Annotated in this window: 199 protein-coding genes and 1 pseudogene (1 of these 200 cut by a window edge); 87 read left to right on the top strand and 113 right to left on the bottom strand. The window is 43.3% G+C overall.

What is annotated here, in order from left to right; translation table 11 throughout:
* The 11 genes in view from ppk2 to ABIB50_RS22265 are tightly spaced (at most 27 nt apart) and all read left to right on the top strand, a layout consistent with a single transcriptional unit that may run on beyond the window.
* On the top strand, nt 1-2 hold a 2-nt sliver of the coding sequence (gene ppk2 / locus ABIB50_RS22315) for a polyphosphate kinase 2 (RefSeq protein ID WP_429383432.1). 742 nt of this gene lie to the left of the window's left edge; a 2-nt sliver of its 744-nt coding sequence is all that appears in the window; its start codon lies beyond the left edge, outside the window; its stop codon straddles the left edge of the window (only 2 of its three bases are visible, at nt 1-2).
* A 13-nt stretch (nt 3-15) separates the two neighbouring features.
* Complete coding sequence (gene atpD / locus ABIB50_RS22310) at nt 16-1,464, top strand: F0F1 ATP synthase subunit beta (RefSeq protein ID WP_429383431.1); 1,449 nt, start codon at nt 16-18, stop codon at nt 1,462-1,464.
* Nucleotides 1,465-1,471: 7 nt separating this feature from the next.
* Nucleotides 1,472-1,855: a F0F1 ATP synthase subunit epsilon gene (locus ABIB50_RS22305; protein WP_429383429.1), complete on the top strand. Its 384-nt coding sequence runs from the start codon at nt 1,472-1,474 to the stop codon at nt 1,853-1,855.
* A gap of 1 nt (nt 1,856) precedes the next feature.
* Nucleotides 1,857-2,147 (top strand): AtpZ/AtpI family protein, encoded by a 291-nt coding sequence (locus ABIB50_RS22300; RefSeq protein WP_429383428.1) that lies wholly within the window; start codon nt 1,857-1,859, stop codon nt 2,145-2,147.
* A 15-nt stretch (nt 2,148-2,162) separates the two neighbouring features.
* Entirely contained in the window at nt 2,163-2,459 is a 297-nt protein-coding gene (locus ABIB50_RS22295; RefSeq protein WP_429383426.1) for an ATP synthase subunit I, read from the top strand.
* Nucleotides 2,456-3,160 (top strand): F0F1 ATP synthase subunit A, encoded by a 705-nt coding sequence (locus tag ABIB50_RS22290; RefSeq protein WP_429383425.1) that lies wholly within the window; start codon nt 2,456-2,458, stop codon nt 3,158-3,160. Before ABIB50_RS22295 ends, ABIB50_RS22290 begins: the two co-directional genes overlap by 4 nt.
* A 12-nt stretch (nt 3,161-3,172) precedes the next feature.
* The gene (locus ABIB50_RS22285) at nt 3,173-3,442 is read left to right on the top strand and encodes a F0F1 ATP synthase subunit C (RefSeq protein ID WP_183568543.1); all 270 of its coding nucleotides are present in this window, start codon (nt 3,173-3,175) and stop codon (nt 3,440-3,442) included.
* Nucleotides 3,443-3,448: 6 nt separating this feature from the next.
* Entirely contained in the window at nt 3,449-4,225 is a 777-nt protein-coding gene (locus tag ABIB50_RS22280; RefSeq protein WP_429383424.1) for a F0F1 ATP synthase subunit B, read from the top strand.
* Nucleotides 4,226-4,229: 4 nt separating this feature from the next.
* On the top strand, nt 4,230-5,786 hold the full coding sequence (locus tag ABIB50_RS22275) for an alternate F1F0 ATPase, F1 subunit alpha (RefSeq protein ID WP_429383422.1): 1,557 nt from the start codon (nt 4,230-4,232) through the stop codon (nt 5,784-5,786).
* A 5-nt stretch (nt 5,787-5,791) separates the two neighbouring features.
* Complete coding sequence (locus tag ABIB50_RS22270) at nt 5,792-6,685, top strand: F0F1 ATP synthase subunit gamma (protein ID WP_429383421.1); 894 nt, start codon at nt 5,792-5,794, stop codon at nt 6,683-6,685.
* A gap of 27 nt (nt 6,686-6,712) precedes the next feature.
* Entirely contained in the window at nt 6,713-7,006 is a 294-nt protein-coding gene (locus ABIB50_RS22265) for a hypothetical protein (protein ID WP_429383420.1), read from the top strand.
* A 116-nt stretch (nt 7,007-7,122) separates the two neighbouring features.
* Here the strand turns inward: ABIB50_RS22265 and ABIB50_RS22260 are convergent, their stop codons facing one another.
* The 5 genes from ABIB50_RS22260 to ABIB50_RS22240 all read right to left on the bottom strand — a co-directional run bounded on the left by ABIB50_RS22260 (nt 7,123) and on the right by ABIB50_RS22240 (nt 10,628).
* On the bottom strand, nt 7,123-7,557 hold the full coding sequence (locus tag ABIB50_RS22260) for a hypothetical protein (protein ID WP_429383419.1): 435 nt from the start codon (nt 7,555-7,557) through the stop codon (nt 7,123-7,125).
* A 64-nt stretch (nt 7,558-7,621) separates the two neighbouring features.
* Nucleotides 7,622-8,695, bottom strand: coding sequence for a glycoside hydrolase family 130 protein (locus tag ABIB50_RS22255; protein WP_429383417.1), 1,074 nt, complete (start codon nt 8,693-8,695; stop codon nt 7,622-7,624).
* Nucleotides 8,692-9,696: a type I phosphomannose isomerase catalytic subunit gene (locus ABIB50_RS22250; RefSeq protein ID WP_429383416.1), complete on the bottom strand. Its 1,005-nt coding sequence runs from the start codon at nt 9,694-9,696 to the stop codon at nt 8,692-8,694. The genes ABIB50_RS22255 and ABIB50_RS22250 overlap by 4 nt, the downstream gene beginning before the upstream one ends.
* A gap of 169 nt (nt 9,697-9,865) precedes the next feature.
* Nucleotides 9,866-10,192 carry an RNA recognition motif domain-containing protein gene (locus tag ABIB50_RS22245; RefSeq protein WP_429383415.1) on the bottom strand — a complete coding sequence of 109 codons (327 nt, stop codon included), beginning with the start codon at nt 10,190-10,192 and terminating at the stop codon, nt 9,866-9,868.
* Between the two features lie 16 nt (nt 10,193-10,208).
* Complete coding sequence (locus ABIB50_RS22240) at nt 10,209-10,628, bottom strand: hypothetical protein (protein WP_429383413.1); 420 nt, start codon at nt 10,626-10,628, stop codon at nt 10,209-10,211.
* A 253-nt stretch (nt 10,629-10,881) separates the two neighbouring features.
* Here ABIB50_RS22240 and ABIB50_RS22235 point away from each other — a divergent pair, with 253 nt between their 5' ends.
* From ABIB50_RS22235 to ABIB50_RS22195, 9 genes are all read left to right on the top strand, one after another.
* A complete protein-coding gene (locus tag ABIB50_RS22235; RefSeq protein ID WP_429383412.1) occupies nt 10,882-11,304 on the top strand; it encodes a hypothetical protein in 423 nt (140 codons plus the stop codon).
* Nucleotides 11,305-11,347: 43 nt separating this feature from the next.
* Entirely contained in the window at nt 11,348-11,800 is a 453-nt protein-coding gene (locus ABIB50_RS22230; RefSeq protein ID WP_429383411.1) for a pyridoxamine 5'-phosphate oxidase family protein, read from the top strand.
* A gap of 195 nt (nt 11,801-11,995) precedes the next feature.
* Nucleotides 11,996-12,766: an MlaE family ABC transporter permease gene (locus tag ABIB50_RS22225; protein ID WP_429383409.1), complete on the top strand. Its 771-nt coding sequence runs from the start codon at nt 11,996-11,998 to the stop codon at nt 12,764-12,766.
* Between the two features lie 7 nt (nt 12,767-12,773).
* Complete coding sequence (locus ABIB50_RS22220; RefSeq protein WP_429383408.1) at nt 12,774-13,553, top strand: ABC transporter ATP-binding protein; 780 nt, start codon at nt 12,774-12,776, stop codon at nt 13,551-13,553.
* A 6-nt stretch (nt 13,554-13,559) separates the two neighbouring features.
* The gene (locus tag ABIB50_RS22215; RefSeq protein ID WP_429383407.1) at nt 13,560-14,564 is read left to right on the top strand and encodes an MlaD family protein; all 1,005 of its coding nucleotides are present in this window, start codon (nt 13,560-13,562) and stop codon (nt 14,562-14,564) included.
* A 4-nt stretch (nt 14,565-14,568) separates the two neighbouring features.
* On the top strand, nt 14,569-15,009 hold the full coding sequence (locus ABIB50_RS22210; RefSeq protein ID WP_429383406.1) for a universal stress protein: 441 nt from the start codon (nt 14,569-14,571) through the stop codon (nt 15,007-15,009).
* A gap of 138 nt (nt 15,010-15,147) precedes the next feature.
* Nucleotides 15,148-16,341 carry a PAS domain-containing sensor histidine kinase gene (locus ABIB50_RS22205; protein ID WP_429383463.1) on the top strand — a complete coding sequence of 398 codons (1,194 nt, stop codon included), beginning with the start codon at nt 15,148-15,150 and terminating at the stop codon, nt 16,339-16,341.
* Nucleotides 16,334-17,383 carry a response regulator gene (locus tag ABIB50_RS22200; protein ID WP_429383405.1) on the top strand — a complete coding sequence of 350 codons (1,050 nt, stop codon included), beginning with the start codon at nt 16,334-16,336 and terminating at the stop codon, nt 17,381-17,383. Before ABIB50_RS22205 ends, ABIB50_RS22200 begins: the two co-directional genes overlap by 8 nt.
* 383 nt (nt 17,384-17,766) lie before the next feature.
* Nucleotides 17,767-18,219 carry a lactate dehydrogenase gene (locus ABIB50_RS22195; RefSeq protein ID WP_429383404.1) on the top strand — a complete coding sequence of 151 codons (453 nt, stop codon included), beginning with the start codon at nt 17,767-17,769 and terminating at the stop codon, nt 18,217-18,219.
* Nucleotides 18,220-18,388: 169 nt separating this feature from the next.
* Here ABIB50_RS22195 and ABIB50_RS22190 read toward each other — a convergent pair whose 3' ends face one another.
* The 11 genes from ABIB50_RS22190 to glgP form a co-directional block, all read right to left on the bottom strand.
* A complete protein-coding gene (locus ABIB50_RS22190; protein WP_429383402.1) occupies nt 18,389-18,622 on the bottom strand; it encodes a hypothetical protein in 234 nt (77 codons plus the stop codon).
* A gap of 43 nt (nt 18,623-18,665) precedes the next feature.
* Nucleotides 18,666-19,673 (bottom strand): zinc-dependent alcohol dehydrogenase family protein, encoded by a 1,008-nt coding sequence (locus ABIB50_RS22185; protein ID WP_429383401.1) that lies wholly within the window; start codon nt 19,671-19,673, stop codon nt 18,666-18,668.
* A 64-nt stretch (nt 19,674-19,737) separates the two neighbouring features.
* On the bottom strand, nt 19,738-21,120 hold the full coding sequence (locus tag ABIB50_RS22180) for an NAD-dependent succinate-semialdehyde dehydrogenase (RefSeq protein ID WP_429383400.1): 1,383 nt from the start codon (nt 21,118-21,120) through the stop codon (nt 19,738-19,740).
* Between the two features lie 76 nt (nt 21,121-21,196).
* Entirely contained in the window at nt 21,197-21,409 is a 213-nt protein-coding gene (locus tag ABIB50_RS22175; RefSeq protein ID WP_429383399.1) for a hypothetical protein, read from the bottom strand.
* A gap of 257 nt (nt 21,410-21,666) precedes the next feature.
* The gene (locus tag ABIB50_RS22170; RefSeq protein WP_429383398.1) at nt 21,667-22,077 is read right to left on the bottom strand and encodes a hypothetical protein; all 411 of its coding nucleotides are present in this window, start codon (nt 22,075-22,077) and stop codon (nt 21,667-21,669) included.
* A gap of 47 nt (nt 22,078-22,124) precedes the next feature.
* Nucleotides 22,125-22,541: an Hsp20/alpha crystallin family protein gene (locus tag ABIB50_RS22165; RefSeq protein ID WP_429383397.1), complete on the bottom strand. Its 417-nt coding sequence runs from the start codon at nt 22,539-22,541 to the stop codon at nt 22,125-22,127.
* Between the two features lie 144 nt (nt 22,542-22,685).
* Complete coding sequence (locus tag ABIB50_RS22160; RefSeq protein WP_429383395.1) at nt 22,686-23,732, bottom strand: zinc-dependent alcohol dehydrogenase family protein; 1,047 nt, start codon at nt 23,730-23,732, stop codon at nt 22,686-22,688.
* 53 nt (nt 23,733-23,785) lie between these two features.
* On the bottom strand, nt 23,786-23,983 hold the full coding sequence (locus ABIB50_RS22155; protein ID WP_429383394.1) for a hypothetical protein: 198 nt from the start codon (nt 23,981-23,983) through the stop codon (nt 23,786-23,788).
* 190 nt (nt 23,984-24,173) lie between these two features.
* Nucleotides 24,174-24,329 (bottom strand): SHOCT domain-containing protein, encoded by a 156-nt coding sequence (locus ABIB50_RS22150; protein ID WP_429383462.1) that lies wholly within the window; start codon nt 24,327-24,329, stop codon nt 24,174-24,176.
* Nucleotides 24,330-24,632: 303 nt separating this feature from the next.
* Nucleotides 24,633-25,469, bottom strand: coding sequence for a universal stress protein (locus ABIB50_RS22145; protein WP_429383393.1), 837 nt, complete (start codon nt 25,467-25,469; stop codon nt 24,633-24,635).
* 9 nt (nt 25,470-25,478) lie between these two features.
* Nucleotides 25,479-27,134 (bottom strand): alpha-glucan family phosphorylase, encoded by a 1,656-nt coding sequence (gene glgP, locus ABIB50_RS22140; RefSeq protein WP_429383392.1) that lies wholly within the window; start codon nt 27,132-27,134, stop codon nt 25,479-25,481.
* A 294-nt stretch (nt 27,135-27,428) separates the two neighbouring features.
* Between glgP and ABIB50_RS22135 the strand changes: the two genes are divergently transcribed.
* From ABIB50_RS22135 to ABIB50_RS22105, 7 genes are read left to right on the top strand one after another with little or no spacing between them, the layout of a single operon-like run.
* Nucleotides 27,429-28,034, top strand: a complete 606-nt coding sequence (locus ABIB50_RS22135; protein WP_429383391.1) for a TetR/AcrR family transcriptional regulator — start codon at nt 27,429-27,431, stop codon at nt 28,032-28,034.
* 25 nt (nt 28,035-28,059) lie between these two features.
* Complete coding sequence (locus ABIB50_RS22130) at nt 28,060-29,352, top strand: TolC family protein (RefSeq protein ID WP_429383390.1); 1,293 nt, start codon at nt 28,060-28,062, stop codon at nt 29,350-29,352.
* An 8-nt stretch (nt 29,353-29,360) separates the two neighbouring features.
* Nucleotides 29,361-30,254 carry an HlyD family secretion protein gene (locus ABIB50_RS22125; protein WP_429383388.1) on the top strand — a complete coding sequence of 298 codons (894 nt, stop codon included), beginning with the start codon at nt 29,361-29,363 and terminating at the stop codon, nt 30,252-30,254.
* Between the two features lie 3 nt (nt 30,255-30,257).
* Nucleotides 30,258-31,169, top strand: a complete 912-nt coding sequence (locus tag ABIB50_RS22120; RefSeq protein WP_429383387.1) for an ABC transporter ATP-binding protein — start codon at nt 30,258-30,260, stop codon at nt 31,167-31,169.
* Between the two features lie 2 nt (nt 31,170-31,171).
* Complete coding sequence (locus tag ABIB50_RS22115) at nt 31,172-31,912, top strand: ABC transporter ATP-binding protein (protein WP_429383386.1); 741 nt, start codon at nt 31,172-31,174, stop codon at nt 31,910-31,912.
* 10 nt (nt 31,913-31,922) lie between these two features.
* The gene (locus ABIB50_RS22110) at nt 31,923-33,029 is read left to right on the top strand and encodes an ABC transporter permease (RefSeq protein WP_429383384.1); all 1,107 of its coding nucleotides are present in this window, start codon (nt 31,923-31,925) and stop codon (nt 33,027-33,029) included.
* Nucleotides 33,026-34,144: an ABC transporter permease gene (locus ABIB50_RS22105; RefSeq protein WP_429383383.1), complete on the top strand. Its 1,119-nt coding sequence runs from the start codon at nt 33,026-33,028 to the stop codon at nt 34,142-34,144. The genes ABIB50_RS22110 and ABIB50_RS22105 overlap by 4 nt, the downstream gene beginning before the upstream one ends.
* Before the next feature lie 122 nt (nt 34,145-34,266).
* Here the strand turns inward: ABIB50_RS22105 and ABIB50_RS22100 are convergent, their stop codons facing one another.
* The 4 genes from ABIB50_RS22100 to ABIB50_RS22085 all read right to left on the bottom strand — a co-directional run bounded on the left by ABIB50_RS22100 (nt 34,267) and on the right by ABIB50_RS22085 (nt 43,977).
* Complete coding sequence (locus tag ABIB50_RS22100; RefSeq protein WP_429383382.1) at nt 34,267-37,560, bottom strand: CheR family methyltransferase; 3,294 nt, start codon at nt 37,558-37,560, stop codon at nt 34,267-34,269.
* Between the two features lie 210 nt (nt 37,561-37,770).
* A complete protein-coding gene (locus ABIB50_RS22095; protein WP_429383380.1) occupies nt 37,771-38,454 on the bottom strand; it encodes a VIT1/CCC1 transporter family protein in 684 nt (227 codons plus the stop codon).
* A 360-nt stretch (nt 38,455-38,814) separates the two neighbouring features.
* Nucleotides 38,815-42,081: a CheR family methyltransferase gene (locus ABIB50_RS22090; RefSeq protein ID WP_429383379.1), complete on the bottom strand. Its 3,267-nt coding sequence runs from the start codon at nt 42,079-42,081 to the stop codon at nt 38,815-38,817.
* Nucleotides 42,082-42,171: 90 nt separating this feature from the next.
* Entirely contained in the window at nt 42,172-43,977 is a 1,806-nt protein-coding gene (locus tag ABIB50_RS22085) for an ATP-binding protein (protein ID WP_429383378.1), read from the bottom strand.
* A gap of 1,034 nt (nt 43,978-45,011) precedes the next feature.
* Here ABIB50_RS22085 and ABIB50_RS22080 point away from each other — a divergent pair.
* From ABIB50_RS22080 to ABIB50_RS22035, 10 genes are all read left to right on the top strand, one after another.
* The gene (locus tag ABIB50_RS22080; protein WP_429383376.1) at nt 45,012-45,404 is read left to right on the top strand and encodes a single-stranded DNA-binding protein; all 393 of its coding nucleotides are present in this window, start codon (nt 45,012-45,014) and stop codon (nt 45,402-45,404) included.
* Nucleotides 45,405-45,449: 45 nt separating this feature from the next.
* Entirely contained in the window at nt 45,450-46,520 is a 1,071-nt protein-coding gene (locus ABIB50_RS22075) for a DUF932 domain-containing protein (protein ID WP_429383375.1), read from the top strand.
* A 4-nt stretch (nt 46,521-46,524) separates the two neighbouring features.
* Nucleotides 46,525-46,899 carry a hypothetical protein gene (locus tag ABIB50_RS22070; protein ID WP_429383374.1) on the top strand — a complete coding sequence of 125 codons (375 nt, stop codon included), beginning with the start codon at nt 46,525-46,527 and terminating at the stop codon, nt 46,897-46,899.
* A gap of 11 nt (nt 46,900-46,910) precedes the next feature.
* On the top strand, nt 46,911-47,132 hold the full coding sequence (locus ABIB50_RS22065; RefSeq protein WP_429383372.1) for a hypothetical protein: 222 nt from the start codon (nt 46,911-46,913) through the stop codon (nt 47,130-47,132).
* Nucleotides 47,133-47,369: 237 nt separating this feature from the next.
* Nucleotides 47,370-47,954 carry a PRTRC system protein E gene (locus ABIB50_RS22060; RefSeq protein ID WP_429383371.1) on the top strand — a complete coding sequence of 195 codons (585 nt, stop codon included), beginning with the start codon at nt 47,370-47,372 and terminating at the stop codon, nt 47,952-47,954.
* Nucleotides 47,955-47,966: 12 nt separating this feature from the next.
* The gene (locus ABIB50_RS22055) at nt 47,967-48,182 is read left to right on the top strand and encodes a PRTRC system protein C (RefSeq protein ID WP_429376268.1); all 216 of its coding nucleotides are present in this window, start codon (nt 47,967-47,969) and stop codon (nt 48,180-48,182) included.
* A 3-nt stretch (nt 48,183-48,185) separates the two neighbouring features.
* On the top strand, nt 48,186-48,362 hold the full coding sequence (locus tag ABIB50_RS22050; RefSeq protein WP_429383369.1) for a hypothetical protein: 177 nt from the start codon (nt 48,186-48,188) through the stop codon (nt 48,360-48,362).
* Nucleotides 48,363-48,562: 200 nt separating this feature from the next.
* Nucleotides 48,563-49,360, top strand: coding sequence for a hypothetical protein (locus ABIB50_RS22045; RefSeq protein WP_429383367.1), 798 nt, complete (start codon nt 48,563-48,565; stop codon nt 49,358-49,360).
* Nucleotides 49,335-50,084 (top strand): PRTRC system protein B, encoded by a 750-nt coding sequence (locus tag ABIB50_RS22040; protein WP_429383365.1) that lies wholly within the window; start codon nt 49,335-49,337, stop codon nt 50,082-50,084. The genes ABIB50_RS22045 and ABIB50_RS22040 overlap by 26 nt, the downstream gene beginning before the upstream one ends.
* Nucleotides 50,081-50,893: a PRTRC system ThiF family protein gene (locus tag ABIB50_RS22035; RefSeq protein WP_429383363.1), complete on the top strand. Its 813-nt coding sequence runs from the start codon at nt 50,081-50,083 to the stop codon at nt 50,891-50,893. The genes ABIB50_RS22040 and ABIB50_RS22035 overlap by 4 nt, the downstream gene beginning before the upstream one ends.
* 186 nt (nt 50,894-51,079) lie before the next feature.
* On the opposite strand, the gene ABIB50_RS22030 is transcribed toward ABIB50_RS22035, so the two are convergent.
* A complete protein-coding gene (locus tag ABIB50_RS22030) occupies nt 51,080-51,277 on the bottom strand; it encodes a hypothetical protein (protein WP_429383361.1) in 198 nt (65 codons plus the stop codon).
* Between the two features lie 171 nt (nt 51,278-51,448).
* Between ABIB50_RS22030 and ABIB50_RS22025 the strand changes: the two genes are divergently transcribed.
* Both ABIB50_RS22025 and ABIB50_RS22020 read left to right on the top strand, forming a co-directional pair.
* A complete protein-coding gene (locus ABIB50_RS22025) occupies nt 51,449-52,930 on the top strand; it encodes a Fic family protein (RefSeq protein WP_429383360.1) in 1,482 nt (493 codons plus the stop codon).
* Between the two features lie 260 nt (nt 52,931-53,190).
* On the top strand, nt 53,191-54,747 hold the full coding sequence (locus ABIB50_RS22020; protein ID WP_429383358.1) for a Fic family protein: 1,557 nt from the start codon (nt 53,191-53,193) through the stop codon (nt 54,745-54,747).
* A 26-nt stretch (nt 54,748-54,773) separates the two neighbouring features.
* Here ABIB50_RS22020 and ABIB50_RS22015 read toward each other — a convergent pair whose 3' ends face one another.
* Entirely contained in the window at nt 54,774-56,081 is a 1,308-nt protein-coding gene (locus tag ABIB50_RS22015; protein ID WP_429383356.1) for a tyrosine-type recombinase/integrase, read from the bottom strand.
* A 765-nt stretch (nt 56,082-56,846) separates the two neighbouring features.
* On the bottom strand, nt 56,847-57,599 hold the full coding sequence (locus ABIB50_RS22010) for a YoaK family protein (RefSeq protein WP_429383354.1): 753 nt from the start codon (nt 57,597-57,599) through the stop codon (nt 56,847-56,849).
* Nucleotides 57,600-57,898: 299 nt separating this feature from the next.
* Between ABIB50_RS22010 and ABIB50_RS22005 the strand changes: the two are divergent.
* Nucleotides 57,899-58,192, top strand: a pseudogene (locus ABIB50_RS22005) (sensor histidine kinase); the annotation flags it as partial.
* 553 nt (nt 58,193-58,745) lie between these two features.
* On the opposite strand, the gene ABIB50_RS22000 reads toward ABIB50_RS22005, so the two are convergent.
* The 17 genes from ABIB50_RS22000 to ABIB50_RS21920 all read right to left on the bottom strand — a co-directional run bounded on the left by ABIB50_RS22000 (nt 58,746) and on the right by ABIB50_RS21920 (nt 76,282).
* Nucleotides 58,746-59,996 carry an MFS transporter gene (locus ABIB50_RS22000; protein WP_429383353.1) on the bottom strand — a complete coding sequence of 417 codons (1,251 nt, stop codon included), beginning with the start codon at nt 59,994-59,996 and terminating at the stop codon, nt 58,746-58,748.
* A gap of 54 nt (nt 59,997-60,050) precedes the next feature.
* Complete coding sequence (locus ABIB50_RS21995; RefSeq protein ID WP_429383351.1) at nt 60,051-61,259, bottom strand: efflux RND transporter periplasmic adaptor subunit; 1,209 nt, start codon at nt 61,257-61,259, stop codon at nt 60,051-60,053.
* The gene (locus tag ABIB50_RS21990) at nt 61,252-62,499 is read right to left on the bottom strand and encodes an HlyD family efflux transporter periplasmic adaptor subunit (RefSeq protein ID WP_429383349.1); all 1,248 of its coding nucleotides are present in this window, start codon (nt 62,497-62,499) and stop codon (nt 61,252-61,254) included. Before ABIB50_RS21990 ends, ABIB50_RS21995 begins: the two co-directional genes overlap by 8 nt.
* Nucleotides 62,486-63,709, bottom strand: a complete 1,224-nt coding sequence (locus tag ABIB50_RS21985; protein WP_429383347.1) for a TolC family protein — start codon at nt 63,707-63,709, stop codon at nt 62,486-62,488. Before ABIB50_RS21985 ends, ABIB50_RS21990 begins: the two co-directional genes overlap by 14 nt.
* Nucleotides 63,709-65,601: an efflux RND transporter permease subunit gene (locus ABIB50_RS21980; protein WP_429383345.1), complete on the bottom strand. Its 1,893-nt coding sequence runs from the start codon at nt 65,599-65,601 to the stop codon at nt 63,709-63,711. The genes ABIB50_RS21985 and ABIB50_RS21980 overlap by 1 nt, the downstream gene beginning before the upstream one ends.
* On the bottom strand, nt 65,598-66,872 hold the full coding sequence (locus ABIB50_RS21975) for an efflux RND transporter permease subunit (RefSeq protein WP_429383343.1): 1,275 nt from the start codon (nt 66,870-66,872) through the stop codon (nt 65,598-65,600). The genes ABIB50_RS21980 and ABIB50_RS21975 overlap by 4 nt, the downstream gene beginning before the upstream one ends.
* A gap of 45 nt (nt 66,873-66,917) precedes the next feature.
* Nucleotides 66,918-67,169, bottom strand: coding sequence for a heavy metal-binding domain-containing protein (locus ABIB50_RS21970; RefSeq protein WP_429383341.1), 252 nt, complete (start codon nt 67,167-67,169; stop codon nt 66,918-66,920).
* A gap of 119 nt (nt 67,170-67,288) precedes the next feature.
* On the bottom strand, nt 67,289-67,657 hold the full coding sequence (locus ABIB50_RS21965) for an HYC_CC_PP family protein (RefSeq protein ID WP_429383339.1): 369 nt from the start codon (nt 67,655-67,657) through the stop codon (nt 67,289-67,291).
* A 53-nt stretch (nt 67,658-67,710) separates the two neighbouring features.
* Nucleotides 67,711-69,735 (bottom strand): copper-translocating P-type ATPase, encoded by a 2,025-nt coding sequence (locus ABIB50_RS21960; protein ID WP_429383337.1) that lies wholly within the window; start codon nt 69,733-69,735, stop codon nt 67,711-67,713.
* Between the two features lie 429 nt (nt 69,736-70,164).
* A complete protein-coding gene (locus ABIB50_RS21955) occupies nt 70,165-70,851 on the bottom strand; it encodes a MarR family winged helix-turn-helix transcriptional regulator (RefSeq protein ID WP_429383335.1) in 687 nt (228 codons plus the stop codon).
* A 39-nt stretch (nt 70,852-70,890) separates the two neighbouring features.
* Nucleotides 70,891-71,622, bottom strand: a complete 732-nt coding sequence (locus ABIB50_RS21950) for a lycopene cyclase domain-containing protein (RefSeq protein ID WP_429383333.1) — start codon at nt 71,620-71,622, stop codon at nt 70,891-70,893.
* Nucleotides 71,619-72,089: a sterol desaturase family protein gene (locus ABIB50_RS21945; protein ID WP_429383331.1), complete on the bottom strand. Its 471-nt coding sequence runs from the start codon at nt 72,087-72,089 to the stop codon at nt 71,619-71,621. The genes ABIB50_RS21950 and ABIB50_RS21945 overlap by 4 nt, the downstream gene beginning before the upstream one ends.
* 1 nt (nt 72,090) lies before the next feature.
* Nucleotides 72,091-72,612 carry an isopentenyl-diphosphate Delta-isomerase gene (gene idi / locus ABIB50_RS21940; RefSeq protein WP_429383329.1) on the bottom strand — a complete coding sequence of 174 codons (522 nt, stop codon included), beginning with the start codon at nt 72,610-72,612 and terminating at the stop codon, nt 72,091-72,093.
* Nucleotides 72,609-73,109 (bottom strand): hypothetical protein, encoded by a 501-nt coding sequence (locus tag ABIB50_RS21935; RefSeq protein WP_429383327.1) that lies wholly within the window; start codon nt 73,107-73,109, stop codon nt 72,609-72,611. Before ABIB50_RS21935 ends, idi begins: the two co-directional genes overlap by 4 nt.
* Entirely contained in the window at nt 73,106-73,942 is an 837-nt protein-coding gene (locus tag ABIB50_RS21930) for a phytoene/squalene synthase family protein (RefSeq protein WP_429383325.1), read from the bottom strand. Before ABIB50_RS21930 ends, ABIB50_RS21935 begins: the two co-directional genes overlap by 4 nt.
* On the bottom strand, nt 73,939-75,456 hold the full coding sequence (locus tag ABIB50_RS21925) for a phytoene desaturase family protein (protein WP_429383324.1): 1,518 nt from the start codon (nt 75,454-75,456) through the stop codon (nt 73,939-73,941). Before ABIB50_RS21925 ends, ABIB50_RS21930 begins: the two co-directional genes overlap by 4 nt.
* A gap of 208 nt (nt 75,457-75,664) precedes the next feature.
* Nucleotides 75,665-76,282, bottom strand: a complete 618-nt coding sequence (locus ABIB50_RS21920) for a diguanylate cyclase (protein WP_429383322.1) — start codon at nt 76,280-76,282, stop codon at nt 75,665-75,667.
* Nucleotides 76,283-76,437: 155 nt separating this feature from the next.
* On the opposite strand from ABIB50_RS21920, the gene ABIB50_RS21915 reads away from it, so the two are divergent.
* Entirely contained in the window at nt 76,438-79,923 is a 3,486-nt protein-coding gene (locus ABIB50_RS21915; protein ID WP_429383320.1) for a glycosyl hydrolase, read from the top strand.
* A 19-nt stretch (nt 79,924-79,942) separates the two neighbouring features.
* Here the strand turns inward: ABIB50_RS21915 and ABIB50_RS21910 are convergent, their stop codons facing one another.
* The 4 genes from ABIB50_RS21910 to ABIB50_RS21895 all read right to left on the bottom strand — a co-directional run bounded on the left by ABIB50_RS21910 (nt 79,943) and on the right by ABIB50_RS21895 (nt 84,733).
* Complete coding sequence (locus tag ABIB50_RS21910; protein WP_429383318.1) at nt 79,943-80,557, bottom strand: 2OG-Fe(II) oxygenase; 615 nt, start codon at nt 80,555-80,557, stop codon at nt 79,943-79,945.
* 78 nt (nt 80,558-80,635) lie between these two features.
* Complete coding sequence (locus ABIB50_RS21905; protein ID WP_429383316.1) at nt 80,636-81,058, bottom strand: VOC family protein; 423 nt, start codon at nt 81,056-81,058, stop codon at nt 80,636-80,638.
* A gap of 77 nt (nt 81,059-81,135) precedes the next feature.
* A complete protein-coding gene (locus tag ABIB50_RS21900) occupies nt 81,136-81,897 on the bottom strand; it encodes a helix-turn-helix domain-containing protein (RefSeq protein ID WP_429383314.1) in 762 nt (253 codons plus the stop codon).
* 61 nt (nt 81,898-81,958) lie between these two features.
* Nucleotides 81,959-84,733, bottom strand: a complete 2,775-nt coding sequence (locus tag ABIB50_RS21895; RefSeq protein WP_429383312.1) for an outer membrane beta-barrel protein — start codon at nt 84,731-84,733, stop codon at nt 81,959-81,961.
* A gap of 161 nt (nt 84,734-84,894) precedes the next feature.
* Between ABIB50_RS21895 and ABIB50_RS21890 the strand changes: the two genes are divergently transcribed.
* From ABIB50_RS21890 to ABIB50_RS21880, 3 genes are read left to right on the top strand one after another with little or no spacing between them, the layout of a single operon-like run.
* Nucleotides 84,895-85,206 carry a hypothetical protein gene (locus ABIB50_RS21890; RefSeq protein WP_429383310.1) on the top strand — a complete coding sequence of 104 codons (312 nt, stop codon included), beginning with the start codon at nt 84,895-84,897 and terminating at the stop codon, nt 85,204-85,206.
* A gap of 7 nt (nt 85,207-85,213) precedes the next feature.
* The gene (locus ABIB50_RS21885; protein WP_429383308.1) at nt 85,214-85,573 is read left to right on the top strand and encodes a hypothetical protein; all 360 of its coding nucleotides are present in this window, start codon (nt 85,214-85,216) and stop codon (nt 85,571-85,573) included.
* A complete protein-coding gene (locus ABIB50_RS21880) occupies nt 85,570-86,952 on the top strand; it encodes a glycoside hydrolase family 140 protein (RefSeq protein ID WP_429383306.1) in 1,383 nt (460 codons plus the stop codon). Before ABIB50_RS21885 ends, ABIB50_RS21880 begins: the two co-directional genes overlap by 4 nt.
* 3 nt (nt 86,953-86,955) lie before the next feature.
* Here the strand turns inward: ABIB50_RS21880 and ABIB50_RS21875 are convergent, their stop codons facing one another.
* On the bottom strand, nt 86,956-89,847 hold the full coding sequence (locus tag ABIB50_RS21875; RefSeq protein WP_429383304.1) for a glycoside hydrolase family 38 C-terminal domain-containing protein: 2,892 nt from the start codon (nt 89,845-89,847) through the stop codon (nt 86,956-86,958).
* Between the two features lie 172 nt (nt 89,848-90,019).
* On the opposite strand from ABIB50_RS21875, the gene ABIB50_RS21870 reads away from it, so the two are divergent.
* Together ABIB50_RS21870 and ABIB50_RS21865 are read left to right on the top strand one after the other, a co-directional pair.
* Complete coding sequence (locus ABIB50_RS21870) at nt 90,020-91,207, top strand: hypothetical protein (RefSeq protein WP_429383302.1); 1,188 nt, start codon at nt 90,020-90,022, stop codon at nt 91,205-91,207.
* A gap of 12 nt (nt 91,208-91,219) precedes the next feature.
* Nucleotides 91,220-92,875 carry a hypothetical protein gene (locus ABIB50_RS21865; protein ID WP_429383301.1) on the top strand — a complete coding sequence of 552 codons (1,656 nt, stop codon included), beginning with the start codon at nt 91,220-91,222 and terminating at the stop codon, nt 92,873-92,875.
* Between the two features lie 47 nt (nt 92,876-92,922).
* On the opposite strand, the gene ABIB50_RS21860 is transcribed toward ABIB50_RS21865, so the two are convergent.
* The 4 genes from ABIB50_RS21860 to ABIB50_RS21845 form a co-directional block, all read right to left on the bottom strand.
* Complete coding sequence (locus ABIB50_RS21860) at nt 92,923-93,399, bottom strand: DUF1003 domain-containing protein (RefSeq protein WP_429383299.1); 477 nt, start codon at nt 93,397-93,399, stop codon at nt 92,923-92,925.
* An 88-nt stretch (nt 93,400-93,487) separates the two neighbouring features.
* The gene (locus tag ABIB50_RS21855; protein WP_429383297.1) at nt 93,488-94,864 is read right to left on the bottom strand and encodes a glycoside hydrolase; all 1,377 of its coding nucleotides are present in this window, start codon (nt 94,862-94,864) and stop codon (nt 93,488-93,490) included.
* The gene (locus ABIB50_RS21850; RefSeq protein ID WP_429383295.1) at nt 94,842-95,051 is read right to left on the bottom strand and encodes a hypothetical protein; all 210 of its coding nucleotides are present in this window, start codon (nt 95,049-95,051) and stop codon (nt 94,842-94,844) included. The genes ABIB50_RS21855 and ABIB50_RS21850 overlap by 23 nt, the downstream gene beginning before the upstream one ends.
* 72 nt (nt 95,052-95,123) lie before the next feature.
* On the bottom strand, nt 95,124-97,535 hold the full coding sequence (locus ABIB50_RS21845; RefSeq protein WP_429383293.1) for an ABC transporter permease: 2,412 nt from the start codon (nt 97,533-97,535) through the stop codon (nt 95,124-95,126).
* 178 nt (nt 97,536-97,713) lie between these two features.
* Here ABIB50_RS21845 and ABIB50_RS21840 point away from each other — a divergent pair, with 178 nt between their 5' ends.
* The 3 genes from ABIB50_RS21840 (at nt 97,714) to ABIB50_RS21830 (ending at nt 100,241) form a co-directional block, all read left to right on the top strand.
* Entirely contained in the window at nt 97,714-98,157 is a 444-nt protein-coding gene (locus ABIB50_RS21840) for a DUF4395 domain-containing protein (protein WP_429383291.1), read from the top strand.
* A 66-nt stretch (nt 98,158-98,223) separates the two neighbouring features.
* Entirely contained in the window at nt 98,224-99,048 is an 825-nt protein-coding gene (locus ABIB50_RS21835) for an SGNH/GDSL hydrolase family protein (RefSeq protein ID WP_429383289.1), read from the top strand.
* Between the two features lie 11 nt (nt 99,049-99,059).
* The gene (locus ABIB50_RS21830; protein WP_429383288.1) at nt 99,060-100,241 is read left to right on the top strand and encodes a glycoside hydrolase family 27 protein; all 1,182 of its coding nucleotides are present in this window, start codon (nt 99,060-99,062) and stop codon (nt 100,239-100,241) included.
* Between the two features lie 9 nt (nt 100,242-100,250).
* Here the strand turns inward: ABIB50_RS21830 and ABIB50_RS21825 are convergent, their stop codons facing one another.
* Both ABIB50_RS21825 and ABIB50_RS21820 read right to left on the bottom strand, forming a co-directional pair.
* The gene (locus tag ABIB50_RS21825) at nt 100,251-100,487 is read right to left on the bottom strand and encodes a hypothetical protein (RefSeq protein ID WP_429383286.1); all 237 of its coding nucleotides are present in this window, start codon (nt 100,485-100,487) and stop codon (nt 100,251-100,253) included.
* Between the two features lie 83 nt (nt 100,488-100,570).
* Entirely contained in the window at nt 100,571-101,230 is a 660-nt protein-coding gene (locus tag ABIB50_RS21820) for a metal-dependent transcriptional regulator (protein WP_429383284.1), read from the bottom strand.
* A gap of 115 nt (nt 101,231-101,345) precedes the next feature.
* On the opposite strand from ABIB50_RS21820, the gene ABIB50_RS21815 reads away from it, so the two are divergent.
* Nucleotides 101,346-103,805: a TonB-dependent receptor gene (locus ABIB50_RS21815; RefSeq protein ID WP_429383282.1), complete on the top strand. Its 2,460-nt coding sequence runs from the start codon at nt 101,346-101,348 to the stop codon at nt 103,803-103,805.
* A gap of 250 nt (nt 103,806-104,055) precedes the next feature.
* Here ABIB50_RS21815 and ABIB50_RS21810 read toward each other — a convergent pair whose 3' ends face one another.
* Together ABIB50_RS21810 and ABIB50_RS21805 are read right to left on the bottom strand one after the other, a co-directional pair.
* On the bottom strand, nt 104,056-106,512 hold the full coding sequence (locus tag ABIB50_RS21810) for a glutaminase domain-containing protein (RefSeq protein ID WP_429383280.1): 2,457 nt from the start codon (nt 106,510-106,512) through the stop codon (nt 104,056-104,058).
* A gap of 420 nt (nt 106,513-106,932) precedes the next feature.
* Nucleotides 106,933-109,101: a hypothetical protein gene (locus ABIB50_RS21805; protein WP_429383278.1), complete on the bottom strand. Its 2,169-nt coding sequence runs from the start codon at nt 109,099-109,101 to the stop codon at nt 106,933-106,935.
* A 249-nt stretch (nt 109,102-109,350) separates the two neighbouring features.
* Between ABIB50_RS21805 and ABIB50_RS21800 the strand changes: the two genes are divergently transcribed.
* Nucleotides 109,351-109,803, top strand: coding sequence for a VOC family protein (locus ABIB50_RS21800; protein WP_429383276.1), 453 nt, complete (start codon nt 109,351-109,353; stop codon nt 109,801-109,803).
* Between the two features lie 318 nt (nt 109,804-110,121).
* Nucleotides 110,122-110,643 (top strand): 2'-5' RNA ligase family protein, encoded by a 522-nt coding sequence (locus ABIB50_RS21795; RefSeq protein ID WP_429383274.1) that lies wholly within the window; start codon nt 110,122-110,124, stop codon nt 110,641-110,643.
* A 185-nt stretch (nt 110,644-110,828) separates the two neighbouring features.
* Here the strand turns inward: ABIB50_RS21795 and ABIB50_RS21790 are convergent, their stop codons facing one another.
* The 5 genes from ABIB50_RS21790 to ABIB50_RS21770 all read right to left on the bottom strand — a co-directional run bounded on the left by ABIB50_RS21790 (nt 110,829) and on the right by ABIB50_RS21770 (nt 117,254).
* On the bottom strand, nt 110,829-112,535 hold the full coding sequence (locus ABIB50_RS21790; RefSeq protein ID WP_429383272.1) for a sialate O-acetylesterase: 1,707 nt from the start codon (nt 112,533-112,535) through the stop codon (nt 110,829-110,831).
* Nucleotides 112,536-112,588: 53 nt separating this feature from the next.
* On the bottom strand, nt 112,589-113,728 hold the full coding sequence (locus ABIB50_RS21785; RefSeq protein ID WP_429383270.1) for a GH92 family glycosyl hydrolase: 1,140 nt from the start codon (nt 113,726-113,728) through the stop codon (nt 112,589-112,591).
* Nucleotides 113,698-114,882: a glycoside hydrolase domain-containing protein gene (locus tag ABIB50_RS21780; RefSeq protein ID WP_429383268.1), complete on the bottom strand. Its 1,185-nt coding sequence runs from the start codon at nt 114,880-114,882 to the stop codon at nt 113,698-113,700. The genes ABIB50_RS21785 and ABIB50_RS21780 overlap by 31 nt, the downstream gene beginning before the upstream one ends.
* Nucleotides 114,883-115,109: 227 nt before the next feature.
* Nucleotides 115,110-115,802 (bottom strand): ribose 5-phosphate isomerase A, encoded by a 693-nt coding sequence (rpiA, locus tag ABIB50_RS21775; RefSeq protein WP_429383266.1) that lies wholly within the window; start codon nt 115,800-115,802, stop codon nt 115,110-115,112.
* A 282-nt stretch (nt 115,803-116,084) separates the two neighbouring features.
* Nucleotides 116,085-117,254: an MFS transporter gene (locus ABIB50_RS21770; RefSeq protein WP_429383264.1), complete on the bottom strand. Its 1,170-nt coding sequence runs from the start codon at nt 117,252-117,254 to the stop codon at nt 116,085-116,087.
* Between the two features lie 140 nt (nt 117,255-117,394).
* On the opposite strand from ABIB50_RS21770, the gene ABIB50_RS21765 reads away from it, so the two are divergent.
* The 6 genes from ABIB50_RS21765 to ABIB50_RS21740 all read left to right on the top strand — a co-directional run bounded on the left by ABIB50_RS21765 (nt 117,395) and on the right by ABIB50_RS21740 (nt 120,901).
* Nucleotides 117,395-117,781: a VOC family protein gene (locus ABIB50_RS21765; protein WP_429383262.1), complete on the top strand. Its 387-nt coding sequence runs from the start codon at nt 117,395-117,397 to the stop codon at nt 117,779-117,781.
* 72 nt (nt 117,782-117,853) lie between these two features.
* Nucleotides 117,854-118,219: a DUF2200 domain-containing protein gene (locus ABIB50_RS21760; RefSeq protein ID WP_429383260.1), complete on the top strand. Its 366-nt coding sequence runs from the start codon at nt 117,854-117,856 to the stop codon at nt 118,217-118,219.
* Nucleotides 118,220-118,305: 86 nt separating this feature from the next.
* Nucleotides 118,306-118,761 carry a VOC family protein gene (locus ABIB50_RS21755; protein ID WP_429383259.1) on the top strand — a complete coding sequence of 152 codons (456 nt, stop codon included), beginning with the start codon at nt 118,306-118,308 and terminating at the stop codon, nt 118,759-118,761.
* A 125-nt stretch (nt 118,762-118,886) separates the two neighbouring features.
* Complete coding sequence (locus tag ABIB50_RS21750) at nt 118,887-119,366, top strand: transposase (RefSeq protein WP_429383257.1); 480 nt, start codon at nt 118,887-118,889, stop codon at nt 119,364-119,366.
* A 52-nt stretch (nt 119,367-119,418) separates the two neighbouring features.
* Nucleotides 119,419-120,210 (top strand): carbon-nitrogen hydrolase family protein, encoded by a 792-nt coding sequence (locus ABIB50_RS21745; protein WP_429383255.1) that lies wholly within the window; start codon nt 119,419-119,421, stop codon nt 120,208-120,210.
* Nucleotides 120,211-120,328: 118 nt separating this feature from the next.
* Nucleotides 120,329-120,901 (top strand): transposase, encoded by a 573-nt coding sequence (locus ABIB50_RS21740; RefSeq protein WP_429383253.1) that lies wholly within the window; start codon nt 120,329-120,331, stop codon nt 120,899-120,901.
* 74 nt (nt 120,902-120,975) lie between these two features.
* Here the strand turns inward: ABIB50_RS21740 and ABIB50_RS21735 are convergent, their stop codons facing one another.
* The 6 genes from ABIB50_RS21735 to ABIB50_RS21710 form a co-directional block, all read right to left on the bottom strand.
* On the bottom strand, nt 120,976-121,977 hold the full coding sequence (locus ABIB50_RS21735; protein WP_429383251.1) for a hypothetical protein: 1,002 nt from the start codon (nt 121,975-121,977) through the stop codon (nt 120,976-120,978).
* 33 nt (nt 121,978-122,010) lie between these two features.
* Nucleotides 122,011-123,204: an aminotransferase class V-fold PLP-dependent enzyme gene (locus ABIB50_RS21730; protein ID WP_429383250.1), complete on the bottom strand. Its 1,194-nt coding sequence runs from the start codon at nt 123,202-123,204 to the stop codon at nt 122,011-122,013.
* Nucleotides 123,205-123,293: 89 nt separating this feature from the next.
* Nucleotides 123,294-123,734, bottom strand: a complete 441-nt coding sequence (locus tag ABIB50_RS21725; RefSeq protein WP_429383249.1) for a hypothetical protein — start codon at nt 123,732-123,734, stop codon at nt 123,294-123,296.
* Between the two features lie 58 nt (nt 123,735-123,792).
* Entirely contained in the window at nt 123,793-124,260 is a 468-nt protein-coding gene (locus ABIB50_RS21720) for a rhodanese-like domain-containing protein (protein WP_429383247.1), read from the bottom strand.
* Between the two features lie 95 nt (nt 124,261-124,355).
* On the bottom strand, nt 124,356-124,739 hold the full coding sequence (locus ABIB50_RS21715) for a RidA family protein (protein ID WP_429383245.1): 384 nt from the start codon (nt 124,737-124,739) through the stop codon (nt 124,356-124,358).
* 14 nt (nt 124,740-124,753) lie between these two features.
* Nucleotides 124,754-125,710 carry a threonine ammonia-lyase gene (locus ABIB50_RS21710; protein WP_429383244.1) on the bottom strand — a complete coding sequence of 319 codons (957 nt, stop codon included), beginning with the start codon at nt 125,708-125,710 and terminating at the stop codon, nt 124,754-124,756.
* 113 nt (nt 125,711-125,823) lie between these two features.
* Between ABIB50_RS21710 and ABIB50_RS21705 the strand changes: the two genes are divergently transcribed.
* On the top strand, nt 125,824-126,522 hold the full coding sequence (locus ABIB50_RS21705) for a ThuA domain-containing protein (protein WP_429383242.1): 699 nt from the start codon (nt 125,824-125,826) through the stop codon (nt 126,520-126,522).
* 10 nt (nt 126,523-126,532) lie between these two features.
* Complete coding sequence (locus tag ABIB50_RS21700; protein ID WP_429383241.1) at nt 126,533-127,423, top strand: glycerophosphodiester phosphodiesterase family protein; 891 nt, start codon at nt 126,533-126,535, stop codon at nt 127,421-127,423.
* A gap of 61 nt (nt 127,424-127,484) precedes the next feature.
* Here ABIB50_RS21700 and ABIB50_RS21695 read toward each other — a convergent pair whose 3' ends face one another.
* Together ABIB50_RS21695 and murB are read right to left on the bottom strand one after the other, a co-directional pair.
* Nucleotides 127,485-128,021: an RNA polymerase sigma factor gene (locus tag ABIB50_RS21695; RefSeq protein ID WP_429383239.1), complete on the bottom strand. Its 537-nt coding sequence runs from the start codon at nt 128,019-128,021 to the stop codon at nt 127,485-127,487.
* A 200-nt stretch (nt 128,022-128,221) separates the two neighbouring features.
* Nucleotides 128,222-129,241, bottom strand: coding sequence for a UDP-N-acetylmuramate dehydrogenase (gene murB, locus ABIB50_RS21690; RefSeq protein ID WP_429383237.1), 1,020 nt, complete (start codon nt 129,239-129,241; stop codon nt 128,222-128,224).
* 502 nt (nt 129,242-129,743) lie between these two features.
* Between murB and ABIB50_RS21685 the strand changes: the two genes are divergently transcribed.
* Complete coding sequence (locus ABIB50_RS21685) at nt 129,744-130,994, top strand: DUF2268 domain-containing putative Zn-dependent protease (protein WP_429383235.1); 1,251 nt, start codon at nt 129,744-129,746, stop codon at nt 130,992-130,994.
* Between the two features lie 60 nt (nt 130,995-131,054).
* On the top strand, nt 131,055-132,032 hold the full coding sequence (locus ABIB50_RS21680; RefSeq protein ID WP_429383233.1) for a sugar phosphate isomerase/epimerase family protein: 978 nt from the start codon (nt 131,055-131,057) through the stop codon (nt 132,030-132,032).
* Nucleotides 132,033-132,169: 137 nt separating this feature from the next.
* On the opposite strand, the gene ABIB50_RS21675 is transcribed toward ABIB50_RS21680, so the two are convergent.
* From ABIB50_RS21675 to lpdA, 3 genes are all read right to left on the bottom strand, one after another.
* On the bottom strand, nt 132,170-133,354 hold the full coding sequence (locus ABIB50_RS21675; RefSeq protein ID WP_429383231.1) for a threonine synthase: 1,185 nt from the start codon (nt 133,352-133,354) through the stop codon (nt 132,170-132,172).
* Between the two features lie 137 nt (nt 133,355-133,491).
* Nucleotides 133,492-135,108: a M28 family peptidase gene (locus tag ABIB50_RS21670; protein WP_429383229.1), complete on the bottom strand. Its 1,617-nt coding sequence runs from the start codon at nt 135,106-135,108 to the stop codon at nt 133,492-133,494.
* A gap of 396 nt (nt 135,109-135,504) precedes the next feature.
* Nucleotides 135,505-136,908 carry a dihydrolipoyl dehydrogenase gene (gene lpdA, locus ABIB50_RS21665; protein ID WP_429383227.1) on the bottom strand — a complete coding sequence of 468 codons (1,404 nt, stop codon included), beginning with the start codon at nt 136,906-136,908 and terminating at the stop codon, nt 135,505-135,507.
* A gap of 138 nt (nt 136,909-137,046) precedes the next feature.
* Here lpdA and ABIB50_RS21660 point away from each other — a divergent pair, with 138 nt between their 5' ends.
* A complete protein-coding gene (locus tag ABIB50_RS21660) occupies nt 137,047-138,729 on the top strand; it encodes a M1 family metallopeptidase (protein ID WP_429383226.1) in 1,683 nt (560 codons plus the stop codon).
* Between the two features lie 66 nt (nt 138,730-138,795).
* On the top strand, nt 138,796-139,503 hold the full coding sequence (locus ABIB50_RS21655) for a head GIN domain-containing protein (RefSeq protein ID WP_429383225.1): 708 nt from the start codon (nt 138,796-138,798) through the stop codon (nt 139,501-139,503).
* Between the two features lie 100 nt (nt 139,504-139,603).
* Here the strand turns inward: ABIB50_RS21655 and ABIB50_RS21650 are convergent, their stop codons facing one another.
* Together ABIB50_RS21650 and ABIB50_RS21645 are read right to left on the bottom strand one after the other, a co-directional pair.
* Nucleotides 139,604-140,626: a hypothetical protein gene (locus ABIB50_RS21650; RefSeq protein WP_429383223.1), complete on the bottom strand. Its 1,023-nt coding sequence runs from the start codon at nt 140,624-140,626 to the stop codon at nt 139,604-139,606.
* Between the two features lie 11 nt (nt 140,627-140,637).
* A complete protein-coding gene (locus tag ABIB50_RS21645) occupies nt 140,638-142,353 on the bottom strand; it encodes a glycosyltransferase family 39 protein (protein ID WP_429383221.1) in 1,716 nt (571 codons plus the stop codon).
* A gap of 85 nt (nt 142,354-142,438) precedes the next feature.
* Here ABIB50_RS21645 and ABIB50_RS21640 point away from each other — a divergent pair, with 85 nt between their 5' ends.
* Complete coding sequence (locus tag ABIB50_RS21640) at nt 142,439-142,894, top strand: DinB family protein (protein WP_429383219.1); 456 nt, start codon at nt 142,439-142,441, stop codon at nt 142,892-142,894.
* 3 nt (nt 142,895-142,897) lie between these two features.
* On the opposite strand, the gene ABIB50_RS21635 is transcribed toward ABIB50_RS21640, so the two are convergent.
* The 4 genes from ABIB50_RS21635 to ABIB50_RS21620 form a co-directional block, all read right to left on the bottom strand.
* On the bottom strand, nt 142,898-143,383 hold the full coding sequence (locus tag ABIB50_RS21635) for a hypothetical protein (protein WP_429383217.1): 486 nt from the start codon (nt 143,381-143,383) through the stop codon (nt 142,898-142,900).
* 146 nt (nt 143,384-143,529) lie between these two features.
* A complete protein-coding gene (gene odhB / locus ABIB50_RS21630; protein WP_429383215.1) occupies nt 143,530-144,771 on the bottom strand; it encodes a 2-oxoglutarate dehydrogenase complex dihydrolipoyllysine-residue succinyltransferase in 1,242 nt (413 codons plus the stop codon).
* 98 nt (nt 144,772-144,869) lie between these two features.
* Nucleotides 144,870-147,668: a 2-oxoglutarate dehydrogenase E1 component gene (locus ABIB50_RS21625; RefSeq protein WP_429383213.1), complete on the bottom strand. Its 2,799-nt coding sequence runs from the start codon at nt 147,666-147,668 to the stop codon at nt 144,870-144,872.
* A 355-nt stretch (nt 147,669-148,023) separates the two neighbouring features.
* Nucleotides 148,024-149,319: a DASH family cryptochrome gene (locus ABIB50_RS21620; protein ID WP_429383211.1), complete on the bottom strand. Its 1,296-nt coding sequence runs from the start codon at nt 149,317-149,319 to the stop codon at nt 148,024-148,026.
* A gap of 186 nt (nt 149,320-149,505) precedes the next feature.
* Between ABIB50_RS21620 and ABIB50_RS21615 the strand changes: the two genes are divergently transcribed.
* Nucleotides 149,506-149,820 (top strand): Dabb family protein, encoded by a 315-nt coding sequence (locus tag ABIB50_RS21615; RefSeq protein ID WP_429383209.1) that lies wholly within the window; start codon nt 149,506-149,508, stop codon nt 149,818-149,820.
* Nucleotides 149,821-149,842: 22 nt separating this feature from the next.
* Here the strand turns inward: ABIB50_RS21615 and ABIB50_RS21610 are convergent, their stop codons facing one another.
* On the bottom strand, nt 149,843-151,129 hold the full coding sequence (locus ABIB50_RS21610) for an FAD-dependent oxidoreductase (RefSeq protein WP_429383208.1): 1,287 nt from the start codon (nt 151,127-151,129) through the stop codon (nt 149,843-149,845).
* Between the two features lie 50 nt (nt 151,130-151,179).
* On the opposite strand from ABIB50_RS21610, the gene ABIB50_RS21605 reads away from it, so the two are divergent.
* From ABIB50_RS21605 to ABIB50_RS21595, 3 genes are all read left to right on the top strand, one after another.
* The gene (locus ABIB50_RS21605) at nt 151,180-152,856 is read left to right on the top strand and encodes an amidase (protein WP_429383206.1); all 1,677 of its coding nucleotides are present in this window, start codon (nt 151,180-151,182) and stop codon (nt 152,854-152,856) included.
* Between the two features lie 21 nt (nt 152,857-152,877).
* Complete coding sequence (locus ABIB50_RS21600; RefSeq protein ID WP_429383204.1) at nt 152,878-153,414, top strand: YfiT family bacillithiol transferase; 537 nt, start codon at nt 152,878-152,880, stop codon at nt 153,412-153,414.
* Between the two features lie 258 nt (nt 153,415-153,672).
* A complete protein-coding gene (locus ABIB50_RS21595; protein ID WP_429383202.1) occupies nt 153,673-154,389 on the top strand; it encodes a hypothetical protein in 717 nt (238 codons plus the stop codon).
* A gap of 87 nt (nt 154,390-154,476) precedes the next feature.
* On the opposite strand, the gene ABIB50_RS21590 is transcribed toward ABIB50_RS21595, so the two are convergent.
* Together ABIB50_RS21590 and ABIB50_RS21585 are read right to left on the bottom strand one after the other, a co-directional pair.
* Entirely contained in the window at nt 154,477-156,126 is a 1,650-nt protein-coding gene (locus ABIB50_RS21590; protein WP_429383200.1) for a hypothetical protein, read from the bottom strand.
* A gap of 697 nt (nt 156,127-156,823) precedes the next feature.
* Nucleotides 156,824-157,369 carry a hypothetical protein gene (locus tag ABIB50_RS21585; RefSeq protein WP_429383198.1) on the bottom strand — a complete coding sequence of 182 codons (546 nt, stop codon included), beginning with the start codon at nt 157,367-157,369 and terminating at the stop codon, nt 156,824-156,826.
* Nucleotides 157,370-157,608: 239 nt separating this feature from the next.
* Here ABIB50_RS21585 and ABIB50_RS21580 point away from each other — a divergent pair, with 239 nt between their 5' ends.
* The 4 genes from ABIB50_RS21580 (at nt 157,609) to ABIB50_RS21565 (ending at nt 162,898) form a co-directional block, all read left to right on the top strand.
* On the top strand, nt 157,609-158,469 hold the full coding sequence (locus ABIB50_RS21580; protein WP_429383196.1) for a LytR/AlgR family response regulator transcription factor: 861 nt from the start codon (nt 157,609-157,611) through the stop codon (nt 158,467-158,469).
* A gap of 456 nt (nt 158,470-158,925) precedes the next feature.
* Nucleotides 158,926-161,301 (top strand): TonB-dependent siderophore receptor, encoded by a 2,376-nt coding sequence (locus ABIB50_RS21575; RefSeq protein WP_429383194.1) that lies wholly within the window; start codon nt 158,926-158,928, stop codon nt 161,299-161,301.
* A 3-nt stretch (nt 161,302-161,304) separates the two neighbouring features.
* Nucleotides 161,305-162,513 (top strand): PepSY-associated TM helix domain-containing protein, encoded by a 1,209-nt coding sequence (locus tag ABIB50_RS21570; protein WP_429383192.1) that lies wholly within the window; start codon nt 161,305-161,307, stop codon nt 162,511-162,513.
* Nucleotides 162,514-162,580: 67 nt separating this feature from the next.
* Nucleotides 162,581-162,898 carry a DUF6686 family protein gene (locus ABIB50_RS21565; RefSeq protein ID WP_429383190.1) on the top strand — a complete coding sequence of 106 codons (318 nt, stop codon included), beginning with the start codon at nt 162,581-162,583 and terminating at the stop codon, nt 162,896-162,898.
* Between the two features lie 701 nt (nt 162,899-163,599).
* Here ABIB50_RS21565 and ABIB50_RS21560 read toward each other — a convergent pair.
* The 3 genes from ABIB50_RS21560 to ABIB50_RS21550 form a co-directional block, all read right to left on the bottom strand.
* Nucleotides 163,600-164,613, bottom strand: a complete 1,014-nt coding sequence (locus tag ABIB50_RS21560) for a 2Fe-2S iron-sulfur cluster-binding protein (RefSeq protein WP_429383188.1) — start codon at nt 164,611-164,613, stop codon at nt 163,600-163,602.
* Between the two features lie 4 nt (nt 164,614-164,617).
* Nucleotides 164,618-165,616, bottom strand: coding sequence for a quinone oxidoreductase family protein (locus tag ABIB50_RS21555; RefSeq protein WP_429383186.1), 999 nt, complete (start codon nt 165,614-165,616; stop codon nt 164,618-164,620).
* 89 nt (nt 165,617-165,705) lie between these two features.
* Nucleotides 165,706-166,317, bottom strand: a complete 612-nt coding sequence (locus tag ABIB50_RS21550) for a superoxide dismutase (RefSeq protein WP_429383184.1) — start codon at nt 166,315-166,317, stop codon at nt 165,706-165,708.
* Between the two features lie 288 nt (nt 166,318-166,605).
* Here ABIB50_RS21550 and ABIB50_RS21545 point away from each other — a divergent pair, with 288 nt between their 5' ends.
* Nucleotides 166,606-168,825 carry an ATP-binding protein gene (locus tag ABIB50_RS21545; protein ID WP_429383183.1) on the top strand — a complete coding sequence of 740 codons (2,220 nt, stop codon included), beginning with the start codon at nt 166,606-166,608 and terminating at the stop codon, nt 168,823-168,825.
* A 4-nt stretch (nt 168,826-168,829) separates the two neighbouring features.
* Here ABIB50_RS21545 and ABIB50_RS21540 read toward each other — a convergent pair whose 3' ends face one another.
* From ABIB50_RS21540 to ABIB50_RS21530, 3 genes are all read right to left on the bottom strand, one after another.
* Nucleotides 168,830-169,390, bottom strand: coding sequence for a biliverdin-producing heme oxygenase (locus ABIB50_RS21540; RefSeq protein ID WP_429383181.1), 561 nt, complete (start codon nt 169,388-169,390; stop codon nt 168,830-168,832).
* A gap of 32 nt (nt 169,391-169,422) precedes the next feature.
* The gene (locus ABIB50_RS21535; RefSeq protein WP_429383179.1) at nt 169,423-169,890 is read right to left on the bottom strand and encodes a nucleoside deaminase; all 468 of its coding nucleotides are present in this window, start codon (nt 169,888-169,890) and stop codon (nt 169,423-169,425) included.
* Between the two features lie 118 nt (nt 169,891-170,008).
* Nucleotides 170,009-170,344, bottom strand: coding sequence for a tRNA-binding protein (locus tag ABIB50_RS21530; RefSeq protein ID WP_429383461.1), 336 nt, complete (start codon nt 170,342-170,344; stop codon nt 170,009-170,011).
* Nucleotides 170,345-170,468: 124 nt separating this feature from the next.
* Between ABIB50_RS21530 and ABIB50_RS21525 the strand changes: the two genes are divergently transcribed.
* Complete coding sequence (locus tag ABIB50_RS21525) at nt 170,469-170,873, top strand: hypothetical protein (protein ID WP_429383177.1); 405 nt, start codon at nt 170,469-170,471, stop codon at nt 170,871-170,873.
* Here the strand turns inward: ABIB50_RS21525 and serS are convergent, their stop codons facing one another.
* Complete coding sequence (gene serS, locus ABIB50_RS21520; RefSeq protein ID WP_429383175.1) at nt 170,874-172,145, bottom strand: serine--tRNA ligase; 1,272 nt, start codon at nt 172,143-172,145, stop codon at nt 170,874-170,876.
* Between the two features lie 123 nt (nt 172,146-172,268).
* On the opposite strand from serS, the gene rsmI reads away from it, so the two are divergent.
* The 4 genes from rsmI to ABIB50_RS21500 all read left to right on the top strand — a co-directional run bounded on the left by rsmI (nt 172,269) and on the right by ABIB50_RS21500 (nt 175,645).
* Entirely contained in the window at nt 172,269-172,997 is a 729-nt protein-coding gene (gene rsmI / locus ABIB50_RS21515; RefSeq protein WP_429383173.1) for a 16S rRNA (cytidine(1402)-2'-O)-methyltransferase, read from the top strand.
* A gap of 31 nt (nt 172,998-173,028) precedes the next feature.
* Entirely contained in the window at nt 173,029-173,565 is a 537-nt protein-coding gene (locus tag ABIB50_RS21510; RefSeq protein WP_429383171.1) for a DUF1572 family protein, read from the top strand.
* Nucleotides 173,566-173,686: 121 nt separating this feature from the next.
* The gene (gene lnt, locus ABIB50_RS21505) at nt 173,687-175,330 is read left to right on the top strand and encodes an apolipoprotein N-acyltransferase (RefSeq protein WP_429383169.1); all 1,644 of its coding nucleotides are present in this window, start codon (nt 173,687-173,689) and stop codon (nt 175,328-175,330) included.
* A 12-nt stretch (nt 175,331-175,342) separates the two neighbouring features.
* Nucleotides 175,343-175,645 carry a GIY-YIG nuclease family protein gene (locus ABIB50_RS21500; RefSeq protein WP_429383167.1) on the top strand — a complete coding sequence of 101 codons (303 nt, stop codon included), beginning with the start codon at nt 175,343-175,345 and terminating at the stop codon, nt 175,643-175,645.
* Between the two features lie 59 nt (nt 175,646-175,704).
* Here the strand turns inward: ABIB50_RS21500 and ABIB50_RS21495 are convergent, their stop codons facing one another.
* From ABIB50_RS21495 to ABIB50_RS21470, 6 genes are read right to left on the bottom strand one after another with little or no spacing between them, the layout of a single operon-like run.
* Entirely contained in the window at nt 175,705-176,562 is an 858-nt protein-coding gene (locus ABIB50_RS21495) for an N-acetylglucosamine kinase (protein ID WP_429383165.1), read from the bottom strand.
* Nucleotides 176,559-176,936, bottom strand: a complete 378-nt coding sequence (locus ABIB50_RS21490) for a response regulator (protein WP_429383163.1) — start codon at nt 176,934-176,936, stop codon at nt 176,559-176,561. The genes ABIB50_RS21495 and ABIB50_RS21490 overlap by 4 nt, the downstream gene beginning before the upstream one ends.
* 32 nt (nt 176,937-176,968) lie before the next feature.
* On the bottom strand, nt 176,969-178,291 hold the full coding sequence (locus tag ABIB50_RS21485) for a TolC family protein (RefSeq protein WP_429383161.1): 1,323 nt from the start codon (nt 178,289-178,291) through the stop codon (nt 176,969-176,971).
* Between the two features lie 3 nt (nt 178,292-178,294).
* On the bottom strand, nt 178,295-181,417 hold the full coding sequence (locus ABIB50_RS21480; protein ID WP_429383159.1) for an efflux RND transporter permease subunit: 3,123 nt from the start codon (nt 181,415-181,417) through the stop codon (nt 178,295-178,297).
* Nucleotides 181,418-181,429: 12 nt separating this feature from the next.
* Nucleotides 181,430-182,515 carry an efflux RND transporter periplasmic adaptor subunit gene (locus ABIB50_RS21475; protein WP_429383157.1) on the bottom strand — a complete coding sequence of 362 codons (1,086 nt, stop codon included), beginning with the start codon at nt 182,513-182,515 and terminating at the stop codon, nt 181,430-181,432.
* Nucleotides 182,516-182,528: 13 nt separating this feature from the next.
* Nucleotides 182,529-183,029, bottom strand: a complete 501-nt coding sequence (locus ABIB50_RS21470) for a MarR family winged helix-turn-helix transcriptional regulator (RefSeq protein WP_429383156.1) — start codon at nt 183,027-183,029, stop codon at nt 182,529-182,531.
* Nucleotides 183,030-183,103: 74 nt separating this feature from the next.
* Here ABIB50_RS21470 and ABIB50_RS21465 point away from each other — a divergent pair, with 74 nt between their 5' ends.
* Entirely contained in the window at nt 183,104-184,903 is a 1,800-nt protein-coding gene (locus tag ABIB50_RS21465; RefSeq protein WP_429383154.1) for a M61 family metallopeptidase, read from the top strand.
* Between the two features lie 140 nt (nt 184,904-185,043).
* Here the strand turns inward: ABIB50_RS21465 and ABIB50_RS21460 are convergent, their stop codons facing one another.
* From ABIB50_RS21460 to ABIB50_RS21445, 4 genes are all read right to left on the bottom strand, one after another.
* Nucleotides 185,044-185,199, bottom strand: a complete 156-nt coding sequence (locus ABIB50_RS21460) for a lmo0937 family membrane protein (protein ID WP_175269474.1) — start codon at nt 185,197-185,199, stop codon at nt 185,044-185,046.
* 119 nt (nt 185,200-185,318) lie between these two features.
* Nucleotides 185,319-185,900, bottom strand: a complete 582-nt coding sequence (locus ABIB50_RS21455) for a ferritin-like domain-containing protein (RefSeq protein WP_429383151.1) — start codon at nt 185,898-185,900, stop codon at nt 185,319-185,321.
* Between the two features lie 181 nt (nt 185,901-186,081).
* Nucleotides 186,082-186,852, bottom strand: a complete 771-nt coding sequence (locus tag ABIB50_RS21450; RefSeq protein ID WP_429383150.1) for a Ku protein — start codon at nt 186,850-186,852, stop codon at nt 186,082-186,084.
* Nucleotides 186,853-186,935: 83 nt separating this feature from the next.
* Nucleotides 186,936-190,676, bottom strand: coding sequence for a S8 family serine peptidase (locus ABIB50_RS21445; protein ID WP_429383148.1), 3,741 nt, complete (start codon nt 190,674-190,676; stop codon nt 186,936-186,938).
* A 400-nt stretch (nt 190,677-191,076) separates the two neighbouring features.
* Between ABIB50_RS21445 and ABIB50_RS21440 the strand changes: the two genes are divergently transcribed.
* Nucleotides 191,077-195,579: a T9SS type A sorting domain-containing protein gene (locus ABIB50_RS21440; RefSeq protein ID WP_429383146.1), complete on the top strand. Its 4,503-nt coding sequence runs from the start codon at nt 191,077-191,079 to the stop codon at nt 195,577-195,579.
* Nucleotides 195,580-195,885: 306 nt separating this feature from the next.
* Nucleotides 195,886-202,347 (top strand): T9SS type A sorting domain-containing protein, encoded by a 6,462-nt coding sequence (locus tag ABIB50_RS21435; protein WP_429383144.1) that lies wholly within the window; start codon nt 195,886-195,888, stop codon nt 202,345-202,347.
* Nucleotides 202,348-202,461: 114 nt separating this feature from the next.
* Here ABIB50_RS21435 and ABIB50_RS21430 read toward each other — a convergent pair whose 3' ends face one another.
* A complete protein-coding gene (locus ABIB50_RS21430) occupies nt 202,462-203,178 on the bottom strand; it encodes a DUF4136 domain-containing protein (RefSeq protein WP_429383142.1) in 717 nt (238 codons plus the stop codon).
* Between the two features lie 192 nt (nt 203,179-203,370).
* On the opposite strand from ABIB50_RS21430, the gene ABIB50_RS21425 reads away from it, so the two are divergent.
* Complete coding sequence (locus tag ABIB50_RS21425; protein WP_429383140.1) at nt 203,371-204,660, top strand: HAD-IB family phosphatase; 1,290 nt, start codon at nt 203,371-203,373, stop codon at nt 204,658-204,660.
* Nucleotides 204,661-204,741: 81 nt separating this feature from the next.
* On the opposite strand, the gene ABIB50_RS21420 is transcribed toward ABIB50_RS21425, so the two are convergent.
* From ABIB50_RS21420 to ABIB50_RS21400, 5 genes are all read right to left on the bottom strand, one after another.
* A complete protein-coding gene (locus tag ABIB50_RS21420; protein WP_429383138.1) occupies nt 204,742-205,215 on the bottom strand; it encodes a universal stress protein in 474 nt (157 codons plus the stop codon).
* 51 nt (nt 205,216-205,266) lie between these two features.
* Entirely contained in the window at nt 205,267-206,169 is a 903-nt protein-coding gene (locus ABIB50_RS21415) for an alpha/beta hydrolase (protein ID WP_429383136.1), read from the bottom strand.
* 33 nt (nt 206,170-206,202) lie between these two features.
* Nucleotides 206,203-207,108 carry an alpha/beta hydrolase gene (locus tag ABIB50_RS21410; protein ID WP_429383134.1) on the bottom strand — a complete coding sequence of 302 codons (906 nt, stop codon included), beginning with the start codon at nt 207,106-207,108 and terminating at the stop codon, nt 206,203-206,205.
* Between the two features lie 98 nt (nt 207,109-207,206).
* A protein-coding gene (gene prfB, locus ABIB50_RS21405; protein WP_429383132.1) for a peptide chain release factor 2 occupies nt 207,207-208,299 on the bottom strand; the annotation gives its coding sequence in 2 pieces (ribosomal slippage) (nt 207,207-208,238 and nt 208,240-208,299; 1,092 coding nt in all).
* A gap of 159 nt (nt 208,300-208,458) precedes the next feature.
* The gene (locus ABIB50_RS21400) at nt 208,459-208,893 is read right to left on the bottom strand and encodes a hypothetical protein (protein ID WP_429383130.1); all 435 of its coding nucleotides are present in this window, start codon (nt 208,891-208,893) and stop codon (nt 208,459-208,461) included.
* 254 nt (nt 208,894-209,147) lie between these two features.
* Between ABIB50_RS21400 and pgi the strand changes: the two genes are divergently transcribed.
* Entirely contained in the window at nt 209,148-210,794 is a 1,647-nt protein-coding gene (pgi, locus tag ABIB50_RS21395; protein ID WP_429383128.1) for a glucose-6-phosphate isomerase, read from the top strand.
* Nucleotides 210,795-210,893: 99 nt separating this feature from the next.
* On the opposite strand, the gene ABIB50_RS21390 is transcribed toward pgi, so the two are convergent.
* The 5 genes from ABIB50_RS21390 to ABIB50_RS21370 all read right to left on the bottom strand — a co-directional run bounded on the left by ABIB50_RS21390 (nt 210,894) and on the right by ABIB50_RS21370 (nt 215,945).
* The gene (locus ABIB50_RS21390) at nt 210,894-211,289 is read right to left on the bottom strand and encodes a DUF805 domain-containing protein (protein ID WP_429383126.1); all 396 of its coding nucleotides are present in this window, start codon (nt 211,287-211,289) and stop codon (nt 210,894-210,896) included.
* A 126-nt stretch (nt 211,290-211,415) separates the two neighbouring features.
* Complete coding sequence (locus tag ABIB50_RS21385) at nt 211,416-212,501, bottom strand: glutaminyl-peptide cyclotransferase (protein WP_429383125.1); 1,086 nt, start codon at nt 212,499-212,501, stop codon at nt 211,416-211,418.
* Nucleotides 212,498-212,872, bottom strand: a complete 375-nt coding sequence (locus ABIB50_RS21380; protein ID WP_429383123.1) for a YraN family protein — start codon at nt 212,870-212,872, stop codon at nt 212,498-212,500. Before ABIB50_RS21380 ends, ABIB50_RS21385 begins: the two co-directional genes overlap by 4 nt.
* Nucleotides 212,872-214,800, bottom strand: a complete 1,929-nt coding sequence (gene dnaG / locus ABIB50_RS21375; protein ID WP_429383121.1) for a DNA primase — start codon at nt 214,798-214,800, stop codon at nt 212,872-212,874. Before dnaG ends, ABIB50_RS21380 begins: the two co-directional genes overlap by 1 nt.
* A gap of 281 nt (nt 214,801-215,081) precedes the next feature.
* Nucleotides 215,082-215,945 carry a DMT family transporter gene (locus ABIB50_RS21370; RefSeq protein ID WP_429383119.1) on the bottom strand — a complete coding sequence of 288 codons (864 nt, stop codon included), beginning with the start codon at nt 215,943-215,945 and terminating at the stop codon, nt 215,082-215,084.
* 148 nt (nt 215,946-216,093) lie between these two features.
* On the opposite strand from ABIB50_RS21370, the gene asnS reads away from it, so the two are divergent.
* Nucleotides 216,094-217,530, top strand: a complete 1,437-nt coding sequence (gene asnS, locus ABIB50_RS21365) for an asparagine--tRNA ligase (RefSeq protein ID WP_429383117.1) — start codon at nt 216,094-216,096, stop codon at nt 217,528-217,530.
* 81 nt (nt 217,531-217,611) lie between these two features.
* Here the strand turns inward: asnS and ABIB50_RS21360 are convergent, their stop codons facing one another.
* A complete protein-coding gene (locus tag ABIB50_RS21360) occupies nt 217,612-217,878 on the bottom strand; it encodes a hypothetical protein (RefSeq protein WP_429383115.1) in 267 nt (88 codons plus the stop codon).
* Nucleotides 217,879-218,034: 156 nt separating this feature from the next.
* On the opposite strand from ABIB50_RS21360, the gene ABIB50_RS21355 reads away from it, so the two are divergent.
* The gene (locus ABIB50_RS21355) at nt 218,035-221,295 is read left to right on the top strand and encodes a S41 family peptidase (protein ID WP_429383113.1); all 3,261 of its coding nucleotides are present in this window, start codon (nt 218,035-218,037) and stop codon (nt 221,293-221,295) included.
* A gap of 82 nt (nt 221,296-221,377) precedes the next feature.
* Here ABIB50_RS21355 and ABIB50_RS21350 read toward each other — a convergent pair whose 3' ends face one another.
* The 6 genes from ABIB50_RS21350 to ABIB50_RS21325 all read right to left on the bottom strand — a co-directional run bounded on the left by ABIB50_RS21350 (nt 221,378) and on the right by ABIB50_RS21325 (nt 229,166).
* The gene (locus ABIB50_RS21350; protein WP_429383111.1) at nt 221,378-222,295 is read right to left on the bottom strand and encodes a hypothetical protein; all 918 of its coding nucleotides are present in this window, start codon (nt 222,293-222,295) and stop codon (nt 221,378-221,380) included.
* Nucleotides 222,296-222,342: 47 nt separating this feature from the next.
* Complete coding sequence (locus ABIB50_RS21345; protein ID WP_429383109.1) at nt 222,343-223,527, bottom strand: M20 metallopeptidase family protein; 1,185 nt, start codon at nt 223,525-223,527, stop codon at nt 222,343-222,345.
* Nucleotides 223,520-223,984 carry an SPOR domain-containing protein gene (locus tag ABIB50_RS21340; protein ID WP_429383107.1) on the bottom strand — a complete coding sequence of 155 codons (465 nt, stop codon included), beginning with the start codon at nt 223,982-223,984 and terminating at the stop codon, nt 223,520-223,522. The genes ABIB50_RS21345 and ABIB50_RS21340 overlap by 8 nt, the downstream gene beginning before the upstream one ends.
* 104 nt (nt 223,985-224,088) lie before the next feature.
* Complete coding sequence (secA, locus tag ABIB50_RS21335) at nt 224,089-227,403, bottom strand: preprotein translocase subunit SecA (RefSeq protein WP_429383105.1); 3,315 nt, start codon at nt 227,401-227,403, stop codon at nt 224,089-224,091.
* Nucleotides 227,404-227,534: 131 nt separating this feature from the next.
* Nucleotides 227,535-228,353: a hypothetical protein gene (locus tag ABIB50_RS21330; protein WP_429383103.1), complete on the bottom strand. Its 819-nt coding sequence runs from the start codon at nt 228,351-228,353 to the stop codon at nt 227,535-227,537.
* A gap of 6 nt (nt 228,354-228,359) precedes the next feature.
* On the bottom strand, nt 228,360-229,166 hold the full coding sequence (locus ABIB50_RS21325) for a hypothetical protein (RefSeq protein ID WP_429383101.1): 807 nt from the start codon (nt 229,164-229,166) through the stop codon (nt 228,360-228,362).
* Nucleotides 229,167-229,246: 80 nt separating this feature from the next.
* Between ABIB50_RS21325 and purD the strand changes: the two genes are divergently transcribed.
* On the top strand, nt 229,247-230,521 hold the full coding sequence (gene purD, locus ABIB50_RS21320; protein WP_429383099.1) for a phosphoribosylamine--glycine ligase: 1,275 nt from the start codon (nt 229,247-229,249) through the stop codon (nt 230,519-230,521).
* The last annotated feature ends 165 nt before the right edge of the window (nt 230,522-230,686 follow it).

Genomic DNA, 230,686 nt, shown 5'->3' with positions numbered 1-230,686 from the left:
AAGCAAACGAAAAAAATGAAGACCATATCGAAAAGCAACACTGCAGCAATAAACTACGGAAAAATCATATCTGTCCGGGGCAGCGTTATCGATGCCTGGTTTGACCAATCGTTACCTACAGTTTATACTTTGCTCCGAGCCGGTGAACATCTGGAAATTGCTATCGAAGTACTTTCACAGCTGGATGACCATACGGTTCGGGGGATTGCGCTAACGCCTACGCAGGGCCTCGCGCGTGGTATGCAAATAGAGACCGATGGAAACGAATTAATGGTTCCGGTTGGCGAACGTACGCTCGGCAGGATGTTCGATGTGTTTGGTAATACCATAGACCATTTGAAACCATTGGCAGAAGGCGAAAAACGAAATGTTCACCAATCCCCCCCACCATTAGATAAAAGGGCGACTAATTCGCAGGTTTTTGAAACAGGTATTAAGGCAATAGATGTATTGATACCGTTGGAGCGTGGCGGCAAAGCCGGTTTATTCGGTGGAGCAGGCGTAGGCAAAACAGTTTTATTAACGGAAATGATCCACAATATGGTGGGACAGAATAAAGGGGTTAGCATGTTTTGCGGCATAGGCGAACGCTGCCGTGAAGGAAACGAGCTATATGAAGCAATGAAAGATGCCGGGCTGCTTAAAAATATGATCATGATGTTTGGGCAGATGAATGAGCCGCCTGGGGCCCGTTTTCGGGTTGGCCATGCTGCTTTAACCATGGCCGAATATTTCCGGGATGATGAGCATAAAGATGTTTTATTATTGATCGATAATATCTTCCGGTTTATCCAGGCGGGCATGGAGGTCTCAGGTTTAATGGGGCAAATGCCATCGCGTTTGGGTTATCAGCCTACACTGGAGACGGAATTGTCGGCCCTTGAGGAAAGGATCGCTAATACAGATGCCGGGGCAATTACTTCTATACAGGCGGTATATGTACCGGCCGATGACCTAACCGACCCGGCTGCCGTTCATGCGTTTTCGCACCTTTCGGCAACTATTGTGCTTTCGCGCGAAAGGGCCAGCGAAGGCCTTTATCCATCTATCGATTTTCTGCAATCTAATTCAAAAATGGCTACGCCGGGAATTATTGGCGACCGGCATTACCAGCTCGCCCAGCAGATCCGGCAAACACTGGCACAATATGAAGACCTGAAGGATATTATTTCTATGCTGGGTATGGAGCAATTGTCAACAAGCGACAGGCTCGTTGTAAACCGCGCCAGACGGTTGGAGCGGTTTTTAACTCAACCCTTTTTCGCAACGGAACAATTTAGTGGCGTAAAAGGCGAAGTGGTTAGCTTGAAAGATGCACTCGATGGTTGTGAACGTATTCTGGCAGATGAGTTTAAAGACCTTCCGGAAAATGCTTTTTACATGATCGGAAATATAGAGGAAGCGCTAAAGAACAAAAACGTTAAAAAAGACGGCCCGGTTACTGCAAAACCTGAGATTAAATAAAGTAAAAATGGACCTGAAGATCTTACTCCCCTATAAAGTCTTTGCCGACATAAAAAACGTCGGTAACATCGTTGCAGAGACAAGCGAAGGGTCTGTTGGCTTTCTGCCGCAAAGGCTGGATTGTGTTGCAGTACTTGTACCCGGTATTTTTAGTTACAAAACAGACAAGGTACATTATTTAGCGGTAGACGAAGGCCTGTTTGTAAAAGCCGGATCACAGGTACTGGTTTCTGTTAGAAATGCGGTAGGTGGTGTTGAGCTGGGAAAATTAGCCGAAACAGTAAAAAATGATTTTAAGAATGCAGATGAAAATGAAGAAAAAGTACGGCACATGGCCTCACAGCTGGAAAGTGGTTTTCTTTCCAGGCTAAAGAAATTTCAACAATTATAAAATGGTAGAGCCAGAAAATGATGCCGACTTTTTTGGCAGGATGATCTCGAACAAAGAAAAACGAAAACTTAATGCGCTCAACGAAAAAAAAAGGGCGGAATGGTTTGGTTTAGGCATGTTCGGTATGGTGGGCTGGTCGGTTACCGCGCCTACGTTTTTGGGCACAATGGGTGGGATTTGGCTGGACAAAAACTATCCCCAATCCTTCTCATGGACAGTAACCTGCCTGATATTGGGTTTGGTGGCAGGCTGTATCATCGCCTGGAATTGGGTAATTAAAGAAGATAAATAGTAAAAACGAATTATAATGATGATAGTAGTAGCATTGATAGGCGGATTGATATTGGGCATCTTGTTTTTTGGAGGTTTATGGCTTACCCTAAAAAGAACTTTAGGTTCGTCATACGTTGCATTATGGCTTTTGGGAAGCTCGCTGTTAAGAACGGCCATTGTGTTAACCGGGTTTTATTATATGTCCCAGGGCAGCTTGTTGCAATTACTGGTAAGTGTCGCCGGGTTTCTTGCAGGCCGCTTTGTGATTTTGCGTCTCACCAGGCAACTTGAACAAAAGCAGGCCATCTTAACAGAAATTAGCCAATCATGAATTTAACGCCAGACCAGACCATTTTTTGGAGCAATGGTTTTATCACCATCAACCTCACCATCGTTACTACGTGGGGTGTTATGTTATTCATGGCTATCGGCGCCTTATTGGTAACACGCAAATTGAAAACCACCCATAAAATTTCCCGCTGGCAATGTATTTTGGAAATGATTGTAACAGGGATAAATGAACAGATCAAAGAAGTCGGTCTCGAAAACCCCGAACAATACATCGGCTTCATAGGCACACTTTTTTTATTCATTGCCGTGTGTAATTTTTGGATTGTGTTACCCTGGTACGAACCGCCAACCGGTTCGCTTTCTACCACAGCCGCACTTTCGATCTCCGTCTTTTTGGCCGTGCCTTTTTTTGGCATTCAAAAGAGCGGCTTCTTCGCCTATCTGAAGACTTACATTAAGCCAACTTTCATTATGTTGCCTTTCAATATCATTAGCGAATTATCAAGAACGCTGGCACTGGCTATCAGGTTATTTGGGAATATTATGAGCGGCGGAATGATCATCGCCATTTTATTAAGCATATCTCCTTTATTTATTCCTATTGTCATGAAGGCCCTTGGCTTGCTTACAGGTATGGTACAGGCCTATATCTTCAGCATCCTGGCTACGGTTTACATTGCCGCGGCGGTACAGGAAAGCATCAAAAAGAAAAAATTAACACATCAAAAAAGCACCAACTAAAAATAGATAAAAATGGATAACGTATCAGCAATAGCAATAGCATCAATTATCACAGCCGGCCTTACAACAGGTATCGGTTGTATGTTCCCGGCATTAAGTGAAGGTAAGGCGGTAGCAACTGCTTTAAGTTCAATTGCACAGCAGCCCGACGCGGCGCCCACAATAACAAGGACCTTATTTGTTGGCCTGGCCATGATCGAATCCACGGCTATTTATTGTTTCGTGGTTTCCATGATCCTGATCTTTGCAAACCCCTTCTGGACACACATTATTGCTAAATAATATACCATGCAAATTAACTGGTTTACGGTAATAGCGCAGATCGTCAATTTCCTGGTGTTGGTTTGGTTGATGAAAAAATATCTCTACAAGCCAATTCTGGCTGCTATTGATGAGCGCGAAAAAAAGATAGCTGCTGAGCTTGCAGATGCCAAAAGCAAAATGATTGAGGCGAAGAAAGAACAGGATGAATTTCAAAAGAAAAACGACGATTTTGATAAGCACAAAAAGAAGTTAATGGATCAGGCAACGTCAGAAGCTGAAGAGGAACGGGAAAAGCTTTTGGATGCTGCAAAAAAGGAAGCTGCCGATGTAAAGGAAAAATTGGAAGCGGCATCAAAGGAATTGCAAGAAAATTTGAGCAATGAAATTTCACAGAAAACACGGAATGAGGTTTTTGCTATAACAAAAAAAGCGCTCGTCGAACTGGCCTCAACTGACCTCGAGGAACAATCCGTTCAAGTTTTTATCAGGAAGATAAAGGCGATCTCTGACAAAGAGAAAAAACAGTTCATGGACGCTTTTCATTCTGAGTCAGCCCCGGTATTCATTAAAAGCGCCTTTGACTTATCTGAAAAAGATCAAAAAGGCATACGAGCCGCAATTGCGTCTATACTTGGCGATGATACTAAATATGAGTTTAAGACTGATTCAAAAATGATCGGGGGGATTGAACTGGCAGCTAAAGGGTACAAACTCTCCTGGAGTTTAGCCGCTTATATAAATTCACTGGAAAAGAGTGTAACGACGACAGTGAACAAAACCCATCAAGCTGTTAAGCAATAACGATATGCCTTCAACTACTTTGAAAAATAGTATAGCCGACACTTTCGCCCAGTTGGATATGGGTTTGGCGGAGCATGTATTTGCATTCGCCCCCCGTGAGGTTGGTTATGTAACCAGTGTGGCTACCGGTATTGTAAAAGTTTCCGGTTTGGAAGGAGCCGGATTTGAGGAGTTGCTGAAATTTTCGGAAGATCTATATGGCATTGCTTATAACCTTGATGAAGATGAGATCGGGGTGATTTTGCTTGGGGAAGATACTTTATTGAATGCAGGAGACGAAGTAGAACGTACCGGCAGGGTAATGGATATCCCGGTAGGCGATCATTTGATCGGCAGGGTGATCGACCCGATGGGAATACCTATTGATGGCAAAGGTAACATCGCAACCAGCAAAAGGCTACCCATTGAACGGCCATCGGCCGCTATTATGGACCGAACGGCTGTAAATGCGCCCTTACAAACCGGCATAAAAGTTATTGACGCGCTGATACCGATCGGTCGCGGCCAACGTGAACTGATCGTGGGTGACCGGCAAACCGGCAAAACCCAGATAGCTATTGATACGATACTTAACCAGCAGGGAAAAGACGTGGTGTGTATCTACTGTGCTATCGGGCAGCGCGCAGCCGCTGTAGCTAAGGTTATCGCCAACCTGGAAGAAAAAGGAGCATTGGATTATACCGTAGTTATGGTGGCCGAAGGGAACCATGCTGCCGGATTGAAATATATTGCTCCTTACGCGGCAACAAGTATAGCGGAACATTTTATGGAAGAAGGCCGTAACGTACTCATTGTATATGATGATCTGACGCATCACGCGCGTGCCTATCGTGAACTTTCGCTGCTGTTACGCAGGCCGCCCGGACGCGAGGCTTTTCCGGGGGATATTTTTTATATTCACTCCAGGTTGCTCGAAAGGGCTACACACCTAAGCGATAAGCTAAAAGGCGGATCGCTGACGGCCCTACCTATTATCGAAACTGAAGCGCAAAATATCTCCGCATATATTCCGACTAACCTGATCTCGATTACCGATGGACAGATCTATCTTTCTCCCAAGCTTTTTGAAGCCGGAAATTTACCAGCAGTTGATGTGGGTAAATCTGTTTCCCGTGTCGGGTCTGCTGCGCAGTTACCTGCCTACAAGGCTATTGTAAGCCTAAAATTACAGTATGCGCAGTTTGAAGAATTGGAAAACTTTTCGCGTTTTGGCACCCGCCTGGATGAAAACACTAAAAAAGTGATTGATCATGGCCAACGTATCCGAAGCTGCCTCAAACAAAACGAACTGCATCCCTTAATGGTTTCAGAACAAATCGTGGTATTACTTGCTTTAACGAACGGGCTTTTTGATGCAATTCCTGTCGATAAGATCACCGAAGCTGAAACTGCTATTCTGAAGAATATGGGCCAATTTCCTGCCGAGGTGCTCAAGCGTCTTTTTACTGACAAGCCTGTAAGCGATGCAGATCATGATACTATCCTGAAAATCGCGGGTGAAATTCTTGATTCATTCAAAGAAAAGCCGGAGCCTGATAAACCAGAACCTGATAAACCCTAAAAATAATGGATACCCTGGAAGATCTTAACCGGAAACTGGATGGTGCAAAAGACATCAAATCGGTTGTTAAAGCTATGAAAGCGATGGCTGCTGCTAATATCACCCAATATGAGGCGGCTGTAGCTTCGCTTGGCGATTATTATTACACGGTTACCCTGGGCATTAAAGCTTACCTGACGGCAGAAAAAATTCAAACGGTAATTGAAAAGCCAGGACATGGAAAAGATAAAGATCAGACAGTCTGTGTTATTGTTTTTGGCTCAGACCTTGGCCTGGTAGGCCAGTTTAATGACCTGCTATCTGCTTTCGTACAACATTCTTTAAATTTTATCCCTGGCAAAAAGGAAGTTTGGGTGATCGGGGAACGTATCCAGGCGCTTTTAGCAGACGCAGGCCTTAACATTATGAGGTCTTACCCGGTTCCTGTTTCTATCGATGCTGTCACACCGCTGATCCAAGGCCTTTTGATCGAAATTGAGGAGATCCGTGAAAGCAGGCATGTTAAGCAGTTTTATGTATTTCATAATCAGCCCAAAACCGGGGCGGGTTATGAGCCTTTTATGCAGCGGTTATTGCCGCTCGACGAAAAATGGATGCATAATCTGATCACTATCCAATGGCCCACAAAAATCATCCCTGAAGTTATCGGAAACGCGGTGACTACACTCCGGGCACTGATCGATTCGTACCTTTTTGTTTCAGTATTTAGAGCAAGTGCAGAGTCATTAGCGGCAGAAAACGCCAGCCGGCTGGAGGCGATGCAGCGGGCGGAAAAAAGCATAAGTGAAATGCTGGAAAGCCTTGGCAAGAAATTTCAGAGTTTGCGCCAAAGCATGATCGACGAAGAACTTTTTGATGTCGTTTCAGGATTTGAAGCATTAAAAAAAGAACATCACTAACATCAACATTACCATAAAAACAAAGATATGACAACAATTAAAAACATTAAACCACTAAGCGCGGAAGAACTTTTCGACCTGCTAAAAAAGGAATTTGCCCCTTACATCAATTCAAAACTGGATTCGGGTTTAACAATTGAATATGCGCATGTTTATGACGTGATCAATATTTCATTTCCCGAAGTTATAACAGGTATTGCCTTCTCAGCAATTGTCTCCGATGATGAGGTGTCCCTTGAAAAGAATGAAGAAAATGCAGATTATGACTCAGCATTATTAGAAGGTTATTTAATTGATTTTCTTAAAGAAAAATGTGAGTAATTACTGTGATGCCACTTTAGTTGTTAACCTTGTGAAAGGCTGACTAATTTAGCAAGCTTGTACTCATCGAATGAACGTTGGAATTGATTAAATCCAACGTTCAAATATAGAATAGTTCAATACGAAATTCCCTTTATTGGTACGGGGAACAGAAAGCTATCTAAAATATCCCAGTGTGCAGATGATACATGCTCCTTGAACGACTTCATACTTTGATGCATAGCGGCAGCATAGTCTTTATCAAATTTCAATAATAATATTTCCAGTTCCGCCAATTTGGTTTTGATCGCCTCTGTGCGGGCTGCTTTACCTTTTGGCAATTCTGCGTCCAGTTTTATGAAATTATTCTTGAACAGTTCGTCGGCCTTTGCATAAAACCCGCTTAGTAATGGCACGCAGGTATAAGTCTTCATGTGATCGAATTCAACAGCGGCTTTAATATCCACGTCGTCAGTTGGGCCGTATTCATTGGCTGCAAGTAAAGAAATATAAACGGGAAACTTCAGGAATTCCTGTTGTTCGGTATCGGATAGTTTTGCGAAAGCTTTCATTTTGATTATAATTAAACTGTTTATTGACAGTAAGTACCTTGGTTTATATTAGAAGCTGGATTTATTAAATAATAATAGGCAATATATCCGGAATTTCCATTTTGGCTACGCCGATCCGGTCATCCGCCATCCCATAGTAAACATCAATGCGGTTGGGTTGACCAATATCGTCGCGGCGGTCGATACCCGTCGGGAATACGACGTTCGCAATAGTTCCAATGGTTTCCGCCGGTAATTCCGGAATTAAAACCGGGTCAGGTGAGCGATAAAGTATTGTTTGCGGATCTTTTTCCGAAAGTATCATCACTCCGGCAGAATAGCATAATTTTGGTTTTTCAGCTGTTGACCCCTCCAATTCATGCACACCATGATAAACGACGAGCCAACCATGTTTGGTTAATAAAGGTGGCGCTCCTGCACCAATTTTTAAATTCTCCCACGGTTCTACCGGTAGAGCCAGACGGTGATTGGATGTAAATTTAGCATACTGTATGGTAGCATCCTCCCCCAAATTATAATAGGAGATCCAGATACTCTCTTTATGTGAATCTATTTCATGATCCTCATGTTTAACGATTTCTTCCGGGGTTGTTCCGGGAAAAAGCGGGCGGTGCAGCATGCCGATAGAAGGGTGCCCGTGAGGGCTCGGAATAGCTACGGAAAAAACACTGGCATCTTTGTTATTAATACCATTAAAGTCGATGTGTTTATAAGAAAGGTACTTTACCAGCCCTAAGCGTTCCCAATTAAAAAGGTCTTTTGAACTGGCCACAGCAATGCGCGGCCCATCCGGCCCGAATGCGGTATAGGTCATTACATAATACTGTAAAGGCTTTACATAAGTCACTCTTGCATCCTCGCAGCCACCTCTGCCGCCATGTCGTTTTTCGTACTCGGCTTCCGGTTGTAGTGCTATGCCCAGACGTTCCACACCAACCGGATCTCCGGCTTCGTTGAACTTTACCCGAGCTATACCTATACGGGAATAATTATCTTTAGCCACCAAACGCGGAAAAAGGTAAAGGGAACCATCCGGGCCGCGGGTGGCTGCCGGGTTAAGTACACCTTCAATTTCCAACTCATTGCCCGGCTCGGGTTCCATAATGGTGCCCATGCGTTGTAGCTGGAATGGGATCATGATCGTTTACTTTTATCCTTGCCGGGAATGGCTATTTGCAGCAGATTAATTTGAGCATCGGGGTGAACGTGGCATTCGCCTATATCAGCTGGTAAGAGCATCACATCACCTTTACTGATCGGGTAATGATTGGCATTGCAAACAACCTTTGCGGACCCTTCTAAACAAACTAAAATAGTCGGCTCATTTTTGACACCCACCTTAAAAGGCGACTTGTATTTCATGCGCCATAATATAAAATGCTCGTTATCAAATAATTTTTCGGTGTTCGTATGGTGAGTTTCTATAACCGCCTTCACCGGCCCAATATCAACCTGATTAAAATCAATACAGGCGAGTGCCTGATCTACCTGTAGATCGCGTGGTTTACCGGTTTTGGAATCGATTCGATCCCAATCGTAAAGACGGAAAGTAACGTCACTGTTTTCTTGCACCTCAAAAACTACAGTTCCGCCAAGTGTATGTACCGTACCGGAGTGAATAAATACAGCATCGCCGGATTGTGGTATAAAACTATGAAGTTTGTCTGCTAAACTATGATTTTGAATAGCCTGACGCAAATTTTGCTTATCTGTGCCATTCTTTAGTCCGGCATATATGCGGCTATCGTTACCTGTTTCTAAAACTACCCAAGCTTCCGTTTTTCCAGTATCACCTTTAGGTATATAAGTTTTTTGATCGTCTGAAGGGTGAACCTGTACCGATAAAACTTCCTTGCAATCCAAAAACTTTAATAAAAGAGGGAAACGGTCAAAACGGCCCGCCAGTCTTCCCATCAATTCTTTGGGAAATTCTTTCATCAGCTGAGTGATGGAATAACCCTTTAAGGAACCATCAATAACTTTGCTGGCATGGTCCTTCCGGTCACTCAAGATCCATGCTTCACCGATTGGCCCATCGTTAGGGAGAGGCTTGGAAAGCAAGTTCGCTAATTTTCTGCCTCCCCAAAGGCGGTATTGATAGATAGGTTCGAATTTTAAAGGATACAATTCAATATTCATGTATTGTAGTAAGCATATTTAACAAAATAAGTTTCAATTTATAATAAGATATATAATGGATTTACCCTGATAATGAGATGGTATATAGGCTTTGATAATTGTTTTGAAATGAAGATAGGCAGGTAGACCAACAATAGGCCCTAATCATTAATTTCAAATCAAATAGCAATTATAACAGCGCTGTTAAAGGTGTTTTCTTTTTAACAGGGAGCGCAAGCTGTTCATTTACTTGAAAAATTGTTGAGGATGTGGCTATTTTATCTGCCAGGCATATGGTTAGTCGGCGCGCTTCAATGAACCCGCCGTTTAACGCATTAATGGCACGAGTAGCATCAAGCTGGTTACTCATTTCCAGAAAACCATAACCCCTGCTCTTTAGTGTTACCCGATTTTTGGTGATATTTACGGAGACTACTGACCCATGTGGACTAAATAATTGGGCCAGTTCCACTTCTGTTGTGGACAGGGCAAACCCACCAACAAATATTTTGATCATAATAATTAGTTTAATCTTAGTTTTTAATAATTTTAGTATCCATGATCGCGCTTTCAACAAGCGCAAAAAGTTCATTTTTAACAGCACGGTATTCTTGATTGACTTTGGACATCAGTTCTTCTAATTTGACCTGTTTATTTGCTAATTCTTCGGGATTTTCAGCAATACTGTTTTCAGAAATCAGTTCCAGTTGTTTAAGTTGATCTCCTACCGATTTTATAGCCCGCTCCTCATCTTCTTCGAGTTTAGATAGCTTACTCACCATTTGTTTCAAGGCTTCCATTGGAGCTGGCTCAACCACTCGGATAAAATAATCGTTTAGCAAACGGTAAAAAAAGGCGGTTTCGATCTTGAAGAATTCAAGATCGGAAGTCCAATGTCTTGCCTTTACATAATAATGAATGGCGGGAACGGATAATGATATAGTTGTCTCCATGAGTGTTTAGTAATATGTAGCTGTAAATGTCCAGCTATTGTCCGGTTCCCGCTGTGATGATAATCAGTCAATTACGTGATGATAATCACTGTTGTGCCTATGCGGGGAAATGTGATCAGCAAAACATATTTATGATGCCAATCAAGTTTATCAGTGATCTCTGTCATGGGAACACCTCTTTGATTTATCGATATTTACAACATGAACTCATGAGAGACTTTGCAGATGTCTGCTGGCAAGTAAAACTTAAATAATGGAAAATGTAATAGAAATGACTGAACGGTCTGCGGAGTATCATGTGATTGCTAAACGCTGGAAATCTGACCTGGAATTTTATAAAATCGAGTCTGCTTTCCTGAACAGCCTTAAACGAGACTATTATTTTGCACGTTTGTCAGATTACCTGAATACGCAAGCCCTACAAAAGGCTGTTGATAAACTCCATAAATTACAGGCAGATATCCTATTGGCAGAGCTTCAGGTTGATGCCCAACTACACCAATTGACGCAGGTCGCGGAAAATAAGCTTGCCGAAAATAGCCAGAAACTGGCGCATACCAATGCAACGATCGGCCAGCTAATGATCAGCCTAACCCATGAATATCAGGAAATAAAGAAACAGATCTTTGACAATGTTGAAATGGTCTTTAGGGAACTTGAATTAGCAGGGGGTTAAAAATAATCCATTATTAAAATGTCTGAATTAATTGAAAAATGAAATGTTAAGAGAATTAAAAGATACCCAAATAGAAGCCCTACTGAAAGACCAGGTGATTGGCCGAATTGGCTGCCATTCTGCGGAAACCATGTATGTAGTTCCTGTAAATTATGTATATGACGGCATAAACATTTATTGTCATTCCGCTAAGGGGATGAAGATCGATATGATGAGAGCAAACCCGCAGGTCTGCTTTGAGGTGGACGAGATCAAAGAGGTCACCAATTGGCAAAGCGTGATTGCCTGGGGAAAGTTTGAAGAGATCACCGACATGAAAGAAAAACAACAAGTCCTGCAAAGGCTGGATGAGAGGGTTGCTCCATTTATTATGGATGATTCGGTGACCCGCGAACACGGCTTTGTTGATGAGGAAAGTGATATAGGGACGACTGTTGATCTGATTATTTACAAAATTATCGTCAGTAAAAAAACAGGCCGATTCGAAAAGAGGTAATGCGCTGCTTAATAAATCCCTATCGAGATAAAATAGATAACTGATAAACCCATTTTATCGCCATTAAATACAATTTAACGCTTACCTATGTGACGGGAATCACGCTTTTGTATGCGGAAAATCAACTCTTAAGATATTAAAGCATGCTACTTTTGATTATAAGGATACCATTAAATTATCCGCTAAGTCGCTTTTATGTCGTTAATTGTAAGTACTAAAAAATTCCTGGATGAAACCGGAAATATCGCCAAATTCACCGGCCGTTTTTTCTCCGTGGGAATCAGGCCGCACTATGAAATAAAGGAATTTCTTAACCAGTGTTACATTATCGGTTATAAATCCTTCCCTCTCATAGCCTTGACTTCTTTTATCATGGGATTGGTCTTGACTATGCAGCTGCGTCCGTCCCTTGTAAGCTATGGCGTAGAATCCCAATTACCGGTTATGGTAGGTTTAGCTATTGTCAGGGAGATCGGACCAGTCATCACGGCATTGATATTTGCTGGTAAAATCGGCAGCAGTATTGGTGCAGAGCTAGGTTCCATGAAGGTAACGGAACAGATCGATGCCATGGAAGTCAGCGGCATTAAACCCGTAAAATACCTCGTCGCTACGCGCGTGATTGCAACTACATTAATGTTGCCTATTCTGACCATTTTAGGTGATGCCGTCTCCTTGTTTGGAGCATACTTAGGAGTCAATATCCGCTCGGTGACTAGTTTCGACTTATTTTTTCGTCAGGTATTTAAAAGTTTGGCTTATGGCGATGTGGCTCCTGCTGTGCTCAAGACTTTATTCTTTGGCTTTGCAGTTGGCATAGTAGGCTGTTATAAAGGCTTTAATTCCAGTAAGGGTACCCAGGGAGTAGGTATCTCCGCAAACTCTTCGGTGGTTTTATCATCTGTACTGATCTTTATCATTGATCTGCTGGCCGTACAGGTCACAGAAATATTAGGGCTTAATTAATCACCGGATGAAAGCAGCAATAAGCCCAATACCGATCAGTAAGGAACACACTCCTGAAGATGAAAATGTGATCGTTATAAATCATCTTTTCAAAAAATTCGGCAGCAACGCTGTATTAAAGGATTTTAACCTCAAAGTAAAAAAAGGGAAAAACACAGTGGTCTTGGGGAAATCCGGCTCAGGAAAATCCGTATTAATCAAATGCATCATCGGCCTGCTAACGCCAGACAGCGGCAGCATTACAGTTTTTGGAGAGGATATTCCCAAACTTGATGAAGAGGGCCTGGACAAGGTCAGGACGAAGATTGGTTTCCTGTTTCAGGGAAATGCTTTATATGATTCCATGACCATCAGGGAAAATCTTGAATTTCCTTTGCGCAGGCACTGGTTTGATCTTTCAGAACCAACGATCGACAAAATGGTGCATGAGGCATTAGAAAATGTCGGCCTTGCAAAGACACTGGACATGATGCCATCAGAACTATCCGGCGGTATGTTGAAGCGGGTTGCACTGGCCAGGACGATCATCTTAAAGCCAGAGATCATCCTGTATGACGAACCCACGACTGGCCTCGACCCGGTTACATCCAAGGAGATAGAGAATTTGATCCTTGCGCTTCAGAAGAAATACCAGACCACTACCATTATCATTTCCCATGATATGACTTGCGTTAAAAACATCTCCGATGTAGTGGTATTACTATTGAATGGAATGTGCTATACAGAAGGCACCTACAACGATTTGGAGAAATCGAAAGATGAAAGCATCAAACAATTTTTTGAATAAACGACAATGGCTGAACAGAAGGAAAATAATATTAAACTCGGTGTATTTGTATTGGCAGGGCTATTTGTCCTGATCCTGACATTTTATATCATCGGAAAGAACAACAACCTTTTCGGGGCCAATTTTAAATTAAAGGCACGTTTTACCAATTTAAACGGACTTACCGTGGGAAGCAACGTGATGTTTTCAGGTATACAGGCAGGCACAGTCAAAAGCACCGACCTTATTAACGATACAACCCTTGAGGTAACGATGCAGATTAACAGCAAAGTAAAGACCTACATTCATAAAAATGCTTTGGCGGGCATTGGTACAGAAGGGTTGATGGGCAACAAGATTGTTAATATCACACCTGTCGGTGGCCCGAGTGCGGTAGTGGAGGACGGAGATCTGCTGCGGGCGCAGAAAATGGTCAACATGGATGAAATTATCACAACCCTATCCAAAACCAATAATAATGTAGCCAGCATATCAGAAGTGCTAAAAAGCACCGTTTTAAGGATCGACAGCAGCGATATCTTAAAATTACTCAATGATAAATCCATTGGTGCCAGTCTGAAATCTTCGCTTCAAAATATCTATAAGGCCACAAATAACGCGAATCAAATGATTGGCGGACTTAATATCATGGTTAAGCAAATAAAAAGTGGAAAAGGTACGGCGGGGCTTTTGTTAACGGATACTGCTATGGCAGCAAACCTGAAAGAAACAATGGTGAAGATAAAAACTGCCGGAACCAATGCTAATAACATGACTATTCAGCTGAATGAGATCGTTAAACAGCTCAACCATGACCTGACGAATGGTAAAGGTCCGGTGCATACTTTGTTAACAGATTCTGTCATGGCAAATAATCTGAGCAAGAGCATCGATAACCTCCAAAAAGGCACCGATGGTTTTAACCAGAACATGGAGGCTTTGAAGCATAATTTTTTCTTTAAAGGTTATTTCAAAGATCAGGCGAAACAAAAGAAGAAAGATGAGGCTAAAGACCTATTAATTGACAAATAAGGATATGGAGTTTCAAAAAATACTGATCGCTATCGACAATGGTAAAAGTGCAGAAGCGGTCGCTCTAGCTGGCCTACAATTAGCACGGCAGTACGATGCAAAAATTGCATTAGTAACGATTGTCGATCCGGCGGAAAATTGGATTAATGAACAAGTGACGTCCAGGGAAATGGACGACTTGATAGAAGGCAATTTTAATATCAGCCAGCAGCATGTTATTGACACCGTTTTCAAAAGCTACCCTGTGAAAACATTTATACAACAGGGCGAACCATACGAAATTATTTTAAAAATCGCCGACGAATGGGGTGCTGATGTCATTGTACTGGGGACTCATGGCCGAAAAGGGTTGTCACATCTTTTGATGGGCAGTGTGGCCGAGGAAGTGATCCGGCATTCCAAGAAAACTATAGTTGTTATCCCAGTTTCTGAAAGTCAAGAATAATGAATAACGGTCAATCGCAAACCGATTATGGTTTATTTATTCCAAAAAGTGACGAAGATCACTAATCCTAATGATGTTAATCAAGGCCATGAATCTTATACTACGGATATTTGTATATTCCCCTCCTATATTCAACACATGGAAAATGCCGCGTTATTAAAAGCAATCATTGAAAATGCTATTGACGGTATAATTACGATAGATGACCGTGGAAAAATGGAAAGCATTAATCCTGCAGGCTGTAAATTATTTGGCTATCAACCTGAAGAGGTGATCGGGAAAAACATAGCGATATTAATGCCAACGCCTGATAAGGAAAGGCATGATGGCTATTTGACCAGATACAAGGAAACGGGGCATGCAAGCATTATTGGCACAGGCCGTGAAGTAATTGGGCTGCGTAAAGGTGGTAGCACGTTTCCATTCCGTTTAGGGATCAGTGAGGTTCAATTTTCCGGTAGAAAAATCTATACTGGTTTTATTCACGACCTAAGTAAAGAAAAGATGGCGGAAGAACGGCTGCAGGAATATGCCTCACACCTGGAGGAACAAGTAGCTATCAGGACCCAATTATTAAATGAGACGGTATTGGCGCTGCAAGACAGCAAAGAAAAGGTCAGTCAGTCCTTAGAGAAAGAAAAGGAATTGGGCCAGTTAAAAAGCAGGTTTGTTTCGATGGCCTCACACGAGTTCCGGACACCATTAAGCTCCATCCAGCTATCTGCTATTCTAGTAGAGAAATATGCGCAGGTAGCAGATCAAACGAATGTGTCCAAGCACATTGGCAAGATAAAAAACTCGGTCAGCAGCCTGACGGCTATCTTGAATGATTTTTTGTCACTGGAAAGATTGGAAGCAGGAAAAGTTGATATATTAATTACGAATACAGATATCCTCAAATTTGGGGAAGAAATCACGGAAGAAATGCAGATGATAGCTAAACAAGACCAAAAAATCATCTATGAACATACTGGAACAGTAAGTTTTGCCAAGATAGACCAGGCATTATTAAAAAACTGCATTATTAACCTGATCAGCAATGCTATCAAGTATTCCGGGGAAAACACGTTTATTGAATTCAACACCATCATAACCGAAACCGGACTGACTGTTATCGTTAAGGATAATGGCATTGGCATACCTGAAAATGACCAGAAGCACCTCTTCGAGCCATTTTTCAGAGCGCATAACACGGGGAACATTCCGGGAACCGGCTTAGGACTAAATATTGTTACCAGATATACCGAATTGATGAACGGCCAGATCCATTTTGAAAGCAAAGTTGACCATGGCACCTCTTTTACCCTTTTATTTCCAACCAATCATGAATGAAACAATCTTAATCATTGAAGACAATATTGATCTCCGTGAAAGCACTGCTGAGATCCTGGGGTTAGATGGCTATAAAGTTTTAAAAGCCAGCAATGGCAAAGAAGGGGTTGACCTTACTATACAGCACCGGCCGGACCTGATCTTATGTGACATTATGATGCCGGAACTGGATGGTTATGGTGTCCTATATTTATTAAACAAGAACCCGGAGACTTCTTCCATTCCCTTTATATTTTTAACGGCAAAGGCCGAGCGACTGGACTTTAGAAAAGGGATGGAAATGGGCGCGGATGATTACTTAGCCAAGCCCTTTGATGATATGGAGCTCCTTCAGGCGATCCAATGCCGGCTGGATAAAAATGATAAGCAAAAAGCGTATTTCAGCAAAACTATACAAAACCTGGAAAAGCTAACCTTCGGAACTGGTAATGGAACTGCCGAATTAAAGACATTGATCGCAGGCAGAAAGGTAAGGCAACTTAAGAAAAAGCAGATTTTATATTATGATGGAGATCAGCCGGTAGGCATCTACCTTATTTTAGAGGGAAGTCTCAAAACCGTCAAACTTGCAGATGATGGCAGGGAGCTGATAACGGGCCTGTTTAAAGCAGATGATTACTTGGGCATTAACGCTTTGTTGCTGGATGAGCCTTTTAATGAAACGGCCGAAGCTTTGGAAGATTCAGCGATATGTATGCTACCAAAAGAAGCGCTGATTACACTTCTGAACCAGCATCCGGCTATAGGCCAGCAGTTCATCAAGATATTATCCAATAACGTGCGCGAAAAAGAATACCAGCTTCTGGAGCTGGCCTACCATTCAGTAAGGCGGCGCCTAGCTAGCGTACTGATCCGGTTAAGCAAACAATCGAAGGATAATCAATTTAAAATTTCCAGAGAAGAATTAGCTTCCATGGCTGGGATAGCCACAGAAACGGTAAGCCGTACACTAACGGATTTTAAAAAGGAAGGGCTGATCGATAAACAGAGCAATCAGGTCCAGATTTTAGCTATCGACAGGCTGATAAAAATGAAAAACTGACAAACTCCATTAAAAACTTTTTCACCAACCCTATCTCATATACACCTATTACGCGATAACGTTACAACCGGGCTAAGCTGATGCCGTATGGATAAGCGTTTAAGGGATCAGCTTCGTATAGGGGACAATTGCATTAATCCGGCAGATCAGCTACAGCGGTCGGGAATGATATACCAGCAAAGTGCAGATACTCTAATGAAAAACTTCCCTAAGAATTCATACCGGTGGTGAGCCGATTGAACTATGACTCATAGCATGTAACTATTGATAATATCAGTATGAAAATGCGAATTATTGACCAGCATCACGTGTATTGATGATTGGCCTCAAGCATATACTGCCGATATTCCCCTACTTTTGGTAGAATTAAAATATATGAACCCATGAAAGTTATTGCTTATAATATCAAAACTTTTGAAAAAGCGGGTCTGGCAGACGCCAATCAACGGAAGCATCACATTACGCTCATATCGAACCCGATCGGCGAAGAAACCGTGGCTTATGCCGTCGGGAAGGATGCCATAATTGTGTCCGGGAACGACGATGTATCGGCGGCAATCATTTCTAAGTTGGCCGATATGGGCATCAGATATATTACTACCCGTTCTGTTGGTATAGACCATATCGACGCGGTTGCAGCTTTTAAACGAAAAATAAAAATTGCTAACGTATCCTTGACGAAAATTGCCGAACAAACCATCAGGAATCTCGATAGCTGGCAACTGGAAAAAAATTCGGCCACAGCCGCTGTCACTACAACAAAAGATCGCGTAGCGGTAAACCGGTCATTTCCCGCTAAAATAAACTTAAAGGCAGCCTTACAAGAACACGAATAAAACTTTACCCTAATAGTTAAACCTTCAGCACAAAACCATGAACCCTTTTAACAAAAGTGACCTCCATTATCAAAACCGGTATAGCTGGAACAATGAGAAATGCATGAATTTGTCCCGGGCAACTTGCTCAGGAGATACTGTTTTTAACCGGCATGAAGGACCTGAAGTCCTAAGCCTGATCAACAAGCTGATGCAACGCCATAACCTTTCCAACATCAAATCGGTAGAGAAGATTGAAACCATGCTCATCAACCTTCCTTTTGAGGAACAAACCCATCGCCAGGTTAGTGGATGGATTATGAACCATTGGAACAAAAAGGTTCCCTATCTGGAAAAGAGCCACTTGGTCATGGCCAGTTAAGAAAATAATTTCTTTTTCAGTTTTTTTCGGACTTTTATCCATTTGGGCGTAAAGTTTTATGATTATTTTAAGTTTGTAAAGGCGATTATTCAACCAGTAGTACAGCTGCCCCTTGAATCTTGCCATTTCTAAGCTTACTTATCGCGTCATTGGCCTGCCGCAATTCAAACTTTTGCGTTTGCGTATGAATAGGAATTGTCTTCAAAACCTCGAAAAAATCCTTTCCATCCTGGCGGGTCATATTGGCTACGGATCTGATACTTCTTTCCTCCCATAATATTTGATAAGGAAAACCGGGAATATCACCCATATGAATGCCCCCGCAAATGACCTGCCCGGCTTTATCAACATCCCTTAACGCCTTAGGGATCAAATCCCCGGCGGGCGCAAAAATGATCGCTGCGTCCAGTTTTTCCGGGGGCGTTTCATTACTGCCGCCTGACCATCCGGCACCCATTCTCAGCGCAAAAACCTGCGCTTCCTTATCCGCTTCACGGGTAAAGGCAAAAATATTTTTCTCCTGGGACCTGGCGATTTGTGTAATGATATGGGCAGCCGCGCCGAAACCATACATCCCGATTTTCCTGGCCGATTTGTCGATCATGCTATATGACCTGTAACCGATCAGGCCGGCACAAAGTAGGGGCGTTGCCTCCGGCTTGAAATACTCGTCAGAAAGTGGGATACAAAAACGGGAATCCGCCAGAGTATATTCTGCAAATCCACCATCAATATTATAACCTGTGAATTTGGCGTTGTCACATAAGTTTTCTTTTCCGCCCAGGCAAAACTTACAATGCTCGCAGGTGTACCCTAACCAAGGAACGCCGACAGCATCATTTATTTTAAGATTGGTTACCTCCGTTCCTGCAGCCACTACTTTGCCAATGATCTCATGACCGGGTACCAGCGGAAGTTTTGGCTGATTCAATTCGCCATCGATCACGTGAAGATCGGTGCGGCAAATGCCGCAGGCTGTCACCTTGATCAGTACCTGTTGCCCTGATGCTACCGGAACGGGGATCTGTTTGTAAACAAGGGGCTGCCCGGACTGTTCAAGCACCATGGCATACATTGTTGCTGGTATTTTCATTTGAATGAAGTTAAACACCGGCATCCTGGGCTTTATTCAGCAGGCTGCCGGTGCAGTTGAATTTCTAAAAAGCATCTGTCAAGGCACTCACCCGGATCAGCTTTTTATTTACAAATTCATCGATACCCAGACTCGATAATTCCCTGCCATAACCGGAATGTTTGGTGCCGCCAAATGGCAGTTCAGGTGTTGTCCAGGTAGGGTGGTTAATGAATACCATCCCCGTATCAATCTGATCTGCAATTCTTTTACCGCGTTCAATGTCCTTGGTGAATACTGATCCGCCTAATCCGAATGATGAATCATTGGCCAGCATAATTGCTTCCTCATCATTCTTTACCCGGTAAAACGAAGCCACCGGTCCGAATAATTCTTCACTATAGGCCGCCATACCCGGTTTCAGATCAGTCAGGATAGTAACTGCCATAAATGCACCAGGGCGATCGAGTCTTTTACCGCCCAACACAACTTTTGCACCGGCATCAACAGACCGTTGTACCTGGTCCGCCAGATCTGCCGCAGCTTTTTCACTGCTTAGCGGGCCTAACTCAGTTTCTACGTCCATCGGGTCACCAACTTTCAGATCTATCAGCATTGCCTTGAATTTTGATAAAAACTCATCCGCTATGCTATCGATTACTATAAAACGCTTTGCAGCCACACAGCATTGCCCCGTATTATTCATCCGTCCAATCACCGCCCAACTCACCGCCTGGTCTATATCTGCGTCTTCCAATACAATAAAAGCGTCGTTGCCGCCGAGTTCCAGCACAGATTTCTTTAAATTTTTCCCAGCTACCGCGGCGATACTGCTTCCGGCGGCTTCGCTTCCGGTTAAGGACACCCCTTTGATCCGGTCATCAGCAGCTAAAACAGATGCCCTTGGACCAGAGATCAGTAAATTGGTATAAATGCCGTTTGGGGCACCGGCCGTTTTAAATATCTCTTCGATAACGATCCCGCATTGCGGAACATTAGAGGCGTGCTTAACCAGTACGACATTACCGATCATAATATTAGGCGCAGCAAAGCGCGCCACCTGGTAAAACGGAAAATTCCACGGCTCTACACCCAGTAAGATACCGATAGGAGAATGTCGGATCAGCGCCTCGCCCTGTTTAGGATCAAGGATCTTATCGCCCAGGAAATTCTCCCCGTTCAATGCGTAATAGTCAAAGATATCCGCGCTTAGATCGATCTCACCACGGCTTTGGTCAAGCAGCTTGCCCATTTCCAGGGTGATCATCGCGGCCAGTTCCTCTTTTCGCTCACGCATGATCATCGCCACCATGTGCAATAGGTTGGCACGTTTGCTGTAAACAGTTTTTCGCCAAAGCACAAAAGCTTTTTCAGCTTGTATCATTGCAGCTTCCACGGCTTCAGGGGGCATCTCGGTAAATGATTTTACCACTTGGTTGTTATTTGGATTAATGGTTTGAATAGACATAATATATTGGATTTATAAGTGATTTATGAAACGGTAATTTTAAAAACAGGAACCGCGTAGGCCGGGGAAGGAAAGATCAGCAGGGGAAGCTGCTGCAACTTCTTTGCTTTAAGGCATCATAGTCTTCCATCGACGAGGCGATCTGTGCGGACAGCGGATCTTCTGAGGGCGCGAAAAAAGAATTATATAATTTAATGTCAGCATGCAAATGCTCAGCCAGGTACAGCGCATATTTGGCTGCATTTTCAGCCCGTTTAGAGAAATCTGTTAATACAGCTATCGTTTTCATAAAAGTGTTAATTTAAATTTACAGGTCGCTTTTGTTTTTTAGTACACCATTAGATTTTATAAGATTTACAACTATTATGAATTTGCCCTGGACTTTAATAATAGGCTAATTGAATAGGATAAAGGTGGTGCTTATCCGGCTGGTTTTTAATGACAGGGATCACGACAACGCCTGTTTGTAAACACAAATTAGTACAACGAAGTGTCCCTTACAAGGATCTCTCTTAACTTAGAAATTGAATGGTTATATTTATCAGACTATCGCTTATGTTCCGGAAACACACTTTCGATGAGTAGGAACAGTTCTCTTTTTACCTCGCGGTATTCCTCGTTTAGTGAACCCATTAGAAATTCAAGCTCCATTTGTTTGCAGGCGAGTTCTACTTCATTTTCTGGTAACCGAACGCGAGCGGCATGCTCCAACATTTCAAACTGCTCAGTCAGGATATGATCAGAGTAATTTTTATCACCCTCCAGTTTTATCAGCCGTTTAACGGTCATTTTACGCTTTTCAGCAAAGGTCTTATCGGACAGCAAGGGTATACAGCCCTGTAGTAGATTTTGCAGGAAAGCCGTCTCTGTCGAAAAGAAATTAATTTCAGAGATCCATTGCCGTGCAGCTACCTTGTATTGCTGCGAACGATTGATTGACGTAATGTTGTATAACATAAACTTGTTTTCAGGATTAGTAGTGTAAAGCTCGCTGTTCCTTGAGGTCAATCAACTTTTATATGTTTTTTTCCGATCAGGAACCGGTTGGTTTTTTTGAGATCAATGGTAAGAATACCATCGTGGTATTCCGAAGAGATATGACCCACCTGTATATTTTCCGGCAAGCTAAAAGCGCGGCTAATGGATGACCTGCAATATTCTTTCCGGGTAAAAGTATCGGCCTCTTGGAGTTTTTTATGTTCGCTGATCGCAGTGATAGTAAGCAGGCCCCCTTCCGAAATAATAGTAAAGTCGTTTTTTTTAAAGCCAGGCGCTACCATTTCAAATTCGTATTTATGGTTCGTTTCCCTGATATTGATCGGGTAACTTAGCGCTATGGGATCTGATAATTCGCCGGATCTCTGGAATTCTTCCACTAAAACATCAGTGGGGAGTTTATCTGATTTTGTTGTATTTGACATTTGTACTCAGTGTTTGATGATATAAAGGTCAGTGTTCGCCGGGTACTTGATCATGACCGCGGTCAGGCAAATGAATGATGTTCATCACGGGGAGCCTTTATTTATTAGCGCTTTATGCCGGCGAGCACGATCTTTCCGTTCTGTTTAAGGAGCAATTATAACTTTCATTGCCTTTTCTTTAGCAGCATTTCCAAATACTTCATAAGCCTGGAGGATATCGTCCAATTTGAAATGGTGCGTGATAAGTTGGTTTGGATTTATTTTCCCTGAAAGTACCGTCTTTAAGAGCATGGGTATAGTGTTGGTGTTGACCAGGCCCATGGTGATCGTAATGTTCTGGATCCATAAGTTTTGGATCTGCAAATCGACACTATGCCCGTGTACACCGATATTGGCAAGGTGTCCGCCGGGACGGACAATATTTTGGCAGATGTTAAAGGTTGTCGGCGACCCAACGGCTTCAATGGCTACATCAACACCGTCCTTGGTTTCCGCCATTATTCGCTTAACGGCTTCTTCTTTTCCGGAGTTGATCGTATCGGTCGCACCGAACTTTTTAGCCTGTTCCAGCCTGTTCTCATCCAGGTCGATCATGTAAATTTTAGCCGGTGAATAGAACTGGGCTGTTAATAAGGCTGACATGCCGATAGGGCCGGAACCTACAATAGCGATCGTGTCTCCGGGTTTTACACAACCGTTCAATACGCCGATCTCATGCCCGGTTGGCAGAATATCGCTTATCATCACCAACGACTCTTCGTCCGATCCTGCGGGAATATGATACAGGCTGTTATCGGCATGTGGTATTCGCACATATTCAGCCTGGGTTCCATTAATCAGATAGCCCAATATCCATCCACCATCTTCACAATGGCCATACATTTGTTTTTTACAGTATTCGCAGCTACCATCCGCAGTGATACAGGATATAATTACGTGGTCGCCTTTCTTAAAATTACGTACCGCGCTGCCAACTTCCTCTATCCTGCCTATGCCTTCGTGACCAAGAGTAGTTCCCGGCAGGCATAATGGAGACTTTCCGTGTAAAATACCGAGGTCGGTACCGCAAATGGTTGTTTTTAATACCTTGACCAAGGCATCAGTAGGTTTTATCAAAGTTGGTACCGGTATATCTTTCAATTCAATTTTACCAGGCCCGCCGTAGACAAGTCCTTTCATTGTAGGTTTCATAATATTTATTTTAAATTGGTTTGATAGTGCGTATAATCAATGATTTTTTGCTGTTATTCTGCTTTTTTGGAGGTTCTTTCATCCATTTCACGGATCTCCGCATTGTCTTTTTTTAGTTCAGCCCGGGTTAATGCAAAAAAGCTCATATAAACATTGGCGATCCAGACCAACGCAAAGCCAGCAATGACATAACCGCGCCACCCCTGGAACAATAGTTGGTAGTCGGAAAAGATCAATACTAAAACGGTCACATAGTGACTAAAGCAATATTCGCAGGTAAACAGGTAAAAAAACTTCCTTACTAGTATTATTTTTCTCTCTCGGCTGCGCCTGGCAAAGTATTCCCTCGGTTGCGAAACACTTCTTCATGTGTCACCGGCCAGGCCATGCAGGCGATAGGGATGGCAAGTATAAAAAGCCAGGCCAATTGCATGACCATGGTCATACAATATCTCTTAACAAAACTTGCCTACTAGCTTCAAATTCTTCTTTGCTAATTGCCCCTGAAGCAAAGCGTCTTTGTAAAATATCGAGCGAAGAATTTTTTGGTTTCCGCTGACCGGGAATATTGTAGGGTACCGCAAATATCCATAGCATAAGTATGATCCAGGCGAACCACCAGATCATGTCCATTCCCCAAAATTGATAACCGTTGTACATCATGACTTTAAAAATTTGATTATAAATAAATTACAAAGCGGCATATGGTTGGTGTTTTAATTAAAGCCTGCCTGCCAAGCCTCGCTTACTGATGTAAAGGTCGCCGTTCGGGCTTGCCAAATCGTGATGCTGGTCAGCATAAACCATGATGTTAATCATACAGACGAGTGGGAGAAAATAGATTAATCGAAATGGTTGCTATACAATTCAACATATCTTTCGGATTATATTACCGGAATTTCAATTCGGAAAAACGAGCAGAGGTACAGTAATGTGCGTGGGCAGTGTATAGCTTTGATATTGGCTGACGATTTTCTGAAAGTGAAACCGATGATTGACCACTGTCAGCAAGTCCGTATTCATGCCGTAAGCCAATACATCATATACCTTTTCAAGGTTTTTTTCTTTGATCTGGTCGAAGAAAAGCTTATCATATCGGAGGTGGCTGCTTATTTGTTCATTAAAGATATCAAGGGCGTCTTTCGTTTCCATAGGCGGCAAACCGCTCATTGGCATATGTGCGAGCACAAGGCTGGCCTGATACGGTGTCGCCAGTTCAACCAAATAATTCAACAGCGGTAACTTACAGTAGCGCAGATCAACGGTATGCACGATGCACTTAAAGTCTTTTATTTCCAGTCTTTCCGGCACGAGGAGCATAGGGCATTTTACCTGGTTCAAAATTGCTTGTATACTTGCTGCGCTATGCAGGGGGAAGGCTTCTTCGCCCGGAATCCCCTTTACCACCATCCAGATATCCTGTTGCTGAATAAAGGGCATCATTTCCTCATCTGAAAAATCTGCAGGGTCTATTCCCATGATCTCCGGCCTGAACTTTTTGTCGGATTGATTTTGCATCATCAGCTGTTCTGCCAAAGGGATTTCCAGCAACTCAATATAGGCTGCCTGCCTGCTTTCGGGCACAAATTTATACTCAATGTCCGGCAGAATATTTACGGGGATAGCCGCGTTCAGCAGGATTAAATTGGCCTTCACCTTTTGCGCAATGGACAAAGCGAACTTTGCAGCATAGCTTGCGGCAGTGGAATAATCATTAATTACCAGTAGTGTTTTCATTATGGCAGATTAAACGGTGTACATCAATTCATAATATTCCCCGGCTAACCTGTCCGCATCAAATAGGGGAACTACGTCTTCAGCGGCTTTTTTAACTAGGCGCATCCATTTTAACTTATCCAGGTAATACATCGGTAAAACCTGGTTTTCAAGGGTATCCATTAAGTTAATATTTTCCAATCTGTCTTTCTCATCAACTGCCAGTGACTGGTTTGCGGGCGGTATCAAAAAGCAATTCTCACCATCCCTGGCAAATTCAGGCACCCAGCCATCAGGCATAGATAAATTTAACGAACCGTTCATGGCTGCTGTCATGCCGCTTGTCCCAGAGGCTTCATGATACATCCTTGGGTTATTAAGCCAGGTATCAGATCCTTTTTTTAAGCAGGCCGATAATTCGAGTTCATACCCGGTCAGTACGGCACAATTGGCAAATGGCTTAGATTTAGTGATGATATAGTTGAAAAGGTCAATTCCGGCGGTGTCCTCGGGGTAGGGTTTACCCGCCCAGATCAATTGAACCGGGTATTGGCTGTTACTGACCAGCCTGATAAATCGTTCCCAGTCGTACATCAGCAGATCGGCACGTTTATAACCTGCGAAACGCCTCGCCCAAACGATCGTCAGGACATTTTCATCAAATAATTTCCCGCATTGATTAGCCACTACTTTAAAAAGCTGCCTTTTTAGTTCTTTTTTACGGGCATAGAAAGCCTGCCCGTTATTCGTTGAGATGGTGAGGTCTATCTCTACATCCCCCCAATAGGCTTTATTTTGCGCGTTGGTGATCGAAATGATATCACAAACGCCCTTTTCCGATCCCCACATTTGCCTGGCAACTGCTCCATGCATTTTTGAGACCCCATTCGCCCTTTTCGCAAACTTAAGAGCCGCAAGGGTGTAATTAAAATTGGGGCCATCCAAACCCAACAACGATCTTACATCCTGTTGGGGAAGGCGGTAAAAGAAAGACATTTCCTCAAGCAGATTAAAGTTATGCGCTTCATTTCCGGCGCTTTCTGGTGTGTGGGTTGTGAACACTACCCGCTTTTGCACCTCCGCCAAACTTTTGAACTTAGCATATAAATAGAAGTTCAATGCTACGCCATGTCCCTCATTTAGGTGATAGACCGCCGGGGTGAGGCCAAGTTGATCCAGCGCCATGGCACCGCCAATGCCTAATACAATGCTCTGGGCAATCCTTGTAGACTCGTTGGAGTCATAAAGGCAGTGGGTGATAGACTGAGAAAGGTCATCGTTATCCGGTATATCTGTGCTTAATAGCAACAGCGGTGCTGAACCGAAGGTTTCCGGTTTCAGCAGGAAAACTTTGACATGAACCGGAGCATCGTGTACCTGCACAGTAACTATCAGCCCCGTATCATCCAAAAATGAATATTTCTTTTCAATGAATTCCGCCGCCATCAGGGCGTTACCGTTTCTACCCTGGTCGTAATAGCCGTACTTCCACAACAGGCCAACACCGATTAGGTTTTGTTTAAGCTGATAGGCACTTTTGAGATGGGAGCCAGAGAGAAATCCAAGGCCGCCGCTATAGATCTTCAGTGACTGATCGATGGCGAATTCCATGCAAAAGTATGCCACGGGTAAGGTAAATTGCGGGTTCGGTTCGTAGCTAAATAATGTTTTCCTATTTATGGGCATCAGTCAAACTTAGGCAGATCAACCGTTTCTTTTATTGATGGAGGTCAGCCGGAATCGTGATTTAGAACATGCTTTTAGTATCGGCGAATGGTAACTTGCAATCGTGAAAATGAAACCGCAATTATGAAATCAAGGATTATTTATATTTCCTTCGGCATAAATACCATTGTGCATTCGAGATAAACAAAGCAAACAAAGTAAATTAATCGTTTGAATTAATCAAATGATTAAATATTTTGATTAAAATAAGATATCTTCTTTATATTTGTACGCTTATAACATAGTATAAATGTAATGGAACAATCAAAAGCAGAGATCAACCTTTCTACGGAGGAAAAATTTAAAGAAGCAGCACGCATCGTATTTACAAAAAAAGGGTATGCGGCTACCAAAACCCGGGATATTGCCGAGCAGGCTGGCCTTAACCTGGCACTTTTGAACTATTATTTCCGCAGCAAGGAAAAACTTTTCGAGATCATTATGCTGGAGAAAGTGGAGCAGCTTTTTGCTTTTATCTTGCCTGCGCTGAATGATACTAGCACATCATTGGAAGAAAAGATAGATTGGGTAGCCACTAATTATATTGAAATGCTTTTAAAAAACCCCGACCTGCCGATTTTTGTATTGAGCGAGGTACGTAGTAACCCGGAACGATTTGGTAAAGCTATGCAGTTAAAATCCCAGGTAATGAGATCAGTATTTTTAAAACAATTGGCCGAGCGAAAACCTGGAGTCAACCCAATTCACTTTTTTCTTAATTTTTTAGGGATGATGGTTTTTCCTTTTATTGCGAAACCGGTCTTTGGCGCTTCGGGTGCTGTAAGTGAGGGAACTTTTGTACAAATGATAGCGGAGCGCAAAGCCCTGATCCCACAATGGATGAAATTGATGCTTGAATAAAAAATTTTGCCCGTAATTTAATCAAATGACTAAATCAAAATATCAAAAAATGAAAAAGCTGATCTTTTTAGGTGCCATACAACTAATAACAGCCGTTTCAGTTAGTAACGCGCAATCACAGCTCACGATAAATGACTGTTATAAAAGAGCGGAAGAAAATTATCCGCTAATTAAACAGCGGGAACTAATCATAAAAACTTCGGCCTATACTATTGACAATATTCAAAAAGGGTACCTGCCGCAGGTTAATATTATCGGGCAGGCCACTTACCAGTCGGCCGTTACCGAGGTGCCTATCAAGGTGCCCGGTGTAAATATAGCTGCCCTCAGCAAAGACCAATATAAAGTTTACGGCGAGTTGAACCAGGTTATATATGAAGGCGGGGTGTTGGAACAGCAAAAACAATTACAAAGGGCCAACGAAGCTATAAGCCGCCAACAACTGGACGCTGAACTGTACCAGCTTAAAGGGCGGGTTAATCAATTGTTTTTTGGCACTTTGCTGATCGACGACCAGATAAAGCAAAATGAATTGCTGATAAAGGACCTGCAACTGGGTTTAAATAAAGTGCAGGCCGCTATAAACAATGGCACCGCCTTTAAAAGCAATGGTGACCTGATCAAAGCCGATCTGCTGAAAAACAGGCAGCATACCATCGAACTGCGCGCGTCAAGAAAAGCTTATATAGATATGCTGGAACTGTTTATCGGCAAAATCGGGAGCGATGGAATCATCCTGGTAAGGCCTGAGCCTGTTAGTGTATCCCGGCAAATAAACCGGCCAGAGCTACAGGTTTATAGTGAACAAAGTAAAAGTCTCGATGTGCAAAACAAGCTGCTTACGGCAAAGGCCCTGCCCCGGTTAGGCTTCTTTGCGCAGGGCGGCGCCGGTAAACCAGGTCTGAATATGTTGAGCAATAGCTTTGACGCCTATTATATTGGCGGGATCAAGCTTACTTGGTCGCCGACCGTTTTTTATACCATGAAAAAAGACAAGGCGCTGATCGACATCAATCGTGAAAATATCGAAGTTCAAAAAGAGACCTTCCTGTTCAATACCAATTTAACGATAAAGCAACAGGATGCGGAAATTAACAAATATGAGCAGTTGTTAGCCTCTGATGATGAAATTATCGAGCTGCGCGATAAGGTAAAGACAAGCGCAATGGCACAACTGGAAAATGGTGTAATAAACGGGAATGATTTTTTAACCGAAGTAAATGCCGAAGACCAGGCACGGCAAAATAAAGTTCTGCACCAAACACAATTATTAATGGCGCAATACAACCAGCAGACAACAACCGGGAACCAGCAATAATATAGATCATGAAAAAAATATTGATTCTTTCAGCAATAATTTTATCAGGCCTGACCGCCTGCAATAAAACCGAAGATAAATACGACGCCTCGGGCACCTTTGAAGCGGTGGAAACCATCGTTTCGGCAGAAGCGGCCGGGACGATCAAGCAGCTTAATATAGAAGAAGGGCAGGAATTAAAAGCCGGCCAGACTATAGGTTATATCGACAGTGTCCAGCTTTATTTAAAAAAGAAACAACTACACGCCCAGATAAAAGCCGTGCTTGGCGGCAAGCCGGATATAGCCGCGCAAACGGCCGCTTTACAGGAGCAATTACGCCAGGCCGAGCGTGAACAGCACCGTGTCACCAATCTACTGGAAGCCGATGCCGCCACACAAAAACAGCTGGACGATGCCAATACACTAATAGCAGTTGTTAAAAAGCAGATAGCCGCGCAAAGATCTTCGTTGGGTATTACTTCGGCCAATTTCGAAGACCAGGCTGCACCTTTGGCTGTGCAGATACAACAGGTGAATGACCGACTGGAAAAATGCAGGATCATAAACGCGGTGAATGGGACGGTACTGACTAAATATGCAGAAGTAAATGAAGTAACCAGCAATGGCAAGCCTATTTACAAAATAGCCGAACTAAATTCGATCATACTGCGTGCATACGTTACCGGCGATCAGATTTCGCATGTAAAAGTTAGCCAACAGGTTAAGGTTTTGGTTGACGATACCAAAAATACCTATAAAACTTACCCCGGTACAATAGAATGGATAAGCGATAAAGCGGAGTTTACGCCAAAAACCATCCAGACAAAGGACGAGCGGGCAAACTTGGTCTATGCCGTAAAAATAAGGGTGAAGAATGATGGCTATTTGAAAATAGGTATGTATGGCGAGGTAAAACTGTAAGCGATGGAAGCGGTAGTTGTGAAAAATTTAACGAAGCTCTACGGCAAAGACAAAATCGCTGTGGATGCCGTATCGTTTTCAGTAAACCAGGGCGAGATCTTCGGCCTGATAGGGCCAGACGGTGCGGGAAAGACCAGTATATTCCGCATGCTGACCACGTTATTGCTTCCTGATGGCGGCTCCGCTACGGTCGACGGTTGCGACGTAGTGAAAGATTATGAAAAGATACGCAGCAGGGTAGGCTATATGCCGGGGAAGTTTTCGCTATACCAGGACCTGAGCGTGGAGGAAAATATCAATTTTTTTGCAACTATTTTTAATACCACGGTCGAAGAAAATTACCACCTGATAAAGGACATCTACATACAATTGGAGCCTTTTAAAAAGCGCCGTGCCGGTAAATTGTCAGGCGGGATGAAACAGAAACTTGCTTTATGCTGTGCGTTAATCCATAAGCCGACTGTTTTGTTTTTAGACGAACCTACGACCGGCGTGGACCCGGTATCGCGGAAAGAGTTTTGGGAAATGCTGAAACACCTAAAGGAGCAGAATATTACCATTGTCGTATCAACACCATATATGGACGAAGCTGACTTATGTGACAGGATAGCACTTATCCAGGGCGGAAAAATTTTATCATTAGCTACACCGGGCAATATCATCAGCTCATACCCCGACCAGCTTTATGCGATCAGGGCCGACAACATGCACCTACTATTAAAAGTATTGAGCGGCTATAAGGAGGTGTTAAGCAGTTATGCATTTGGAGAATTTGCGCATGTTTCTTTTAAAAGCAAGCCGGTGAGCCTTGATGTGGTTGAAGCTTACTTAAAGGAACAGCAATTGACAGGCACCGAGTTGAAGAAAACTGACGCGACGATCGAGGATAGTTTTATTAAACTATTAAAAGGGTAATTATGGGTGAAATAGTTATAAAAACGGATAAACTGACAAAGCGTTTCGGCGATTTCATCGCCACCGATGAGCTGACTTTTGAAGTTGTCAAAGGCGAAATATTTGGTTTTTTGGGCGCTAACGGTGCCGGAAAGACCACAGCCATGCGGATGCTTTGCGGCCTGTCGAAACCGTCATCAGGCCGCGCGACAGTGGCCGGGTTTGACGTTTACAAGCAAACAGAGCAGCTGAAGAAAAATATAGGCTACATGAGCCAAAAGTTCTCGCTTTACGAAGACTTAACGGTAGTGGAAAATATCCGTTTTTTCGGCGGGATCTACGGGTTAAGTGATAAGGAGATCAAATCAAAAAGCGAAGCATTACTTCATCAATTGGGCCTGGAGAAAGAGGCGAAAACACTGGTAGCTTCATTGCCGTTAGGATGGAAGCAAAAGCTGTCGTTTTCGGTAGCGGTGATACATGAGCCAAAGATTGTTTTTTTGGATGAGCCTACTGGTGGTGTTGACCCGGTTACCCGCAGGCAGTTTTGGGAGCTGATATACAATGCAGCCGACAAAGGCGTGACCATTTTTGTAACCACACACTATATGGATGAAGCTGAATATTGTAACCGCATTTCCATTATGGTGGATGGTAAAATTAAAGCATTAGATACGCCGCGAAATTTGAAAAATAGTTTTGAAGCGGCGTCGATGGATGAGGTATTTTATAAACTGGCACGAGGCGCTAAACGCGGCGAATAAATTTATACAGATGAAACAGTTCCTGATATTTGTTAAAAAAGAGTTTGCACATGTATTGCGCGATAGAAAGACCTTACTTATTCTGTTCGGGATGCCGGTGGTACAGATACTGATATTTGGATTTGCCCTTACCAACGAGGTAAAGAGCTCAAAAATAGTAGTTTTAGACCAAGCCAAAGATGAGGCATCGCAACAGCTCATATCCCGCATATCAGCCAGCCGATATTTTGAAGTTGAAAAATCGGTAATGAACCTTGAGCAACTGGACGCGGCTTTTAAACGGGGGGATATCCGCATGGCGGTCATTTTCCCTGCCGGCTTTAACGAGGATCTGCACCATCAAAACAGTGCCCAGATACAAATAATTGCCGATGCATCCGACCCAAATAGTGCCACAACTTTAACCAGTTATGTTGGTGCTATCATCCAGGACTATTTGGCCGAACTCAACAAAATAGCTAACGTACCGTACCGAATCCAGCCTGAAGTACGAATGCTCTATAATCCGCAGCTTAAAGGTGCACCAAACTTTGTCCCAGGCGTAATGGCTTTGGTATTGATGCTGGTTTGTGTGATGATGACCGCTGTATCTATCGTAAAAGAAAAGGAAACAGGTACAATGGAGATCCTATTAGTGTCGCCGGTCAAACCGATACTAATTATTATATCAAAAGCAATACCTTATTTAATTTTATCGCTCGTTAACGTAGCCTCTATCCTGTTATTAAGTGTATTTGTACTGGATCTGCCGATAAACGGAAGCATCCTGTTGTTATTTGCAGAGAGTACATTGTTTATCATTACTTGTCTTACTATTGGGATCTTTATCTCGGTAAAAACCAATTCGCAGCAGGTGGCTATGCTTATTTCGCTGATGGGTATGATGTTGCCCACTATTCTTTTCAGCGGCTTTATGTTCCCTATTGAGAATATGCCGGTCGCCTTGCAATGGTTCTCCAATATCATCCCATCTAAATGGTATTATATCATCGTGAAAAATATTATGATAAAGGGTTTAGGCTTTAGTGCGATATGGAAAGAGACCCTTATTTTAACCGGCATAACGTTGGCGATGCTGGTTATCAGTTTAAAGAGTTTTAAAATCCGTTTGTCATGAGGATAATTAAATTTTTATTGCAGAAAGAGTTCAAACAGATCTTCAGAAACAAGGCCATTTTGGCTCTCGTGATGGTAATGCCTGTGATGCAATTGCTGGTGCTGCCCCTTGCTGCCAATTACGAAGTGCGAAATATTAACACAGCGGTTATAGATAACGACCATTCATCTTATTCACAAAAACTGATTTCGAAGATAACCGCGTCCGGCTATTTTAAGCTAACGGGTTACAATTTTTCATTTAAGGAAGCTTACAAATTAATTGAAACAGATAAGGCCGATCTGATATTGGAGATTCCCCATGGCTTTGAACGCAACCTGGTTCGCGAGAACGGGCAAAAATTATTCATAGCCGTAAACGCCATAAACGGCACAAAAGCAAATTTGGGCGGAGTTTACCTCACAAGTATCATTAAAGATTTTAACAGTGATATCCGCCTTCAATTGTTGCAAACGGGTAAAGTTGACCAGCAAACTCTTATTAATATTGCGGCATCCAACTGGTTTAATCCGTTGCTTAATTACCATGTATTTATGGTTCCAGGGATATTAGCTATACTAGTGACGATGATAGGCGGATTTTTGACTGCCCTTAATATTGTAAAGGAAAAGGAAGTAGGTACAATTGAACAAATAAATGTAACTCCTATTAAAAAGTACCAATTCATTCTGGGTAAAATGATACCTTTCTGGATATTGGGTAATGTTGTATTTACTTTGGGCCTCGCAGTTTCCTGGATTGTTTATGGTATCGCGCCTGTCGGAAGCCTGGTGTTGCTTTACGGTTTTATCGCGGTTTATCTGCTGGCTATCTCAGGTTTCGGGTTATTGATCTCTACTTTTTGTGAGACGCAGCAACAAGCCATGTTCATTATGTTTTTCTTCATGATGATCTTTATTTTGATGGGAGGCCTATTTACTTCCATAGACAGTATGCCAGACTGGGCAAAAATAGTTGCTAAATTCAATCCGGTTGCCTACCTGATCGAGGTAATGCGCATGATCATTTTAAAAGGAAGCGGATTTAGGGATATCGCGAAGCAATTAGGAATAATCAGCCTATTTGCAATAGTACTGAACAGTTGGGCAGTTTTAAATTACAAAAAGACAGGTTAATTTTGAGATTTCATTGGAAATAAAAAAACGCGTTATATCATACCTTCTTTTATAAGAGGTGATTTAAGTATCTTATGATCAATAATTTATAGTATTGAAATTTATCCTGCCATGATTAACCATCATGCTATCGGAAAAGTCATTGTAAAAGTTGTTCCTTCATTTACTTTGCTTTCAAATCTTATCTTGCCGTTCATTAGGTTCGTATACCTTGTGACGATATTTAGCCCTAAACCGGTACCCGGGATCGTACCGGTATTGTGAGCCCTGAAAAAAGCCTCAAACAAATGTTTCTGATCATCGTCCGGAATCCCTATCCCATTATCTTTAACAACCAGTGTTAGCAAGGCGTTGTCTATTGTTGAATTGAACTCTATAAAGGTTTCTTCCCCTGAATATTTGATCGCGTTACTAATAAGGTTAATCACACAATTCTTTAGTAAGGACTGATCCAGCTTCACCTTACTTATGGTGCCGGAATGCTGGTAAATAATCTTCTGGTTTTGCTTCGCGATCATTTGCATTTCCTCAGTAATAATCTCGCCGAATTCAACGATGTCGAATAGGGTCCGGAGCTGTTCTACTTTACCACCTTCCAGCCGTTCGAGGGATAAAAAGTCATTGAGGATCGCGGTAAGGTTACCAACGGAACTTTTTATTTTACCTATATGGCTTTTGATATTAGCATTGTCGAATGGCTTTGAATATTTATCGATTAGGGACGCAGATAATTGTATCGAGCTTAAAGGCGTCCGGAACTCATGAGAGGCCATTGAGACAAAGCGGCTTTTCAAAATGCCCAGTTCTTTTTCTTTCTCTAATGCATGGCTCACTTTTGCTTTTCCATCCTCCGAGGTCTTGATAGATTCCTGTAAGTTTATATTGGTAACATCCAGTTCATTTAATATTTTTTTCAGTTCGGTGATGTCGTAGAAACTGATGATAGCACCATCGGGCTTTAGACTACCCCTTTTCAGGTATGGCATAGTCATTACTTGATAGATCTTTCCATCAATAGACTCGGCTTCCCTGGTAATAGTTATTTCTTTTGCTATAACTTTTTTGATATCGTCGCTCAACGTCTCAAATTTAATATTGGTGGTGATGTTGCTGAGCGGGCGGCCTATATCACTCTCTCGGATATTGATATGTTTCACTGCTCCAGGTGAATATCTTTTGAGCAACAGGTTCCGGTCGACAAAAAGCTGGCCGTTGGTATTGCTGCGGAAGTAGTTGTTAAGGTCATCGTTGAGATCGGTTAACTCATCAATGGTGAGTTGATGTTCCTTATTGATGGTCTGCAGTTCTTCGTTCACGGATTGAAGCTCCTCGTTGGTACTTTGCATCTCTTCATTAGCGGATTGCATTTCTTCATTAGCTGATTGTAGTTCTTCATTGTAGGATTGCATATTCTCATTAGATGAGGCTATACGCTCATTGGCCACGTCGAGACTATGCTTTAATTCCGCATTTGCTATTTCAAGGCTGATCAAATACTCTTTGGTTATTTCAGCGATATCGGCTGTATTAATCACATTTTCGTCGCTGTGAACAGCTTTAGACTCTGAAAAGAGGACAAGCAGGAGCCGTTCGACCGAATTGTTTACATAAAAGGGACTGATTGTGATATTGACTACCCGCTTTTTCGAGGTCCCCGCAGGTTCAATGCTCACTTCGTTTAGCAACACCCGTTCATCCAGCATTAATGCTTTATGGGCTGCCGCTTTAAAAACAATGGAAATGCTATCCGGCAGCAACTTATTTAAATCAAAATTAAAATTCTCATTTTTCAGGTAGGAAGTAATATCGCCAAATGATTGAACAACCATCAGGCTCTCATCTGTACATATCCCGGTGAGGCCTGATTCTTTATAAAGGAAGGAATTTATCTGTTCTGCCAAAGCAGATCTTGAAGACGGCAGGAGAGGCTTTTTCACTTCCATTTTGGTAGTTTTTGCTTCTTCCATTACGTGAGATGAAAAAGTATCAAACCTTACTGCACGCCCGGTCTTGTTACTTTTGAGTATATTCCATTTTTTGCTGATCTCATCAAAATCCTCTTTTAAAGCACCGGAGTTTTCACTTGGTCCCAGAAATAGATAACCATCCTTCTTTAGCCCGAAGTGCATCATGGCAAAGACCTTTTTCTGAAGCGTTATATTTAGATAGATCAGTAGGTTACGGCAGCTGATCAGGTCTATATTGCAATAGGGAGGATTTTTAACCAGATCATGCTGAGCGAAGACCAGCATTTTTCTGATCTCATGCTTCACTTTATAGGTCGCTCCCTCTTTAATAAAAAACCTGTTCAACCTTTCATTTGACACCTTTTTTTCTATTGTTTGCGGATAAATGCCTTTAGATGCCGTTTCCAAGGCAGATTTATTGATATCCGTTGCGAATATTTTGATCTCCAGATCTTTCGGATACTTTGTCAAATATTCCCTTACCAGTATCGCCATCGAATAGGCTTCTTCTCCAGTAGCGCAGCCGGCCACCCAAATCTTTAGCACCTCACTATTGTTTTTGATGATTTCAGGTATAGCCTTTTCTTCGATAATCTTAAAAGCATCGGGGTCACGGAAGAAAGAAGTAACGCTGATTAAAAAATCATTTGCCAGCAATCCAATCTCCGATGGATTGTTTTTTAAATAATTATGGTATTTATTTACCTGACTAAAGTTATGCTCGGCCATGCGCCTAATGATCCGACGGATGATAGTCGGACGTTTATACTCCGAGAAATCCAGGGGAAGGTTTCCTTTGATCAGGTTGAAAATCTGCCCAAGCTCCTCATCGGTAATCTCCTCATGTTTTTGACCGGACGGCAATGCAAGCTTGCCAGCTTTTACATAATTTTCGATTATCTGCGGCATGGCTTGGGGCGCAATAATCATATCCGCACAATCTGTAGCAATGGCAGCCAGCGGCATACCGTCAAAGTTAGCGGTGTCCGGGTCTTGTACAAGAACAAGGCCGCCTGCATTTTTAATGGCTTCGACGCCTCTTGAACCGTCATTTCCCGTACCAGACAGTATGACCCCGATGGCTTTATCACCCCGTTCTTTTGCCAGGGAGCTGAAAAAGTAATCGATTGTCATGTAGGGGCGCGATTGCTCTTTTTTATCTGATAGCAAAAGCCTTCCCTTTTTGACAGTCATGAACTTTGAGCTTGGGATCAGGTAAACTGTATTTGGTTTAATGTCTACGTTTTCAATTGCCTCAATAACTTCCAGTTTGCTGTGCTGTGCCAAAATATGGGCCATTTGGCTTTTAAAATCGGATGAGAGGTGCTGTATTAAAATATACGAAACCGCGTCAAGTGGCGTATAATCAAAAAATGAAGAAATTGCTTCCAGGCCGCCGGCAGAAGCACCAATGGCTATAATGTATTGTTTAGCGACAATTTTAGCCATGACTTTTTATAATTAAGAAAAAAAAACGATATAGGTAGGTGATAAAGATAACGAAATATTCCTTATTTGTTTTTATTTCAATACTTTATATAATGAAACCCTATTCCGTTATATAGGAGATTAAATACTAACACAACCACGGAATGAATGTTTTATGTTGAGAAACACCCAGTAAGTGTTATACTGGAAATAATTACTTCGTCTCAGCTACTAGCTGGTTTTAACTCCGAAAATGTAGCCTACAAGCGCTGTCATTGCCATCGCCACCGTGCCCCAGAAACATATCCTTAAGACAGCTTTACTTATATTGGACCCTCCTGCCTTGGCAGCAACCATCGCTGAAGTCGCTAAGAAAAAGATCGCAAATCCATATTGCGCCATCAGCATAAATTTTAAAGGAGCAAATATGGAGACCAAAAGAGGTAAGAAGCCCCCGGTAATAAAAGATAATGCTGATGCCAGTGCAGCTGTAAGCGGCTTTGCCTGGGTCATTTCATTAATGCCTAATTCGTCCCTCGCGTGGGCTTCCAAGGCATCGTATGCAGTTAGTTGAACGGCCACTTCCATTGCCAGATCTTTTTTCAATCCCCTTTTCTGATATATTTTTGCCAACTCCTTCAATTCAATTTCAGCCATGGTATCCAATTCATGCTTTTCCCTTGCTATATCAGCAGTTTCAATATCCGATTGCGAACTTACGGATACGTATTCGCCAGCAGCCATAGACATAGCGCCGGCAGCAAGGCCTGCTACAGCTGCCAGGATGATAGGCTGTCTGGCTATACTCGCGGCAGCGACACCTATGGCTATACTGGTGGTGGACAATATGCCATCGTTAGCACCGAGAACCGCTGCTCGTAGCCAGCCGCTTCTGTTTGTATAGTGTTTTTCCAATTCCGTAAATTGTTATTAATTGATAGATATGGTCAACTTATATTTTGAAGAATCATTATAACATTTTAATGGGAGTTCTAATTCTTTCCAAACAATATCAATCTCCTGAATGGACAGCTGTATGGATGGACGTTCCTAAAAGCCAGTTCAATTTCCGTGAACGCAGAGATCCGTAAAAGCGCGGCCGCCAGCATGGGATGGCTATCCAGTTATTTACAGCCAAAAACACCAAAATTTTAACTGAAAAAATTGTCAGTATTTAAACAGATCACCCATAGATTTATTTAGAATCGCATCCTTTTGTGATATGTTAAACCGCGAAAAGATAGGTTTCCCGTTTAATAATTGGGGTTGGGCATTTCAGTCATATTTCAAAAATATCTTAAAAACGCATCCTTTGCCCATTTCGCACTCTACCTCAATTTTACCACCCGAAGCATTAACGATCTTTCGGATCAAATATAATCCGATGCCCGTCCCTTCGCTCGTCTCACTAACCCGCTTGTATTTCTTAAAGATCTGATCTACTTCGTCTTTAGAAATACCGATGCCATTATCCGTGATCGTTAATACGATAAACCCATCGTTTTTCTCAGTTTTAATACTGATCTTTGGTATACGGTCGGGAGAACTAAACTTTAGCGCGTTTGTAACAAGGTTAAGTATTATACTTCTCAAATTCTTTTTTGCGAACCTAACTTCTTTTATTTTGAAATCTGCATAAAAAACGGCTTTCGAAACCTTGATCTTTTCTGACAGAATTTCTTTGATCTCTTCAAAAATAGCCGGGAAACTTTCATGGTTATTATCCATATCTTCCGATTCGATATATCCTACCCTGGCAAGGTCGCTGATGATCGCTTTAAAATTAGTCACGGCTTTATTCATCAACCCGGATAATTCCATGACTTCAGGATCTTTAGTATCCAGCTTATCATTGAGTATCTCCAGCAGCATTTCGATATTTACTATCGGTGCGCTCAGGTCATGTGACGCGCCAAAAACAAAGTTATTCAGGTCAGCATTAATCCGCAACAGGCTTTTATTGCTTTTATCCAAATTGCCATTACTTACGTCCAGGCTTTTATTGCTGATGTCTAATTCTTTAAGCAGCTTTTTTAATTCGGTGATATTATAAAAGCTGATGATCGCGCCATCGGGGTTTTTACTGTTTTTTTTGAGGTAAGGCATAGTCATTACCTGGTAGCTATTCCCGTCTATCGCTTCCGCCTCCCGTGTAATAGGCTCCCCATTATTGATGACTTTCCTGATATCATCAATCAAAGTTTCAAATTTGATATTCGTCGTGATATTGCTTAGCGGGCGGCCAATATCACCCTCTCGGATATTGATATGCTTCACTGCCCCCGGCGAATATCTCTTTAGCAGCAGACCCCGGTCAACAAACAGCTGGCCATTAATATTGCTGCGGAAATAATTGTTCAGGTCGTCATTCAGATCTGTTAACTCGTCTATGGTGAGTTGGTGATCTTTATTAACCGTTTGCAGTTCCTCGTTCACTGATTGCAACTCTTCGTTTGAGCTTTGCATTTCTTCGTTGGCCGACTGCATTTCTTCGTTGGCCGATTGCAGCTCTTCATTAAAGGACTGCATATTTTCATTAGAAGAGGCGATGCGTTCGTGCGCCACATCCAGTGTATGTTTTAATTGGGCGACTTCTTGCTCCAGGCTGATCACATGTTCCCTGGTCAATTCGTTAACATCTTCTAAATGAATCACATGTTTCTCTGTCATTTTTGTCTGGCTGTCTATAAACAAAACTAACAGCAATCTTTCTTCTGATCCATTTAGGTAAAAGGGACTTAGGACAATATTAATCCGCTTGCTCTTCGCCTTACCCAAAACTTCCAGGTTAAGCCTGTTAAGTACCACTCTTTCATTCAGCTTCAGAGCTTTGTGAGCGGCTGCTTTAAATGCGATGGAAATATGCTCCGGCAGCAGGTCGTTCAGGTTATGATTGAAGTTGATGTTTTTTAAATAGCCCTTTGTATTACCAAATGATTGAACGACAGTCAGATTTTCGTCGGTACAAACACCATTAAACGCGGACTCATTTAATAGTGCCGAATTGACCTGGTCGGTGAGTTCAGATTTCGATACAGGTACCATTGCTTTTTTAGTTACTTCTACAGACGTTGTCTTTATGTCACCTATCATATTGGATGAAAAGGAATCAAACCGAATGGCCCGTCCTGTTTTATTGCTTTTCAGGATATTCCATTTGCCGCCGATCTCTGTAAAGCCATGTTTAATAACAGACGCGCTCTCGCTTGGCCCCAAAAAAAGATATCCGCCTTTCTTTAGCCCAAAATGCATCGATGCAAATACTTTTTGCTGTAAAACCACATTGAGATAGATCAACAGGTTACGGCAACTGATCAGATCAATGTTACAATAAGGCGGGTTCTTGGTCAGGTCGTGTTGGGCAAAGATCAGCATCTTTCGGATCTCGTGTTTGACTTTATAGGCCGTACCTTCCTTAGTGAAAAATTGCTGCAGTCTCTCTTTCGAAACGGTTTTAGTGATGCCTTCCTGATAAACTCCTTTGGAAGCGGTATCCAGCGCCGTTTTGCTAATATCCGAAGCAAATATTTTGACCTCAATATTTGTTGGGTTTTTGTTTAAATACTCTTTCACCAAAATAGCTATGGAGTAGGCTTCCTCGCCTGTGGCGCAACCTGCCACCCATATTTTCAGGGCATCACTATTGTTCTTTTTGAAGATATCGGGTATAACAGTCTCCTCGATGATCTTAAAGGCTTCTGGGTCACGGAAAAAAGAGGTCACATTTATTAGGAAGTCATTTGCCAGCAAGTCTATTTCAACAGAATTGTTTTTTAAAAAATCCCGGTAGGTACTAACCTTATTAAAATTATGTGCAACCATCCGCCGTTTAATGCGCCGGATGATCGTTGGGCGCTTATAATCGCTAAAATCGAGCGGCTGGTTGCCTTTGATCAGATTAAATATCTCTCCAAGTTCTTCCTCGCTTATTTTATCCGTTGGCTCATCGGTCAGCAATTCCAATAGGCCGTCCTTAACATATTCTTCTATAACCTCGGGCATGGCTTCGGGCGAAAGTATTTTATCCACGCAATCTGTAGCAATTGCGGCCAGCGGCATACCGTTAAAGCCTGCTGTATTTGGTTCCTGTACCAGTACAATACCACCAGCCTCTTTGATTGCCTGGATCCCCTTCGAACCATCGTTACCTGTACCTGATAAAATAATGCCAATAGCCTTATTACCGCGTTCTTTAGCCAATGAAGTAAAGAAGTAGTCGATGGTCATGTGCGGGCGGGGTTTATCTTTTTTATCCGAAAGGATGAGCCTGCCCTTTTTAACGATCATAAATTTATTACTCGGTATCAGGTAAACGGTATTGGTTTTGATATCTACATTTTCAACAGCTTCAATAACCTGTAGTTTGCTGTGTTGTGCCAGTATTTGCACCATCTGGCTTTTAAAGTCGGCAGAAAGATGCTGGATCAGTATATAGGACACGGAGTCCAGCGGGGTGTAATCAAAGAAGGCGGAAACAGCTTCCAAACCGCCGGCAGATGCGCCGATGGCAATAATGTACTGTTGATCGACAATTTTAGCCATGGCCTTGGGTTTATGCTAATACACCTGTAAGGTGTATGCTTGTAAATGTACCGCTAATTGTTGCGTATTAATTTATTTATTTTCAGACATTTATACCTGAATGGAGATTGGTTTTAAAGGGAAAGTTATCGTAAAAATGGTCCCTTCGTTAACCTTGCTTTCAAACCTTATCGTTCCGTTCATCAGTTCTGTATATCGGCCAACAATATTTAAGCCTAATCCCGTCCCCGGAATATTCCCGGTATTTTGTGCCCGAAAGAATGCTTCGAATAAATGTTGCTGGTCGTCTTTCGGTATGCCGATGCCATTATCCCTAATGATAATGATCAGTTTGTTTTTGGTTATGGTAGTAAAAAATTCGATCAGAGAAGCAGGTCCCGAGTATTTTATCGCGTTGCTGATCAGATTAATGATACTATTTTTAAGCAACGACGGATTTAGTGTAGCCATCCGGCCCCGGCCGGTATGGTGGTATACAATTCGCTGTTTTTGTTTCACAAGAGACTGCATGTCTTCTGTAATATCTTCCGCAAATCTAACCACGTCCAGCGGGCTCAAGATGGGATTGATCTTGCCGGTTTCCAGCAGTTCAAGTGATAAAAAATCGTTTAAGATATTGGTCAGGTTCTTGGAAGCATTTTTTATAGTTTCCGTATATTTTTTAATGATGGGGTGATCCAGGTCCTGCGCAAGTCTTCCGATCAACTCGGCCGACAGCTGAATGGCTGTGAGGGGCGTTTTGAATTCATGCGAAGCCATAGAAACAAAGCGGGTTTTTAGCATATTCAAGTGCTTTTCCTTTTCGAGGGACTTGCTTATTATTTCACTGCTCAATTCGATCGCAGTAACAGAGTCGGTCAGACTTTTATTGCTGATACCCAGCGCAGCCAGTAATTTCTTCAGTTCGGTAATGTCATAAAAGCTGATAATAGCGCCGTCTGTTTTACCAGTATTTTGCCGGATGTAGGGCATGGTCATAACCTGGTAGGTTTTCCCTTCAGAAGATTCAGCTTCCCTGGTAATGGTTTTACCGTTGTGCATAACCTGCAGGATATCGGCAACCAGGGTTTCAAATTTGATATTTGTCGTAATATCCGCTAATGGCCTACCAATGTCGCTTTCCCGCAGATTGATGTGTTTGACCGCGCCAGGTGAATATTTTTTTAACAACAGGTTATGGTCAACAAATAATTGTCCGTTGGTATTGCTTCTAAAATAATTATTCAGGTCATCATTTGACTCGGTCAGCTCAGAATTGGTTTCCTGCTGTTCTTTGTTGATCGTTTGTAATTCTTCATTAACAGATTGCAGTTCCTCATTCGCGCTGTGCATTTCCTCGTTCGCCGATTGCAATTCTTCGTGGAAGGATTGTATATTTTCATTAGATGCGTTGACCAATTCATACGCTGCTTGCAGGCTGCTTTTTGCCTCAACAAGTTCTTGTTCCAAACTGACCAGGTGAGCCAGGTTTAGCTGCCTGATGTCTCCGGGTGCAATCAGCGACTTGTTCTTCGGTTTTCTTTTGTTACTGGTAAACAGAATGAGCAACTGCTGGCCCCCAAGCCCGCCGCCTAAATAGGGACTGATAACCATGCTTACGGAATATTTACCGTCAAAATCCAAATCGCTGAGCGTTACCCGCTGATGTGATTTCAGGGCTTGGTGCGCAGCTGCTTTAACGAGCATTGCCACTTCATCCGGTAATAGCTCGCTTAGCTTAAAATTGAAATTTTCATTTTTCAGAAAGTCGGCAGTATTACCAAAAGCTTTCACCACAGTAAGCTGCTGATCAGTGCAAACGCCGCACAGCCCTGCGGCTTCAAGGACGGCTGTTTGTCCGTCATTTGCCGTTAAACCTTTGGGCAACAATATAGCTGATCTTTTACCGTTTTGCACCGCTGTAAGGTTTTATTGGCGATTACCGCCGCGTTAAGTGTAGTATGATTAGACATAAAAATGGAAAGCATTTCAAATATAACAAATTACACCCTGTTAAATGCAATAATCAATCTTACAGGAAATTATACCTTCCTTTGTTACGGGAGCAAATTTCGTCACTGCAAGTTCATCTGATAATGATTATGAACAGATTTGAAAGTGATTTAAATCATTTGACCTCTGAAAAATGCTACTATTGTTCTTTTATCAAAGATACGACCTTATTAACAGCCGCTTTTTATTAGCCCTCAGCTGGCTTTGAGTGATTTATATTATAATTCAGTTCCCTTGGGCCTTTAAGTTAAAAACAGCATTAGAGATTCACTGGTAATAATATAACTGTTCGATCCCTCCGGGCCGTGCTTTCCACTGTATCTTTCCCGGAAAGGATGCCGCTGCAATCACTATCGTTTTACCGAAAATGTACATGCACTTTTGCTTTGCGCAAGAGCCGGTACTATAATAAGCGGCTGTTCAACGCATCATTCCCGCCTCTCTGGTTCACCACGCTTCATTTCATTTTGCCGGGCAAAGCTGCACTCGGCTCCATTCCTGCCTTGATCTTTATGATATTTTAAGATCCGGCCCCCACACTTTCAACCGATCCGGCTAAAAGTTCAACCAGGCCCTTCGGGTGCCTCGTCCGGCAATGGTAGCCGGAAGGGCAGCTTAACTTTTATCCGGTTTAGGCCCATTGATGAAGAACCACAAAGTCTCTTTTCCATAATGCTTCCCGGACTGCTGTCAAATATTATTTCCTTTTCATTTAGCCTTTGCTGAGGCGAATTTACACCTCTTCAGCGGCCAAGGCCAGGCGAGTGCCGCTATAAAAAATCTCCACACCTCCGCTTCTCTCCGGGTAGTATTTTTTGCGGCAGCCTTGCTCCGCTAGCCCCCCGCGCAAGTATTCTGCCTCTATCAAAGGCCAAATGAGGGTTTTGCCGAATGGGTCATTGAGGAACAGATTTTTTAACAAATTAATTTTTATCAAAATGGAAATCACAGGAAGATTGGTAGCAGACGCTACCGTGAGAGCAGTAAATGCAGAAAAAAATGTAACAGGTTTTAGAGTAGCGGTAAACCGCCATTACAAATCGCAGGGGGAGCAAAAGGAAGAAACAGCCTATATCGATTGCACCTACTGGCGGGGTGAAGGTATCGCCCCATTTTTAACCAAAGGCATGTTGGTGCAACTTTCGGGATTTATGACCGCAGAACCTTGGGTAAGCCGTGACGGTGAGCCAAAGGCAAGCCTGCGCTTTCGTACTGATGAAATCAATATGCTGACAAAATCGGCTAAAAATGGTACAGGCGATAATAAAAACAACCCTAAACAGGCAGGCGACAAAAAAGGTGTGCTGAAACCAAGCGAGCAATTCAACTAATCAGCTAAAAAGTAAACACGGTATTTAACATTAAAAATTAAAGTCATGGCACACAATCTTTTTTATAACAACGACACAGATAAAGTAAGTTTTTTCAGTGTAAAGGAAAAAGCATGGCACGGTTTGGGGCAGATCGTTGAAGATTACCCAACCAGTGCGGAAGCGATACGCTACGCAGGTTTAGATTATACCGTAGAGAAACGGCCTTTATTTACCAATTCTTTGGCTAATGATTTAGCCGAATTGGACAACGGCGAGTTTCCCAAACTGGATGTACCGAATTTCTTTTCGACCGTCCGCACCGATAATAATTCGGTGTTGGGTGTAGTTGGTAAAGATTACGAAGTGGTACAAAATTCGGATGCTTTCCAGTTCTTCGATGCTATCGTAGGTGGGGGAAGCGGTATTAAATACGAAACCGCAGGTGCATTAGGTAAAGGTGAACGCATTTTTATTACCGCTAAACTGCCCGACTATATCAAGGTAGGTAAACAGGATTTAATAGAACAATATTTGTTCCTGACCACTTCGCATGATGGTTTCGGCAGTATCACCGCCGCATTTACCCCGACCCGTGTCGTTTGTAATAATACCCTCAATGCAGCTCTGCGTAACCATTCGGGCGGTATTAAAATACGGCATACCGCTTCGGCTAATGATCGTTTGAAACAGGCGCATACGTTAATGGGCATATCCCATGTATTAGCGGACGAATTAGAGCAACTGTTTAATCATTGGTCTAAGGTGCGTATCACGGACAACCAAGTTAAAAAACTGATACAGGTCGCTATGGCACCAAATAAAGAGGTGGTTAGCAATCTTGAACTGGGTTTGGTTGATAACCTTTCCACTACTTACACCAATATCGTGGATAACGCCTATGCCTATGCGATGGGCAACCCGACCCAGCAAATGGAAACCACCGCAGGTACTTTGTTCGGTGCATACAATGCCATAACCGGTTATTATCAGAACGTCCGCAATTTCAAGGACGGGGATGCCAAATTCAAATCTATTATGGACGGTACAGCCAAGCAAAGGGGGCAGGTCGCTTTTGACCTGTGCGGCGATTTCGCCAAGAGCGGTGCAGATGCGCTAAATCTAATTAAAAACTAAGGTCATGCAACCATTACAGCTATTAACCAACGTGCAGAAAGCAAGGCTTTTGCATAGTTTACTAATCAAGGAGATACCCGAATTTTTAGGGTATCTCAACGAACTGACCGAAACGGTTTTGAATGATAAGGAGCGCATTACCGCAGGGTGGAAAGACCAACTATTCGGCGTTGATTTTTGGTTTGAACTGGCCGAAGAAGTCCAAAAGGTGATGGCTAAATATTCAAAAGAACTGTACAAAAGTACAGCAGTATTTGCCGACCAGTTATTCGGTGGTTACAACGCCATATTTACGGCGCATGCTTTAGCGCAGTATGTAGCGAACGGCAGGCATACCGACCCGAAATTTAAACCTGCCGTAGACCTTTTATTTAACTAAACACATTTGTCATGAGCATACTATCAGAAAAAACAGAAAGAAACGCCCTTAGATCAATAGCGAAAACCTTACGGTTTTTTGATGAACTCGCCTTTTACCAAATGAAAGCCGAAGACGATGCCGCTATAACCCATGCAAAAAACCTGTTAACGGGTGTAATTGAAAGCAGTGGTTACCAGTCCGTTTATCAACGAAGAAAAGGTACTAAACTCATTAAAATTAAACAGTCATGAACAGCACATTTTTAGGTATGATACTGTCCATAATGGGTTTATTTCTGCGCTACCAAATCGGCAGGCGCAGGTTTAACCGCAGGGGTATTGGGGGGCTACAGCAGTTCCCCTCTTACGGGAGGTTCATTTTTACGGTCATCATAGAAAGGGTGATCCATTTTTTAGCAACACTTTGCCTGTGGGCAGGCTTGATTTTACTCGCCATCGCAGGATTTAATCACTTCAAATTTTAAAATTATGAAAACGAATTTTTTTCAACAATTAGCAGGTTTAGGCTTTAGTGGCAATTTCCTGCTGAATATCCATCAGGATGATAAAGGGCTACAAACCGTTTCGGTAGTCCTAAAAAAAGACAAGGCAGTTGACGGCTTACCACCCATGCTTTTCAGGGCAACCGCTGACGAATTGGACGAGGGTTTTTTTGACAAACTCGCCGAACCTGTAACGTTAACCAAAGGATTGATTAGCAATATTGAAAGCTATAAAACCGAATTGGATAAAGCTAACAAGAAAGCCAAACCCGATAAGTCCAATAAAACTGCTGTTACCGATCCTGACGATGACGACAAAGACGATGATAGCAACCTGTTCACGCCACCCGAGGACGATAAGGAGGCCAAAGCCGAAAAGAAACGCTTATATGATGAAGCGTTGGACAAGGTTAAGACATTGGCACAAAATACCAAGTACGCCGAAGCACTCGCCCAATTACCCGATGTAGCTGATTACCCCGACAAGGCCGAAGCCATCGAAGCCAAACGGAAATCCTTGCAGGCGGGTAAGGAAGCCTACGACAAATTAACCGCCAGTTTTAACGATTAATCAAAATTCAGTATGAAAACGATGATTTTACCAAGGGTATTCCTGCACAAAGAGAATGGACAGGATATCCGGTTGACCGACCCGAATGACACTTTTACGATAGCCGATGTGCAGAATTTCTATGCAGGTACTTATCCCATCCTGACCAATGCGAAAATTACCGGCCCTGAAATTAAGGACGATGAAGCGCAGTACCGTTTTGAAAGTACGATGGGGACGAAAGGATAATAGATGAAAGCGATAACAAAAAACAGAATAGTAAAAATTAACAGGAAAGGCGACCAATGGAAAATACAGCAGTTGTTCGGCGAACTGGCAGAGCGGTTAGACCGCCTGCCCGATGCCGACGAGGTGCGGCGCAACCCGCTAAGGAGCGCACCCGCAGGGCTAACGGAAATGGTTTTTTAAATCACAGCTTCCTCCCGTTTTGGACTTTTTCAGGTAACAGGGAGCGGATAGCAAGGGAGTATTTCAGCTCCCTTGCCAATCTCTGTAAGCATTACAAATTAGCTATACCACAAAGTAATTTATCTTTTCCGCAGGATATTTTTAGCACTTGGCAGGAAGTAGAAAAACAGGTGCTGGAAATTGACCCGGAACATCACTGCATGATTTTACAAGATAAAGGAAAACGGGCGGTTTTATCGGTGGTCAAAACTTTTGATTTAAGCCAATGCCTTTTTTATATCCCTGTACGTGCATACTGGAATTGGTCGCAATGTGCGGAGCAAGAGCGCATCACCGAACTGGTTACCGTTTTGTTCGCTTATTTGCACCAAGTGGTGGACATACCGTTTTACGCCGAGAACGGCAGTTTTATGGATTACCATTACGATACTTTAGAGCAATGGGCAAGCGAAGCGGAGGACGAGGGCAACAATGACGAGGAACAAAAAGAATGGCGGCAGGAACAGGAAGATACGCTTTATGAGTTAAGACGGGCAGGTGGTCATATCATGCCCATCATCAAAAATCCCGATTGGCTGAATAAGATGGAGGGGGTTGTTATGAATTACCACCATCAAGACAATTGGGAACTGGAATGGGAATTATTAGCTATTGAATTTTTACAGCTTTACCGCCAGTACCCTAAACGCTCCTTACCTGACTGCATCCACCAAGATTTGGTTTACCCTGACGAGGACGAGCGTATTACCTGCTATCAATATACAGGCTTTTATTGGAGCGGTAAGGATTGTTTCAGAGATGAACTCAACGAATTGATTAATTCCAATTTTCAGGAAATGCCCGTCATGGATGAACCAACAGCGGTGTATTTCTTTGATACGATGCCTGAACCCGACCGCAAGGATTTTGATTTCGAGACCCGATTGTTCAATTTGATGGAACGCTTACGGGATTTACTAAATGATTACGACCATGAAGAACATCACCCAACAGTTTAACAGCGGCTTTGCGCCGTTCAAAGCCCTGCTGATTTACAGGCATGATAAGGAGGAGCAAATCAACCAGTTCCAAAGGGACGAAAAGGAAACGCATATCTACGTGGAAAGCTACGATATTGGAAAAAGCGGTAAGCCGATTAATGCCCATCCGTTGAGCCAAAGCGAAATGAGTGCCTTAGCAGACCTTTTACAGACCTCAAAAGAAATGCAAAGCAGTTACCTCAAAAGTAATGGCTTATTGCCACAAAACGTTTTATATGTCAATCAGCAGGCGAACGGCTATGCGGTTTGGTATTCGCCACCGCAGGAAGTTAACTTATTCTTTGTAGATGGCCTGCAAATACCGTCAGGCAAATTTCACGTCCCCGCGATGCTTTGGAAAGCTAATGCGGAACGTTTAACGGTTCACGCCTTAAAAGGGAAAGGCAAGCCAATGGAAAACACAAAACTTTGCCATGCCCCTTATCTCAATATTTATGCAGGTGGGCAGGTTTGCATGGGGACGGTGCAAATCAATATCGGCAAAAGCACCTGTTTAGAGGAATTTATACAAACATGGGAGCGGTATTTCTTTAACAGCAATTTCAGCCATTCCATTAATGGCAACAACAGCACCAAATCTAATACCACAGATTTGTGGCGTTCCCTTGCGGGAACTGGTGAGCAGTTCCCACAGAATGAGTTAATGCAAACCAGTTTGACCCTTAAACAAATCATCACATGAAAACTAAAAAAACAGATAAACCTGCTGTACATATTATACAAAAGGAATTATTACAGCCCTATAACCCAGTTACCGTGAATTTGATTGGTGCAGGGGGGACAGGCGGTCAGGTGTTGACCGCATTGGCAAGGATGAACCATTCGCTTATCGCTTTAGGCCATGCAGGATTATTTGTCAGGGTATTCGATGATGATACCGTTGATACCGCCAACCTCGGCAGGCAGTTGTTTACTACAGCCGAATTGGGGCAACCCAAATCGGTTGCTTTGATAAATCGTATCAACCGCTTTTTCGGCACAAACTGGAAAGCCGAAACTTTGCGCTATGATAAATCATCCATAACGGACAGGGATTTAGCCAGTGCGGTGATTACCATATCCTGTGTAGATACGGTGGCTGCCCGTTACGAAATAGCGGAAATCTTAAAACACCTATCAAAAAATTACGGTGGCCGTAACCATGTCAAATACTGGATGGATTTTGGTAACAGCCGTTCCAGCGGTCAGGTGGTTTTGTCCACTTTGGAGAAAATAAAGCAACCCGCTTCGGATTTATACCGGCCAGTAGAAAGCCTGCCGTTGGTTACTGATGAATTTAAGGAACTGCTAAACGCATCGGAAACCGCCGATAACACACCAAGCTGTTCATTAGCCGAAGCCCTCACTAAACAGGATTTATTTATCAATTCAGTATTGGCTAATTGTGGCGCATCGCTGTTATGGCAATTGTTTAGGGAGGGGATATTGTTCAATCGTGGGTTCTTCCTGAACCTAAAAGATTTCAGAACACAGCCACTTAAAGTGGCATAAACGCTTCGGTGTCAATCTGCACTAACACATTGAAGTATTTATGCTGATTGACACCGCCAGCCGGACTCCCCGGCGGGCGGGCATACGCCCACCCCGTTTGACGCCCCGTATTTTCGCAGTGTTATTGATTTGTAGAAAATACGGGGCGCTCCATTGCGATCATTGTTGCTTCACCACTTAATTAAATCAGTATGAATGGTGGATGCTGATCTGAACATTTTCAGGAACCGCCCTTTTAATAAATGCTAGCTTATCGCGAACGATCTGCAATTCATTTTCCAGATTGATAAGAGTTGATCTGTGTTCTTCCATTTCCCCTAATAAGGTTTGTTCATCATCGATCAACATATCGTACTCAGTAGGCGTTTTTTTTATATTTTTCATGGTTTATAATAGGAATAAATGGTAAGTTTTGCTTTTCAATGGATGACTATAAAAGCTATATTAGCTATTTACACTTAAAAATTTGCCAGTAAAATGAAATTAGACTTAAAAATTTGCCATTTTTGATTGAGATGCCTATTTTAGCATTAAAAATTTGCAAAAAGGTTCATTATGGATAAAGATACCCCATTGCACTTGCAGGAAATTATCTATTCGTCAAGTGATACTACGATCAGCAGAAATATCAGTAAACTTGAAAAACAGGGCAAACTGCGTAAGATCGCCCCCAGGATTTATACGCCGATTTTAAATGAACCTGCAGAAGATGTGATCAGGAGAAATATCTTTCAGATCATCGGACACCAGTATCCAGGAATTTTATTGAGTCACCGTTCCGCAATGGAATATAAACCAACGGCTACAGGAGACCTGTTTTTAACCTATAATTATGCACGAAAAGTAAATCTTCCAGGACTGACCTTGAATATAATGGAAGGGGTCGCACCTGTCGATGGCGATAATCAGTTTACAACAGACCTCTTTGTTTCCCAACAGGAAAGGGCGGTATTGGAGAACCTGCAGGAATCGCGGAAGTCCGGACCGCAGTCCAAAACGCTTACGCTACCGGAAATAGAGGAGAAACTGGAACAGGTCATCCGGGTAAAAGGTGAAGATGGGTTGAACGCGTTTCGTGACAAAGCCAGGGACATTGCCTCAAAAACCGGTATGGAAAAAGAGTTTGATAAGCTTAACCGGCTGATCGGGGCCTTATTGACTACCAAGCCGTCTAAAGCTTTGACCTCTTCGGTAGCAATTGCAAGGGCACAAGGGCTTCCTTATGATAAACCCAGGATCGGATTACTGGAGAAGTTGTTTATCGCGTTGCAAAAAGATGAATTTCAGGAAATGCCGGAACCCAATACGAGTCTAAAGGCCTTTCGTAATTTTGCCTTTTACGAAGCCTATTTTTCTAATTATATTGAGGGTACCAAATTTGCCGTAGAGGAAGCCAGACAGATCATAACAACTGGTGAGCCCATGAAATCCCGCGATGAAGATTCCCATGATATATTGGGAACGTACCATATTGTCAGCAGCAGAACAGAAATGCAGCGAACGCCCGAAACAGCAGCTGAAATGCTGCAAATATTGCAATATCGCCATAAGATACTGTTGAGTGCAAGAACAGCGAAAAAACCAGGTGAGTTTAAAGACCAGAATAACCGTGCGGGCGATACCGACTTTGTGGACTTCGAACTGGTTAGGGGAACATTGACCAGAGCATATGACTATTATCGTGCCCTGAGAGACCCATTTGCCAAAGCGGCTTATATGATGTTCCTGATCAGCGAGGTGCATCCTTTTAATGATGGGAATGGCCGGATAGCGAGAGTCATGATGAATGCAGAATTGGTCAAAGCGGAACAGTCAAAAATTATCATTCCGAATGTATTTCGTATCGACTATCTCGGTGCTTTGCGTAAACTCACCCGACAGGGCGAGCCTGATGTTTATATCAGAATGTTGCAGCGGGCTCGCCAATTTAGTGCTACTTTAAAAGGGAAAGATATAGAGGTTATACAACAGGTGCTAACAAAAAGTGATGCTTTTAGCGAAAGTGAAGGCGATATATTAAAAATAGTTAATGATTAAAAAGTCAGTCTAATTTAGCCTTCAAATAACCAACCGTTAATTTAAGTACAAGAACGTTCTCCTAATCTTAGTACTCAGCTTCAACCATTCTCATTAATCTCTATTTTCCGCTTCCTCAGTGTCAAATATTCCAATGCTGCATGGGTGTTTTATTATAGGTATAATAATTGTTTTGTTACAAGTGTTTATAATTGTTTTATTGCAATATTTTGTAATTGTTTTACTACATTTGTTTATAATTGTTTTATTACATTATAAGCATGGCTACACCAAGAGAAAAATTTGTAGAAGCACTCGGAACATTGAAGGAACTTCAGGAAAAAGGTATTGTGGCAATTCATACATCCGAGATTTCTAAAGATTCAATTAGGGTGCTATTGGTTAAAAAGGGTTTTCTTAAAGAGATTATTAAAGGATGGTATATACCTACTGACCCCGAAGAGCGACCAGGAGACAGTACTTCCTGGTACACATCTTATTGGGATTTTTGTGCCAAGTTTCTGGAACAAAAATACGGGGCTGACTGGTGCATTTCAGCGGAGCAATCTTTGCAGTTACAGGCCGGTAATTATACAGTCCCGATTCAACTTATAGCAAAATCTCCTAAAGCAAATAATACGCTGACCAATTTGCCTTTTAATACTACGTTGTTTAACCTGAAGGCAGATCTTCCGGATAAAAGCTTGGTAACGATGCAAAATGGGATCAGGAAGTATACGCTTTCGGGAGCGTTGATCTATGCTTCAGCCAACACATACGCACGTAACCCAATTGATGCACGGACAGCGGCATCAATGATAAGAGATGCCTCAGAATTACTCCCCGTGTTATTAGAAAACGGACATACGTCAATAGCTGGCCGGTTAGCAGGTGCATTTAGAAATATTGGCAGGGATCGCATCGCAGATAATATTCTGGGTGCAATGCGTTCCGCAGACTTTAGTGTGCGGGAGTCTGATCCGTTTGAAGAGAAGATAGAAATCAAATTATCTGCGAGAGAGCGTTCGCCATATGCCAATCGTTTAAGACTAATGTGGCAAATGATGCGGGGCACAATAATTCAAAATTTCCCTGCAGCTCCAGGGATACCAAAAGACAAGGAAGCATATTTGAAACATATAGATGAGGTGTTTGTCACAGATGCCTATCACTCTTTGTCTATTGAACGTTACAGGGTAACACCAGAATTGATCAATAAGGTAAGTAGCGGTGCTTGGGATAAAGATACCGATCCCGAAGATAAAAAACAAAAAGATGCTATGGCAGCAAGGGGTTACTGGCAGGCTTTTCAAAAAGTAAAAGACTCTATTAACAAAATTATGAATGGCGCAAATTCGGGTAAGCAAACCGATGCAGATCATCCTGTTTGGTATCGCGAGCTATTTGACCCGAGTGTATCAGCAGGGATATTAAAGGCATCTGACCTGGCGGGCTACCGAAATGGCCAGGTTTTTATTTCCAGCTCAAAACATACCCCGTTAAACGTTGACGCGATGAGAGACGCTATGCCGGTGTTGTTTGAATTGATAGAAGAGGAATCTGAAGCATCAGTCAGGGCTGTATTAGGCCATTTTCTATTTGTGTTTATACACCCTTACATGGACGGAAACGGACGTATGGGCCGCTTCCTGATGAATGCCATGCTGGCTTCTGGAGGTTACCCCTGGACGGTTATTCCTGTTGAGAAAAGAGCAGCTTATATGGAGGCGCTTGAAAGAGCGAGTACAGTACAAGATATTGAGCCATTTGCAAAATTCCTGGGTCATTTGGTAGAACAGGAAATGATGGGAAAGCCAGAGGCTCACTTACCCCAATAGAATTATAATTCTACATTTTTTGGTATCTACACACGAAGGCGTTTTGCTGTCCGTTTAATTGGAACAACATTGGATTTACCTTTTGGCTGATCAAAATCCATTAGCATATCGGCCATTTCCTTTTTGGTCTCACTTTGAAATCCGGCCCAATAATTTTGTGTCGTGGCCAACGTGGTATGGCCTAATGCTTCCTGAGCGAATTCCATTCCTTGTTTTCTGGTAACCTGTGTAGTAAAGGAGTGTCTGGCTTCCATAGTGCCGTTAATTTCCATACCGACGGTATTTGCCAATTTTTTCATGTGCTGATTAATTAAGCGAACAAAATTCTGATTGGCGCGATGACGTTCTTTTGCATCCATGCCGGCCGTGAAAACCGGGAAAACATAATCATTTGGCTTACCCTTTTTATTCCCATATTTTTCAAACACCTGCTTCACATAGTCGGTTATTGGGACAATGATAGGTTTTGGGTCTTCTTTGGTCGTACGGATCGTTTTATGTCTAAGGAAGGAGAAATAAGTTACGTGCAGGTCCCTGAACTTTAATTCAGAAATATCCCTGATGTTCATACCGTTGCACTGGTAGCTAAAGAACCAAAAGGCTTTAGCTTTTTCCTGAAAGATATTTCCTTTTACATCTGCATTGAACAGTTTTTTAAGGTCAGGGGCTTCGATCGCTTTTTTAGTATTTTTTCCAGTGGGGATCTTATATTTTTTGAAAGGGTAGATCTCTCTGTCAATAATCCCATCTTCTATGGCTTGATTAAATATCTTCCGGGTAGTGCGTAGATAGATACCAACTGTTGTTCTGCTTCTGTCCTGGGCAATCATCCAGTTTTCATACTTGTTTAGGAATTCAGGTGTAACCATGTCAAACGTTATGACCTCGATCGGATTTCTACGGCTGTCATTAATAAATTCCCTTATAGAATTAATGCTACAGAAATAACTGGAAGATGTACCTACTTGGTTATTCTTATCTAGTTCCTTGATATAGTTGTAATAGTGATCAATGATATTCGTTAAAGATTGCTTGGTAGTAAACAACATCTTCTCAAATTTTTCAAACGTGAAAATCTTTAAATTGTCAACGACTTCATTGGCCTTAGCTTCCAGAGCAGAAAGATCTATTTTAAGATCTTTAAGGCGTTCTCCTTTCGGTTTAGCAGTATGATATGAATTTTCAAAGTCCTCAATTGAAACATAACTACCGGTATTAAATAACTTTTGACGACCGTAAAAAACCTGGATTTTTACCGGATAAGTGTCATCTGATGTTGCCCTTCTCGTATCTAAATACAGTGAAATCTTCGCCTTTTTTGCTATTTTTTCCATGTTTTAACGATTATTTGAATATTTTTTTTCTGTAAATTTACGAAAAAACCGCTTAATTGATATCAAAAAAGCACTTTTTACGTCTAAAAATTTGCATATTATTTGCATACTTTTGGCCAAAACAACGGTAAATATCGATAAATAACGGTAAAGTCAAAATGATTAATGTATTGATAATCAACCAACAACATAAAACAACAAACATCGAAAACTACCCTTTTTTGACTGTTAATCAGAGGGTCGCTGGTTCGAGCCCAGCCTCAGGAGCTAAAGCCCCGCACGTCCGCGGGGCTTTTTTATGCCCTTATATTTTTTATCTTTAATTGCAGATGCAGTCTGCCTGCATATTTGTCCGAAGTATAAACCGTCCAGTATATTTTATTTCCGTGAAAAATGGCGTGCAAGCTTTTTAACAGCTAACCGGTATACGATCAAGTAGCGGACCAAATTGTTATATCTTCCGGGAATCAAGGCTTGATAAATTTGTTAGTCAGCGACTCTCTGACTAACCATCGGATGGCTGAGAGTTAATAAGACTTAATATTGAATAGATTATGAGTTAGTTAAGAAGAGTTGTAACTTATTTGTAACACAGAAATTGTATGGGATGGAAATTACTTAACAGGTAGATGGTCGACCTCTATAATATCCTTATTATTGCTCTTTTATATCAATAACTTATTTCATTGTTACACATTTGTAACACGTTTTGATCTTGCATCGAAACGTTTCGCTTATCAAAAGGGCTAATTACCGCTAGGATATTTATTCTGTGTGCCCGATCGTCCTCTTGACCGCATTCACTCCGGTCCGGTAATATCTTTTGGCCTTAATTCTAAGCAGGTCATAAACGAGCGCGAACAGCAAAATCAATACTGGTGCGTAAAAAGATGGAAACCCAAAACGGTGGAACAGGTAAGCGCCAAATACCGCTCCCGTCATAAAAAAGAAAATAATATACAATCTGAGTTTGATCCTGGACTTAAGATCAGGTCGCCGGGCTTTATCGCCATGCAGGATCTGCGCAAGGTCGATACCAAGATCAGTAAACGTCCCGGTTAAGTGTGTAGTCCTGACCACCGATCCTGACACCATAGAAACTAAAGCATTTTGCAGGCCCATTGCAAAAAGCAGACTCCCCGCGAAAAACTCTTTGGAAGCCAATGTACCATTGTATTTATGGCCATACAGCCCTGATATCAATAAGATCAGTATTTCAATGATCACCGGGATAAAGTAAGAAAATCGCTGGTTTTCGCCGGTAAAAGAAAGGGCGATGCTGGTGAAGAAGGCCCCGGCTAAAAAAAGAAACATCCAAAGCGCGATCACCGTTGCCGTTCTCCAGTCCATAAACGCTATTCTTTCGGCAAGCAAAGCAGCATGACCGGTTACGTTTGTGGTGAGTACGGAAAAACCCAGGAATCCTTCGGCATTGACAAAACCCGCAGTCAATCCTAAAAGAGTTGCCAGTTTCAGATTATGATTCGGGGTTCGCTTTGCGCCTAAATGCCTTAACATCCTATATTTGTTTATGCCGGGAAAATACTTCGCTCCCGTCAGCTGCAAGATAAGCACAAAGATAGCCTGATATTCAGCGTAAAGTGTTACCGCCCTCCCATTTTACTTTTAAAAAAATAATTGCATCACCCCTGTTCTTTTTTCAAAGGCTTTATTTCCGCTAAAACCCGCAAGTAGCTGAAAATAAATTAATTAATACAACATAATAGCGGTACCTTTATTTCATTACAACTTTAAGTTGTATCCTCATAAACCGCAAAGCCCATGGCTAAAATCGTTGATCAACAAAGTTCAGCTCTCCCGACCGTAAACCAGAGATCAGTATCAAGACTGAGACAAAGGATGAGTTTATCTTATTAACGATCACAGATAACGGCATTGGGATTACCAAAGACGAAATAGACCAGATTTTTAAAAAATATAAACGGATGAGTGCAATTACCGAAGGAACAGGTATTGGATTGTACTTGATCCGGAAAATTGTTAACGCCTCAGGCGGTAAGATAGAAGTAGAATGTGCAGCAGGGAATGGTTGCACTTTTAAGATATATTTTAAAAATGACAACAGACCGGCTATGACTTTAGTATCTTAAGCAAAAAAACAAACTCAGCCACTACCTATTTCTTTCTTCACGTTAGCTTTTGTCTAAAGCCAGTTATTCACAGCTTAATTTTTAATCTGTAACGTCAATGTAGATCTGCGAAAATCAACAAACTAATGATGATCCCAATACATCTTGATCACGAAATCTACCTTTATCTATTTACGAGATTACCATCGGCTCGGCTATACTATTAGATTAAACAGTGATTTCCCCTTTGAATTTTTTGTTTCAAAAGTTGGGGGTATTACAGAAGAGTAAATTTAAACAAAAAACATCCATGAAAAAGGCTAGCTACGAAGTGTTGTAACTTATTTATGAGATAGAAATTTTGCGGGATGAAATTAATTAACAGGTAGATGGTCGCCCTCTATAATGACTTGATTTTTAATAAATTACATCGTTCAAATTTTCAATCGTTACACATTTGTAACACGTTTTAATCTTGTATCGAAACGTTTCGCGTATATATCAAATATAATAATTCTAGTTGTAAAAGACAACCGTTTTGAATTCTTTAGCCTTACTTTACCTTACAGTACGCCTAACCGGAAACAGGTGATTTTATTTTCAGGGGATTTAGAAAAGCGAATATCAACAGCAAAAATAAAAGGGTCAGGATACCGCCGTACAAAAAGTTGTTCGCAGGGAGCCGATTACCCAGGAAACCGGCAATTGGATAAGCAATCGCCCACCATAAATGAGAAAAAGCAAAATGCGTACCATATACTTTGCCTTGTTCTTCGGCGGCGATATTCTCACCGATCAGTGTTTCTGATGGAATTTCGGCTAAACTCTGTCCCAGCCCGGCAATAGCCCAAAGCAATAATAACAAGCCATAATTAACGTAATTGGCTCCTGTTATTGCCAGGCCCAACATCAATGCGCCGATCAGTAATGAGGCTTTTCGGGATTTTGATTTGTCTATTGCCCCCGATACAAATGCGGCGGTCGCGGCACCAATACCAAAAGCGGCCATTACCCACCCGTAATGCTGATTGTTTTGGTGTAAGCCTGATCTGATATACCCGACAGTATTCACCAATATTTGCGCCCCTGCTATAGCAGAGACAAATTCGATAGATAAAGCAAAACGGATCAGCTTATTGCCAAAAAGCAAACGAACACCTTTGAGCAAATCCTGCCCGGTCGAAGGTTTTTCTTTTATCGCCTCTCCGGCTGCCGGTTTGCGCATAAGACTGCCGGGTAAGGTTAATATCAGTAAGCCTGCAATGACAAAAGATGCGGCATCTACAAAAAAGATCTGTCTAGCTCCAAACCAGACCGCCATGATACCTGCCAGTCCAGGCCCTAACACGCCAAATAGTTGATTAGTGGCGGTTGATAAACCGACGGCTTGACGATAAATACCTTTCTCAACAATTTGAGAGATTACGGAGCGATAGGTGGGTGTAAAAAAGGCATTAAATACATTGAGTAAAAATACCAGCACATAGATCTGCCATTCTGCCTTTATAAAGGGAAGGTAGGCAACAACAGCCATCCGAAAGAAATGCGTGATATAAAGGATCTTCTTACGGTCAATCTTATCTGCCAGGATACCTGCAAATGGTGAAAAGACAATGAAGGCGCTTACCCGCAACGTCAAAGCCGTCGCCAAGATGACCGCTGATCTCTCCTCGTCAAACTGGTAAGCCAGCAAAGCTAAACCAACCCAGGTAAAGGCATCACCGATCAGGCTGATAGTTTCCGCGAAATAAAGGCGGGCGAAAATGCTGTTCTTTAAAGAGCGGAATGGGTCGGCAAGTTCTGCTGTTAACTTTTTTAATTTCATTTGATTAGCGTATCACTAAAAGGCAGCAGTCGGGCTATTGTTTTAAAAGTTCCACTACATCTTCATCCCACCCATATTATCATTACCATTTTTAAAGATCGCTTCGCTGTTCAGTAAATACGCGCCATTGGTGACAACAATAGCCCCGGCATCCAACCCCGACAGCACCTGTACGTAATTTTGGTTCCCCGAACCCGGTTTGATCATCTTTGGTGAAAAACTGCCATCGGTATTTTTTACCCAAACCTTGCTGCCATTTTTATCTGTCAGGATAGCTGAAGCAGGGATGGCTAAAGAACGGCTACCCCCACCGCCAATAGAAATATAGGCCAACATTCCTGGCCGGATCGATCCCTGCGGGTTGGGGATACTTACCCTTATCAGATCTACTTTAGATGCTTCTGATAATTCGGGATTAACAAACTCTATCTTACCCGGAATAATTTGTCCGTTCAGATCAGGAAAGGAAACACTTACCCGGTCGTTTTCTTTGTAGTTCCCGGCATCACTGGCATATAATTGTGCTTCAATCCATAAATTATTTAATGCCTGCGTTTTTAATATGCTCATACCCTCGGTCACATAATCCCCCTCGTGAACCGAAATGCCGCTAACCGTGCCGCCGACTTTACTTAATACAGTCGTCGTGGCCGACACTTTCCCTGAAGCCGCCAGGTTTTTGATCTGAGCCGGTGACAAACCCCATAATTGCAGCTTGTTTTCGGCAGCACTGATCAGTTGCTGATAGTCTACATCCGGGTTATGCAATACCTTTTGTTGCTGTTTAGTCAACAGGTATTCCTTTTCTGCTTCCTGCAAGTCTTCGCTGTATATGGAATAAACGGGTTGTCCTACGGCTATTTTTTCACCAACAGTCCTTACAAATAATTGCTGCACCCGCCCCGCTATTCTTGCACTTAATTCGGCGGCTGTATTTTCATTCGTAGTTACCGTGCCTGTCAGCGTTTTTTCGTTGCCAATGTTTTCATCTCTAACGGTATCTGTTTGGATACCGGCTAACTGAAGCTGGGTTGCCGTCAGAGTTATTTTATCAGAACTGGTACCGGCTGAGCCCGTAAGTTCCACTTTGATCAGTTTCATACCACAAATAGGGCAATTGCCCGGATGTTCCTCATGTATCTGTGGGTGCATGGAGCAGGTATAATAAGCTTTACTTTGCTGCAAGGCTAGCTGATGCGGTTTCTGCTGGCAGGCAGTAATCATTACTCCGATGAACAGCGCTACTATTTTCAATTTATTCATGACTTTGCGTTTTAATAAAGCTTTCGCTGTCTGTTAAATATTGGGCGTTTGATGCCAGGCTATCCGTAACAGCTAAACCTTTTGTAATTTGTATTTGAGCGCCATTTATTGAACCTGTATTGACCAGGTGCGCCTGGTATGCAGCGCCCTTTTTCAGCCATACAATTTGCGCCCGGCCCAGATCAACCAATGCAGACCGGGGTATCCATAAGCCCTTTGTTTGCCCGGTTTGTATTTCAGCTTTGACCAGGCTGTTTACTTTCAGCTCATGATCCATATTGTCTAAATAAACCCGGACACTTGTTGTCTTATCACCATTCTGTAAAACAGGCTCTATAAAATTGACCTTTCCGGCAAGCAGTTTCCCTGGCAGATCAGGCAGCGAAATTTTAACCGGCTGGTTTAATTTTAAAGTGGCGATATCAGAACGGTTGATCTTGATGATTGCCCATAGCCTATGAGGATTGACTACATTGAACAAGGTTTGCCCTTTTTCAACATACATACCCGCTTTGATAGCTAACGGCAGGTTATTGGTAAAGTCCGAAGCGGCCTGTTGATCTACCGCGCCGCCCATCTGGATATGTGCCACATCATGGACGTGGCCATCATAGTGGCTAAAAACGGGCAGGTTGTAAAAAGGCTTCCCATTTTTAATAGCTTGATTAACCTGTTCATTAGTCATTCCCTGTAATAGTAGTTTCTGCCGCGCCGCATTGAGCAATCCTGCTTCCGCCGACGAGTTTTTGCTGATAAAAATTAAGTCCTGTTGTGCGGTAACCATCTCCGGGCTATAAATATCAAAAATGCGCTGCCCCTGATGTATCTCCTGGAAAGCATATTTGATGTATAGTTTTTCAATACGCCCCGAAAAACGGGATGCAATATTATTAAAAGTTCGCGTATCAAAATCCAGGTAACCATCTGCCGAAATACTGGTTTGTATTTCCTTTTGTTCGGGTACGATAGCCCTGACCGTAGAAACGACCGAAGAATTAACCGGCTGCAAAACGGTATTCAAACTGATACCCGCTCCCTCACTAGCCTGGCCTGTTTTTTTTACCAGGGTCATACCGCAAATGGGGCAGCTACCCGGATGATCTTGCAGTACCTGAGGGTGCATAGGGCAGGTATATTTCACTTCGCTTTTTGCCTGAATGGCAACTGGAGCAGGTTTTGGGTTGGAGCAGGCACTAAGTGCGGCTATAAAAACAACCAGGATAATTTTAATTGCTTTCATTTTCCCTTTCATAAGCTACCTGTAAGATTAATAGTTCCTGTAAGCGGTCTAATGCCTCCATGCGTATTAGCTGTAAACTTTTGATACCATCCAAAACTGATGGCAAGTCGCCGGTGTTTTGGTCGTAAGCCAGCAACGCTGTTTTGTAGCCATTCTGCAAAGCAGGTATGATGTTTTGGTCATAGTTTTTTAACTGCCTTTTCTTACTGCTCATATCCGCTCTCATTCCTGCCAGTTGCCCCTTTGCCTGGTTGAGTATATCCAGTTTCTTTTGCTGTAATTCCTCCACTTCAAAGCGGATACCTTTCAGATTGGCCTTATATTCTTTAGATGCCCAGGGAACAATAGGGATCGTTACAGAACCCATTAAAACATATTGGTTAGCCATACCGCCGTAGCTTTGCATGTGCCCCGCCTGTATCCCAAAATCCGGCTTGCGTTTGGCATATTCCATTTGCGCATTTAACTGTTGTAAATCAATATTCCGGTTAATCCCTTTTATATCACTTCGTGCATTGGAAAGGGCAGCAGTGTCACTTATAACTGTTTCATATTCCTTTACTACGTAAATGGTATCTACCAAAAAGACTGCCTGTTTCTCCCTGTTCATCAGCGTATTCAGCATGATGTTCTTTTGGCTGATCTCGTTATTGAGTTGCTCACGGGTATTATCCAGTTGATACAACTCTGCTTTGGCTTTGTAAATATTGGGCAGCTTTTCCTTACCATAAGTAAGCCGGATATTGGCATCCTTGAGCATATATTCAAGTAGCTCCTGCGTATGCTGTAACAACGCCAGTTTCTTTTCCAGTACCACCCGTTCGTAATAGTATTGCTTGGCCTGGGCTATCAGTTGATTTTTAAGGTAGCTTTTATCAGTTGCGGTGACCTTGGATAAGCCTCTCATATAATCTTCCTTTGCCTTTAGCTTGGCTGAATTGATAAACATTTGCTCGGCCTGTATCATAAATGCACCGCCGTTCGGACTAAGTTGATAGGGAACCTGGTACTGCCCCGCGCTTACCTTTGGCGCATCAATGCTTTTTGCCCCGGTCGCGTAAGCGTCCTGGGCACTGGCCTTTGCATCATAAGCCATTAAAGCAGGGTTAGCACCAACACGGGCTAAAACGCTGTCTAACGGCAGGCGCTGTGCTTTGGCAAAACTGCCCACGCATAGCATCGCTGTTAATATAATTTGATATTTTTTCATTATTCTTTTACCTCCAATACTTCCAGTTTACCATATTTCCTGAGTTCGTATTCTTTCACCATTAAAAAGATGAGCGGTGTAACCAGTAAAATGTGCGTGGAAGAAGTTAATACCCCGCCGATCATCGGCAGTACAATAGGCAGCATCACATCGCTGCCTGTCCCGGTTGCCCATAGCACCGGCACTAAACCAAACAGGGCAACACAAACCGTCATGAGTTTTGGCCGCAAACGTTTCACGGCACCGTTCATCACATAAAACCTTAAATCCTCTTTAGTAATGGTTTCTTTAGAATTGCCTTTTAAAGTAACCAATTGCTGCATCGCATCATTAAGGTAGATCACCATCACAATGCCCGTTTCGACGGCGATACCAAACAAGGCGATAAAGCCGACCGCCACGGCTACCGATAAATGTACCCCAAAGAAATACACCATATACGCGCCGCCGATCAAGGCGAACGGTATCGAGATCAGGCTGAAAAATGCCTCGCGGATAGAATGAAATGCAAAATACAGGCAGGCGAAAATAATTAGCAGTACAACAGGTAATATCATCTTTAAGGTATGCTCCGCGCGTATCAAATTCTCATACTGGCCGCTCCATTCGATATAATAGCCTTTTGGCAGCGTTTTGACCATCGTATTTAACCTGTCCTGCGCTTCCTTAACGGTACTACCCAGATCGCGGTCGCGCACATTAAATAATACCGTCCCCCTTAATAACGCATTTTCCGATTGTATCATGGCCGGGCCATCACTGATCTTTATATCGGCAACGGATGATAAGGGTATCGGGCCGTTGCTGGTTGTTTGCACTAAGGTGCTTTTGATCGCGTCCAGGTTGTTCCGGTAATCCTGCGCGAAACGGACATTGACACTAAAGCGCTCCCTGCCCTCTATCGTTTTGGTCAGGTTCATACCCCCCAAAGCGCTTTCCACTACTTCGTTCACATCATCCACGCTTAAACCGTAGCGGCCTATGGCCTCTTTATTAACATGGATATCCAGATATTTACCACCGGTAATCGGGTCAACATATAGATCTTTCACGCCGCTCACACCTTGCAAAGCCATTTTCATTTGGGTAGCTAAAGCGCTAATGGTATCTAAATTCTGCCCATAAACTTTTAACCCTACATCGGTACGGATACCGGTGGATAACATATTAATGCGGTTAATGATGGGTTGCGTCCAGCCGTTCACTACGCCTGGTATTTGTAGTTTGGCGTTTAGCTCATTGATGATATCTTCTTTTTTGATCCCTTTGCGCCATTCGTCTTTTGGTTTCAAAAGGATAATGGTTTCCGTCATACTGATCGGCGAATTATCCGTAGCCGTATTGGCCCGGCCTGCTTTTCCCAAAACGCTTTTTACTTCGGGTATGCTTTTGATGATCTTATCCTGTACCTGTAACAACTGTTTGGCTTCCGCATTGGAAACATCTGGTTGGGTAACCGGCATAAATAGGATCGTTCCCTCGTCCAAAGGGGGCATAAATTCACTACCTAAGCTTAATAACAGCGGTATGCTGATCAGCAGCGCTATGATATTGATAGTTAAAGTAGTTTTACGCCAGGTCACACACCAGTTAAGTATAGGGCGGTATATCTTTTCCAACCCCCGGTTTAGTGGATTGTGGTCGTCAGTTCTTAGTTTTCCTTTCAGGAAAAAAGAGATCAGTACCGGTGCCAGTGTTACTGCAAGGATGGCATCAATGGCCAATATAAAGGTTTTTGTCCAGGCTAATGGCCCAAACAGTTTGCCCTCTTGCCCCTCCAGTAAAAATACCGGCAGGAAGGACGCTACAATGATCAGCGTTGAAAAGAAAACGCCACGGCCAACCTGTTTGCAGGATGCTTCTATGATCTTAATTCGTTCTGCTGTGGTCATGACTTTTCTTTTTGTTGCGCGATAGATAAGTTTCTATGCGAGTTTTCAACCATGACAATGCCGTTATCTACAATTACACCTATGGCTAAAGCGATACCGGTTAAAGACATGATATTGGAACTGATGCCAAAGGCGTTTAATAAAATAAAGGCGGCTGCGATGGTAACGGGTATCTGAATAATAATGCTCAAGGCGCTTCGCCAGCTAAACAGGAACAGGATAACGATAATGGAAACGGTAATCATTTCTTCGATCAGCGTATGCTTAACCGAATTAACCGCGTTTTCAATGAGTTCGCTGCGATCATAAGCAATATTAAAGCTAACACCCGCAGGCAAGCCTTTTTGAATATCAGCCATTTTATCCTTAACCGCATGAATCACCTTATCCGCATTTTCGCCATAACGCATCACTACAATGCCGCCGACAGCTTCGCCGTCACCATCGCGGTCAAAGATACCCAGGCGCTCATCGCCACCCATTTGTACGGTAGCCACATCTTTTATCTTTATTGGTATGGAGTTGATCACCCCGATAGGGATATTTTCTACATCTGTTAAATTTTTGATATATCCCAGGCCGCGAACAATATAGCCGGTGCCGTTCATTTCAAACTTTCGCCCACCCACATCATTGTTATTGCTTTTTACCGATTTAAGTACCTGCGCTAAGGGTATGTTGTAATAACTAAGCTTATGGGGGTCGATGGTGACCTGGTATTGTTTTTCAAAGCCGCCGAAAGAGGCAACCTCGCTCACACCGGGAACGGTTTGCAAACCTAATTTTACATACCAGTCCTGTAGTGCCCTTTGCTCACCCAGATCCATGCCTTTAGCATTCAAAGTGTACCATAAAATATGGCCTACGCCTGTACCATCCGGCCCCAATGTTGGGGTGATACCCTGGGGTAGTAAACGCTGCGCATAGTTCAGCCTTTCCAATACCCGGCTTCGCGCCCAATACACATCCGCTTTATCGTCAAAAACGATATAAACAAAACTCATCCCGAACATAGAAGTAGCACGAATGGCTTTTACTTTGGGGATGCCTTGCAGATTACTTACCAATGGATAAGTTACCTGGTCTTCCATGATCTGCGGGCTGCGCCCTTGCCATTCGGTAAATACGATCACCTGGTTATCCGACAGGTCGGGTATGGCATCGATCGGGTTTTCCTTGACCGAGTAAGCACCCCAGGCAAAAAGGGCGGTGGCGATCAGCAGCACGATATACCTGTTTTTTAAGGACAGGGAAATAAGTTGATTGATCATCTTAATTGCTTTAATCAGCCCCGCATGAAGCGGGGCTGAATGAAATTACATCTTCCTTTTTTCCGCAGGCTTCTTTTTGGCATCAACCTTTTTCACCAGCGTCATGCCACATTTCGGGCATTTGCCGGGTTTGTTGCTGATTACATCCGGGTGCATGGTACAGGTGTATTGTACTTTCGTAACAGGTTTTACCTTTTTGGTTTTGGTGGTGTCAGAAACAGGGTTGTTTGAATGTGCGGCAAAAACAGCCGCGGCAGAAAATAGAATGGCAACAGCCATCAGCATTACTTTTTTCATGTTTTTAAAAATTAAAAATGGATAAATAACATAGGCAAAACCTATGCGTGAATTATGAATTAAGATGGATTGCATAGAAGTATAGCCAGGTACAGAAATGTTGGCTATAACCGTACAGGTCAGATCCTGTAGGCGCAGTTAAGGGTATAGATCGGTATATCAACGTTCCCAGGCGGGGCGTTCGCCTGATAATTGATGGGAGTAGCTTGTTCAATAAAAATATTAACTGCATTCAAATAAGCAGGCGTAGGCAATATAGCCGCGATAGACGGACTTAAAACGGTGGTGTTCCCCGTAACATGGCTGTCCTTTATTTTAAAGCTTTTGCTTTCGTGCTTGCAGCAATTACCCTTATCGGTATGATTTGCTGAAGCATAGGTGAGTGTGACAGAAGTGAGCTTACCGCAACAATAAAAACGGTTTACACCGATACCCACAAGGGATAAAAGGTAAATGGCCGTTAATAAAATAAGCGCTGAGCGTTTCATTGGTACGAATATACTTATAAATTTATATGAACTGTTGATTCCAACTGGCGGGATTAAGATTTTACTTTTAACAGACTCGCGTTGATCGCCACTACGACGGTGCTTACAGTCATCAATACAGCACCAGCCGCCGGACTTAACACAATGCCCTGGTTATACAATACACCCGCAGCCAGTGGTAAAGCCACCACATTATAACCGGTCGCCCAGGCCAGGTTCTGTATCATTTTCCGATAAGTAGCCTTACCAAACAGTACCAGGCTGACAATATCTTTAGGATTACTATTCACCAAAACGATCCCGGCAGTTTCTGCGGCTATATCGCTGCCCGAACCTACGGCTATGCCAATATCAGCCTGGGCAAGTGCAGGCGCGTCGTTAACGCCATCGCCAGTCATCGCAACAAATTCGCCTTTGCCTTGCAGTTCTTTGATTTTCTCTAACTTCTGATGTGGCAACACTTCTGCAATAAAACTATCCATGCCTAATGTTTTACTTACGCTGGCGGCTACTTTTTGGTTGTCCCCGGTTAGCAGAATGGATTTGATGTTTTCTTCCTTTAATGTTTTAATAGCTTCCGCAGATTCGGGCCGTATTTCATCAGACAAAGCGATATAGCCTGCTAATTCCTTATTGACCAATACAAATACTACGGTTTCGGTATCATTGGCAGTAAAGCCATCAGGCGGGGTTAGCTTATGTTCTTTTAAATAACCCGGACTAACGACCAGTATTTTTTTACCCTCTACGGTCGCTTCAACACCCTTGCCGGTTATGGCTTTAAAATCGTTTGCCGGGGGTACAGCGATCTTTAAGTCTTTAACTTTTTGCAGGATACCTGTTGCGATAGGATGTTCTGATTTTTGCTCTAATGCCGATGCTAAACGTATGATCTCATTTTCATTGAGGCCTTTTTGTAAGGAAACCACTTTTGACACTTCAAATTTTCCAACAGTAAGCGTACCCGTTTTATCGAATACAATGGTTGTGATCTTCCTGGCATTTTCAAACGCGGTTCTGTTTTTAATGAGCAAGCCATGCTTAGCCGACAGGGCCGTTGACTTCGCCACCACAAGTGGTACCGCTAAACCTAAAGCATGTGGGCAGCAAATAACGATAACGGTTACCATCCTTTCCATCGCGAACGATAAGGTCTGCCCCGTTAAGTACCAAAACAGAAATGTGCCGATACCCGTTACAAGTGCGATCACGGTTAACCATTTGGCGGCAGTATCGGCCAATAACTGCGTTTGAGATTTTGACTTTTGTGCGTCATCTACCAGTTTAACCACCTGCGATAAATAGGAATCTTTTGCTGCGTGGGATACGGTAACTTTAAAGGAGCCGTTGCCGTTGATAGAGCCGGCAATTACTTTGTCGCCTTTTACTTTTAGTACGGGCTTTGATTCCCCGGTCAGCATTGATTCATTCAAATAACTTTCGCCCTCTAATATAATACCGTCCGCCGCAACTTTTTCGCCGGGCTTAATTAGGATAATATCATTTTCTTTCAGGGTATCGGTTTTTACATCATGCACCATGTCAGGCATTACCATATGTGCATCTGATGGCATGAGTTGTACCAATAACTCCAGTTCATTTGAGGCCCCCATAACCGAACGCATTTCTATCCAATGCCCTAACAGCATGATCAGGATAAGCGTGGCCAGTTCCCAAAAGAAATCCATCCCTTTCAGGCCAAACACAACAGCAACGCTATAGCTATAAGCAACGGTTATGGCAAAACCTATCAGGAACATCATGCCGGGATTTTTTGACTTTACCTCATCAACGAGCCCCGCCAAAAAGGGCCAGCCACCATAAACAAACACCACCGATGATAAGGCAAACAAAATGTAGGAAGAACCTGTAAAAGTCCAGTTTACGCCTATAAAATGCTGTATCATAGTTGATAGCAGCATAATAGGTATGGTGAGCGCTGCCACTACATAAAACCGCTTTTTAAAATCAGCGATCATCATGGCATGGTGTTCATGCTCCGACATGCCCATGTGCGGATCATGACCTTTGTGCATTTTACTATGATCCATGCCTGCCGTCATTTTTTCCATATCCATTTTACATGAGTTTAATTGATAGATCAGTTTCCCGATCTTATTTTACCGCATAGCAAAGTTGCAAATAATTGAATAACAATTAAATGAGGACGATCATATTATGAAATGTCCCTCATTGTCATTTAATGCTGACTAATTTTCGCTGCAATAATAAAGTTATACTTAACAAAACAGCAGTTAAAATCCACCATACAAAAAACCCTTCCCCAGCCATAGTGCTTATCATCCAGGTGTAGTCCGCTCTTAATATGTCTTACGGTATTTACCAATATTTGTGCTCCCGCAATCGCAGAAACAAATTATATGAACAATGCAAATAACATGATGGCTTTTTACAGCTTGCCGGCAAATCCGTGGTTATACAGTATTTAATTCCAGTTTCGTATCTTTTAATCAGATATCTGTTTATAAATGGTAATGCCGCCGAACTTACTGTACAGAATTTTCTTCCGCAAGCTTTTTAAGATCTTCTTTGTTACTAATGGTCTTATTTTCGTAATGTTCCAGGTGAAAGTTCTCCAGCTTCTGTAAAAGATATTGTAGCGTAAATTTTTCGGCTATGGTCAATTTGCCGGTAATAATCTTACCCACGTAATTAGTGTGTTCAAATACCTGGAACAATAATTCCTTGCCCTCATCAGTAATGGCGATATGTTTGCTTCTTTTATCTTTCACGTCATCCCACTGTCTTACCAGCCCTGCAACAATCAAACGCCTGATTACTTCTGTTCCCGATGTTTTCTCCTGTAAATTATGGCTGATCAATTCACTTTTTGATAAGTGTTTGTGTGTCAATAAAATCGCCAGGGCGGTAAAATCCTCGCCAGTTTGTAATGGTGTACCTTCTAATGCTTTTTTAATATAAGATTTCGCATAACGGCTCATAAAAACAAACAGCCGGCCGATATTATTATCTAACTGATAGGCGATATCCAACGCGGCATTGTCACTGTCGCCAAATCTCACTTCACTGTCATGACCATTACCTCTGGTGTCACCAACTTTATTCAGCAGAAAGCCTGTAAAATCCTGGATAGAAACTTCATGGCCCTGATTTTCTTCTTCCAGTTCTTCAACGAGGTTTATCAATTGATGAATAAGTTGGTATGATTTCATATTGTTGTAAAATTATAAGTATCGGCTAACAGTTCAAATTTAGTTTCTTTTAAAGAGTTCAGCTTTCGCGTTTTTGGATGCAGTGCGGGCAGCCCGGTAGTTTATAGCTGAATAGATCATCACGTTTAACAGGATCAAATCCATCCCGTAAAATATATCTTCAAACGGTATGGTGAGTATGCGCAGCCCGATAATATGTAATGGATTATACCACACTATAGGGTTTGCAAGGCCTGTCCCGGTAAGCAGGCCGTTTACAATCAAAAAAGGAAATAAAAGCATTAAATACGTGGTGTAAAATTGAGAAAGCCAGTCTGCTTTTAAAATAAATTGCGCTATAATCAACAGTATTGCCAATACCACGAAAGTATAGCTGGTATAACTTAAAACGTGAAACCGGACAGCTATAAAAACGGATAAGGCTATCAATGACAAAGTGATAGTAAGTTGGGCGCGCTTTGATAACGTCCTTTTAATAAGTACGCTTAAACAGGAATAAGTAAACAGGCAAGAATAAGGGATACATAAAAAGAAAAGCACCTCTTCTAAGGGTAGGTTGCCAATATAAACACCCGTTAAATAATAAGGGTTAAATCCCCATATTTTTAAATGGGTAAAATACATATCCCAGCTAATAAAGAATATCCCTGTCAATAACATCGCCGGGAAAAGAAAGGGCCAGTTTTTATAAAATTTCAGGCCGGGATGAAAAGAAAAAATAAACGGAACAAGTACCGAAAAAATATCGATCAGCAAATAGGTAAATTTCATACCGGATCGTTTTTTGATGTATTGCGGAAATATTTCCAGGAAACCCACAACATCCCAAAACTTTCACCATCATATTTGCCTGTATGCTTATGGTGTATTTTATGCGCCCGCCTGATAGCTTTTAGATAACGATTTTCAGAATTACGCAACACTTTTATACGCTGATGGATAAACAGGTCATGCACAAAAAAATAACAAGCACCATAAAGGGTGATACCTGTACCGATACAGGTCAGTACAGTTACCTGATAAAATGCTCCGGTAGCAAGACAGGCAATGCCCGGCATAGCGAATATCAGAAAAAACAGGTCGTTCCGTTCTAAAAATCCATAATGCTCTTTCAAATGATGATCCCGGTGCAACGGCCAAAAAATACCGTGCATAATATATTTATGAGTTAACCAGGCTACACCTTCCATGCCTAAAAATGCGGCCAATATGATAGCGATGTTAATGAGCAAATTCATTTTAAACAACTTTATAGTACATTTCTAAAACCTGTTCAAGACATATTTTAAACCAGGCGGTGTATTTATTGGGATGCTCCAATAATTCAAATAGCAGCAGGTCGGTATCTATATACCTGAAATCACTTACTTCGTCAGGATTAGGTAACGGCAGTTCATCACTGATGCCCATAAAAACATGGTCGTATTCGTTTTCAATCAACCCGTTCTCAAACTCATGGCGGTAACTAAATTGAAATAATTCTGTTAACTCACAATCCATTCCCATCTCTTCCTGCAAACGCCGATGGGCGGCGTCAGGTGTCTTTTCGCCTAAACGGGGATGGCTGCAACAAGTATTTGTCCAAAGCCCGGCAGAATGATATTTATCTAAAGCTCTTTGCTGCAGCAACAATTGCCCGTGGCTGTTGAATATAAAAACAGAGAAGGCACGGTGCAGCGTACCTGAACGGTGAGCGGCCATTTTATCCATCGTTCCGATAGCCTCGCCACTGGCATTAACGATCATTACACTCTCTTTCAATTTTTCAGTTGTTTTAATTCTTCCTGTTTAATAACGTTTAAACCAGTTAAATAGTTAAAAATCATTTCTTTTAGTATAGTATCCTTGCTGTCTTTGGTATTGTTCAGCAAATACCGCTTATCATTATCCAGTTCATCACGATAGCCCAAAAAAGTGGGCAGATTACTTTGAATCGAAAACCGGATAAACCGCATTTCCAGGTTGAGGGTGTCACGGCTGAAAGCTTTTTTAATCAAATCTTTTCCTTTGTTAAACTTGGCAAACTTGACAATTGGATTTATTGTGTATTTAGCCTGTATCATTTCATTAGCGCCTTTATAGCAAACCAGCAGCGGCGCTGCATCACTATCCACCTGGAGCATTAACTTATTTAGTTGTACCGCATCCACCTTAACTTCAGCGGCACTTTTATAAAGCCCACGTATCTTGCTCAAATCATTAACTTGAACTACCAGCGCACCCAACGGTACCATGAAAAGATACATTAAAACTTTCATAGCACATTCAATTTATACCTGATCAATGAATCGAACATCAAATAAAATTTATGGCCGTTTGATACCCGTATCCTTTCAGACATCACCTTTTCGGCAGGTACTTTCGCAATCTTACGAAATAACTGTTTATAATAAACGTAAGCAAGGTACACCCCTTTACGACAGGAAAGTGGCAATTGCCTGATCCCGGTTAAAGCTTCGTTAAATTCATTCAATATATCTTGTTCAATGGCCCGCTTGTTTTCGTCAGAGAATGCAGACAAGTCTACATCGGGGAAATAAGTGCGGTTAAGTTCCTGGTAGTCGGTATTAACATCCCGAAGAAAATTGACTTTCTGAAAAGCGGAGCCCAACTTCATGGCAGGAATTTTTAGGCGTTCATATTCTTCATCATTGCCATTAGTGAATACATGCAAACACATTAGCCCGACAACCTGTGCAGAGCCCATAATATATTCTTCATATTTTTCAGGAGTATAGGCCTGTTCAGCCAGATCCATTTCCATACTGCTTAAAAAAAGCTTGATCAGATCATGCTTAATGCCATATTGGTTTACCACCTGTTGAAACGAATTGATAACCGGATTAACACTGATGCCACGTTCGATAGCCGTGAAGGTGTCGGCCTTTAATTCGGCCAGCATCAGCGATTTTGGATATCCATGGAAACTATCCACGATCTCATCGGCCAACCTTACAAAACCATAGATACCGTGTATAGGATGGCGTACTTCTTTATTGAAAAATAATATTCCCAGCGAAAAACTGGTGCTATATAACCGGGTTGTTTCCCTGCTGCACGTAGCAGATAAGGTATCAAATCGTTCTTTCATTTATGATTGAGGTATTGAGTAAGCAATTGAGCAGAAACCTTACCGGAAATAATTGAAGGCGGCACTCCCGGCCCAGGCACGGTGAGCTGCCCGGCGTAAAACAAATTTTTTACCTTTTTATTTTTGATGGAAGGTTTAAGGTGAGCGGTTTGCAGTAGTGTATTCGCCAGGCCATAGGCATTGCCTTTAAAGGAATTATAATCTGCCTTAAAATCATTTACGCAGTAACTTTTCTTGTAGTCGAGCGCAGTTCTGATCGCTATGCCGGTATAATCTTCCAGGCGACCCATGATCAGGTCAAAATATTCTTCCCGAAGCGCTTCCGTATCTTCAATACCAGGAGCCAGCGGCATGAGAATAAATAGATTTTCATGCCCGTCGGGCGCTACACTATCGTCCGACTTTGAGGGGCAGCAAACATAAAAAAGTGGCTTGGTAGGCCATTTGGGATCCTTATATATTTCTTTAGCGTGTAATTTAAGGTCTGCATCAAAAAACAAGGTATGATGTTCTAATTTTTCTATTTTATGGGTTACGCCTAAGTAAAAGATCAAGCTTGAAGGAGCCATCACCCTTTCACTCCAATAATTTGTATCATAATTTCTGAGGCCCGGCTCAAGCAGTTGTTGCTCTACATGGTGATAATCTGCAGATGCGATAACACCGTCGTAATGGCTATCGCCGTATTTTGTGCTGATTTGATCGATCCGTCCATCAACAACCTGGCAATGGTTTACCGGCGAATCGGTGTGAAAAACAACACCCTGTGCTTCGCAAACTTTTTGCATTGCTTCTATCACTTTGCCAAAACCGCCTTTAGGATACCAGGTGCCAAGTTTTAGTCCCGCATAATTCATCAGGCTGTACAATGCCGGGGTATCTTCGGGCATTGCACCCAAAAAAAGTACCGGGAATTCCATCAGAGTAATTAAGCGCTGATCTTTAAAAAAACGCCGAACGTGTTTGCTGAAAGAAGTAAACACCTGGAGTTTAAATGCGCCCTTAATCAGGTCCCAATCGGCAAATTCCAGTAATGAAAGGCCGGGCTTATGCACCAGCTTGTTCATACCTGTGTTGTATTTATAAGCAGCCTCTTCTAAGAAAAGTGCTAACTGCTTAGCACTTCCCGCCTCAATAGATTCAAACATTGTTTCTAAGGCAGCATAATCCGCAGGTATATTTAAAACATCATGTTTACCAAAAACAACCGTAAATCCAGGATCAAGTTGTTTCAACTCGTAGAAGTCTGATGCCTTGTAACCAAAGTCATTAAAGAAATTTTCAAATACTTCCGGCATCCAATACCAGCTTGGCCCCATATCGAAAGTGTAACCATTGTCAACCAATTGACGAGAGCGCCCCCCTATTTCAGTGTTTTTTTCATAAACATTGACACTATGTCCTGCTTTGGCTAAATAGGCGGCTGCACTTAAACCAGAAAATCCCGAGCCGATCACTGCTATCGATGATTTTTCCGCAAGAAAATCTTTATCACTTAGATCTGATTTTAACATTACTTCGGGAAATCAGGTTGTTTTAATTTCCGCATCAAATATAATACAATTTTGAACTATATTATTAATAATGGTATAATTTCGTATTAATAAGAAAGATTATGAACTACACCTTTTGCTAATATAATAAATTGGTAACCAGAATAATATAATTCAATAACGTTCTAAAAAAACCGTCACTTATATAGCCTACGCGTTTTTGCTATAATTAAATATTTCCCTTTTGTTCTAATTTGCTAATAAATCCTGTCAATTCTTTAGTGAAATCGTCCAACTCTTCTGCTGACAGTTTTAAAAAAGAAATGAGTTGCTGGAGTTTAGTGGGCGACTGAATAGATTCGAAAAAAAGGTCAGACAATCCCAGAATATTGGCAATCGGCTTTCTAACTTTATGCGAGGTGATAAACATCATCTCCTCTAAACCAAGAATATGTTCTTTTAGGTGTTTCTCCACTTTTCTCAACTCTTTGTAGGCCAAACTTAATTCTAGTGCCCTTTTTTCCTTTTCCTCACTTTGCAGGATCAGTTCAGCATTAGCAATAATGAGTTCAGCTGCCCGTTTTTCTTTTTCACTGTTTTGGAAGGACAATTCAACATTTGCCAACACCAGCTCTGCTGCCCTCTTCTCTTTTTCAATATTTTGATAGGCAAGCTCCTGGTTTGCTATGATTAGCTCTGCAGCTCTTTTTTCTTTTTCACTATTCTGAAAGGATAGTTCGACATTGGCTGTTAACAATTCGGCCGCCCGTTTTTCTTTTTCCTTATTTTGTAAAGCAAGCTCTTTATTAGCAAGAAGTAATTGTGCCGAAGCAGTAAGTTTCGCCATTTGTGATTGTAAAATTTCTGATCTTGCAATATATTAAACGAGGACTACAGTTCTATGATCTTTTTAATATCGGTACCTCAATAATATAAAACAAGACAGCCGGGGATAGTTCATGGCCACATTGTGTTTATCTTGTTGCCTACCAATTAAACAGAATGAACAGGAGACTTTTTATAATAGCTGCGTTAGCGCTATACTTTACTATAAATATCGCCCAAGCACAAAACGCTTTATTATCCGGGTTTAAAAATCCTCCCTCTTCGGCAAAGGCACGTACCTGGTGGCATTGGTTAAACGGCAATATATCAAAGCAGGGTATCACTGCTGACCTGGAAGCCATGAAACGTGTTGGCATTCAGGAAGCGCAGATCTTTAACGTGGGCCAGGGATACCCGGAAGGGCCCGCACCCTATTTAAGTCCTAAATGGCTTGAGCTTTTTAAGTTCGCGGTGTCTGAAGCGAAACGGTTAGGTTTGGAAATTGGCTTTAATAACAGTCCCGGCTGGTCATCAAGCGGCGGGCCCTGGGTAACGCCGGAAAACGCCATGCAAACTGTAGTTTACAGCACAACCCAGGTTATGGGTGGCAACCTTATCAACCAAAAATTAGCGCAGCCGGCAACAAAATTTAATTACTACAACGATATAGCGGTAATTGCCTTCCCTACACCTAAAGGCAATCAACGTATAGACCAATTGAGCCTCAAAACATTATCCGGAGATTCTTTCCTTCCACATGCAGATCCGAGTGATAAAATAATCGACGGTTCGTCGGTAATTGACAAGTCCGGGATAATAGACTTGACTTCAAAAATGTCAGCAGACGGCACGTTGAAATGGCAGGCATCTGCAGGTGATTGGACAATATTAAGATTTGGCTACACGCCTAATGGCACCGAGAATCGCCCGACAGGTTTAGGGGGACGTGGACTGGAAGTTAACAAAATGAGCCGCCCGGCAATTGATGCCTATTGGGCAGGCGGCATAAAACCTATCGTTGATAAATTGGGCCCATTAGTTGGCACAACGCTCAACAATTGCCTGATAGATAGCTACGAAGTAGGTTGCAACAACTGGACAACCGGTTTTGCAGAGGATTTCAAGAAACTGCGCCATTATGATTGTATAGCTTACTTACCAACGCTGGCAGGCTACTATGTAGAAAGCGGTGAGGTGTCTGAGCGCTTCTTGTGGGATTTCCGCAAAACTATAGGCGACCTGATAGCCGATAATTACTATAAATATTTTGGTGAGCTATGCCATAAAGCCGGGATGAAATTTTCGGTCGAGCCATATGGCGGGCCGTTTGAAGCGCTTAAGGCGGGCTCAACCGGAGATATCGTGATGGGCGAGTTTTGGCTGGGCAACTCATCTTATTCAGAATCTTCAAGGTTAGCTGCATCTATCTCCCACTTAAAAGGCAACTCCATAGTTGGTGCCGAGTCGTTTACCAGCATTGGCGGGTATCTCAATCATCCCGCAACACTTAAGTCGATTGGCGATTATGTGTGGACCGAAGGCGTTAACCGTTTTATGTTTCATACCTATGTACACCAACCATGGAACATGGCGCCGGGGTTAACCTTCCATCAGTACGGTATTGAAATGAGCCGGCTAAATACCTGGTGGGAACAAAGCTATGCTTACATGAATTACGTAGCGCGTTCACAATTCCTGCTCCAGCAAGGACGCAGCAATGCAGATATTTTGGTGTTTACCGGTGAAGCTTCGCCGAATGATGCCCTATTACGGTCGGATATTAAAGCGCTTGGCTATGATTATGACCAGATAGGCCCGGATCAATTAATTTACCTTACGGCCAAAAATGGTAAGATTTATACCCGAAACGGTTTAACTTATCGCCTGTTATTACTACCCGAGACAACTTGGGCCACTCCTGAACTGTTGTCAAAGATCAAAGAATTGGTTGCCGGCGGTGCGGTGATAACGGGATCTAAACCTATCAAGTCGCCAAGCCTGCAGGGATATCCGGCGTGTGATGTGCAGGTTACTAAACTGGCTAATGAGTTATGGGCCAGTAAAATTTCAACTAACATATCCATAGCTGATGTCTTTAAAAAGTTGAATGTAGCTCCTGATTTTTCGGGCGGGCCTGCTGGTTCTGATCTCAATTTTATTCACCGTGTAAGCGGCAATGACGATATTTATTTTGTAGCTAACCCACGAAACGAAAGCCGTACCGAAATATGCCGGTTTAGGGTGACAGGTAAAAAGCCGCAGTTATGGAACCCCGAAACAGGTACTGTTGACGATATTTTAGTTTGGGATAACGGGCCGGCCAATACTACGCAGATCCCGCTCTCTTTTAATACCACCGGGTCTGTTTTTGTGATTTTTAGTAATGCCAAATCTATATCTTATCACCTAACCAACGTTAAAACCACGTTAGATCATCAGCAACTAAAGCCCCTGCCTCAGCTACAGGTTATAAAAGCCGAGTATGGTACTTTTTTGCCTGATGGCATGGCTGATGTTACAGCTGCGTTGGCCGCACGTATTACAAAGGATGGCATCCATTTATCTGCCAATAACAGTCTGGGCGTTGGCGACCCGGCCCCGGGCACGATGAAAGAAATGCGGGTTGAGTATGAGTTAGGCGGCAAACGGCAGCAGCTAACGATGGTAGAAAATGCCCAGGAAGATATCAATTTCAACAACCAGGAATTTAAGCTGATAAGGGCGTTATACGGTAAATTTACCCACGAAATAAAAGGCGTATTACCGAAGTACCCGATATATGATGTAACCACAAAGGTAAATAGCTTGATTAACGCAAACACGCTTATTTTTACCGTTAGCGATAATTTATTTGGGATACCTCCAGCTGAAAAGGGCATTAAAACAGAACTTCGCTTAACCTACTTAACCGGTGGCGAAACACGGCAGGTTACGGTTAAAAACGGAAGCCTGGCCCATTTGGAAATAGACGGCCCTCAGCCAAAATTGGTTTTTGAAAACGGAGCACCTGCCTGGGTTACACCATTTGCAGGGAAGATCATTTACAGCACTGTTCCCGGTTCAGCAAAAACTGTGGTGGTTAAGACTATACCAAAACCAATTGAGTTATCCGGCACGTGGGAGGTTAGCTTCGCTAAAAATTTAGGCGCACCTGCCAGCGCCACATTTCAAAAACTTATTTCCTGGCCCCTGTCCGCCGACGAGGGAATAAAATACTTTTCGGGTACTGCTAGTTATAAAAAGCAGTTTACTGTTACTACCGATCTACTTAAAAAAGGCAACTCATTAGAGTTGGACCTGGGCAGCGTAGGTGTTATTGCGGAAGTTATTGTAAACGGGAAAAACCTGGGGGTACTCTGGAAAGTGCCATTTAGAATAGATGTTGGGGATGCCGTACATGCCGGGGAAAACAATCTTGAAATACGCATCACCAACTTATGGACAAACCGTTTAATAGGCGATGCTCAGCTGCCTGACGACCTTACATGGAGAAACGCTGTCCCGCAAGCCTGGCCTGATTGGTTATCGGACACTTCAATTAAACGCAATTCAAAGCGGGTAACTTTTAATACTTACAGGCATTGGGATGCAAACTCGCATTTGCAACCATCCGGCTTGTTGGGCCCGGTAGTGATCAGGTCCTATCAGCATAAAAAATTATAAAATTTATTATTAATGAGTATTACCGGGCAACCTTTAACCACCCGGTAATGCTCATTCTTGGCAATTGGGTTACTAAAACTTCGTGTTCCAGTTCGTTGCTCTTAAAAAAGACGCTTTTGCCGGCATTTGGGGTTATATCCTGCCATTCAGTTCCCTGGTAAATACGTAATTCGCCCCCATCAACCTCATTATTAAGGTACATGATCATGGAGTAGGCCCTTGTTCCGTTCTGTTTAAAATTATCAAGGTGCCGTTTGTAAAAGCTCCCTTTTTCATAAAGCGTATAATGAAATTCATAACCGGTGATGCCCGTATAACAGGTAGTATTAAGGTGGCTGACAAAGCGATCCATCAGGTCAAAAAAATCATTTTCAAAACTGTTGTTATGCAGCCTGTCCAACCAATAAATTTTATCACTGCGGATCAGTTTATCATGGTTCACCAGCACATTATTCCCCGTACCTGCATATAAAAGCAAGTCGTTTGCATAAAGCGAGCTGATATTATCGGCCAAGTGGGCCGATAGTGCTTTGCTAAGAAAATTTTTAACCGTGCCCACATTAGTAGCAAGGTAACTGTCGATCAGTTCGTCGAATATGAGATCCAAATTATTGTAAGGTACACTAATAAGCATGAAACTTAGCAGCAATGCAAAAAGCCTTTAAGTTAATACTTAAAGGCTTCTATTTTAATTATTTATGGCTTCTTCATTTTACGCCTCCATTAGCGTTTTAATATCAAACTTCGACATTTTCATGTAAGCCTGCATTACCCTTGGGGCCTTTTCAGGATCGGTCATCAGCTTATGCAAAACTGTGGGTACAATTTGCCATGATACACCAAACTTATCATCGAGCCAGCCGCATTGGTCATGCCTGCCACCCTCTCCTAATTTATCCCAATAATGATCGATCTCTTCCTGGGTTTCACATTCGATAACAAATGAGGTAGCCGGTGTAAATTTATACTTTGGCCCGCCATTAAGGCCCATAAATTTATTTCCATTTAACTCAAACTGAACTACAATTGGGTTTTCTGCAAGAATTTTTGAGTTCCTGAATATTGTGCAATAATAATCTGCTGCTGCTTTGGCCTGGCCGTCAAACCATAAACATGGATACATTTGATTTGTCATAATACGTTTTTGTTTTAATTGTTAAGTCAAAGGTATAGGGCCCGACAACCGCAAAATAGAACAAAACCGACAAAATGCTAATAGTTGAGATATTGTTTAGGCGTTAAATTGGTAAACTCTTTAAAGCTGCGTATAAAATGGCTCTGGTCGGCATACCCATGCTGAAAAGCTATATCAGTTAAGCGGACATCCCTTGAATTATTTAATTGCTGAAAAGCTGCATTAAACTGGCACACTCGCCGGTACAGGTTTGGGGCCAGGCCCACGTTTCTTTCAAAAGTACGCTGGAAGGTCCGTTCGGTGATATTCAGTTCTTTTTGAAGTTGCAGCAATACTTCCTTACCAGGCGACGTTATAATTTTTTGAGTAGCATATTTAATGATGGCACAATCTGACTTTTGCTGAGAGGCCAGCTTCGCAATATAATTATCAATTAACACCAGCATATCCACTGCACTGTCGGCATTTAATAATCTTTCCTGCAACTCTTTAGTTATTTGAGGCGATACCAGGTTAATGTCGATAATCCTATCCGTCAGCTCCTGTGCCGATACCCCAAATAATGATAGCAGCGCAAATGGCTTAAAAAAATAAGCAATCAGCGTAAAATCTTCTGTAAAAGTTAAAAACTCAGGCGAAATGGTCTGGCCAAATAGCAGTAGATGATTAACGGGGCTGCCTTTAATTATCCCCTTTTTTGATATGAAAAGTAAAGTTGGCGTGCCATTGGCAAAAAGCGGCAAAGCAAACGGTGATGAAACTTGATGATCATCAATCACCAAAATCCTTTCCACATATTCTGCAACACTTCCGTTAGGTTTCAGATTGCTTACTTTCATTGCTCACCGCCTTTTAAACGAATTACCTTAAACTTTATATTACCAATATAAGTAAATCAGGTTAAAACCTGAACAACTGATTTCTTCCGCCAACCTTATCGCCAAAATTGCGGATATTGTAAGTAAAGGTAAGCAATCCGTATCGCCTGATGGTACTGCCCTGCATATCTTCTATCAGGTTCTCGCGGATCATCCGGGTGGCTAAAACATTTTGGTCAAGAATATCATTTACCGCCAATTTTAACTGGCCACGGTTGCCCTTAAGAAAAACATAGGTAACGGCTGCATTCCATTTATAATAGCTTTGCAGCAGGCCCGGCACTGCATTTGGGTTATAGCGATAATCTAACTGCGTTTCCCAAACCCAATGCTGGCCTAGGCGGTATATCACCTCGCTGCGGGTATCATGGTAGTTTAGTGTCTGGCTGTTAAATTCGGCGCTTTCATAACTGCTGTGGTAATGGGTAAAGGTGTACGATTGGTCAAGTTCGAACTTATCATTTAAATTGATCCTTACCTCGCCGAATGGCCGGATATTCAACGTCCGGAACCCGCTTTTTACCCCATTAAGCACCACGAACGAGCTATATAACGAACTACTATTTGAGGCTATGAACGACACCTGTTTGTTGTTCTCCATTTTCCAGTCTTTTTGAAGGCCAAGGTTGTTACTTAACGACCAGATGCCGTTAGTATTAATGGGGATAGTAGTTTGCACTGCCGCACTGTTGATAGTTCTTGATACAATGGTTGCGTTATCAATAACGCTGCCGCTGATGTTAAAGTTATAGGTAAGCAAACTTTTGGTATCGTATTTTCTGACACCAAAAGTCAGCGAGTTACTTATCGACGGCTTAAGATCAGGGTTGCCATAGCGAATGAATAACGAGTTGGTATTATTAATAATTGGCTGTATGTTGGCCAGCGCAGGCTCGCTGAAGTTGCGGTTGTAGGTTAAGTTGAAAACATCATAACCTAAATCAAAACTTGGCAATAAAAACCGATAATGCTGGTTAACCGGGCTACCTGTAGAGAAAATACTCTTAGCATCAAAGATGGCTAAATCTATACCCGGGCCAAGGCTCCATTTTTTAATTTTCCATTTTATGCCGGTTGTGGCGTCGGTGCGGTGTCCTGTACGTTCGTAATCCTGTGTAAGGGCAGGCACCCCGATAACATACTGATCAAAGGTATCAGGAAAGAAGGTGCCCAGGTCGTTCTTATTTCTAAAATAATTAGATGTAATGCTTGAGCTAAAGTTCAATGACGGAGTAAGCAAATCAGAATAAGTTAACAATATAAAGTTTCGGGTATTTACTACATCGTTTTTACGCAATTGGTCGACGGTACTTTGCGCAGGCGGCTGAAAAAACGAGTTCTGAATTAAATTGAAGAGGTTATTTTTCGAGTTATCAATAGTTAAAGCATCAACAAAGAACATGCTGCGACCCTTTTTGGTAAAGGTTGGCATCACCTTTAACCACGACATAAAGGTAGTAGAATTATTGCGGCCGTCCTGGTTATTGTCGCTTGTGCTCAATGCTCCTTTAACACTGGATGTGGTGTTAAGATTAAAAAACTGATTGGTGTTTTCTTTTACAAATATCAGCTGCGGCCTAAACTCAATATGCAAGTGCGGATTAATGTTAAACCCTATTTTAGTACCAATTAAATGCGCGTACTGGCTGGTATGCTGATTAGTATTTTGCCTGCTGTTAAGAATAGTATCATTATATAATTGCTGTGTATTACGCAGCTCGTCAAAGTTAGAAACAACAGCGCCGTAAAAATAATTAAAGCTAAAATCTACCTTTTTGTTGATGATGGTATTAAAATTACCACCGCCGCCGCTTGACGTCATTAGCCCATTACCGAAGCCGCCAAAAGATACTTTATCGATAGACAATCCGCCGGTGCCATTGCCATTGGCATTACCCCAGCCGCTACGGCCAAAACCACCAACAGACCTGATATCTGTAAAAGAAAAAGACGCCTTGTTTAAATTGTTGCCATAGCCCAAAACGCTAAGCTGTGTAGTATCCCTGAAAAAGTTTAGCAGGCCGCCAATCTCCGCTTTATTTTTAACACCTGCGCCTGCATAGGCTTTGCCGAATACGCCCCTTTTAATTCCGGGTTTTAGCTTAAGGTTTATTACCTGGGGGATGTCGGCTTCACGCATAAGCGGATTAGCTTGCAGCGCTTCTTTATCATTAGTAACCTGTATTTTATCAATGGTATTGGCAGGTAAATTTTTTGATGCGATATGCACATCGCCGCCAAAAAACTCTTTTCCATCAACATAAATGGTTGATACCTTTCGGCCATTAACCATAATATTACCGTCTTTATCAACATTTACACCCGGTAGTTTGCGAAGCAGGTCTTCAACCAATGCATCCGGCAGGGTTTTAAAAGCGGCTGCGTTAAACTCAATAGTATCTTTGCGCACTACAACTGGCGGGCGCTCTGCCCTTACCATCACCTCATTTAAATTAACTGCTGATGTTTGTAGGCGCAACTTGCCCACATCCAGCAATTGCTGACCACTTTGCAGCTGCATCTCCTTTCGGTAAATGGTAAAACCCATATAGGTAATTATCATCCGCAGCTTTATGCCTGCAGGTACGGCAGTAACCCTAAACCCGCCTTTTTCATCACTTAGCCGGTAGCTTATTAATGTGGTGTCATTGGCCCTGAAAATACTGACTGTTGCATAAGGGAGCGGTTGCGCTGTTGTGGTATCTATTAAAATCCCCTGTAATGTTCCCTTTTGACTTTGGCCCTTCGAAAAAATAGATAGTGTACAGAATGTTAAAATAAGTAGAAGTGCCTTCATGTGGTCTAATAAAGTTTTGGTAATTGTTCTAAAAGACACACCTTTTTTTTGAACGTTACATGTTTTAACAACAAATAGTAATAATCAGTAAAACAATGCTCCCTTTAAGAATATCGTTAGGTTTTTTTATTTTTACGAAAACTCGACGGAACATCAAGCTTATGTTTTATCTTATTCTTACCGCAGCCGCTTTATTATTTATTGCACACGTAGTGTTACTTTTTACGTCTTTCCAAAAATCAGCACTGTTACCTACCCGTTATTTTTATTCGCATTTAACCTTGTGGTTAACAGGTGTGCTGGTGTTTGTATTGGCGTTGCTGTATAGCGGCACCGGCCAGTTATTGTTTTTGGATTATTTTGATACCATGCAAAAAAAAATGATGATATTGGTGTTTACCTTCGCTCTGTCGTTGGTAGCGCACTTTATTGTGCGGCTATTGGTATTGCCATTGTTAAAACCTAAAAGTTAAATTAAAAATGCTCAGGAAAATTTTAGCCGTTATTGTAAGTTATGTAGTTTTCGCTGCAAGCGCGGTGTTATTATTTAACCTTACGGGCGAGAAACCGCATGCCGATACTACCATTAACTTTAAAATTATAACTGCCGTCTACGGCATATTTTTCTCTGTTTTAAGCGGATTAATTTTGCAATTAATTGCCCGAACAAAAAATCTCACTCTAAACTTTATACTCGCATTTATAATGGCGGCGTTTGCTGCGGTATCCCTGCTTACATCAGACGGCAGCCATTGGACGCAATTATTCGCTATCATCATTTTTGCACCGGCATCTTTATTGGGCGGGATAATCTATTTAAAAAGAAAGTCCGCTCGATGAAAAAATTGGTCATATTAACTTTTCTTTTAGTTTTCGCTGATGGTGCCTTCGGGCAAAAACCAGGCGAAAATGACCGGCTAATGGTGAGTCCTAACGGGCATTTCTTACAGTATCAAAACGGCAAACCTTTTTTTTGGCTGGGCGATACGGGTTGGCAAATGTTTACCCGCTTAACTAAAGACGAGATAACCCAATACCTTGATAATCGCAAACAAAAGGGCTTTAACGTTATCCAGGCGGTAGTTTTAAATGATGAAGGCGGCCCCATCGGACCCAACAGAAATGGCGACAGGCCGCTAATTAATAGTGATCCCAACAAACCTAACGAAGCTTATTTTAAAATGGTTGACTGGGCAATACAACAGGCCGCAAAAAAACAATTATACATTGGCTTACTACCTACCTGGGGTGGCAATGTAAGTAAGTTTTGGTCGACAGGGAAACCTGTTTTTACTATAAACAACGCCTATCAATACGGACTATTTTTAGGTAAACGATATCAAAACTATACTAACATTATATGGATAGTTGGCGGCGACAGGCCAGCTAAAAATGATACTGCCGACTGGCGTCCCATCTGGCGGTTAATGGTTAAAGGGGTACGGGAAGGCGCCGGAAATAAGGTGCTGATAACCTACCATCCTGCCGGCGAATCATCATCTACAGATTTTTGGAAAGATGAGCCTACGCTTGATTTTAATATGATACAATCGGGACATCGCATTCATGATTTCCCGGTTTGGAACTGGGTACGGCGCGACTATAATTTAACACCCGCCAAACCTGTTTTAGACGGCGAACCAAACTACGAGGACCACCCCGTAAACTGGAAGAACAATACAGGTTATTTTAGGGATTACGATGTACGTAAACAGCTTTACCGCACCGTTTTTAGCGGAGCTTGCGGTGTTACTTATGGCCACCAGGCCGTTTGGCAGTTTTACAGCACACGCGAAGAACCGATGAGCTTCCCTGACCGTTACTGGGAAGAGGCGCTCGACCGTCCAGGGGCTTTCCAGGCAGGTTTTTTAAAGAAACTGATATTATCCCGGCCATCATTAAACCGCGTGCCTGACCAGGCCATGATAAAAAGCGGGCAGGGTGAAAAAGGCGATTATATTACCGCGTTCCGCGATGGTGATAATGGTTACGCGATGGTTTATTTACCGATCGGCAAACCAATAGCGGTGGATGTATCGAGGCTTAAAGCGCAAAGCTTAAAAGGCTGGTGGTTTGATCCTAAAACCGGGAAAGCTACCCTCATCGGCACTATAAAAAACGGCAATACCCCGTTAACATTTACGCCACCTACAACCGGTGCAGAAAACGATTGGGTATTGGTATTGGATGATGCACAAAAACAACGGCCTATTCTATAACCTTTATTTTTCTATCCTAACGGTTAATATCCCTTTAGCCGGTATAGTAAAGTTGTTGCTTAAGCTGCTTTTCTTATCCTCGGTTAAGTTGCTTTCCCATATTTTTATGGCCGGCGTACCTTGCGGAACAATGTTAACCCGGGTTTGTGCATCGCCGGCGTTTACCACGTCGGCTATTACACCGTTGCCGTCATCAGCAGGTTTTATTGATTCTACGTATACATTATAGCCATCAACTTTAAAAAACAACTTGCCGTTCGCATCGCGCGATGCAGCTGCAGCAATTAATGGCTGATGGTTATTTAAACCATCCTGGTTGGCTTTAAAGCTATCATAACCACTGGCATGCGCCTGGAAAATATAATGAAACGTAACTAAACCTCCCTGGTCGGCAGGGAAATTGGTATGCCATAAATTATTCATCACCCACGAATAAATTTTGGATGATTGCGGCGTGTATTTTAACCATAGCGGCGATAAACGTAAGCCGCCCAATAATCCGCCGGTAGTGATCTTTCCTATCTCAAACAATGGCGCATCCGGGCTTGACCAAGTAATACCATACGATGCATTAGAGATATCAACCCAGCGCTGCATGGTATACCAGTTGCGGTTTGAATTTGTAAGCTGATCAGCCTCCGCGGTCATGCTGCCCCATGGGATGCTATAACGCACCTTTGCATCCGGCACTTTAAATGGAAATGCAAAGTGTACACTCTCCTTTTTACGGATAGCAATTTTATCTATAGTATTTATCAGCTCAACTTTATCCAGACCTTTTACCAGTCTTATTTCTCGTGTAAGGCTGTTTGTGCCGGGGGCCTGCGAGGTAATCAGCAAGCTTACTACCAGTGGCCCTTTTTCTTTTATGCTGATATTAGGTGCCAAACTTGTGCTGATTTTTTGTAAAGAATCGCCGGGCATGTACAGGTATTTATTAAAACCAGCGGTATCAACCAGTGTTATGCTTTGTTCACCAGTATTTCTCACTAAGTGGTTAATATCACCTGTTTGTTCATCAATATTAACCATATAGATACCATTATTTACACTTCTTTTATTAATTGTTGCAGCACCCTGTACAAAAGCTTTGCCCGCACCTATGGTGTAGGTACTTTTACCAAATTGAGGAACGGCGGTGGCAACAAAAGCCAGCTCGCCGGTACTTAACCGTTGTGATGGAATTTTGTTACCGCTTGCATCTTTTACCAGGTCGCCGGCCTTACTTAGGGCTGCAGGTAAATAAACCACATCGGTACGCGGCCATGCCAGCGTGTTGTAAACATCAACCGCGTTTGCTTTGGCAGCTACCGGGGTAAGCACTTTGGCCGTTAGCGTATCTGTTAAGCCTTTGGCGTGGATGGCATAGCCCCTTTTCATGGCCCACTCGCTTTTTACTTTCGGGTCTTCGGGTTGGCTTACGCTGTTGAAAGCCCCCCAGGTATGCTCGTTATATAACAACAGGTTCTTCCAGGTCTCATCTACATCGGCAGCCGGGTAGGCCGGTTTATTGCGGATAGCCCAGATGGCGTTGGCTTGTTTTAACTGATCAGATGTTTCGCGGCTCAAAGCGGTTTCGCGTGCCGCGGATGATACGCCGTCGGTCCAGTACTCGGTATAATCGCCGCTTATGTTTGGGATCTTATCTTTATACTCAGCTTCAAAATCATTAAAGAACTGTTTTGTTGAAGTGATGATCAGCTTCGGCGATTCAAAACGCTCGTTCCAGGCTTTAACGGCATCCGGTAGTTCGGGGTCGATAGGCGCATTGTCGCTCATGGCCCAGGTAAGGATGGACATGTTGTAAGGGAAGTTGGCTTTCTCTAATCCGCCCAGATACTCAAACAGGTAAGGGTTTAAAAAATTATCAGACGGGTGCCCGGTATAAAAAGGCTTAGGATCCTCGATGGTAAAAAAATTAGGGATCTTGGTTCCTTTTAGTTTATAACCGATAGAATACGGCTGGCATTGCCAGAACAGTAATTTTTGCCGGCCCGATGGCGATACCCAGTAAAACGGTTTATCCTGCCATTGCGCTAAATAGCCTATCCTGTCGGAAGCATTTGGCCCTGATAGGAAGTATTTGATATTGGTTTGATCGCTTTGCGCTGATAGTCCCCACGATGCGCCCGGCACATCACCCTGGAACATGGTATGGATCTCGATACCATGCTCTTTAGCCAGCTTTTGCGATTTGGCAAACATCATCATCAGCTGTTTTGAATCTGTCATGCTGGTATTGGTGTTACCATAAGCGCCGTCCAGGCTTATCCAGCCTTTTTTAACCGCGTCCCAAAATCTTTCCTTTTTGGCGGCATCGGCTTGTTTCAGGTAATTCTCTACCACCCACATGGCCTCGGTGGTCCATTTAAATTGCGCCTCCTTAGGGTAATCGGCGGTTTTCTTAGCCAGTTCTATCGACTCGTCAATATTATCCATATGCAGCTTTAAAACTTTGGCCTGCACATTGGTATAACCAATATCTACGTGCGAGTGCGGTAACACATACACCCGCCAGTTAGCTTTAGCCGGCTCAACCATGCAGCTGGCGGTATAAGTTTTCCCTTCAGATTGTACAGTAACGTTTGCCTGGGTAGCCGATTTTACCGGTGCGCCGGGTAGCAAAATTTCAAAGGCATCGGCACCGTCTTTATTTGCAGGTATTTTAACGGTCTCTGTCGTGCCGTTAAAAGTTACGGTTGCATCGGCCCCGGTAAAGTTTTTGCCATCCTTAAAAAGCAACCTTATCATCCGCCTGTTGCCATCGTTACTTTTAACATAAGCAATGGTTGATTGCAAGCCAATAGACCCAAAATGCGGAACCGGTTTTTGAGCGTTGACTTTCGTAGTTATTAAAACGAATAATAAAATTACTATAGTAGGTAGCCTTTTCATGTTTATATGTTTGTACATACCAAATATAATAGCTTTTTATTAGTTGATGATTTAATAATTATAAAATTATTGCCAATAAGTAAAAAATGGCTTACGTACCGGTTAATATTTAATTACGATATGCTATCTTAGTGCTGTTTGATGTAGCAGCAAAATTAAATAATCCCATTAAATGAGTACTATCAACCTATCACAGGTATCAGCAAAAGATGATACGGCCCCTGCCGGCACGCTTACTTTGCCGTTTTATATTTACGCCGTAGTATTTGCCTCGTTTTGTATTACCGTTGGTTTAATATGGGATATCTCCTGGCACATGAGCATCGGTCGCGACGGCCTGTTTGCGCCGCCGCATTTGGTTACGTACCTGGGCGCGGTAACATCCGGTTTGTTTTCGGGCTATTATGTGCTGCGTTTAACCTTTGCCGGCCGCAGGGAGGAAAAGCAGCAATCCATCAATTTCTGGAAAGTTTTCTACGGATCATTAGGCGCGCTGTTTTGTATCTGGGGTGCCTTCACCATGATAACTTCTGCCCCTTTTGACGACTGGTGGCACAACACTTTTGGGCTGGACGTACAGATCCTGTCGCCGCCACACACGGTTTTACTATTGGGTATGATAACCATACAATTTGGGGCGATGGTAAGCGTAATGGCGCTGCAAAATCGCGAAAGCATAATAGCTACTTACTCTAAAAAAACTTTGGCAGCCTGCTTTATGTTGTCGTCGGGTTTTTTACTGGTGATGCTATTTACCATAGCATCCGAATATTTGGACCGCCATGATATGCATAGGGTATTGTTTTACCAGGTAAGCGGCGGATTGTTCCCTTTGTTTCTGGTTGCAGTATCAAGTGCATCAACCACCAAATGGGGCGCTACCCGGATGACTGCGGTATATATGGTGGTGATGGCATTATTGGTTTGGATCCTTCCTTTATTTCACGCCGAACCTAAATTAGGGCCTATACTTAACCACATCACTCATTATCAAAGTTTCCATTTCCCGTTATTGCTCATCTTCCCGGCAATGGCTATCGACTGGCTAAATCAACGTTTATTAACCAAACCATCAATTATAAAGGCGCTTGCCATAGGCGCAGCATTTGTATTAATACTACTTGCAGTACAATGGCCATTCGGCGATTTCCTTACCACCGTACATGCCCGCAACTGGTTTTTTGGCACAACATCATGGTATTTTGGTTCAAACCCAACCTATGAATATCGTTATAAACTTTACAATGAAGATGGCGGCGCAACGTTAATTACCGGTTTAGGTATTGCCATAGTACTTGCCTTTCTTTCGAGCTGGCTGGGGCTAACCTGGGGCCGTTGGATGAAATCAGTTAAACGGTAACTAACCTTTATCATGAAAAAACTTGTTCTGTTTCTTAGCCTGCTGCTGGCCGTTGTTAAAAGCTATGGCCACGTAGGCAGCCCCGGTGTTACCTTCGAGGGTAAGGCCGGGCCATATAAAGTTATTGTAAGCATTAACCCGCCCGATGTAATACCGGGCACTGCCAATGTCACTGTTTATCTGGAGGACGGGGTTAAAGGCGTAAGGGTATTTGCCAAACCCGTGTATTGGACATTTGGTGCAGACGGCACACCACGTGCCGACCAGGCAACAGCGTTCGCCGGCCAGCCCGGCCGTTTTGACGTAAAGATCTGGTTTATGAGCATGGGTACATCAAGCATCGAAATAATGATTGATGGTCCGCTGGGTAAGGGGACGGTATTGGTGCCGGTTATGGCCGTATCAACAGCTAAGCGTGCCATGCCTGCGGGCCTGGGCTGGGGACTGTTAGCTATGGCTGTTTTTTTGGTATTGCTGATGGTAACTATAATCAGTTCAAGCATGGGCGACAGCCAGCTTAACCCCGGCGAAGAAATGACCAAACGCCTGCGCAGAAGGCGGGCCATTGGCGGCGTTGCAAGCCTGGGTATATTAATACTGATATTGTGGGGAGGCTTAAGCTGGTGGAACGCCGCGGCGGCCAGTTACAATAAGTTTTTATATCGCCCATTGCAGGCTACCACCACGGTAAACGGGCAGGATGGCACGTTAACGCTTACTGTTGATACCATGCAGCTAAACACGATGACGCAAAGGCGCCGGATGAACATTACCCGAAAAATGAGCTACCTGGTGCCCGATCATGGAAAGCTGATGCACCTGTTTTTGATAAAAGCCGGCGAGCTGGATGTATTTGCACACCTGCATCCGCGACGGGTAGACTCGGTAACTTTTACGGCCAAAATACCCAATCTGCCCGCCGGCAAATATTGGGTGTACGCTGATATAACCCGCCTGAGCGGATTTGCGGAAACTATTGTAGACACATTGGATGTTAAGGAAAACATCTTCCATAATGCAGGGCTGAATAACAAGCCAACGGTAGCAGCAGATCCTGACGATACTTATTACCTAAGCAACGCTGTTAACAGCAAAACCGCTACCCGTACCGGCGCTGCAATCTGCGGCTCGCCGGGGATAGAAACCAGGCTAAATGATGGCTCGACCGCCGTTTGGATGCAAAGCCCCGGCAAAGAAATTAAAGCCGGCGAACTAACCAACCTGCAATTTGAAATTTTAGATCCCGAAGGTAAACCTGCCAAATTAGAGCCTTACATGGGTATGATGGCACATGCGGTTATTTTAAAAGATGATGGCAGCGTATACATCCATCTGCATCCCGCTGGCAGCTATTCCATGGCATCGCAAAAGGCTTTGCTTGACAGGATGGCATTTCATGAACCGTTGGATAAATACCTGCCGCAACCAAAAGTTTTTGCCGATAGTGTTGATCATTTTATGACCCGCCTTAATGCAATGCCGGAAGCCGACCGCAGCAAACTGCTAATGGCAAATATGCCCGATATGGCACCAACTAAGCCCGGCGGCATGGCGCACCAAATAAGTTTCCCTTATACGTTTCCACAACCGGGCAAATACCGCATCTGGATCCAGGCTAAGCGCAATGGTGTGATATTAAACAGCGCTTTTGATGCAGAAGTGAAATAGAATAGCTTGAGGAAAGATGGTTGCTGGATCCGGTAAAACGGGACTACTTATTCCTGTTCGTCCAAACGTTCATGGAGTTGTTGCAGGTCCAGTTCCTCTTTCATGTGTTCCAGTTCCTGGTCCTGTTTATGGATACCCAGCTTTTTTTGAATATCATGCAGCATGCTTAGTACCTTGGTGATCTCCGTTTCGGCATGGACATTAACCTCGAACTCCACCTGTTGCCTCAGTTTTTCTAACCTGCCCTGGCGGTTTTGGCTGATCAGTACGGATACGGATAGGATAATAGCGAATATCGAGACAACCATTTCTAACGCCGGGAAAGGGTACTTGTCAAACGGCTGTAAAGCTGGTATAAATCCCAGGTTAAGTGTTATCCAAAAAATAAAAAAACAAACACAAACAACCAGGAACGTAATGCTTCCCAGCTTATTTGAAATAAACACCGCAACATGATCTCCGCGGCTGTGTTTATCGTCAAGGGCAGATCTGAGCGGAGTTTGGGCCTTTTGTTTTCTCGTCATCTCAAAAACAACATATACCAGTCATTAAAGTTTTCATCCTCATTAAGATATAAAACCGTATTGCTACATGCTGCCCTTTTCCTGATCGTTAATAGAACACTATGGTTGTAATTGATCTTGGCTGCAAACTAATTGCACCGTTTAAATTGGTTAAGGCTGATGGTTTTAAATCATCACCTGCATTTGCAGATGTAGTATAAGTGCGGTAGTTTTTTATCGGTTTAAAATTTTTCAGGTCAGGTGTTATCAACCGGGTTTGCTCAGTATAATTAATCACCACCATTACCAGTTTATCCTTTCCTCCGGTAAATGCAGACACCATTACATCCTGCGCCACTTGTACAGGCGTTAATCCATCATTGCGGGTAGTAACTAACCTTTTCATTCCGGGGCGCACAAAGCGGCTGTAATTGCCTAATGCCCATAAGTTTTTGGTGATGGTAAATTCGCCGTCTTTATAATCGGCGTTTGGCTTTAGCGCAAGCAGGTAATAACGGGTATCCCATTCGGCATTGCCCGGTTCCCAGGCGTTCCATAATTGCCAGGCAGCGGCGTTGGCAATGGTCAGGTCGTGGTTAATTACCTTTGCTAAAAACAGCGCGCAATCCATCTGGCTGCGGCGGCCCCGGGTACCTTCTTTATAACCATCGGCCAGCATGGAGTATTCTGATTGCCAAAAACTCACACCATATTTAGCAGCGGTATCTGCCAGGTGTTTACGCACATTTATGAGGTTATTATCTCCGTTATCAGTAAAGTAGCTATGACCGGCCACTATTTTTGGCAGATGTTTCAAATCGCTGAAATTATATGCGCCATTAGCTGCAAACAAGGTTTGGATCTGTTTGGAAGTAGCGGTGTTATTGCCGTATAAATAATCCAGCTGCCCCGCTTCGGGCGTTAGTATTTTGGTGGTTAGCTTGTTTTGGGTTAGCGCTGCATCTACCGCGGTTATGGCGTGATGGATCTCTTCATTGCTCCACGGGCTGCCCTCCTGGCTGGCCTGCCCGGGCTGGTTGGCCCAATCCCATTGCGGTTCGTTAACGGGGCTCAGGTAATTAAAATGCAGTTTCTGCTCGTCAAAGTGTTTAACAACTTCGGCCAAAAAATCGGCGTAAGCATTGTATTTATCGGGCTTTAAATTGGCTTTATGGTCCTTAACGGTTTTATAGCCCAGGCCGTTTTGCGTGAATTGTACCGGCGGACTATTTACAAAAGCTATCAGGTTCTCTACCTTATAATCCTTCGCTTTACGCAAGAACCATTGGTAACCCGCCTGCTTATCCCAGTTATAAGTACCATCGGGATTTAAAAAGCATTCAACCCGTTTTCTAAAATCACGGATCCCGCTGCTATCGCCCTGCTCTGCCGTGCCCGCGCCAATGTTAAAGCGCCAGGCAGATAGGCCGATGCCCTTAAATGTTCCGTCCGTGGCTACGTCTTTACTGAATAATAACTCGGCCATTCTTTCGCGTTTTTCCATCGGCCAGTATTTGCCTATCCCTTTCAGAGAACCAGCAGCCCGACGCGCCAATGTTATCAATAGTTTGCGCGTTATTTTTGGCATCGATGGTTAGCGTAAGGGTTTGTGCCGATAGCAACTTCGGCATCAAACAAACAATAAAAGCCAGGTATTTCAGAGCTATTTTCACATGCCTAATTTATAACAAAAATGCCGATAGCTTTATAAACTACCGGCATTTAATATGATCAGTTATTTAGTATTATTCTGTTTTAAGACTTTTTACCGGGTTCATCAGCGCGGCTTTTATACTTAGCCATGATACGGTTACAAAAGCGATGATCAGCACAACCACAAATGGCAGCAGGAAGAATAGCGGGCTAATCCCGATCCTGAAAGCATAACCATTAAGCCATTGATGCACGGCATACCACGCTATTGGCGCGGCAACCACAAAGGCCACCAATACCAGCATGGCAAAATCCTTATATAATAATTGCAGGATACCATTAACGGAGGCGCCCAATACCTTACGGATCCCGATCTCGCGGGTGCGCTGTACGATGGTATAGGATACCAGGCCAAACAGGCCCAGGCAAGCCACAAAAATAGCTATCAGCGTAAATATGCCAAACACCTTGCTAAAGCGCTGGTCGGCCTTGTATTGCTCGTTAAAATGATTATCCAGGAAGTAATAATCGAACGGATCGCCGAGGAAATATTTGGCCCAACTTGTTTTTAAGGCGGCTACAGTTTGCGCGGCATTATCGGGGCTTATTTTTACGGATACGTTGCCGCCTACCCACGAGCTGTAATCAAAAATTACGGCATCATAATTATCTCTTAATGACTGCTGGTGATAATCTTCGGTAACACCGATAATGGTATGCGGACCGCCGCCAAATATCATCTGCTTACCAATCATATCCTCAGGCTTATTAAAGCCAAATAATTTTACGGCCGAGCGGTTAACTATCAGCGTTTCCTCATCGCCCGGGTGTTGTGGTGAATAATCGCGCCCCGCAATGATCTTTATGCCGTAGTTTTTAAGGAAATCATAGTCCGTAGTAATAACGCGGCATTGTACGTTTGAGTTTTCGCTTTGCCCTGCCATGCGCAATTTACCGCGGTTAGTACCCACTTCGCCGCCGGGTACATCACTTGATACGCTTATCCCTTTAACAGCCGACATAGCAAGCGTAGCTTCTTTAAAGATCCGCATATCGCGGCGCATTGAATCAACCCGTATAAGCGGCGACCTGATGACTACCGTTTGATCAATATTAACACCCAGTTGTTGGCTTTGCATAAAGCTGATCTGTTTGTAAACCGTTAACGCGCCTATCAATAAAAAGATGGAGGCGGCAAACTGGAAAACCACTAAGCTTTTACGCAACACCACACCTTTTGATGAGGTGGATATTTTGCCCTTTAGCACTTCTACCGGCTTATAATTAGACAATACCATTGCGGGGTAAAAGCCCGAAAAGGCCGAGCCAACCAAATAAGTAACCAATACGCCCAACCAAAAGGTTAAGCTGCTAAATAATGCTAAGCCAATGTTTAACCCGGTAAGCGACGCGAAAGCCGGGATGCATACCGCTATAATAATAACAGCTGCCAACATAGCCAGGCCATTAAGGGTCATGGCTTCAAACATAAACTGCAGGATAAGCTGTCCCTTGGCCGAGCCTAATGTTTTACGTACACCAACCTCTTTGGCGCGGGCCATGCCACGGGCGGTAGCCAGGTTAATATAGTTTATCCAGGCAATAACTATCACAAAAATAGCTATACCTAATAGCAGGTAAACTGATTTGCCATCGCCGTTGGAAGCGATTTCTAATTTACGGTTTGAGTAAAGATGGATATCTTTTACCGGCTGTAACGTATAAACAGCCGATTCGTTTGGTATGTCCGCATAACCGCGTTTAGCTATCGGCACAAACTTACTTTCAAGCAATTTAGGGTTAACACCAGGCTTAAGAAGTACATATGTTGTAAAACCATCTGAAAACCACTGCTTTTCCGGATCAAAACTCGGCGGCGCCTGCCAGATCTCTTTTAAAGTTGTGTACGATTCTATAACATCTAATTTGATGTGGGTGTTTACAGGCATGTCCTGCATAATACCGGTTACCTTCATGGTTTTACCATATAAAGTAACGGTCTGGCCCATAGCGTTGGCGCCATGAAACAACTGTTTAGCCACCGACTCGGTTAGCACCATAGATTTAGGCTCGGTCAGTGCTGTGTTGACATCACCTTGCAATAGACGGTAGCTAAATAGCTTAAAGAAACTGCCGCTAACCAAAAAGTTATTTTTAATTACGTATTTCTGGTCGCCGTGGCTAATCAAGGCCTGCCCTGTACTCAATAGTTTAGTATAGTCTTCTATTTCGTCCGGAAAAGCGGCTTTAAACGCAGGCCCCGCAGCTGATGCGCCCGCGGCCCAAACAGTGCTAAGCTTGCCACCGGTATACCTGTCCTGGTTTATTCGATAAAGCCTATCGCCTTTGGTGTGAAAATTATCATAACTCAATTCAAAACTCACATATTGCATTATGAGCAAACAAGCCGCCATACCAACGGCCAACCCTACAATATTGATAAAAGAGAAGGCTTTATTTTTGGCCAAATTCCTGAAAACAACGCGTAAATAATTTTTTATCATGGCACTGGATTTTTATGCTGATTAATACGCTAATTACATGCCTTTATTTTAAAATACTGATAATCAGTAACTTAGTATCAAAAGTCTATTTAGAACTGTTCGGTTACGTTACAGTGTACCGTACAGTAGCGAACAATGTTACATTAGTATTTAACCGGTTAATTTTTTAGAATTGCAGATGAACAACGATCTGGAATGCCCGGTAGATTTTGTAACCATAAACGAAAACCGGGCGCGCATGGTAGCGTTTTTGGTGCTGATGCTTGTAGTGTTATGCTTTGGTACTGCTAACTGGTTAATAGCTGCTTTTTTGCTGGTTGACTTTGCCTTGCGGAGTTTTTACTTGAATAAGTTTAGTCCGCTGGCTATTATAGCGGGTGTGCTGATTAAGCTGCTCCAATTAAAAAACAAACCTGTGGACCGTGCCCCAAAGCGTTTTGCCGCATTTGTTGGCTTAAGTTTTATGGTGATGATATTGTTGGCATTGCTTACCGGTTTTATAACTACAGCGAAAGCCGTGCTTATTGTAATTATGATATTTGCTGCCTTAGAATCATTAGCCGGGTTTTGCGCCGGTTGTTATGTTTACAGCTATTTAAAACGATTTGGGTTGATAAAATAACAGCGGGTAATTTAAAAATTCTGTTTATGTTAGCTTAAATTATCCCACCAATGGTAATTTATCTCCATGAAAAAACTGGCCTTCATAGTATTTACAGCATGCCTGTTAACATCCTTTAAAGAAAAAGAGTTAACCTGGATTGCCATAGGCGATTCTATCACCTATTTAAATGATCATAAAAACGAAACGCAGAACCGATTAACCCGTGGTTACTTAACACAGGTTACAGAGCAGCTGCCAAATATTCACTACGTCAACAAAGGTTACAACGGCTGGACATCGGGCGGGATAGCTAACCATATTGATAGCCTGGGCTTGGTTAAAGCCGATATTTACACCGTGTTTTTAGGCACTAACGATTGGTGGCAGGGCCGGCCAATTGGCACTTTGGACGACTATAAAAACAACGCCGGCAATAAAACCATTTATGGTTCTTTCCGCATTATTATTAATAAGCTGCGCGCGTTAAATCCGGATGCTAAAATTGTGTTGATGACGCCTTTACAACGAGTTGATTTTGTTTATTTGTTTGATAAGCGCAACAACGCTTTTGGATCATACCAAACAAAAAATGGGCAAACACTGGAAGCTGTTGCTAACGCGATAGTGGAAGTAGGCAAATTCGACAAGATCCCGGTAACGGATCTTTACCATAACAAAGATTTTACGCTGGAGCAATTAGTGAAGTTTAAACGGCTTAAAGATCCGGCTACGGGTACTTATACAGATTATCCTTACCCTAAATTTATCGGGATCCCCTTTAACCCGGCAACGGATGATTATCCTTATCCGATGGAAGCAATAGATCTGACTTACGACGGCCTGCACCCGTCTGATACGGGTTGTGAAATAATAGCTAACAGCCTGGTTAAAATAATGAAGCAATTTTAATTTAAATAAACATGAGAAAAACCATCATCGCGTTAGCAATTGTTACAGGCCTTGGCTTTACAGCAAAGGCACAGTACAAAGCAGTTACCAAAACACCGCCTATGGGTTGGATGAGCTGGTTCCCGTTTATTGATAAGATAGATGAAAAAAAGATAATGGCCGTTGCCGACGCGATGGTAAAAAGCGGTCTTAAGGATGCCGGCTATAAACTGTTACAACTTGACGATGGCTGGATGGCAGCCAACCGCGATGCCGAAGGTCGGCAATATGCTGATACGTCACGCTTTCCGCATGGCATGAAGTACCTGGCAGATTATGTGCACGCGCGTGGATTAAAGATCGGCATCTATTCGTCAAACGGAATGAAAACCTGTGCAGGTTACCCGGGCAGTTATGATCACGAAGAAAAAGACGCCCAAACCTACGCAGCGTGGGGAATTGATTATTTAAAATATGATGCCTGCGGCGAAAAGGAAAAACATACCGACCGCGAACTGCACACCCGCATGAGCAAAGCCCTGCAGGCAACAGGCCGGCCAATTATGTTTGAGATCTGCATCTTTTCGAGTCCCACAACACATTTATGGGGCGCAGAAATTGCGGATATGTGGCGCACCGGCGGCGACATTGTAAAGTTTATAGACCGTACACCCGAGGTAACCTATAAAAACTGGTACACCAACCTTCAGCAGGTTGTGGGCAAAGAAGACTATGCCGGCAACGGCCATTGGAATGACCCGGACAATTTGATTGTTGACTACCCGCGCAATAATAAGCAAACTTACGAGGAGCAAAAGGCCCAATTTAGTTTATGGGCCGTCGTATCTGCCCCGCTGATATTGGGTAATGATGTGCGCAGTATGTCTGCAGCGACAAAGAATATCTTGTTGAACAAAGAGATCATAGCCATTGATCAGGACGCTGCAACCAAACCAGGCACAAGATTGTTGAGCGACGACAAAAGGGAGATCTGGGTAAAGCAATTAAAAGATGGCTCGAAGGCGGTTGCGCTTTTTAATAAAGAAGATACCGGCGCGACTTTAACGCTGAATTTTAAAGACATCGGCGCAGCCAAAAAAACAAAAATAAGAGACTTGTGGGCACATGCTAACAAAGGCATATTTAACGGCGCTTATAAAGCAATAGTAGCGCCCCATGGTGTAACGATGATAAAGCTGACTGCGGTTAAATAACCGGATTGTTTAAACCGTTATGCTGATCTCTACGCCGCCATAATTGCGCAACACATCAACCGCTTCCTGCATTTCGCGGGGCGAATCGGCGTGCGCCTTAAGTATTACTTTTTCCTCGCCTGGGGTTACCGGGGTTATACTGATATCTCCCTCTGTAAATTCCATATCCTGGCCCAAAAGGTATTCTTTCGCGTCTTCTGCGTGGTACATGTTTTCAAATATGGCGGTTGCGGTGTGTAATCTCATAGTACAGCAACACCATAACTTTAAAACTGTTTTATTTTAACCCCAGCCGCAGCGCCAGCTTCTTTACCGGCATAGCTAATTCGCTATTCGTCTACTAAAATATTTTCTCCAAATTTTTGCGAGACGGTTGTTTTTTCTTTTCCGCCGATACTGATAACCAGTGAATTATCGAAAGGGATTTTTTCTACCAGGCGGATGCTTGTGCCTATGCCTATATTCAATTTAAGCAGATATTGTAAAAATGTGCTGCTGGTGTCCTTTACCGCGGCTACCCGGCAGGTTGCACCGTCTTTTACGTTAGCTAAGGTAACCGAGAATGATTTAGGAACTTTGCCGTTTGCTTTTGGTATGGGGTCGCCATGCGGATCATATTCAGGGAAGCCCAGGAATTTGTCCAGCCGGTCGGCAAGCGTATCATCCTGGATATGCTCCAGCTCTTCGGCTATATCGTGAATCTCGTCCCAGTTATAATTTAGCTTTTCCAGTAAAAAAACCTCCCATAGCCGGTGTTTCCGTACGATCTGGATGGCATCGTTCAAGCCGCTTCCCGTTAGTTTTACCCCTTCGCGCTTATCATAATCTATCAGTTTTTTGTCTGATAATTTCTTAATCATATCAATAACCGATGCCGGGTTGTTCTTCAGCATTTCGGCAATAGCGGTAGGCGTTATCTTAACATCCGCATTTTGCGAAATACGAAAAATAGCCTTCAGGTAATTTTCTTCGGTGAGCGTGTGCACCATAAAAGGATCTTTTTACAAACATAACGAAATTTGCCTCGTTATAAAAATTAGATTAACCTAATTTTATTTAATTGATTGACTAAATATTATTTATATGTTTGCTAAAATTTAAATCGTGAAAATATCTTACCTAACTTATTTGCTTATCCTAATCAACTTAAATTGTTTCGGACAAAACTTTTCAATATCCGGGACGGTAAAAGACAAGCTGACGCACGAGCCGGTTATGTATGGTACCGTTACTATCCCCTCATTAAAAACTGGCACTGCTACAAACGAAAAAGGGCGCTTTACTTTAGTTGTACCGTCAAACAGGGACAACACCGCCCTGGTTATATCTTGCATTGGTTACCAAACGGATACCATAATACTAACCGGCCCGAAGGACAATCACGAGATATTTTTGCACCCCGATAAAAAAGCATTAAACGAAGTTGTAGTTACCGGCGTATCCCGTGCTACGCTGGCGCGAGAAAACCCGATACCCATAATTAGTGTATCTGCTAAAAAAATGGAGCAGGCCACCGAAAGCAATATTATTGATGTACTGGTAAAAAATGTACCCGGGTTAAACGCCGTTAAAACCGGGCCCAATATCTCCAAGCCATTTATACGCGGCCTGGGTTATAACCGGGTACTCGCCCTTTACGACGGCATAAGGCAGGAGGGCCAGCAATGGGGAGACGAGCATGGTATTGAAGTTGATGCATATAATATTGACCGCGCCGAGGTGGTTAAAGGACCGTCGAGCCTGATATATGGATCGGACGCGCTGGCGGGGGTAGTTGGGTTGATACCTGCCATGCCTGCTGATACCGACAGAAAGATACATGGTAAATATTTTACCGAATACCAGGGCAATAATGGTTTGATTGGCAACGGCCTGCGCCTCACTTACGCTACATCCCATTGGAGCTACGCTTTAAGGGGATCATACCGCATAGCTAAAAATTATACCAATAATATTGATGGCCGGGTGTATAATACCGGGTTCAGGGAAACCAACGCGTCGGCAAGTATAAAACATACCGGCAGCACAGGTTATACATCGCTCAATTTCACCCTTTACGATAACCTGCAGGGTATACCCGATGGCAGCCGCGACTCGTTAACCCGCAAATTCACGTACCAAACGCTTGAGGGTAATGTTGATGATATTTTAAACAGGCCGCTGGCATCAAACACCCAATTAAACTCCTACCAGCTTAGCCCGCTGCACCAGCATATCCAGCATTACCGAATTTATACTAAGAACCATTACCGAATAGGTGGTGGTGATATCGATGCCTTACTTGCTTTCCAGCAAAATGTGCGGCGCGAGTATAATCACCCCGGTACCCTAGCGCAGGCGGGTTTGTTTGTGCGTTTAAATACCATAAACTATCGGGTTAACTACAACGCGCCCGTATTTGCGCATACCGAACTATCATTTGGGGTTAACGGGATGTATCAAAACAACCGCAGTAAAAATGCTACCGACTTCCCCATCCCCGACTATAACTCGTTCGACGCCGGGGTATATGGTTTTGCCAAATGGAAATACAACCGCTGGACAATAGGCGGCGGCCTGCGTTACGACCAACGCTACCAGCACGGCGACGATTTTTATACCAAAACAGACCCGGCGACAAATTTTAGCAGGCATGTACAGGGGCAGGATATTGCCGGCGCCAAACTTCAGTTCCCGGCGTTTAGTAAAATTTATCATGGTTTATCAGTAAGCCTGGGTAGTACCTATGCCATCAATCAGCAATTAAATTTAAAAGCCAACATAGCGCGGGGGTACCGCGCACCAAGTATTACCGAGTTTGCATCAAACGGGCTCGACCCCGGCGCGCATATTGTTTACCTGGGCAACCGTAACTTTGGCCCCGAGTTTTCTTTACAGGAGGACCTGGGTATAGAAGCTAATATGGTTGATATTTCGGCTACGTTCAGCCTGTTCAATAACAATATCTCCAACTACATTTATTTATCGCAACAGGTTGACGCGGGAGGCAATGCCATAGTTGACGCGCAGGGAAACAAGACCTACCAATACCAACAGGCTAAAGCGCAATTATACGGCATTGAGGCCACTTTTGGCCTGCACCCGGTAGCATGGAAGGGTTTCGCGTTTGACAACTCGCTGGCGGTTACTTATGGCTTTAACCGCAACGCCGCTTTTAAAGACAAAAAACTGCAGGGCGAATACTTGCCGCTTATCCCGCCATTGCATTTTTTAAGCAGCATTAGCCAGGAATTGAAACTTAATGGCGGTACTTTTAAATCGCTTAACTTAAAAGCAGAGGCTGATATCAATGCCGCACAAAACCGTTACCTGGCATTAAATAGTACAGAAACCCATACCACGGGCTATACGCTATTTAGCTTATCAGCAGGTACAAGTATCCAATACTCGGGCGAACATAAACTGCAATTACAGGTACAGGTAAATAACCTTTTTGATACCGCTTATCAATCAAATTTAAACCGGTTGAAATATTTTGAGTATTACAACGCATCGCCAAATGGTAGTTCGGGGATCTATAATATGGGGCGCAATATTTGTGTTAAAGCTATTGTTCCGTTTTAGGGAGATTCACTTGGCAAATTAACCCACTAAGCACTTAGTTCCCTCAGGGTCTCTCACAGAGGACCCTGAGGTTGCGCTGAGAAATCCTCAGGGTCCTTTTCAAGAGACCCTGAGGGGACAACAATACATACCGCGTGTAGAAGATCCTTCGCTATGCTCAGGATGACAAACAAAAAAAGGCCCGTCCCCACAATTGTCGGGACGGGCCTTTTTCTAATCACTAATCTTCTCCCGATAGCTATCGGGACTACTATTTCTTAGCCAACGTTTTATCATGAAGCAACTTCATGAAATACCCGCCGACAACGCTACGGGCCTGGAAGCCTGTTTGCTTGCCGCTCTTGGTGTCGTGCCAGTCGCTAAGCGGAACGCGGGTTGGGGTTTCTAAAGCATATTTATAAACCGGGTCAACCAGTTGGTTAAATTCTGCACGGGTTGGGGCAAACGTTGCGGTCCAAAGTATCCAGTCAGATTTTGTATAATCTTTACGGCTATCCAATGGTAAACCATACTTGTTTTGTATGCTGATATAATATTTGGTCTCGGTATCATAAACCGACTGCGGGAACAAATTCAGCTTTAACACTTTATCCCAAACCAGGTTATATTTCTGGCTCCAGGTACCCGGGTTTTCAAACGTAAGGGTATAGTGGTCCTTGTCGCCTGCCAGTTTCATCCAGCGGCCCACCATGTCTTTAGCAATAGCACGGTATTTTGTGGCAGTAGCTTTATCGCCCAGAGCATCTGCTAATTGCGCGTAGCAGCCTATGCCTACAATAGCTTTCACAGATAAGTTTGCATTACGCGCCAGGTGGCCCGCAAAATCATCGGTACAAAGCTGGTTAGCCGGGTCAAAGCCTTCAGTGGTTAAATAGTTAACCCAGGTGCTTAACGTTTTCCAGTGCTTTTTAGCGTATGATGGATTGCCTTCGGCATTAGCAATGGCAGCAGTAAGGATGATCATGTTACCCGATTCTTCAACCGGCATGCCTTCGCCATAAGTCTGGCCATTGGCATGCGGGTAAGTGCCCAGATCATGCGCGGCATAGTTACGTCCATATTTACCACTCTCGCTAAAGTAGAAGATCCCGTTAAGCATACCTTCCATCAACTTAGGGTTGTAGATAAGGTATAACGGAGCCGATGGGTAGGTAACGTCAACCGTGTTAACAAAACCACCGCTAAAGTTTTCTTTTGAGAACCAAAGGATCTCGCCCTGCGGGCTTTTTACCAATATATGCGCCGCTATGCTTTGGCGATAGGCCAGTACGCACAATTCGGCATAATCTTTACCGCCTGCTTTAACAGCATCGGCATACATAGTTTTGTTAAACGCAACGCATCTTTGCAAGGTCACCGGGTAATCGGCAGCAGCTTTGGTTAACTGGCCCTCAAAGGTTTCTTTACCCGAGTTGTTCCACCATGCCCTTAAGTTGGTGTTAAAGTACTGCATGGCGTAAATATCATCATAACCTACCTCGATAAATTTAGCTACAGAAGTAGCGCCAACTTTACCAAAAGGAATGATCGTATTCAAAGCCAGCTTAGTGCCTTTAAAAACAGTATTTGAGGCAACACCTGTGCGGAATGCGTTAACCGCTTCTTTCTCGGTAGTAATAAACTGGGTAGCATTAACAGCTTTAGGTGCCGCTACATACATATAACCCCAGTCAATGCGTACGCCGTCGCCTGCTTTTTTAAGGATAGCCTGCTCATCAGTACCTGCTTTCAGGATAGATAATGCGGCAGTGCTGTATTTGGTGGCGGTAACCGGTTGTTTAGGCTGATCGACAGCCAGATCTGTTGATGCGCTGAAAAACACTTTTACATTATGCGTTTTGCCATCATTGGCTTTTACCCTGTAGGTAATGTACGTTACCGGGCGGGATAATAAATTCAAATCAGCCAGTAACAACGGCGAAGTAAATGTCAGGTCCAGATCAACCTTACCGGCTTTAAAGCTGTAAATGGTTTGCGTAGCAGTAACGCTTACGCTTTTCTGATCGGCAACCTCCAACGCTTTGGTAGTTGGTTTCTCTTTATCAACTAAACCTATATCGGCACGGGCGCCGCCGCCGGTATTTACTACATGCATGGTGATGATATTCTCGCCTATTTTAAGGCGGTCCTTATCCATCGCGATCATCTCAAAACCTTTGCTTACGCCTACCCTGTCAAATAAGGATTTGCCGTTAAGCGTAACTTCAACATCATCATCCCATGATAATTTCAGGAACAGTTTGTTGATATCATCAGTTTGGGTAATATTAAATACCCTTCTTACCCAGATATCTTTAGTGCGCCATTTGGTTTTGTCGGTACGGGCATCGCCAATTGGTGATGAGCCTTCGCGCCAGCTCGTAGCAGCATAATTTGAAGCTGTCCAGTCGCCTTCCGGTTTGGTGAACGTATATTTTACGGTGTAATCCTTCTCGTCTGATGCCGGTAACACTGTACGGTATTGCTCGGCATCTTTACCTAAGAAACGGTAATCGGTACCATCAACGTTTATTATACCTATTAGTGATTGGTCGGCGCCGGTCCAGTGCGTGGTGGTCGATTCGGCCAACTTATCAGAGTTTGACCATACGCTGAAATAGGTATTATGCGTTATCAGCGGATATGAAGGCGCTTTCCTGTCCTGCGCCACCGCGTATTGAATGGTTGATAAAAGTACTACGATGCCAGATAGCAGATTTCTTTTCATGAATGTAATGTTTGATATGTACCGTACAATTGGTTTATTAGGTAACAACTGCCCGTTTAGCGCCGTGCAGTAGAAACATTAGCTAATTAACGGCATTTTAAGCTAAAAGCTGACATTTATTTTCAATATCCTGGTGCTATAGGTGCAAGTGTTTTGTTTCATGCGGATGTGAAACAGGTGAAACAAGTGAAACAAGATTATTGTATAAAAATTTGATTAACAGTAGATTATAAAAAATGAGTGAAACAAAATGAAACAACTTTTAAGTAAGGTTATTCAAGTATAAAATATATTTAAATGCTTGATAATTAACAAATTAATAAACACCTATTTTTCCATCGTTTTTGTTTCATGGAACAGGCCGTGTGAAACAAAAAAAGCCCGATCATACGATCAGGCCCCTCTTCTTTTTTACAGCTATTATATCTCTAACTTAATACCCCCACCAAAGAAACGTTTATCTTCAGCCGAATATCGTGGGATGTTCCCCTCTATTAACTGTACTTGCTGGTACAGGTTGCGGGCGTTTATAAATACATCCAGGTACCTTACCATTTTTAGCGGCTTTAAGCGGTAACCCAGGTATACGTTTTGCAGTTTAAGACCCTGGATCATATCGTTATATACAGTATAATTACCGTTGCCATTTCCTACAGGTGCATGGTATACCCCGCGGTTCATGTCATATACCAGGCCAACGCCTGCAAAGGCTTTATTGTAGCTAACCTGGCTGGCAAACCCGGCGGTAATAAGGCTCTTGCCCGGGTAAAATATCCGCAATTGGGTAAGCGTATAATTATTCTTAAAGCCTTTATTAGTAATATAGGCACCGTTTAAACCGGCGGTCCATTTAAATTTACCGTTGCCGGGTAAAGTATAGTTTATACCCAACCTATGCGTAACTATATTAGCAGTAGTTGATCTTGCAGTATCTGTTTGCGGCGATACAGTACCCTCTATATAATAAATAGCATTAAATTTCGCATTGCTGTAGTTGTAGCTAAATGATAATCCCTTTTTAAACATCGAATAGGTTAAGCCACCCTGTATCTGGTTGTATGTTTGGTATGGGTTTATTGGCTCGCGTAAAAGAGGGGTGCCGGCACCTGCCACGCTAAAGGTTCCACGATAATATGGAATCTCCAGTAAAGTGCCCGTAAAATCTGCTGCATACGACATGCCGCTTGCATACGAGCCATAAAGCGTTAGTTTCCTAAGCAGCATTACAGAGTCGGTAGCCCCAAGCGTGCGCAAAATGTCGACATTTAATGATGCAAAAGGCAATATTTTAGGTGTATTTGATCCGTTAAATGCCGGCGTATTGGTATTCAATATTTTTTGCGCGCCAACCTGCAGCGATACCATATCAACATAGTTTATTGTAACCGATGGCGTTATAACAAATAGCCTTTGCTTTTGCAGACTTGCTACTGTATTACTATTTGTAAAGGTAGTTACCCGCGTAGTTACATACTTTGCCGAGTCATCCGTTTGGCGGTATAGTGCGTTAATATTGGCGTTAAAGGTAAAATCTTCATTGTCATCCAAAGTGCCCTGGTAGGAAAAATCATCTTTAACTATCAGGTTGTTTATTGTAGTTGTACTATCAATAACGGTACTTTTTGGAGTAAGTATCGCATTAGGGTCAAGAATGGTCCAGTTAGACTTATATCCCCGGCGCTGAAACCCTGCGCTTAAGTTATTGGTAAACAGATCGGCAATGTTACTTTTAAACTGAATGTTACCATAGCCCAGGTTTTGGCTGATACTTCTTTGATCTGACGCGCCGGAACGGACAGCATTATTAAAAATGTACGATTCTTTATCCTTTTGCGGCACATATCCGGCGTTAATACTTAAAGTATTATTATCATCCAAATTAATATCTAAGTAGCCGTTAAATTTAAAACGGTTGCCCGCTAATGGCTTAAAAGTTTCATAAATATCTTTATTCCAATACTGCGGGAACACATTGTGCTGGATATCGGCAGACAAGCCCGCTTTTATAGTTTTTGTATTGGTATAAGCCGATATATAATATTGCTGGTAAAGATCTTGTGTACTATTACCTTTATTATTGCTGTTACCGGATGTTGTGGCGTTGTAACCATAATATTTTCTTACCTGGTTAACTTGCCCAGCCGCAATGATGCCCTTACGGTTAGGGCCGCCGCGCTTGGTTTTAACCAATACCAATACCTGCAATGGCGTTATGCCATTTAAAGTAGTGGCGGCGTTTTGTACAATGGTTATCTCGTCGATATCATAAATGCTGTAGGCGTTAATATCGGTATTTAAAACACCATCAATAACGTAAGCAAACTTTTGCTGCTGGCCATATACACCATTAAAGTATAAAGTAACGGCCTCTTTCAGATCGGTAAAAGGCATTTTTTCCAGGTCGGCAGCGTGGATAGTGATGGCTTGGGTAAACTTCTTTTTCATGGTGATACGGCCCAGGTCGTAAACAGCGGTATCGGGCAGTGTAGAATATACCGGCATGTTTGCCGTGGTGTCAGTTTGTGCTTTTACCGGGCTAAAAAACACGGTTAACAGCAATAAGGGACATGCAAGTAAGGTTGCTTTCATGCAGTGAGGGTTAAGGGTTTAACTGGTAGGTTAATAATTAGTTACCCAAATGTAATACTATTATTACAATAATAATATTTATTAAATAATTTATGATGGACATAATTGGGTTGATATAGAATGGCTAAAAAACGAAAATTAGAGCAAAAACCTCAAATTGACTTTCGTATGTTTGAGTTATACGTAACTATTATTCAGAACCGAACAGACAGTAACGAGAGTGAATGAAATTTAATAAAGACTAAAACAATGGCAAATAACAAATTACTAAGAATGGACAATGTCAGCATTGTTGTAGAATCACTTGATGATGCTATTTCGTTTTTCACAGAGATCGGCCTGAAGCTGGAAGGGCGAGGGAGAGTAGAAGGAGAATGGGCTGGTCGTGTTACCGGACTTGATTCTCAGTGCGTAGAGATTGCTATGATGGCTACTCCGGATGGCCACAGTCGACTCGAACTTTCAAAATTTATCACACCTCCTATTATATCAGATCACCGGACAGCGCCTGTGAACGCCCTTGGTTATCTACGTGTCATGTTCACCGTTGAAGACATTGACGAAATGGTATCCAGGCTAATCAAGCATGGTGCTCAATTGGTTGGAGAAGTGGTTCAGTATGAGAACTCGTATCGGCTTTGCTATATTCGTGGAACCGAAGGACTTCTTATTGGCCTTGCAGAAGAACTCGGCAAAAAATAAGTAATTGATCTTTTATAAAAATGTTTCAGCGGTGAATTAAAAGTAATAGGTTTTAAACTTTTGTCCCCTCAACTTTTGTCCCCTCAGGGTCTCTCGAAGAGGACCCTGAGGTTGCCCGTCACTCCTCAGGGTCCTTTACAAGAGACCCTGAGGGAACAGAATACTATTATTACAATAATAGTATTTATTAATAATTTATGGTGGAGATAATTGGGTGGTTGAAAGCGTATTATTAGGCGATGTATTGATGGATTTATATTAAATTCAGCATTTATTTTGATATTACTAATTTATCAAACCCACTCTATTTACCACTAAATGCAACCTGCAAGGCTACAGCTTACTTTATTTGTTTCGCATCAAAATCAGGTAATTGAAAAGATCAGGTTACGGTATAACCCCGTACAGTTTGATTTGATAGCGGCCCACGTAACCTTATGCCGCGAGCACGAGCTTGTGCCGATGGATATGATCATTGAAAACATACATACACTTGTAAACCATATGCCAATTAAAATTGAATTTGGGCCACCCGCGAGATTTGACAATGGCAAAGGTGTACTGATACCGGCAAAAAAAACAAACCCGGAATTTTATGAATTGCGGCGACTAATTTTAAACGGAACCGACCAATTGCCCACCGCCCAACAACCACACATTACATTAATGCATCCCCGAAACTCAACCTGCACCGATGATGTGTTTAATGAGATAAAAAACAACACGCTGCCAACCCAACTAACTTTTGATACCATTAGTTTGATAGAACAAAGAGATGGTGGCAGATGGACAGTGTTGGAGGAGTTTGAGTTTGGTAATAAACGCCTCAAGCCACGGTAAAGCGTGATCTTACCGCGCCATTATAAATCATAATGCCGCCTTTGTCCCCTCAGGGTCTCTCGAAGAGGACCCTGAGGTTGCACGTCACTCCTCAGGGTCCTTTACAAGAGACCCTGAGGGAACAGAGTTGGGAACAAAGTTTTAAGGTACTGCTAACCTATTCCCCTTCAGGGGGGGTTAGGGGCTCACATCGCCGACCAATCATCCGTCCTGAACGGTCTTGCAGGCAGGCCATCTTTATTATATAAGTTTCCCGGCGGATTATCGGCCCAGTTGTATCTTACCGCTTCGGGATTGGCAACTGCGTCTGCGCTAACTACAATAGTGTTGCCGTTGATCACCGCTTTTGCCCATACAAACTTATGGTCGGCACCGGCAATGCCGAAGCCTTTTAGCTCGGCACCCTCGGCAAAGACCACTTCATCGCCAATTAGGCTCCCTGCTGTAAGCCCCTGGCGGATCTCATTAAAGCTGATGAAGATCTTGTTGCCATCAACCTTCATCGATCTGTATATCGGGCCGGAGGCTATTACGTTTTGACCATAGATCTGTTTTTGGGCAACTAAGGCCAGCCGGTTGGCGGGCACCAGTTTATTTGTGGGGTGGATGTCCAGTGCCTCACCGGCATCTGTGATAACCGCCATTCCGGTATTAGCCAAAGCCAATGTTTTCTCCTGAGCCTCGCGCACCCACGGCCAGTTATTTTCGGATGGGGTAACCGCCGCGCCCCTGAAGTTTGGCAATTGCATATACAGGAACGGAAAATCGCCCTGGCCCCACTCGTGGCGCCAGTTGGCTATCATCAGCGGGAAAAGGTATTTATAATCTACCGCGTCGGCCAGGCCATCGGCATTACTTTCTGCCTGGTACCAGATCACCCCTTTTATGCCGTAACCTGCTATGGGCGCAATGCCCGAATTATAGCAGCCAGTGGGCGTTTGGTAAGTACCCAGCGGATTGCCCGGTGCAATTGGTGCCGGTCGCGATGGTTTAGGACGGACAGGCGCCGGTTGGTTAGATGCCTTCGCGGCCAGTACATCGGCGGTCCATTTTTTGATGACCTCGTTATAAGCCACGCCAACCTCGGCGTTCCATGTTTTTAAACTGTCGATATATAATTTTTGCCTTGCGGGATAGGTGGCGGTAGACGTTTCAAAATTATCAACCAATTTTTGGTGGGCCTCCGCATATTTAGCGGTGTGCGGGTCGGCCGCCAGCGCTTCGGCGGTCATCCAGGCCTGCGCCGGTGTGCCCCCTTTATAAGTGGCTATCATGCCAACAGGTACGTTGGTTGATAGCCTGATCTGCGTAGCGAAATAATAGCCCACTGCCGAAAACCCGTGCCAGGCAAATTGCGGTGTTGCCAATACCTCGGGCGAGCAAACTACCCAGCGCGCATTTTGCGACGCCAGCGAAGCTGCAGGCATATCATACAACGGCTGTAACGACAATACCATCGGCACATAAAAAAAGTGGATCTGCTGATCGGTTGCATTAGCGATAGCATCTTTTCCATGCTTTTCTGTCTGGATGCCAAACTCCATGTTAGACTGGCCCGACGCTACCCATACCTCGCCTATTAAAATATTGGTAAAGTTCAACGTTTCGGCGCCGTGTGTAAGCTTCAGCTGGTAGGGCCCGCCTGCTTTATACGACCCCATTTTTATTGCCCATTTACCATCGCCGCCGGTGGTTGTTTTATAGGTTTTACCCATAAACTCAACGCTTATTTTTTCGCCGGCATCGGCAAAGCCATAAATGGGTACACGCATACCGCGTTGCAAAACCATGTTATCGCCAAATATGGGCGACAGGTAAAATTTAGCTGTAGCGATATTGCTGCATAACAGCAATACCAAAACATATTTAAACGCAGACAAGATAGTTCTCATAATTTATGAAGATAGGAAAGGCTCCCGGATAACCGGAAGCCTTTAATTTGTTATTAATTAGTAGTAGCTGCCGACATTGATGGCGGCGCATCAGCAGGGGCGCTACCCCAGCTTTTGTTTGGGCGCGGGCCCATTACCAGGGTTAGCCTGCCGCCTTTTATAATATCATCATTCATCATCCACGCTTTATTTAAAGGCTTGCCATTTAACACCGCCGACTGGATATATTTATTTTTTGCCGACACGTTTTTAGCTTCTACAACAAAGGTTTTGCCGCTACCAACGTTAATGGTGGTCTCGTCAAAAACAGGGCTGCCAATGTCAAATACGGGCCTGCCCGGGCATTGCGGATAGAAGCCCATTGCATTAAACACATACCAGCTTGAGGTTGCGCCGCCGTCTTCATCGCCGGCTAAGCCTTGCGGGGTAACGTCATACCAAAGCTCCATTAACTGGCGCAGGCGTGCCTGGGTTTTCCATGGCTGGCCCGAGTAGTTATACAGGTATGGGATATGGTAAGCCGGCTCATTGCCCTGCGTATACATACCTACCAAACCCGTCATATCAGGGAACTGGCCCATGAACGCTAATTTATCCATGCTATGGCCTGTAGTGAACAACTCGTCCAGCTTATCGTTAAATTGCTGGCGGCCACCCATCAGGTTAATTAAACCCTGTATATCGTGTTGTACGCTCCAGGTATAAACCCACGAGTTAGTTTCGGCAAAGTAGCCCTCGCCGGCAAACCCGCCCGAGTATTTTGGATCAAACGGCTCAACCCATTTGCCATCGGCAGTTTTAGGGGCCATTAAACCAATAGCTGGTTTAAACAGGTTCTGGTAGTTATGCGCACGTTTCATAAACAGGTTGTAGTCGTCGGTTTTGCCTAAGGCCTGCGCCATTTGGGCAAGGCACCAATCGTCATAGCAATGCTCCAACGTTACCGCTACCGACTGCCTGCGGTGCCAGCCGTCAACCTGCGTAACCCATTCTTTCACCTCTAAGGTTGGTGTCCACCTAACCTGGTAAGGCAGGCGGCTATACATATCTACCGGGGCTTTAGGGTCCACATCTGTACGGATGGGCAGCGCCGGGTAAAATCCTTTATCAAAATAACATTGCTCCAACTCGGTTATACCGGGGGCGCCATCCTTCCAGGGGATCATGGTGCCCTCCATATGGTTTTTGCGCATTCCGGCATGGCCTTCTCCAAATCAAAGCCTCTTAATCCCTTAAGATAAGCTTCCACAATAACCGAGGTAGAGTGGTTACCAATCATGGCGCCCGAGCTGGTTAGCCAGCCGGTAGTTTCGTAAGCTTTTATAAAGTTGTTTATCGCTTTAACAGATTCATCTGGTTTTATCAGGTCCTGCAGGGCATAGGCACTGCGATAGGTATCCCAAACGTTGCCCATGCGTAAGGCGCGGGTGCGGTACAGGGTACTGTAAAATATGGCGCGTTGTTTTTCGCTGCCGCCTTTAATTTTTATCAGGCCAAGCTCGGCGTTCCAGCGGTCCTTTAATTTATTTTTAAGCTGATCGAACGATTGCGCGCCGGTTTCTTTAGCTAAAGCTGATTTGGCAGCGTCAACACTAACCATTGATGTTGCCACCCTTAACTCCAAAGTTTGCGGAGCCATAGCCGGTTTATAATTAAAATATAAACCTATACCGGTGCCGCTTTTAGTTTTGGTGTTTGGGGTAGCTACCTCGCCTTCCCAGCTGCCAAACTCTGATGCAGGCTTCATTAGCTCGGCGTAGAAATATCTTTTTTCAGGATTATCCGTTTGCCTGCGGCCGCGGGCCGTGGTATATCCCTGGAAAACCATATGATTAAGTACCTCTACATTGGCATTGCCCTGCATCGTTAACATCAGGTTGGTAGCCTGGCCAACCGGAACGGTGAACCTAAACACCGCCGCGTTATCGGTCATCGTGTATTCGGTATTGATATCAGGGTCCTCTAATAGCGCCTGGTAATAATATGGCGTTGCAGTCTCCAAATCATGATCAAACTTTGAAGCGTTGGCTTTGGCACCCGGCTTAAACTGGCCCTTGTTAGCCATGATACTGCCTATCCCGATAGGGAAACCATAGATCTTATCGGCAAGGTAAAAATCCTCCATATCCGGGCTAAGCGTTGGCCAGATGCTGATGTTGCCACCCGGCGCTTTTATAACCGGCGATGTGCTGCGGGTTTTAGGATTGATAGAACCGATGTAGAGGTCCACATAATCAACCGGGGTTTTACCTGTTGGTTTTGCGGCTGCTTTAGCAGGGGCTTTTTGTTGTGCAAAGGCAGTGCCGCCCAGCATAAACAATGCTAAAAAGGTATTTTTTAGTTTCATAATAATGGTTTACCGTTAAAAGAATTTTATTGGTTAAAACGTTTGGTATTCAATACTATGAAAATATTGTTATTTATAAAAGCAGGGATGGTAATTGTTTTGATACAAAGGCATGGCTTTTTTGTCATCCCGAAACGTAGTGAGAGATCTTATACATGCGATATTTAGCAAGGCGTCTAAGATTTCTCACTGGTTCCTCGTATCGAAATGACAGGACGTTTAGAGAATTAAGATTTCACAACCGGATATAGTACTTTCACGCCACCCTCACCCGCTATAATAGCCTTCTTAGCAATCCCCAAAAACAACGAATGCTCCACAACGCCGGGTACCATTTTAATGGCGTCCATTTTTTCAAGCGGCCATAGTTCGGCAAAATAAACATCCAGCAGGTAGTTGCCGTTTTCGGTGATGACCGCGCCGTCCTTCTGCGTACTTAGGCGCATGGTAGTTTTTGCCGTTGGGATATTTTTGGCGAGCCATTGCTGTACCAGTTGCAAAGCATTTGGCAATACTTCTAACACCAGCGGATAGGTAGTATCCAAACTTTGTACAGATTTACCTGCATCGCCCAATAAAATAAATTCGTCGGCTAATGATGCCAGGATCTTCTCGGATGTATGGATGCCGCCGCCGCTTTTAAGCGCGTTAAGCTGCGCATCAAACTGGTCGCAGCCATCAAAATAGCTATTCAGTTTGGTCAGATGTTCGGCGGCTTTTAGGTTAAGCCCTTTCTCCTTGATCAGCCCGGCAGTTTTAAATGACGAGGTTGCCAAAGTAAGCGAAGATGCCAGCCCGCTATCTGCAGCCAGCAATTCTATTAAATTAGCTATGGTCGACCCTGCACCCACCCCGATTGTTTGCCCGGGCTTGATAAATTGCAGCGCAGCTTTGGCGGCTTCCATTTTATAGTCTGTCATGGTTAGTTGGTTTGTTTGGATAGCTAATATCTGTTTTAAATATCGGAGTGCAAATAAAAACACGAACAACAGAGGCGTAGCCTCGACCAATTTTGTAGCAACGGGTTTCAACCCGTTGATTATAAAAAACTAAATGATTTAAGAGCCGTAGGTTCGGCACATATAAATGGATCGTGCCGATGGCACTCGACGTGGTGATTGCGATTTGTCAACGGGTTAAAACCCGTTGCTACAATATTTATCGAGCCGATGGCTCTTGAAAAGCGGATTTGAATTTAAACGTCATAATTGCGCTGGCTGCTTATCCCTCAACGCCAACAACCCCAACACCGGCCCCACAGCCAGCAACAAATAAATATATTGTGCATTACCGGGCGTGCGCAAGGCATTAATCAACTGGATGCTGACGATAGTTATACTAAACCCAATACAATTCACGATAGTTAATGATGTGCCTTTTATAGTAATCGGCGCGTTTTGGGCGACGAGGGTTGAGAACAGCGGCGAGTCGGCAATTACAGCCATGCTCCATACAAACATAAAGGTGATGAAGGCCAATGTCGCGTTAGCAAATAATAATAAGGGCGATACCAGGCAGCAGATACAGGAGATGGTTAAAGCTGCTGTCGCGATCTTTTTAGCGCCAAAGCGTTGCGACAGGATCCCGCTGAACACGCAGGCTACGCTGCCGGATGCAATGATCAAAAAAGACAGGAACGGTACGTTAAACGCCGCAGCCGGATAATGATCTTTATAAGCCGATAAGATCACCGGCACAAATACCCAAAACGCGTACAGCTCCCACATATGGCCGAAATATCCGAAAGCCGCCGCCCTAAATTTACTATCGCGAAAGCCGCTTAAAAATCCGGCGAAGTTTAATTTCTGGCCTTGCTTACGGTGCGGTCCGTCGGGTACCAATAGCAACATCGCGCAGCCGCCTAAGGCTGATAAGGCCGAAGTTGAATAGATAACGTATTTCCACGGCAACGCCGCTGTAAGGCTTTTTAAAAGATGCGGGAAAGCGGTGCCCAATACCAATGCCCCTACCAAAAAACCAAGTGATTTACCCAGGCCCTGCTGGTAATGATCGGACACTATTTTCATGCCTACGGGGTAGATCCCCGCAAGGAAAAAACCGGTAACCAGGCGGCACAGCATCAGTGTTGAAGCGTTTATCCCGTCTATGCTTGCGCCAAGGTTTACTGCCGCGGCTATCAGCGCGCAGGTAAAGAAAACTTTAACGGGCGAGAACCTGTCCGCTATACTTAAAATGGCGAAGACGAGCGTGCCGGTAATAAACCCCAGTTGCACGGCGCTGGTTAAATGCGCCAGGTACGCGGGTTCTAAATTTAGCTGCCTGGCAATATCGCCCATAATAGCGTTGCCTGCAAACCAAACCGAGGTGCAAAAAAACTGGGCTATAACAATGGCGGGTAGTATCCTTTTCATTTAGGTAGTGCGTAACAAATATCTATAAAAAAACCAATTATCAGTTTTGGATGTTAATGTCTTAAATACCGCCTGTAATTGGCCGGTATGCCCATTACGACCGATCTTATCAAAAGGTAACTTAGTAAAAAACAAAAATTATGTTTAAGGATTCAAATGCATTCAGCAGTTTTTCGGTAAACGATCTTGATAAAGCCAAAAAGTTTTACAGCGAGGTTTTAGGTTTAAAAGTAAGTGATAACCCAATGGGCATCATCGAAGTACACGTAGCAGGCAGTGCCAATATCATGGTTTATCCAAAACCTAACCACGAGCCGGCCACATTTACCGTACTTAATTTCCCGGTACCCGACCTTGAAAAAGCAGTCGACGCGCTTATAGCCAAAGGAATTGTATTTGAACAATACGACAGCGAATACATGAAAACCGATGCTAAAGGTATTGTGCGCGGCAATGGCCACGGGCCGGATATTGCGTGGTTTAAAGACCCGGCAGGTAATATTTTATCGGTGATTGGCAAAGAGTAGCAAGCAGAACGTCTGCCATTCTTATTTTTCGATATATTTGTATAGCGCAGAATTAGTCATACCTCCAAACACATGAATAATAACGACCTACACAATGAGCGTATGGCCAAAATGATCTTTGGCTCGGTCTATCCTTTGTATCTGACAAAAATAGAGAAGAAAGGCAGAACAAAAGCAGAACTGGATGAAGTGATAACCTGGCTAACAGGGTTCAATGGTGAACAAATACAAGATCACATCGTAAAAAGATCAACTTTTGAAACCTTCTTTCAAAACGCGGCTTTAAACCCCAATGCGCACCTTATTACCGGGCTGATATGTGGTTATCGTATAGAAGAGATCGAAAACCCGTTGACACAAAAAGTGCGGTATTTAGATAAGCTGGTGGATGAGTTGGCGAAGGGAAGGAAAATGGAAAAAATCTTGCGAAGCTTGTAAGCAATACTTAACTCCCCAAAAGGATTTCAAAGGTTTAACGTACATTTACTATTATTCCGTTTTTACAAAGAAAAACAAGTCAAGCCATGATAACACTAAATCCTTACCTGGTTTTTAAAGACAACTGTGAAGAGGCATTTAGCTTTTACAAAACAGTTTTTGGTGGTGAAATTTTATACATGGGGCGTTATAAGGACGTACCGCCCGAGACCAGGCAATTCTTCCCGCTATCTCCTGATGACAAAATCATGCACGCTACCTTGCAAATTAACGCCGAAACCGTTTTAATGGGAAATGATAGTGCGGAAACTTATGAGCTGGCAAAAGGTGCTTTTATCAACAACTTTTTTCTTTATATAAGTACCGGAGATGAGGCAGAGGCTTATCGCATATTTAATGAATTATCAACAGAAGGAACTATAACAATGCCCATAGCCCGAACTTTTTGGAGCACGCATTACGGAATGGTTACGGACAAATTTGGGACCCAGTGGAAGATCACGTTTGACCCGGGGAAGAACAGCACCACAGCTAAGGCATAGTACAGCAATGTGAATTCATTCGCTGATTTTTAATAAATTAGCTACCATGAAAATCGCTTTCCGTCCCCTCAGGGTCTCTCGTAGAGGACCCTGAGGTCCACAATATCATTTTGTATATTTACATAATGGCAACCCGTACCTTACATGACACCACCGAACAAACCTGGTTTGTTACCTTCACTTGTCATAGCTGGATAGCTTTATTTGAAATAGCATCGGCTTATCACATCGTTTATAATTGGTTAGATTTTATTGCAGGTACATACAACATTAATACACTTGCTTTTGTAATCATGCCAAATCACGTCCATCTATTATTGCAGGTAAACGATAGTACGATCAACCTAAATAAAATTATAGGCAACGGTAAGCGTTTTATGGCTTATGCAATAATTCAGCTATTAACAGATCAAAAAAACATGGCTATGCTTTATAAATTAGCTATAGATTGTTCTGAACAAGAAAAAACAAAAGGGCAAAAACATAAAGTGTTTAAATCATCATTTGATGGAAAACCGATTTACAGTATTGATTTTTTATGCCTTGCCTCAGGGTCCTCTACGAGAGACCCTGAGGGGACGAACAGCACCACAGCTAACGCATAGTACAGCAATGCCGGTGTGAATTCATTCGCTGATTTTTAATAAATTAGCTACCATGAAAATCGCCTTAGCTTCTCCTCCGTTCCCAAAATCAATTGATGATGGTTTATACTGGCTCAAAAACCTGGTAAGGGATGCGGCAGACCGGAAGGCTGAGATCATTTGTTTCCCGGAATCGTACATCCCGGGTTACCCGTTGCCCGAGCTGACTATCGAGCAATCATCGCCCGAAAAAATGCAGGATGCGCTTAAACGTGCGGCCGCTATAGCTGCTGAAAGCAATATCGCCATCATACTGCCAATGGACTGGTATACGCCCGATGGGATATTTAACATTGCCCACGTAATTGATAAAAATGGCGCGATCCTGGGCTACCAAACCAAAAACCAGCTGGATCCAACTGAGGATAATATCTGGATCCCCGGCACCGGGCGTAGCCTGTTTGAAGTTAACGGCTTAAAGTTTGGCATTACCATTTGCCATGAAGGGTTCAGGTATCCGGAGACGGTGCGGTGGGCGGCGCGTAAGGATGCGGCTATCGTGTTTCACCCGCATTGCAGCGGCAGCGATGTTGAGGGTACCGAGCTAACCGAATATCGCCATAAAGACAACCCCTACTACGAAAAGGCCATGATGATGCGCGCTATAGAGAATACCATTTACTTCGCCAGCATAAACTATGCCTCGAGATATTCAGAGTCGGCTTCATCAATTATTGGTCCGGATGGTACCTGCCTGGCTTACGAGCCGTACGGACAAACGGGTGTTACCGTAGTTGACATTGATTTGGAGAAAGCAACAGGCTTATTAGCCAAAAGGTTTAAGCCCCAGTTGTATACTAATTAAACTTTACCACCTCGAAGTTTGACGCGGCTATACCGCCCAGCTTTTGCAGATCGTCGTCCCCTCAGGGTCTCTCGTAGAGGACCCTGAGGTCCACAATATCATTTTGTATATTTACATAATGGCAACCCGTACCTTACATGACACCACCGAACAAACCTGGTTTGTTACCTTCACTTGTCATAGCTGGATAGCCCTGTTTGAGATAGCATCAGCCTATGAAATTGTTTATGATTGGCTAAAACTAATTGGAGACAAGTATAATATCAACACATTTGCTTTTGTGATCATGCCAAATCATGTTCACCTGTTGTTACAGTTAAATGATGAAAAAGTAAATTTAAATAAGGTTATAGGTAATGGTAAGCGGTTCATGGCATACGCCATTATCCAACGATTAACCGATCAGAAAAACGTCTCTATGCTTTATAAATTATCGTCGGATTGCTCTGAAAAGGAAAAAGCAAAGGGACAAAAACACAAAGTTTTTGAATCATCATTTGATGGAAAACCGGTTTATAATATTGATTTTTTACATCAAAAACTGAATTACATCCATCATAATCCTGTTGCTGGGAAATGGAATTTCTGTAACGAATTTACTGACTACCCACATAATAGTGCTGCTTTTTATGAATTAGAAGCGCAGCATCCTTTTATCTTAATTAGTGATTACCGGGATTATTGGTATTAATCCGGCATCCTCAGGGTCCTCTACGAGAGACCCTGAGGGGACGACGAAGGATGACGAAGGTTTAAGTACACTAATTAAAACTTCACCACCTCGAAGTTTGAAGCGGCTATGCCGCCCAGCTTTTGCAGATCGTCGTTGTTCCAGCGGTCATCGGGCGCGCCGGTTATGTACATATTGCTGCCGATGTCGGCCAGTATTAAGCCATACTTTTTCATAGCGATCAGGATCACTTTGTTGGTGGCCGAGTAACCGCTGATATCAAAGCTTGCCTTCAGCCTGATCTTGGCGCCAAACGGTAAAGAGTATTGTCCGCCCTTGCTGTTTACACTATGCCTTGCCGGCGCCACATAGGCAGGTTTAACATTTGCCGATTGCAGGGTGAACCGGATGGCATGGTCGATAGTGCCTTTCAAAACTTCCTCGTATCTAACCAGCCCGGGGAAGATAGGCAGTCCCGCCGCGTCGGCAGATGTCCAGCCGTCGGTGCGCAGTTTGTTTGATGCCAGGTCAAATATCGCCCCGCACGATGCCTGCCACTGGCCGTTGGTATAGCTGGCGTTGTACAATTCGTAAAGTAGCTTATTTTCTTTGTCGACCACGATCACATGCGAATCGCCCTGCCCGTTGCCTTCGATTGGTGCATTGGCAGGTATCGGGTACGGACCAGGATCACTTTCATTCCCATAATTACCATCGTAACTATTGGCGCGAAACGTAACAGGAACTTTTGCCTGGCTGCCGCAAACTACGCTATAGGGAATGCCTATCGTCGCGTTATCATATAGCCCTGCACCAAAGTCGGCCTTAAGTTTTGAGGTACTGAAACCGGCGATGATCTGTGTACTGTTTGCATCGGTAGCGGCATTGCTTACGTCAAGGTTCCAGGCGTTGTCAGCCGGAAAAATGGCCATGTTTTCTGCATCGGCCAATTGGGCGGTGCAGGTGCCGCTGTTGCCTGAATTATTGCCTCCGTTAGTGTTGGTATTGGTATTAGTGGGCGTAGTATCAGTCTTTTTTCCGCAAGCGGATAAAGCGACGGCCACCGACACCAGTATAATTACAAAATGCGATCTCATCTAATTATAACGCATTTGAGCCCTCGTTTGTTACTAATTTATCATAGCCTGTAATGCAGCGCATAAAATTTCGATCTCGGCTTCGGTATTGTAATAATGCACCGACGCCCGCACAATACTTACCAAATGGTTCTTTTCCATGTAGATCAATGTCGACTTGGCCAAGGCCACCGATACATTGATATTTTGCTCCAGCAGCTTTGCTTTTACAGTTGGGCTATCAATTTCTTTAACTGAAAAAGTAACAATACCGCATTGCTCGGCACCAAAATCATGTACGGTTACGCCATCGATGGCTGTAAGTTGATGACGCAGTGCATTGGCCAAAAACTGTACGCGCTGCCAACTGCGGTCCACTCCTATTGCCAAGGCATATTCAACGGCTTTACCTAAGCCAAGGGTTAGCGCGCGGCTTTTCTCGTACAGCTCAAAACGGCGCGCATCGGGCCTTAGGTTATAATCTGCCTGGGTTACTTTAGGAGTGCTGAAGCCATCCATAAAGAAAAGCTTAAATTGGTCCTGCACAGCTTTGCGCACATATAAAAACCCGGTGCCGCGCGGCGCACGTAAATACTTACGGCCGGTTACCGATAAGGCGTCACAGCCAATCTCTTCCACATCAATTGGCGCTTGCCCGGCGGTTTGGCAGGCATCAACCAGGTACAGGATATTATGTTTACGGGCGATCTTGCCTATCGCTACAACAGGTATCATCCCGCCGGCGGTAGATGGAATATGTGTAACCGCTATTAGTTTTGTTTTGGGTGATATGGCAGCTTCAAGTTCGGATAAAATTAGGTTGCCGTTCTCATCGTTCGGCACAACTTTTAGTACTACGCCATTATTTTGCTGCACATTAATAAAGCCGATAAGGTTGGTGATATACTCCATCTCGGTAGTGATGATCTCATCGCCGGGCTTAAAATCGATACCATTAAAAACCAATCCCCAGCCGGTGCTGGCATTTTCAACAAGGGCTATTTCATCGCGGTGCGCGTTGAGCAGTTTGGCTATCAGATCGTAGGTGTTTTCAAGCTGATCTTTGTATTTGGCCTCGGTTTCGTAGCCGCCTAAAAGCGCTTCTTCCTTTAAGTAATCAATCACCGTATCAACCACCACATCAGGCGGCAAAGACGTCCCGGCATTGTTAAAGTGGATACGTTGCGCGGTGCCTTTGGTTTGGGCACGCAGTTGTTGTACTTCGTCGTCGGTAAAAGGTATGTTCATGGGCGAGTGGTTTCTTGCCCAAATATCTGCAATTGGGTGCTACTTTTATTTAATGGGGATGTCAAATTCCGCTATCGCATACGGCAAAATTATAGCGTTTTGTAGACCTCAGGATGTTTGCTTCTCCAATACTTACTAAATTCATTGCTTTTTGATCTATAATCACCTTCACTAAAAAAACGGACTATTTCTGAGTAATTCTCATAGATCACGTTCGATATATGATTAAATTGTTTGCGATAGCAGTCGTCAATATCCTTCTCTTTTCGAAAATAATCTGAGTATGGAGCATCAGATCCTTTTAAATAATCTAATAAATTAAAAAGATTGACCCCATCATCTTCGTAAGTCTTATAAAGTAGCACGTAAAACTCTTGACGGTATTGCTCGATTTGGATTACAAAATTTTTTGATTCGTATTCGATTTTAAAATATTGGCTTTCATTAATCTCAGTCTTTATTCCAAAGCCGTATGTTTCTATTAACTCTTTAAAAACTTCGTGTCCATATTTCAAAATATTCTCTTTCATATATAGCTGTTTTAATGTCCCCTCACGGTCTCCCGGAGAGGACCCTGAGGAGCGAACGCTACTCTTTTACTACTGGATACCCTTTAGCTATCCAATCGGTTTTAAGATTAGTAGACAGGTTAAGCAGCCGAACATTGGAAAAGCCCATCTTTTTTAACGTGGTAAATGCGGGTTGCGCATTGGGGCAGCGGGTGAAAGGGCAGCATCCGCAATAAATAATCAACTCTGTATTTTTGGGAAACTTGGCAACTGCTTCCTTTAGTTTCGTTATATTTCCTTCATTATTGGCTGCACCGATATGACGGGCACCCGGTATATCCTCGACCACGCCAATATTTAATATTACCGGTTTTTGCGTACCTTTTTTAATTGTCGCGGCAAGTAGCGATGGCTCCAGGAGTTCCTTATCAGTCCACGGGTATTTCTCTAATGTGGGTGTGGCACCGGGTGATATTTGAGCTTCGGCAATTAGTGTTGTAAAACCCATCAGGGCGACGATCAGCGACAATAATAAAGATCTTTTCATTTTATTAGATTTAAGTAAAGATAAGTGATTTGACGACAATATTATATCAGTGTCCCACTTGTACCTGGTGTTACACCTGTCCCTGGGACAGTACACTACACCGCTGCCGTCGCTTCTATCTCCACCAAATACCCGTAATGCAATTCGGGCACGGGCACAATGGCGCGTGCGGGTTTGTTATCGCCCATCATTTCCATATAGATCTGGTTAAAGGCTTTCCAATGCTCGCCGCCTACTAGGTATACGGTTACTTTAAGCAGATCGGCGGGATTGCCCCCTGCTGCATTTAATACAGCTAATAGATTGCTCAAAGCTATCCTCGCCTGTGTCTCGAACGGCTCGGTATACGTGTGCGTACCATCCGCGCTGATAGGCAGCTGGCCTGATATAAACAGCATGCCGTTATAAACCACACCCGGGGTATAGTGCCCGCCCGGCGCTGCGGCACCCTCTACAAAAATCTTTTTGATATCTTTCATATTTACCTTACAATTTAAAACGGCAGCTTACCCAGATCCACATTGCCACCGGTAAATATCACCCCTATTTTCTGGCCGATGAACTTGCTTTTGTATTTGATAACCACGGCCAGTGCTACCGCGCTTGATGGCTCGATAACGATCTTCATGCGTTCCCAAACCAGTTTCATAGCGGCTATCGTTTCTTCGTCGGTAACGGTTAAAATGTCGCTTACATGCTCTTTTATAATGGCCAGGGTGCGTTCGCTCAGCGTGGTCAGCAAACCATCGGCTACCGATTTAATATAAGGCGCCTTCTCTACTTTGCCTGATTTAAACGACAATATCGCATCAGCGGCGCCCTCCGGCTCGCAGCCTATAACCTTTGTTTGGGGCGATAAGTAGTGAACCGCTAAAGCAGTACCGCTTAGCATGCCGCCACCACCTACCGGGATAAATATCGTATCGAAGGGATGATGCTGTCCGTAATCCTCTAATAATTCTTTAGAGGCTGTTGCCTGCCCGGCAATTACCCTGTCATTATCAAACGGGTGCACCAATACCGCGCCAGTGCGGGCTATTACTTCTTCCACCCCTTGTTCACGGGCGGCAAGGTTGGGTTCACATTCAATCACCTCAGCGTCATAGCCTTTAACGGCATCCTTTTTTACCTGCGGGGCATTGCTGGGCATTACGATGTAAGCGGGCAGCCCCATCAATCGCGCAGCAAAAGCTACCGCCTGCGCATGGTTGCCCGATGAATGCGTGGTAATAGCCTTACCCTCATTATTAGCCACAACCTGCAGCACCGCATTAACCCCGCCCCGTGCTTTAAAGGCACCTATCTTCTGGAAGTTCTCGCATTTAAAAAAGATGGAAGCACCAACCATATCATTAATGGTTTGGTTGGTTAGCACCGGTGTGCGGTGTATATATGGGCGAATGCGGTTATGCGCCTGTATAATTGTGTCTAAGGTAATTTGCTGGTCCATGACCGTAAAAATAGCAATTTATAGCGATGGGTTTCTCCCTTAAAAGTTAATCTGTATTTAATGTTAGATGCATTATATTAGTTGCGCGGTTTTAACCTGCCGCAATGCCTCAAATGAAGATCCGTTTTTACTGCATTTTACTGGCCTGTATTTGCTGTGGTTACAGCTATGGAAAAAGTATCCGCGTGCTAATTGTGGGTGGTGGCACTTCGCATAATTTTGATAAATGGTACCGCGGTGCTGATGCTGCCACACTTAGCCGTGATGGGTTGTGTACCGTTACTTATACCAACAATACAGATTCGATAGCCGATTATTTGGTTACCATGGATGTATTGTACCTGGCCACCAATCAGCCAATAAAGACCAGGGGCCGCCAGGCAATATTTAATTTTGCGGCTGATGGTAAAGGTTTGATATTGGGGCACCCGGCATTATGGTATAACTGGGACGACTGGCCAAAATACAACCAGCAACTGGTAAGCGGCGGCGCGCGGTCGCATGACAAATATGGAAGCTTTGAGGAAGAAATTGTAAACACTAATCACCCTGTAACCAAAGGGGTTGATGTAAAATTTATGGTTAAAGACGAACGCTATCATTACTCGGCTGACGTTTTTGGTCCGGGTATAGCGGTATTGGCAAACAACCAGGTTGCGGGCTCGGATATAGTTTTCCCGTCGGTTTTTGTTGTTAAAAATGAAACGTCACGCATCGTTTGTATTGCTTTGGGGCATGATGAAGGGTCGCATGATCTGGTTCCTTACCAAACCCTATTACGCAACGCTGTTAAGTGGGTAGCACATCAATAAACATTATTTTATGAAATACATTTTATCGCTTTTACTAACAGGCAGTTGCTTTTTACAGGCCAATGCCCAACAGAGTTTTGACACTGAAGCTCACCGTGGCGGTCGTGGCTTAATGCCTGAAAACAGCATACCGGCTATGCTGAATGGTGTAAAAACAGGCGTACGGACGCTGGAACTGGACACGCATATCACCGGTGATGGAAAAGTTGTGGTATCGCACGATGGGGTGATGACCGCGGCCATTATGCAAAAACCCGATGGCACCAACCTAACCAAAGCCGAAGAAAAGGAATACGTGCTTTATAAAATGAAGTACGACGATATTAAGCAGTTTATTGAAGGCGCAAAGCCTTACCCCGCTTTCCCGCAGCAGCAAAAAGTTAAAACTCATAAACCGCTGCTTACCGACCTGATAGACAGCGTAGAAACCTATGTTAAGGCACACCACCTTAAACCGGTTTATTACAATATCGAAACCAAAAGCAAGCCAGGTGACGATGGTATTGAAAATCCGGTACCTGCCGAGTTTGTAAAAACTCTGATGGCAGTCATCAACCAAAAACATATTACCGACAGGGTGATCATCCAATCGTTCGACCCGCGTACGCTGCAGGTGTTGCACCAGCAAATGCCGCAGGTAAAAACAGCTTATTTAATATCGCTTGGCAATTATGACGGCGCTATTAAGCAATTAGGCTTTACCCCAACCATAATCAGCCCCGAACAAAAAATTGTTACTGCCGATATGGTTGCTGCTGCGCATAAAAACAATGTGCTGGTTATCCCCTGGACGGTTAATGATGAAGCGGTTATGAAAACACTGGCTGATATGAAAGTGGATGGCCTGATATCTGACTATCCGGATAAACTGGTGCAGTTTTTTGGCAGTTACCAGCAATAGTTTAAAACCAAGAAAGCCCGTTTATGAAACGGGCTTTCTTTATATGAGTTGAGTTGATTGCTTAGTTTTCTGCGTAGATAGGTTTTTTAACACCGTTATCATAAGCTTTAAGACCCTTTTTTAACAACTTGCGTGCAACGTGGATACGGGTTTTAACTGTACCTATTGGGATAGTTAAATGATCGGCGATCTCGTGATATTTGTGGCCCTCGAAATACATCGTGAACGGTACATAATAATCTGCAGGTAGCCTGTCTAAAGCTTTTTTGATGTCATCCATTACAAATTTTGCTTCGCCTTGATTTTTAGTCGAACTAAATACCAGGTTAGGTGATGAGATCTCGTCAGATTTTGTAACAAAGGTGCTCATTTTTACAAAACGGCGGTAATTGTTGATGAAGGTATTTTTCATGATGGTGTATAACCATCCTTTTAAATTGGTACCTTCTTTAAATTTATTGTAATAAGTTATGGCTTTCAACATTGTATCCTGAACAAGGTCGTTAGCATCGTCTGCGTCATGAGTGAAGTGCAGGGCGTAAGACCTTAATGAACTTGCTTGACGTAATACCAGGGTGTTAAACTCAATCTTTGTCATAGTGTTAATGTTTTGTATTGGTATGTAGACAAACGCTATACCACTATACAAAACCATTAATAAGACCAATCACCCGCTTATCAACACCCACGACCCATAAAAAAGGGATTAAACACGCTTATTTACAGCTACTTACAATATAATTTTAACCACATGACACTAGGATTACAATAGAAAGAGTTGCCTAAAATGAAGATAAATTAACTAATTATATTCACCTCGCGTTGTAGTGAAATGCCAAATTCGGTGTACACACTGTCTATAATAAGCGACGAAAAGTTGTACACTTCCTGCCCGGTAGCGCCGCCATGGTTCACTAAAACCAGTGCCTGGTTCTTCCAGGTGCCGGTATTGCCAACAACTTTACCCTTCCAGCCGCATTGCTCAATGAGCCAGCCGGCCGCTAATTTTATAAACCCATCACCCGCCGGATAGTTTACAACTTCGGGGAATTTATTTTTGACAGGTTCAAATTCGGCAGCAGTTATAACCGGATTCTTGAAAAAGCTGCCTGCATTGCCAATGGTTGACGGATCGGGCAGTTTTGCTACGCGGATATGGGATACTACGGTTGATACATCTTTTATAGTAGGTGTGGTAATACCACGATTAGCCAGCTCCTGCTCTATCGCGCCATAGCGCAAATTTACACTGGGAATAAGCGACAGATCGAATTTTACGGATACAATGATATACTGCCCCTTCAGCTCGTTTTTGAAAACACTTTCGCGGTAGCCAAACCCACAATCGGCTTTGGTAAAGGTTTTAAACTGGCCGGTAGCTATCTCAAATGCCTTGCAGCTATGGAAAACATCTTTCAGCTCCACACCATAGGCGCCAATGTTTTGTATGGGCGATGCACCAACCGAGCCGGGTATCAGGCTTAAATTCTCTAAACCGGCATAATCGCGTTGTACGCAAAAGTTTACCAGGTCGTTCCATACCTCGCCGGCACCGGCTTCTACAAATACCTCGTTATGGTTTATGCGATGTTCGATCCCGCGGATATTCATGCGGATAACCAACCCGTCAAAATCATTTATTAATAACAGGTTGCTGCCGCCGCCAATAACCAGCCGCGGGGTTTGCTGCCATTGCGGGTCCATAAACAATTCAACCAGTTCCTCAGGATGGTTTATTTCGGCAAAAAAGCTGGCTTTCGCCTCGACACCAAAGGTGTTAAAGTTTTTTAGCGAAACGTTTTGTTGGATTTGCAGCATGGGGGCGAATTTCGGAATTTATTTACAATTATCACGGTGTTATTGCAGGGTGTTCCATTTCATGAAAGTGGAACACCCGGAACAGGGTGGAACACTATGGAACAGGGTGGAACACCATAATAGTTAAAAACATTAACTGAAAATGTGGTGACGAGGGTTTGGCAGGGAAATCACCTCTAAGTATAGGAGGCTCCGCTGGAGCCATTAAAGATGATTTTGAATTTACTATAAACAGGTAGTTCCGCTGGAACTCACTTTTTACAAAACTCCAGAGGAGTAACCTGTTTATAGTAATAAAAATACAGTGGAAGGCTCCGGAGGTGCCTCCTTAGCCAATTTTATTTTTAAAAGCGTTTCCTCCGGCTTTGGCAGTGTTTATTGTTGGTGACAATACCAACAAAGGTTGTAATTTCGGAATTTATTTAGAATAAATGAAAAGCCTCTAGTATTCCATGGGACGCTTTTTTGTAACTAAATAATATTTATAGTGTCTTGTAGCTATATGAAGAACCTATTATTCACACTGATCTTTGGGCTGGGTATTATAATTGCCGCGTCAGCACAGCAAAACAACCCTGATTTTGTCACTACCGATATTGATAACTTTTGGCAGGCGTATGATAAAATAGTCGCTACTAAAGATACTGTACAGCAGTACCAATATCTTAATCAGTTATTCCTGGATAAAGCAACACCGGGCCAAAAGGCGATGATAGCAGCGCGGCGATATACTGCCAAAGAATACCTGGCAGCTATTACCAGTCGCCCGCAGTACTGGTTAACCATACGTGCCAATACTAATAAAGCTAAAGCATTCGCTTCTGATATCGAAGCCAACATAGTTAAGCTAAAGAAGCTATATCCCCAGGCAAGGCCTGCTAAAATATATTTCACCGTTGGCGTTTTCAGGAGTGGCGGCACCACTACGGATAATATGGTATTGATAGGCAGCGAAATAGCGTTTACAGACGAGAATTTAAAAAATATGGTGTTTACCAATGTACACGAATATGTGCACACGCAGGAAAAAACAACCGATGCCAACACCATTTTAGGCCAAAGTGTACTGGAAGGCGTAGCTGAATACCTGGCGGTAAAAGCGACCGGGCAGCCATCAAGCGCCCCGGCAATAGCTTATGGTTATGCGCATAACGACCGGATACGCGAGGTATTTGCACAACAACTATTTAATACCACCTACGGAATTTGGATGTATAACAGCCTGGAAAACGAGTTTAACAACACCCGCGACCTTGGTTACTATATAGGCTATGCCATTTGCGCCGATTATTATAATAAAGCCAAAAGTAAGCAACAGGCTATTAAGGACATGATAGAATTGGATTATAACGATGAAGCCGCCTTAGCTAAATTTGTGGATGAGTCTGGCTATTTTGCTGAACCTGTTGCTGCGCTTAAAACTAAATATGAAGATAGCCGCCCAACCGTTACCGGCCTAAAACCATTTAAAAATAACGCCACAGATGTTAACCCGGCAACCACACAAATAACCGTTGAATTTTCTAACGTAATGAATAAGCGTTACCGCAACTTTGAACTGGGACCATTAGGAAAAGATAATCTGTTGAAAATAAAAAGCGCGGTGGGTTTTAGTGAAGACGGAAGATCATTTACATTTACTACCGAGCTGCAACCTAACCGGCAATACCAGCTTGTTTTGGGACGATTTAGGGATATGGATTATAAGGACCTTAAAGAATATTTAATAGATTTTAAAACAGCTGCCAAATAAATCGAACAGTAAATTTTGTAGTTTTGAATAAACCGGTTACTAAGAGCCATTATTCAAACTATGCCTGTTTCGCGCAAAAACTTCATTAAAAGCACGGCTATTACTTTGGCAGGGATGCCGCTTGGCTTATCTGCTTTAGCCAATGTTGCTAAACCATCGTTGGCTCCGGCTAACAGCCCGGTGGTTGACGGCAAGGTAAGCATCAGCCTTTTTTCCAAACACCTGCAATGGCTTAATTATAAAGACATGGCTGCGCTGGCAGCCGAAATAGGTTATGATGGGATTGACATAACCGTACGTGCCGACGGCCATGTAAAGCCTGAGCGGGTAAAAGATGACCTGCCAAAAGCGGTAGAAGCTATTAAACAGGCCGGACTAAATATCTACACTATCACTACCGATATCCGCGATGCTGATGAAAAGTATACCGCCGATGTTTTACAAACAGCCGCCCAATTAGGCATTAAAAATTACCGCATGGGCTGGTATAGCTATGATGCCAGGCTTGATACTATGGCTAACATCGCTATTATAAAAAAACGCATAACAGCGTTAGCTGCACTAAACAAGCAATATAAAACACACGGCGATTACGAGAACCATACCGGCCGTTTTGCCGGGCCGCTTTGGGATTTATGGGAGGTATTAAAGGACCTGGACCCAGAATGGATAGGTTGCCAGTTTGATATCCGTCATGCCACTGTCGATGGAGCCGAGGCCTGGCCCGTAACGCTTGACCTGTTAAAGCACCATATCGCGTCCATAACCGTTAAAGATTTCCTTTGGGAAAAGGTGAATAACAAATGGGTAATTAAAGATGTACCGTTGGGGCAAGGTATGGTTGATTTTAAAAAGTATTTCGCGCAATTGAAAAAACTGGGCTTGCAGCGCCCTATCTCGCAACATTTTGAATATGATCTTGGCGGTGCGCAAAGTGGGGCGGCTACGTTTACTATACCAAAAGCCGATGTAATTAAAGCTTTTAAAACTGATTTGGCTACTTTGAAGGTGATGTTGAAAGAGAGTGGGTTGATTTAACCAGCTGTCATTTCGATACGTAGTGAGAAATCTTAAACGCAATCCTAAGATGCAGGGCATATAAGATTTCTCTTCGTACCTCGTTCGAAACAACTTTTATTATTCAATTCCGAAATTGAAAATCCGACCTCCGAAACCTAAATAATATTCTCCAAATACTTATACCCACTGCCGGTATTCAGCAGCAACACTTTTTCGCCGGATTTTACCCATTGGGTTGCTTTCAGCTTTTTGTAGGCTTGCCATAATGCAGCGCCTTCGGGTGCGAAGAGCAGGCCCTCGGTTTTGGCAATTTCTTTTACGGCAGCGCTCATTTCTTCGTCGGTAATTGTAATGGCATTGCCGTTGCTTTGGCGCAAAACTTTAAGGATAACTTTATCAGCATAAGGTTTTGGTACGCGCAAGCCGTTGGCTATGGTAAAGCCGCCATCGGTAAAATCAGATACCGTTTGGCCCGCATGAAACGCTTTAACAATACCGTCGCAACTGGCAGACTGCACCGCTACCATGCGTGGGCGCTTGCTATCTATCCAGCCCAATTGCTCCAGCTCGTCAAAAGCTTTCCAGATTCCTATCAGGCCCGTGCCGCCGCCGGTTGGGTAAAATATAACATCGGGCAATTGCCAGTTAAACTGCTCGGCAATTTCATAGCCCATGGTTTTTTTGCCTTCCAGGCGATAAGGTTCCTTCAGGGTAGATACCTGGAACCAGTTGTTTAGCGCAGCCTGTTCATTTACCAGTTTGCCGCAATCGCTTATGTTGCCGTCTATCTCTACCAGTTGGGCGCCGTACAGGTGGCACTCGTCTTTAAAAACCTGCGGAGTTTGTTTGGGCATGTAAACGATGGCCTGTATGCCAGCGCTTGCCGCGTAGGCCGCCAATGCGCCCCCTGCGTTGCCTGCGGTTGGCGTGGCTATAACTTGTATTCCCAGCTCTTTTGCTTTTGATACAGCGGCGCTTATGCCCCTTGCCTTGAATGACCCGGTTGGGTTGCCCGACTCATCCTTCCAAAAAACTTCATTATCACCTGTAAACTTTTTAAGATTTTTAACCGGAAGGATAGGTGTAAAGCCCTCGCCCAGTGTTACGATGTGTTTCTCATCAATAACCGGCAAAAACTCTTTATAGCGCCACATGGTGGCGGGGCGGCCGGTCAGGATATCTTTACTAATGCCGGTATGCAGGTTATATTGGGCAAATAGCGTTGACGCGCAATTAACGCATACCGTGTTTACAACGGCGGAATTGTGTGTGGTTCCGCATTCGGGGCATTTCAAATCTGTCAGGAATGACGCCCGCTCCAGCTCAATGTGGTTGATCATTGTTCTATATGATTTTTATTTCCAACTCCCGCTATCCCGGATGGTAGCGGGCTGTTTTGTACAATACGTTGGCATTCTATTTTTGGTTGTACAAACAGCCCTTCCCTGATAACTATTATTGGTATATTATTGTGTTTTTATTTTGTGGCAAATATATCGCCTTTGTTCCAGGTTGGTTTTGCAGGGTCCTGCGCTACCAGGTATCCTATTAAAAAGTTTAGTTGCGCATACTTTTTGCCCGCTTCAAAATCAAATATCCCGTTAATATCATCCTGCGGTTCATGGTAGTATTTAGCCCGCCATGGCGCAACAAGGTCGTTCATATTGTTTTTGCCGTCGGCGGTTTTGCTGCCATATTTAATGTGCAAAGCAGGTATGCCCGCCAGCACAAAGCTATACTGATCGCTCCGGGTAAAACGTGCCTGTTTGGGTTCGGGGTCATCCTCAACAGCCAAGCCTAAATAATCTGCCGCCTGCCCTACTTGTTTGGTTAATGATGAATGCTCGGCACCTAATGCAGTAACTGATAGTAAGGGTGCTATAATAGTAGGCATATCTGTATTCACATCGGCAACCATGCTGCCAACAGGTACGGTTGGGTGTTTTGCAAAATAGCCCGAGCCTAATTCGCCCAGCTCCTCGCCGGTTACAAATACGGTTAGTATAGAACGTTTAGGCTTTACTTTTAAGTTTTTGTAGATAGTAGAAATGCCCAATAAACTGGCACAACCTGAAGCATTATCATGCGCGCCGTTGTAGATCGAGTCGCCATCAACCGGGGTGCTGATACCCAGGTGATCGAGGTGGGCGCTGTGTACTACATATTGATTTTTTAACCTGGCATCAGTGCCCTCAATTTTACCCACGATATTATAACCCATTACATCCTGGTATGTAGAGTTATAAGATACTTTAATACCTGTACCTAACGGGAAAGAACCTGGTGTACCTGCCTTTAACTGCGCCAATACATCGGGTATGGTTTTACCTGATTGCTTTAACAGGGTATTAAATAACTGATAGCCCATTACAGCCACCAGGCTGAGTTTGGCATCGTAAGTGCGCGAAACAACTACATTACCTTTACCATCTAATACATTGTAGGTGCCCCGGTTCGATACCGTCATACGCGAAGTCGAATCGGCATTGGCCGTGATAACACCAATGGCGCCATGTGCGGCGGCGGTTTTTAAGATGCTGCCTGCGTTTGCCGTATGTGCCGCTACTGATGATGAGAATTTATCAGGAGCGCCGCGGGTTACCACTACTATCTTACCCTTTACATCCAAACCCGCATAATCATCATAACCTAAAGCCGGCTCGCTTATGCCATAACCTGCAAATGCTAATGGTGCACCAAAAGCTACCGATGGTACAACAGGGTTTGCGGCGATATTATAATCTGTTCCGAACTTTACGGGTATGCCGTTGTCGAAAGTTATTAAAGGTTCTTTTAAAAATGTGCGGCGCAGTTTTACCTGTTGCAGGTAAGTACCGTTCTCGCCTGCCGGCTTAACGCCTAACGATTTCAAGCGGCCGATCATATAATCAACAGCCATCTGGAAACCTTCGCTACCGGGTAAACGGCCCTTTAATTTATCATCAGCCAGGAAAGCGATGTCAGCCTTTATCTGGTCGGGGTTTACTTTGGTGAGTGCCTGTTTAACATCGGCGGTGAGTTTGATTTGCTGCGCGATGGCGGGGCGGATAGCAGCAATAAATAGCAGAACAAATAAGGGTTGGTACAATTTCATTTTGTCAGGGTTTTGGTAGTTTTTTGCAATAGGATGTAAATTACTAATTAGCGCAAGCTATTACAAGTTATATAGCGGGAAAGTTACAGCAGTGTGAAGGAAGAGTGCCCTGTGTTTCATTTCACGAAAATGTAAAACAAATGAAACAGATGAAAAAATATTTTGATTCAACTCTTTGAAATAGAACTACTTAATAAAATAAGATGAAACAAAATGAAACAACTTTTACGTCAGTGTAATTACACTTGAATTTCACCTAATACACTAACTATCAATACGCTACATAACAGTCGGTTCTTGTTTCATAAAACAAGGATTGTGAAACAAGATAAAACGAAAAAGCCTTACCAAATTATAAATTCAGCAAGGCTCTCCATCCGGTCGCGAAGGCCGAAATTAAATGTGGATCGGCCTGTTCTCCGTCGCCGCTAAACAAGCTTCACGCATCGCTTCGGTATAAGTTGGATGCGCGTGGCTCATGCGGCTGATATCTTCGGCGCTGGCACGATATTCCATAGCTACAACAGCTTCAGCAATCATATCAGCGGCACGCGGGCCTATCATGTGTACACCTAATATTTCGTCGGTGGTGGCATCAGCCAGTACTTTTACAAATCCATCCAGATCGCCGCTGGCTACTGCCCTGCCGCTTGCACGAAACGGGAACGATCCTGTTTTATATTTTACACCTTTTTCCTTCAACTGTTCTTCGGTCTGACCAACCGCGGCAACTTCGGGCCAGGTATAAACTACACCCGGTATCAGGTTATAGTTAATATGTGGTTTTTGGCCGACAATGGTTTCGGCTACATAAGTACCTTCGTCTTCGGCTTTATGGGCCAGCATCGCTCCGCGAATCACATCGCCAATGGCGTAAACACCAGGCACACTTGTTTGCATGTGATCATCAACCGTAATTTTGCGACCACGTTCTTCAACGGTGATACCTATTTTATCTAAGCCCAGGCTATCTGTATAAGCTATACGGCCAACGGCTACCAGGCAGTAATCGCCTTTTAGCTCTTTTTTATCACCGTTAGGGGCATCAAAAGTTACGGTAACTTCTTTACCTTTTACAGCAGCACCGGTTACCTTGTGGCCCAGGTAAAACTCCATGCCTTGTTTTTGCAGTACCTTCTGCAACTCTTTACCCAGGCTTTTATCCATGGTTGGGATAATACCGTCCATAAACTCAATTACCGATACCTTGGCACCCAAACGCGCGTAAACCGATCCTAACTCCAACCCAATAACACCGCCACCAATCAGTATGAGGTGCTTAGGCACTTCGGTAAGGTTTAATGCTTCGGTCGACGTAATGATCCGTTTTTTATCGATCTTAATAAATGGCAGGCTTGATGGTTTTGAGCCGGTAGCAATAATCACGTTTTTACCGGCGATCTCCTGCGTCGTACCATCAGCTTTAGTAATGATAATGGTGTTTTTATCTTTAAATGATCCCATGCCCTGGTAACCATCTATCTTGTTCTTCTTGAATAAAAAGCTAATGCCCGCGGTGTTTTTAGCAACTACATCGGCTTTGCGTTTTATCATCTGGCCAAAATCAAGCTTGATATCTTTGATATTGATACCGTGTGTTGCAAAGGCATGGCCCGCGTTATAAAAATGTTCGGACGAATCTAACAGTGCCTTTGACGGGATACAGCCCACATTAAGGCAAGTGCCTCCGTAAGTGCTGTATTTTTCAATACAAGCTGTTTTTAAACCCAACTGGGCGCAACGTATGGCGGCTACATAACCACCCGGACCCGAACCTATAACGATAACATCATATTGCATAGTAGTGTATTTTGTGGCGCAAAGTTAAGGTTTTTAGAGATTAGAGGTTAGTTAATTGGTGATTAGTTGACGTAGTAATTATAAAAAGTAAAAATTTCAATCGCCAGAATATTATATTTGAATAAATTAACTCTTTTCATGAAACTACACCGATCACTCCTGATCCTTTTAGGGATCATATCTTTTAACGCGCACGCCCAGCTTGGCGCAAACAAAGAGAAATTTACCCATGCCGACACTTTACGCGGTATGCTAACGCCATTGCGTACCTGTTATGATATTAACTACTACCATTTGGATGTTAAGTTTGATATCGACAAAAAATTCATCAGCGGCAGCAACCTGTTTAAATTTACTGCTACGCAGGATTTTACCAAACTACAGTTTGACCTTTATGCCAACTTACAGGTTGAAAAGGTATTATATAAAGGCAAAGAAGTGCCTTACACCCGCGACGAAGCCGCGGTATTTATAACCTTCCCAAAAACCATTACCAAAGGCAGTAAGGATGAGTTTACGGTTTATTACTCGGGCAACCCTACCATAGCTAAACGCGCCCCGTGGGACGGCGGCGTAGTTTACACCACCGACTCGTTAGGTAAACCATGGGTGGCAACTGCCTGCCAGGGTGCCGGTGCCAGCATTTGGTGGCCAACTAAAGATCACCAGGCAGATGAGGTTGACAGTGTGCTGATAAGCATCAGTGCCCCTACCGGATTAAAGGATGTATCGAACGGACGCCTGCGCAAAGTAACCGATTTGAAGAATGGCTATACCCGCTTTGACTGGTTTGTTGCCAACCCGATAAACAATTACGACATAGAAGCTAACATTGGCGATTACACGCATTTTGGCGACACCTACGCTGGCGAAAAAGGCAAATTAACCACTGATTTTTGGGTATTGAGCTATAATGTTGCCAAAGCCAAAAAACATTTTGGCCGCGATGTACCGCGCATGTTAAAAGCTTTTGAGCATTGGTTTGGCCCATATCCATGGTATGAGGATGGTTATAAGTTGATAGAAACACCACACCTGGGCATGGAGCACCAAAGCGGGGTTGCTTATGGTAACCATTACGTTAATGGGTATTACGCAGGCAACCGCGGTAACCCAACGGGCATTGATCTTTCGGGTACGGGCCTGGGTTTAACCTGGGATTATATCATTGTGCACGAAAGCGGGCACGAGTGGTTTGGCAACAACATTACTTCAAAAGATCTGGGCGATATGTGGATCCATGAAAGCTTCACCGATTACTCTGAATCATTATTTATCGAGAATACATCAAACAAACTTAACGGGCAAATCTATGTAAATGGCCAGCGCAGGGGTATTGCTAACAAAACGCCGATAGTAGGCCCGTACAATGTAAACAAAGAAGGATCGGGCGATATGTATCCAAAGGGTTCGGTGATTTTAAACATGATCCGTACGGTTATTAATGATGATGAAAAATGGCGCGCCATATTACGCGGATTAAACAAAACCTTCTACCATCAAACCGTTACTTATGATGATATTACCAAATATATAAGCGACCAGGCAGGTATAAATTTAGCTACCGTGTTTGACCAATATCTGCATTATGCCAACCTGCCTATTGTGGAGTTTACCACTATTAACGGCAAGTTAAGTGCTAAATGGATAGCCGACGCCCGGGGCTTTAATATGCCGTTAAAAGTGCGTGTTAAAGGCGGTTCGTATGTATTTATTAAACCGGGAGCGGGATATTTTACCCCGGTTGGCATTGAAGGCATTAACAAGGATAATTTAGAGGTTGATACGTTTAACTATTATGTAGGTGTGATGGTAGATTAATTTAGTTTTTACTGTAACGTTTGTAAACCTAATAGCGTCTCACATATAAACCAAAAAACAATTACTATGAAACTGATCAAATTTTTTGTTGCCGCGGTGTTACTTACAGTTACAGGCGATACATTTGCTAAAACCCATTTCGAGACAGAGGACCGTCACCTAACCGGCTTCAATGCTGTTAATGTAGCCGGATCATTTGATGTTTATATTACCCAGGGCACAACAGAATCTGTTAAAGTAGAGGCCCCTGCTGATGTCATAAAAAACATTGTAACCGAGGTTAAAAACGGCGCCTTAGTTATCCGTACTAAAGACCATTTTAGCTTCAACAATATTTTTGGCAATAAAAAGATGGTAGTATATGTTACCATTAAAAATTGCAATGGCATATCGTTAACCGGATCGGGCGATGTGTACTTTAAAGACGGCATTGCGGCTAATGACCTTAATCTTTCGTTAACCGGATCGGGCGATGTTAGTGGAAAAATTACCGCTAAAAATGTTAGCTGCAGTATTACGGGCTCGGGCGACCTGCGTGTATCCGGCCGTGCCGAAAACTCGAAGGTAACTGTTACCGGTTCAGGTGATTTTTCGGGCCGTGATCTGACTACCAATACTACTGTAGTATTTGTAGGTGGATCAGGCGATGCATCTGTGTATGCTACCGGCACCTTAAAAGCAAGTGTTACCGGATCGGGCGATGTGCATTATGGCGGCAGTCCGCATAACATTTCAAAATCAACATCAGGCAGCGGCGATATCAGCGGAAGCTAACTATTTGTTAATACTTACAAAAAAGGAGACGCGGTTTGTGTCTCCTTTTTTGTAATATAACATTCCCGTCATTGCGGTGACGTGTTTATTTTAAATCTTGCTAAAACCGCTTCAACACTTTTCGCCCCAAATCATAACTTATTCTAAACACCTCCTGGTTATCATTCATATTCCCCGGCGAGAAATGGAAACTGGCTACAAACTGGCCTTTAACCCTGTCGAATAAAAACGGGGTGTAAATAATATCTATCCGGTTGTAAGTAGGTTTTGAATAGTAAGAATCGCCATAAATAATATTGCTGCCCTGCCCTTTATAAAACTCTTCGTACAGGGCTATTTTATGATAGCTTAAATAAGCTTTAAACACAAAGCCTGCAGGCGTTTTAAAGCCGTCTACACCGCGTTCGCGCTCCAGCGAGAACAATCCTCCAGCCTCAAAAGTAAGCGAATCTAACATGGTTTTATGGCTTAAGTTTACGCCCAGTGTTATTTGGCCGCCGCCGTTATCGGTAATATGGTCGTTAGGTAACAACACCTCTGCCCCGGCATCATGCATCAGCAAAAAGTAATGCGATACATAAAACGGCCCGTAAGGCTGCGGCTTGTACTTTCCTGAGAATCCAAATAAAAACTGCTCGCGCTGGGTAAGCGTTTGGCGGCTCACCCAATCAATCCAGCCGGTTTCGGTAAAATGTTCGTTTTGATATCGCGCCAGCAAACCTTCAACATTTGGGCGGTAATATTGCAGCGTATCGTTTAATAAAGCACGCGGATAATCACTCAATAAACCTTCGCGCGGAAAAGCGCCTGCAAAAAACTGCCAGTTGGTGCCCTGGTATTTATAATAAGCAATGGGATCTACCTTGCCAAAAAACGGCCTGGCACCAAATTCATGCAGTGCGTTAGCGCCTACTACAAAGTGGTTAAGGCTGTCTAAGTTCAAACCAAAATCAAGCGCGGTACGCGTGCCGGAATAAGTATGCGAGCGTGGGATAAATGCTTTATACTCGCGGTTATCTAAAAACCCAAAACCATTAAAATTAACATCAAGGCTTTGCTGTGCTAATGCCGCGGCGCTTGTAATTATAGAAAGAAGGAGGAGTAGGTATGCCTTTTTTAACATAAATTATTTTTTTATTCAATTTCAAGATCGATGATCCTGCTGTTTTTACTCCCCTCAAAAGGCCTGGTACGTACAGAGAATATTAGCTCGTATTTACCTTTCTCTGGCGGGGCAACTAAATGGAACGTGTAATGGGTGCTTTGGCCGGGTTTTAAAACTATCTCATTAAAATCGTTCCCGCTGCGTTGGGCAAATTTTAAACCACCGCTTTTAAAAAAACATGCGCCAAGCAATACTTCGTTCTGTATAGCCTTATTGCTAAAGTTTACGGTGTAAGGATATGGATTTGCGACGGTTAAATCAATAGCCTTTTTCTCACCCGGAAGTAATTTTAACGAGGTATAAGGCACCCCTATCAGTATTTTTTGATAGGTGCGCACATCATTTATCCAATAGCTGTACCAGGTGCCTGCTTTGGTGCTGATGCTATCGGTAACTATTGGCTTTAAGCTGTCTATCAAATGATACACCCGCTGATGCTGCATTTGCGCTTCTATGGGCCAGATCTCAAACTGTGTGCGCCGGTAATACCGCGAATCGTAAGAAAAACCCTTTAAGCTATTGGTATAGTAATTATACTTAGCCGGGTTTTGAAAGCCATCGTCTAATATCATGTAAGCATTGCCGGCTTTTTGGTGTACAGCTTTTGCCCACTCTTTAAAACCGTAATAGCTTTTTATCTGGCCTATGCGGGTAACTATGGGCAGTTCAAACACCATACCTAACCGCAAGCTTACTATTAAAATTATATTGATGATGGCGACCGTGTTAAACCACTTAGGCAAATTACCCCATTGATTAAAGCGAATAAGCGCCAGCATAATTAACGGGGCAAAGGCTATCAGCGTCCAGTGCGGCTGGGCCTCGCCCCTGAATGTTGTAAAGAAAAAGAAGCCAAAAGTGCCTATGCCATTCACCATCAAACACCTGATAAAAGCATCCTTTATTTTTGTAGTGAATGCTGCGTAGAACAAGAACCAGCCTATTAGCGGCCCTGCCATTAACAGTTGTCCCGGCAGGTATAAATAACTATTCTCGGGGTTGTAGATCTTTACCGCCCGCTCATATAAGTGATAATTGATAGATGGAAAATCATGATTAACCTGCCATAAAATATGCGGTGTAAAAAGCGCGACAGCTATTAACGCAATAAAGTAAAACGACGGGCGCTTTAACAATTTGATATTGCTTACAACTGTAAAGGCCACCAACAGTACCGCATGGTATTTACTGTACAGCATGCAAGCGACAACTACACCCAATATCAGTGCGAGCAGCCAGCTATCTTCAACAATATATTTTTGATAAAAGAAATAAAACAGCACCGCGAAGAAAAACAAGGGCGCATCGGGCGTAGTGGTAAAACCATAAATATGTAATATCAGCGTGCCTGATACTACCAGCATAAACGCCCATTCATTTACCGCGTATTTTTTTAGGATGAGCCATAAGACATAAATAGAAGTAGTACTGGTTAATACGGTAATTAACCGCAGCCCCAGTTCATTATGCATTACGCTATCGCCAATACGGATAAACAGGGCCACCATTGGCGGATGGTCGAAATAGCCCCAATCTAAAAAGCGCGAGTACATCCAGTAGTACGCCTCGTCGGCATGCAGCTCAAGGGTACCCGCCTGGATAACATTTAAAATTGTCCAGCACAATAAAAAATACCTGATGATGCTATCGGGCTTGGTGTTATTTTGTGTGGACGGTAATGTCATTTAAAAGATAAATTTCGATACGGCAAAGGTAGATAAATAATGTATTTATGCGGATAATCTTAAATTAGCCGATATTTTTACCACCATGACCAAAGCAATTGAAATTATAAAAATGCCCCGCCTAATGATTCTTAAAGGCGTTGAAGGCTTAACATTAGACCAACTGAATAAAATACCGGCCGGCTTTAACAATAACATTATATGGAACCTGGGCCATATGATAGCCGCCCAGCAAGGCGTTTGCTATAAACGTGCCGGGTTGCCTGCTATAATAGATGATGAGTTTTGGGATACTTTCAGGCCCGATAGTAAACCGGGCCGTTTCTTTGATGAAAACGATCTTGCTAAAATAAAAGGGCTCTTTATTTCGACCATTGACCAGCTGGAGATTGATGTCGCAACCAAGCCTTTCCCTAACTATTCAACGTGGACAACCCGTTACGGAGCCGAGTTAAGCAGTATACAGGAAGCAGTAAGTTTTATCCCCTTTCATGATGGATTCCATATTGGGTATATAACTGCTTTGAAGCGGGCTATATAAGTCTTACTCTATCCGCGCCAAAACGTTATCGAACTTATAAACTACCAGGTTAATAACAATTTTATTGTTAGGAAATTGCTTTTGCATCTCTTTTCGCAGATCTACAAATGCCTGCATAGCAGGCGGGTTACCGGTAATTAAAGGGTTGGCCGATATACTAAGCTCAACCGTTTTATGGATCTTTTTTATGTATACAAACTTGGTTGCAGCCTCGTCAAAAAAATGAGCCTTCGTCAGGCCATCCGCCAGGTAATCAACCTCTTCTTCGGTTATATTATTTTTATCATAGGTAACCTCATGGTTCATTTTACCGTAAGATTTCATTACCTGTATTACCTTTGGTTTGGAAAACAAGCCTAAACCAAAAACGCAAAATAATGCAATAGCTATACCTGCAACGGCAAAAATTAATAGCTTTTTTCGGCTTTGAGTTTTTGTACCTGCAATTTTATTATTAGCCGAAGGGCTGTTTGTATTATTTGGTTCCATTTTTTGGTTAATTGGTTATGCCCGGTTGGGTTTGCTAAGATATATAAAAGCTTGCTTTTTAACTCATGTAAGTATTACAAAAAAAGCCCGGCTAAACCGGGCTTTAATATTTAAAGTCTCCCCTACCGGCGGAGATTTAGAGGAGGCTACACCCCTAACAACAATCTTGCAGGATCTTCCAATAACTGTTTAACCCTTACCAGGAAGCTTACCGACTCGCGGCCATCAACAATACGGTGATCATATGATAAAGCAACATACATCATTGGGCGAATAACTACCTGGCCATTTACGGCTACCGGGCGCTCAATAATGTTGTGCATACCCAAAATAGCCGACTGTGGCGAATTGATTATGGGTGTTGACAGCATCGAACCAAACACACCACCGTTGGTGATGGTAAATGTTCCGCCTGTCATTTCTTCCAATGATAATTTGTTGTCGCGGGCCTTTCCGGCTAAAGTAACAACGGCTTTTTCAATTTCGGCAAGGCTCATGGCATCCGCGTTACGGATAACCGGCACAACCAAACCTTTTGGTGCTGATACCGCTATCGAGATATCAGCAAAATTGCTGTATACTACTTCTTCGCCTTCAATACGTGCGCCTACTGCCGGCCAGTCTTTCAACGCCTCTGTAACTGCTTTGGTAAAGAACGACATAAAGCCTAAGCCAACACCGTGCTTCTCTTTAAATTTATCTTTGTATTTACTGCGGATCTCCATGATTGGCGACATATCCACTTCGTTAAAAGTCGTCAGCATCGCTGTTTCATTTTTAACCGTTACCAAACGCCTGGCAACTGTTTTACGCAGTGGCGACATTTTTTCGCGGCGCTCGCTTCTTTCGCCGGCTTTTACCGGTGCGGCAGGCGCAGGTGCCGGAGCAGATGCGGCGGCAACAGCAGTGCGCGTTTGCGGATTTTCTGATACCTTGTCAATTGATAAAGCATCCTCTTTGGTGATACGCCCGTTAACGCCGGTGCCGCTTACAGCAGTGGCTTCAACGCCTTTCTCGGCCAATATTTTAGCAGCAGCAGGCGATGGTGTGCCCGATGCGTAAGTAGCTCCTTTGTCGGCAGCTGCAGCAACCGTTGCGGCTTCTGCTTTTGCGGCAGGTGCAGCTTCTGTTTTAGGTGCAGGCGCTGCGGCCCCACCTTCTTCAATGCTGCAAACAACAGCACCAATGGCCAAAACGTCGCCTTCCTTAGCTATGGTTTTTAATACGCCCGCTTTTTCGGCAGTAAGCTCAAAAGTAGCTTTATCAGATTCCAGTTCGGCAATGGCTTCATCCATAGCCACGGTATCGCCGTCTTTTTTTAACCAGCTTGATAACGTTACTTCTGTAATTGATTCGCCTACCGGCGGAACTTTAATTTCTAAACTCATGTTTTGTTAGGTTGTACGTATTACGTTGTACGTTATACGTGGTATTCTAATTATCGCCGCATATACGTAAAACGTACTACGTCAAAAGTATAACTTATTTAATCAGCTCCCGCCGTAGCCATTTTTTCGGTAGTTGCCTTAACCTGGTCTTTCATTTTTTTTCCTGCCGGCGATTCAAATGCTTTTGATATAATGTACAATTGTTGCGCGGCATGTTGTTTAGCAAAACCGGTAGCCGTACTCGCACTTTCATTTCTTGATATGATATCAAATTTCAAAGCCTCTTCTGTACGCGATTTACGATACAGGTATGGCCAGGCGCCCATGTTCTCGGGCTCTTCCTGCACCCAGATAAAATCTGTCGCTTTACTGTATTTGGCCCTTATAGCGCCTAATTGCTGCACCGGGGTTGGATATAATTGCTCTAAACGAACAATAGCCACGTCCTTACGCTCGTCCGTTTGTTGCTTCTCTAACAGGTCGTAATATATCTTGCCCGAGCAGAATAATACGCGTTTAACCTTTTTAGCGTCAGCATAAGTATCATCAATAACTTCTTTAAATACACTATCGGTAAAATCAGCCAAAGGCGATACGCATTTAGGGTTACGCAATAAGCTTTTTGGTGTAAAAATAACCAATGGCTTGCGAAACTCGCGATACATCTGGCGACGCAATACGTGGAAGAAGTTAGCAGGGGTGGTGCAATTTGCTACCTGGATATTATTATCGGCACAAAGCTCCATAAAGCGCTCAATACGTGCCGATGAGTGCTCCGGCCCCTGGCCTTCATAACCATGTGGCAATAGCATCACCAAACCGTTACCACGCTGCCATTTAGTTTCGGCAGATACGATATATTGGTCAACAATGGTTTGGGCGCCATTAAAGAAATCGCCAAACTGGGCTTCCCAAATAGTTAACGCGTTAGGGTTTGCCAAAGCATAGCCATACTCGAAACCTAAAACACCGTACTCTGACAATAAAGAGTTGTAAATACTGAATTTCTCGCCGCCAATGCTATCCATCGGTGTATATTCTTCTTCAGAATCGGCCAGTGTCAACACCGCATGGCGATGCGAGAAAGTTCCCCTCTTCACATCCTCGCCGCTTAAACGCACCGGGTGCCCTTCTTTTAATAACGAACCATAGGCCATTAACTCGCCCATTGCCCAATCAAAAGTTTGGGTAGTGTTAACCATTTTGCTTCGGTCCTCAAAAAGTTTCTCAATCTTTTTAAAGAACGCTTTATCTTTAGGCAGGTCGGTTAATTTTTTACCGATAGCCAATAATTCTTCTTTAGGTACTGCTGTATTTACAGGAGCGTTAAAGTCACGCTCGGTTGCCAAATGCAACCCGTTCCAGGCACCGGCAAACATCGGGACAGACTCGGTAAATTTATCTTCGGCTTTCGATTCATCCAGATCAGCCTGCAATAACGCCCGGAAGTCTTTCTCCATCTTTTTAACCTCGGCATCATCAATAACGCCTTCGGCCATTAATTTGGTCAAATAAACCTCGCGCGGGTTAGGGTGTGCCTCTATAGCTTTATATAGCACCGGCTGGGTAAACTTAGGTTCGTCAGCCTCGTTATGTCCATAGCGGCGATAGCAAAGGATATCAATAAACACATCATCATGGAAAACCTGGCGGTACTCCATAGCCATGTTTATAATATAAGCCAATGCTTCAACATCATCGCCATTAACGTGGAAAACCGGCGATAAAACAGTTTTTGCCACATCTGTACAATAGGTACTTGAGCGGGCATCAACAAAGTTGGTGGTAAAGCCTATCTGGTTATTAATAACCAGGTGAATGGTGCCGCCGGTGCGGTAGCCATCCAGTTTTTCCATTTGTAAAACTTCATAAACAATACCCTGGCCCGCTACAGAAGCATCGCCATGTATTAATATCGGGGCTATCTTGGTATGATCGCCGTTGTATTTAAAATCAATTTTTGAGCGGGTTAAGCCTTCAACAACCGGGTCTACCGCCTCCAGGTGCGATGGGTTAGGGCAAAGGCTTAAGTGTACTTTTTTACCATTTTCGGCCTCTACATCGGTACTAAAACCTAAGTGATATTTTACGTCGCCACCAGCAGTAGAGTCTTCATCATAGTTTTTACCTTCAAATTCAGAAAAGATCTCTTTGTAGGTTTTTTTCATGACGTTGGCCAGCACGTTCAAACGCCCGCGGTGGGCCATACCAATGGTAAACTCTTCGATACCTAAAGTTGCTCCTTTTTGGATAACAGAATCCATTGCAGGGATCAAAGCCTCGGCACCTTCTAACGAGAACCGTTTTTGGCCCAGGAACTTTGTACCCAGGAAGTTTTCGAAAATTACCGCTTCGCTTACTTTGCGCAGCATCAGTTTCTTTTCTTCTTTTGAGAAAGATGGTTTATTGCGGGCTGTTTCCATCCTACCCTGAAACCATTTTGTTTTTATGGGGTTGCGGATGTACAAGTACTCCACACCAATTGTGCCGCAATACGTTTGCTCAAGCATCTCCACAATGTCGCGCAATTTTGCAGGGCCAATACCTATTTCAACACCGGCATTAAATACCGTGTCAAGATCAGACTCGGCCAGTCCAAAAGTTTCCAGCTCTTTACCCGGGAAATACTGGCGGCGTTCGCGCACCGGGTTTGTTTTTGCAAACAAGTGCCCGCGGCCGCGGTACCCATCGATCATGTTTAAAACATTGATCTCTTTCAAAAAATGTTGAGGTGTTTCGGCACTAACTGTAGGTGCCTGCGCTCCGCGCCCGAAATCAAACCCTTCGAAAAATTTTTGCCAGCCAAACTCAACCGATTCAGGGTCTTGTTTATAGGCTTCGTATAAAGAATCAATAAATGCGGCGTTGTTGCTATTTATATAATTGAGGCTATCCATTGTAAACCAACTTTAGAATTGTGCAAAGCTAAGCATAACGTATTATAAACTTTTAATTTAATTGTAAATCATTTACTACGTTTTCCACAAAAAAACGCACAAACAACCAAAAAAAGCAATATAAAAGCAGCAGCGTGGAAAACTTAGCGCGATAAGCTATTAATGTAATAATTTGTAAAGGAAACTGCGTAAATATCCGAAGCCTTCAAAAGCCAGGGCCAGGAGGCCTATAATGATGGTATATTGTTCGAAGGAGTTCATATATCAAATATACAATGCTTTAACGCCGATAGTATCATTTTATTATAATTTTTCAGGCATTGGTTGATTGTTAGACTACTGAATACCAATAGTGTTATACGGCAACTTCAACCGGCAGCCAGGTACTAATAAACTCGCTGTTGGTATCCAGCTCGCTGGCTTGCTTAGCAAGGTTAAAATACTTGTTGTCGCGCGGGTCATGGCCCAGGCCTGCCACAAAAGCCCAGTTACCCCAGTTACTGGCGGGCGAGTAGTCTATTAGTTTCTCTTCGAAATAGGCGGCCCCCTTTTTCCAGTCTACCTCCAGGTCGCGCACCAGGTAACCCGCCACCATTTGCCGGCTAAAGTTGCTGATATAACCGGTAGCATTTAATTTATGCATACTGGCATCGATAAAAGGGATACCGGTATTACCTGTTTTCCATTTCTCAAAAAGCGTTTGTTTTTCGGCTGATGTGTTTTCGGTTTGCTCATCGGCAGCAAAGTATTGCTTACCGTGTTTTTTAAACATAAACCTAAAATAATCCCGCCATAACAATTCAAGCTCCAGCATACCGGTGTTGTGCACATTGTTGGCCTGTTCGTGCTTAACAACGGCCCAATATACCTGGCGCATGGATATACAACCCAACGCCAGCCATGGTGACAGTTTTGAAGAACGATCTACCGTAGCGCCGTTACGCCCCTTGGTTGGCGCAATTTGGTTGTTGTTGGCAAAATATTCTTCTAAGCGTAACAGGCCCTCTGTTTCGCCGCCTTTAAATTTTATGCGTGTGCGCGGGTCATCAACCGGTTCATCTAATCCTAATTGGGTTAAGGTTGGTAATTCGCCGGCATCGGTTATTACGGGGGTTATTATACTTTCAGGCGTGCCTATGCATGGGCGTACATTACTGTCGCGCTCTACTTTTTTCTTGAAGATGGCAAAGCTATCCGGAATATCTTTTATAGGGAAGGGCAGGTCCTCTTTATGATATAAAGTATGCCCTATAAAATGTTTAAGGTTCAATCTTAAGTTCCAAAGTGCCGTTTCTACCTCTTCAGATATAGCGGTTTCTTCATAAGCTACTTCGCGGTGATGATATACTTCGTTTACGGTATATTGTTCTGCCAGTTGGGGTAATACTTCGGCTGGGTTACCGATGCGGATAATTAATTCGCCGCCCAGCGCCTGCAGGTTTTTACGTAGATCGGCTACTGATTCTAATAGAAATCGTGCGCGTAAGGCCCCGGTTTTGGGTGTACCATCGGCTGCGATCTTAAAATAATAAGGATCAAAACAATAAACAGGTAATATTTTATCAGCTTTGCGCGCAGCTTCTAACAGTATCTCGTTATCATGGATACGCAAATCATTTCTAAACCAAACCAGTATCGTTTTTTCACTCATAAGATCTCAGCACCCACAAATTTGCAATTTATTTGGTTTAATGTACACTATATATCCAATATTTGACACGAAGCCAACATTTATACGGTGCAACGCTATATCTGGGTTAAGCTCAAAGTAATTTTTATTGCAGAGATGCTAAAGTAAACAAGGTTTTATATAATTTAACAGCTTTAAACTATAACCATGCAACTAAAAAACACTTTTGTACACCAGGTATATTTCTGGCTTAATGATAAAGCTGATCTTCCAAAATTATTAGAAGGATTGAATGTCCTGGTACCTATAACATCTATCCGCAATATCCATATTGGTGTACCTGCCGATAGCGAGGACCGCCCGGTGATAGAACGCAGCTACGACTTATCATTACTGGTAACGTTTGACAACCTTGCAGACCATGATCATTACCAGGTAGACCCATTGCACGATATTTTCCGCGAGCAATATGCCGGCCCGCTTTGCAAAAAGGTCATGGTGCTGGATAGTGTTGATGCGTAAGCTGCGATTAATTTGTGCGTAATTAATTTACCATACGTCCGCTCATATCAACCGTACGGGCAAAAGGGTTAATATATTGATTGGCCAGTATCGCAAACTCACGGCGGGTAATAGGTTGGTTCAAATCAAATTCAGAGTTGAATTTGTATTTGGTTTTCCATTCTTTTTGCATTTTTATCCTGAATGACTCGGGATCGGCAAGCGTTATCTCGCTGATAAAAGATAATGTATTACCTATAGTAAGTTTATCGGCCGGTTTAATGTTATTAAACCAAATAAACGCCCTGCTGTATATCTCGTTTAAAACAGGTTTTATCTCCACGCTGTTAACAGTCGAATCGGGCATAAAAAGAAACCGGGTCTGGTTAGCCTGTATTTTTTGGGTGCCTTTTAACAGCCCGGTTACAGCAACTTGTTGTATAGCTCTAAAGTAGCGGTCGGCCGAGTCAACATCATCAAACGATAACAGGTATCCTTTAAAGTCTAACAACTCGCTTTGTACCGGCCTTACCTTCAAATTTTTGGTGGTGGTTTTAAAAAAGGCGCAATATGCAGCCATAGTGCCTACCCCCTGCCCTGTGGCCATCTGTATGGGCATGCTTGGTTTAATCAATAAAGCTTTGTCTGTAATAAATAAATTATCGGCGTCTTTTACTACAAACGCGCTCATTGGTATATAATAAGATGCTTTACTTATGGCCTGTTCGCTCAGGTCATCGCCTGATACAATAGAAGTGCGATATAAATTATCGCCATAGGTTATGGACGGCGGGAAGGTTGCGCCGGCCATTGTTACTATCTCGCCAATTTCTGTAGCATCAACTAATGCTTTTGCTTTAATATAATCGGTACGCCCGTTTTGGGTGATGCTGATTTTCCAGCCGGTACCGTCTTTTTCAATCGCTGTGTAGGGTGTGTTTAGTTTAATGGTGAGCCTTTGGGTAGTATCGGCCATTTTTTTAAGGATCCCCGCGCCAACAAAAGGTTCAAATTTTAAAGGGGCGTTGTAAGTGGTATCATAACCGGGCGTGCCCTTGTAAAGCTGCTGTACATGCTTACGAAACTCGCCCCATAAACCATAAGGTAAATTGCGGTTGGCATTAATAATTATCATGCCTTTATTCTGCATGTTTTCAAGCCACGACCCTTTTACTAATAATACGGTTTTTAACTTACTGCGCGAGCTTTGAATAGCCGCTGTAACCGCACTGGCCCCACTACCAATTACCAAAACATCAGTTTTAATGGTTTCGGCAATAGCGCAATACGCGTTTAAGAATATAATTAGGACAGCTAACTTTTTTAACATTTGAATAATAAACACATATAAAACGCTAATTTAGAGCAAACCTTTTACTTATGGCAAAAAACTTTACGCTAAAACATGTCATTATACCATCAGGTCTTATTTTAAGCTTTGTTTTGGGGGCTTTTGTATGGCCCAAAATAGAATCAAGCCCTATAACAGTGGCTGTAGTTGCCGAAGCACAGAAAATTATCGGCATAGAGTTTACCCCAGCCCAAAGGGATTCTATGTTGAATAGTCTCAAAGGTCAGGCTTCCCAATACCAGGAATTGCGTAAGCTTAATATGCCCAATAGCGTTGTACCGGCGCTAAACTTTAACCCAACCCCTATTGGCTTTACGCCCCAGGATAAAACCAATGGCTTCAAGCTTTCAAAGATCGACCCGGTTAAGATGCCTGCCAATAGGGATGAGCTTGCCTTTTACACTATCCACCAGTTAAGCGAATTGATCCGTACCAAACAGATTACCTCGGTAGAGCTTACTCAATTCTTCATAGATCGACTTAAAAAATATAACCCAAAGCTGCTGTTTGTAGTTAACCTTACGCAGGAACATGCGCTTAAGCAAGCTGCGCAGGCCGACGCCGAAATAAAGGCCGGTAAGTACCGCGGTGTGTTACACGGCATCCCGTTTGGGGTCAAGGACCTGCTTTCATCAGCCGATTCAAAGACCACCTTCGGCGCTGCCCCTTATAAAGAGCAGGAGCTGCATATAGACGCCACCGTTGTTAAACGTTTGGAAGATGCCGGCGGCATATTAATAGCCAAACTTACCTTAGGCGAATTAGCCATGGGCGATAACTGGTTTGGCGGCATAACCAAGAACCCCTGGGATATCACCCGGGGATCAAGCGGTTCGTCTGCCGGGCCGGCATCAAGCGTAAGCGCGGGGTGTTTACCGTTTGCTATCGGGTCAGAAACATTGGGTTCGATCGTGTCACCCTCTACCGAGTGCGGCGATACCGGCTTACGCCCGTCCTTTGGTCGCGTTAGCAAATATGGCGCAATGGCGCTAAGCTGGAGCATGGATAAGCTGGGGCCGATAACCCGCAGTGTTGAAGATGCCGCCATCGTATTTAACGCTATACAAGGCACTGACCCTAACGATTTGAGCACCCTAACAGCTCCGTTTAACTATGATGGTAACGTAAAGAGCCTGAAAGGCTGGAAGATAGGCTACCTTAAATCGGCCTTTAGCAGCAGGTATGCAAACGCGGCTAACGACTCGCTTACCTTAGTGAAATTGAAGGAGTTGGGCGCCGAGCTGATCCCTATTGAAGTACCCGACCTGCCATCCGGTGCCATTGCGTTAGCTTTGGATGCCGAGGCCGGCGCCGCTTTCCAGGAGCTGGTTTTGAACCATAAGGACGATATGCTGGCGCGACAAGGTAAAAACGCCTGGCCCAACATCTTCCGTGCGGCGCAGTTTATACCGGCGGTCGAGTATATTAACGCCAATCGTGCCCGAACTATGCTTATCCAGCAATGGTATGAAAAGCTAAAGGGGCTCGACCTGTACGTTGCCCCATCGTTCAGCGCTAATTTACGATTGACCAACCTTACGGGTAACCCCTGCGTGGTTTTGCCCAACGGAGTTAACCGCCGAGGGCTGCCCGCCAGCATCACTTTTATGGGGCAATTGTTTGGCGAAGGTAAAACGTTAGAAGCTGCCAAAATTTACCAGGAAGCGACTGATTTTCACAAAAAACACCCCACTTTAGTCTTTTAAATTACCAGATAACACCCATTTATGACTACACTTTCAGACATCAACCCATTACAGTACCCCATTGGCAAGTTTACACCGCCGGAATCATATACCGATGAAGAAATGAGGGCCTGGATAAACGATATAAAAGAGTTGCCCGGCAAAGTACGCGCGGCAGTTACCGGGCTAACCGAGGACCAATTAGATACCCCGTATCGTCCTGACGGCTGGACAGTAAGGCAGGTAGTACACCATATAGCCGATAGCCACATGAACTCGCTGATCCGTTTTAAATGGGCGCTGACCGAGGACGGCCCTACCATCAAAGCCTACCATGAAGACAGATGGGCCAGGCTGCCCGATTATAAGCTACCTGTTGAGCCATCCCTGAAAATGCTGGAAGGGATCCACATCCGCCTGGTTACTTTATTTGAAAGCTTTACCGACGAGCAATGGAACCGCTACTTTGTGCACCCCGAAACCGGGAAGGACGTGCCTTTGAAAAGAAACCTTGCGCTTTATTCCTGGCACAGCAGGCACCACTTTAGGCACATAACTAACACTATAGCAACGTTTTAATCCGTATCATGCTGTTTCATTTGTTTCACGCGTGTGTGAAACAAATGAAACACGTGAAACAAGATTTCGGCTTAACGCATTGGATATTAATCAATTGCGAAAATAGAGTGAAACAAAATGAAACAAGATATTTATTTAAATAATTGATAATAAGCAATTTACAAAAACACCGGCGGTGTAAAATAAAATAGCTTTTGCGTTGTTTTCTAAAAAAATCACTAATTTGGAATGCCAATTTAAATCAAGCCAAATTTTACCATGAAAATAAAAAATACTTTCGTGCTGTTAGCAACGTTTGTTGCGTTGCTAACAGCCTGTAAAAAAAGCGGCAACAATACGGGCGATACCCCGGCTAAAAAGCTAAAATACTTATCGCAGATGACTACTGTGCAGGGTACAAGTACAATCATTACAACTTATACTTATGATGATAAAAACAGGGTGAGCACTGTACAAAACGGCACCAGCACAAGTACCTATAGTTACAATGGCAATAATCTTTTTTCTGTCGAAGATTTAACTCCGTCTACCGGTTTCAGGCAAGTAACCGAATATGCTTATAATAACGATGGCTCCATATCATCAACTCATGCGCGGATATATAGAAATAACGCTTTGAGCAACGATATTACCTACACCTATCTTGTTGTAAACGGCCGGATAACAGAGCGGCATTATGATCTATACGTTGATAAATACACGTATGACAATAAGGGGAACGTTATCAGCTTTTATTCGCAGCAAAGTGGTTTAACTACTGTAAATACCTATGACGATAAGCTAAACAAATACACCAACGGCTTTCTAAATCCAAACGGCTTCTCTTTTACGCCAAATAACCTGGCCAGCAGTACATCCGCCATAGCGTACACGTACACATACACATATGATGCTGATGGTTACCCCACCGGTGCTGTCATAGAGGGCCCTCCGGGCAACACCGTTAAGTATACTTACACCTATACAGAGCGGTAACATACCCGCGCCAGCCAGGGATTAGTGACGGATAGTGTCACCATTAGTTTTAAAAAACGGTATTTGGATGGCAATAGCAGCCTTTCCTCAATTCTTTACCGCTACGGTCACATCCTTAAACTCAAACAAATTATCGCTAACCCTAAGCGTTTTGCCGCTGGTGGTAGTTACGTTCTTAAGGGTCACTTGTTTGGTTATTACGTAGGGGAATTTCTCCTGGTACGAAGCATCTTTCATATCGGGGTTAAAATTGGCAAAAATGGCCGGTCCGTTGTATTTGTCGGGGTGCGCCGAATCATCGATGCGAAGGTTATCCACCATGATGTTTTCGGGCATATAGCATACGTAGCCAAAATCATGCTGACCAGAGTTTGACCCGCCGATAAGGGTGGCAACCGCGGGTTTGCCGCCGGCAGGCACAAATACGCAGTTGCGAATAATAACATTGCCCTGCCAGGCGCTGCCATAGTCGGAGCGCAGATTGACAAAGCTGCGGGCGCGCACGGTCGAGTTCTCTATCAGCAGCGTTCCGCAGCCAATGGCATTGATACCCATATGCCCCAGTGTCGAATTACGGATGGTGGCATTGGCCACGCCCTGGTGAGCATCGAACCGTGAAAGAATACAATGATCATACAATAAATTCTTGCTGAAGTTTGAGCCAAGCACCCCCCAATAGGTCGCGTCGTCTATACTGTTTGTTTGGGTGCAGTTGATAAACGACACGTTGATAGCCCTGTCTACCGTAAGCTCGTAAGTTCCCATTTGTACCGGTTTACCGGCAGTGCCAATGGTGGTATAGGTGCGGTGCCCGGTAAGCACCGTGTTTTTAACCGTCACGTAAGCACAATCGCTTATGTGGATAAATCCTCCGTAAGGTGCGCCATGGTCCTCCTCGCCGCGTGTGCGGTGCTCTATACCGTCAACAACCACGTTGGACCTTTTGATAGCGATATTGCGCGCGTAATAGTTGTATTTTGATTCGTCTTTATTAGCTATCGTAATAAAACGGCCGCCCGTTATATTTAATACTTTCTCGTCAATTGGCAGCGCGGTAATGTCTGTAATGTGGTCAAAATCCCATATCACCGGTGCATTCCTATCTATATTGCCATCTTTATCAACCGCTACAATATCAGTTTGCGACGAACCATTATTTTGATTGAGCCCGAAACGGATGTATTGCTTAACTGCCGAGTTAACTACGGTAACTAAACAAGGCCCGGGCAAAGCGGCGCTTATCTTTTTTTGCCCTTTCTTTAGAGACCCCACCCCTTGCAGCTTAAATGGCCGCAGTGTTGAGCCGACCATAAAAACCGAAGCATTGCGGTTTTGCACTTCCGTATCATCCAGGATAAAGGTGGCCTTACCCCAATCCGTATCAGTGAGTATAATTGCTGTGCGCGCTTTCCCGCCTATGTAATAGGTAGCGTTATCATCGGCTTTTACTTTTAAGCCATAGCGGTTGGCAATTACATGCGTGGCGGCTATAGCGTCCATGTCATCGGTTTTACCATCGCCTTTTGCGCCCAGGCTGCTGTAGCGCACATAGCCCGCGGCTTTAAACCCGGTCACATCTTTTGGCGATATATTTACGTGTAATACACCATCGGCTGTATACACCCGCATTTCCGTTTCATTTGATGTAATTATTGCATTTTCAGTAAGATCTTTATTTTGTGCGTTAACATTCCCTATACAAATCAACAGCAGGATGGTTAGCAAGTTGTGCTTCATGGTTTACTAAGTTTTAACTGCAAGATACTTTATTCTATCAATTTTATATTATTATACTTGCTGACCCGCCTTGTGCGGTTCCCTCCCGGCGGTCCGCAGGACTCCCTCGGAGGAGGGTGTAGGGCGGGGTTTAATGAAGCGACAGAACCTACTCACTAATCAACCAATAACTAAGCACCATTAGGGCGTTGCCTTCGGCCTATAAAGGCACAAGTAGCTTTTGCCCGCCTGGCCCGCCCGACATACTTGCGCCAGCAGGGGCAAGTCTTAGTGAGTATGGCTTAGAATGGCCTGACTTGTGCCTTGTACATAAGCACAAGTCAGGCTACGCTCGGTCCGCCACACTAAGACTTGCGCTATTATATGGGATTACACCTTCCAATGCCCATAGGGGCTACCTGTTTGTAGCTTCATCAATAAAAAGAAAAAATGCTCCGTAGGTGCATCCCAAAACCGACAGGCGGTCAATAACGTTAGTCCGGATTTATAATCCCGGATTAATTTTGTTGCGGATCTTTTGATCCGCGTGGGGCATTGCGTATGGGGATTGCAAATCCCTGTGAATTGGTCCGGGATTATAAATCCTGACCAACGAGAAACGCATTGTGGTGCCACCAGCGACTTATTTTAACTAAAACAGGCCGCCTCATAATTTACTTATGGGGCGGCCTGTTTTAGTCGTTCACATTAAAATTAGTTAGTTTAGATGATAGTAAACCTCTACGGTTCCACTCGTCGCCTGACCATATTTGTCGGTACCGTCTACTATTAAGTAATAAGTACCTGAACCCAAGAAAGTGTCGATTCCTGCTTGCAACGGGTCCGGTCCGTAACCAAAACCCGGAGAGCCATAGCCATCATCACCAAAGGCAAGCAGGGTGGTCTGATCGGCAGCAAACAAATAGAAAACGCTGTCAAAATCAGAAGTGCCGCCGTATATGCTCAAGTAACCATCATTTACTATAGTTATCTTAATATACCTATTAGGACCGGAATGAGTGGCATCTCCATAATCATTAGTAACTGGGGAACATGAGGTACACGCACTTGTGTACTTCTCGTTTTGGTTAGAGATATGATTAAGGCCTAACACCACCGTATCAGGATTACTAATGGTGCCGTCTTGAGCTTTTGTTGATAACGAACAGCTAAGCAAAAATAAGGCAGCGCATAAGCTGTAAAGAAATTTCCTGTTTAGTTTTGGAATAGTAGCCCTCTGGATAGTTCTGTTTAAGTTTTTCATATTTTTAATTTTTAGTTTACTCAATATTAACTTAAAAGTAAATTCAATTTTATTTTATTACACGAAGTACAAGGTTGGCATTACGAAATGGCTTTTTGCATACACAAAACTCCGATAAGCAATATTACCCCTTGCGTTAAACAAGATTTCTGGGTTATTTATATCTGCTAATAACTTTGTTCAAAAAAATACGTATAATTGATTATAGCTAAATCACCACCTGAGCCAATTTTACAGATATGACAAATCACGTTGACAAAACGGAACAACTTTCGTTGTATATAATTGAAGAAAGCGCGATTGTGATCAGCATAGCCAGCCACTTAAATCAGCATGCAGATTTTACACTGGCAGGCAGTCAGGCAGACCCCAGTATTGCTTTAGAAGAAATTTTGAGAAAAGACCGGTTCCCTGATGCGGTGATCGTAAATAGCGAAACATGCGCAGCGCATCAAAGCAATTTGCCCGAGTTAATAACTAATCACACCTCGCTCATTATTACGTCCCGATCTGCAGAGGACGCGGCACTGGCATTCGACTATAAGGCGGTCGATTTTTTGATCAGCCCGATAAATTCTGAACACCTGGACCGCGCTTTAAATAAAGTAAGGTCCGGCAAACACCAGGCGCCCCAGCATGACCTCCACCCCCATTTTTATATTCAAAGCGAAGCAAAAGGAAAGATGATCCGCCTTAACCATGATGATGTTTTTTATGTCGAGGCTTGCCAAAACTATGTGACCATTTACCTCGAAAAAAATAAATATATCACTTACTTAACCATGAAGGAGTTGGAGCAGAAGTTATCGAACACTTCATTTTTGCGCATTCACAAATCATATCTTATCAACGAGTCAAAGATCCACTCGGTTGACGGCGATTACGTGATCCTGGAAAACAACCTCTTCTTAAAGATAGGTGCCAACTACAAAGAAAGTATGCTGGCATCACTTCATCCAAATTTTATTATTTCGAAACGCAGTGGTTTCCGAGGAGCAAAACAGGTGCTTTTGACATCAACCCTATGCTCCCTCACAATCCTTTTATCGCTACTAACCACTCCCATGCTGGCGCAAGTATGTCGGGCGGGTTGCGCGTAAAGGCTACTTGTGCCTTTAAAGACAACACACAACAAAGGCAGGTGCCGAAAACCCCTAACACGTCATAGCGAGCGTAGCGTGGCTATCTCTGCGCGACAGGTCGCACGTTAACCTGGCGTGTAGAGATCGCTACACTCGTACCTCGTTCGCGATGACGTGGTTGTGAAGTGGCCGCGTTAGGGACAGAAGCGGATACTCCGAAGGAGTCCTTTGGACCGGCCAGGCGCGGCCAAAAGCGTAAGCCGAGCCTAATGCCTGTAGCCGTATAAGCGGATGGCCCGGGCCGCAGGCAACGCCCATATCCCGATTGTTACTATTACTCCCATTCTCCCCACCTACCCCCAAGGGGGTATTTTACCTCAATTTATAGTTAATACCCCCTCGGGGGTATTGGCATCGCCTGCTTCTGGTTATACTTTTGCAACTTATTTATAATTAGTCTAAATAGCAATAGTGATGAACAAAACCCTACTTTACCTATCAATTTTTCTTTTAAGTGTTACCGGCGCGTTTGCACAACGCTTTGCTACGCTAAAAGGAACCATAAACACATCAGACGGCAAACCTGCCGAATCTGTAAGCGTCGGCCTAAAAAACAGCAGCATTGGCGCCATTACCGATGCCGATGGCCGTTTCCAGTTTACCCGGATAAAACCCGGCACTTATACTATTAAAGTGTCGGCCGTTGGCTTAACGGCAGAAGAAAAAGAAATTACTGTAACTGCCGGCAGTACAACCGTGGTTGATTTCAGCCTGCGGGAAAGCGCCAACCAGTTAAATGAGGTATCGGTAACCGACAGGCGCAAAAGATATAAAATAGATAACCCGTCGCCCAGCTTACGTTTGGGCGAGCCTTTGTTGCAGGTACCGCAAAACATCCAGGTGGTTAGCAGCGATCAGCTTAAAGATCAGCAGATCTTTAACATGCTGGAGGGCGCGGCGCGCAACGTAAGTGGCCTGGTACCGCAGGAACACTGGGGCAACTACGCGCTGATATACGGCCGTGGCGACAGGATAGTCGGTTTCCGTAACGGTATGAACATTGAGGCAAGCTGGGGGCCGCTGAACGAAGATATGTCGTTTGTTGACCGGATTGAATTTGTAAAGGGCCCGGCAGGTTTTATGCTGGCCAACGGTAATCCATCGGGTTTTTATAACATCGTCACCAAAAAGCCTACCGGTGTAACCCGGCAGTCGTTTGATTTTACAGCCGGCAGCTTTAACACTTACCGTGGCACCGCGGATTTGGACGGTGTGCTTACCGGCAATGGTAAATTACAGTACCGCTTAAATTTAGTGGGGCAGTCGTCAAAATCGTTTCGCCCTTACGATTTTACCGACCGGATTGGCGTTGCACCCGTTTTACGTTATAAATTTGATGACAAAAACACGCTTACGGCCGAGTACTCTTACCAGTACCAAAAAATGAACGCTTTTGGTACCGGGTATCTATTCTCGACCAAAGGTTATAATGATCTGCCGCGCGAGTTCACTAATGCGCCGGCAAACAGCCCCGACTCGAAAATTAATGACCATAGCGCTTACTTAACCTTCGAGCATAAGTTTAGCGATAAATGGAAAGTTACCGCGCAGGGAGCGTATTTTAACTATAAACAAATTGGCTACAGCTACTGGATAAACAGCATTAAAGATAATGGCGATGTGGACCGTAACCTTGGCTTATGGGATGCTATAAACCGTAATAAACTTGGCCAGGCCTTTGTTAACGGCGAGGTTACTACCGGCGCGGTGATCCATCGCCTACTGGGTGGTGTTGATATTGGCGACAAATACTACATTGCCGATTATAACCAGTCGGGATCATTAGACCCGGTTACGCCTTTTAACATCTATCACCCGGATAACAAAGCGGTAACTTTGCCTGTGTTTGACAGGGAAACCCCGTTGAGCGAGCGCGGTAAAGGCACCGTATCAACAGAAAAATATCAATCGGTTTACTTACAGGATGAGCTGGGCTTTTTTAACCAGCAATTACGTTTTACCATTGCGGGCCGTTTCACCCATGCGATAACTACCGACCCTTATTCGGGCGATACAGAAAGCAGGCAGGTTACACCAAGGTTAGGTATAAGCTATTCGTTAAACGACGCTACCTCTTTTTACGGTGTGTATGACCAGGCTTTCCTGCCGCAAAATGGTAACATCTTTGGCGGCGGCAAAGTTAAACCGGTTACAGGTAATAACTTCGAGTTAGGCGCAAAACGCGATTGGTTTGGTGGCAAATGGAACACTACTTTATCAGTTTACCGCATCCTTAAAAACAACCAGTTAACAGCGGATCCTGACAAGCACGGCGACCCGGCTGCAAGCTATGTAATACAACTGGGCCAGACCAAAACCCAGGGTATTGAGTTTGATGCCCGCGGACAAATTACAACGGCGCTTAATTTAATGTTTAACTATGCTTACACCAGTTCGGCAATTTCAAAAGATACTGATCCGGCCAATGTAGGCACAGCTGTGCCGGGATTTGCCAAGTATGTATCAAACGCGTGGTTAACTTACCGTTTACAGGAGGGTGGCCTGCAGGGTTTAGGCCTTTCGTTAGGCTATGTATGGCAGTTTGACCGCCGCCCGTGGAGTTTGGCCGGTACCAGTAAATCAGATATGCCAAATTATTTCCGTTTAGATGCTGGCGCATCCTACCAGGTCCAAAAATTTAGCCTGGCGCTTAATGTAAATAACCTGCTTAACAATTACCTGATATCGGGCGGGCACGAAGATTATTTAAGCCCAACCGGCAGCACGGTTTATAACTGGCAGGCCGAGGCGCCTACCAACTTCCGCTTAAGCGTAGGCTATAGATTTTAGTGAATGACGCCATTTAAAAAAACATTATTATTTATACATCGCTGGCTCGGATTTACATCCGGGCTTGTGGTGGTTATTGTGAGTATCACCGGTTGCCTGTTTGTTTTCCAGGATGAGATCCAGGACGCTATACATAGCTACCGTAAAGTTGAGGTGCAAAACAAACCTTACATCCTGCCATCGCGGTTAAAACAGATCGCCCAACAACAATACCCCACCGGCAAGCCGGACTTTATAGCCTATTATGGCGAAGACAGGCCTGCTGCCGTATATACAGACCTGCCTAAAGATGGCGAACGTGTTGTATATATTAACCCATACACGGGCCGGGCGCTGGCTACTGAAAACCCACAGCGAAACTTCTTTATAGTGGTCGAATATATTCACCTTTACCTGTTATTACCCCCGGCAGTTGGCGGGCAAATAGTAGGCTGGAGTGTAGTGATATTTGTGGTGATGATGATAACGGGTATCATCCTTTGGTGGCCCAAACGCAAAAGCGACCGCAAGCGCAGCTTCACCATTAAATGGGGCGGCCGCTGGCGCCGGGTAAATTATGACCTGCATAACGTATTAGGTTTTTATGCCGCCAGCATCGCTATAATTTTGGCGATATCCGGTTTAGCCATAGCTTTTCAACCGGTTTCTGATGGTATTAAGTTCACCGCTAATCTTGGTAAAACTTACACTAAGGAAGCGGCTATACCGGTGTCAGATTCGTTGCATAAACCAACTACTCCTGTTAACGCCTGGGACAAGGCTTTTTTATATGTGAAAGCAAAATCGCCGCAGGCGCAAATGTTTACTTTGTATAGTGATGATGCCAAAGCCGCTAATACAATTTATCTGAACGCTTACTATCAATCCATGCATTATTATAAAAGCGATTTGTATGAGTTCGACCAGTTTAGCGGCACGCCGCTTAAAACGGTAGTCCATAAAGACAAAAGCGCCGGCTTAAAAATGAACAACATGAATTATGATATCCATGTTGGGCAGATATTGGGGCTAACCGGCAAGATCATCGCTTTTTTAGCCAGTTTAATTTGCGCCAGCTTACCGATTACCGGGTTTATAATTTGGTTGGGGAAACGGAATAAAAAGGGTAAGAAAAGCCCCAACCAACTGTCCCCCGGTAGGGTGGGCTTTAAGAGGCAATCAAAAGTCTCCCCTACCGGGGGAGATTTAGAGGGGGCTGCTAATAATTATTAAAGTCCTGAATTCCTGCGATGTTCTGTTCTGGCATTGCAGGTTTTTCAGGCACTAATTTCAGATCGATATGTGCGAAGCAAAAACTTTAAGTCAGCGGGGGGTTACCATGGTAAGCCAGTGCCTGCAATGCAAAACAATAAACATATGGCAAAATAACCTGCTGCTTAATTTTACGCCCCAGCAGTTTGCGGATTACCGGCAGTTTATTGCCGACCTTGATTTCGACGAACGCTCGCACCCCTTCCCCGACCGTATGGATCGCGCGGTATTGAAAACACCTGTCGACCACATCAACTTCACCTTTACTTTAGCCGAATGGGAGGATTTGAAGGATGCAATGGACGAAGCGATGTATATGCAGAAGGTTTTTGATTTGATTAACTGATTCAGGGCATGCTTAGGCCCTACGCGCATGGCTTGCCCCGCTATGGCCGCGGAGGCCTTTTACTTTTTGCTTGATCAAAAAGTAACAAAAAATCAAGTCAGATGGGATGCTTCTTTGCCGCACAGGCCACTGCGCTGCAAATCAGATAAAACCTAAGGCCGGGTCCTTTTGCCGCCAGGTGTCGCACAAGGCTACCGCTTCAGGCAAAATTACCAATGCCTTTGCAGCCGCACTGCCCTACTTGTTTTATCTGCTTTCGCCCGAAGCTGCCCGTCTGACGGCTTTAGTTATATGATGAGAATACTCTTGTTTTAAGCACCGTTTAGGTAATCTCCAATGTTAGCAGGATGTTGGTGTTGTGCAAGTGTCAGCAAAAAAGCTTCGGGTGAGGGAAGGTAAAACAATGGTGGGTTGTGCGGTGGCACGGGCATTCGCAGATTTTGCTGAAGCGTGGGGTTGTGGGTGCGATAGCTGGGGCAAAAGCGGCGCGGCGCGAGGTTTTACCTGGACTGCCGGGCAAAGGCCCTGAGCGCAAAGAAGCCTCTTTGCTGGCTTGATCTTTGGTTACTTTGTATCAAGACAAAGTAACAGCCAACCCGCGGCGATTGAGCGGGCGGATGCCGGCCTCCAGGGATACAACATCGTGATGAGCAAGAAAGCGTGAGATTGCCACGCTTCGCACGCAATGATAAAAGCGGTATCTATATAAACTCAATCACCACATCATCACTAACCGCATGCCCGGTACAGGTAAGTATCAACCCGTGCGAGAGATCAAGATCTGTCAGCACATCATTAACAGACATAGCTACTTTACCGCTAACACATTGAGCAGTACAGGCAGAGCAGATACCGGCACGGCAACTATAAGGCAGTGGGATATTGTTTTGCAGCGCGGCCTGCAGGATGGTTTGGTTCTCGCCCACCATCAGGTCATGCAACTCGTTATTAAATTTTATTTTGATGCGTTGGGGCGGGTAATTGATGTAGCCTGCCTTTACCGGCACGGTATCTAAAACAAAGTTCTCTTTACGGATCTGGTGCCGCTCCAAACCCATATAAAGCAGCGTAAGCCGCACCATGCGCATATAAACAAATGGTCCGCACAGATAAAATTCAGCTTTGCTTAAATCAAAATGAATGTTTTGCTTAACCAGTTGTTCTACAGTGATGTTGTTTAAGCGTTTACCCTCGCTGCTTAACAGGTGAATGATCTTTAACCTGCAAGGGTGTTGGCTTTGCAGTTTATCCAGCTCATCAGCAAATAAAACAGCCGATTGGTCATTACTACTATAAATAAGCGTGATGTAGCTTTTGCCGTCACGACTAAGGATATACTTTAACTGCGAAAACATGGGTACTACGCCGCTGCCTGCAGCAAACAGGATGATGTCTTTTTGATCCAGGAAATCACTGATCGTAAACCTTCCCGCCGGCTCAACGGCGTTAATGATATCGCCGGGCTTTACTTTGGTGAGCATAAAGCGCGAGATCTCGCCGTTGGCAATACGCTTTACAGTTATAGCTAACAATTCTTCATCGGGTGATGAGCTGAGCGAGTACGACCGGCGAATCTCCTCGTCATGATGCGTAAACACCAGCGTAACAAACTGGCCGGCTACATATTTTACCTTTTTGCCCGATACTTCGGTAAAGTAAAACGTGGCCGTATCGGCGGTCTCCCATTTTATAGCCTCAACCTTTAACTGAAGCATTGGCTTACGATATCTTAAGCACTATTTTACCAAACTGTGCCGATCTTTCCATCCGGGCAATAGCCGTTTTAGCATCGGCTAAAGGGAAAACCTCGTCGATAACAGGTACGATCCGGTACTTGTCGACAATGTTCAGCATGGCCTCAAATTCGGCAACGGTCCCCATCATGGAACCCGACAGCGTTAATTGCTTGTAAAAAAATCTGCGGGCATTAAAAGCCGGAAAATCGCCGGCGGTGCCGCCAAAAGTCACAATATGCGCGCCCGGTTTACATATATCGGGTATTTTGGCAAAGCCTTCGCCTAAGGCACTGTCTATCACTACGTCAAAACCTCCGGCTAACTGCTGCAATTGCGTATCCCAATCTTCATCTTTATAGTTTACACCAGCTATAGCACCTAATTCTTTGGTCAGCGCTATTTTCTCTGCCGAGCCTGAGGTGGTATAAACTTCGCAACCTGCCGCAACGGCCCACTGTATTAAAAACGTCCCGGTGCCACTGCCCGCGCCAATTATTAAAACTTTGTCGCCTGCTTTTGCATGGCCCTTGGTAAACAAGGCACGGTAAGCGGTTAATCCCGCAAGCGGGATGGCGGCAGCCTGTTCCCAGCTTAAATGCGCCGGTTTAGGATACAGGTATTCGGCTTTAACTTTTACGTATTCTGCAAAGGTGCCGTCTTCGGGTAAACCCAATATCTTAAAATCCTTACCCTGGAACTCGTCGCTTGCACCGTAATCATGGCTTGGGTTAATGATAACTTCCTTGCCTGCCAGGCCGGCGTCTACACCCTCACCAACTTCCGCTACAATACCCGCACCGTCAGACCCTAAGATGGTTGGGTATTTAATACCGCCGTATTTGCCTACAGTTATCCAGTAGTCGCGGCGGTTTAGGGCTGCGGCTTTTACCTGTACCAAAACTTCGCCGGCTTGCAGCACCGGTTTATTAACTTCTTTATATACGATAGGATTTTCGGCACTTTCAAGTACGATAGCTTTCATGGGGATGTAATTAAATGCAAAATGCGGAAGTTCAAATGCGAATTGTTATCATTCAGCATTCAACCTTCCGCATTCCGCAGTATTAAAAATTATGCTATTGCTTTCGCGTACAACTCAGACACATGTGCCCAGTTGATAACGTTCCAGATAGCCGCCAGATAATCAGGGCGGCGGTTTTGATATTTTAAGTAGTAAGCATGCTCCCAAACATCAATACCTAAAATTGGCGTGCCTTTTACTTCGGCAATATCCATTAATGGGTTGTCCTGGTTAGGGGTTGAAGTTACAGCCAGTTTTTTATCGGCAGTAACAATTAACCAAGCCCAGCCTGATCCGAAACGGGTAGCACCCGCGTCAGATACCTTAGTTTTAAACTCGCCGAATGAACCGAAAGTGCTTTTTATAGCATCGGCCAAAGCGCCTGTTGGTTCGCCGCCGCCGCTTGGCGAAAGCAACGTCCAGAACAAAGTGTGGTTATAATGGCCGCCACCGTTGTTGCGCACAGCAGGTGGGAATTTTGAGATGTTTTTAATGATGTCATCAATATTACCATCAGCCTCTGGCTTACCTTCTAACGCTTTGTTTAGGTTGGTAACGTAAGCATTGTGGTGTTTGCCATGGTGGATCTCCATGGTCAATTTATCAATGTGCGGTTCTAATGCATCAGTAGCATAAGATAACGCCGGTAGTGTGAATGCCATAATTGCTATTTTAAAGTTTTAAATTGTTGTGGAACAAATATAATACGCTAATATGGTTTTTTGTTCTAAAATAATGTCATGTTTTTTATAGTTATGCCTATTAACATGCTGCGGCAAAATTCATGAAAACTATTATAGGTGTGTTTGGTTGTAAAAAAATCGATACGTTTAACTAAGCAGCCGATTACTACACAATTTTTAATTTATATCATAGTTAATATTTAATTATAATTAAATTATTAATTTAGAACAAAAAAAAATAGAGCAACCACACCCACCTCTACAAGAATGACAAATATTATTGACCTTAACAATTGCGACACCGAACCAATACATATTCCAGGGCAAATACAATCGCACGGATTTTTGATAGCTATTGATTCTGCCTGTATCATTAAATTTCACAGTGAAAACATCACCGAATTTTTGCCCGGTCTGCCCCCTAACTTATTGGGCCGGCCCATACACGATATTGAATCGCTGATTGGCGCCAACGAGCCGCCTGATTTTATTAACCAGCTGATAAGCTTTGGCCGCAGCAATAAAAGTTTTGATCAAACCAACCCGTTTAGCACAGACATACAGGGCACGCCGTTTTATTTGATTATTAACGTATCCGGCCCGTTTTATTTACTGGAGTTTGAGCCTGTAACGTCTGATCTTAAAAACGATTTGCAGCGCATGATAGCCCGCTCGATATCAGAAATGCTGGCCGATAAGGACTTGAACAACCTTTTAAATAATACCGCCTTACAGGTAAAAAATATTATCGGGTATGATAGGGTGATGATCTACCGCTTCGCGGATGACCGCCATGGCGAAGTTATTGCAGAAGCAAAAGATGACGACCTTGAACCATGGTTGGGCCTGCACTACCCGGCATCTGATATCCCCAAACAGGCACGCGAACTTTATAAGCTTAACCTTACCAGGTTGATAGCAAACGTACATACCACACCTGCAAAAATTATCACCACCAAACAGTTAAGCGGCGATGGCCCGCTTGATCTGACTCACTCGCAGTTACGCGCGGTATCGCCAATGCATATCCAGTATTTAATAAATATGGGGGTCAATTCCAGCTTTAGTATCTCGCTGATTTACAAAAAAGAGCTTTGGGGACTAGTAGCCTGTCATAATTATTCGCCGCGGTTTATTGATTACAGGGCGCGCGATTCGGCAAAGCTGATCGGGCAGATCTTGTCGTCGGCATTAGAGTTCAGGCAGGATGAGGCCAACCAGCATTTACAGGATAAATTTACCGCCAATGTAAACGTGCTTTCCAGGAACATGCTTAAAAACAACAGCATTGAAGATGCTTTAACGCTTAATGATGTTAATGTAATGCATGCTACCAATGCCACCGGGGCTGCTTTGATTTATGAGAACAATGTTATTAAATTAGGCAAAACGCCTAATGATGAGCAGCTGTTATTACTAATAAATTGGATTAAAGCTAACGTTACAGACACTTTTTATTATACCAATGAACTACCCTATATATTCCCCGGGGCAGATGCCTTTAAAAAGGCAGCCAGCGGAATTTTGGTTTTAACACTATCTGCAGAGTTATCAGAGTATATCATCTGGTTTAAACCTGAGCGGTTGGGGGTTGTAACCTGGGCAGGAAACCCTGACAAGCCGGTAGAAACGGCGGCTGATGGGTCATTAAAAATATCTCCCCGCCACTCGTTTGATGCTTGGTCACAGGAAGTGTCGGGCAAATCAGAACCCTGGGGCGATGAAGAGATTAAATCTGTTACCCGTTTACGCACTGAAGTTAGTTATGCCATAAATCAGAAGGCCGGTGCTATACGTACGCTTAACGAGCGTTTAAAGCAGGCCTATGAAGAGCTGGATACTTTTAGCTATACCATATCACACGATCTTAAAAACCCGTTGTCAACCATAAAAGGATATGCGCAAGTATTGGCGCGCGACCCTGACATTCACCCACGGGCGCAAGAAGTTTTGTCGAAAATTGACAATAGGGTTAACCGCATGAATTTAATGATAAACGAGGTGCTGGAATACTCGCGCATTGGCCGGATTGAGCTAAAACCTATTAAGGTTGAAGTTGCCGGCATACTTGACGATCATATTAAAGATCTTAAAATAGCCTTCAACGCCGATCACGCAAAAATCACTATTAAAAACACGCCTGCAGTGCAGGGCGACCCGACTATGGTATCGCAGGTATTTGCCAACCTTTTGAGTAATGCGGTTAAATATAGTTTACCATCCGGCCGGCCCGAGGTAGTTATAGACGCGATAGATAATGAGTCGGAAATAACTTATACTATTAAGGATAACGGTGTAGGTATAGACATTAAACAGCTACCGTACGTATTTGAGCTATTTAAACGAATGGACAACGTGCAGCACATTGAAGGCACCGGCGTTGGCCTGGCCATAGTTAAACGCATTGTAGAAAAACACAACGGCAAGATCTGGGTAGATAGTAAACCTGGCGAAGGCTCGACGTTTTTTGTATCCTTTAAAAAATAGCGGGCTATTTTTCCAGCCAGGTTTTAAATTTTGCGAAGGTGTCATTTGCGGCGGCAATGATTATCTGTTGGTCTGCAGGGGTATTTGCGACTTTATTCAGCAGCTCTTTAAAGACGCCCCACCTCTGGTACATATCATCGCCATAGCCATTGAAAAATGATAACCCTTTACCTTCAGGCAGAGGCAAATGCTGTTGCACCATTTTACTGATGATCTGCCCGCCAAGGGTGGATCCTTCAATTACATATAAAGCGCCAAAAGCCTGGAGATAGTTATCTATTTCCGGCAACTCGTTATTGGTAGCTGTTTGCGGGACAGTGCCACCCAAAGCTTTTATATCATCGGCCAACGCTTCGCTTTTACGGCGATCCTCATAATCGGCCAGGTTTGATTGGTTGATGTAGCGCGTTATCTGTTGTTCAAGCCCGCCGAAGTATCCGTAAAAAGACGAGAGTATGTTAACGTAATCCTGCACAGAACGCATGCTTTTCATTTTACCTACTAATATCTTTTCGGTTTGCTGGTGGTTGGCTAAAGTGGCTTCTTTAATTTCTTCTGTGAACATTTACACTAAAGATTTATATAGGATAAAATGTTTTATCTCTTGCTCTTAAAAAAGTTCCGCACCAGTTCCGAACATTCATTTTCGCGGATGCCGCCGGTGATAATGGTTTTAGGGTGGGTTATCTTTTGATTCAATCTGCCAAAGCCCAGCCGGGTATCATAAGCCCCAAAAACAATCTTACCTATCTGGAACCAGTAGCTTGCACCGGCGCACATTACACAAGGCTCTAAGGTTACGTACAGTGTGCAGTCCTTTAAATATTTACCGCCCATAAAATTGGCAGCAGCGGTTAGCGCCTGCATTTCGGCATGGGCCGATACATCATTTAACCGTTCGGTTAAATTATGCCCGCGGCCAATGATCTTGCCCTGGCAGGTAACTATAGCACCAATAGGGATCTCATCTTCGGCCAAAGCCAGTTTAGCTTCCTTGAGCGCCTCGTTCATGAAAAAATCGTCGGGCGATAAGGCGGGTTCATCGCCAAAAGTTACGTATCTCATTTAGCCCCCTCTAAATCTCCCCCGGAAGGGGAGACATTTTTATTTAATTTTTTCAAACTCATATTATTTTTTTTGAGCCATTTTAAGTCCTCCCTACCGGGGAGGATTTGGGAGGGGCTTAAACCAATTTACTTCCGTTAGGCACCACCTTATCAATTGCTGTTAAAACGATATCGCCGTTCTCGTCGGCAAAGCCGGTCACCAAAAATTCCGACATAAAATTGGCAATTTGCTTTTTAGGAAAGTTCACCACCCCTACAATTTGCCTCCCAACTAATTCTTCTTTCGTATAATGCCTGGTGATCTGGGCGCTGGACCACCTGACCCCGAACCCGCCAAAGTCAACTTTTACTTTGTAGGCAGGCTTACGCGCTTCGGGGAAATCAGTTGCCTCAAGTATGGTCCCTACCCTTAATTCTACTTTTTCAAAATCGTTCCAGGTAATGGTTTCCATAGTTGAATTTACTTTATCAGACACAAATATAATTTATTTGAAATACCGCAATAAGCCAAGCTGCAATAAGCATGTAACAATTTGATTTTAATTGTCGTATAAAGCAAATATCACAATTAAACTGATGATGCAAACTCAACCCAAGCCGTTACTTGTAGTTACACAAAATGCAACCAGTATTGTAATCCCCGCCAGGAAGACCAGCGTACATATTGATGATGCACGCCGTATATTCCCGGCTATACATGAGCTACAACCCACCGGTATAATTCTCGACTATGATTTCCTGGGCGACGATACAGAAAAGATCCTGCGCCGTTTAAGTTCCAACCCATTTTACAGCAAGCTGAAGATCTATTGTTATAAATCGCGCCCCCATACTAAAGTAGACGGACTTTTAACCGTATTAGGTGTGCAGCATTTTATCTATCCCGAAACCGCTAAGCAGGCCAAAACAAGTGCCGCTACAAAAGTGCTAAGTTATTTACTGGATAGTGCAGTAGCTACCAAACTTGCCGACGCGAGCTAATTAGTCGATCCACTCAAATTTTGTATAAGGCACTAATGCCTCGGGTATTTTAATGCCCTTATCCGTCTGGTTATTTTCTAACAGCGTTGCAACAATACGCGGCAAAGCCAATGCGCTGCCATTTAAAGTATGTGCCAGTTGTGTTTTACCTTCGGCATTACGGAAACGTAATTTTAAGCGGTTACTCTGAAAAGTTTCGAAGTTTGATACCGACGATACCTCCAGCCAGCGTTGCTGCGCAGCGCTCCAGGTTTCCATATCATAAGTTAAGGCTGATGCAAAACCCATGTCGCCACCACAAAGGCGCAATACACGGTAAGGCAAACCTAATTTTTGTAACAGCCCCTGTACATGCAGGCTCATTTGCTCCAATACATCGTATGATGTTTCGGGGTTTACTACCTGTACTACCTCTACCTTATCAAACTGGTGCAAACGGTTTAACCCACGCACATGCGCGCCGTATGAGCCCGCTTCGCGGCGGAAGCAAGGCGTATGCCCGCAATTTTGTACCGGAAGCTCATCAGCCTTTAAAATCACATCGCGGTATAGGTTGGTAATAGGCACTTCGGCAGTCGGGATCAGGTACATATTGTCTTCGTTAACAAAGTACATCTGCCCTTCCTTATCAGGCAACTGCCCGGTACCAAAGCCCGATGCTTCGTTAACCATCAGCGGTACGCTTACTTCTTTATAGCCCGCTTTCTCGGCTTCGTCAATAAAAAAGTTGATGAGCGCGCGTTGCAGTTTTGCACCCTTATTGGTATAAACCGGGAAACCAGCGCCGGTTATTTTAACACCCAGTTCAAAGTCTATCAGTTTATATTTTGCGGCCAGCTCCCAGTGCGGTAAAGCGTTGGCGGGTAGCTGGGGTATAGCGCCATTCTCCAACACCACCTCGTTTTCCTCGGGCGTTAAGCCTTTGGGTACTGATGAATGCGGCAGGTTAGGTAACAATACCAGCTTTTGATAAAGATTATCTTCTATCGCAGCCAGCTCTTCGTTATATTTCTTTATATCTTCTTTCCAAACGCCGGTTTTTGCTTTAACGGCTTCGGCTTCGTCCTTTTTGCCGTTGCGCATCAGTTCGCCTATTTGTTTTGCGGCTGCATTTGCTTCTGCGGAAGTGTTATCCAATTTTACCTGTGTTTGTCGACGCGAATCATCCATCCGGATAATTTCGTCGACCAAACCAGCCTGTTTAAAATTTTTTACAGCTAAACGTTCTAAAACCTGTTCCCTGTTATCGCGGATATAACTAACTTGCAGCATATTTTTAATTTTAGACAAAGATATAATGAGTTATGAGTTATGTGTAGTGAGTTATGAGTTTTTTATCATTCATAATAACCTGAAATAGCTACTCACAACTCAGCACTCTAAACTCACAGCACAATGCCCGGCAAACTATACCTTGTACCCACACCCATAGGCAATCTGGAAGATATGACCTTCAGGGCCATACGCGTTTTAAAAGAGGCCGATTTGATACTGGCCGAAGATACCCGCACCTCGGCACCTTTGCTGAAATATTTCGATATCCAGAAAAAGGTTTTCGCGCACCATCAGCATAACGAGCATCAAAGCTCTAATGAGATCATTAAGTTTTTGTTGCAGGGACAAAACATCGCCTTGATATCAGACGCGGGTACGCCTGCCATATCCGACCCGGGGTTTTTCCTGGTGCGCGAGGCTTTGAAGTTTAACATAGCTATTGAATGCCTGCCCGGCGCCACGGCCTTTGTGCCGGCGTTGGTTAACTCGGGTTTCCCTACCGATAAGTTTTGTTTTGAAGGCTTTTTGCCCTTGAAAAAAGGGCGCCAAACACGCTATAAGTTTTTGGCTGAAGAAGAGCGCACCATTATACTTTATGAGTCGCCGCACCGTTTGTTAAAAACGCTTGACGAGATGGCTACCCATTGGGGTGCAGACAGACAGATCTCCGTATCGCGCGAGCTGACCAAAATGTTTGAGGAAACTGTGCGCGGTACGGTGACCGAAGTTAAAACCTATTACGAAACACATCCCGCGAAAGGCGAGTTTGTGATCTGTGTAGCGGGAGCTTTGCCCGCCGAAAACGATAAAAAGAAAAAGAAGTACGGTGATGACGAGGAGGAGGATTAACTATATATGATGATTTTACTCAATTTAAATTATGATGGATACTTACCTAAACAGTGTTAAAAAACAGCTTCAGTATTATAAATCAGTTGGCGAAAAAACCATGGCCCAGTTAAAAGATGAGGATCTTTTTTGGGTTTATAATGCCGAAAGCAACAGCATAGCTATAATTGTGCAACACCTTTGGGGTAATATGCTTAGCCGCTGGACCAATTTTTTAACCAGCGACGGCGAGAAAGAATGGCGCAACCGCGACCTTGAATTTGAAAGTGTGATTAACACCAAAGAAGATTTAATGGAGAAATGGAACGCCGGCTGGCAATGCGTGTTCGACGCGCTTGACACGTTAAAACCCGAAGATTGGGATAAAACCATTTATATCCGTAACGAACCGCATAGCGTTGTTGATGCCATAAACCGGCAGCTGGCGCATTACCCTTACCATGTCGGGCAGATAGTTTTTATTGGTAAGATGGCGGCATCAGACTGGAAAGCGCTGACTATCCCAAAAGGAAACTCGCAGGCGTTTAATGCGGAAATGTTTGGTAACCCGACAACAACATTCAAATAAAAGTATGTCATTGCGAGCGAAGCGGGGCAATCGCAAGTAGAAAAGCGTGGTACATGCACAGTTCGCGATTGCCGCGTTCGTTCCTCACTCGCAATGACAAAAAGGTAATTATATATTTATAATGAAAAGAAACATCCTCCTATCCCTATTTTCCGGCTTATTACTTTGGTTAGCCTGGCCGCCTATGCACTACACCACCGTGTTTTTGTTTTTTGGTTTGGTGCCTATGCTGGTAGCGATGGAAAACATTATCAACTCAACCTCGACCAAAAAAGGCAAGCTGATATTTAACACTACTTTCCTGGGCTTTTTTGTTTGGAATACCCTGAGCATATATTGGGTGTATAATGCTTTGAAAATGATTGGCGAGGTGGTGGCTGTACCTGTTACGCTGATACCTTATGCATTGGGTCCGTTACTAATGGCAACGGCATGCTGGCTGTATTACCGGCTGCGGTTAGCAACCAATCGTACACTTGCGTTAGTGGGATTGGTTTGTTTCTGGATAGGTTATGAATACCTGCACCAAAGCTGGGACCTCAACTTCCCGTGGATGACATTGGGTAATGGCTTTGCCACCATGCACCAATGGGTACAATGGTATGAATATACCGGCGTATATGGCGGCACCATCTGGATCTGGGCCATCAATATCCTTGTGTTTTTAGTTTATATAGGCTTACGCGAGGCGCAGACTAAGGCGGTAAGGCAAAAATTAATTGTCGCACTAATTGCTGTTTTGGCATTGCCGTTAGGGTTTTCATTATACCAGTATACGCATTATGAGGAACAGGTAAATCCATCCAACATTGTGGTTGCGCAGCCTAATATTGACCCGTATGCCAAAAACGGCGATATCCCTACGGCACAGCAAATAGCTATTTTAACTAAACTATGCGACTCTGTAGGGCAGGTTAATACCGAGTTTTTTATCTGGCCCGAAACTGCCATCACTGATGTTATGGATGAGGATCATATCCGCACCAACAATTATTTTATGCAGGCGCAGCATTTTTTAAGCAAGTACAAAAATGGTAATTTGATAACCGGGGCGGAAACTTATAAGCTGTACAGTACCAACCCACCAAAAACTGCCACCCTGTTACCCGACGGTCAGTTTATGGATCGTTATAGTACTGCATTAAATATCGAAAACTCTGCACAGGTACAGTTTTACCATAAATCGAAACTGGTACCTGGTGCCGAGTCCCTGCCGTTTGAGCATGCTCTCTCGTTTTTAAAACCGGTGTTTGCGCATTTGGGCGGCGCTACCGGCAACTATACCGGCCAGGATGTACCAACCAACCTTTATGCCGCAAGCGGCATTGGCGCTGCGCCTGTTATCTGTTACGAGTCTATCTGGGGCGAATGGGTTGCACGGTCGGTGCGTAACGGGGCGCAGTTTATTGCCATTATAACCAATGATGGCTGGTGGGAAAACACGTCGGGTAAAGACCAGCATTTGGATTATGCCAAATTGCGTGCTATTGAAACCCGCCGTTGGGTTTGCCGATCGGCTAATACGGGTATCTCGGCTTTTATTAACCAGCGCGGCGATATTGTGCAGCAAAGTAAATGGTGGGTTAAAACAGCACTTAAACAGGACATCAACCTAAATTCTGACCTGACCTTTTATGTTCGATACGGCGATTACCTGCCTAAAGCCGGTAGTTTTTTTGCAGTGCTGGGTATATTGTTTGTGGGAGTGAAAATAAAACTTAAAAAACCTGTCATTTCGAAACGAGGTACGAGTGAGAAATCTTAAACGTGCGAACGGATGTGGAACTATAACTTTTATGTATATATAACAACCAACCCAGAAAAAACAGTTCTGTACATCGGTGTCACCAACGACCTAATCAGGCGATTGCATGAGCATACCGAAAACAAGGGCGACGCTAAAACATTTGCCGGCAAATACTATTGCTATAATTTAGTTTATTTTGAACATTATACTCATATAGGGTACGCTATTGAACGCGAAAAACAGTTAAAGAAATTGCGACGCGAAAAGAAAGATGCGTTAATTGACGATTTTAATCCTGAGTGGAAGTTTTTAAACACTGAAGTAAGTGAATGATGCGAGGCGTATAAGATTTCTCACTCGTACCTCGTTTCGAAATGACAGAGAGGGATGATTTACTTCCCTCCTTCCCTACTCAAAATAAACGCTAACAGATCATTTATAGGTGCCTTAATGATCTTGCCGATGTGGATATCCTGCGTTTTGGCAAGGGCTTTTAGCTCTTCCTCAAAAACAAAGGCAATAGACCCTACAAAATGGCTTTTAAAGTTATGGTATTCGGGATATGATTTAATATTGGTATCAATAAACTCCTGCAATCCTTTATTTATAAGGTCGCTGCCGTATTCGGTTTTACGGATGATGTTAAAAAACCGCGCGAACGAAGCCAGGTATGAATTAGGGCTTGGTTTCTGGTAAACGTTCTGTATAACCTCTTCTTTTGTTAACTCGTAAGTATTTTTAAAGAGGTTATGAATTTCTTCGGGCATTAACCCGTACAGGTAGTCGGTTATCAGCGCTTTGCCAAACCAGGTGCCCGAGCCTTCATCGCCTAAAATAAAGCCAAGCCCATGTTTGCCCGAGTGGATCTCCTCGCCATCAAAAAAAGAAATATTTGAGCCGGTGCCTAACACGCAGCACAAACCCTTCTCGTGCCCGCAGGTGGCGTATGCCGAACCTAACAGATCACTGTCAACACTTATGTATGCTTTGCTAAAAAATACGCTCAGTGCGTTCGATACGATCTCATGCCGGTCTGGGCTTGAGCAACCTGCGCCAAAAAAATAAACCTCTTTTACCTCGGCACCAAAAGCCACCAAATCAGGGGCTTGGTCCTGCAGTATTTTAACTATTTCTTTTTCTGATAAAAAGTAGGGGTTTAACCCGGGGGTTCTGAACGCCGTGGCGTCCTTCCCCGGTTGCTTAAGTAACCAATCTGTTTTTGTTGATCCGCTATCCGCAACTAAGATCATGGTAATTCTTCGAGTATTTTATGGGTAAGCGGCTTGTGGATGAAGTGGGTAATGTATTTATTGTCTGTCGATCTTTTAATATCAGTAGGATCAAATGATGAGGACAACAGGAAGATCTTAATACCGGTTTTGTCTATAGCTAATTTGTCGTAGGCATCCAAAAACTCAAATCCACTCATTAACGGCATCCGTATATCCAGGAAAATCACGTCGGGTTTGATCTCGCCTTTGCCTAATTGCTCGATAGCTTCAGTAGGCGATTCGGTTACAATTATGTTCTCAGCAAATTTACTACTTTCCAAAATGCGGCGCGTAACAAAGTTATCGATATAATTATCGTCAACAAGTAAACATGTTTTGTAAGATCCAGCCATTTTTGTACCATCAAAAATAACTAAATATTTGATTATTGAATATTTAAGTTATTAGTTATTTGCTTTAAAGTTATTTCGGCCACTTTGGATTGGTATTGGGCGGCAAAAAAAGTGGATTGTGCATCGAGGTAGTTTCGTTGCGCTTCGCGGATCTCTAAAGGTGTGATGGTTCCTATTTTATATTTGTCTAATGATATCTCCAGGTTACGCTTGGCTATAGCTACGTTTGATTGCCCCAGCTTTACCAGGTCAAGGCCTGACAGGTAACTTACATACAAGCTGCTTATCTGTGCTTCAACATTTAAACGGGCCTGCTTTACGTCTACTACGGCGTTGTCTATCTGTATTTTAGCATTACGTTCTTTGCGGGTTTGGTTAAATCCGTCGAAAATATTGATCGATGCGGTTAATCCATAGTTTAATCCGCGGGCATCCTGCACCTGGGTAAAACCGGCGGGGGTTTTGTTGTGGCTCCAGGTATAACCTGCGCCAACACCAACTGTAGGATAGCGGGTAGCCTGCACCTGCTTTAAGTTAATATCGGCAATACGCTTATTAATTTGTGCCGATATAATAGTGGGGTTTTGAGTTTGCGCACTGCTAATAACGTCGCCTAAACGCAGGTTGTTATCTACAACAATAGTATCGGCTACGGTAAAGTCGGTTTGCAGGTCGCGTACCATTAATTGGTTCAGTTTTATTTTTGAAGTTTCAAACTGTTGTTGAAGCTTTAAATATTGAGCGGTATCTGTATTTAAGCTTACCTGTGCATTCAACACATCAAGCTTAGATACCGTGCCCACGCTAAATTTATCATTAGCATATCTTAATTGCGTGCGCGATATAGCCATTACACCCAATTGTGCTTTCATCTGCTCGTACTGGTTTATCAGATCATAATAAGTTAGTATTACATCGCCGGTAGTGCTTAAAACGGTGTCGTGGGTACTAACTGCACTTAGCTCATTTAACTGTTTAAGCTGATCGTAATTGGCAAACATGGCAAAGCCGTCAAAAATTGTCCAGTTAAGTGCCGGGCCATAGCTTAAGCTGCTGTTTTTTGCACTTGGGATGGTAACACTGGTACCGTCTGACTTTGTTTGAACGATATGTTGGCGGCTGTTATTTTGGCTAAGGTTACCTGTAACAGAAGGTAAGAACCCGGCGTTGCCAATAGTAACATTATTTTGCGCTATGGCATTATTGTTTTTAGCCAATACAATATTGTAGTTGTTCTTTAAAGCTATTTCAACCGCCTCCCTTAAAGTTAACAAAGGGGCTGTTTGTGCCTTAACTGTGGCTATTACTGCCATATAGCAACAAAGCAAGCAAGCTAATTTTTTTAGTTTCATCATTGCCTATTCGTTTTCAATCAGTTTTACTTTCTTCTTTTTCTTACCTGTCTCATCAGGGTCTTCAGCATCAGGGTCCTTACGTGTTTTTGAGGCAATAAGCATATACATTGTAGGGATAACATATAATGTCAACACCAGCGAAAACAACATCCCGCCAATAATAACAATACCTAATGATACCCGACTTTTTGCACCCGCACCCAAAGCCAATGCAATTGGTACAGAACCTAATACTACAGCCAGGCTCGTCATCAATATCGGGCGTAAACGGGCAGTTGCAGCTTCAATAACGGCTTCGTATTTATTCAAACCATGTTCCATCTTCTGGTTAGCAAACTCAACAATTAATATACCGTTTTTGGTTACCAGCCCCACTAGGGTAATAATACCTATCTGGCTAAAGATGTTTAACGACTGGTTGAACAACCAAAGTGATAAATAAGCCCCTGCTACCGCCAACGGCACGGTAAGCATTACAATTACCGGATCTTTAAAACTCTCAAACTGTGCGGCAAGTACCAGGTATATCAGCAATAGCGCGAAGATGAACGCAAACATAATATTGGATGCGCTCTCGGCAAAATCCCTGGATGCGCCGCTTAATGAAGTGCTAAACGTTTCGTCGAGGGTTTCTTTAGCAATACGGTTCATCTCGTCTACACCGTCGCCTATGGTATGGCCCGGGGATAAACCGGCCTGGAAGGTAGCCGATTTAAAACGGTTAAAGTGATAAATTGATGGCGGTGTCGCATCTTCATCAACTTTTACCACGTTATCTAATTGTATCAGCCTGCCTTTATCGTTTCGCACGTAAATAGTCTTTAAGTCAAGCGGCTGGTCGCGGTTAGCCCTGTCAACCTGGGCCACTACCTGGTATTGTTTACCGTTTAATAAAAAGTAAGCTACCCGGCCGGCACTGTAATATAATTGCAGGGTTTGGGCGATATCTGATACAGAAACACCCAGATCGCGTGCACGTTCTCTGTCGGTGATCACCCTTAACTCAGGCTTTGTAAATTTCAGGTCAACATCTGGTGTTACAAAAACCGGACTTTTGCTTACCTTATCAAAAAAGTCGGGCAGTACCTTGCGTAACTTTTCAAAATTCTGGTTTTGCACTACAAACTGCACCGGTTGCGAACTGCGCCCACCACCGCCACTTATTGTTTGCTCTTGCGATACATTGATCCTTACATCAGGGAAACGACTTACTTTTTTTGTAAGCCAGTCGGCTATGTCCTGTTGCGAACGAACACGTTCGCCGGGTGGAACCAAGCCTATACGCCCAAAACCACTATTTACCGCGCCACTACCGCCACGGCCTGCAGCTACTATCTCGATATTAACATTTGCTTCGGGGATAGAGTCGGCAATAACATCAGAAAGAGCATCCATATTCCTGGTCATGAACTCGTACCCGGCCCCCTCTGCCCCGGTTACATTATAACGCAGCTGGCTTTTATCATCAAGCGGGGCTAACTCTGATGGTATAGCGCCATTCAATCCCCAGATAATACCTATCGATCCTACTAATATCACGATCGCTATCCAGCGATGTTTCGTAAAGTTAACCAATGATTCGGTGTATGAGTTGGTCATGTTCACGAAGAACGGCTCAGTTCTTTCGTAGAATTTAGATTTTTTTGAATCTTTACGAATCAGCTTAACATTCAACATCGGTGTTAATGACAACGATACAAAAGCCGATATCAATACCGAACCCGCGACGACCACCGCAAATTCGCGGAACAAACGACCGGTAAAGCCCTGTAGAAACATGATAGGTAAAAACACCGCTGCCAGTGTTATAGACGTAGATACTACCGCGAATAAGATCTCCGCAGAACCCTCGAACGCTGCTTTACGAATAGCCATGCCCTGTTCTACCTTCTTATAGATATTTTCCGTCACCACTATACCGTCATCCACCACCAGGCCCGTAGCCAGTACTATACCCAGCAGCGTTAATATGTTAATTGAATAACCGAAAATGTACATCAGGAAAAAAGCTCCTATCAGGGATACCGGTATATCTATCAGCGGGCGGAAAGCTATGAGCCAATCGCGGAAGAACAGGTAAATAATAATTACAACCAGTATAAATGATATGCCTAAGGTTTCCTCAACCTCTGTTATAGACTGATTGATAAATTTGGTATTATCAGTTAGCACCTTTACATGGATATCAGGCGGAAGGTCTTTTTTAAGTTGCTCAAATCGTTTATAAAAATCTTTAGCTATTTGTACATAATTGGCACCCGGCTGTGGCACAATTGATAATGCCACCTGTAGCGCACCCGATTCCTTAAAAGCAGTTTCTTCATTAGCCGAACCTAAAATGGCGTAACCAATATCGCGTAAGCGTATTACCCGGTTACTGTCTGCGCGGATAATCAGGTCATTAAATTCTTTTTCGGTACTCATTTTACCAATAGCCCTGATAATAAGCTCGGTATTGTTGCCCTCAATTTTACCGGCGGGAAGCTCTACGTTTTCCCTGTTAAGGGCGTCGGTAATCTCGGTAGCGGCAAGGCCCAGGGCCGATAGTTTTGCAGGATCTATCCATAAACGCATAGCGTACTGGCGTTGCCCCTGTATGTTAATAGCACTTACACCGGGTATGGTTTGCAAGCCTTCCTGCAACACGTTTTCGGCGTAATCATTAACCTGCATAATGTTACGTTTATCACTGGTTATAGATACCGTGATAATATTATCGGCGTTAGCATCGGCCTTGGTAACTACGGGCGGTGCGTTAATATCCTGTGGTAACTGGCGCTGTGCCTGGCTTACCTTATCACGTACGTCATTAGCCGCGGTTTCCAGGTCGGCATCAAGGTCAAACTCCACCGTGATATTACTTGACCCAACCGAGCTGGAAGATGATATATTACGGATACCCGGCACGCCGTTGATAGCTTTCTCTAACGGCTCGGTAATTTGCGATTCGATTACATCGGCGTTCGCGCCCGAGTAGCTGGTGCTAACAGATATAATTGGCGGATCGATCGAAGGAAAGTCACGGATACCTAAAAAGTTATAACCTATAACACCGAACACCACAATTACGATAGACATAACTGTAGCCAATACGGGCCTTTTTATACTAACTGAGGATAAACTCATATACCAGGCTGCTTATTTAATTACTTTAATTATTTTCAACGGAACTTTAGGGCGCATCTGCATAATACCCGATACTACAACACTGTCGCCAGGTTTTAAACCGCTTATTATTTGTATTTTGCTGGCGGTGCGCAAGTCGGTTTTTACTGGTTTGGCCACTGCCTTTCCGTTATGGTATACGTATACTACGCTGCTTTTCAAATCGGGCACTACACATTCTGTAGGTACCATAATGGTTTTAGGTATTTGGTCAAGCTCAAGGTTTATCTTGGCAAAGCTACCTGCAGTAAGCAAACCTTTAGGGTTATCGGCCTTCGCCCTAACCGTTATGGTACGCGAGTTAACATCAATTGATGGCTCGATAGCATAAACTGCCGCCTTAAATTTTTGCTCGGAGCTGGTTACAGTAAAACTAACTTTGGTGCCCTTGCTAACCAGCTGCAAATATTTTTCAGGAACAGAAAAAGTAACTTTTGCCGGGTCGATATTTACCAGCGTTGCTATAGATGTATTGGGCGATAAATAGCCGCCCGGGCTTACATTACGCAAACCAATGGTGCCAGAGAATGGTGCCCTTACTTCGGTTTTAGATATTTGTGCTTTTAAAACATCGCTTTGCGCCTTTAAAGTATTAAGGCCCGTTAGAGATGTATCATACTCCTGCTGGCTTATTGCCTCTTTTTGTAATAATACTTTGTTGCGATATTCGTTTTGTTTGGCAAGTGCTATCTGGTAATCGTTTTGCTTTAAGGCAGCAACCTGGTCCTTGTCATACACCTTAACCAATAGCTGGCCTTTTTTTACATGGCTGCCTTCGGTAAAGTATATACCGGTAATATTGCCCGCGGTTTCGCTTATCAGGCTAACCCTTTCGTTAGCGTCTATCGTTCCGGTTATGTCAATATTATTGTCGAGCGTAGTATCTTTAACTATCATCAGCCTCACAGATACCGGGCCGTTGCGCCCTTTACCCTTAGCGCCTTTACCTTTGGTATTAGCCGCATCTGCTTTTTTGGCCTTGGCGCTAAAAAACTTATTGTAAACTAAAGCGCCGACAACCAATGCCAGCAAAATGTATATAATATACCTGGTTTTCATATCCTGATAGTAATTAGCTAATTGTAGTTTCTTTAATATTAAATTCCACTAAGTTGTTTTTCATTTTATTTAACACGCTTTCAAATATTTGCATATCATGTGCAGATATGTCTTTGGCTGCGCTGCAGTTCATATGTTCAAAAGCCTCAAGTATATGCGGTACCGCTTTTTTAGCTTTTGCTGTAACACCTAATAAATGTTGTCTTCTGTCTTGGGGGTTAATTTGGCGGTAAACAAAGCCTTTGTCGGTAAGCGTATCAATAATTTTTACGATGATGGATTTATCCTTCCCCAGCTTTTCGGCAAGAGCCTTTTGGGTGAGCTCGCCATCGTGATAACAAATCACTGTTAAAGCGTAATAATACTTATCCATGTCCAGGTGCTCCATCTGGTTGCTTAATACGGCCAGGTATGCTTTACCTAAAACAATTAGCTTACGCGATATTGGTTCTATTAATTCCACTTGTATAATGTTGGCTGTAAAGTAAATGGTTATGAAAGTTAATAGTTGCATGTATCAACCATTTTACAACAAATTTTTAATAATGGCATATCGGCCTAAACAGCAAAATTTTATAAATTGCAGCCATGAAAAAAATTAAATTATCAGTTATTTTTTCTTTAACCCTACTTTTTATGGCTACTACCGGTAATGCTGCAGATAGCGCTGGCATAACTTATACTGTATCTTTTCCTGAAGCGCAAGCACATTATGCCGATGTAGAAATGAAGTTAACAGGGTTAAAACAAAATACTTTAGAACTTAAAATGCCGGTTTGGACACCGGGATCATACCTTGTACGCGAGTTTCAACGGAACATAGAAACGTTGAGTGTTACCGCTAATGGTAAAGAAATTGCGACAACCAAAACACGCAAAAACATCTGGCAGCTTAATACCACGGGTATTACAGATCTTATTGTAAAATATCGCGTTTATGCTTTCGAGATCTCGGTACGCACCAGCTTTATTGATGCAAGGCACGGCTTCCTTTCATCACCTGATATTTTTATCTATCCGGGCAATATGTTACAAACGCCTTCAACTGTCCATATCATTCCTTATAAAGGATGGACCAGCGTATCAACCAGTTTAGAAAAAGTAAATGGTGATAGCTTTACACGCTACTCGCCCAATTATGATATTCTTTTCGATTCGCCCATTGAGGTTGGCAACCAGGATATTTTTGGTTTTAATGTTGGCGGGGTAGCTTACGAGGTTGCTATGGTTGGCGGCGGCAGTTATGATAAAGAGCGCCTTAAAAAGGATCTTACTAAAGTTATTGAGCAGGAAGTAGCTATCTATGGCGAAAATCCTAACAAACATTACACCTTTATCGTACATAATTATTTAAAGGGCGGGGGCGGCCTGGAGCATTTAAGCTCGACCGTACTGGGTGCCTCGCGCGATGCTTATGCAACCGAAAGTGGTTATGAAAACTTTTTAAGCCTGGCGGCACATGAGCATTTTCACTTATGGAACGTAAAACGCCTGCGCCCGATTGCATTGGGTCCGTTTGATTATGATAACGAGAATTACACCACTAATTTATGGATAGCCGAAGGCTTTACTGCTTATTACCAGGACATCATTGTGCGCCGAACACAATTGTACACGCCCGAGAATTATTTAAATATTTTAGCTACGGAGATAAATCAGTTGGAAAACCAGCCGGGTGTTAAGTTTCAAAGCCTGTCGGCGTCAAGTTATGATGCCTGGATAAAAGCTTATCGGCCTAATGAAAACTCGGCAAACAATACTATATCTTATTACACCAAGGGCGCTTTGGTTGCCTTGCTGCTTGACCTGGAAATAATTAATGATACCAAAGGCAAAAGCTCGTTAGATGATGTGATGAAGTACATGTATAATGAGTATTACAAAGTAAAGGGCCGCGGCTATACCGATGCCGAGTTTAAACAAGCACTTGAAAAATTTGCCGGTAAAAATCTTGATCAGTTTTATGCTGATTATATTAATGGCCTTACATCAATAGATTACAATAAATATGTAGCTTATGCAGGTTATAAAATCACCGAAGAGTTAGCCGGTAGTAATGACGCAGCTTTGGGCATAACCCGTTACCCGGGTATCCCAAGGGTGATAGTAACGGGCGTAGTACGCAACAGCGCGGCCTGGGTGGATGGTATAAATGTTAATGATGAAATAGTTGATATTGACAGTACGCCAGTACCGGAAACCGGCGATTTGATAGCCGGTAAAAAACCGGGTGATAAAATTATGGTAACCCTGATACGCGACGGCTTAACACAAACCCTGCCGGTAACGTTATTAAAGAGCAACAAAGTAAAATATAAGTTTGAAGAGTTGCCTAACGCTAATGCGCAGCAACTAACTGTTAGAAAGAAATGGTTGACCATTAAATAAAACGAGGGTCATGCTGGAGGCCGTCGAAGCATAGTGGGCGGGCTCTCGCAAACCCTTCAACAAGCTCAGGATTACAACCCGCTTCAAAACAAGAAAGCCGCCCTAAAACCAGGGCGGCTTTTATGTTATTTAATATTTAATTAGAGTGCGGTTGGCCTGCGAATTAAGCCTAATAATAAGGCAATAACTGCAATTACCAGCAATACGTGGATAATGCCACCTGCTGAATACAAAAAGAAGCCTAACGCCCATCCTATTACCAGGATAACCGCTATGATATACAATAGTGAGTTCATAATTTTTTGTTTTTAGTTAATGTTTTCATAGATATAAAGTATAATATCTAATCGGCGTGAAATGTTTTAGAGATTTTAAAATAGTAAAGCCGCTGTATTAAAGCGGCTTTACTATATCGTTATTCTTTTTCGGTGCTTGCGGTTTGATTGATACCGCTTGTAGCAATTTCAGTCAACATACTATCGGCTGTTTTTTCCTCTTGCAATGTTGCTTCCAGCAATTCAACTGCATCATTATAACCTAATACGCCCGCTAAGGTTCTTAATGTTCCGTATGATGCAATTTCATAATGCTCAATTTTTTGAGCGGCTGATATAATACCTGCATCGCGGGTAATGCTGCCGGTTTCAGTTTCTTCAACAATTTCATCGCCTTCTTTTAATAAGCCGGCCATTGCTTCGCATTTTACAGCTACTGCTTTTTCATCTATCGAGCTAAATACTTCCTCTAAACGGGTGATATGATTATCTGTTTCTGTTTTGTGGGCTAAAATCGCTTCACGCAATTCGTTAGACGTTGCCGCTTTTGCCATTTTAGGAAGGGCTTTTGCTAAATGTTTTTCGGCCCAGTAAATATCTTTTAATTCGTCAAGAAACAGTTCGTTCAGGGCTGATTCTGTTACATCTGATGTTTGCTCAGGTGCTTTTGATTTTGTAGCCGGCGATTTTGCTTTAGCCGGAGATTTTGTTGTAGTTGCCATGTTAGTTTTTCATTAAGTTTATCTGTTTGATAAAACACAAACTCAATGCCATCGCTTGCCAATTAATTGAATTTATTAATTACTAACTAATATTAAGTATAAAATATTTATCAAGGAGGACTAACAGATAGCCTTAAGTGTTGTAATTTTTAAACAGTGTGTAGTTAAATCAGTAATTGGGTTATGCGCCTTTTTTAGTTTTCAGGCTTTCCATTAACTGGTCATAAAGATCTGTGCCCGATGTTTTATGCGGCTTTAATTTTTTAACGGTGGCACGTTTGCCTTTTGATTTGGCTTCGATGATTTTTAGCAACGAGTCGTTATACTCATCTTTAAATTTAGACACGTCAAATTTTTCTGAATATTGATCTATCAGCGCGAGGCCCATATCCAGCTCTCTTTTACTGATGTCCATATCTTTGGCAATTTCCAGGTCATCCGTATCGCGGATCTGCTGCCCAAAACGGATGCGGGTAACCACCAGCACATTTTTAACGGGATGTACAATACAAAGGCTTTCGGTACTGCGCAATACAAACCGCGCCAGGCCGGCCTTTTTTGATTTGATGAGTGCCTGCAATAAAAGGCCGTAGGCTTTATTATTTTTAGTATCAGGTTCGGTATAGTATGATGTTTCGTAAAACATGGGGTTAACCTCGTCTACGTCGACAAAACTTTCAATAGTGATGACTTTACTTTTTTCGGGCGCGGCATCTTCAAAATCATGCTCGTCCATTATTACATATTCGTCATCAATCTTATAGCCTTTTACTATTTTATCAAAAGGCACCTCTTTTTTTGTATGCTCGTTTACGCGTTGGTAACGGATCCGCGAGTGGTCGCGGCTATCCAGCATATCAAAATCAAGCGAACTGGTTTGCACTGCCGAAAATAGCTTTACCGGGATGCTTACCAAACCAAAACCAATTGAACCTTTCCAGATAGATCTCATAGCTAATTATTTATATAGCTATAACTTAAAAAAAGCTAAAGGGTTTTAACAGGCTGTATTGTTTGGAAGGAGCAACACCTTCCCTATCGTATTATCAAAATCTTTTTGGCATAGACCTTAGCACCAAGCATGGCTTTTAACATATATGTACCCGGCGGTAAATTACCCACGTTAATTACCGTGCTAAAGTTACCCGCAGCCGCGGTTTGCGTTTTAGTGTAGGCTATACTGCCATTACTGCTTATTAACGACAGTGTTAACTCATCAGCGGTTTTAGCCACAAAAACCACGTTTAGTTGCTTATTTGCCGGTTCGGGGAAGGTAACCAGCTTAATGTCGGTGTCTGTGCCCGGGTGCAGCGCTATAACCGCGTATGCAAAATTATCAGACGGTACGGCACAACCCGTACTTGTAGTTGCAGTTACTTTGTAATTACCGCTTTGCAGCGCGTCGTAAGTTTTACCGTTGGAACCTTCAATTATATTACCATCCAAATACCATTGATTACCTGTTGCAAAGCTTGAGGTTAAAGTAGTGCCGGCCTGGGTTATTATTGGCTTGGACAGGCTTACCGGCAACCGCGCAATTGAGGCGCAGCCCGCACTTTTTAGCTTGATATCATACAGGTAGTAATAAAACTGCCGATAATAAGTGGTGTCGGTGCCGGTAGGAGGCACAGCATCATTACGTTCAATGCTAAACAGATTACCCGCTTTAAACGGATAACCGGTTACGCCGGCATTGTTGCGATATAAAGTAACAGTAGCATCGTAAACCGGGGTTATAGTGTATTTGCCGGCCGCAGGTAATAAAAGGTTGAGGTTATAAACCCTGCCCTGGTCGTTAGGATCATCTGTTAACGCTCCGGCTGCAGGATTGCTGCGTGTAGCGGCAGCGTTTATGGTTGTAGTTGCTACAATTTGTCCGTTTGAATTGGTAACGTTAAAAGTTATTACCCCCGGGTTGCCAATGTACAATCGCGCGCTCTGGATAATCATCGGCACTGCCGTGTAAACATTTATAGCCGGCGAAAACTGGTTGTACCCGCCCCCCGAAAAAACATTTTTAGTGGCTGGCCCCACCGTACCGGTAAAATCATTAAGGCCGGCATAGTAAGTATCATTGACGGGGGTTACAGTGGTCTTTACAGCCGGGCCATAAGCAATTGGTAAAGCATCGGCAATATTTTTATACCAAAACAAAGTACCATCGCCGGTGCCTGATAGTTGATATTGGCTATTGTTTACACAATAATACGCGCTTAAGCTTAGTGGTGCTCCCGGAGTGGTAATAACCGCAGTTTGCGAAACCTGGTTATTAGCGGCAATAGGGTCATTAGCCAAGGCGGTAGCAGCGGTAACGGTATAAGTTGCGCCTGCAATAAAGTTAAAGGTGTTGCTAAAAGTAAAATTATCTTCCTGTAACGGGGTAAGCGTAGCAGTGTAGGTTTCGCTTATAGTTGTTACCGTATTATCAGGCGCCTTTATGGTAACCGTTACCGGGATGTTTGTAATTGCCGCGCCACCATAATTCTTTATGGTTACGGTAATGGCTGTATTACCATTACAGGTACCTGTAGCCAATGGATTAACAATAGCTTTTATACCGGCATCGGTGCTGGTTTTATTGAATATCACCCTGTAATCCTGGGTTTCGCCTTTGGCATACGTGCCACATGGCTGTATTGTGGTAGCATCGTTGGTTTCTGCTAATACTACGCGCATTAAACTATAATTACCGGGGATAACCGTAGTTGGCACAGTAATATTGGCATTATACGTACCGGTAGCATTTATAATATTGGTGGTGGCAACCAGTTCGCCGGCATCAAAGATTCCGTTACCATCCCAATCAATAAATATTTTGGCTGCTTTATTAAAATTGGTCCCGCAGGTACCCAAAGTAATACTTAGCGGATAAGTTTCGCCTTGCTCTAACTGCGCGGTTAGGCTGGTATAATCGCTGTAAGAAGTGCAGCCCGCGGCAGGGGTATTGTTAATGTTTGAGATGGTGAAATTATTAACTCTTGAGTCGGCAGTTGATGCGGGAGCCGATGCACAATAAGGCGCACCGCCTATGCCCGTAACTATCAGCGAATAAGGCTGTGACCCCGATTGTAATGTACCCTTATGCGACACTACAATGGCATAAGTTTTGCCGGGAGTAGCGTTGGCAATAAATACCTGTTCAATATTATCCCTAATGTTATCGCCCCTGGTTGCCGCCACTGATGGATTTAACACATCCAACACCCATGGCGCATTAACTGTCGAGCCATCATTTATCCGCAGGTCAAGATCATTAACTAATTTTGGGGTACGGTTATTAATTACCCCGTCGGTAGTTGCGGTGCCCTGCGGATCTGTCCATGTTATTGTAGCAACTAACGGCCCACTGCCTGATGCCAATATGGTAAGTGTTTGGGGTTGACCTTGTAGCACTGTACTTTCCTTAATTAAGCTTTTGGTATTATTATCGGTAATTACCTGCGTGGCTTTTGGCATGCTTAGCAATCCCCAGCCATAAATATAATCGGGGCCTACGTTACCCGCATCAATTGCGGTATGGCAGGCCAGACCTTTTAGAGTGGCCGAACGCATAAACACGCCACCATTTTTTTGAGCGTAATATTCCTGCAATAAAAGTAACGAGCCGGTAACATTTGGCGCGGCAAATGATGTACCGTCTTCTGAACTATAAGCTGTAGCGTTGGTGCTGCTTGTTGATAAAACGCTCACACCATCAGCCACAACATCCGGTTTAATACGGCCATCATCCGTGGGGCCAATACTACTGAATGATGCTATTTTAATATCGGCGCTGCCGGATGGGCCATTAGGTAATGGATTTACCGCGCCTACGGTTAGTATATTTTTTGCTGTAGCTGTTGTGGGTATAATATCATAGCCCGTATTGCTGCTTATAGTTGCGGGGCGCGGGCCTTTATTAATAAAGGTTGGGTTGGTGCGGCTTGTATACCCGTAGTAAGTTGCCCCAACTGCCGGCCCCCCATAAGCCCGGTTATTGCCCGATGAAGCAACAATTAAATAATAGGGTGCATTATAGGCTATTTTATCATAGGCAGAAGTCCGCGTATCATAAAATCCAAATGTGTAGTCTACCGTGTCGCCAGGTAAACCATACCATTCCCATCTTGATTGTGTTTCATCAAAGTCCCACCCTGCTACGTCGCCATAAGAGTGGTTAGAAAGCAGCAGGTTTGATGCAGCGCGGCCCATTTCGGTTACGTCATTATTAAAATCATAGGATGAAAGGGTATTTATATTATAGGCCATCCCCTGGGCTGCAGCATAAGTACCTTTTGATATCAGTACACCCGCTACGTGTGTAGAGTGGTCTGCAACTGTTGCAGTGTCTTTAAGCGATATGGTTTTGCCGGCAAATTCCTGGTGCGCTTTATAAACCCAGCCGCCATCCCACATAGCCAGTTTATCGTTTAAAAAAGTGCTTGATCCGGATAAATTGAGGCCGGTAGTGCCACCGGGCTGTACCTGGTTTGTGCCGGTAGTGGCCTGTGATGGCGTATTGCCATGGGTAGTTAAGTATCTGGGGAAACCCCGGCTATTTAGGCCCTGCAATGATACCAGGCCACCATTGCGGGTGCGCCTGTTAGTTATCCATCCGCGGGAGGCAGCTTGTGAAAAAGCGCGCTGATGACTTTTTTTATAGGATGTATCGGCTACCGAAGAAACATTGTTAAGCTCTCTTTTTTTGGCATCGGTTACTAATATTTGCTGCCCAAAAACCTGGCTTGCAATTACCATCAAAAAACACAAAATCGTCCCGCGGTAAACTTTATTCATATATCTGTTTAAATGTTGCGTTTAGGCCACCTAAAATAACTAAACAAGTTTCAGCATTTTAAATCATTTAATATAATTTTTTACCCTAAACAGCTGTTTTTTATCGATGAATTTTAACCCCTTGTTTAAACAAAACATGTTTAAACAAAACAGGAGTATGATACATGGCCTGAAAATTGTTAAATGTCACACTTTTTGACAAGACAACTCATCGTCCCGTTATGTAGAATAAATTCCCCGCAATGGGGTATGATTTTCTAACCTATAATTCCCCTTTTTAGCAAAAAGAAAACACCCCGATAAAAATACTCGTGAATAGCTCATTTCTAAGCTATTAAGTATAAAAAAACGCCGATAGCATAATTTTTGCATTAATGTGCAAAAATACCGGAGTACCGTTTTGAAAAAACTATTAGTTAAATATTTAATTGCTGCTTTACTTCTTATTGGCTGCTTTGGGGGTGCCAATAAAGCTTTTGGGCAAACGGTAACAATTACCGGTGCAAACAGTACCAACACCAATGGTATTACAGCAGGCTCAATAGTACGCGGGCAAACAAATGTTGTGTTATTTGGCTTCAAAGTAGCGGTAGCATCAGGCACTGTTAATTTTACAGCTTTTACCTTAAATGGCGGGACAGGTGGGTTATTTACCAACGGGAGGTTATATAAAACACCTGCACATGGTTCAACTTTTGCCAGCGCTACTATCGTATCTGGTGCATCCGTTTCTATCGTTAACAATAATCCGCAAATCACGTCAATAAATGAAAGTATAAATAATAACGATTATACCTATTTTGTAGTTGCTGATCTTATACCCAGCTATGGATCGTTACCTGCTACGGTTCAATACAGTTTTAGCCAGGCAAACTGGTCATACAATGCAAGTTTTAGCGGGGTAAGCTTTTCGTGTATAAACCCAACAGTTACTTTTGCACCAAATACAACCGGTTTAAATGCTTCATCAAGCCTATATTATGGGCAAACAAACGTTGTATTAATGGGGGTAGATGTAACTAGCACTGGTGCGGCAACCGTAACAAATGCTTTTTTATATTTTTCAACAACTACAGCTAACCCATTTTTATATTTTCCGGCCGCAAATATTGAAATATGGCGATCCACATCTGGCTCGTTTGCTACCGCTTCAAAAGTAACCGCGACTATTAATCAAGCCCCCAACACTATCACGGCAGATCTGGGTGGCAACGTCACTATAAACGCAGGTACAACTTATACCTATTATTTAGTAGCCAGTTTTACAGGTTCAACCACGGGGCTTCCTTCATCATTTAAATTTGATTTAACAAAGATATTTAGCAACAATGGTGGAACCACCTACACTAACGCGTCAGGAACGACCGGCGCTACCTATACGCTTACATCTGGTTCTGCCACGTTTACAAATAATAATTTCACATCCAGCGGTATAACAGGCGGTAATATATCATACGGGCAAACCAGTATAGTGCTTTTTAGCTTTGGCATAACTATGCAAGCTAATGCAACTATTTCAAGTATGTACATTCCTTGTACTACTAATATGGGGCAGTATTTAAACAATACAACGGCTAAATTATACCGGTCTACAACCGCAAACTTTGTTAACGCAACCGTTGTTTCAGGTGCGAGTTTTAACTATAACGGCGGGGTAAGCGGCGTCCCTATAACGGGGCTCAGTGAGGCATTTACGGCAGCTTCACCAGCTACATATTACTATTTTATAGTTGCAGACCTTAATGCCACTGCCAGTTTCCCAACTCCATTAACTTTTAATTTCAGCCTATCAAGCGGGCAATCTACAGCAGCCCTTACAGCTACAAACGGAAGCACATATAACAGCGGCAGCACAATAACCGGCCAATCTTTTAGTATCGTTACTACTTATGACTGGGTAGGGACATACGGCAGCAGCTGGACAGATAAGCGTAATTTTAACCCTTTTAATAGCGGGGCTGATGTGACCACATTGCCTGATGCCACAATTACGGTTTTAGTTGGCGTAAATAAAGCATTCACAACTGCACCAATAATTCCGGGTACTACAATAGGTGGCTTGTCTATAAAAAATGCTACCGTAACGTTAACCGGTGGCACTATTACGGTAGTTAAGAATTTAAATATAAGCGGCACCACATCAACAATTACCGGTGCTAATGACTTAGCTGTAGGTGGCGACCTTATTAATCCTTCGGGCTCTACACTACAATTAACCGGCACTGGCGCTGCATCTATCGGCGGTATGACCACTAATTCAGGTACAATAACCAAATCAAGTACCGGCAATACTACTTTTACCGGCATAGTAACCAATACTTCTACAGGCATTATCAATCAAAGTGCTACAAGTGGTACCATGACCTTTGGTGCTGCTACAGGACAAGCTAATTTGGGCACCATAAATCAAACCAGCGGTGGCAGTATTTCTTTTTCGGGTGCGCTGGATAATAGTGGCTCTATCATACAATCAAACACAGGCACCGGCACGCTGGATGTTACCGGTGTATTTACTAATTCAGGTACGCTAACTAAAAGCGGTACGGGGCCTGTTACAGTAAACGGTATATTCACCAATGCTTCTACCGGGGTTGTTACAATTGGCTCAGGTGCGCTTATCCTTAACGCTACTACCCCATCTAACGCGGGTGCAATTACAAGTGCAGGTTCTCTTGATATCAATGGTAGTACCTCATTTACCAACAGCGGCACTATTAATATAACAGGTGGTGCTGCCACCATTGCAAGCCCTGTTTTCAGCAATACATCTGCAGGAATATTTACTTCGGCCGGCACTGTGAACTTTGATGGAGCTGTCGCTCAAGCTATAAATAATAACAACACCTCAACCGCTGTCAGTTTTTATTATCTGGTTTTAAGCGGTGGCGCGTTTACAAAAACATTAGGTGGCACCGGCAAATTTAAAATAGCAAGCACCGGTTCTATAGAATTTACTACCACAAATACGGTACTTGCGGCAGGTACGGCAATACTAACTTTAAGCTCAGATGCCAACGGGTCATCAACTGTAAAATCATTATTAGCTGGCAACAGCATCACAGGCACTGTAAATGTAGAACGATATTTAACCGGTGGAGATAGCAATAGCCGTGGTTACCGCTTGTTATCATCGCCTGTTTCCGTATCAAGCAGCAGTTTAATACTTCCAAATTTAAGTTATATTAAAAACGCTGCTTATATATCAGGTACCGGTGGCCCAACCAATGGATTTGATGTTTCAGGCAATCCGACCCTATATTTTTATCGCGAAAACTTAAAACCAAGCAGTGCTAATTTTACAGCGGGAAATTTTCGCGGTGTTAGTTCGATAAATGCCGGTTCAACTTTTACAATTAATAATGATCCTGGTACATTTAGTTTGCCGGCTGGTAACGGCTTTTTATTCTTTTTTAGAGGCAACAGGGCAACAAATGCAAGTACTTCAATAACCGCAATTGCCGACCCAGTTACATTAACATCAACCGGGTATTTGAACCAGGGAGACATCACTGTTAATCACTGGACAGGAGCCGCTGCAAACGGAAAATTACTTTACACTAATACCTCTGGTAATAATTTGGTACGTGGCTATAACCTGGTAGGAAACCCTTACGCGAGTTCTATCGACTGGGACAAGGTTAATAGTAAACATGTAGGAGGCGACATCGGCAGCATTATATACATATATAACCCTAAGCTAAAGGTTTACGCTACCTATATCGCGGGCCTTGGCGGCGTAGGCATCAATTTTACAGGTCCGCAGGCTAATATTATACCAACCGGGCAGGGTTTTTTTGTAATAGCGCAAAATCAAAATGCTTCAATTACTTTTTCAGAGGATGACAAGGTTCCATCACAACTTACTGCATCAGACTTATCATTAGCTTCGGCTGCCGATTCTTTAGAAGTGCAACGTTATTTACGCGTACAGTTATTTAAAGATTCATTAAACAAAGAGGATGCGATTGTATTTTTTAAAAATAATGCTCAAACAAATTACAATGTAGGCGAGGATGCTCAATATTTAAAGGGCAACAGCATTGTAAATATTTCAACCCGATCAAGCGACAATGTCAGCCTTGCTATTAACCAGCAGGCATTTCCTCAAAAACGCCAAATAATACCTTTAAATGTAAACATTACCAGTAATGGTAGCTATAAATTAGGCATACCCGATGTAAAAAACATCCCCAATATGTATGACGTATGGTTGTTAGACAATTATAAAAAAGATTCGCTGGATATAAAACACAATCCAAACTACAGTTTTATTGCCAGTGTAACTGACACCAATAGCTTTGGCTCAAAAAGATTTAGCTTGGTGTTACGCCCTAACCCGGCACTAACGGTGCATTTATTAAGTTTTACCGGCACTAAAACAGCCACGCAAGTTAAATTAGCCTGGAAGGCAGAAAATGAATCATCATACACTCGGTATATCCTTGAGCGTAGTATTGATGGTGGTAAAAAATTCAATACACTTGATTCTTTAACATCAGCTAACCTGGGGGTATATAATGACCTGGATCCAAATCCTGTTAAAGGTCAAAACCTCTATCGTTTAAAGCAAATAGACCTGACAGGAAACATTTCTTATTCAAGCATTGTACCAGTAATGTATGCTGATAATGTTGTAAATAATATTACTGCTAATTTGATAAGTGTTTACCCCAACCCGGTAAAATCAATGTTAAACTTAGCTATCACGCCAGCTACTACTACAGCGGCTAATTATAAAATCACGATAACAAATACTACCGGTAGTGTAATAAGATCATCAACGTCAAGTAATCCTACCTGGCAGGGCGATGTCAGCATTTTATCGCCAGGGACTTACTTTATAGAAGTAACAAACATTGCGAGCAATACAGTAACCGGCAAAAGTACCTTTATTAAATTGTAACACAAATGGTTACAATTACCAACTAAAACTTAATATGATAAAAAAATCAGTACTCACTTTAATATTTTTGGTTATAAGTACAACTATCCTTCTGGCTCAGGGTCCGCTGCCCGGAGGTGATTGCTCTGATCTTGACGACCCGGCATGCATGCCTCTTGATAATGGAGTTATTATTTTTGCACTTACTGTTTTGATAGCTACTACATTATATTTGCGCCGTAAGCAAATAATAAGCATTTAATAACAAAAATTGGTTGAAAATATTGTATTTTCAAAGCATTAATTATTTTAAACTACTTATTTAATATGCACTCTTTTTACCGGCTTTCGGTCGTGTTTTTTTGCATTTTTCTCTCGCTAAAGAGTTTTGCAACAGTAAATGTAACGCCGGCAAGTCAGGGTACGGGTATTTCTGCGGATAAATCTGCAGGTAGCGGTGCGGCAGCTTTTACTGCACTTGGGGATATTGTTATAACCAGCGGCGCAGCTGCCGATTTTACCACAGGCACCAATGTAACGCTGGTTCTATCAGCACCTGCAAACTGGCAATTTCAGTCGGGTGCGGGTACGGCAACAGGGGCCGGCAACATAACCATAACTTCTACAATTGTAACCGGCACAACTATTACCGTTACTTATTCTGCCGGTGCAAACCTTATTGGGAATAAAATAACCATAAGCGGGCTATCAGTGCAGGCTACGGCTCAAACTGTTTTGGCATCAGCAAATATATTTCGCAGCGCTGCCAGTACAGGCAGTATTACCGGGGTTACAGGCAGTACAAATTTTGGCTCGTTATCTCAGGTGGGAGGTGCTTATGTAAAGTTACAATTATTATTACCAGGCGAAACAGCCGCCGCCGCAACGGTTTCGGGCAAAACCGGTACACCAACCACCCCTATAGCAGGTACTGCATTTAACGTTATAGTAAACGCTGTTGATGCTAACTGGAACGTAACAGCGAGTACCAATACAATAGCTATTACCGCATCAAACGGAAATGTTACCCTACCTGCCAATGCTGCTTTAGTGGCAGGTACAAAATCATTTGCTGTTACTTTAAAAACCGCAGGGGCTGCACAAACCATAACAGCTACTGATAATACCAGTACGTTTACCGCTACTTCACCTGCTGTAACGCCAACTGCAGGCGCGTTTAATAAAATGCAAATATTATTGCCCGGCGAAACTGCAGCACCGGGAACAATAACAGGAAAAACAGGTACACCTACCGGGCAAGTTGCAGGTATAGCATTTAATGTAATTGTAAATGCAGTTGATGCTAACTGGAACTTAGTTGCCTCTGTTACAGACGTGGCACACCTGGCTTCGACTGATGCAAATGCTGTATTGCCTGCCGACGCTGCATTGGTAGCCGGTACCGAAACGGTGAGTGTAACTTTAAAAACAGCTGCCTCCAAAACACTTACAGCGAGCGATGTTACTACGCCCGCCCGGACAGCCAACACAAGCGCGGCGGTTGTAGTAGGTACAGCCGCGTTTGCCAAGCTGCAAATATTAGTACCAGGTGAAACTACTTCGCCCGGCTCGGGTGCCGGAAAAACCGGTGCACCAACCGCCCGCACTGCCGGAACCGCATTTACCGTGATAGTAAACGCTGTGGATGCCTATTGGAATAAAGTAATAACTGTTACAGATATTATACACCTGGTAACAACCGATGCTAATGGTGTGGTACCTGCAGATATAGCACTTGCCAACGGTACAATGACATTTACTAATAAAGTTAATTTAAAAACACCCGGTACAACCACAACTATAACAGTTACTGATGTAACCGACGGTACAAAAACATCCAACATTAGCCCCGCACTTACAGTTAATGCCGGTGCATTTACAAAACTGCAAATTTTATTACCCGGCGAAACTGCTGCCCCTGGCACCACTTTGGGTAAAACGGGTACACCTACCGGGCAGGTTGCAGGCGCAACCTTAAACGTTACTGTAAATGCTGTTGATGCGGTCTGGAATGTAATTACCAGCACCACAGATGTTGTAAATCTTTCCTCTACTGATGCAAACGCGGTTCTTCCTGCAAATACATCATTAGTGGCGGGCACTACAACTTTAAGCGTTACTGTTAAAACAGCCGGAGCGCGAACAATTACGGCAACTGATGTTACTAATCCTGCTAAAACCGGTAGTACTAGTGCATCTGTTACAGTATCCGCAGGCGCATTTATTAAATTACAATTGTTGGTACCTGGCGAAACGGCTGCGGCAGGTACAGCCACCGGAAAAACCGGTACCCCAACTGGTGCATCGGCGGGTACTGCTTTTGCCATAACAGTAAACGCAGTAGATGCTTATTGGAATAAAGTAACATCAGTTGTAGATTTTGTGCAGTTTACAACAACCGACGCTAATGGGGTAGTGCCTGCTAATACACAATTAGCTTTGGGCACAAAAAGCTTTACCACTACAACTGGCCCTAATTTAAAAACACCTGGTACACAAACAATTACAGTTGCAGATTTTACTGACGGTACGAAAACAGCTGACACCAGCCCATCAATAACTGTAAGTATTGGCACCTTTACTAAATTACAGTTGCTATTGCCTGGCGAAACTGCCGCGCCCGGTACAACCACGGGTAAAACCGGCACACCAACTGCTCCTGTAGCAGGGACATCGCTTACACTCACGGTAAATGCTGTTGATGCCGCCTGGAATGTGGTAACTACTGCTACAGATGTGGTTAATATTTCATCAAACGATCTTAACGCGGCTTTACCTGCAAATGCAGCATTGGTATCCGGCACAAAAACATTTAGCTTTACATTTAAAACGGCTACTACTACCCGCACCATTACAGCTACTGATGTTACCAATGGTGCAAAAACAGCCAATACCAGCCCGTCTATGACGGTTGCCGCGGGTGCATACTCACAGCTTCAGCTATTATTGCCCGGAGAAACTGCTGCCCCGGGAACGGTTAACGGGAAATCGGGCACAGCCAGCCCACCAGCAAGAGGTGTTGCTTTTAATATAATTGTTAATGCTGTAGATGCCAACTTTAACAAAGTCACTTCAGTAGTAAATACAGTAACCATTACATCAACAGATGCGGGTGCAACATTACCGGCGCCAACCGCTTTGGTAGCCGGCACAAAAACATTAAGCGTTAAAATTGTGAGTAACGCCACCTCGCCTTTTCCAACCATTACGGCTACTGATGCCGCTATTACGACAACTATTAGTGTACCCGGCACGGTAACACCTACCGCTACTACTGATTATTTCAGGACAAAAACATCCGGCAATTGGAACGATGCTTCAATTTGGGAAAGCTCAGTTAACGGTACATCTGGCTGGCAGGATGCAACCATCACACCTACATCTGCAGCCAATATCGTTACGATACTTAATACACATGCAGTTACAGTTACGGCCAACGTTACTGCCGACCAAATAGTTGTACAGACCGGGGCGCAGATAATAGTTAACTCTGGGATCACCCTAACCATAGCCAGCGGTGGTGCCGATGTTACAGGTACTATAACAAACGCCGGTGTAATTACGCCCACAGGTACTTTAACTTTTTTAAGTGGTGGTAAATATCAACATAACACTACTACTACTAACGGCACCATACCAGCTGCTACATGGAATAATTTATCAACCTGCGAAATAATTGGTTATACAAGTTACGCAGGCACAATTTTAGGCGGTAACCAAACTTTCGGCAATTTTATATGGAACTGCCCCGGCCAAAACGTTGCCGGCAGTGGTGTATCTCTTGGCGGAACAGCCAGTGTTAATGACTTGACGGTGATATCAACCGGCACGGGCAATTTTCAATTAGCTACCGCAGGCGGTACAATAACTGTAAGGGGTAATTATAATCAGTCTGGCGGGACATTGGTTTTAAATAATGCTTCTGGCACCACCAATTTTAATATCGCAGGTAACGTCAGCTTTTCGGGCGGGGCTATACAAAAAGGCTCAGGTTCACACCTTATCTCTTTTAATGGTTCAGCTACCCAAACCTATTTAAAAACGGGTGGTACTTTCTCTTCGCAGGCTATAAATTTTGCAATCAATAGTGGTGCGACAGTAGATTTTGGCACTTCGGTTATTGATAATACATCAACAGGTACTTTTACTTTAAATGGCGCGGGCACAATTATAACTGCTAATGATGACGGGTTAGCTTTGACAGGCGCAACAGGTTCAATACAAAGTTCAGGAACGCGTACATACAGCACTACGGGCAATTATATTTATAATGATACCGGGGCGCAAAGCATAGGTACAGGCTTGCCCTTAGCTTTAAATAATTTAACTATTAGTGGCCCGGGCGCAACCATGCCTGCTACATCTTCAACTTATACTATTAACGGTACATTAACCCTAACCGGTAACCTGGATATGGGCACAAATATTTTAGGGCCAAGTGCAACATTTGCTAATACTGGCGCAGGCACGCTTAAAACACAAGCTACAGCAACCCCTATCCCGACGGGCAAAACCTGGAATGTAGCCGTTGAATATAATGGCGCCGGCTCAGACCAAACAATTGTATCGGGCACGTATATTAACCTGTCTTTTTCGCAGGCAGCTAACAAAGTTTTTGCGGCCGGTACAGTAACAGTAACCGGCAATTGGTCATCATCAAATGGCAAAATAAATATCCTTACTAATGCCGCTACTGTTGCCTTTACCGGAACTGCCCAATTGTTGGACGATAATGGCACAGACGCCGGCAACGGTGTGGTATTTAAAAATGTGACTTTTGGCAATAGCGGAACTAAAACACTTAACAGTGGTAATTATTCTGTTTCTTCTTCAGGTTTGTTAACTATGTCTGGTACAGCAATTTTAAATGCTAATGATAATTTAACGCTCTTAGCTGATGCTACCGGCACCGGCAGTATTGGGCCATTAACCAGTGGCGCTATAACAGGCCGTGTTGCTGTACAGACATTTATTACCGGGGGTGGCGATTTAACTTACCGTGGATACCGGTTGCTTTCGTCGCCGGTATCTGATCCTTCGTCGGGGAATGCATATTACAATTTAAGTTATCTTAAAGGCAGTGGAAGCTACCTTACCGGCTCTGGCGGTTCAAGTGGTGGTTTTGACGTATCCGGTGCGGCAACGGTATACCTTTATCGGGAAGATAAATTACCCAGCACTTCATTTACATCGGGCAATTACAGGGCGATAACCGCAATTAACAACGCGCCTGCCTACAGTTTAGGCACCATAGATGGTAATTTTAATATGCCGGTGGGCAATGGCTTTTTATATTTTTTTAGAGGAAATAATGGCACCAATATTAGTACCGTACCAAACGATGTTGTGTTAAATACTTCGGGTATTATAAACCAGGGGCAAATAGTTGTAAAGGATTGGTTTAACTATAGCTCAAACAATTTAGCTTATTCAACCACCAGCGGTACTACAACTGTTGAAGGGTTTAACCTTGTGGGCAACCCATACCCAAGTTCGATAGACTGGAATACAGCTTTTGCCGGAACCATGAGTACGGGCATATACGCACCCAATACAGATCAAACAATTTATATTTATAACGTTAGCAGTAAAAATTACGCTACGTATTTAAATACAAGTGCTTCTGCTGGTGCTGGCACGTTGGGTGGTAGTAATATTATACCAAGCGGACAGGGTTTTTTTGTTCATGCTACCAATGGCAGCGCGCAACTTGTATTTAATGAGTCGGCTAAAGTTAATGCCCATCCTGGTACTTTATTATTAAACTCGGCGGCTCCTATAAATAATTATCAGGTACGGATCCAACTGTCAAAAGACACGATCAATAAGGATGAAAATATAGTGATTTTTAATAATAATGCACATGACACTTATGCCCTAAATGAAGATGCATTATATTTAAAAGGCTCGGGTTCGGTAAACCTATCTAATTTGTCAGGCGATAAAAAAGCATTGGCCATTAACCAGCTTCCGTTTCCCAAAAAAGCTCAAAGTATACCATTAAATGTAGGTTTTACCACTACAGGGGTTTATAGCTTAGGTTTCACAGCGTTAAATAACTTCCCTGATGTTTATGATGTCTGGCTTATGGATGCTTATAAAAAAGATTCGCTTGATGTAAAACATAATCCAAACTACAGCTTTACTGCAAACCTGGCGGATACAAATACTTATGGCTCAAAAAGGTTTAGCCTGGTATTGCGCCCTAACCCGGCACTAACGGTGCATTTGTTAAGTTTTACCGGCACTAAAACAGCCACGCAAGTTAAATTAGCCTGGAAGGCAGAAAATGAATCATCATACACACGGTATATTCTTGAACGCAGTATTAATGGTGGTAAAAAATTCAACACACTTGATTCTTTAACATCAGCTAACCTGGGGGTATATAATGACCTGGATCCAAATCCTGTTAAAGGGCAAAACCTCTATCGTTTAAAGCAAATAGACCTGACAGGAAATATTTCTTATTCAAGCATTGTACCCATAATGTATGCTGATAACGTGGTAAATAATATTACTGCTAATTTGATAAGTGTTTACCCCAACCCAGTAAAATCAATGTTAAACTTAGCTATAACGCCAGCTACTACTACAGCGGCTACTACAGCAGCTAATTATAAAATTACGATAACAAATACTACTGGTAGTGTAATAAAATCCTCAACGTCAAGCAATCCTACCTGGCAGGGTGATGTTAGCGTTTTATCGCCGGGGACTTACTTTATAGAAGTAACTAATATCATACAAAATACATTGATAGGTAAAAGCACGTTTGTAAAATTATAAATTTGCTAAATGAAGCTCTATAAAACGTAGGTGCCACATCTGCCCATAATTTCAAGCCTACAGCATAAAAAAAGCGTCCAGATTAATCTGGACGCTTTTTTTATATATTGCAAGTTATATTGACCGGTTTGATGCCGGGCTTACTGTACCTCTTCTACCCCTCCGGCCCCGCATATCGCCCCTGCCGCCTGCCGGTGCAGCTATTGATGGCGCTAAGCTTAACTGATCTAAAACACCTGTTACTACTTCAGGTAAAGCATCTATATCTTTTTGATGATTACGATGTACCTCTCCTACGCCAAATCCGCGCCAAACAATTTGTTTGCTCCTGCGGTCTATCAGGTCAATAATTAATGTTCCTTCTTTATAATGGTCCTGGCTAACGCCCATGCCGCCGTATATAAATGGTGCGCCATAAGCATAGTAATAAGGGCGATAATAACCACCCCAACCGCCCCAGCCAAAGCCCCCATACCCAAAGCCACCATATCCAAAACCATAACCTGGATACCCGCCATACATAGGATAATAATAGGTACGCGTACCCGTGCCAACTACGCTTGAATAACTTACTATCAGATCAGGATCACGCTGGCTAAGGGTTAAACCTTTATTTACCAGAGATGATGTGGCGGCATCTTTAATTTTTGCATCGGCAGCCATATTGGTATTTGCCTTATCACTATTACGCCCCGCGGGCATCCAGGCAAACGTTCGGTACTTGCTTAAATTTGTCCGGTTTAAACCTGCAACATAATAATCATAACTGGTACAAGCAGATAGGCTTGTTAGGAAAGATAGCACCAGTAATCCAAAAATCGATCTCCTCATGGCTTAGTTGTTTTATAATCTGTTAGACAAACCTTGTTTAAAAGGTTTAACACTAAATTAAGTTTTTTTGAGATTTATTTTTTGTTAAATCTTACAGTAATCAAACGGAAAAAGCCAATCAAAAATTGCACATTTGCCTACCCGATGGTACCGCTAGCTTACGGGATATATTTTTTTTGCACATTAAGCAGCATGAGCCAGTATTTTATAATAGATTTTGATAGTACATTTACCCAGGTTGAAGCATTAGACGAGCTTGCCCGAATATCACTAAAGAACCATCCCGACAGGGAAAAAATATACCAGCAGATAGAGGACCTGACCAACGCCTCGATGGAAGGCAAACTATCGTTTAGCCAAAGCCTTGAAAACCGCGTAAAACTTTTAGAAGCTAACCGCGAACATTTAAAATTGCTGATAACGCATTTAAAGAAAAAGGTTTCTACCTCATTCTCCCGTAATACCATATTCTTTAAAAATCACCAGGACGAGGTTTTGATCGTATCGGGGGGGTTTAAAGAGTTCATTATCCCGGTTGTTACCGAGTATCATATTAAAAAAGAAAACATCTACGCCAACACTTTTGTGTTTGATGATGAGGGTAATATAATAGGTTATGACCGCGAGAACCCGCTATCGCAAGAAGGTGGTAAAGTTAAACTTTTAAAAGAGTTGAAGCTTGAAGGCGATATTTATGGTATAGGCGATGGCTATTCTGATTTCCAGTTAAAGGAATCGGGTATGATCAAAAAATTCTTTGCGTTTACTGAAAATATCGAGCGTAAATCAGTTGCCGAACGTGCCGACCATATCACCCCCAGCTTTGATGAGTTTTTATATATCAATAAACTGCCGCGTGCCATATCGTACCCTAAAAACCGGATCAAATGTTTGGTAATAGGTAATGTTGAAGAAGAAGCCTTAACGCAAATGCAAAAAGAGGGCTACAACATACGCCAGCGCGATACTATTGAAGAAAAATATTTAGATGAAGCAGGGGTATTGCTTTGCGATGAAGACAACCAGCCAACGCCAGAACAGGTACAAAATGCTGGCAGGCTGAAAGTAATTGGTTGCTTTGGAAAAGTAAATAAAAAACTGGCCGAAGCCGCTTGCGAGAACGGTATTATAATTTTTGACGACCCTAAGCATAACCCCCGAAACGACGACTTTTTACCTAAACGCGTAATTGCTTTTATGAACGAAGGTAAGACCCATACCAGCTGTAATTTCCCCGACTTGCAGCCACCACGTGTTAGCAATGCACACCGGCTTATTCATATCCATAAAAACGTACCGGGGATATTGGCCAAGATAAATGATGTATTTGCCCGCCACAACATTAATATAGTAGCCGAGTTTTTGGTGACCAACGAACAGATTGGTTATGTAATAACCGATGTTAATACCGGCTATGATACAGAAGTGCTTAATCAGCTAAAAGCGATTGAGCATACTATCAGGTTTAGGTTGCTGTATTAGTCGGGAAGTTTGAAAGACCGTAAGTCCGAAGACTTTTAGCCTTTCCAATTATTTTTATTTCTTTCTGAATTGCCGACTTCACTAACTTCCGGACTCAGGAAACGGCACTACTAACACCGGCACTTCCGATTGACGCACTACGTGCTCGGCAACGCTGCCCATAAGCAGGCGATCAATACCAGTACGGCTATGTGTACCTATTACTATCATATCGGCACCAAACTCTTTGCTGCAACTAATAATCCCGTCGGCAGTATCACCAAATTCGCTAAAGTGGGTAACCTCCAGTCCCTCGCCAAATTGCTTTATGGTACTTTCTATAATAGCTTTTGAAGCGTTGTTTTGAATATTAATAATGTCCACATCAACAACCGAAAAATCTGATGTCCCCATCAATGGGTCGCCGCTATTATTATAGGGCATCATAACCGGCTCAACAATATGTACCAGCCCAACCTTAGCTTTAAATTTATGGGCGATGTCAAAGCCGTATTTGGCTGCGTACTCGGCAAATTTACTATTGTCTATCCCTATGAGTATCTTCTTGATCAGCATTATTATAAAGGTTGGTATATTATATAAACAAACTAATAGTAATATGTTTTGCTAAAACCCATTTGCGGCCAGCCAGCTTTTAGCCCAGTTGAACCACTCTTCTTTACTTTGTTTGTTATGGATACCAAACCCGTGTCCACCGGCCTGGTAAATGTGCATTTCGCCTTTTACTTTGGCTTTTACCATAGCACTATAAAACATTAGTGCGTTTTCAATAGGCACGGTGCGGTCATCCTCGGCCATAACAATTAGTGTGGGCGGGGTATCAGCAGTTACTTGTTTTTCGTTGCTATACAGGTCAACCAGTTCCTGCGATGGGTTTTTACCTATCAATGCATCTTTTGATCCCTGGTGTGTTTTATCGCCGAAGGTAATGACCGGGTACATCAGGATCCCAAAGTCCGGACGAAGGCTAACATTACTTTTATTATCTATAACAGCTTTATTAAAATGGGTTATGGCAGTTGATGCCAAATGCCCACCTGCAGAGAAGCCTATGATACCAACTTTAGCAGGGTTTATTCCCAACTCGGCCGCACGGGTACGTACCATTTGTATAGCTGCTTGCGCGTCCTGCAGCGGGCCGATGGTTTTATCAACCATTATCTGGTCGCTTGGTAAGCGATATTTTAAAACAAAAGCGCTTACACCTGCCTGGCTAAACGCCTTGGCTATGCTATAGCCCTCATTATCCATTGACAGGCCACCATAACCACCACCCGGGCAAATAATTATGGCAGTGCCGGTAGCAATGCTTTTATCAGCCGGAAAAGGTATTAGCGTTGGTATACTTACAACACGCGCCCAACCATTGGCATCGTTCTCTACATAAGTAGCCGGTGTAGGTTTTGAATTGGGCACACCATCAGGATATAAGGGTATTTGCTTAACATCCTGTGCCTGTGCTGTTGATAGTGCAGTAAGCGCAATAACGGCGAAGATCAGTTTTCTCATCGTTTATATTTTTGGAGATCTATTGTAGTTAAATTAAAATCCATTTGTTTTTAACCAGCTTGCGCACCAGGTAAACCAAAGCTCGGGGCTTTTTGGATTGATTAATCCAAATCCATGCCCACCGGCCTGGAACAGGTGCATTTCTGTTTTCACCTTGGCTTTTAGCAACGCCTCATACATCATGACGGAGTTTTGTACCGGTACGCCCCCATCGTCAGTCGCCTGCATTATAAAGGTTGGCGGTGTATCTGCAGTAACCTGCTTTTCATTGCTGTAAAGGTCTATCTGCTCTTGTGTTGGTGTTTTACCAATTAAATTAACTCTTGAGCCTTTATGTGCCTCATCACCAAAGGTTATTACCGGGTAGGCCAGCACGGCAAAATCAGGGCGAACGCTGATGCCTTTGTTATCAATAACAGGTTTATTAAAATGTGTTTCGGCGGTTGAAGCCAGGTGCCCTCCTGCCGAAAAACCAAGTATGCCAATTTTTGCAGGATCAATGCCCCAGCCCGCAGCATTTTTACGAACGATCATAATAGCTGTCTGCGCATCCTGCAACGGGCCTATAGCTTTATCAACCATAATCTCATCACTTGGCAAGCGATATTTAAGTACAAAGGCAATGATCCCAATTTTGTTAAACTCCTTAGCTACAGCATATCCTTCGTGCCCACTTGCTAAAATAGAATAGCCACCACCCGGGCAAATAATTACAGCAGTGCCGTTTGCTTTACCTTTTTCCGGATAAAATGGTGTTATGGTAGGGATACTAACCTTTGATATATGGGTATCTGCACTGGTTGCCTCGACATAGGTAGCAGGCGTAGGTTTTGAATTAATAACACCATCGGGATATAACGGAATTACGGGCGCGGTTCCCTGAGCATAAGACATTGTTACCATAGCCATTAACAGCAAAGTTGCGTAAAGAGGTTTCATAATAAAAGGTTTATACAAGTATAATCCTTTTCAAAGAAAAAGACTTACAAAGCTTTAAAAACTTCGTAAGTCTTTAGTTACGTTATGGTTGCGTTATTTTACCCTTTAGGCCCGCCAAATTCCATCAGGTAGGCTTTCAGGAAATCGTTCAGATCACCATCCAATACCGCCGCAGCGTTTGATGTTTCATGATCTGTACGTAAGTCCTTAACCAGCTTGTAAGGGTGCAATACGTAGTTGCGGATCTGCGAACCCCACTCTATCTTCTTCTTATTGCCTTCAATTTTATTGCTCGCTTCCTGGCGCTTACGCATCTCAATTTCATATAATTGTGATTTTAGCAAGCGGATAGCGTTATCCTTATTTTGTAACTGTGAACGCGACTCCTGGTTCTTGATAATAATGCCCGAGGGCTTGTGATATAAACGCACCGCGGTTTCAACCTTGTTTACGTTTTGGCCACCTGCGCCACCAGAGCGAAAAGTCTCAAACTCTATATCTGCCGGGTTAACTTCTATCTCGATGGTATCATCAACCAACGGGTAAACATATACCGATGCAAACGAAGTATGGCGCTTAGCATTCGAATCGAACGGCGAAATGCGTACCAAACGATGTACGCCATTCTCACCTTTTAAATAGCCGTAAGCAAACTCGCCTTCCAGCTGCAGGGTAACGGTTTTAACCCCGGCCGACTCGCCTTCCTGGAAATCCTGCTCGGTTACTTTATAGCCATTTTTTTCGCCCCACATAATGTACATACGCATCAGCATGCCGGCCCAGTCGCAGCTTTCGGTGCCGCCGGCGCCTGCAGTTATTTGCAGCACAGCGTTAAACTGGTCCTCTTCGGCACTGAGCATGTTTTTAAACTCCAGCTCTTCAACTGCTTTTATGGCGATATCATATTGCTCCTGCATTTCGGGTTCGGTAGCGTCGCCACTTTTAAAAAAGTCAAACATAACGCCGGTATCATCAATTATCGATGCTACTTTCTGGTACTCGTCTGTCCAAACTTTTTTTGTTTTGATGGATGCTAAAACCTTCTCGGCGTCTTTAGGATGATCCCAAAAATGCGGGCCAACAGTTATGTCCTGTTCTATTTTTAATGCATCAAGCTTCTTGTCGATGTCAAAGATGCCTCCTCAGGGAAATTAATCTATCCCTTAAATCCTGGATCTGTTCTTTAGTCATAGGGCAAATATAATAAGCCCCCTCTAAATCTCCCCCGGTAGGGGAGACTTTATTTTTTAATCTACGTTTAAGTCCTCCCTACCGGGGAGGATTTAGGAGGGGCTAATAAAAAAGCCTGTCCGCATAAGCAAACAGGCCCTTCACAGATAAATGATATTTCTAAGCTACAGCCAACTGGCTTAGCAAATTGTTCATGTTATTGTTACCGCTTAGCATAGCCAGCAACTTGCCTAAACCAAAATCGGTGTCCTGGTCGTTTTTTGATTGCTGAATAATTTCCTGCATAACCGGCGGGATCAGCTCTTTAGCTATTTGCATAGCTGCAGCTGGCTCGATACCGTAAAAATTATTTAGTTTGTTAGCAAACTTATTTACGGTGCTGTTAATTAACGGATTATTATAAATACCCGGAAACTGGAAATATTTTACCATATCTTTTAGCTTACCACTTTCCATCTGGCCTTTTAATACCTCTATAATGGAGCTCGACGCTTCATTCATTACAGCTTCATGGTATTTTGCAGGAATCATTGGGTTTTGAACAACAGCCATCCCGGCGTTATTTTTAACAAGCATAAAAAGTTTTTCAAACATGGCAAAGCATTTTTAAAGTCCGATTAACAAAATTGCGATACATAGATATTTTATTTATCAACACCACAAATATATTAAATATAAATTTTAAATATGATACTATATTTTGCAATTCATTAAAAATATTACAATTTAATGAATTGCAAACAAACCTGTTTATAATTGTGTTGCACTAACACTGGGGTCAGTTAGTTTAAAATTTAATATGTACCTAAATATTAAATTCTATTTTTGTTTACAAAACACAACCAATTATGCTGCCAAATATTGATTTTACCACAACGCAATCTTATAAATATTTAGCCGATCATTATATCGATGTAGTATCAGAAAGCCTTAAAGGATTATTTGATTCTGATAATGAGCGATTTGCTAAATTCTCGGTTCAGTTTGAAGAAATTTTACTGGATTACTCTAAAAACCGCATCACCGACCAAACTATAGCCTTATTACTACAGTTGGCTAAAGAATGTAGGCTAAATGATGCAATAAACGCCATGTTTAGCGGCGAAGTAATTAATGTTACCGAGGGTCGCCCGGTGCTGCATATCGCTTTGCGTAACCAAAGCAATACGCCAATTTTGGTTGACGGTAAAGATGTAATGCCTGATGTAAACAGGGTATTGCAACATATGAAAGAATTTAGCGAGGCTATCATCTCCGGATCATGGAAAGGCTATACCGGCAAGGCTATTACCGATGTTGTAAACATTGGTATAGGCGGGTCTGACCTGGGGCCGGTGATGGTAACCGAGGCGCTTAAATCGTACAAAAATCATTTAAACCTGCACTTTGTATCAAACGTTGACGGCACACATATTGCCGAAACTTTGAAAGGTTTAAACGCCGAAACTACTTTGTTCCTGATCGCTTCAAAAACATTTACCACGCAGGAAACTATGGCTAATGGCCACAGTGCGCGCGACTGGTTCATTAATAGCGGTGGTAAGGACGGGGATGTTGCCAAACATTTCGCGGCGCTATCAACCAATGCTGACGGTGTTGGGAAATTTGGTATCGACACTAAAAATATGTTCGAGTTTTGGGATTGGGTTGGCGGCCGTTACTCGTTGTGGAGCGCTATTGGCCTGTCCATAGCTTTAAGTATCGGTTATGAAAACTTTGTCGAGCTTTTGGCTGGTGCCCATGCCATGGATAATCACTTTAAAACTGCAGCGCCAGAGGAAAACCTGCCCACTATATTAGCTTTAGTAGGTATTTGGTATAATAACTTTTTTGAGGCCGAAACCAACGCTATTTTACCATATGACCAATATATGCACCGCTTTGCGGCCTATTTTCAACAAGGGGATATGGAAAGCAATGGCAAACATGTAGACCGTAACGGTAAACATGTCGAATATCAAACCGGCCCAATTATCTGGGGCGAACCGGGCACAAACGGGCAACATGCTTTTTACCAATTGATACACCAGGGGACTAAATTGATCCCTTGTGATTTTATTGCTCCGGCACAATCGCATAACCCGCTGGGCGAGCATCATAATATGCTGCTATCAAACTTCTTTGCACAAACCGAAGCTTTAATGAACGGTAAAGGCCGGGATGAAGTTGTTGCTGAGTTAAAAGCAGCAGGAAAATCACCAGAAGAAATTGAGAAGCTGGCACCATTTAAAGAGTTTGAAGGCAACCGCCCTACCAACTCTATCCTGGTTAAGAAAATTACGCCACGCAGCTTAGGTTCGTTAATAGCCATGTACGAGCATAAAATATTTGTGCAAGGCATTATCTGGAACATTTACAGCTTTGACCAATGGGGCGTTGAACTGGGCAAGCAATTAGCCGGCAAAATATTACCCGAACTAAAAGACAACAGCGAGATTAACAGCCATGATTCATCAACCAATGGGTTGATCAATCAGTATAAGGCCTGGAGGTAGTACCTTCCGCCCTCTGAAGGGGGTACTTTGAAAAGCATATAACAAGGCCGCTTTGAATTTTCCAAGGCGGCTTTGTAATTTGGTAGCGGTTAAATAAGTTTATTGCGCTTCGTTTTTCCCTTCTGCACTTTCAAACCCGCTAGGTTTTGCATCTAAGTTATCGCCGGGTACATTGTACGAATCATATTCATATACGCGCCCTTTAGGGTCTTCGCCGTACTGATTTGGCCCAGTGTTACCATCCTGAAATAGCAACCAAAAACAATAAAATGGGATAATTTGCCACCAGCCGTTGTTACCCAGGTCGTGGCATCTCTTAGCGCCTTGTGCCCATATGAACCATGATAAAGGAATTAAAGCTAACCAGTAAATATTAACGGTTTCGTAAGGTGATGAAAATCGTATGATACAATACAGTACCATATAAATAATAAAACTGATTCCGTATTCAGTTCTTCTGATGCGGCCGTCGAATGAAAAAGGGTTATTGAACATATTGGTAAGTTAGGTTTATCTAAGCTAAGTAATAGATCTCACAATTCAACAAAATAGCCGCTTATAAAAATCCAAAGCGGCTATTTTTATTTAACTTCTGTTCCCCGTTAGGGGTTAGGCAGCGAACTATTTCCTCATTAACTCAATCTGGTATACCCAAGGCCATTTTTTACCGGTTACAAAAAGGCGTTTGCCTTTAGCATCCCAGGCTATCCCGTTTAGTACATTTTGTTCATTATCAAAACCTTTAGGGCGTTGTGCTATTGGCCAAATATCTTCTAAATTAACACTTTGCAATACGGCGCCTGTTTTAGGGTCAATAACAATTATGTTATCGTAAGTATAAATATTCGAGTATATTTTTCCGTCGATGTATTCCAATTCGTTTATCTGTTCAACCGGTCCATGGTTATCATAAACATCAATAAAGCCGGTTTGGTGATAATCATTCTTGTCTAATAACCAAATGCGGTTAGTGCTGTCATCAAGGTAGATTTTATTGCCATCGTAAGTAACACCCCAACCTTCAATACCTACATTGTTGTTAAACTGACTAAGCTGCTTAAACGTGTTTTTATCAAATACAAAGCCCACTTTATCTTTGTAGGTAAACATTACTATTTTATCTCCTACAATAGCGCTGCCTTCGCCGAAGTACTTATCGGCCAGTTTTTGGCGTTGTATTACTTTACCTGTTTCCAGTTCTACTTTCCTTAACTCAGAGTGGCCGGGTTCGCCTGTACTTTCATACAAATATCCATCCTGATACAATAATCCCTCGGTATAGGCAGAGATATCATGCGGGAATTTTTTAATCACCCTGTAAGTCAACTTTTCAGGCTCTTTTGATGCTTTTAAATATATATTTGTTGATACATCCTGGCTTTTGCCACTCTGGTAAATTTTAGCAGACACCAATTTGGTGCCTAATTTTAAGGTATCCGTCAGGATATTTATGTATGCTGAATCTTTTACAGAAGCAATCCTTACCGAATCCAACGAATACACAACCGAATCCACCTTTAACGATGGCGGATATTTTGCCATTATCTTAACTGTATCGCCACCGCTATAACTATATGCACCCGGCGAAAAAAGGGTGATATCAACGTTATTAACCTGGTCGTTTGTTTGGGTTTTATCCTTACAGCCGGTACAGCTATAAGTGAAAAGCGCCGCAGCAGCAATAAATAGTAATGATTTGTTCTTCATAATGTATCAGCAGATGGCCAAAAGGCATCCTCTATATGGTTTAACTTGTAATTTATTTTATCGTTAAATAATATGGCTATAATATCAAACCGCACTTCGCCCTGGTGATCCTTTAAGTAAATGTATTCGTCGGCAGCATAGGCTAACAGCTTTTGCTTACGGATATCTACAAAGTCCTCAGGCTCACCAAAACCGTTACCGGTGCGGGTTTTTACCTCGGCAAATATAATAACCTTGTCTTTATATGCAATAAGGTCTATCTCGGCTTTTCCGTGGGTCCAGTTTACATCTAATATCTCATAGCCCGCGGCTTCTAAATGAGCCTTTGCCAGGCTTTCGCCGTGGCGGCCAAGATCATTGTGAGTTGCCATTATTTTAATATCACCGACCCCAAATAATCAGATATGGTTTTTTCCACCTTCTTCATCCGCATGTATTGGTTAAGCAGTATATCCTGGTCCTCGTCGGTTACCGCGTTTTGCAGTTCCTTACGCAGGTTATCCAGCATTTTGCCAACCTTATGCATTTTCAGGTGGAATATCGCCCCCAAAATAGTTGCCTTCATATTAGCCTGCTCGTCGCTGGTCAATATCTTATGCATTTCGTACCAATTTTCACTTAACGTGTATTTGGTAGTAATTAGTGTAACCACCAAATCAACAATTTCTTTATCGGGATAGTGTATAAAGTGCTGCTCCTCGGGTAATACACCATTCTCAACCTCTTTGCTGTAAAGCTCTATAAACGTTTTGACTACCGGGTATTCAAACTCTATATCATTCAACTCGGCAACCATAAACGGACCGATATAGGTGTTGGCAATACCGTCCCAATCAATCATTTTATTACCGTATAACAGCAGCAAGCGCACGATCTCTTTTTCCTGCGAGAAGGTTTCCTTTGGCTCCTCGGTTACTACCGGGTAATCATCACCAGGATATTCGTCCACCGGCGTTGTCATGCGGCCATTAGGTTGCTGGCCATCTTTTTTAGCTTTGGCCTGCCGCATTTTATTGAGCTCAGACAACAGCGCGCGCTCATCTATCTGCAATATATTACTGCACTCTTTAATAAATACAGATGCTTTTATAGAATCGGGGATCTTAGCTATGCTCTCAACAATATCCCGTATTACTTCTGATTTCTTGATGGGATCATTACCGGCTTCTTTTAGCAGCAGGTTGGTTTTAAAAAGGATGAAGTCCTTCTTGTTATCCTCGATATGTTTTTTGAACCCAGCCGTGCCTACTAACCGCACATATGAATCCGGATCATGCCCGTCCGGGAACAGCACAACTTTTACGTTAAGCCCTTCCTCCAGGATCAGATCTAACCCACGCACTGCGGCTTTAATACCAGCCGCGTCGCCGTCATATAAAATGGTGATGTTTTTGGTGAGGCGGCCTATCAGCCTGATCTGCTCGACAGTTAACGACGTACCAGACGATGCCACCACACTCTCTATCCCCGCCTGGTGTACCGATATTACGTCGGCATAGCCCTCAACCAGGTAACAGTTATCTTCTTCCCTTATCGACTTCTTGGCGAAGTACAACCCGTATAGTACGTTTGATTTATGGTAGATCTCAGACTCGGGCGAGTTAACATATTTGGGTACGTTCTTGTCGCTTTTCAGCGTCCGCCCGCCAAAGGCGATGATACGGCCGGTAAAGCTATGGATCGGGAACATCACACGCCCTCTATAACGGTCGTACAGCGATCCGTTATCCCGCTTAACTGACAGACCGCTTTCGGTAAGAAACTCTTCCAGGTAGCCTTGTTTAAGCGCCTCGCCGGTAAATGCTTCCCACTGGTCGGGCGAGTAGCCCAGCTCAAACTTCTTTATCGTATCAGCAGTAAATCCACGTTCTTTAAAATAGCTTAAGCCTATGGCCTTGCCCTCGTCAGTATCCAACAGGCTTTCGTGGAAGAACTTCGCAGCATAGCCGGATACGATCATCAGGCTTTCGCGGCGGTTCTCTTCTTCTTTGTTCTCGGCGGTCTCTACGGTTTCTTCAACCTCGATGCTGTATTTCTTGGCGAGCCATTTCAGCGCTTCGGGGTAGGTAAACTTCTCCAGCTCCATCAGGAAAGTAACAGCGCTACCGCCCTTGCCCGACGAGAAATCTTTAAAGATGCCCTTGGCCGGCGACACCGTGAACGACGGTGTACGCTCATTAACAAACGGCGACAGGCCCACATAGTTGGCGCCACGCTTTTTTAACTGCACAAACTCGCCTATCACCTCCACAATATCTGTGGCTTCCATTATTCGGTCGATAGTTGATTTTAGTATCATGCGTTAAAATGCAAATGTAGGGCAATTATCCATTGCCGTAAATAAGAACCGTTAATTTACTAATATTTATTTGTGTAGCTGTGTTGTTTCATGAAACACATGAAACAAATGAAACAGGTGAAACAAGATTTAGACTTAAATAATTGAATATGAACTAATTGCAAAAAACGAGTGAAACAAAATGAAACAAGATTTTGGGCTAACTACTTATATTTAAGGCGATTGCAAAAAAGGCGTAAAACCACTTTTAAGTCAATATACTGCCAAAATCCTTTTAATTGTTAAACTTGAGTTAGCGTTTGCTTCGGTTTTAAAAACGTAATAGCTATCCCCATCAATACAATTACACTGCCTATTATCTCTTTAGCATCCAGGCTCTCATTTAGCAATACTACCGCCAATAACCCGGTAGTAACTGTTTGGCTAAGCAGGGCGATGGAAACTTTGGTTGATTCCAGCCGGCTAATGGCGTAATTTATAGTTATCCACCCGGCCAGCTGGCATATTATCCCCATACCTGCCAAACTACCCCAGGTTTTTAAGTTATAGTGCACCAGTTCATCACCCAAAACAACACTTACCATCAACAGAAACACAAGCGAACCCAGCATGCTGTAAAACATAAACGGCAGGGTGCTTATCCTCTTTAAAACATCTTTGGTAATTAATATATAAGTAGCATATAGTACGCTGGCGGCAACTGCCAGCACAATGCCCAGGTTAAACTTTAATTGCAGCACATTGGCTATGCCTACCAATATAACCATACCGGCAATGGCTATAACTGTCCCCAGCCAAAATAGCCAGCCCGATTTCTTTTTAAACAACAGGTAGCTTAACAGGCCCACCCAAACCGGCGCAAGGTTAGCCAGCAGGGTTGATACGGTGGCGCTTATCATTTTAATAGATACGTTCCAAACGGCTACGTCAGTGGCAAAAACTAAACCGCTAACCAGGGCCAGGATAATATCCCTGCGCTCCATTTTAAGGTTACGTTTATATAGGCAATAAGGTAGTAAAAATATCCAGGCAAATACAATACGGTAAAACGCGCAAACTACAGGCGATGCATCGGCCACTTTCACAAATATTGGCGAGAAGGAAATGAATAGGATACCTAACGCAAGGCTTAGTTTGGGATTCATGATGATGCAAACTTAGTTATTTATCAGTTCATGCTTAACATGTCAGCTAACTGTCCTGTGTCATGCCGAAATAAATTCAGCATGACGGTTTCCTCAGTTAAATCAAATAATCGTAATTTAGCCGCTCTTAAAATATTATCATACCACAATGAGCCAGCGTATAAAGATCAAAGCATTATTAGAAAGCACAACAACCGATATTGATGTAACTGTTAAGGGGTGGGTTCGCGCCTTCCGCCAAAACCGTTTCATTGCTTTAAATGATGGTTCGACCAATAATAACGTACAGATTGTTGTTGATTTTGAAAATACTGATCCTGCCCTGTTAAAGCGCATTACTGTAGGCGCTGCTGTTAGCGTGTTTGGTAAACTCATCGCCTCACAAGGCAAGGGCCAAACCGTCGAGGTTATTGCGCATACAGTAGTGATACTTGGCGACAGCGATCCTGAGAAATACCCTATCCAGCCAAAAAAACATAGCCTGGAGTTTTTACGCGAGAACGCTCACCTGCGTTTCCGTACCAGTACTTTTGGGGCGATATTCCGGGTGCGCAACACGCTATCATTTGCGGTGCACCAGTTTTTCCAGGATAAAGGCTTTGTTTACCTGCATACCCCCATCATCACCGCCAGTGATGCCGAAGGCGCGGGCGAGACTTTCCACGTTACCAACTTCGACCTGGCAAATACCCCACGTACCGATACCGGCGAGGTTGACTACAAACAAGATTTTTTTGGCCGTGCCACTAACTTAACCGTATCCGGCCAGTTGGAAGGCGAACTGGGTGCGATGGCCTTGAGCGATATTTATACCTTCGGACCAACTTTCCGTGCTGAAAACTCAAACACTACCCGCCACCTGGCCGAGTTTTGGATGATTGAGCCGGAAATGGCTTTTGCCGATATCGTAGATAACATGGACACCGCCGAGGCGCTGTTAAAATATGTTATCGCTTATGCTTTGGATAAGAACAAAGATGATATCGAGTTTTTAACCCAACGTTTATTAGAAGAGGAAAAACAAAAACCGCAGAACGAGCGCTCTGAAATGACGTTGACCGAAAAGCTGCAGTTTTGTTTAGGTAATGATTTTGAGCGCTTAACTTATACCGAAGCGATAGAGATCCTAAAAGAATCGACCCCGAATAAAAAGAAGAAGTTTCAATACCCGGTTGAGGGCTGGGGCACCGACCTTCAATCAGAACATGAGCGTTATTTGGTGGAGAAGCATTTTAAAAAACCGGTTATCCTAACCAACTATCCAAAGGAGATCAAATCATTTTACATGCGCCAAAACGACGACGGTAAAACCGTTGCCGCAATGGACATCCTGTTCCCGGGTATTGGTGAAATAGTTGGCGGCAGCCAGCGTGAGGAACGCCTGGACAAACTGGAAACCCGTATGGACGAAATGGGTATACCAAAAGACGAGCTTTGGTGGTATTTGGATACCCGCCGCTTCGGCTCGTGCCCGCATGCCGGCTTTGGTTTAGGGTTTGAGCGTTTGGTATTGTTTGTTACCGGCATGGGTAATATCAGGGATGTTATTCCTTTCCCAAGGTTCCCTAAAAATGCGGAATTTTAGACCGCTGATTTTAATGATTATTTGATTTCGCTGATACATGTTTATCTATATCTTCATTCATTTAAATAACATTCACGTATACTAAGCTACAACTTTTTTGATGTAACGCCCATCGCTATTGTTGTTTTTGGAAGAAACCGTCATACGGGCAGCTTCGGGCGAAAGCAGGTAAAACAAGGAGGGCTGTGCGGCGGCAAAGGCATTGGTAATTTTGCCTGAAGCGGTGGCCTTGCGCGACAAGATGGGGCAAAAGGACCGGGCCTTAGGTTTTACCGGCTTTGCAGCGCATAAGGCCTGTGCGGCAGAGAAGCCTCCCGGATGACTTGATTTTTTTGTTACTTTTTTCATCAAGGAAAAAAGTAATGGGGCTCCGCGCCCAAGAGCGGGGCAAGCCATGTGCGTAAGGGCCCAAATGCGGAAACTAAGCAATGAACCCAGCGGTGATTTTAGCATATTGCCAATTATACCAACTTTCCCTATCTTACAGCCTGAAATTAACTTATCATGAAAAGATTCTCCCTGATTATTTTATTGATCGGCGTAACTATGTGCCGGTCGTTTGCACAAAGCCATGTTTTATGGATGCAGCAACCTGCTATCTCCCCCGATGGCAACTGGATAGCTTTTGAATACAAAGGCAATATTTTTAAGGTATCGGCCAGCGGCGGTTCGGCCGTACCATTAACCATCAATAGCTCATACAACGGTTACCCTATCTGGAGCCATGATGGCAAAACCATTGCGTTCGCGTCAGATCGTTACGGCAACTTTGATGTTTACACCATGCCATCGGACGGTGGCCCGGCAAAAAGGCTCACCTTTGATTCGGCAAGGGATATCCCTTATGAGTTTTCGGCAGATGATAAAACTTTGTATTTCGGCAGCCGCAGGCATGATGTCAGCACTTCGGTACGTTTCCCAAGCGACGGTACTTATGCCAAACTATACAAGGTGCCTGCTGCCGGTGGCCGCAGCCTGATGGTAAACTCGGCCGGTACCGAGTTTGTACACTTTAACAAAGCCGGCGATAAATTTATTTACCAGGACGCCAAAGGATATGAGAATTCTTACCGCAAGCACCACACATCAAGCGTAACCCGCGACATCTGGATCTACAATACCAAAACAGGTGCTTACACCAAAGTATCAACTTATAACGGCGAGGACCGTGAGCCTGTTTGGGGTACCGCAGGCGCGTTTTATTACCTGAGCGAACGCAATGGCAATCAAAATCTATACAAATCATCAGAAGCTAATGTCAACAGCGTAACGCAGCTCACCAAATTTGATAAAAATCCGGTGCGTAACCTGTCGCGTGCGGATAACGGCACTTTTGCCTTTACGCAAAATGGCGATATCTATACCTTAAAAGAGGGCCAGTCGCCGCAAAAAGTAAACATTGCGGTTAACGCCGATTTTAACAGCGATCAAACACAAAATATCAATATCAGGGGTGGCGCGTCTGATATGGCGGTATCGCCTGATGGCAAGGAGATAGCCTTTGTATATCGCGGCGAAATATTTGCATCATCGGTTGAGGGTGGCATTGTAAAGCGTTTGACCAACACACCTTACCAGGAGCGCATGATCGAGTTTTCGGCAGATGGCAGGAGCATCCTGTACTCGGTAGAGAATGAGCAATCATGGGACATTTACAAAGTAAGCATCGCCAGCAAAAGCGAACCTTCTTTTTACGCGGCTACCACAATAAATACCGAACCGGTTATAGCTACCGACAAAGACGAGTTTCAGCCGATGCCATCGCCGAACGGCAAAAAAATAGCTTATTTGGAAGAGCGTAATGTTTTAAAGGTTTATGATATCGCCAGCAAAACCTCAATAACGATCTTGCCTGCAGGTGTCAATTTTTCGTACGCAGATGGCGATCAAAACTTTAAATGGTCGGCCGATAGTAAATATATCCTGGCGCAATCAACCGAAGGTAATGCCTTAGGCAGCAGTGAAATTGTACTGATAAAAGCTGATGGCACAAAGGGCCGTGCAAACCTAACCCAAAGCGGTTTTAACGACTACAACCCGCAGTTTGGCATGGGCGATAAAATGATGTACTGGACAAGTGACAAGCAAGGCATGAAAAACCTGAGCCGTGGTGCCCAGGGCGACATCTACGCCAAGTTTTTTGACCAGGATGCCTGGGATAAATTTAACCTGAGCAAAGAGGACCTGACCGTAAAAACCGAGATAGACAAGCGCGACTCGGTAGATATTAAAAGAGCCATGGCTAAGGCAGACAGCATAGCCAAAGCCGAAAAGAAGAAAGTAACCCCGCCGGCTATCCCGGAGTTTATACCTAACCTGGAGAATTTGGATGACCGCACCATACGGTTAACACTTACTTCATCGCGCATAGGCGACTCTAAACTATCAAAAGACGGCGAGAAGTTATATTACCTGGCTGCTTTTGATAAGGGTTATAATTTATGGGTGCTATCAACCCGTACTAAGGAAACCAGGATACTGGCTGAAATTAACACGGGCGGCGGCGGTTTAACCATGAGTAAGGATGGTAAATCATTGTTTATGATGTCGGGCAGCGGCGCTATGAAGATAGATGTGGATAACGGTAAAGTTACGCAGATCCCTATCAGCGCTACGTTTACCTTAAATGCAGCTAAAGAGCGGGAGTACATTTTTGAGCATATTGTAAAACAGGTACCTAAAAAATTATATGACCCTAATTTACAAGGTGTCGACTGGACCTATTACAAAAAAAATTACGCTCAATTTTTACCTTATATAAGTAATAACTATGATTTCCAGGTATTGCTGAGCGAGCTATTGGGCGAGTTGAATGTGTCTCATACGGGTGGTATTTATTCGGCCAGTTTCCCTGACGGCGACAGAACTGCTGCCTTAGGATTACTGTTTGATGCTGCCAGCGGCGCCGATGGTTTATTTGTGCTCGATATTATAACCGGTGGCCCGTTTGATATTGCAAAAAGTAAAATGAGAAAAGGCTATGTTATTGATAAGATTGACGGCACGGCAATTACTGCTGAGGACGACTGGGCTAAACTATTAAATAACAAAGCAAGTAAATACACTTTGATCACTTTCCATGACCCCGCCACTAAAACGGTTTATAACGAAACCATTAAGCCGATAGCCGCAGGTGCAGAAAATGGTATGTTGTATGATCGTTGGATTAAAAAGATGGAGCATTTAACTGATAGCCTGTCAAACGGCCAGGTAGGTTATGTGCATATCCAGGGGATGGATGAGGCCAGCTACCGCACAACATTTGACAAAGTATTAGGTAAAAACCTCACTAAAAAAGCATTAATAGTTGACACCCGCTTTAATGGCGGCGGCTGGCTGCATGATGATCTGGTTACTTTTTTGGGTGGTAAGCGTTATTTCTCTTTCCGCCCGCAGGGCGCGGTTACTACCGGTGGCGAACCGGGTAACAAATGGTCTAAACCAAGCTGCGTGTTAATGAACGAAGGCAATTATTCTGACGCGTTTATGTTCCCGTATGCTTATAAAGAGTTGGGATTAGGCAAGCTGATAGGTATGCCGGTAGCCGGTACAGGTACCGCTGTTTGGTGGGAAAACCTGATAGACAACTCGCTAACTTTCGGCATCCCGATGGTGGGCAGCTGGGGCACTAATGAAACACATGCTACAGAAAACCACGAGCTTGAACCGGATATAAAAGTACTTAACGACTACACAAAAGTACTAACCGGCGAAGACCAGCAACTGGAAGCAGCCGTTAAAGAAATGCTGAAAGAAATAAAATAATTATTACACTATACATTCCATACGAGAAAGCCCCGCAATTGCGGGGCTTTCTCGTAAAAAGGGAGTGTCAAAGAGCTTTGCTTTACTTATGATAGTCCCTATGAAATATAAGGAAGCTTGACCGCTCCTCTTTATGGAAAGGTATATCCCAGTTGCCCTGGTAGCTCATTTTTGCAGGTAGCAGTTCGCCGTTATAAGGTATCAGTTCAATATTCATCTTCACATTAAAATCGAAGAATAAATTATCGTATCTCATATCTACATAGCGGCCCAGGATCTTAAAATCCCGCATATCAAAAATGGTCGTAAGCTCATTGATCATTACGTCGCCATCGGCCGTGCTGGGCTTCTTAATCACTTTAAAACGATAAACAGGTATGCTGTCGAGATATTTACCCCGGGCAAATTCATAGTTATAAAACTGCCGCATATCACGGCTAAATATCTCGGTCTTGCTGCTCAGGAACGGGAGCCCCGACACCCTGCGCCCCGGTGTGAACATCAGTGCTTTTGCCTTGGCTTTGTATGATCCATTCTTGCCGCCCTCACTTAACGCGTCGTCCGTAGAGAACTCAGATTTATAGGCGTTGTCAAAGATGTAGTCAAACAGTTCAACCGTATACAGCTCGTATTTGCCATTCTTTTTATAGACGTTGCCTTTATCCTGCTTTAGTAAATATTCGGTTTTAGGCTTACCGTTTACTACGGTATGCCTGATCCGGCGATGGATCTCGCCATCAATTTTATTCTTCTTATCGTAAGTGTAAATGTTATTTTCGGCGGTAAAACCGTAGCGTTTCATGTTGCGGAAAGCTTTGTAAAAGCCCGTATCGGCTAATATGGCATCAATAAAATCCTGCGCGTTTAACCGATGCGAACGGATATTAACCGGCGAATCGATTACCACGGTAAGGATAGTATCGGGATTAAAGCGGTGCTGCTGGGCTTTTAAGCTAAAAGCAGAAAACAAAAGGCCAAAAGCCACTAAGATGTTCTTCATTATTATTTGATCTATGGTCTATGGACAATCGACCACGGACCAACTAATTAATTGCCCAATTGTTTAACAGCCAGATAAGCCATTAAACCAATGCTTTGCTCTAAAGCGGTTTCTTCTATATCAAATGTTGGTGTATGTACTGCTGATACAATATTGCGGCTTTCGTTACGGGTACCCATGCGGTAAAAACAAGAATCGGCCACTTGCGAGTAGTAGGCAAAATCTTCCGCAGCCATCCAGATATCCAGATCAAGCACGTTTTCTGCGCCTAAATAATCCACAGCATGCGCGCGAGTAGCTTCGGTTAGTTTTGGCTCATTGATCAGGAACGGATAACCTTTCATAATATTAAACTCACAGCTGCCGCCCATGCTTTCGGCGATGCCCTCGGCCATTTTTTTCATTTTGATATGGGCCTCGGCGCGCCATTCTTCATTTAATGCACGGAAGGTTCCCTCCAGCTTAACCTCATTAGGGATAACATTGGTTGCACCGTTAGCTATCACCTTACCAAACGACAATACAGTTGGGTTGGTAGGTGCCGCCACCCGGCTTACAATCTGCTGTAAAGCAATTAAGATATGCGCGGTAATAATTACCGGATCGATATTGTTATGAGGTTGTGCACCATGGCCGCCTTTGCCGCGTACCGTAACATATAATTCGTCTGTAGATGCCATATACTGGCCCGAGCGGAAACCAAATTTACCGGCATCAATAAAAGGCATAACGTGCTGGCCCAATACGGCCGCAGGTTTTGGGTTTTCTAATACGCCTTCTTTTATCATCAGGCTGGCACCACCTGGTAAACGCTCTTCGGCAGGCTGAAATATCAGCTTAACGGTTCCGCCAAACTCTTCTTTAAGCTCGGTTAATATTTTTGCGGTGCCTAATAATGATGAGGTATGTACATCGTGTCCGCAAGCGTGCATTACACCTACGTTTTGTGATTTATAAGTCACATCGTTAGCCTCTGTTATCGGCAATGCGTCCATGTCGGCACGCAGGGCAACAACTTTATCGGACGGCTTAGCGCCTTTTATCAAGGCCACTAAACCATTATCAGCCATGCGCTCCCAGCCGATACCCAATTCATCCAGTTTTTTGGCCACGAAAGCCGATGTCTCTACTTCTTCAAATGAAAGCTCGGGATGGCTGTGGATATGGCGGCGGTTAGCTACCACTTCATCAAAAATACCTTTAGAAAGTTTTTGTATCTGCTGTTTAATCATTTCCTGTACCTGGTTTTGGGGGATTAATCCTCCCCCCTATAATAAAAAGGCTGGTAAACTTACCCCTTAGTTCCTGCATTAATCTTTCGGCTTCCAGGCGTGACCTGAAATCGCCTGCCCTAACCTTGTAATTTGGCTCGGTATAACCAATATAAGTACGCATGCCCGGGTACTCATTCATAAACCTGCTCTGCACATCATAAGCTTCCTTACGGCTCGACCCATTGTAGATCTGTACCCTGTAGCCATACCCTGTAGTGGCTGCAGCAACTGTGATTGTCCCGGTAGCTTTTAAACTTGCACGATGCGCGGCCAAAGTATCTATCCTTGCATCTTTTATAACTTCAACCGTACCGCGGGTTTGCGCCTGCGCTGTTGCCGGTATAAAAATAGTTATAAAAAAAACGCACCCGGCTATATTGCTAAAAATTGCTTTATACACGGATGCGTTTTTCATGTTCTTATCTTAAAATGATCAGCCCCCTTTTAATCTCCCCCTGTAGGAGAGATTTTTGAATTGCCTTTTAAAGTCCTCCCTTCCGGGGAGGGTTTGGGTGGGGCTTACGCCTGGCCTATGCCATGGCAGCTTTTGTATTTTTTACCGCTACCGCAAGGGCAAGGGTCGTTTCTGCCTATTTTTTGTTCTACGCGTACAGGCATTTGTTTTTGCTGTTCGCGGGTATCACCAAAATCAGGTAAGCCGCTGCCGCCGTCGCCAACCAGTTCGGGTTTTGAGGTGCGCATTTTCTTCATATCTGTTTTTGGCTGAGGGCGGGCTTCCTGTACTTCATCGGGTGCCTGCTGCGCAGCAATACCACCTCTGAACAAGAAACTCACTATCTCCTTATTAACCGAAGCCAGCATTGAGCGGAACAGGTTAAACGCCTCAAACTTATAAACCAATAAAGGGTCCTTTTGTTCGTACACCGCGTTTTGTACCGACTGTTTTAACTCGTCCATTTCGCGCAAGTGCTCTTTCCAGGCATCATCAATCAATGCAAGGGTTACGTTTTTCTCAAACGATTTAACCACCTCTACCCCATTGTTCTCCACAGATTTTTTAAGCGGAACAGCAACCTGGATAGCATGCACACCATCAGTAAACGGCACTACAATATTTTCAATAATATTGCCACGGGTGTTGTACACGTCTTTTAAGACAGGGGCAGCCTGGGCCGCGATGCCTTCAGATTTACGTTTGTAAAACTCGGTAACCTCGGCAAAGGTGCGGTCGGTTAACGCGTTAAGGTTTATTCCCGCAAATTCGTCCTGGCTTATCTCCAGATCAACAGAGAACAAACGGATAACTTCTAAGCGGAACCCTTCGTAATTGTTCTGCTCTTTATATTCGGTTGCTACATCTTCAACCACATCAAAAATGGTGTTGTTCAAATCAACGTCTAAACGTTCGCCAAACAGCGCGTTTTTACGTTTGGTATAAACAACGGTACGTTGCGAGTTCATTACGTCATCATACTCCAGCAAACGTTTACGTGTACCAAAGTTGTTCTCTTCTACTTTTTTCTGCGCACGCTCTATCGAGTTTGAGATCATTGAGTGCTGAATAACTTCGCCCTCTTCGATACCCATACGTACCATCAGATTAGAGATCCGTTCTGACCCGAATAAACGCATCAAATTGTCCTCTAACGATACAAAGAACTGCGAGGTACCCGGATCGCCCTGGCGGCCTGCACGGCCACGCAATTGCCTGTCTACACGGCGCGATTCATGGCGCTCTGTACCCACAATGGCTAAACCACCGGCTTCTTTAACACCTTCACCTAATTTTATATCCGTACCACGGCCAGCCATGTTGGTAGCAATGGTTACCGTGCCTGCCTGGCCAGCTTCAGCCACTACATCGGCTTCCTTCTGGTGCATTTTGGCATTCAATACGTTGTGTTTAATACCACGCAGTTTCAGCATCCGGCTTAATAGCTCAGAGATCTCAACCGAAGTTGTACCTACCAGTACCGGGCGGCCCAACTGTGTTAGTTTTACGATCTCATCGGCAACGGCGTTATACTTTTCGCGAACTGTACGATAAACCAAATCCTCCATATCCTTACGGCTGGCAGGTGTGTTGGTTGGTATCTCTACCACGTCCAGTTTATAAATTTCCCAGAACTCGCCTGCTTCAGTAACGGCAGTACCCGTCATACCGCAAAGTTTGTGGTACATACGGAAGTAGTTTTGCAGGGTGATGGTCGCGAAAGTTTGTGAAGCATCTTCAACCTTCACATTCTCTTTAGCCTCGATAGCCTGGTGCAATCCGTCAGAATAACGACGACCATCAAGTACACGGCCGGTTTGCTCATCAACAATTTTAACCTTGCCTTCATCAAGGATATACTCGGTATCTTTTTCAAATAAAGTATAAGCTTTCAGTAATTGGTTAACCGAATGGATGCGCTCTGACTTAATAGAGAAATCGCGCATGAGCTCATCTTTTTTGGCGATTTTTTCTTCGGCCGGCAGATCAGATTTTTCGATGTTGGCAATCTCGGTACCTACATCAGGCATCACGAAGAAATGAGGGTCTTCGCCTGATACTGTGATCAGCTCGATACCTTTCTCAGCCAGTTCAACCGAATTTTGTTTCTCGTCGATAGTGAAGAACAGCTCCGCATCAACTTTATGCATTTCCTTGTTTTGGTCCTGCATGTAATGGTTTTCTGATTTTAACAGGGTTTGCCTGTTGCCGCCTTCACTTAAATATTTTATCAGCGCTTTGCTCTTTGGCAAACCGCGGTAAGCACGCATCAAAGCTAAACCGCCTTCTTCAGGTCCGGTTTTGCCTTCGGCGATAGCTTTTTTAGCTTCGTTTAACACGGTGTTGATATAAGCTTTCTGTGCATTAACCAAACGTTCGATACGTGGTTTCAAGTCATAAAACTCATGTTCATCACCACGGGGTATCGGGCCTGATATGATCAAAGGTGTACGGGCATCATCAATTAAAACCGAATCGACCTCATCCACCATGGCATAATGCAATTTGCGTTGTACCAATTCTTCGGGGCTACGTGTCATATTGTCACGCAGGTAGTCAAAACCAAATTCGTTATTGGTACCAAAAGTAATATCGGCTAAATAAGCTGCGCGGCGCTCTTCGCCATTTGGCTCGTGCTTATCTATACAATCAACAGATAAACCATGGAACTCATACAAAGGGCCCATCCACTCAGAGTCACGACGTGCCAGGTAATCATTTACGGTTACAATATGTACACCTTGCCCTGCAAGCGCGTTCAAGTATGCAGGCAGCGTGGCTACCAGGGTTTTACCTTCACCTGTTGCCATCTCAGAGATCTTACCCTGGTGCAAAACGATACCGCCTATCAGCTGTACATCGTAGTGTACCATGTTCCAGGTGACTTCGTTACCTGCAGCAAGCCAGGTGCTGCTGTGGGTAGCTTTATCGCCTTTTATTAATACGTTAGATTTTTTTGCAGCAAGGTTGCGGTCAAACTCGGTAGCAGTCACCTCAATGCCTTGGTTATTAGTAAACCGGCGGGCAGTTTCTTTTACTACGGCGAAAGCTTCGGGCAGGATCTCTAACAAGATAACTTCCAGTTCTTTATCCCTATCTTTTTGCAATTTATCTAATTGGGTATATAGCTCAACCTTTTCGTGCATATCCATATCCGGATTGCCTTCGGTCTCGGCTTTTATCGACGCAATTTCTTCGTCAATTTTGGCTAATCCTTGTGCTATAGTTTCCTTAAAGGTTAAGGTCCTGGCTCTTAGCTCGTCGTTAGTTAATTGGTCAAGCTTGGCAAATTCTGCCTTTACTTTTTCAACCAAAGGCAATATCGCCTTAACGTCCCGTTCTGATTTGCTTCCGAAAAGCTTACTTATAAAATTTAACATATTTAGTTATATATAACGGCATCAACTCAATAATTAAGCCATTGTAATTTCAAGGTCATTATGACAGTAAAGGTACGTTTTTGGGGTGAAAGGTTAAAGGGGAAAAGGTTAAAGGTTGGATAAGTATCGAACTATTTGGAGTAGTAAATCCGGCGCTCGGTTATCCGTTCCAACTTGTCTTCATAATAATTATTTTTTATAAGCCAATTATGCTTATTATCCAGTTTGGGATAACTATAGGTGCGAATATACGTATTCAGAGGCGTGGTAATGTGATTGTACGTGCCATGGTAGAACGTTAGTTCCTCTTTGATTATATTATCATTATTATCATAAGTAAAAAATGTTTTAGCAGGCATTCCCCCAATATTCCCATCAGCGGCATCCAACTCAACAAGATATCCTTTAGCATTATAGTGATAGCTATGTCTGCCTGTTATCTGCGAGGTTCCAAAATAAAAACTACTGTCCTTGAGCATTTTTCCTGATTGATCAAGATCAATAAAATCTGTAAAATCGGTTAAAAAATCGGGCTTAATTTTACTGGTTCGAATATAATCAACTTTAACCGATCGATAATCTGGGGCATAAGTATAAGTTGTCATTGAGAAAGCGCTAAGCGTATCAACATTTTTGTCTTTTTCATCAACTCGTTTTTTCTGTATGTAACCCTTATTATCATAACTATAAACAGTTATCAACGTAAAGTAGCTATCCATCGAATGTTCTGTGCATTTTACTATCTGGCCTTTAACGTTAAATATATAAACCAACCGATCAAAAAAGCGCCTGCCCGTTGTATCATTATCGTTAAATTGATACCTGGTTTCAATAACGCTATCTATTTTGCCTTTAGTTTTGGAATCCTTATATGAATCACCAATAAATTGCCCAAATACCGTTGGCGATAAAGCTGATAACACAAGAATTACTAAAAATTGGCGCTTCATTACTCGTTATTTAAAATAAGTTATTTGCCGCTCGGTCACCCCGTGCAATCTACCCCTTATATACCTGTCAGACTCTAACCAATTTTTATATATATCGTATTTGGGATAAGTAAAGTTTAATGTATTAATAGGAGCTATGGGATGCCCCGGGATAGAATCGACGCTTAATGACATATCACCGTAGTGATTATATTCTAAACGCCTGATAGATCTTTTTTCATTATTAATAGTATAGTACACCTCTTCTACCCGCAAGCCTTTGGTATTATATTTATAAGTTGTTTTGACAAAAACAGATGTATCGTTAAGAACGTCATACTCATTGTAATGATATATTTCCAGCACCTTGCCTGAAGGGCTTACCTTGTATTCGTTGATTAACCGTGACGAATCACTACTCAAATTATACCGCCTGGCCACAAACAGTTTCTTTATAGATGAGTAGCTGTAAACAACTTTGTCCATAGCTTTTCCGACCGTATCATAATGGGTTTCTTCCGTCAAGTTTCCTTTTGTATCATATTTGAAAATACTGATCCATTTGTTCTTTATATCAGCATCCCGAAATGTGCTTGCGTAAGAGATTTTAATTACCTGGCCTTTTTTGTTTAACCAGTATATCCTCTGATAATCTAACCGCTTGCTAACCGTATCACCATGATGAATCGTAGCATAACCGGTTGTGGTGAACGACTGCACCTTTCCGTGGATATTGTTCCAAATATCTTTCTGGATATTAAACTGCCCGTAAGAAGTAAATTGGGCAAGTGATAATATGACTATCAGAAACGGTTTTAGCAATTTACTGATCATGGATTACGACTTAGGTTTTAATTGGTAATGTGAATTTATAAATATTACAACCTATCTGCAAATAATTATCTTTGCCCACTATGAATATCCTGATCCTCGGTTCAGGCGGAAGGGAAAGTGCCTTCGCCTGGAAATTAGCGCAAAGCCCAAAATGTAACCAGCTTTTTATTGCCCCCGGTAATGCCGGCACGGGCCAGTATGGCACCAATGTAAACGTTGGGGTTAACGATTTTGAAGGCATTAAACAATGCGTTTTAAGCAACGGCATTAACCTGGTATTGGTTGGCCCCGAGGAACCGTTGGTTAGAGGCGTGCATGATTTCTTTTTGAATGATGAGCAGTTGAAAGGTGTACCGGTTATCGGTCCACAGGCCGAAGGTGCGCAGCTGGAAGGCAGCAAGGATTTCTCCAAACAATTCATGGTCCGCCACAACATCCCGGCGGCGGCATCAGAAACTTTTACTGCCGATACTTTGCAGGAAGGCCTGGCTTATCTGCCAACAATTGGCTTGCCAATTGTTTTAAAAGCTGATGGCCTGGCGGCAGGTAAAGGTGTATTGATATGCGCCACGCTTGAAGAAGCACAACAGGAGCTAAAAGAAATGCTTACCGAAGCTAAATTCGGGGCGGCCAGCGCCAAAGTTGTTATCGAGCAGTTTTTACAGGGTATTGAGCTATCGGTATTTGTATTGACCGATGGCGACAACTATAAAATATTACCATCGGCCAAAGATTATAAACGAATTGGCGAGGGTGATACCGGCCTAAATACCGGTGGTATGGGCTCTGTTTCGCCGGTACCATTTGCCGATGCCGAGTTTATTAAGAAGGTAGAGGCCAGAATCATTATCCCAACTGTTGAGGGATTAAAAAGCGAAGGTATTCCTTACAAGGGCTTTATCTTCATCGGCTTAATGAATGTTGGCGGCGACCCATACATGATAGAATACAATTGCCGCATGGGCGACCCGGAAACGGAAAGCGTACTACCCCGCATAGAAGCCGACCTGGTTGACCTGCTATTAGGTGTTGCCAACGGAAACTTAAATGAGGTTGACTTTGCCGTATCCAATAAAGTTGCCGCAACGGTAGTATGCGTTGCAGGCGGCTACCCCGGCGAATATTTAAAGAACAGAGTTATCACCGGTATGGAGAACGTCCGTGGATCGCATGTGTTCCAGGCGGGCACCACACAAATCGGCGAGGATGTTTTAGCAACCGGCGGCCGGGTATTGGCTATTACATCATTACAGGATAATATGTTTGACGCCCTGCAACAAGCTACCGCCGATGCCAGCCGGATATATTATGACGGCTGCTATTTTAGGAAAGATATTGGGTTTGATTTAATATAAACACCCCTCCCAACCCTCCCCGAGGGGGAGGGCTTTGAAAAGCATATTTAATAGAAAAGGCTTACCAAACTGAAGTGCCCCCGAAAAGTTAGACGAATTTAAATTAATTATTAATATGATGAGCTCGGTATTTTAACGGGCTCATTCCTTTTAGATTTAGTTTGA

The sequence above is a fragment of the Mucilaginibacter sp. UYCu711 genome, from assembly GCF_050433825.1.
In the GTDB taxonomy this organism is placed as follows: Bacteria; Bacteroidota; Bacteroidia; order Sphingobacteriales; family Sphingobacteriaceae; genus Mucilaginibacter.
The sequence above is the reverse complement of the archived record's forward strand: the minus strand, read 5'-3'. Positions and strand labels throughout refer to the sequence as shown.

Bases quoted from the DNA above. Each gene is read 5' to 3' on its own strand.
- ABIB50_RS22110 (WP_429383384.1), top strand. From the start codon at position 31,923: ATGAAACAGTTCCTGATATTTGTTAAAAAAGAGTTTGCACATGTATTG.
- ABIB50_RS22205 (WP_429383463.1), top strand. From the start codon at position 15,148: ATGGAAAATGCCGCGTTATTAAAAGCAATCATTGAAAATGCTATTGAC.
- ABIB50_RS21960 (WP_429383337.1), bottom strand. From the start codon at position 69,735: ATGGATATGGAAAAAATGACGGCAGGCATGGATCATAGTAAAATGCAC.
- ABIB50_RS22025 (WP_429383360.1), top strand. From the start codon at position 51,449: ATGGATAAAGATACCCCATTGCACTTGCAGGAAATTATCTATTCGTCA.
- ABIB50_RS21360 (WP_429383115.1), bottom strand. From the start codon at position 217,878: ATGAAAAAAGTAACAAAAAAATCAAGTCATCCGGGAGGCTTCTCTGCC.
- ABIB50_RS22060 (WP_429383371.1), top strand. From the start codon at position 47,370: ATGAAAACGAATTTTTTTCAACAATTAGCAGGTTTAGGCTTTAGTGGC.
- ABIB50_RS21950 (WP_429383333.1), bottom strand. From the start codon at position 71,622: ATGAAATTTACCTATTTGCTGATCGATATTTTTTCGGTACTTGTTCCG.
- ABIB50_RS21955 (WP_429383335.1), bottom strand. From the start codon at position 70,851: ATGAAATCATACCAACTTATTCATCAATTGATAAACCTCGTTGAAGAA.
- ABIB50_RS21500 (WP_429383167.1), top strand. From the start codon at position 175,343: ATGTGGAACTATAACTTTTATGTATATATAACAACCAACCCAGAAAAA.
- ABIB50_RS21495 (WP_429383165.1), bottom strand. From the start codon at position 176,562: ATGATCTTAGTTGCGGATAGCGGATCAACAAAAACAGATTGGTTACTT.
- ABIB50_RS21590 (WP_429383200.1), bottom strand. From the start codon at position 156,126: ATGAAGCACAACTTGCTAACCATCCTGCTGTTGATTTGTATAGGGAAT.
- ABIB50_RS21430 (WP_429383142.1), bottom strand. From the start codon at position 203,178: ATGAGGAGATCGATTTTTGGATTACTGGTGCTATCTTTCCTAACAAGC.
- ABIB50_RS21530 (WP_429383461.1), bottom strand. From the start codon at position 170,344: ATGGAAACCATTACCTGGAACGATTTTGAAAAAGTAGAATTAAGGGTA.
- ABIB50_RS21585 (WP_429383198.1), bottom strand. From the start codon at position 157,369: ATGAAAAACTTAAACAGAACTATCCAGAGGGCTACTATTCCAAAACTA.
- ABIB50_RS21855 (WP_429383297.1), bottom strand. From the start codon at position 94,864: ATGGCCGAGTTATTATTCAGTAAAGACGTAGCCACGGACGGAACATTT.
- ABIB50_RS21660 (WP_429383226.1), top strand. From the start codon at position 137,047: ATGAAACTACACCGATCACTCCTGATCCTTTTAGGGATCATATCTTTT.
- ABIB50_RS21615 (WP_429383209.1), top strand. From the start codon at position 149,506: ATGCAACTAAAAAACACTTTTGTACACCAGGTATATTTCTGGCTTAAT.
- ABIB50_RS21865 (WP_429383301.1), top strand. From the start codon at position 91,220: ATGAAAAAACTTGTTCTGTTTCTTAGCCTGCTGCTGGCCGTTGTTAAA.
- ABIB50_RS22295 (WP_429383426.1), top strand. From the start codon at position 2,163: ATGATGATAGTAGTAGCATTGATAGGCGGATTGATATTGGGCATCTTG.
- ABIB50_RS21830 (WP_429383288.1), top strand. From the start codon at position 99,060: ATGAGAAAAACCATCATCGCGTTAGCAATTGTTACAGGCCTTGGCTTT.
- ABIB50_RS21415 (WP_429383136.1), bottom strand. From the start codon at position 206,169: ATGAGAAAACTGATCTTCGCCGTTATTGCGCTTACTGCACTATCAACA.
- ABIB50_RS22055 (WP_429376268.1), top strand. From the start codon at position 47,967: ATGAAAACGATGATTTTACCAAGGGTATTCCTGCACAAAGAGAATGGA.
- ABIB50_RS21985 (WP_429383347.1), bottom strand. From the start codon at position 63,709: ATGAAAAAATATCAAATTATATTAACAGCGATGCTATGCGTGGGCAGT.
- dnaG (WP_429383121.1), bottom strand. From the start codon at position 214,800: ATGATACTAAAATCAACTATCGACCGAATAATGGAAGCCACAGATATT.
- ABIB50_RS21470 (WP_429383156.1), bottom strand. From the start codon at position 183,029: ATGCAACTATTAACTTTCATAACCATTTACTTTACAGCCAACATTATA.
- ABIB50_RS21785 (WP_429383270.1), bottom strand. From the start codon at position 113,728: ATGCGCAAAAACCATATGGAGGGCACCATGATCCCCTGGAAGGATGGC.
- ABIB50_RS22290 (WP_429383425.1), top strand. From the start codon at position 2,456: ATGAATTTAACGCCAGACCAGACCATTTTTTGGAGCAATGGTTTTATC.
- ABIB50_RS22090 (WP_429383379.1), bottom strand. From the start codon at position 42,081: ATGGCTAAAATTGTCGATCAACAGTACATTATTGCCATCGGCGCATCT.
- ABIB50_RS21835 (WP_429383289.1), top strand. From the start codon at position 98,224: ATGAAAAAACTGGCCTTCATAGTATTTACAGCATGCCTGTTAACATCC.
- ABIB50_RS22170 (WP_429383398.1), bottom strand. From the start codon at position 22,077: ATGTTATACAACATTACGTCAATCAATCGTTCGCAGCAATACAAGGTA.
- ABIB50_RS22285 (WP_183568543.1), top strand. From the start codon at position 3,173: ATGGATAACGTATCAGCAATAGCAATAGCATCAATTATCACAGCCGGC.
- ABIB50_RS22000 (WP_429383353.1), bottom strand. From the start codon at position 59,996: ATGAAATTAAAAAAGTTAACAGCAGAACTTGCCGACCCATTCCGCTCT.
- ABIB50_RS21945 (WP_429383331.1), bottom strand. From the start codon at position 72,089: ATGAATTTGCTCATTAACATCGCTATCATATTGGCCGCATTTTTAGGC.
- ABIB50_RS21770 (WP_429383264.1), bottom strand. From the start codon at position 117,254: ATGAAAAGGATACTACCCGCCATTGTTATAGCCCAGTTTTTTTGCACC.
- ABIB50_RS22220 (WP_429383408.1), top strand. From the start codon at position 12,774: ATGAAAGCAGCAATAAGCCCAATACCGATCAGTAAGGAACACACTCCT.
- ABIB50_RS21725 (WP_429383249.1), bottom strand. From the start codon at position 123,734: ATGAAAGAGAATATTTTGAAATATGGACACGAAGTTTTTAAAGAGTTA.
- atpD (WP_429383431.1), top strand. From the start codon at position 16: ATGAAGACCATATCGAAAAGCAACACTGCAGCAATAAACTACGGAAAA.
- ABIB50_RS21980 (WP_429383345.1), bottom strand. From the start codon at position 65,601: ATGACCACAGCAGAACGAATTAAGATCATAGAAGCATCCTGCAAACAG.
- ABIB50_RS21550 (WP_429383184.1), bottom strand. From the start codon at position 166,317: ATGGCATTCACACTACCGGCGTTATCTTATGCTACTGATGCATTAGAA.
- ABIB50_RS21565 (WP_429383190.1), top strand. From the start codon at position 162,581: ATGTGCGAAGCAAAAACTTTAAGTCAGCGGGGGGTTACCATGGTAAGC.
- ABIB50_RS21535 (WP_429383179.1), bottom strand. From the start codon at position 169,890: ATGAGATACGTAACTTTTGGCGATGAACCCGCCTTATCGCCCGACGAT.
- ABIB50_RS21655 (WP_429383225.1), top strand. From the start codon at position 138,796: ATGAAACTGATCAAATTTTTTGTTGCCGCGGTGTTACTTACAGTTACA.
- ABIB50_RS22040 (WP_429383365.1), top strand. From the start codon at position 49,335: ATGAAGAACATCACCCAACAGTTTAACAGCGGCTTTGCGCCGTTCAAA.
- lpdA (WP_429383227.1), bottom strand. From the start codon at position 136,908: ATGCAATATGATGTTATCGTTATAGGTTCGGGTCCGGGTGGTTATGTA.
- ABIB50_RS21650 (WP_429383223.1), bottom strand. From the start codon at position 140,626: ATGTTAAAAAAGGCATACCTACTCCTCCTTCTTTCTATAATTACAAGC.
- ABIB50_RS21555 (WP_429383186.1), bottom strand. From the start codon at position 165,616: ATGAAAGCTATCGTACTTGAAAGTGCCGAAAATCCTATCGTATATAAA.
- ABIB50_RS21780 (WP_429383268.1), bottom strand. From the start codon at position 114,882: ATGAAACTAAAAAATACCTTTTTAGCATTGTTTATGCTGGGCGGCACT.
- ABIB50_RS21905 (WP_429383316.1), bottom strand. From the start codon at position 81,058: ATGACAAATCAAATGTATCCATGTTTATGGTTTGACGGCCAGGCCAAA.
- ABIB50_RS21540 (WP_429383181.1), bottom strand. From the start codon at position 169,390: ATGTTCACAGAAGAAATTAAAGAAGCCACTTTAGCCAACCACCAGCAA.
- ABIB50_RS21845 (WP_429383293.1), bottom strand. From the start codon at position 97,535: ATGATAAAAAATTATTTACGCGTTGTTTTCAGGAATTTGGCCAAAAAT.
- ABIB50_RS21800 (WP_429383276.1), top strand. From the start codon at position 109,351: ATGGCAAATAACAAATTACTAAGAATGGACAATGTCAGCATTGTTGTA.
- ABIB50_RS21735 (WP_429383251.1), bottom strand. From the start codon at position 121,977: ATGAGATCGCATTTTGTAATTATACTGGTGTCGGTGGCCGTCGCTTTA.
- ABIB50_RS21620 (WP_429383211.1), bottom strand. From the start codon at position 149,319: ATGAGTGAAAAAACGATACTGGTTTGGTTTAGAAATGATTTGCGTATC.
- ABIB50_RS21720 (WP_429383247.1), bottom strand. From the start codon at position 124,260: ATGAAAAGATCTTTATTATTGTCGCTGATCGTCGCCCTGATGGGTTTT.
- ABIB50_RS22065 (WP_429383372.1), top strand. From the start codon at position 46,911: ATGAGCATACTATCAGAAAAAACAGAAAGAAACGCCCTTAGATCAATA.
- ABIB50_RS22215 (WP_429383407.1), top strand. From the start codon at position 13,560: ATGGCTGAACAGAAGGAAAATAATATTAAACTCGGTGTATTTGTATTG.
- ABIB50_RS21455 (WP_429383151.1), bottom strand. From the start codon at position 185,900: ATGGCAACTACAACAAAATCTCCGGCTAAAGCAAAATCGCCGGCTACA.
- ABIB50_RS21755 (WP_429383259.1), top strand. From the start codon at position 118,306: ATGATAACACTAAATCCTTACCTGGTTTTTAAAGACAACTGTGAAGAG.
- ABIB50_RS21930 (WP_429383325.1), bottom strand. From the start codon at position 73,942: ATGAAAGAACGATTTGATACCTTATCTGCTACGTGCAGCAGGGAAACA.
- ABIB50_RS21370 (WP_429383119.1), bottom strand. From the start codon at position 215,945: ATGAATCCCAAACTAAGCCTTGCGTTAGGTATCCTATTCATTTCCTTC.
- ABIB50_RS21975 (WP_429383343.1), bottom strand. From the start codon at position 66,872: ATGATCAATCAACTTATTTCCCTGTCCTTAAAAAACAGGTATATCGTG.
- ABIB50_RS22145 (WP_429383393.1), bottom strand. From the start codon at position 25,469: ATGAAAACACTACTGGTAATTAATGATTATTCCACTGCCGCAAGCTAT.
- ABIB50_RS21935 (WP_429383327.1), bottom strand. From the start codon at position 73,109: ATGAAAGTTTTAATGTATCTTTTCATGGTACCGTTGGGTGCGCTGGTA.
- ABIB50_RS21965 (WP_429383339.1), bottom strand. From the start codon at position 67,657: ATGAAACGCTCAGCGCTTATTTTATTAACGGCCATTTACCTTTTATCC.
- ABIB50_RS21450 (WP_429383150.1), bottom strand. From the start codon at position 186,852: ATGAGATCTATCTGGAAAGGTTCAATTGGTTTTGGTTTGGTAAGCATC.
- ABIB50_RS21340 (WP_429383107.1), bottom strand. From the start codon at position 223,984: ATGAAAAACGCATCCGTGTATAAAGCAATTTTTAGCAATATAGCCGGG.
- ABIB50_RS21795 (WP_429383274.1), top strand. From the start codon at position 110,122: ATGCAACCTGCAAGGCTACAGCTTACTTTATTTGTTTCGCATCAAAAT.
- ABIB50_RS22250 (WP_429383416.1), bottom strand. From the start codon at position 9,696: ATGAATATTGAATTGTATCCTTTAAAATTCGAACCTATCTATCAATAC.
- ABIB50_RS21745 (WP_429383255.1), top strand. From the start codon at position 119,419: ATGAAAATCGCCTTAGCTTCTCCTCCGTTCCCAAAATCAATTGATGAT.
- ABIB50_RS22135 (WP_429383391.1), top strand. From the start codon at position 27,429: ATGGAACAATCAAAAGCAGAGATCAACCTTTCTACGGAGGAAAAATTT.
- ABIB50_RS22045 (WP_429383367.1), top strand. From the start codon at position 48,563: ATGATTTTACAAGATAAAGGAAAACGGGCGGTTTTATCGGTGGTCAAA.
- ABIB50_RS21790 (WP_429383272.1), bottom strand. From the start codon at position 112,535: ATGAGAACTATCTTGTCTGCGTTTAAATATGTTTTGGTATTGCTGTTA.
- ABIB50_RS22120 (WP_429383387.1), top strand. From the start codon at position 30,258: ATGGAAGCGGTAGTTGTGAAAAATTTAACGAAGCTCTACGGCAAAGAC.
- ABIB50_RS21860 (WP_429383299.1), bottom strand. From the start codon at position 93,399: ATGACGAGAAAACAAAAGGCCCAAACTCCGCTCAGATCTGCCCTTGAC.
- ABIB50_RS21580 (WP_429383196.1), top strand. From the start codon at position 157,609: ATGACAAATCACGTTGACAAAACGGAACAACTTTCGTTGTATATAATT.
- ABIB50_RS21910 (WP_429383318.1), bottom strand. From the start codon at position 80,557: ATGCTTATTAGTGTACCTTACAATAATTTGGATCTCATATTCGACGAA.
- asnS (WP_429383117.1), top strand. From the start codon at position 216,094: ATGAGCCAGCGTATAAAGATCAAAGCATTATTAGAAAGCACAACAACC.
- ABIB50_RS22165 (WP_429383397.1), bottom strand. From the start codon at position 22,541: ATGTCAAATACAACAAAATCAGATAAACTCCCCACTGATGTTTTAGTG.
- ABIB50_RS21925 (WP_429383324.1), bottom strand. From the start codon at position 75,456: ATGTTAAAATCAGATCTAAGTGATAAAGATTTTCTTGCGGAAAAATCA.
- ABIB50_RS21670 (WP_429383229.1), bottom strand. From the start codon at position 135,108: ATGAAATTGTACCAACCCTTATTTGTTCTGCTATTTATTGCTGCTATC.
- ABIB50_RS22275 (WP_429383422.1), top strand. From the start codon at position 4,230: ATGCCTTCAACTACTTTGAAAAATAGTATAGCCGACACTTTCGCCCAG.
- ABIB50_RS21525 (WP_429383177.1), top strand. From the start codon at position 170,469: ATGATGCAAACTCAACCCAAGCCGTTACTTGTAGTTACACAAAATGCA.
- ABIB50_RS21475 (WP_429383157.1), bottom strand. From the start codon at position 182,515: ATGAAAACCAGGTATATTATATACATTTTGCTGGCATTGGTTGTCGGC.
- ABIB50_RS21345 (WP_429383109.1), bottom strand. From the start codon at position 223,527: ATGATTAAACAGCAGATACAAAAACTTTCTAAAGGTATTTTTGATGAA.
- ABIB50_RS22200 (WP_429383405.1), top strand. From the start codon at position 16,334: ATGAATGAAACAATCTTAATCATTGAAGACAATATTGATCTCCGTGAA.
- ABIB50_RS21705 (WP_429383242.1), top strand. From the start codon at position 125,824: ATGAAGATCCGTTTTTACTGCATTTTACTGGCCTGTATTTGCTGTGGT.
- ABIB50_RS22010 (WP_429383354.1), bottom strand. From the start codon at position 57,599: ATGTTAAGGCATTTAGGCGCAAAGCGAACCCCGAATCATAATCTGAAA.
- ABIB50_RS21825 (WP_429383286.1), bottom strand. From the start codon at position 100,487: ATGAGATTACACACCGCAACCGCCATATTTGAAAACATGTACCACGCA.
- ABIB50_RS22225 (WP_429383409.1), top strand. From the start codon at position 11,996: ATGTCGTTAATTGTAAGTACTAAAAAATTCCTGGATGAAACCGGAAAT.
- ABIB50_RS21685 (WP_429383235.1), top strand. From the start codon at position 129,744: ATGAAGAACCTATTATTCACACTGATCTTTGGGCTGGGTATTATAATT.
- ABIB50_RS22030 (WP_429383361.1), bottom strand. From the start codon at position 51,277: ATGAAAAATATAAAAAAAACGCCTACTGAGTACGATATGTTGATCGAT.
- ABIB50_RS21545 (WP_429383183.1), top strand. From the start codon at position 166,606: ATGACAAATATTATTGACCTTAACAATTGCGACACCGAACCAATACAT.
- ABIB50_RS21465 (WP_429383154.1), top strand. From the start codon at position 183,104: ATGAAAAAAATTAAATTATCAGTTATTTTTTCTTTAACCCTACTTTTT.
- ABIB50_RS21510 (WP_429383171.1), top strand. From the start codon at position 173,029: ATGATGGATACTTACCTAAACAGTGTTAAAAAACAGCTTCAGTATTAT.
- ABIB50_RS22210 (WP_429383406.1), top strand. From the start codon at position 14,569: ATGGAGTTTCAAAAAATACTGATCGCTATCGACAATGGTAAAAGTGCA.
- ABIB50_RS21410 (WP_429383134.1), bottom strand. From the start codon at position 207,108: ATGAAACCTCTTTACGCAACTTTGCTGTTAATGGCTATGGTAACAATG.
- ABIB50_RS22125 (WP_429383388.1), top strand. From the start codon at position 29,361: ATGAAAAAAATATTGATTCTTTCAGCAATAATTTTATCAGGCCTGACC.
- ABIB50_RS21425 (WP_429383140.1), top strand. From the start codon at position 203,371: ATGAGCCAGTATTTTATAATAGATTTTGATAGTACATTTACCCAGGTT.
- ABIB50_RS22035 (WP_429383363.1), top strand. From the start codon at position 50,081: ATGAAAACTAAAAAAACAGATAAACCTGCTGTACATATTATACAAAAG.
- ABIB50_RS22180 (WP_429383400.1), bottom strand. From the start codon at position 21,120: ATGTCTATTCAAACCATTAATCCAAATAACAACCAAGTGGTAAAATCA.
- ABIB50_RS21875 (WP_429383304.1), bottom strand. From the start codon at position 89,847: ATGAAAAGGCTACCTACTATAGTAATTTTATTATTCGTTTTAATAACT.
- ABIB50_RS21385 (WP_429383125.1), bottom strand. From the start codon at position 212,501: ATGAAGAACAAATCATTACTATTTATTGCTGCTGCGGCGCTTTTCACT.
- ABIB50_RS21810 (WP_429383280.1), bottom strand. From the start codon at position 106,512: ATGAAAAGAAATCTGCTATCTGGCATCGTAGTACTTTTATCAACCATT.
- ABIB50_RS21645 (WP_429383221.1), bottom strand. From the start codon at position 142,353: ATGACATTACCGTCCACACAAAATAACACCAAGCCCGATAGCATCATC.
- ABIB50_RS21390 (WP_429383126.1), bottom strand. From the start codon at position 211,289: ATGTTCAATAACCCTTTTTCATTCGACGGCCGCATCAGAAGAACTGAA.
- ABIB50_RS21420 (WP_429383138.1), bottom strand. From the start codon at position 205,215: ATGCTGATCAAGAAGATACTCATAGGGATAGACAATAGTAAATTTGCC.
- ABIB50_RS21560 (WP_429383188.1), bottom strand. From the start codon at position 164,613: ATGCTTCAGTTAAAGGTTGAGGCTATAAAATGGGAGACCGCCGATACG.
- ABIB50_RS22050 (WP_429383369.1), top strand. From the start codon at position 48,186: ATGAAAGCGATAACAAAAAACAGAATAGTAAAAATTAACAGGAAAGGC.
- ABIB50_RS22160 (WP_429383395.1), bottom strand. From the start codon at position 23,732: ATGAAACCTACAATGAAAGGACTTGTCTACGGCGGGCCTGGTAAAATT.
- ABIB50_RS21740 (WP_429383253.1), top strand. From the start codon at position 120,329: ATGGCAACCCGTACCTTACATGACACCACCGAACAAACCTGGTTTGTT.
- ABIB50_RS22260 (WP_429383419.1), bottom strand. From the start codon at position 7,557: ATGAAAGCTTTCGCAAAACTATCCGATACCGAACAACAGGAATTCCTG.
- ABIB50_RS22115 (WP_429383386.1), top strand. From the start codon at position 31,172: ATGGGTGAAATAGTTATAAAAACGGATAAACTGACAAAGCGTTTCGGC.
- ABIB50_RS22245 (WP_429383415.1), bottom strand. From the start codon at position 10,192: ATGATCAAAATATTTGTTGGTGGGTTTGCCCTGTCCACAACAGAAGTG.
- ABIB50_RS22280 (WP_429383424.1), top strand. From the start codon at position 3,449: ATGCAAATTAACTGGTTTACGGTAATAGCGCAGATCGTCAATTTCCTG.
- ABIB50_RS21485 (WP_429383161.1), bottom strand. From the start codon at position 178,291: ATGATGAAACTAAAAAAATTAGCTTGCTTGCTTTGTTGCTATATGGCA.
- purD (WP_429383099.1), top strand. From the start codon at position 229,247: ATGAATATCCTGATCCTCGGTTCAGGCGGAAGGGAAAGTGCCTTCGCC.
- ABIB50_RS21995 (WP_429383351.1), bottom strand. From the start codon at position 61,259: ATGAATAAATTGAAAATAGTAGCGCTGTTCATCGGAGTAATGATTACT.
- ABIB50_RS21970 (WP_429383341.1), bottom strand. From the start codon at position 67,169: ATGAAAAAAGTAATGCTGATGGCTGTTGCCATTCTATTTTCTGCCGCG.
- ABIB50_RS22015 (WP_429383356.1), bottom strand. From the start codon at position 56,081: ATGGAAAAAATAGCAAAAAAGGCGAAGATTTCACTGTATTTAGATACG.
- ABIB50_RS22300 (WP_429383428.1), top strand. From the start codon at position 1,857: ATGGTAGAGCCAGAAAATGATGCCGACTTTTTTGGCAGGATGATCTCG.
- ABIB50_RS21710 (WP_429383244.1), bottom strand. From the start codon at position 125,710: ATGGACCAGCAAATTACCTTAGACACAATTATACAGGCGCATAACCGC.
- ABIB50_RS22190 (WP_429383402.1), bottom strand. From the start codon at position 18,622: ATGGATAAAAGTCCGAAAAAAACTGAAAAAGAAATTATTTTCTTAACT.
- ABIB50_RS22130 (WP_429383390.1), top strand. From the start codon at position 28,060: ATGACTAAATCAAAATATCAAAAAATGAAAAAGCTGATCTTTTTAGGT.
- ABIB50_RS22075 (WP_429383375.1), top strand. From the start codon at position 45,450: ATGGCACACAATCTTTTTTATAACAACGACACAGATAAAGTAAGTTTT.
- ABIB50_RS21380 (WP_429383123.1), bottom strand. From the start codon at position 212,872: ATGGCAACTCACAATGATCTTGGCCGCCACGGCGAAAGCCTGGCAAAG.
- ABIB50_RS22255 (WP_429383417.1), bottom strand. From the start codon at position 8,695: ATGATCCCATTCCAGCTACAACGCATGGGCACCATTATGGAACCCGAG.
- ABIB50_RS21330 (WP_429383103.1), bottom strand. From the start codon at position 228,353: ATGAAGCGCCAATTTTTAGTAATTCTTGTGTTATCAGCTTTATCGCCA.
- ABIB50_RS21625 (WP_429383213.1), bottom strand. From the start codon at position 147,668: ATGGATAGCCTCAATTATATAAATAGCAACAACGCCGCATTTATTGAT.
- murB (WP_429383237.1), bottom strand. From the start codon at position 129,241: ATGCTGCAAATCCAACAAAACGTTTCGCTAAAAAACTTTAACACCTTT.
- ABIB50_RS22150 (WP_429383462.1), bottom strand. From the start codon at position 24,329: ATGCTATGGATATTTGCGGTACCCTACAATATTCCCGGTCAGCGGAAA.
- ABIB50_RS21895 (WP_429383312.1), bottom strand. From the start codon at position 84,733: ATGAAGGCACTTCTACTTATTTTAACATTCTGTACACTATCTATTTTT.
- ABIB50_RS22240 (WP_429383413.1), bottom strand. From the start codon at position 10,628: ATGGAGACAACTATATCATTATCCGTTCCCGCCATTCATTATTATGTA.
- ABIB50_RS22185 (WP_429383401.1), bottom strand. From the start codon at position 19,673: ATGAAAATACCAGCAACAATGTATGCCATGGTGCTTGAACAGTCCGGG.
- ABIB50_RS21490 (WP_429383163.1), bottom strand. From the start codon at position 176,936: ATGGCTGGATCTTACAAAACATGTTTACTTGTTGACGATAATTATATC.
- ABIB50_RS21355 (WP_429383113.1), top strand. From the start codon at position 218,035: ATGAAAAGATTCTCCCTGATTATTTTATTGATCGGCGTAACTATGTGC.
- ABIB50_RS21570 (WP_429383192.1), top strand. From the start codon at position 161,305: ATGACGCCATTTAAAAAAACATTATTATTTATACATCGCTGGCTCGGA.
- ABIB50_RS21675 (WP_429383231.1), bottom strand. From the start codon at position 133,354: ATGATCAACCACATTGAGCTGGAGCGGGCGTCATTCCTGACAGATTTG.
- ABIB50_RS22265 (WP_429383420.1), top strand. From the start codon at position 6,713: ATGACAACAATTAAAAACATTAAACCACTAAGCGCGGAAGAACTTTTC.
- ABIB50_RS22080 (WP_429383376.1), top strand. From the start codon at position 45,012: ATGGAAATCACAGGAAGATTGGTAGCAGACGCTACCGTGAGAGCAGTA.
- ABIB50_RS21900 (WP_429383314.1), bottom strand. From the start codon at position 81,897: ATGAAAGTAAGCAATCTGAAACCTAACGGAAGTGTTGCAGAATATGTG.
- ABIB50_RS21460 (WP_175269474.1), bottom strand. From the start codon at position 185,199: ATGAACTCACTATTGTATATCATAGCGGTTATCCTGGTAATAGGATGG.
- ABIB50_RS21595 (WP_429383202.1), top strand. From the start codon at position 153,673: ATGAAAATAAAAAATACTTTCGTGCTGTTAGCAACGTTTGTTGCGTTG.
- ABIB50_RS22230 (WP_429383411.1), top strand. From the start codon at position 11,348: ATGTTAAGAGAATTAAAAGATACCCAAATAGAAGCCCTACTGAAAGAC.
- ABIB50_RS22175 (WP_429383399.1), bottom strand. From the start codon at position 21,409: ATGAAAACGATAGCTGTATTAACAGATTTCTCTAAACGGGCTGAAAAT.
- ABIB50_RS22270 (WP_429383421.1), top strand. From the start codon at position 5,792: ATGGATACCCTGGAAGATCTTAACCGGAAACTGGATGGTGCAAAAGAC.
- ABIB50_RS21605 (WP_429383206.1), top strand. From the start codon at position 151,180: ATGGCAAAAAACTTTACGCTAAAACATGTCATTATACCATCAGGTCTT.
- ABIB50_RS21750 (WP_429383257.1), top strand. From the start codon at position 118,887: ATGGCAACCCGTACCTTACATGACACCACCGAACAAACCTGGTTTGTT.
- ABIB50_RS22195 (WP_429383404.1), top strand. From the start codon at position 17,767: ATGAAAGTTATTGCTTATAATATCAAAACTTTTGAAAAAGCGGGTCTG.
- ABIB50_RS21400 (WP_429383130.1), bottom strand. From the start codon at position 208,893: ATGTTTGAAAAACTTTTTATGCTTGTTAAAAATAACGCCGGGATGGCT.
- odhB (WP_429383215.1), bottom strand. From the start codon at position 144,771: ATGAGTTTAGAAATTAAAGTTCCGCCGGTAGGCGAATCAATTACAGAA.
- rpiA (WP_429383266.1), bottom strand. From the start codon at position 115,802: ATGACAGACTATAAAATGGAAGCCGCCAAAGCTGCGCTGCAATTTATC.
- ABIB50_RS21820 (WP_429383284.1), bottom strand. From the start codon at position 101,230: ATGGTGCACACGCTCACCGAAGAAAATTACCTGAAGGCTATTTTTCGT.
- ABIB50_RS21445 (WP_429383148.1), bottom strand. From the start codon at position 190,676: ATGAATAAAGTTTACCGCGGGACGATTTTGTGTTTTTTGATGGTAATT.
- ABIB50_RS21715 (WP_429383245.1), bottom strand. From the start codon at position 124,739: ATGAAAGATATCAAAAAGATTTTTGTAGAGGGTGCCGCAGCGCCGGGC.
- ABIB50_RS21700 (WP_429383241.1), top strand. From the start codon at position 126,533: ATGAAATACATTTTATCGCTTTTACTAACAGGCAGTTGCTTTTTACAG.
- ABIB50_RS22020 (WP_429383358.1), top strand. From the start codon at position 53,191: ATGGCTACACCAAGAGAAAAATTTGTAGAAGCACTCGGAACATTGAAG.
- ABIB50_RS21575 (WP_429383194.1), top strand. From the start codon at position 158,926: ATGAACAAAACCCTACTTTACCTATCAATTTTTCTTTTAAGTGTTACC.
- ABIB50_RS21840 (WP_429383291.1), top strand. From the start codon at position 97,714: ATGAACAACGATCTGGAATGCCCGGTAGATTTTGTAACCATAAACGAA.
- ABIB50_RS21480 (WP_429383159.1), bottom strand. From the start codon at position 181,417: ATGAGTTTATCCTCAGTTAGTATAAAAAGGCCCGTATTGGCTACAGTT.
- lnt (WP_429383169.1), top strand. From the start codon at position 173,687: ATGAAAAGAAACATCCTCCTATCCCTATTTTCCGGCTTATTACTTTGG.
- secA (WP_429383105.1), bottom strand. From the start codon at position 227,403: ATGTTAAATTTTATAAGTAAGCTTTTCGGAAGCAAATCAGAACGGGAC.
- ABIB50_RS22105 (WP_429383383.1), top strand. From the start codon at position 33,026: ATGAGGATAATTAAATTTTTATTGCAGAAAGAGTTCAAACAGATCTTC.
- ABIB50_RS21805 (WP_429383278.1), bottom strand. From the start codon at position 109,101: ATGAAAGCAACCTTACTTGCATGTCCCTTATTGCTGTTAACCGTGTTT.
- ABIB50_RS21760 (WP_429383260.1), top strand. From the start codon at position 117,854: ATGAATAATAACGACCTACACAATGAGCGTATGGCCAAAATGATCTTT.
- serS (WP_429383175.1), bottom strand. From the start codon at position 172,145: ATGCTGCAAGTTAGTTATATCCGCGATAACAGGGAACAGGTTTTAGAA.
- rsmI (WP_429383173.1), top strand. From the start codon at position 172,269: ATGCCCGGCAAACTATACCTTGTACCCACACCCATAGGCAATCTGGAA.
- ABIB50_RS21680 (WP_429383233.1), top strand. From the start codon at position 131,055: ATGCCTGTTTCGCGCAAAAACTTCATTAAAAGCACGGCTATTACTTTG.
- ABIB50_RS21640 (WP_429383219.1), top strand. From the start codon at position 142,439: ATGACCAAAGCAATTGAAATTATAAAAATGCCCCGCCTAATGATTCTT.
- ABIB50_RS21730 (WP_429383250.1), bottom strand. From the start codon at position 123,204: ATGAACATACCTTTTACCGACGACGAAGTACAACAACTGCGTGCCCAA.
- ABIB50_RS21435 (WP_429383144.1), top strand. From the start codon at position 195,886: ATGCACTCTTTTTACCGGCTTTCGGTCGTGTTTTTTTGCATTTTTCTC.
- ABIB50_RS21880 (WP_429383306.1), top strand. From the start codon at position 85,570: ATGAAAAAATTGGTCATATTAACTTTTCTTTTAGTTTTCGCTGATGGT.
- ABIB50_RS21915 (WP_429383320.1), top strand. From the start codon at position 76,438: ATGAACAGGAGACTTTTTATAATAGCTGCGTTAGCGCTATACTTTACT.
- ABIB50_RS21870 (WP_429383302.1), top strand. From the start codon at position 90,020: ATGAGTACTATCAACCTATCACAGGTATCAGCAAAAGATGATACGGCC.
- ABIB50_RS21890 (WP_429383310.1), top strand. From the start codon at position 84,895: ATGTTTTATCTTATTCTTACCGCAGCCGCTTTATTATTTATTGCACAC.
- ABIB50_RS21350 (WP_429383111.1), bottom strand. From the start codon at position 222,295: ATGAAGAACATCTTAGTGGCTTTTGGCCTTTTGTTTTCTGCTTTTAGC.
- ABIB50_RS22100 (WP_429383382.1), bottom strand. From the start codon at position 37,560: ATGGCTAAAATTGTCGCTAAACAATACATTATAGCCATTGGTGCTTCT.
- ABIB50_RS21610 (WP_429383208.1), bottom strand. From the start codon at position 151,129: ATGTTAAAAAAGTTAGCTGTCCTAATTATATTCTTAAACGCGTATTGC.
- ABIB50_RS21765 (WP_429383262.1), top strand. From the start codon at position 117,395: ATGTTTAAGGATTCAAATGCATTCAGCAGTTTTTCGGTAAACGATCTT.
- glgP (WP_429383392.1), bottom strand. From the start codon at position 27,134: ATGCCCATAAATAGGAAAACATTATTTAGCTACGAACCGAACCCGCAA.
- ABIB50_RS21885 (WP_429383308.1), top strand. From the start codon at position 85,214: ATGCTCAGGAAAATTTTAGCCGTTATTGTAAGTTATGTAGTTTTCGCT.
- ABIB50_RS21990 (WP_429383349.1), bottom strand. From the start codon at position 62,499: ATGAAAGCAATTAAAATTATCCTGGTTGTTTTTATAGCCGCACTTAGT.
- ABIB50_RS21695 (WP_429383239.1), bottom strand. From the start codon at position 128,021: ATGACAAAGATTGAGTTTAACACCCTGGTATTACGTCAAGCAAGTTCA.
- ABIB50_RS22235 (WP_429383412.1), top strand. From the start codon at position 10,882: ATGGAAAATGTAATAGAAATGACTGAACGGTCTGCGGAGTATCATGTG.
- ABIB50_RS21920 (WP_429383322.1), bottom strand. From the start codon at position 76,282: ATGGCGAAACTTACTGCTTCGGCACAATTACTTCTTGCTAATAAAGAG.
- pgi (WP_429383128.1), top strand. From the start codon at position 209,148: ATGCTGCCAAATATTGATTTTACCACAACGCAATCTTATAAATATTTA.
- ABIB50_RS21325 (WP_429383101.1), bottom strand. From the start codon at position 229,166: ATGATCAGTAAATTGCTAAAACCGTTTCTGATAGTCATATTATCACTT.
- ABIB50_RS22305 (WP_429383429.1), top strand. From the start codon at position 1,472: ATGGACCTGAAGATCTTACTCCCCTATAAAGTCTTTGCCGACATAAAA.
- ABIB50_RS22070 (WP_429383374.1), top strand. From the start codon at position 46,525: ATGCAACCATTACAGCTATTAACCAACGTGCAGAAAGCAAGGCTTTTG.
- ABIB50_RS21600 (WP_429383204.1), top strand. From the start codon at position 152,878: ATGACTACACTTTCAGACATCAACCCATTACAGTACCCCATTGGCAAG.
- ABIB50_RS21635 (WP_429383217.1), bottom strand. From the start codon at position 143,383: ATGGAACCAAATAATACAAACAGCCCTTCGGCTAATAATAAAATTGCA.